The following is a 225,263-nucleotide window of genomic DNA, read 5'->3' on the forward strand; positions in this document are numbered from 1 at the left end:
GCGCTGCTGCCGTTCGCGGGCTTCGTCATCTATTACTTCCTCGGGCCGCAGCGCCTGCGCAAGCAACGCATCAAGCGGCTGCGCAACCGCGCAGGGGCCTCGGCGCAGGCTGACCTCGCCCGGCTGCGCGATGCGGCGCAGAACGCGCCTCCGGCGCTGCAGCAGATGGCGCGGTTGGGCACTGCGGCCTGCGGGCTGCCGGTGTCGAGCGCGTCCGATGTGGAACTGCTCTCGGGCGGCGCACGCACCTTCGACGCCATCTTCGAGGCGGTGCGCGAGGCGAAGGACCACATCCACCTCGAGTACTACATTTTCGAGCCCGACAAGATCGGTACCGCGCTGCGCGACCTGCTGGTCGAGCGCGCGAAGGAGGGCGTCGTCATCCGCCTGTTGCTCGACGCGCTCGGCTCCAAGCGCATCGGCCGCAAGTTCATGGCGCCAATGCACGCAGCCGGCGTGAAGGTCGCGCTGTTCCACGACACCAAGATCGGCCGGCGCCTCCGTCCGGTGACCAACTACCGCACCCACCGCAAGATCGTGATCTGCGACGGCCGCGTGGGCTTCACCGGCGGCGTGAACATCACCGACGAGGAAGACAAGCGCACCAACCCGGACGCGTACCACGACGTGCACCTGCGCATCGAGGGCAGCGCGGTGCGCTGGTTGCAGACGACGTTCCTCGAAGACTGGACCTACGCCACCGGCGAAGACCCGCGCGGCATGGACGACACGATGGCCGCGATGCTTCCGCAGCTGGACGCGGGCGACATCCCCGTGCAGATCGTGACCAGCGGCCCCGACAACGTGCTCGAGCCGATCCACCGCATGCACGTCGAGGCGATCCATTCGGCCACGCACCGCGCCTGGCTCACCACGCCGTACTTTGTGCCGGGCGAGCCCGCGCTGATGGCGCTCACGAGCGCAGCGCTGCGCGGTGTCGACGTACGCCTGCTCGTGCCGCGCCGCAGCGATTCGGCCATCGTGAGCGCAGCCGCGCGTTCGTACTTCGACGAGCTGATCGCCGCGGGCGTCAAGGTCTGGGAATACAAGGCGCGCATGCTGCACTCCAAGACCTTGGTGGTCGATGAGCATTGCGCGATGATCGGCACCGCGAATTTCGACAACCGCAGCTTCCGGCTCAACTTCGAGGTCTGCGCGGTGGTCTACGGCCCCGAACTGGCCCGGCCGCTGGCGGCGCAGTTCGAGACCGACCTGCACAGCTCCGGCGCGGTGCGCGCCAACCGGCCACAGAATTTCTGGCGTCGTCTCGGCGATTCCATTGCGCGCTTGTTTTCACCCTTGCTCTGAATGAACCATACCTTTCTCTGGCACGACTACGAAACCTTCGGCGCGGTGCCGCGCCGCGACCGGCCTTCGCAGTTCGCGGCCATCCGCACCGATGCCGAGCTGAACGAAGTCGGCGAGCCGCTGATGATCTATTGCAAGCCCGCGCCGGACTACCTGCCCAGTCCCGAGGCCTGCCTCATCACCGGCATCACGCCCCAGGTGTGCCTGGAACGTGGCATCCCCGAGCATGATTTCGCTGCACAGATCGAACGCGCCTTCTCGCAGCCCGGCACCATCGGCGTGGGCTACAACACGATCCGCTTCGACGACGAGGTGACGCGCTTCCTCTTCTGGCGCAACCTGATCGATCCGTACGCACGCGAGTGGCAGAACGACTGCGGCCGGTGGGACCTGCTCGACGTGGTGCGCCTCACCTACGCGCTGCGCCCCGAGGGCATCGAGTGGCCGAAGAAGGAAGACGGCAAGCCCAGCTTCAAGCTCGAAGACCTGGCGCGCGCCAACGGCTTGCTGCACGAGTCGGCGCACGATGCGCTCTCTGACGTGCGCGCGACCATCGCGCTGGCGCGGCTCATCCGGGACAGGCAACCCAAGTTGTTCGACTTCGCTTTCGGCCTGCACAAGAAGGACCGCGTGGCGAGCGAACTCGGCCTGCCCGCGATGCGCGAAACCGCCAAGCCCTTCCTGCACGTCTCCGGCATGTTTCCGGTGGAGCGCGGCTGCCTCGCCGTGATGTGGCCGCTCGCGAGCCACCCGACCAACAAGAACGAACTGATCGCCTGGGACCTGGCCCACGACCCGAGCGAGCTGCGCGACCTCGATGTCGAGACGCTGCGCCTGCGGCTCTTCACCCGCACGGCCGACCTGCCTGAAGGCGCGGTGCGCCTGCCCGTGAAGGGCATCCATCTCAACAAGTCGCCGATGGTGGTCGGCAACCTGCGCACGCTCGCACCGCCGATGGCCGAGCGCTGGGGTGTGGACCTCGACACTGCCATGCGTCACGCCGCCATCGCACGCGACCTGCCCGACATGAGCGCGATCTGGTCGCAGGTGTACGCGCGGCCGAAGGAGGCCACGCCGGATGTGGACGAAGACCTCTACGGCGGGTTTGTCGGCAACGCCGACCGCCGGCGCCTGAACCAGCTGCGCGGCCTTTCCGCCGGCGAGCTCGCCAAGGACCGCACCGGTTTCGACGATGGCCGCCTCGAGGAGATCGTTTTCCGTTACCGCGCGCGCAACTGGCCCGAATCGCTGGCCCCCGAAGAGACCGAACGCTGGGAGGCGCTGCGCGTGGCGCGCCTGTTTCACGGCGAGGGCGGGGTGCGCACCATCGAGCAGCTGTTCAGCGAAGTCGATGCGCTGTCCGAAACGGCGGACGAGCGCGGCGAGGAGATCCTCGGTGCGCTCTACGAATACGCCGAGGCGATCGCGCCGGAGGCCTGAACGCTCATGGCACACGCTGCTTCCCGCGTCCGTCCGACACTGGTTGCGCTCATGCTGACCGCGCTCGCGGGCTGCAGCGCTTTGCCTTCCGCGCCAACGGCTGGCGGAACCTGCGACACCGGCTTCGATGCCTTCGAGCGCGACACGCTCTTCTTCGGCCGGGCCATACCGGCCGGCGGTCAGGTCTCGGATGCGCAGTGGGCCGGCTTTCTCGACGCCACCGTGACCCCCGCGTTCCCGCAGGGTTTGACCGTGCTCGACGCCGTCGGCCAATGGCGCGGCGCCTCGGGCGGCGTGGTGCGCGAGCCCTCCAAGCTCGTGGTGTTGCTGCATCCGCGCAGTGAGAAGGACGACGCGGCCATCGCCGGCATCATCGACACGTACCGCAAGAATTTCGGCCAGGAGGCGGTGCTGCAGGAAAGGCAATCCGTCTGTGTCCGCTTCTGAGGAAAACATCGCGAAGGACGGCAACGTCGTCCGTCGCCTGATCGCTGCGGATGCTGCCGCGTACCGGGCCGTGATGCTCGATGCCTACGCGACGCACCCCAGCGCCTTCACGTCCACCGTCGGGGAGCGCGAGGGCTTGCCGTTGAGTTGGTGGGAGAAGCGCCTCGGCGCCGAGGTGGATGCGCCGAGCGTGGTCTACGGTGCGTTCGACGAAACGGGCGTGCTGGTCGGCGCCGCAGGCCTGAGCTTCGAGGACCGCGAGCGCGCACGCCACAAGGCCACGCTGTTCGGCATGTCGGTGATGGCTTCGGCACGCCGCGCGGGCTTCGGCCGCCGGCTCGTGCAGGCCATACTCAACCATGCGCGTGCGCACGGCGGGCTGCGCCTGGTGCAGCTCACGGTGACCGAAGGCAACGCGCCTGCACAGGCGCTGTATGAGCGCTGCGGCTTCCAGGTCTTCGGCGTCGAGCCGATGGCCATCGCAGTCGATGGCGCCTTGCTCGCCAAGGTGCACATGTGGTGCGACCTCGAAGGGGCAGGGCGCGGATGAACGCTATTGGGTCGGCAGCGCGGGCAGCCCGCTGAGGTCCTGGGACCAGCCGAGTGCCGACCGGCACCACTGCTGTCTTCGCGGCGGCAATTGGTCGCGCTCCACCATGCTGCCGATGCGCAGCGAGTAGCTGGGTGGCGGGTCGATGTCGGGGCTGGACGCAATCGGCGTTCCGCAGTTCTCGCAGAAGCTCTGGCGGCGACGTGTTCCGCTCTCGGCCATCTTGACGTAAACCTTGGGCTGGCCGGTCAGCAGGTGGAAGTCTTCGGCCGGCACGGGCGCCGAGACGCGGTAGGCCGTGCCCGAGAGCACCTGGCAATCGGCGCAATTGCACAGGCTGACCTTGTCGGGATCGACTTCGGCCTCGTAGGTGATCCGGCCGCAATGGCAGGTGCCGTGGACTTTCATGTGGTTTGTCTCCAGAGATGATTCATCGGGGTCGCACCATCAGCAGGGCCGGACCATCGGGCGTGGCCACTTCGCCCTGTTCATGAAAACCGGCGCGCAGGTAGCTGCGGATCGCGCGGCGATTGGTCGGTGAGGGATCTGTCTGTACCTTCGTCACTGCCGGGTCTTCGAACAACCGGTCCACGAATGCGCGAACCATTGCGCTGCCCAGTCCGCGGTTCAACTGGTCGGGATGCGCGAGGAATTGGTCGATGCCGCGCGCACCCGGGTCGCGCTCGTCTTCCCACCAGCCGTTGCCCGAACCCATGACAACGTAGGACTGGATATAGCCGATGGGCGCTCCGTCCAGCAGGGCGATGTACGCGCGTTCGGTGGATGCGGGTGACAGCATCGGTGCGTAGTCGGCATCGACTTCGACCTGCGATGGTGCGGCGCCCCACCACTCGGCCACATGCGGCCGGCCGAGCCATTCGCGCAGCAGGGGCAGGTCCGAGGCCAGCATGGGCCGGAACGTCAGGCCGCTATAGAGCGCCTGCATGGGCTCAGGCCCTGGGAATCATCCAGCTGCTGGCCTGCGCCCGTCCCGGCAGGTGCAGCTTCGCCGTGGCCGCCGGCGTTTCCGCCAGCAGCTTGCCCTTGCAAAACACCTTGAGCCGTGTCGCACGCAGACGGATCGCCTCGACCGCATCGCGTGCCTGCAGCAGCACGAAGCTCGCGTCGCAGCCGGCCTCGATGCCGTAGCGCTCCAGGTGCATCACGCGCGCCGCGTTCGTGGTCACGGCCTCGAAGCACTGGCGGATGCCGGCCTGGCTCGTCATCTGCGCGACGTGCAGGCCCATGTGCGCCACTTCGAGCATGTCGCCCGAGCCCATGCCGTACCAGGGGTCCATCACGCAGTCGTGGCCGAACGCGACGTTCACGCCGGCCGCCATCAGCTCGGGCACGCGCGTCATGCCGCGGCGCTTGGGGTACGTGTCGTGGCGGCCTTGCAGCGTGATGTTGATGAGCGGATTGGCGATGACCGCCACGCCGCTTTGCGCGATGAGCGGCAGCAGCTTGCTCACGTAGTAGTTGTCCATCGAATGCATCGAGGTGCAGTGCGAGCCGGTCACGCGGCCCTGCAGGCCCAGGCGCTGCGCCTCGAAGGCCAATGTCTCGATGTGGCGCGAGAGCGGGTCGTCCGATTCGTCGCAGTGCATGTCGACCAGTTTCCCGCGCTCCGCGGCCAGCTCGCACAGCAGCTTCACGCTGGCGGCGCCATCGGCCATGGTGCGTTCGAAATGCGGAATACCGCCGACCACGTCCACGCCCTTGTCGAGCGCGCGCGTGAGGTTTTCGACACCGCCCGACGAGCGCAGCACGCCGTCCTGCGGAAAGGCGACAAGCTGCAGGTCGATGTAGGGCGCGACCTGGCGCTTGACTTCGAGCAGCGCATCGACGGCGAGCAGGCTCGCATCGCTCGTGTCCACGTGCGTGCGGATGGCCAGCAGGCCCTTGGCCACGGCCCAGTCGCAATACGCCAGTGCGCGTTCGATCAGCGCATCGGCAGTGAGCAGCGGCTTGAGCTCGCCCCACAGCGCAATACCTTCGAGCAGCGTGCCGCTCTCGTTGACGCGCGGCAGGCCGTAGCTCAGCGTGGCGTCCATGTGGAAGTGCGGGTCGACGAAGTGGGGCGCGAGCAGCAGACCTTGCGCATCCAGCTTCTCGTGTGCCGGTGCATCCAGGCCTTCGGTGACCTCGGCGATGCGGCCGTCCTGCACGGCGATCGACATGCTGGTGCGGCCGTCGGGGAGGGTGGCGTTGGTGATGAGGAGGTCGAGCATCGTGAGGATTCCTGGAATGTTGTTCAGCGCGTGCGCTGCGCCCGATACCGGTACTGCCCCGCTGCGGGCCCGACCTCGATCGTCACGCGCCGCAGCTTGTCGTCATGTCCGGATGCCGCCTTCGCTGTCACCACGATGCCGCGCGGCGTGGCGCGGCAGGTGATGTCGGTGAGCGCGATCTCGGCGTGATCGTTGTCGAGTTCGGCGATGGCGACCGTGTGCTCGGCATGCAGGCCGCCGTTGGCATCGCGGGTCATCCACTGCACATAGAGGAACGACTGCGCGTACTGGTCCGCATGGACCACGCGGTAGGTCCCCTGGTGGTCCTTGCCCCAGGTGCCGCACAGCTGCACCCAGCTGACCGAATCGGGCGTCTTGAAGGTGTCGTAGCTGTAGTCGCTGCCCAGCGCATGGGCGCCGGTTGCGCCGAGCGAGAGCAGGGCGGCGAGCAGGGTTGCAGCGGTCGTCTTCATCATCTCAACGTTCCCCTTTGCGATATGGCTTCATCAGCGCCTGTGGATAGCTCGCCTTGCGCGCCACCAGCACCAGCGCGAGGATCGACAGCAGGTACGGCAGCATCAGGTAGAGCTGGTAGGGCAGCACGGCGTCGCCCGATTGTTGCAGCCGCAGTTGCAGCGCGTCGAAGAACGCGAACAGCAGCGCGCCCAGCAGGGCCTTGCCGGGCCGCCACGAGGCGAACACCACCAGCGCCACGCAGATCCAGCCGCGGCCGTTCACCATGTTGAAGAAGAAGGCGTTGAAGGCCGAGAGCGTGAGGAACGACCCCGCCATGCCCATCAGCGCCGAGCCCGCGACGATGGCGCCGGTGCGCGTGGCCGCGACCGACACGCCCTGGCTCTCGGCCGCCTGCGGGTTCTCGCCGACCATGCGCAGCGCCAGACCGAGCGGCGTGCGGTACAGCACCCAGCCGACCGCCGGCACGAGCAGCAACGCGAACAGCGTGAGCGCGGTCTGTGCATTGAGGATGGGCACGGGCAGCCAGTCCATCGGCGCGAAAGGCGTGATGGTAGGCGGCGCGTTCACCTTCGGAAAGCTCACGCGGTAGCCGAAGTAGCTGAGCGCCGTCGCGAGCAGCGTGATGCCGAGGCCCGAGACGTGCTGCGAGAGCGCGAGCCCGACGGTCAGGAAAGCGTGCAGCAACCCGAACACCATGCCGGTGAGCGCCGCTACGCCCACACCGACCCACAGCGGCGCACCGGCATACACAGCGAGCCATCCGGTGAAGGCGCCCGCGACCATGATTCCTTCGATGCCGAGGTTGAGCACGCCCGCGCGTTCGCACAGCAGCACGCCGAGCGTGCCGAGGATGAGCGGCGTGGCGATGCGCAGCACTGCGACCCAGAAGGCGGGGTTGGCGAGGATGTCGAGAAGGTCGGTCATTTCGTCATCCGCACGCGGTATTGCGTGAGCAGCGTCGCCACCAGCACCGCGATCAGCGAGGCCGCGACGATCACGTCGGCGATGTAGGTCGGCACGCCCACCGCGCGGCTCATGGTGTCGGCGCCGACCAGCACGCCGGCCACGAACACGCCGGCAGCGATCACGCCCAACGGGTGCAGGCCCGCGAGCATCGCGATCACGATGCCTGTGTAGCCATAGCCCGGCGACATGTCGAGCGTGACGTAGCTCGTACGGCCCGCCACCTCGATGGCGCCGGCCAGCCCGGCCAGCGCGCCCGAGAGCAGCGCCACCATCACCACGGTGCGCGTGACCGGCACGCCGGCGAACGCGGCGGCGCGCGCATTCGCGCCTACCGCGCGGATGTCGAACCCCAGCACCGTGTACTTGAAGATTGCCCACACGATCACTGCGAGCGACACGGCCCACAGCAGTCCGGTGTGCACGCGCGTCTGGGCGATGAGCTTGCCCAGTTCGAGATCGGACTGCAGCGACACGCTCTGCGGCCAGCCCATGGCGGTCGGGTCCTTCATCGGCCCGTCGAGCAGCGCGGAGACGCCGAGCAGCACGATGAAGTTGATCAAGAGCGTGGTCACCACCTCGTCGACGCCGAGCTTGTTCTTCATGAGCGCCGGGCCGAGCAGCAGCAGGGCGCCTGCGACGGCCGCTGCCAGCATCATCAGCGGGAACAGCACCCAGGGCGAGAGTTCGAAGCCCGTGCCGCCGTGCATGCCGCCCACGGCCACCGCGGCGAGGGCACCGGCGAAGAGCTGCCCCTCCGCGCCGATGTTGAAGAGCCGCGCCTTGAAGGCGACCGTGGCAGCCAGGCCGGTGAGGATCAGCGGGATCGCGCGGGTCAGCGTTTCGCTCCACGCGAACACCGAACCGAACCCGCCCTGCAGCAGCAGCGCGTAGGTGCGGCCGACCGGTGCGCCGGCCCAGAGCACGAGCAGCGCGCTCACGACCATGGTGAACACGACTGCGCCGATGGGCGCCAGCACCAGCGCGGCGCGCGAGGTTTCGTGGCGTCGTTCGAGCCGCATCATGGCGCGCCTTTCGCGGCGCCGGCCATCGCCAGCCCGATGGCTTCGCGCGTCCAGGCCGCGGCCGGGCGCGCTTCGCCGAGGTGGCCGCCGTGCATCACGGCCACGCGGTCACCGAGCGTGAGCACTTCGTCGAGGTCGTCGGAAATCACCAGCACCGCCGCGCCGGCATCGCGCGCGGCGATGAGTTGCTGCTGCACATAGGCGACGGCGCCGATGTCCAGGCCCCAGGTCGGTTGGTGCGCGACGATCAGGCGCGGAGCGCGGTTCGGGTACTTCTTGTTGTCGGCGTCTTCCGCCTGTTCGGGCGCGAGCAGTGCGCGCCCCAGGATCAGCTTCTGCATGTTTCCGCCAGAGAGCGAGCGGGCCGGGGCCATAAGCCCGGCGCCGCGCACGTCGAATGCCTTTTCGATGCGCCGCGCATGCAACCGCGCCGCCGCGCGCCGCACGAACACCGACCAGCGAGAGAACACCGGGCTGCGCAACCGCTCGGACACCGCGTTCTCCCACACCGGCAGGTCGCCGACCACGCCGACCGCATGCCGGTCTTCGGGAATGCGCGCCACGCCGCGTTGCACCAGGCGGGCGGGCGAGGGCGGCAGCGCGCGGCCCATCAATTGGGCAGTGCCGGAGACGGCGCGGCGCGTGCCGCAGAGCAGTTCGGCCAGCGCCACCTGGCCGTTGCCCGAGACGCCCGCGATGGCGGTGATCTCGCCCGCGCGCAGCGTCAGCGACACCTCTCGCAGCCGGTCCTGTCCACCGTCCTTGGCGGACGCGGTGCTCACATGGTCGAGCACGCAGACCGCGTCGCCCACCGTCTTGGCAGGCCGTCGCTGCGGCGCCTCGACCGCATGCCCGACCATCCAGAGCGCCAACTGTGCCTGCGTGGTGTCGGCCGTGCGCGCCTCGGCCACGAGCTTGCCGCCGCGCAGCACGGCGATGCGGTGCGACACCCGCAGCACTTCGCCCAGCTTGTGGCTGATGAAAATCACCGACAGGCCCTGCGCCACCATCTGCGCGAGCGTGGCGAACAGCGCCTCGCTCTCCTGCGGCGTGAGCACGGCAGTCGGCTCGTCGAGGATCAGGATGCGCGCGCCGCGGTACAGCGCCTTGAGGATTTCCACGCGCTGGCGCTCGCCGACCGAGAGGCTGCCGATCTTCGCGTCGGGCTGTACCGGCAGGCCGAAGCGCTGCGCCACGTCGAGCAGCCGGGCGCGCGCTGCGGCACGACGCGAGACTGGGCGCCACAGCGGCTCGGTGCCCATCATCACGTTGTCGAGCACGGTGAGGTTGTCGGCCAGCGTGAAGTGCTGGTGCACCATGCCCACGCCCGCGGCGAGCGCGGCCTTGGGGTTGCCGGACGGCAGCGGCGCGCCGAACACCTCGAGGCTGCCTTCGTCGGCGACGTAGTGGCCGAACAGGATCGACATCAGCGTCGACTTGCCCGCGCCGTTCTCGCCGAGCAGCGCGAGCACTTCGCCGGCTTGCAGGTCGAGGGAGATGGCGTCATTCGCGACGAGAGTGCCGAAGCGCTTGGTGATGCCCTGGAGGCGGAGGACGGTCGTAGAAGTCATGAAGGTCTTGCTCCTTCCCCCTTTGGGGGAAGGCTGGGATGGGGGCAGTCGGCGCCCGCAACGCCGCGGTGATCGATCGAGTGCCGCGCGCCCCCACCCCAACCCTCCCCCAGAGGGGAAGGGAGAGGAAGCGGAGTCACTTCCACGCAGCCAGGAACGCCAGCATCACCTTGGCCGAGTTGTCCGCCGCGATGCCCATGAAGGTGCCCATCTCGTTCTCGCCGTCGCCGCCGCCCGCAAGGTCGCTGAGCGAGCGGAAGGCGATGTACGGTACGCCGTTGCTGTATGCCACCATGCCCACGGCTGCGGTTTCCATGTCGAGCACGTTGGCCTGGAAGGTCTTGAACGTGTACTGGCGGAATGCCATGTTGTCCATGAAGGCCTGGCCCGAGACGCCGTTGCCGCCGATCACGAGCTGGGGCTTGCGTGCGAGGCACTTGCCGGCGCTGCAGTTCGCCAGGTCGACGTTGCGGATGCTGCGGGCCACCTCGAGCATCTTCGGGTCGACTTCGAACCAGAACTTGCGCTCGATCTGCGGCCTGGCGGCCGAGCGGACCTCGACCGGGCGCGGATGCACCATCCCGAAGTTCGGGAATGTGGCGTCCTTGATGAAGGGCGGCGCGGTGTACTTGCCGGGTGCGGTTTCGCGTGCCATCAGCACTTCGAGGTATTGGCCCCATTGCGCGGGCACCGTCACGTCGCCGACATGCAGCGACGGATTCACGCCGCCCGCGATGCCGCTGAACACGATGCTCGTCACGCGAAATCGGTTGAGCACGAGCTGCGTGTTCATCGTCGCGTTCGTCATGCTGATGCCCGAGAGGAACAGCACGACCGGCTTGCCTTCGAGCGTGCCGGTGGTGAACTCGACGCCGTTCACGCTGTGTTTCGCGGGCCCCTGCAGGCGCGCGAGCAGCAGCTTGAGCTCGGGCTCGAAGGCGGAGATCACCGCGATGCGCGGCGTGTCGTCCAGCCGCGTGCTGCTGTTGATGCTGACGCCGGTGCCTTTGTAGACACCGACGCAGCCCGTGAGACCGAGGGCCAGCGCGCCGGCCGCGAGAAGAGTGCGCCAGCGCATCGTCGTCATTCGTTTGCTCACTTTGCCGTGGACTTGGGTTGGCCGTCATCCACTTTCACGGTGAACTTGCCCGAGAGGATGTCCGCCTGCTTGGCCTTCACCTTGGCGACGATGTCGGCCGGCACTTTCTTCTCGAACGTGCCGAGCGGCGCAAGCTCAGAGCCCTTGTGCTTCATCTGCGAATACACGCCGTAGTCTTCGGCGGCGAACTTGCCTTCCTTCACCAGCTTGATCGCCCGGTCGGCCGAGGGCTCGAAGTTCCACAAGGCCGAGGCGACCACCGTGTCGGGGTACTGGCTCTGCGTGTCGATCACGTTGCCGATCGCGAGCTTGCCCTTTTCCTTGGCGGCATCCGAGACGCCGAAGCGTTCGGCGTACATCACGTCCGCCCCCTTGTCGATCATCGCGAAGGCCGCTTCCTTGGCCTTCGGTGGGTCGAACCAGCTGTTGATGAAGCTCACGCTGAACTCGACCTTCGGGTTCGTTTCCTTCGCGCCGGCCATGAACGCGTTCATCAGCCGGTTGACCTCGGGAATCGGGAAGCCGCCGACCATGCCGATGCGGTTGCTCTTGGTCATGCCGCCGGCGACCATGCCGCTCAGGTAGGCGGGTTCCTGGATGTAGTTGTCGAACACGCTGAAGTTGGGCGCCTGCGGCTTGAGCGACGAGCCCATCAGGAAGGCGACCTTCGGGAAGTCCTTTGCGACCTTGCGCGCCGCCGCTTCCACGCCGAACACCTCGCCCAGGATCAACTGGTTGCCGCCGGTGGCGTATTCGCGCATCACGCGCTCGTAGTCGGCGTTGCTGACGTTCTCGGTGGCCTTGTATTCGATCTCCCCGCGCGCCTCGGCTGCCTTCAGCGCCTTGTGGATGCGCCCCACCCATTGCTGCTCGAACGGCACGGTGTACACCGCCGCCACCTTGAGCTTGGCCTGCGCAAGCGCGATGCCCGGCGCGCCGGCCGCAAGTGCCGCGGCAATGGCGACGGAACGAATGATCAACTGACGGCGTGCTGTCACGGTTTTCTCCTCGATTGAAATGAAAGAACCAGCCCTGCAATCCTCATGCCCGTCAACCGGACTCCGCGACGGGCCGGCCCCTTCCAGCGAACACCGAGGAACCGGCTTCGCCGGGCCTCAGGTGTTGCCCCCGGTAGGGGGAAGGAGAAGCGGACACGAAGTGCCGCGCAGCCTGGGGGCGAGCCTATTTCGTGCCGAAGATGCGGTCGCCGGCGTCGCCGAGGCCAGGGAGGATGTACCCGTGGCTGTTCAGTTCGCGATCGATCGCCGCGGTGTAGATCGGCACATCCGGGTGCGCCTTCTGCATCGTCGCCACGCCTTCGGGGCAGGTCAGCAGGCACACGAACTTGATCGACTTCGGGTTGAGTTCCTTCAGCCGTTCGACCGCAGCCACGGCCGAATTGCCGGTGGCCAGCATCGGGTCGACCACGATCACGTCGCGGTTCTCCATCTCGCCGGGCATCTTGAAGTAGTACTCGACGGCGGTGAGCGTCTTGGGGTCGCGGTAGAGGCCGATGTGACCGACGCGGGCGCCCGGCACCACGGTCAGCATGCCGTCCAGGATGCCGGTGCCGGCGCGCAGGATCGACACCAGCACCAGCTTCTTGCCGTCGATGACCTTGGCCTGCATGGTCTCCAGCGGGGTTTCGACCTCGATGTCCTGCATCGGCATGTCGCGCGTGACCTCGTAGGCCATGAGCATGCTGATCTCATTGAGGAGCCGGCGGAAGCTGTTGGTGGACGCATCCTTGCGGCGCATCAGCGTGAGCTTGTGCTGGACGAGGGGGTGATTGACGAGGTGAACGTTGCTCATTGGAATTTTTTCTGGCGTTGCTGCTGAATGTGAACCCCGGAGTCTAAAAGACGGTGCCGTCGCTCTCGATCAGGAGCGGTGGCGCTCCGTCTCGCAAGCGCTGTGCCAGTGCCCGGCCGGCCGCCCAGGTGCCGCCTTCGAGCACGCAGGCCAGCGGCAGCTCTTCCTCGGTGCGGTCGAGCACCTTGCGCACGCGCGGCGCCACCTCGTCGAGCAGCGCCACGGTGAGCGCGCGCCATTCGACGATGAATTCGTCGCTGGCCTTCCAGCGGCGGGTGAGGAAGGCCGCATCCTTCGGCACGATCACGCCGCTGTCGATCAGCAGGCCTCCGTTGCGGTACTCGGGCAGGGCGGTGAGCGCATCGAGATGGCGCACCTTCACGCCGGCCCATTCGAAGGGTTCGAGCAGCGAGTAGGTGAGCCACTGCGAGAGCTTGTGAAAGGGCATCCAGCCGTTAGTGAGACCGGGACCGCGCACCGCGCTGTGGCGCCAGCAGTCGCCGAGCGCCAACGCCGGATCGCCCGATCCGATGCCGCCGGCGCTGTCACTGCCGTCGATCGCGATGCTGTCCACCGAGTTCGCCGAGGGCCAGATGCGCGAGAGCGTCTCCAGCAGCAGCGAGAGGATCTGGTGCGCCGTGATCTCCGCCGTGGGCGGCGCGGCCGGGCCGTAGGGGCCGACCAGCGCGTCGAACAGGCGGCCGGGCCGGCCATCGTCGCCGAAGGTCTCGGGCTGCTCGCTCATCGCCTCGCCGAGCCGGCGCAGCAGCGTGGCGCGGCCCGAAAGGCCCACCAGCGGATTGACCTCGCTCACCTGGAAGGCGTCGCCCAGCCGGTCTGCCACCAGGCCCTTGAGGCCGGCTGCGTCGGCCTGCAGCGGATGGTCGGGGTCGGACGAGAAAAGCCCGCTGGTGAAGGCATGGAAGCTCGCCACGCCCAGGCCTTCGGAGCGCGTGTAGCGCTCGCCGGTGGCGGGCTCGGTGTAGCGCCAGTCGGGGCCGGCGCCGGCATCGAGGAGCACGCTCACCAGCACGAGGTCGATGTGCGCGCGGGCGCGCTGGCGGGCGTCGATGCCTTTGCCGAGCAGCTGGTCGAGCTGCTTCAGCCGGTCGATGCCGCCGGCCTCGAAGTGGCGCCAGCGGCTGTGGTACGGGATGGTGTCCCACGGATAGCGCTCGCGCGTGACCTCGGCCACGGTGCGCGCCGCATCTTCGAGCGCGTCGTCGCTGCCGATGCGGAACCACTGCGACTCGCCGCGGCGCGCGCGCGCCAGCAGGGCGCCCGCACGCTGGCGGATGGCGGCGGTGGTGCGCAGCAGCGAGGCCGCGCCGGCCGGATGGGCGGTGTCCGCGGTGAATTCGATCGATGGGTCGACCTTGCCCGCGCCGCCGGCCGGCAGGCTGCCGGAGCCGTCGACGGGCATGTTCGGGTCGGTGTGGTGGCTGATGGTCATTCGGTGAGTCCGCGGCCCTTGGCCTTTTTCAGTTCTTCGGCGTCCGGCACGGGGCCGGGCGTGAAGTAGCCGGCGGCCATCTTGGCGTCCATCTCGACGCGGGCGTCGGCCGGGATCAGTTCGTCGGGAATGTTCACGCGCTCGCCGATCTCGATGCCCGAGCCGGTGATCGCGTCGAACTTCATGTTGCTCATCGACACGAGCCGATGGATCTTCCTGATGCCCAGCCAGTGGAAGACGTCGGGCATCAGCTCCTGGAAGCGCATGTCCTGCACGCCGGCCACGCACTCGGTGCGCGCGAAGTACTGGTCGGCCGTGTCGCCGCCCACCTGGCGCTTGCGGGCGTTGTAGACCAGGAACTTGGTCACTTCTCCCAGCGCGCGGCCTTCCTTGCGCGAATAGGCAATGAGCCCCACGCCGCCGCGCTGTGCGCCCTGGATGCATTCCTCGATCGCGTGCGTGAGGTAGGGGCGGCAGGTGCAGATGTCGGAGCCGAACACGTCCGAGCCGTTGCATTCGTCGTGGATGCGCGCGGTGAGCTCCACCTCGGGGTTGGCCAGGTCGCGCGGGTTGCCGAAGATGTAGAGCGTCTGCCCGCCGATGGGCGGCAGGAACACCTCCAGGTCGGAGCGCGTGACGAGCTCGGGGTACATGCCGCCGGTCTCCTCGAAGAGCGTGCGGCGCAGGTCGGTCTCGGAGCAGCCGAAGCGGCGTGCCACCTCGGGGAGATACCACACGGGCTCGATGGCCGCCTTGGTCACCATCGCGGCGCCGCCCGAGGTGAGGAAGTGGCCGTCGGCCTTCAGGCGCCCGCTTTGCAGCGCCTCGATCACCTCGGGCAGGATCACGTGCGCCTTGGTGATCGCGATGGTCGGGCGGATGTCGTAGCCCGCGGCCAGCTCGGTGGAGAACGCATCGGCCACCAGCGCGCCCCAGGGGTCGAGCGAGACGATGCGGCCCGGCTCGCCCCACTGCGGATAGGGGCCGATCACGTCGGTGGGCGAGGTGTTGGTGAGGTCGGCCTTGTGTTCGCGCTTCAGGGCACCCGAGGCCACCGCGAGCGCGCGGTACACGCTGTACGAGCCGCTGTGGGTGCCGATGACGTTGCGGTGCGCGCGTTTGGTTGTCGTACCGACCACCGGGCCGCGCTCGGCAGCGGTGGCCGCGCCCCACTGGATGGGCAGCGCGCCGAAGCCGCCGGCATGCGAGGTCAGGCGGATGTGGCCGGTCGAGGAGGAGGGGTGCAGCGGAGGGAGAGGCGAAAGCGGCGTGGTGCCAGCCGGCAGTGCGGAAGGGATCTCGGTGCTATCTACGGACATTGCAGGCCCTCAAAAAATGCAATGTACCGATCGCGCGTGCGGCTGGCAAGCCGGGGCGGACCATGCCCCGCATCCATCGAACGGCGCGTGATGCTCAGGCTGGCGAGGAGCGCAGGCCGTAAGTCTTGCCGCCGACGAACAGGTATTCGGCGCGCAGCACCGCATCGCCTTTCTCGCCGGTGAAGGTGAAGCCGAGCACGCCCACCTGGGTGCCGGGCTTGATCTCTTCGACGCCCCAGGCCTGCAGGCGCGTGAGGGGTGCCAGCTCGACCTGCCATTTGCGGTCGCGCCGCGTCGGCAATTGCGCCTTGGCCAGCAGCGCGGGGCCGTCGACGGCGGTCGACTGCTTCGGCAATGCACGTTGCTTCAGATCGGCGGGGAGCGTGGGGTTGTCGGGCAGTTCGAGCTCCAGTTCGCCATGCGGGTTGCGCCACAGGACCTTGGTCGCGCGGCCCTCCAGGTACAGCGGGCGCTCCTGGTCGAAGCTGCTCCATCCATGGTGGGCCCAGGCGGGCAGGGCGAGGCTCGTCGAGGCAGCAATGAAGAGGCGTCTTTGCATCATCTCGGTCTCCTTCGGTTCGGGCGGTTCAGAGGTAGGCGATCCAGCGCCCGCAGATGATGACAGCGAGCCAAAACCCCAAGGACAGAAGGCATTGCACCCTGGCGAACCGATCCAGGGCTGCAACGCCGCTGCGAAAGTGAAAGAGCGCCGCGTTGGCGCCGGCCAGCGCGATCAGGAGCATCTTGATCCGAAAGGCAGTATTGGCCAGCAGTTCGTCGGGCTGGCCGGAGAACATCGTGAGCCCGGTGACCGCGCACAGGCCGAAGCCAGCGAGGGCGGGGCGCAGCGTCATGCGCGCCAGCAGCGGCGCGGGCAGCTCGCGCCCCATGCCCAGGGCGCGCAGCTCGAACACGAAAAGCCCGCCGAACAGCAGCGCAATGCCGACGATGTGCACCACCTCCAGCGCCGGATAGGCCCAAGGGTGCGAGACGAGTCCGCTGAACATCGGCGCAGCTTAGCCCAAGGTACGGGCGAAGGGCTTGCGGGCGCTGGCACTTTCCATGTCGCGGCACAATCCAACGCACTATTTTTCGACCAGGCTGTAACCAGCCAGCCCGATGGCACGAATCACTGAAGGTAGCAGGATGCAAATGAGCGACGCGGAAGTGGCGCTGCGGAGCCTGTTCCTTCGGGGCCTCGATGGCGATGCGAAGGCCTACCGCGAATTCCTGCAGAAACTCAGCGCGCATCTGCGCGCCTTTCTGGGCAAGCGCCTCTTTGGCTGGCCCGATGAAGTGGAAGACCTCGTCCAGGAATGCCTGCTCGCCATGCACAACCAGCGTCACACCTACCAGAGCGACCAGCCGCTGACGGCCTGGGTGCATGCCATTGCGCGCTACAAGATGATCGACCTCCTGCGCGCCAAGTCGGTCCGCGAAGACCTGCATGACCCGCTGGACGACGACCTCGCGGTGTTCGCCGAGTCGGCCACCGAGGCCAGCGACGCAAGGCGCGACCTGGGCGGCCTGCTCGAGACGCTGCCCGAGCGCCAGCGCCTGCCGATCGTGCACGTGAAGATCGAAGGCCTCTCGGTGGCCGAGACTGCGAGCCTGACCGGCATGTCCGAGTCGGCGGTGAAGGTCGGCATCCACCGCGGGCTCAAGGCGCTGGCCGCGCGGTTCGGCCACAACTGGAGTGCTTCCGCATGAAGACCGACGATCTGGTCGCGATGCTGGCGAACGGCCCTGTGGCTGCGCCGCGCCACGCGACGAGCCGGCGGCTCTGGCTGGCGATGCTGGTCGGCGTGCCGCTGTCGTTCGTCATCCTGTTCGTCGAGTACGGGCTGCGGCGCGACCTGGTGCAGGCCATGTTCTGGCCGATGTTCTGGGTCAAGGTGCTGTTTCCGCTGTGCATCGCCGCGGCCGGCTTCCTGATGGTGCAGCGGCTCGCGCGACCGGGCGTCGCGGTGCGGCAGGCGTGGGTTGGCGCGGTGCTGCCGGTGCTCGGGGTCTGGGCGCTGGCCGTCGTTGCGTGGTTCTCCATGCCGGCCGAGGACCAGATGCCGTCGCTCATGGGGCAGTCGTGGCGCATCTGCGCGGTGAGCATCGGGCTGATGGCGCTGCCGGTTTTCGTGGCCACGCTGGTGGTGCTCAGGGGGCTCGCGCCCACGCAGCCCGCGCTGGCGGGTGCTGCGGCGGGGGCGCTCGCGGGCGGTGTCGGCGCTGCGGTCTATGCGCTGCACTGCATGGAACTCACCGCACCGTTCCTCGCGGTCTGGTACGTCAGCGGCATTGCCGTGCCGGTGCTCGTGGGCGCCTTGCTCGGGCCACGCCTTTTGCGCTGGTGAAGCTGCGCGCGATCACCGCAAGCGCGCCTTTCACACTTTCTCTTTTTCTCGTTCGCTCCCTGCGAGGCGCGTGTACGAACACGCGCCGACCTCCGACCTTTTCATCCCGATCCAACAAAGGAAAACCATGAACCGCCGCTCTTTCTCCACAGCCATCGTCGCCGGCGCTGCCGCATCGATCTTCTCCAGCCCGGCCAGCTTCGCGCAGACGCGCGCCGCCGCCGGCGCACGCAACGTCGTGCTGGTCCATGGCGCCTACGCCGATGGCTCCTGCTGGTCGGAAGTCATCGGCCGGCTCCAGGCAGCCGGCCTCAAGGCCACGGCGGTGCAGAACCCGTTGAGCTCGCTGGCCGACGACGCCGAGGCCACGCGACGCATCCTCGCGCTGCAGGACGGCCCGACGGTGCTGGTCGGCCATTCGTGGGCCGGCACGGTGATCAGCGAGACCGGCGTCGATCCGAAGGTATCGGCGCTGGTGTACGTGGCGGCGCGTGCGCCCGATGCGGGCGAGGACTACGGCGCGCTGGCCGCGAAATTTCCGACGCCGCCGGCCACGGCCGGGCTCGTGAAGTCAGGCGGCTTCGCGCAGCTTGGCGAAGAAGCGTTCCTTCGCGATTTCGCGGGCGACATCGATCCTGCGAAGGCCCGGGTGCTGTATGCGGTGCAGGGGCGGATTTCGGAGACGCTCTTCGCCGGCCGCACCACGCAGGCCGCCTGGCGCTCCAAGCCCAGCTGGTACGCCGTGTCGACCAACGACCGGACCACTTCGCCCGAGCTGGAGCGCTTTCTCGCGAAGCGGATGAACGCGAAGACCATCGAGATCGCATCGAGCCATCTCTCGCTGATCTCGCACCCGGACAAGATCGCCGACCTGATCCTCGAAGCGGCCGGCAGCCCGCGCTGACGGCTGCATCGATGGCCCTTCGTGGGACAAACCCTAGTCGGGCCTGAAATGTCGTTCCCATAACAGTCCGCGGAAAACGAAAGTAGTGGAATCGCGTCGCCTTTTTCCTCAAATAACGAAGGAGACACGATGCGAGACATCTATCGAGCGGGGCTCAGGGTACTGGGCCTGTGTGTGTTGGCTTCCCTCATCAACTGCGGCGGAGACGGGGGCGGCGGCAGCGGCTTCGCGCCGATCGTTCCGCCATCGGGCAATGCGCCGCCCACGAACCCGCCTGACGGACCACCGGCGTCTGCAGTCGGCGAGTTGAAGATCCGCACGCTGTCGAACCGCGCCGACATGATCAGCGACGGCGACGCCTATGTCGAAATCGTGCTGCCCGAGGGCAAGAGCGCGCTCGACCTGGCCGTGGACCTGGACGGCAAGGACGTGTCTTCCGCCTTCGCCCTTCGCGCCAACGGCCGCGTGCTCGGCACGGTCACCGGCCTTCGCGTGGGCAGCAACACGCTCACCGCCATGCTCAAGTCCACGAAGACCGGCGCGAAGCTCGCCATCGAGAACTTCGGCCGCGGCGGCAACATCTTCGCGGGCACGCCGGTCCAGCCGTGGATCTGCGCGACCAAGGCCGGCTCGGTTGCGACCGTGACGGTGCCCGGCACCGGACTCTCGGCCTCCGTGACGACGCAGGTGAGCGGGCTCGATGCCGACCCGGTCGATGCCGACTGCAACGCGCCCACCGTCTACACCTACTACTACCAGCCCAAGGCCAAGGAGGGCACCGCCTGCGGCCAGCAGCCCTTCGGTCCCTACGCCTGCTTCCTGCAGTACGACCCGGCCAAGCGCCCGAAGGACGCCGACATCGCGAACTTCACCACCGACCGCGGCGACACCGTGAAGGCCCTGCTGCGCGTGGAGCTGGGCACCATGGGCCGCAGCGAATACCAGGTGGCGGTGTACTTCGACCCCGCCAAGCCGTGGACGCCGTGGGAGCCGCAGAAGGGCTGGAACGGCAAGGTGCTCTGGAAGATGGGCGCCTCGGCCTCGGGCAACCGCTTCCAGCAGAACCCGGGCACGGCGCTCTTCGACGACAACGCGCTGCGCGCCGGCTTCATGACGGTCAATTCGCAACTGACGAACCACAACGACAACAACAACGAGTTCCTGGCGACCGAGAACATCATGATGGTCAAGGAACACATCGTCGACACCTACGGCGAGATCCGCTTCACCATGTCCGACGGCGGCTCGGGCGGCTCGATGATGCAGACGGTGCCGGCCTCGGTGATGCCGGGCCTGCTCGACGGCCTGCAGACCGGCTACAGCTACCCCGACGCGGTCACGACCTGGATCGAGACGCGCGACTGCGGCAATCTCTGGCGCTACTACGGCTCCGGCCCGGGCGCAGGCCTCTCGCAAGCGGCGCGGGCGGCCATCGAGGGCCATCCGACGGCCGACTACTGCACCAGCTGGGTGTATTCGTTCCTCGCGCCGCAGAACCCGGTGCAGTCCACCAACTGCGGCCCGGGCTTTCCGGCGGCGCTGGTGTACGACCCGGTGCTGCGGCCCAACGGCGTGCGCTGCACCATCCACGACGTGATGACTGCGATCCTCGGCACCGCCGAACTCAACGGCAACACCGTGCCCAACCTGCCTTACGACAACGCGGGCGTGCAGTACGGGCTGAAGGCCTTGCGCTCCGGCGCCATCACGCCCGAGGAGTTCGTTGCGCTCAACGAAGGCATTGGCAGCTGGGATGCCGACATGGTCTGGTCGGGCGACAAGGCCGTCATTCCCGCGGTACGCGCCCGTGCGCAGCCGAGCGCCATGACAGCGCTCTATCGCAGCGGTCTCGTCAGCTACGCGAAGAACCTCGCGAAGGTGCCGATCATCGATCTGCGGCCCGAGCTGGGCGCCGACATCCACATGGCCTGGCGCACCTTCGAGCAGCGCGCGCGGCTCGATGCAGGCAATGGCGGGCACGACAACCACGTGGTGCTGGCGAGCGCGGCCGGCACCGGCGTGGCGCTGACCAAGCAGGCCTTCCTGATGATGGACCGCTGGCTGAGCGCCATGGAGGCCGACACATCAAGCGATGCGAAGGAAAAGAAGGTCGTGAAGAACAAGCCTTCCGACGCGGTCGATTCCTGCATCGCTACCGCGGGCATGACCACGGCCGAACTGGTGGACATCGGCTTCACCACTTCCGCGTGCCCGGTCAGGCCCTACGAGTCGGTGCGCATCGTGTCCGGTGGGCCGCTGTCGGAGGACGTGTTCAAGTGCCAGTTGAAGCCGATCGACTTCGCATCTGCCGACTATGCCGGCATCCGCTTCACGGGCGGCCAGCAGGTCCGCCTGCAGGCGACGTTCCCCGACGGCGTGTGCAACTGGAGCAAGCCGGGCGTGGGGCAGGTGCCGTGGAGCCCGACCACCTTCCGCAACGGCCCCGGCGGGCAGGACCTGCCGGCCGCACCGGTGTCCGTGGCGTTCTGACGTTCAACAGCCCTCAACCGGGCTGGTTGTTCGGAAACCTCGACAGGCGCTGCCTGTCGAGCACGTTGATGTAGCCGTAGCCCGTCTTGATGAGCTGGGCCGCCTCGAGCTCGTGCAGCGCCGCGTTCACCCGCTGGCGCGACACGCCCACCATCCAGCCGATTTCTTCCTGGCTGATCTGCAGCGTGGCATCGGTGTTCGGATAGAGCACCGGATGGAACAGGCTCGCGATGCCGCGCGCCACGCGGGCGGTGGGCTCCAGCAGCCGGTCGAACTTCACCGTGGCGATGAACTGGCTCAGCCGCTCGTTCAGGTGCGACAGCATGAAGTGGTTGAAGGGGACGCTGCGGTCCAGCAGCCACGCGAAGGTGTCGCGCGGCAGGTGCAGCGTGGTGGTGGGGCGCGTGGCGGCGATCTCGTACTTGCGCTGCTCGACCTTCAGCAGCGAGCCTTCGCCGATCCAGCCGCCGGTGGCCACGCCGGTGAACATCACCGGCTTGCCGTCGGCCGAGGTGTCCTGCACCCGGAGAAAGCCGCGGATCACGCCGATCCAGCTGTCGGCGATCTCGTTGCGCTGGCAGACGAATTCGCCGGGGCCGTGCTCGCGGGTGAAGAGCGCCTTGTAGACCACTTCACGCTCGCTTTGCGTGAGCACGCGCGGCCAGATGCAGCGTTCCCAGAACTGGTGGACCTCGTTGTCCGGCAGCTTGCTGGTGGACATCCGGGTCTCTGCTGTGCAGGTGGTGGTTGCCGGCCTCAGCGCTTCTTGCTGCCGAAGATCCCGCCGAGCACGCCGCGCAGGATTTCCTTGCCCACCGAGGTGCCCATGGTGCGCACCGCCGACTTGGCCATGGTCTGCACCAAGCCGTCGCGCTTTCCGCCGCGCGGACCGGTGCTGCCGAAGATCATGTCGTTGAGCATGCCGCCCATGCCGGAGCCGGCTTCCTCGGTGCCGGCCTTGCCGGCTTGTCCCTTGGCGGCGGGCGCATCGGGCGCGGACTCGGCGCGGCCCTTGAGCTTTTCGTAGGCCGATTCGCGGTCCACGGTCTTCTCGTACACGCCGGCAACGAGCGAGTTGGCGATCAACGCCTTGCGCTGGTCGGGCGTGATCGGGCCGAGCTGGCTGCCCGGCGGCAGCACGAACACGCGCTCGGTCACGCTCGGGCGGCCCTTGGCGTCCAGGAAGCTCACCAGCGCCTCGCCGACAGCCAGTTCGGTGATGGCGGTCTCGATGTCGAGGCCCGGCTTCTGGCGCATGGTGCTGGCGGCCGCCTTCACGGCCTTCTGGTCGCGCGGGGTGAAGGCGCGCAGCGCGTGCTGCACGCGGTTGCCGAGCTGGGCCAGCACCGTATCCGGAATGTCCAGCGGGTTCTGGGTGACGAAATACACGCCCACGCCCTTGGAGCGCACCAGCCGCACCACGAGTTCGATGCGTTCCACCAGCGCCTTGGGTGCCTCGTTGAAGAGCAGGTGGGCCTCGTCGAAGAAGAAGGCCAGCTTGGGCTGGTCGGGGTCGCCGATTTCGGGCAGCTGCTCGAACAGCTCCGACAGCATCCAGAGCAGGAAGGTCGCATACAGGCGCGGCGAGTTCATCAGCTTGTCGGCGGCCAGCACGTTGACCACGCCCTTGCCGCCCACGGTCTGCATGAAATCGGCGATGTTGAGCATCGGCTCGCCGAAGAACTTGTCGCCGCCCTGGGTCTCGATCTGCAGCAGGCCGCGCTGGATGGCGCCCACGCTGGCGGCGCTGATGTTGCCGTACTGGGTGGTGAACTGGCTGGAGTTCTCGCCCACGTACTGCAGCATGGCGCGCAGGTCCTTCAGGTCGAGCAGCAGCATGCCGTTGTCGTCGGCGATCTTGAACACCAGGTTCAGCACCCCGGCCTGGGTTTCGTTCACGTCGAGCATGCGGCCCAGCAGCAGCGGGCCCATGTCGGACACCGTGGCCCGCACCGGGTGGCCCTGTTCGCCGAACACGTCCCACAGCGTGACGGGGCAGGCGGAGGGCTCGGGCAGGTCGATGCCGCGTTCCTTCAGCGTGGCGGCCAGCTTCTCGCCGACGGCGCCTTTCTGGCTGATGCCGGTCAGGTCGCCCTTGACGTCGGCCATGAACACCGGCACGCCGATGCTGGAGAGCTTCTCGGCGATGGTCTGCAGGGTGACGGTCTTGCCGGTGCCGGTGGCGCCGGTGATCAGGCCATGGCGGTTGGCAAGACTGGGGAGGAGGGCGCACTCGATGCTGTCGTGGCGGGCGATCAGAAGGGGGTCTGCCATGGAGGGCTCCGGGTCGTATCGAAGCGGTCAGTCTAATCAAGCGGCACTCCTATAATCCACGGCCGCACGATAGGTTCAGGAAAAAGTTTTCAGGAGGTTTTTTTGTCATCGACTGCTCAGCCCCCCATTCCCGCCACTGGCGATGCGTCAGAACAGTCGCCGATCGAAAAAGAACTCGCCGTGCTGCTCGTGAACGCCCTCAATCTCGAGGTTGCGCCTGAGGACATCGTCCCCACCGAGCCGCTGTACGGTGAAGGCCTGGGCCTGGATTCCATCGACATCCTCGAAGTTGCGCTCGAAGTCTCGCGGCGCTACGGCTTCCAGTTGCGTTCGGACGACGAACGCAACCAGCAGATCTTCCAGTCGCTGCGCACGCTCGCGACCCACGTCGCCCAGCACCGCAGCGCTTCCTGACCCATGTCACGATGGCGACTGGCGCTCCTGCTGCTGGTGGGAGTGGCTTATGCCGGCCTCTCTCACTGGATGACCCTGTTCCACGCCACCGAGCCGTGGGCGGTGGTGGTCTTGCTCGGGCCGCTCTGGATTGCGGCCATGGGCATGGCCGCCAGCTGGTTCGGCCGCTGGGGTTTTGCGGTGGCACTGGTACTGGGCATCGGCGGGTTCTCACTGGTTTTCCTGGGTGAAGCGGGCGATCCGAACCGTCTCTATGTGCTGCAGCACGTGGGCATCAACGGCGCCCTGTGCGGCTGGTTCGGCTCCACGCTGCGTGGTCGCGGGCTGCCGCTGATCACGCAATTCGCGCAGCGCGTGCATCCGCTCAAGGGGCACATGCTGTCCTACACGACGCATCTCACGCAGATCTGGACCGTGTATTTCGCGGTGGTGGTCGTGTCGTCGATCGTGGTCTACCTGACGATGCCGTTCTCGGCCTGGTCGCTGCTGGCCAATGTGCTGTCGCCGGTGTCGGTGGCCCTGCTTTTCGTGGGCGAGCACCTGATTCGCTACAGGCTGCACCCCGAGTTCGAGCGCACCCGGCTCGTCGATGCGGTGCGTGCTTTCTACGGCACCTCGACGATCGACAACGGGGCCGGCCCCCGGTGACAGGCGCAGCCCGCGTGACGACAGACAACCCCCTCCTGCCCCTGCTCGCGGACCGCGACCCTGACGCCCCCCTGGCCTGGCGCGCAGGCGTGCCCGTGAGCACTCGCCAGTTCCTGTCCGACGTGGCCCGCTTCGCACCGGTGCTGCCGGCCGAAGGCCCGGCGGTCAACCTGTGCGTCGACCGCTACGCCTTCGCGGTCAGCCTCGCCGCCGCGCTCGTGCGCGGTCATGCGAGCCTCTTGCCGCCCGACGCGCGGCCCGACACGCTGGCGCGCCTGGTCGAGAGCCACGGCACCCGCCTTTTTGCACTCACCGACGACACCAAGCTGCAAACGCCCGGCATGCAGCGCGTGCTGATCGAGGACCGCTCCAGCCTCGAAGGCGACGCTAGCGCGACCGTGCCCGCGTTCGACGGCGCGATGCACGCGGCCAGCCTGCTCACCTCGGGCTCCACCGGCGCGCCGCAGCCGCATGCCAAGACCTGGCGCACGCTGGTGGGCGACGTGGCCGTCGCCGTCGAGCGGCTCAGCCGCGTTCTCGGTCGTCCTTCGCTCGAAGGCCTCACGCTGGTTGCGACCGTGCCGGTGCAGCACAGCTACGGGCTCGAATCGTCGGTGCTGCTGGCGATGCTGGGCGGTGCCGCTTTCGAAAGCGGGCGGCCATTCTTTCCGGCCGACGTGGCACAGACACTGGCCTCGGTGCCGCGCCCGCGCGCACTGGTGACCACGCCGTTCCACCTGAAGACGCTGCTGCTCTCGGGCATCGAGCTGCCGCCGGTGGACCTGATCCTCTCGGCCACCGCGCCGCTCTCGCCGCAACTCGCGCTCCAGGCCGAGCAGGCCATGGGCGGCGTGCTGCTCGAAATCTACGGCAGCACCGAGTCGGGCCAGGTCGCCACGCGCCGCACGACCGAAAGCGACATCTGGGAAAACTTCGGCCAGATCCGCGTGCGTGCGGAGCCGGGCGAGGGCGATGGTCCGGAGCGCTTCATCTTCGAAGGCGACTTCCTGCCCGAGCCGACGCCGCTGGCCGACGTGCTCGAACTGCTGGACGACCAGCGCTTTCGCCTATTCGGCCGCGCGAACGACCTGATCCACGTGGCCGGCCGGCGCAGTTCGCTCGCGCACCTGAACTACCACCTGAACAGCATTCCCGGCGTCGACGACGGCGCCTTCTGGCTGCCCGACGAAGTGGCCGACGGCGTGGTACGGCCGATAGCCTTCGTGGTGGCGCCCACGCTGACGGCGGGCGCGATCATCGCTGCGCTGCGGCAGCGCCTCGAGGCGGTGTTCGTGCCGCGGCGCGTGGTGCAGGTGAAGTCCTTTCCGCGCGAAGGCACCGGTAAGCTCACGGTGCGGGCGCTGCGCGAATTCGCGCTGGCGCAGCTTGCGGAAGACGACACGCCGGTGAAGATCGCCCACACGGTGCCCGCCGACCATCCTTCTTTCGCCGGCCATTTCCCCGGCCAGCCGCTGCTGCCCGGTGCGCTGGTGCTGGCCGAGGTCATGGAGGCCATCCAGCGCGTGCCGGCGCTGGTCGCACGGCTCGGAGCGAACCCGACGCTCGCAGCGGCCAAGTTCCTTGCGCCGGTGCGACCCGGGAGCACGCTTTCCATCGAACTGCAGCCGGAAGCCGGTGCCGGCCGCGGCGTGCGTTTCGACGTGCGCTGCGACGGCGTGGTGGCTGTCACCGGCCGTTGGACCGCCGTGCAAGAGTCTGCGTGATGAAGCACACCGACGCCGAAACCCGCGCCGTCAACGAGGCGGCCCAGACCGCACAGAAGAGCGGCTGGACCCAGGCGCCCGAGCGCAGCAACATGCTGGCGCTGCGCTTCATCTGCTTCATGGCCCTGGTGTGCGGGCGCCACGTCACGCGGCTGCTGCTGCCGCCGATCAGCCTGTACTTCCTGCTGTTCGCGCCCGCGCCGCGCCGGCAGATCAAGCGCTACCTGTTCAGGGCCATCGGCCCGCATGCGGGCTGGATCGATGGCTACCGGTTGCTGCACGCGTTTTCGTCGACAGTGCTCGATCGGGTGTACTTCCTGCGCGGGCGCATGGACCTCTTCAAGCTGACGATCGCGGGCAATGTTCCGCTCGAAACCGAGGCGGCCGAAGGGCGGGGCGCTTTCCTGCTCGGTGCGCATGTGGGCAGCTTCGAGGTCATGGGTGCCTGCAAGAATCACACGCACCAGAAGAGCCTGCGCCTCGCGATGCTGATGTATCCGGACAACGCGCAGCGCATCACGGCCATCCTCAACCACATCGCGGTGCCCGAGATGCGGCCCCATGTGATCGCGCTCGGCCGGCCGAATTCGATGCTCGCGCTGCGCGACTGGCTCGACGACGGGGGCCTGGGCGGCATGCTGGCCGACCGCACCCTGCCGGGCAGCGAGGACCAGCCCTCGCACCATCGCGGCCACAACATCGTGCTGCCGTTCCTCGGTCAACCCGCCGCCTTCAACGACGGGCCGTTCCGGCTCGCGGCACTGCTGCGCCGCAAGGTGTTCTTCATGGCCGGCCTCTACGGTGGCGGTGCCCGCTACGATGTCCGGTTCGATCCGCTGGCCGACTTCGCCGAGCCGGCGGCCGACGCCGCGGACCGCGAGCGGCGCATCCGTGCCGCGGTCGAGGCCTACGTCGCGCGCCTGGAGGCGCTGTGCCGCGCTTATCCGTACAACTGGTTCAACTTTCATGATTTCTGGCTCGAAGATGCGGCTTGACCGGCTTTGCAGGGTGTTCTTGTTGGCGGTGGCTTTCTGCGCTGCGCCGGCGTGGGCGTTCGACCTGTCCGAGCTGATGGGCCTCTTGGCCAAGCAGAAGAGCGGCGAGGCCCGCTTCACCGAACAACGCTTCGTGCACGGCCTGGAAGGCCCGCTCGATGCGAGCGGCACGCTGAGCTTCGATGCACCCGACAAGCTCGTGCGCCGCACGCTGTCGCCGCGCATCGAGACCATGGCGGTCGACGGCAACACCCTGACCCTGTCTCGCGGCGGCCGCAACCGCACGCTGGCACTGGACAGCATGCCCGAGCTGCTCGGCCTGGTGGAAGCCATGCGCGGCACGCTGAGCGGCGACGGCGCCACGCTGCAGCGCTACTTCAAGAGCACGGTGACGGGCGCGCCGACCAAATGGACGCTCGACCTCGCGCCCATGGACAGCCGGCTCGCCGCGCAGGTGCGCAGCATCCGCATCACTGGCAGCGCGAGCGACGTGCTGGGGCTGGAGATGGAATTCATCGGCGGTGATCGCTCGGTCATGACCATCTCGCCGAACGCGCCTGCGGCGCCGGCCACCAACGCGGCCCCGTCCGGCGCGGCCGGACGCACCACACCGTGACCGCCGTGACTGCGGCACCGCAGGCCGGCGGCCCGCCGGGCTGGCGGCGCAGGGCCGTCGTGCTGATCGCGTGGCTGCTGGTGCTGTTGTGCGGTGCCGTCGTCATTGCGCGCACGCAGATCGGCGCCGATCTCTCGGCGTTCCTGCCCAAGAGCCCGGACCTGCGGCAGCGCGTGCTGATCGAGCAGCTGCAAAGCGGCGTTGCCTCGCGCACGCTGATGCTGGGCATCGAAGGCGGCAGCGCCGAGCAGCGCGCCGCGGCGTCGCGTGCCACGGCGAAGGTCATGCGCGAGAGCCAGCTCTTCGACCTGATCCAGAACGGCGACGTCGGCGACTGGAGCGAGGCCGGCACCTGGGTGTTCCAGCACCGCTATCAGCTGTCGCCAGGCGTCACGCCTGCGCAGTTCACCGCCGCAGGCTTGCGCGACGCGATCAACGAAACGCTGTCGATGCTCGGCACGCCGGCCGGCAACGTGATCAAGCCCTTCCTCGACCGCGACCCGACCGGCGAGACGCAGCGCATCGCCATGGAACTGGTGCCCGCGAGCGCGCCGCGCAGCGAAGACGGCGTGTGGATGTCGCGCACCGCGCCGCGCGCGCTGATGATCGCCACCACGCGTGCCGCCGGCAGCGACCTCGACGCGCAGGCCGTGGCCATCGCGAAGGTGCACGCGGCCTTCGAAGCCGCCACGCGCGAGATGGGCGAGGCGAAGCCGAAACTGCTGCTGAGCGGCCCGCCGGTGTTCTCGGTGATGAGCCGCGACAAGATCAAGACCGAAGCCATCCACCTCGCGATCGTCGGTGGCATCGTGATGGGCGTGCTGCTGCTGCTGGCCTTTGCGTCGCCGCGCGCGCTGCTGATCGCCTTCCTGCCGGTGGCGACGGGCGTGGTGATCGGCACCGCGAGCGTGAGCCTGGTGTTCGGCTCGGTGCACGGCCTCACGCTGGGGTTCGGCAGCACGCTGATCGGCGAGACGGTGGACTACGCCATCTATTACCTGATCCAGGCGCGCGGGGCGGCGGTGGCCGGCACCGGCTGGCAGCGCTGGCGCGACCTCAATTGGCCCACCGTGCGGCTCGGGCTGCTGACCTCGGTGTGCGGCTTCGCGGCGCTGGTGTTCTCGGGCTTTCCGGGGCTCGCGCAACTGGGCGTGTTCTCCATTGCCGGCCTGGTCGCCGCCGCGCTGGCCACGCGCTACGTGCTGCCGATGCTCGCACCCGATGGCGCGACCGGCATGGGCATGCGCAAGTACATGGCGCAGGTCGCCGGCATGCTGGTGCGCGGTCTGCCGCGCCTGCGCTGGCCGCTGGCCGCGCTCGGCGTGGCTGCGCTGGGTCTGGTGCTGTGGCAGGGCGGGCACCTCTGGCGCGCCGACCTGGGGGCGATGAGCCCGGTGCCCAAGTCGGCCCAGCAGCTCGACGAGATGCTGCGCAACGACATCGGCGCGAGCGACGGTGGCGTGCTGGTCGTGGCTTACGGCGACGACGATCAGGCGGCGCTGCGCAACACCGAAGCGGCAGCGGCCAAGCTCGATGCGCTGGTCGATACGGCCGAACTCGTCGGCTACGAGGCGGTCACGCGCGTGCTGCCCAGCGCGGCTGCGCAGTCGGCGCGCATCGCAAGCCTGCCTGATGCGGCCACGCTGCAAGCCAGCCTGGCCGAGGCCACGAAGGGCCTGCCGCTGCCGGCCTCGCGGCTCGGGCCTTTCCTGGCCGACGTCGAGGCAGCGCGCAAGCTGGAGCCCGTGCAGCGCGCCGACCTGGCCGGCGGGCCGCTCGGCTCCGTGCTGAACACGCTGATGTACCAGCGCCCGGGTGGCGGATGGGCGACGCTGCTGGTGCTGCACCCCGGCCCGAAATTCGACCAAGGCCGGCTCGAAGCCGCGCTGTCGGGCACGACCGACGTGCAGGTGGTCGATGTCGGCCGCGAACTCGCGAGCCTGTACCAGCGCTATCTGCACGAGGCCTTCGTGCAGGTGCTGCTCGGCGCGCTGGCGGTGGTGGTGCTGCTCGGCATCTACCTGCGTTCATGGCGCCGGCTGCTGGCGGTGTGCCAGCCGCTGGTGTTCGCGGTGATGCTCACCCTGGGCGGCATGGCGCTGGCGCAGGCTGCGCTCGGCATCCTGCATCTGGTGGGGCTGCTGCTGATCGTGGCGGTGGGCTCGAACTACGCGCTGTTCTTCGACCAGCTGCGCACGACGGGGCGGGCGGATGAAGACACGTTGGCCTCGCTGATGCTGGCCAACCTGACGACGGTGGTCTCGTTTGGCCTGATTGCGATATCCGATATCCCGGCGTTGTCGTCCATCGGTCGCGTGGTGGCACCTGGGGCGTTGCTGGCGTTGCTGCTGTCGGCGGCGTTCGCTCGGCATGTGACGCCGTCCGAGCAGCGCACCTGATGGGAAAATCCGCCGCGATGTCTTCCGCAACCGCCACCCCCGAATCCTGGCCCTGGCCGCCGGCCATGCGCGCAAGCGCGGCCTGGCATGTGGCGGCCATCGGCGCGGGCGTGCTGGTGCCGGGCGCGTGGCCGTGGGCCATCGGCGCGATCGTGCTCAATCACGCGCTGATCACCGGCGCCGGGCTCACGCCGCGCAGCAGCCTGCTGGGTCCCAATGTCACGCGGCTGCCCGAGGCGGCGGCGGCGCGACGCGAAGTGGCGATCACCATCGACGACGGGCCGGAGCCCGAAGTCACGCCCCGGGTGCTGGACCTGCTGGACGCACACGGCCAGCGCGCCACTTTCTTCTGCATCGCCGAACGCGTGCTGGCACACCCGGAACTGGCGCGCGAGATCGTGGCGCGCGGCCACAGCATCCAGAACCACACGGCGCGGCACCGGCACAACTTCTCGTTCCTCGGGCCGCGCGGCTTCGCGAGCGAGATTGCGCGGGCACAGGACATCCTGACCGAGGTCACCGGCCAGCGCCCGACCTGTTTCCGCGCGCCTGCCGGGCTGCGCAATCCGTTTCTGGAACCGGTGCTGCACCGCCTGGGCCTTTCGCTCGTGAGCTGGACGCGGCGCGGTTTCGACACGCGTGAAGGCGACCCCGCCAAGGTGATGGCGCGCCTCGCCCGCAACCTGCAGGCCCGCGACATCCTGTTGCTGCACGACGGCAACGCCGCGCGCACCGCCGAAGGACAACCCGTTTTGCTGGAGGTACTGCCCTTGTTGCTCGAACGCTTGTGCGCCGATGGATTGCGCGCCGTGACCCTGCCCGAGGGGATGAAGTCGTGAGCGCCGTGATGTCATCGACCGACAACGCGTGGCGCGAGCTGCATGAAGCCGCGACCGTTCCCTACAAGAAGGGTGGCACCTTCGCCTGGCAGTTCGCACGCGGCAAGCTCGGGCGCGATCCGGTGTTCCGTGGCCTCCTCGAACGCGGGCTGATCGATGCGCAGCATCGGCGCGTGGTCGACATCGGCTGTGGGCAGGGCCTCTTCGTGAGCCTGCTGGCGTCGATGAGCGCGATGCAGCAGCAGGGGCGCTGGCCCACTTCATGGCCGGCCACGCCGGCGGCTGTGGACTACACCGGCATCGAGCTGATGCCCAAGGACGTGGCGCGCGCCGAGGCGTCGGTCGGCCATCTGCAGCCGACGCCGCGCCTGGTGTGCGCCGACATGTGCTCAGCCGCCTTGCCCGACTGCGACCTGGTCGTGATCCTCGACGTGCTGCACTATGTGGACCTCGCGGCGCAGGAAGGCGTCTTGACGCGCGTACGCGATGCACTCCAGCGCGGGGGCAACCCGAAGGCGCGGCTGCTGCTGCGCGTGGGCGACGCATCGAGCCGCCGTGGTTTCGCGATCAGCCAGTGGGTCGATCGCACGGTGACGCGCATCCGCGGCCACAAGGTCTCGCCGACCTGGGGCCGCCCGCTCGCCGAATGGACGGCGTTGCTGCAGCGCCTGGGTTTCCGCGTGCAGAGCATTCCGATGAGCGAAGGCACGCCGTTCGCCAACGTGCTGCTGGTGGCCGACCTGGAGGCCGCCGCTTGACGGCGCCGCAGACGCTCGACCGCGCAGGCATTGCGCAGCGCATTCCGCACAGCGGCAGCATGTGCCTGCTGGAGCGGCTCGACGGCTGGGATGCGGAGGTGATCCGCTGCAGCACCACGACCCATAGGCTCGCGGACAACCCGCTGCGCACGGCCGGCGGATTGCTGGCGCCGAACGCCATCGAATATGCGGCGCAGGCCATGGCGCTTCACGGCGGTTTGCTGGCTGCTGAAGGCAGCACGCCGTCGGCCGGTTTTCTGGCGAGTGCGCGCAATGTGCTGTTGGCCGTCGCGCGGCTGGACGACATCGAAGGCGCATTGCAGGTGCAGGCCCGGCGCCTGTCGGGCGACGAGCGGCAGATCCTTTACGAATTCGCGGTCAGCGCCGAAGACGGCCGCACGCTGGCCGAGGGCCGGGCCGTGGTGGTCCTGAACACGCCGCTCGCAACAGAAAGCACCGCATCATGAGTCTCGAAGGAAAACGCGCGCTGATCACGGGCGCCAGCGGCGCACTCGGCGCGGCCATGGCCGAACGGTTTGCGCGGGACGGCGCGACGGTGCTGCTGCACGCCAACTCGCGGCCGGAAGCCGTCGAGCAATTGGCAGCTTCGATCACGGCGGCAGGCGGCAAGGCGGAATGCCATGTGTTCGATCTGCGCAGCGACGAGGCTTCGGCCGTTGCGTGCGCGCGCATCCTGGAAGGCGGAGCGGTCCAGATCCTCGTCAACAACGCCGGTGTGCATGACGACGCGGTGCTGCCGGGCATGCGCGCCGATCAGTGGCACAAGGTGATCGACGTGTCGCTCAACGGCTTTTTCCGTGTGACGCAGCCGTTGCTGCTGCCGATGATGCGCACGCGCTGGGGGCGCATCCTGAACATCTCGTCGGTGTCGGCGATCACGGGCAACCGCGGGCAGGTCAACTACGCCGCGGCCAAGGGCGCGCTCAACAGCGCGACCAAGGCGCTGTCGCTCGAAGTGGCGTCGCGCGGCGTCACGGTCAATGCCATCGCGCCGGGGATCATCGCGTCGCCGATGGCGGATGCGGTGTTCGATCCCGCGGTCATCAACCAGATGGTGCCGGTGAAGCGGGCGGGAACGCCGCAGGAAGTGGCCGCGCTGGCTTCGTTCCTGGCCAGCGACGAAGCGGCCTATATCACCGGGCAGGTGATCTCGATCAATGGCGGGATGATCTGAGCCGCTACAGCGGCAGCGTGTCGAACGCTGCGTAGGCCGTAGCCAGCCACGACTTCACGCGCTGGCGTTCCAGCAGGCCCAGCGCATGCGCGCCTTCGCGATCGTTCACGGCCTTCCAGAAGCTCGTGTTCTGCGCATCGATCTTCCGCATGCTGGCTTCGTGCAGGCGCGGCAATGCAATGACCCGCGCACCGTTCGCATTCGCCTTGGAGAGCGACTGCGACGCCAGCAGCATCCCGAAATCGCTGCCGCGGCCGTAGTTCTGCACCACGATGTAATTGGGCCGGTTGCCGAAGGTGTCGATCAGCGTGCCGAGCAGGTCGGTGGAGTCCTTGCCGTCGTCCAGCACATGCCAGAAATTGACCGTCACGCCGATTTCGGCGAACACGTCGAACAGATCCGATTCCTTGATCCAACGCGACAGCGGCGCCAGCGTCTGGGCCGCGAGGTCGACGATCACGCTTTGCTTCGGGTTGCTCTCGAAGCCGTTCACGACCGTGTCGAGTCCTTCGTAGCTGTCGACCACGACGGGCGAGGCAAAGCCTTCGTAGAAGCGGGTGAACGAGCTGTGCGAACGGTCGGTGTCGAAGCCGGTGAAAGGGCGGCTGCGGTCGATGAAGTACTGCGCCAGGACGCGCGCCGTGACCGACTTGCCGACACCGCCTTTTTCGCCGCCGATGAAATTGATGGAGCTCATGAGTTGCTGCTGCCTCGAATGGGTTGAGGGGTGAAGGGCTGAATCATTCTAGGGGGCGTGTTTTTCCGTTTGTCTATTTGCCGCGCTTGGCCATGCTTTGCAGCAAGGGGTGTGCCTGCAAGCGCTGCTGCAGTCGATTTTTCCATGGGGCGGGCAGTGTCGAGGCGTCGATCATTTCGGGCCAGAGACTGCGCGCGAGCCGTGCCGTGTCGGAGATCACGCGCCGCACCAGCGGTTCGTGCAGCCCGGTCGAGAAGCAGAAGGCGCGCACGTTGGCGGGCGTGAAGAGGGCGGTGCGCCGGGGTGCTGCGGTGTTCGCCGGAAAGAGAGGAAGCGCATGGCCGTCGACGCCCTGGATCGCTGCGTACGCCACGATGTCGTAGGCCGGCGCCAGCCGCGGCGCGATGCCGTCGGCGTACAGCACACCGAAGTTCTTCAGGTGGGCGTCGGGGTTGCCGAGCAGGTCGTTCACCGCGAGGCGCCGCACGAGTTCGAGCACCGCGTCCTCGCCCAGCGAGGGGAAGGCCTGCATCGCGAGCGCCATGTCGAGGTAGCTCGCGCTGTACTTGTGCATCGGGTCCACGGCGAGCACCTGCGCGAAGTCCTCGAAATGGATGCGGCGCGCACCGTCGCGGTCGAAGCGCGTCACGGCCAGGAAGTCGGGCTCGTCGGGCAATGCGTAGCTGTGCTCGGCCTTGATGGCCGAGAGCGGCGCGAGTTCGGCATTGCACACCTCGACACCCGCGGCGCCCGCCATCTGGAGCGAGAGCATTTCCAGCTGCGGCATGTGCGGCCGTCCGGCCACCGGCAGCTTGGCGATCACGCGCGTGCTCGCACCGGCCCGCGTGCGCGCCACGTAGCGCCCGCCCTGGCGGCGCAGGCCCAGCTTGGGTTGCACGCCCGACACCGAGATGCCCTGCGGCATCGGCAGCTCGACCACGGACATCTCGAGCGCGTCTTGATCCTGGGTGATGAGCCGCTGCAGCGTGCCGCGGTCCACCGACACCGGCTTGGCGCTCACCGCGCCGGGCAGGTCGCCACCGCAGGCTGCGAGCAGTTCGAAGTGATCGTTTTCCCGGCAACCGCGCAACTGCGCGATGTGGCTGCGCAGCACGCCTTCGGGCAGCAGGTTCTGGAAGAAGCGGGGAAGCTGTCCGCCCTGGGCATTGAAGAGCGGGTTCTTCACGTCGCTCCAGAGGGCGGCCTGCGTGGCGGGGTCGCTCGCCACCATCGAGAGGGACAGCACCTCCGGCGGCGGCGCGGCGATCAGTTCGGGCTCCGCCACGAAGCGGCAGAGGTCCGCGTACTGGAAGAGCTTGCCGAAGCGCCGCGTGCCGAGCGAGATCTCGAGGATCTTGACGTTCATGGCGAGCGGCGCTTGTTGTTGGTGTAGGGCGGCGGAGCCGGAGCCTGCGCGACCGCATGACCCACGCGGGTGGTGACGGGTCGGTAGCCGGGATCGGTGGCCGCGGTTTCGCCGAAGCCCTTGGGCGCCAACTGCAGTTCGAGCCCGAGCGCATCGACCAGCGCGAGCAGCGACGACAGCTGCGGATTGCCTTGGAGGCTCAAGGCATTGCGCACCGAGCGCTCGGTCAGTCCCGAACGCAGCGCGATCTCGGCGGTCGAGAGGCCCGCGGCATCGCGCCGCGCGGCCAGGGTGGTGATGAGTTCCTGCTTGTTCACGGAAATATATTACCGCAAATGGAATTTTGGGAAATGTATTTCCCAAAAATTCATGCGGTTCGACGGGCCTATTTCGGCAGCATCGTGAAAAAGGGCATGACCACGCCCATGACCCAGTTCTGCCCGAAATCGAGCGCCGCACGGCGGTATTTCTCGTCGGCCTGCGCGGCCAGCAGATCGAGTCGGGCCACCACTTTCGACAGTTCCCGGTCGGCCACGAGGTTGCGGCCGCGCTCGCTGATCTCGGTGGCCAGCAGCAGCGGCTGGCCGTCGGGGCCGGTCTTGGAGGAGATCAGCCAGAGCGAGATCTCGAAATTGCGCGCGGCCCGGTAGCTGTTCTCGGCATCGACGCCGTCGATCATGGTCTGCTCCCAGGTGCCGCCATTGGCCTGCTTGAGCAACGAGGCCCAGCCGACCACCAGCGCCGCGACCCGGTCGCCCTGGTAGGGCTGCGGCCCCGTCTCGAACGCCAGCCGGATGGCCTCGATGCCGGTGGCGCCGCGCAACTCGGGCAGGTCGGGGCCTTTCAGGACCGCGTCCCAAGTCCGCTGGCTGGCTTCGTCGATGCTGGCTGCCGACTTGCGCCATTCCCGCGGGTTGCGTTTGTAGAGCGTGGTCTGCACGCGCCGTATCGACTGCAGGTTGTCGCGCAAGGAGAGATTGGCGATGCGATTGGCGCCGGATTGCAGCCATTCCTGATTGGCATAGGGCTCCGCGCGCTCGGTCGAGCGGAATGAAGAGCAGCCCGCCAGGCCGAACAAGGAAGCAGCACCGGCCAGGAGGCAGGTGCGTCGCGCCGCAAGGGGTAAAACCGGAGAAACACTCATGCCCTGACGTTATCATCCAAGACTGGGGCGGCGGCTCGCTTCAAGCTGCGGGCCCGTGCATTTTTCCTTACAAATCAATACCTTGGCGTTAATGCCAAGGCAGGCCGACAAGTCGTGCGTCTCAATTCCATCAAGCTCTCGGGCTTCAAGTCGTTCGCCGAACCCACCAACTTCCTGCTGCCGGGCCAATTGGTCGGCGTGGTCGGGCCCAACGGTTGCGGCAAGTCGAACATCATGGATGCGGTGCGTTGGGTGCTCGGCGAATCCCGCGCGTCGGAGCTGCGCGGCGAGTCGATGCAGGACGTGATCTTCAACGGCACGACCACCCGCAAGCAGGCCAGCCGTTCGAGCGTCGAACTGGTGTTCGACAACGCCGACCACCGCGCCGGCGGCCAGTGGAACCAGTTCGGCGAAATCGCGGTGCGGCGCGTGCTGACGCGCGACGGCACCAGCAGCTACTACATCAACAACCAGCCGGTGCGCCGCCGCGACGTGCAGGACGTGTTCCTGGGCACCGGCCTCGGGCCCCGTGCCTACGCCATCATCGGCCAGGGCACGATCAGCCGGATCATCGAATCCAAGCCCGAGGAACTGCGCCTGTTCCTCGAGGAAGCAGCCGGCGTCTCCAAGTACAAGGAGCGCCGCCGCGAGACAGAAAACCGCCTGGGCGACACGCGCGAGAACCTCACGCGTGTCGAAGACATCTTGCGCGAACTCAACGCCAACCTCGAGAAGCTCGAGAAGCAGGCCGAGGTGGCCGCGCGCTACAACACGCTGCAGGGCGACGCCACGAAGAAGCAGCACCAGCTGTGGTTCCTGAAGCGCAGCGAGAGCGATGCCGACCAGGCCAAGATCAAGTCCGATTCGGAAAAGGCGATCAACGACCTCGAATCGCGCACCGCCGACTTGCGCCACATCGAAGCCGAACTCGAAACCGTGCGCCAGGCCCACTACGCGGCCGGCGACCAGGTCAACCAGGCGCAGGGCAAGCTCTACGAGGCCAGCGCCGAAGTGGGCCGGCTCGAAGGCGAGATCCGCTTCGTGGTCGAAGGCCGCCAGCGCGTCGAGCAGCGGCTGGTCCAGTTGCGCGAGCAGATGGGCCAGTGGGGCACGCGCCGCGAAGAGGCAGAGACCGAGATCGAAACGCTGGCCGGCAAGGGCGTCGATGCCGAAGAGCAGGCGATCCTTCTGGCCGCCCAGCTCGAGGAACACGACGCGCGCATGCCCGAGCTCGAAGAAGCCGTGCAGCGTGCCCAGGACGAGGCCAACAGCCAGCGCACGACCGTGTCGCAGGTGCAGCAGCAGATCCAGGTGCTGGCCGCCGACCAGCGCAACATCGAAGACCAGAGCCGCCAGCTCACGCAGCGCAGCGAGCGCCTGCGCGCCGACCAGAACGCGCTGGCCGCACCCGACGAGGCCCGCCTGCTCGACATGCAGGAGCAACTGGCCGCCGCGCAGGAAACCGCCAGCGAAGCCGAGGCCCGCCTGCACGAGCTGCAGGAAGCCGTGCCGCAACTGGACGACGACCGCCGCGCGAAGCAGCAGGCCGTCAACACCGAAGGTGCGCGCCACGCCGAGTTCTCGGCGCGGCTTGAGGCGCTCCGTGCGCTGCAGGAGAAGGTCAAGACCGACGGCAAGCTGGCCCCCTGGCTCGCCAAGCACGGCCTGGACGGCCTGCAGGGCCTGTGGAGCCGCATCCACATCGAGCAAGGCTGGGAGAGCGCGCTCGAAGCGGCCCTCCGCGAGCGCCTGGGCGCGCTCGAAGTCAGCCGGCTCGACATGGTCCGCGCCTTCGGCAACGACGCACCGCCGGCCAAGCTGGCGTTCTACAGCCCGCCGTCGGCCGGTGCGCCTCAGGGCGCGGCGACGCTGCCGCGGCTGTCGAGCCTTCTGCGGCTGAACGATGCCGGCCAGCAAGCCTTGCTGAACGACTGGCTCCACGGCTGCTACACCGCCTCCAGCTTCGAAGAAGCACTGGCGCAGCGCGCCACGCTGCAGCCGGGCGAAGTCATCTATGTGCAGAGCGGCCACGCCGTGTCCTCGCACAGCGTCAACTTCTATGCGCCTGATTCCGAGCAGGCTGGCCTCTTGGCCCGCCAGCAGGAAATGGAAAACCTGGAGCGCCAGCTCAAGGCCCAGACGCTCATCAACGAAGAAGCGCGCACCGCGCTGATCCGTGCGGAGGCCGCCTATGGCGACGCCGCCCAGCGCCTCGTGACCGCGCGCCGCGAAGCCGCCGACACCCAATCGCGCGCCCACGAATTGCAGGTCGAGACCCTGCGCATGACCCAGCTTGCCGAGCAGACGCGTGCGCGCAGCCAGCAGCTGGCTTCCGACCTCGGCGAAGTCGATGCGCAGCTCGAAGAACTGCAGGAGAAGCGCATCGCCGCCGAAGGCCGCTTCGAAGAGCTCGACATGCAACTGGCCGACAGCCAGGAGCGCCACGCCCAGCTCGACGAGCGCGTGATCGAAGCCGGCCGCGCGCTGAATGCCAGCCGCGAGCAGCACCGCAGCCTCGAACGGCAGGCGCAGGAAGCGACCTTCTCGCAGCGCACGCTCGAAGCCCGCCGCGCGGAATTGAACCGCGCGATCGAGACTGCCTCGCAACAGGTGGTGGCGCTCACCGACGAAGACGAGCGCGCCCGCGCCGAGCTGGGCCGGCTCTCCGATGCCGCCGCGCAAGCCGGCCTGCAGGATGCGCTGTCGCTCAAGCTCGAACGCGAAACCGCGCTCGGCGCATCGCGCAGCCAGTACGACGATCTCACGCTCAAGCTGCGCGCCAGCGACGAGCGCCGCCTGCAGCTGGAGCGCGAGCTCGATCCGCTGCGCCAGCGCATCACCGAATTCCAGCTCAAGGAACAGGCTGCTCGCCTGGGTGTCGAGCAGTACCAGCAACTGCTGGAAGATGCCGGCGCCGACCTCGAAGCCATCGCGCAATCCATCGAGACCGACAAGGTGCGCCTTACCGGTCTGCAGAGCGAAATCGACCGCCTCAACCGCGAAGTGGTCGCACTGGGTGCCGTGAACCTCGCCGCGCTCGACGAACTTGCGATCGCGAGCGAGCGCAAGACCTTCCTCGACGCCCAGTCCGCCGACCTGAACGAAGCCATCGGCACGCTCGAAGACGCCATCCGCAAGATCGACGCCGAAACGCGCGACCTGCTCGGCGGCACCTTCAAGATCGTCAACGAGCACTTCAGCCGGATGTTCCCCGAGCTCTTCGGCGGCGGCAACGCACGGCTCGTGATGACGGGCGACGAAATCCTCGATGCCGGCGTGCAGGTGCTCGCGCAGCCGCCCGGCAAGAAGAACCAGACCATCCACCTGCTCTCGGGCGGCGAGAAGGCGCTCACGGCCATCGCGCTGGTGTTTGCGATCTTCCAGCTCAACCCGGCGCCTTTCTGTCTGCTGGACGAAGTGGACGCGCCGCTGGACGACGCGAACACGGAGCGCTATGCCAAACTCGTGACAGCCATGAGCCGCGAAACCCAGTTCCTCTTCATCAGCCACAACAAGATCGCCATGGAAATGGCCGAGCAGTTGATCGGCGTCACGATGCAGGAGCAGGGCGTCTCGCGCATCGTCGCGGTGGACATGGAGGCTGCGGCTTCCATGGTCGAGGCCGCCTGAGTCGAGCGGCGCGCATGAGCAACCTCACTCTCGCTCTCTCCATTCTCGGAGGCCTCGTTCTCGCGGCCGTCGTCGGCTATGAAGCCCTGATGTCGCGCCGCAATGCGCCACGCCAGCCGGACGCGGTCGATGCCGCGCTGGCCGACGTAGAGCGGTCGATGTCGTCGGGCGACGGCGTGGAGCCGATGCTGCATGTGGATCCGAACCAGCTCTCGGCGCACGACCGCCATGAGCCTCTGTTCGACCCCGACCTGCCGGCGCCCAGCGGCGTTCCCGTGGCCACCGGCGAACGGCGCGGCGGGCTCGACCCGCTGATTGACGTGATCGCCCCGGTGTCGCTGGACGGCCTTGCCTCGGGCGACGCCGCCATCGCCGCCATGCCGCCGACCCGGCGCGCTGGCAGCAAGCCCGTCGCCATCGAAGGCCTCAACGAGCACACCGGCCAGTGGGAGCCGCCCGTGGCCGGGCAGCGCTACAGCGCCTTCCAGGTCGGCGTGCAGCTGGCCAACCGCACGGGGGCGCTCAACGAGATCGAGTACTCCGAATTCGTGGTCAAGGCCCAGGCCTTTGCCGACGCGGTCAACGGTTCGCCCGAATTTCCCGAGATGCTCGACGAAGTGGCCCGCGCCCGCGAGCTCGACCAGTTCGCGAGCGCGCACGATGCGCAACTTGGTTTCGTGCTGCGCGCGCTGCACGCGGCCTGGAGCCCGGGCTATGTGCAGCAGAACGCCGCGCGGCTCGGTTTCGTGGCCGGGATCATCCCGGGGCGAATGGTGCTGCCGACCGGGGAGGTCGGATTGCCGCCAATCCTTGGCCTTGCTTTCGACACTCAGGCCGCGCTGGCCGATGACCCGGCGCAATCGGCCATCCGCGAACTCAGCCTGAGCCTGGACGTGCCGCAGGTCGATCGCACCGAAGAGCCGTTCCGCCGCATGCGTGAAGCTGCCGCTACGCTCGCGCGCGAAATGGACGGCGTGGTGACCGACAGCGACGGCCAGTTGCTGCGCGACGAGACGATGGACGTCATCGGCAACGACCTGGAGCAGCTCTACGACACGCTCGATGCGCGTGATCTGGCGGCCGGCTCACCCCTGGCCCGCCGACTCTTCAGCTGATCCGATTTTTTCGGGAGACACCCACATGACGACGCGCGACGAAGCGGCACGCGAAGCCGCCGCACTGAGCGAACAGCTCCACAAGCACGCCCACCTTTATTACGTGCTCGACGCGCCCTCGCTGCCCGACGCCGAGTACGACAAGCTCTTCCAGCGCCTGCAGGCCTTGGAGACGGAGTTTCCCGAGCTGCGCACCCCCGATTCGCCGACGCAGCGCGTGGGCGGCAAGGTGCTCGACGGCTTCACCAAGGTGCGCCACAAGGTGCCGATGCTGTCGATCCGCACCGAGACCGACATCACGCCCGGCGGCGCCAGTGCCTTCGATGCGCGTGTGCGCAAGGAACTGGGCCTGGCCGAGGACGGGCCGCAGGTCGAGTACGTCTGCGAGCTCAAGTTCGACGGCCTCGCCATGAACCTGCGCTATGAAGACGGCGTGCTGGTGCAGGCCGCGACGCGCGGCGACGGCGAGGTGGGCGAAGACGTCACGCAGAACATCCGCACGGTGCGCGAAATCCCGCTGCGGCTCAGCGGCAAGGCGCCGCCCGTGGTCGAGGTGCGCGGCGAGGTCTACATGAAGCGCGCCGATTTCGATGCGCTCAATGAACGCCAGCGCGAGAAGATCGCTGCCGGCCAGAAAAACGAGAAGGTGTTCGTCAACCCGCGCAATGCGGCGGCCGGCGCGGTGCGGCAGCTCGATCCGGCGATCGCCGCGGCACGGCCACTGAGCTTCTTTGCGTACGGCCTCGGGGAAGTCACGCCGGCCGCAGAAGGGGGGCCGGATTGTCCGACCCAGTTCGACTGGCTGCAGCAGTTCCACGCCTGGGGCTTCCCTGTGGCCACGCAGACGGCACGGGCGAAAGGCGCGATCGAGCTGATCGCGTTCCACGAGAACATCGGCCGCCAGCGCGATGCCTTGCCCTACGACATCGACGGCGTGGTCTACAAGGTCGACAGCGTCGAACTGCAGCGGCAACTGGGCTTCGTCTCGCGCGAGCCGCGCTGGGCCGTGGCGCACAAGTACCCCGCGCAGGAGCAATTGACCGAGGTGCTGGGCATCGAGATCCAGGTCGGGCGTACCGGCAAGCTCACGCCGGTGGCCAAGCTGGCGCCGGTGTTCGTCGGCGGCGTGACCGTGACCAACGCCACGCTGCACAACGAGGACGAGGCCCGTCGCAAGGACGTGCGCGTGGGCGACACCGTCATCGTGCGGCGCGCGGGTGATGTGATTCCGGAGGTGGTCGGCGTGGTGCCCGAGAGTCTGGCCAAGCCAGAGGGCCAGCGCGGTCCGATCTTCACCATGCCGCACAAGTGCCCCGTCTGCGGCTCGGATGCGGTGCGCGAAGAGGAAGAGGTCGACTACCGCTGCACCGGCGGCCTGTTCTGCGCGGCGCAGCGCAAGGAGGCCATCCTGCACTTCGCGGCGCGGCGCGCGGTCGATGTCGACGGGCTGGGCGACAAGCTGGTCGAGCAACTGGTGGACGCCAATCTCATTCGCACCTTGCCCGATCTCTACAAGCTCGGATTCACCACGCTGGCAGGGCTGGACCGCATGGCGGAGAAGTCGGCGAAGAACCTTGTCGGCGCGCTCGAAGCGTCCAAGCAAACCACGCTGCCGCGCTTCCTGTTCGGCCTCGGCATCCGGCACGTGGGCGAAAGCACAGCGAAGGACCTGGCCAAGCATTTCGGCAAGCTCGACGCCATCATGGACGCGACCGAAGAGCATCTGCTCGAAGTCAACGACGTGGGCCCGGTGGTGGCGCAGAGCCTGCGCACCTTCTTCGACCAGCCGCACAACCGAGAGGTTGTCGAGCAACTGCGCGCCTGCGGTCTGACCTGGGAAGAGGGCGAGCCTGCGGCCCGCGCGCCGAAGCCGTTGGCGGGCCTGACCTTCGTGATCACCGGTACCCTTCCTACGCTGGGCCGCGACGAGGCAAAGGATAAATTGGAGGCAGCCGGTGCCAAGGTCGCCGGTTCTGTCAGCAAGAAGACCCACTACCTCGTGGCCGGTGAAGAAGCCGGCAGCAAGCTCGACAAGGCCCGGGAAATCGGGGTGACGGTGATCGACGAGGCGCGTATGCTGGAGATTCTCGAGAACGGCGTCACGGAATGAAGGCGCGACGGGCGGCCTCTTTACCGGCCGTTACGTGACTTCATCGCAGCGCAGTCAACAGGGTCTACAACCTGACGTTGAAAGAAAACTGAAGGCCAACAAGGAGCCCCTCATGCAAAAAATCCGCGTTCTTGGTGCCAGCATTGCCGTCGGCGGCCTCGCGCTGCTGACTGGCTGCGTTGCCGTTCCCGGCGATCCGTACTACTCGGGTGACTACTCCGGGGGGTACTCGCAGCCGTACTACTCCGATCCGTCGCCCGTGGTCGTTTCGCCTGCACCTGTCTATATCCAGGGTGGGGGCTATTACGACCGTGGCCGTTACTACGACCGTGGCCGCTACTACGACCGTCGCCCCGACTACGGTCGCCCCGGCTATCCGGCGGTGCGACCGAGCTACCCTGCCGTGAGGCCCGCTTACCCCGCCGCGCGTCCTCCGAGGGCCGATTGGGGCGGTGGTCGTACGGGTCCTGGCACCGCCGGTGGTGGCATTCCGGGCATCACCCCCTCGCAGCCTCAACAGATGCCTCAAGGCCGGGCGCGGCTGTGGACCTCGCCGGACTCGAAGAACAACACCCAAGGCATCCCGTGATCGTGGGTTGAGGTCATCGCGATAATCCCGCGATGGCCATTCGCGAAATACTCAAGATGGGCGACCCCCGGCTGCTGCGCATCGCGCAGCCGGTCGCCGCTTTCGATACCGACGAACTGCACCTCCTGGTGCGCGACATGTTCGAGACCATGCATGCGGTCAACGGCGCCGGCCTCGCGGCACCGCAGATCGGCGTGGATCAGCAACTGGTGATCTTCGGCACCGACATCGTCAACCCCCGGTACCCCGACGCGCCGCCTGTGCCCCGCACGGTGCTGCTGAACCCCGTCATCACGCCCATTGGCGAAGACGAGGAAGAGGGCTGGGAAGGGTGTCTCTCGGTGCCGGGCCTGCGCGGCGTGGTGCCGCGCTTCGCCAACATCCGCTATACCGGCTTCGATCCGTATGGCGACCCCATCCACCGGGTTGCCAGCGGTTTTCATGCGCGCGTGGTGCAGCACGAAGTCGATCACCTGCTGGGCAAGCTGTACCCGATGCGGGTGCGCGATTTTTCGCGCTTCGGCTACACCGAGGTCCTGTTCCCGGGACTCGATGCAGCCGACGACGACTGAGGCGCCAGGCCTCGGTCGTTATTTGTTGCTGAGGCCGAAGCGGCCGCCGCCCGTGAAGGCCAGCGAGATCGCCGCGAACAGGAACATGCCTTGCAGTTCCAGTGCCCAGCCGCCTTGGCCGTTGATCGCGCCGAGGTCCTTGCGGTGCACCAGCCAGATCGCAACCAGCATGTTGATCGCCACGATCACCGCGGCCGGCCGCGTGAACAGGCCGACGATCAACAGCGCGGGCGCCAGGATTTCCCCGACATAGACCCCATACGCCAGGAAGGCCGGCAGGCCGTGCGAGGCGAGCATGCCGCCGATGCCATCGACGCCCTTGGTGACCTTGGCCACGCCGTGCAGCAGGATGAGGATGCCCAGCGCGAGGCGCAGAACGAGCTTGCCGGTGTCGTCGGACTTGAACATTGTGTGATTCCTGTTCGGGAGAGTTGATAAAGGGCCGTATGGTATTGCGGTATTGGCGCCGCACAGGGCATATGCATCCAACCGACCCTTCTTTGGCGCGGCCGCACGACGCCCCGTACACTGCCTTTTGTTGTCTGTTGAGGAGAAACACACCCATGAAAAACCGATTCCGCCCGGCACTGATCGCCGCCGCATCCGTCGTCGCCTTCGCCACCGCCGCGCCAGCCTTTGCAGGCAAGACGCTCGATGCGGTCAAGCAGCGCGGCACCGTCAAGTGCGGCGTGACCAACGGGGTGGCGGGCTTCTCCGCGCCGGACACCCAGGGCAACTGGTCGGGCCTGGATGTCGACACCTGCCGCGCCATTGCGGCGGCCGTGCTTGGCGATGCGAAGAAGGTCGACTTCGTGCCCCTCAATTCGCAGCAGCGCTTCTCGGCCCTGCAGGCCGGCGAGATCGACATCCTCGCGCGCAACACCACCTGGACGCTCACCCGCGATGCCTCGCTCGGCTTCAACTTCACCACCATCACCTACTACGACGGCCAGGGCTTCCTGGTGCCCAAGAAGCTCAAGGTGACGAGCGCCAAGCAGCTCAAGAACGCCACCATCTGCACGCAGTCGGGCACCACCAACGAGAAGAACGTCTCCGACTACTTCCGCGCGCAGAACATCCCTGTGAAGACCGTCGTCTTCGAGAGCTTCGAAGCCTCGTTCAAGGCCTTCTTCTCGGGCCGCTGCCAGGCCTTCACGACGGACGCCTCGGCGCTCGCCGGCCTGCGCAACAAGGAAGCGCCGAACCCCGACGACTACATCATCCTGCCCGAACTGATCTCCAAGGAGCCGCTTGCGCCGCTGGTGCGCCGCGGCGACGACGAATGGTTCGCCATTGCCAAGTGGGTGCCCAACGTGCTCATCGAGGCCGAGGAAGCCGGCGTCACGCAGGCCAACGCCGACGCGCTCAAGGCGAGCAGCAAGGACCCGGCACAGCAACGTCTGGTCGGCACCGGCGAAGACCTCGGCAAGCTGCTGGGCCTGGACAAGGACTGGTCGTTCCGCGCGATCAAGGCCGTGGGCAACTACGGTGAGGTGTTCGAGCGCAACGTCGGGCCGAAGTCGGTGCTCAAGCTGCCGCGCGGCTCCAACAACCTGTGGAGCAAGGGCGGCCTGATCTACGCACCACCGGTGCGATGAGTCGGGAGGGCGCCTCGCGCCGCGGCGCCTGGCTGGCCTGGACTGTCCAGGCGCTGCTGGTGCTGGCCGTCGTGGCCGGCGCCTTCTGGGTGGTGCACCACGCGCTCGAGGTGCTGCGTGCACGCGGCGTTCGATCCGGCTTCGACTTTCTCACCGAGCCTGCGGGCTTCTCGATCAGCGAGGGCTGGCTCGATTTCGACGCCAGCCAGCCGTTCTGGCGCGCCTTTCTCGCGGGCCTGATCAACACGGTGCGGGCGGCGGTGCCCGCGGCGATTTTCTCGGTCGTGCTCGGCACGCTGATCGGCATCGGCCGGCTCGCGCCGCATGTGCTGCTGCGCGGCATCTGCACCGCGTATGTCGAGCTGCTGCGCAACGTGCCGCTGCTCGTCCAGCTGCTGATGCTGGCCTTCGCGATGGCGAACCTGCTGCCCGATCCGACCGAGCCCGTCCGGCTGCTGCCCGGCGTGTGGCTCAGCAAGGGCGGACTCAGCGTGCCGTGGCCCGTGGCAGGCGAGGGCGGCTGGTGGCCGACGCATTTCGAGTGGCCCGAGCGCGGCGATTTCGGCGTGAGCGGCGGCGCGGCGCTGAGCCCCGAGTACGTCACGATCGTCGCGGGCCTGTCGTTCTATTCGGCGGCTTTCGTTGCGGAGATCGTGCGCGCCGGCATCCTGTCGGTCTCGCAGGGGCAGGTGCTGGCGGGGCAGGCGCTGGGGTTGTCGTCGGTACAGCAACTGCGCATCGTGATCCTGCCGCAGGCGCTGCGGGTGATCGTGCCTTCGCTCACCAACCAGTTGCTGAGCCTCGTCAAGAATTCGTCGCTCGCGGTGGCCGTGGGCTATCCGGAGCTGGTGTCGGTGGCCAACACCACTATCGGCTCGAACGGCCGGGCCTTCGAGTGCATCGCGATCATCATGGCGGTGTACCTGCTGCTGTCGTTGCTGATTTCCTTCGGCATGAACCGCTACAACGCGCGCGTCGCCTTGCGGGGATGGCGATGAGGAATGTCGCGCAAGGCCCCATCGCATGGCGCCGCGAGCTCTGGGGTTCGCCGCTGCGCGCGCTGGCGACCGCGCTGCTGATTGCGCTGCTTGCGTGGGCTGGTTTTCATATCTTCGAATGGGCTGTGGTGCACGCCGTGTTCCGCGCCGACGCCGAGGCCTGCCGCGCGGTGCAGCACGGCGCCTGCTGGGGCGTGGTGGCCGAGAAATGGCGGCCGATGCTGTTCGGGCGCTTTCCGTATGAAGAGCAATGGCGCCCGGCCATCGCGGTGGTCGTGCTGTCCGCCGTCACCGTGCTGAGCGCCTGGCCGCGCAGCTGGCGCTGGTGGCTGGTGCCGCTGTGGGTCGTCGTGCTGCTGCTGTTCGTGCTGCTGATGCGCGGCGGCGTCATGGGGCTGAGTCATGTGCCGACGAGCCGCTGGGGCGGCCTGCCGCTGACCATCGGGTTGGCGGTGGTCGGTCTGGCGCTGGCTTTTCCCCTGGCGCTGCTGCTCGCACTGGGCCGGCGTTCGGGTTGGCCGGTGGTCCGCACGCTAAGTGCGAGCTACATCGAGCTGGTGCGCGGCGTGCCGCTGATCTCGGTGCTGTTCATGGCCTCGTTCCTGCTGCCGCTGCTGTGGCCGGCGGGCTGGCAACCCGACGTGCTGGTGCGCGTGCTCGCGGGCCTCACGCTGTTTGTCGCGGCCTATCTGGCCGAGATCATCCGCGGCGGCCTGCAGGCCGTGCCGCGCGGGCAGACCGAGGTGGCGATGGCGCTGGGCTTCGGGCGCTGGCCGGTGCAGCGCGACATCGTGCTGCCGCAGGCCCTTCGCCTCGTCGTGCCCGCGCTCACCAACAGCGTGGTCGGCACGCTGAAGGACACCTCGCTCGTCACCGTCGTGGGCCTTTTCGAACTGACCGGTGCGCTGGGCCTCGCGCTCGGCGGCGATCCGGTCTGGCGGCCGTTCTACCTCGAGGGCTATCTCTTCATCGCCGCCGTGTACTGGGTGCTGTGCTTCGGGCTCTCGCGCTACAGCGTGTGGCTGGAGCGCAGGCTGGCGAGCGCGCCGACCTGAGCCGCATCCGGCGGAGTGTCGTCCTGCAGTCCGAGCGCGACGGCTTTGGGCCGCGGTGCCTTCGTCACGAGGCTCACGGCAACGACGACCGCGGCATTGATGGCCATCGCGATCAGCCCTGCCTCCCATTGCGGCACCGTCGCCGCCCAGAACTTCGCCGCGAACGGCGCCAGCAGCGCGACGAAGCCCGCGACCAGTCCGGCCAGCACCCCGATCGCGCTCGTGCGCTTCCACAGGAATCCGAGGAACACGCCGGGCGCGAGCATGCCGATGGCCGAGTACGCATCGAGCAGGATCTTCACCAGCGAGCCTTTCTGGCTCACCGACAGCCACACGGCGATCGCTGCGAAAACCACCAACGAGCCGCGCGACAGCGTCAATGAAGCGCGCTCGCTCAGTCCGCTCCTGAACGGCCGCACCACATTGCGCGTGAAGATCGATCCGGCCGTCAGCAGCAGCAGCGACCCGGGCGCCAGCGCCAGCAGGAAACCGGTGCCCGCCAGCAGCCCGACCATCCACGCCGGATAGCGGTCGGACACGAACTGCAGCAGCGCCGCGTTGAGGTTGCCGCCCGGCGGCTGCGTCTGCGCCAGCAGCGCCGCGAAGCCCAGCAGGATGATGAAGAAGTAGGCGAGCGAATACAGCGGCTGCCAGATCGCATTGCGCCGGATCGCCGTCGCGCTGTGCGCGGTATACGACATCTGGAACAGGTGCGGGAACACCCAGTTGCCCAGCGCGATGTTGATCGCCGAAGTCATGAGCCAGATCGCGGTGGTCGGCGAGGTGGCGTCCAGCCCCGGGAACTTGCCGATGCCCGGGTGCTTCGCCTCGGCCATCGAGAACAGGTCGAGCAGCGAGGCCGCGCCGACCTTGCTCGCCACGGTGACGCTCAGCAGCACCACCACGACCACCATCAGCACGTCTTTCACGCCTGCGGCGAAGGCGGCGGAGCGCACGCCAGCGACGAACACGAAGGCGATCATCAAGACGCCGGCACCGATGGTCGCGGCCTCGCTGGAGATGCTGTTGCCCAGCGTGAGCTGCACGATCAGTCCCAGGCTCACCAGCTGGATCTGCACGTAGACCACGAGCGACGCGATGCCGACCACGCCGGTCAGCACGCCCAGCCACGGCGCCTCGTAGCGCGCCGCGAAGAAGTCGGACTGCGTGACGAGCTTGCCGATGCGCCCGGCCCGCCAGATTCGCGGCATCAGCCAGTAGCCGACCGCATAGCTCATCGAGACCGAGCAGAACGCAAGGTACGCCGGCGCGCCCAGCGCCCAGGCATAGCCCGAGATGCCGAGCACCGCGAAGGTGGTGTAGACCTCGCCCGCGTTCATGAACCAGAAGACCAGCGTGCCGAGGCTGCGGCCGCCGACGGCCCAGTCGGCGAAGTTGTTGGCGCGGCGCGTGCGGCGGCCGTAGGCGATGGCGCCCGCAACGGTCGCGAGCAGGATGGCCAGGACGATGGCGAGCTTCATGGTGCGCCGTCCTCTTGGGACTTCAGGCTGTGGGCGAGGAAGGCGGCTTCCTCGGCTTCGACGCCGGCCCTGGCATCGAGGCGAAAGACGATCGCGATGACCACGCTGGTCAGCACGATGCCCGCCATCTGCCAGAACATGGGGAAGGGCAGTCCGAACGGGGTGAGCGCGATGTCGTTCACGGCCGGCGCGAGGCAGGCCTGCCAGATGAACGGAAAGACCAGCAGCCAGCGGTGTCCAAGGCGTCGCCGGGTGGGGCGTGTGGGTGAATGCGGGTCGGCCATCTCGATGCTCCTGTGAAGTATTACTGCACGATCTGGGCGCGGAGTGTGCAGAGAAAATGCACAAAGCACAAGTAGGGTTGGCGGCAATAATCCTTGGAAAACGCGAGGCATGCGCAGCGATTTCTAGTGCTTGACGTGCACCATAACCGTACATACCATCCCATTTGTTGTGCTGTGTGGATGCACAAACAAGAAGCAAAGGAAGACCAACCCCATGATCGGCGACCGACTGAAGGAATTGCGAACGGCCCGCGGCCTGTCCCTGCGCGAACTGGCCGCGCAGGCGGGCGTGTCCGCCACGCTGCTGAGCCAGATCGAGCGCGCCGTGACCGATCCCAGCCTGGAAACCCTGCGCCGGCTCGCGGGCGTGTTCGGCGAATCGGTGTCTTCGCTGTTCTCGGAGCCGACGCCGCCCACCGTGTGGATCAGCCGCCCAAATCAGCGCGTGATGCTCACCGCGCCCAAGGGCCAGGTGGCCTACGAACGCCTGACCGCCGGCGCGGGCCAGCTCGAAGTGCTGCGCGCGGTGCTCGAGCCGGGCCAGATGTCGGCCGACGAGCCGCGCGGTCACGAGTCGGCAGAGTGCGTCTACGTCGTCGCGGGCGCGCTGGTGGCGCAGGTGGCGGGCGTCGACTACGCGGTGAAGGCCGGCGAGAGCATCTCCTTCGACGCGCGGCTGCCGCACCGCTACCTGAATGCCTCGAAGGCGCCGACTGAAATCATCCTGTCCGTCACCCCACCGAACCCCTGACATGAACACTCCGACACCCCCGGACGATGGCGCCTTCACGCTCTACGACCTGCGCGTCGAAGTGGTCGCGCCCGAAGGCGCGAAGCTCTATTGCAACGCCAAGGTCGGCGACTATTTCGAACTGCGCGGCGAGATGCTGCACCTCCCGGAGGGGCAGGGTTTCTCGATCTATTCGCTGGGCGCCTTGCTGCCGCTGCTCGCGGCCAAGCAGCGGCCCACCGACGCCAACGACTGGATGAGCACCGACGCCGAAGTGGCGTGCCCCGATCCGCATTGCCCGTCGCGCTTTCGCATCACGCGCACCGCGACGCGCGTTTTCCGCCACGTCGACACCACGGCCGTGGTCCACCCTTCGAAGCAGAACCCATGAGCCAACCGCAACGCATCGATCTCGCGCCGAACTACTCGATCTCCCGCCTGCTGAAGGGCGGCTGGCAACTGGCCGGCGGGCATGGCGGCATCGACCGCGCCGCGGCCATCGCCGACATGGCGGCGTACTACGAGGCCGGCATCACCACCTTCGACTGCGCCGACATCTACACCGGCGTGGAAGAGCTGATCGGCGACTTCCGGCGCGAACACATCGCGCGCCACGGCAGCGGCAGTCTTTCGCAACTGCGCGTGCACACCAAGTTCGTGCCTGACCTCGCGACGCTCGCGCAGATCGACAGGCGCCAGGTCGAGCAGACCATCGACCGGTCGCTCCAGCGCCTGGGCGTCGAGCGCCTGGATCTCGTGCAGTTCCACTGGTGGGACTACGGCGTGCCGCGCTATGTCGAGGTCGCGCACTGGCTGCAGGAGCTGCAGCGCGTCGGCAAGATCGAGCTGCTGGGCGGCACCAATTTCGACACCCCGCGCGTGCGCGAACTGGTCGATGCCGACGTGCCGCTGCGCAGCATGCAGGTGCAGTATTCGCTGCTCGACCAGCGGCCGCAGCCGACGCTGGCGCCGTATTGCGCGGCATCGGGCATTCAGCTCCTGTGCTACGGCAGCGTGGCCGGTGGCTTTCTCTCGGAGCGCTGGCTCGGTGCGAGCGAGCCGCGGGAGCCTTACGAGAACCGGTCGCTGGTCAAGTACAAGCTCATCATCGACGACTTCGGCGGATGGGATCTGTTCCAGCAGCAGCTGCTGCAGCTGCAGAAGGTGGCGCAGCGGCACGACACGTCGATCGCCACGGTGGCGATGCGCTGGGTGCTGCAGCAGCCGCAGGTGGCGGGCGTGATCGTCGGCGTGCGGCGTGGCGACCACCTGGCGGACCACCTGAAGGTGTTGTCGCTGCAGCTCGATGCAGCAGACATTGCCACGCTCGATACGGTGCTCTCGCAGCGCCAGCCGCCGAGCGGCGATGTGTATGCGGTCGAGCGTGATATCGAAGGCCGGCACGGCCGCGTGATGAAGTACGACCTCAACAAAGAGCCGCACTGACCCTGTTCAGGTTTTGGGTCGCGGCACCAGTTCGGGATAGCCGGTGGCCGGATCGTGCGCGCGGGCGAAGCGCCATTCGGGCAGCCAGGCGACCAGGATTTCGGCGGTGGTGCGCACCGTGCAGCCTGGCGCGACGTGCCCGCCTCGGACTTGGCCCGTTGCATCCGACACGCTGATGTGCAGATGAGAACCGTCCGGTGAGAGCGTGCCGGACAGCGTGAGGATTTCAAGATCGCCTTTGAGCACTGCGGCGCTTTCCACACCGGCATACCGGATGCGCGCGCCACTCAGGCTGCCGATGCCGGAGACCACGAAAGCCGCTTCGGCGCGACGCTGCTTGAGCGCCGCATCGAGCGCGCCGCGCAAGTCATCGCCCGGATTCAATCGCAGCGCGTGCGCTTCCATTGCTGGCGGCCCAGGTTCAGCTGGACAGCGCCTTGTCCACCAGCTGCTGCGCCTCTTCGAGAATGCGCGCGAGGTGCTCCGCGCCCTTGAAGCTCTCGCCGTAAACCTTGTAGATGTTCTCCGTGCCCGAGGGCCGCGCCGCGAACCAGCCGTTGGCGGTGACGACCTTCACACCGCCGATGGCCGCGCCGTTGCCGGGCGCATGGCTCAGCACGGCCTCGATCTTGTCGCCCGCCAGTTCGGTCGAACTGACCTGCTGCGGCGACAGGTTCGACAGCTTCTTCTTCTGCTCGACCGTCGCGGCCGCATCCACGCGGTCGGACACCGGCTGCCCGAGCGCCTGCGTCAGTTCCGCATAACGCTCCCCCGGATCGCGGCCGGTGCGCGCGGCGATCTCGGCCGAGAGCAGGGCGGGCACCATGCCGTCCTTGTCCGTTGTCCATGCGGAGCCGTCGTGGCGCAGGAAGGTCGCACCCGCGCTCTCTTCGCCGCCGAAGCCGAGCGATCCATCGATGAGGCCGTCGACGAACCACTTGAAGCCCACCGGCACTTCGTAGAGCTTGCGGCCGAGCTTTGCCGTGACGCGGTCGATCATCTGGCTGCTCACCACCGTCTTGCCCACGGCAGCACCCGCGGGCCATTGCGGGCGGTGCGTGTAGAGGTAATCGATCATCACCGCGAGGTAGCTGTTGGGCTGCATCAGGCCCGCGCTGCGCGTGACCACGCCGTGGCGGTCGTGGTCGGTATCGCAGGCGAAGGCGATGCCGAAACGGTCCTTCAGCGCGATCAGCTTGTGCATCGCATCGGGCGAGGACGGGTCCATGCGGATGCGGCCGTCCCAGTCGAGCGACATGAAGCGGAAGGTCGGGTCGACCTCCTGGTTCAGCACCGTGAGGCGCTGGAGCTTGTAGCGCTCGGCGATGGCCGGCCAGTAGTGCACGCCCGCGCCGCCGAGCGGATCGACGCCCAGGTCGATCTGCACGCCGCGGATCGCGTCCATGTCGAGCACTTGCGCGAGGTCTTCGACGTAGGTGTTCAGGTAGTCGTGCCGATGCGTGGTGGAAGCCTTCAGCGCCTGTGCAAGCGGCATGCGCTTCACGCCTTCGAGCTTGTTCGCCAGCATCTTGTTGGCGGCGGCTTCGACGGCCGAGGTGATGTCGGTGCCGGCGGGGCCGCCGTTCGGCGGGTTGTACTTGAAGCCGCCGCTTTCGGGCGGGTTGTGCGAAGGCGTGATGACGATGCCGTCGGCCAGACCGCTCGTGCGGCCACGGTTGTAGACCAGGATCGCATGCGAGACGGCGGGCGTCGGCGTGTACTCGTCGTCCTTCGAGAGCATCAGTTCGACGCCGTTGGCCGCCAGTACTTCGACAGCGCTGTTGAAGGCCGGCGTGGAAAGGGCGTGCGTGTCGATGCCGAGGAATAACGGGCCGTCGATGCCTTTCTGCTTGCGGTAGTCGCAGATCGCCTGGCTGATCGCCAGCACATGCCATTCGTTGAACGCGTCGTCGAACGACGAGCCGCGGTGGCCCGAGGTGCCGAAGGCCACGCGCTGCGCAGGCACGGACGGATCGGGCCGGCCCGTGTAGTACGCCGAGATCAGGCGGGGCACGTTCACCAGCAGGTCGAGGGGCGCGGGTTGGCCCGCGAGGGGATTGGTTTTCTGACTCATTTCTTCAGTGCCCAGTCGTCGATTTGAATGAGGTCGCCGATGCGTTCGATGGTGATGTCGGCGGGCGCGTAGGCGGCGATGGCCTGCGCATCGAGCGCGTAGTGGCCTTGCCGCACGAAGACGGTGGTGAGCCGCGGCCCCCAGATCGCCTTCATGGCGGAGAGGAGGCGCAGCTTGTCGTCGACCATCACGTAGTGCGCGGCGGGGTGGCACTCCTCGATGGTGTCGAGCATCTGCTCCTTGTGCACATAGATCAGCACCCGGCCTTCGACCGCGTCCCACAGACCCGAGCGCTGCACCTTGCGCGGCTGGAACACCACGTCGCCATCGGACAGGATCACCGTGGGGCCGTAACGACGCAGATGCTTCAGCGCATCGAGGGCGCCGGGGTACAGGCGGTCGGCGAACGGATAGTCGATGAGAAAGCTCGACATCAAGAGCAGCCTCGAATCGCTCATGCCGCGCTTGCTTTCCTCGGCCCGGTAGCGCTGCAGCGCGCCGAGGTAGTCGACGTAGCCGAGTTCGCTGCGCAGCGTCTCGAAGGCGGCCCAGTAACGGTTGGCGCTCTCGGCACCGAAGGCTTGCTCGAGGTGAGCGCGCAGGTCGCCGACGACGCCGTCGTTGTCGAGCAGGGTGTTGTCGACGTCGACGAGGAAAACGGTGTCAGGGTGCTGTGTCATGAGGGGGCGCCCATCGGGCCGGAGCTGCATGCATCGCTTTCAGGATACGCCATCGAAAAGGCAGCACCGATACCCATCGTGAATTAGTTGATGCTTTGTGTACCGCTGGCTTAACCTGTGCGCGTGGTGTCGTTTTTGGCGAATAAGCTTCCACCGTTTCAAGGAGCAAAAAAGTATGCGCATGAAGAATGGTCGAAGCTTGTTGTGCCTGTCGGCCGTGGCCCTGCTGCTGGCGGGCTGCGCAGCCCCTCCCAAGGACCGGCCGCTGACCTCCGAAGTGCCCGAGCCGCCGAGCTTCGCGCCGCCGCCGGAAACCTGCCAGGCCGCCGCAGTTCGCTTCGGCCTCGGCTTGCAGGCGACCCAGGCCCTGTTGCAGGAAATGTTGGAGCGCGCAGGCGCCAAGACGGGCCGCACAGTGCCCGCAACGGAAGCCGCAAGCCCGGCCCAAGACCCCACGCGGCTCAACCTGCAGGTCGAGCCCTCTGGCCGGATCGTCGGCGTGTACTGCGGCTGAAGCTGCAGCTCAGGACGCCAGCGCTTCCATCAGCTCGGTCTCGATGGCGAGCTGCGTCTTCTGGCCCTGGAGCTCGGGGCCGCTGATCAGGAAGGTGTCTTCCACGCGCTCGCCCAGGGTCGTGACCTTGGCGAGCTGCAGGTTGAGGTGATGGCGGGCGAGCACCCGCGCGACCGAATACAGAAGACCCGCGCGGTCGCTGGCCGAGATGTTGAGCAGCCAGCGCTGTGCCTTGTCGTCGGGCAGGAGGCTGATGCGCGGCTTGATCGGAAAGCTCCGCACCCGGCGCGACACCCGGCCCATGCTCGGCGGGGGCAGGGCGCCGGCTTCGGTGAGCGTTTGCGCGAGGCCCGACTCCACCATGCTGATCAGGTCGCGGTAGTGATCGGGCAGGAAGGTGGTCACGACCTGGAAGGTGTCGAGTGCGTAGCCGTTGCTCGTGGTGTGCACCTTGGCATCCAGGATGCTGAACGACGACTGGTCGAAATAGCCACAGATGCGCGCGAACAGATCGGGCTGGTCGGGCGTGTAGACCACCACCTGCAGGCCTTCGCCCACCGGCGACAGGTGCGCGCGCACGATGGGCGGCGCCTTCGGGTCGACCGGCACGTTCGGCGGCGGCACGAAGCGCGAAAGCTGCTTGGCGTGCCAGGCGATCTCGGTGGCGTCGTGGCGCATGAAGTAGCCGACGTCCAGCGTGTCCCACAGCGCCTTGTGCGCCTCGAAGCGCTGGGCGTGCAGAGCCAGCTGCACCAGCGCCTCGCGCTTGCGCGATTCGACCTCGGCGTCCGGGTCGGGCATGCGGCCACCGAGAGCGCGCAGCGTGTAGCGGTACAGGTCTTCGAGCAACTTGCCCTTCCACGCATTCCACACGCGCGGCGAGGTGCCGCGGATGTCGGCGATGGTCAGAAGGTACAGCGCGGTCAGGTAGCGCTCGTTGCCCACGCGCTTCGCGAACGCGCCGATCACCTCGGGGTCGCTCAGGTCCTGCTTTTGCGCGACCTGGCTCATCACAAGGTGCTCGGCGACGAGGAATTCGATGAGTTTGGAGTCTTCGCGCGCGATGCCGTGCTGCTTGCAGAAGCGCTGCACGTCGCGCGCGCCCAGCGTGGAGTGGTCGCCGCCGCGGCCCTTGGCGATGTCGTGGAAGAGTGCCGCCACATACAGGATCCAGGGCTTGTCCCAGCCGGCCGCGAGCTGCGAGCAGAACGGGTACTCGTGCGCATGCTCGGCAATGAAGAAGCGCCGCACGTTACGCAGCACCATCAGGATGTGCTGGTCCACCGTGTACACGTGGAACAGGTCGTGCTGCATCTGCCCCACGATGCTGCGGAATACGCGCAGGTAGCGCCCGAGCACCGAGGTCTGGTTCATCAGCCGGAAGGCATGCGTGATGCCGTAGGGCTGCAGCAGGATCCGCATGAAGGTCTCGTGGTTGACCGGGTCGTTGCGGAATTTGCTGTCCATCACATGGCGCGCGTTGTAGAGCGCGCGCAGCGTACGCGCCGACAGGCCCTTCACGCCGATGGTCTTCTGGTAGAGCAGGAAGGTCTCGAGCACCGCATGCGGCTCGCGCTCGTAGAGGTCGTCGCTCGCGATCTCGATGAGGCCGGCGCGCTCGTAGAAGCGCTCGTTGATCGGCGTGTGCTGCTCGTCCACGGGCTGCAGCCGTTCCGAGATGTTGAGCAGCAGGATCTGGTTGAGCTGCGACACCGCCTTGGCCGCCCAGTAGTAGCGGCGCATCAGCGCCTCGCTGGACTTGCGCTGCGATTCGCTTTCATAGCCGAAGCTCGCGGCCACGGCGGTCTGCAGGTCGAACACCAGCCGGTCTTCGCGCCGATTGGCGATCACGTGCAGGCGGGCGCGAATCAGCGAGAGCAGCGCCTCGTTGCGCTTGATCTGCTGCGCCTCGAAGGAGGTGGCCAGGCCGTTCTTGGCCAGGTCGTCCCAGCGGCTGCCGTAGCCGGCGGCCTTGGTCATCCAGAGGATGGTCTGCAGGTCGCGCAGGCCGCCCGGCGATTCCTTGCAGTTGGGCTCGAGCGCGTAGGGCGTGTTGTCGAACTTCTGGTGACGGTGCCGCATCTCCTGCGACTTGGCCACGAAGAAGGCCTGTGGATCGATGGCGCGCACGAAGCGGCGGCGAAAGGCAACGAAGAGCTTCTTGTTGCCCGCGATCAGGCGGGCTTCGAGCAGCGAGGTCTGGACGGTGACGTCCTTCTCGGCCTCGGCCAGGCACTCTTCGACGGTGCGCACGCTGGAGCCGATTTCGAGCCCGGCGTCCCAGCAGTGGCCGATGAAGGCCTCGACGCGGGCCGGGTCGATCGTGGCGGCGTCGCCCTCGGGCGGCAGCAGCAGGAGCACGTCGACGTCGGAATACGGAAACAGCTCGCCGCGGCCGAAACCGCCGACGGCGGCCAGCGTCAGCGAATCGCCGAAATCGGCTTCCTGCCAGAGGGTGCAAAGCGTCTGGTCGGCCAGCGCCGAGAGCTGGCGCAGCACCGTGTGCACGCTGCGGGTAGGGGCGCGCGCAAAGCGCAGGGTGTCGAAGAGGGCGAGCTTCTTCGCGCGATAGGCTTCGCGCAGCGTCGCCACGTCGATCTTGGCTGCTTCGATCACGGCCGGGGCGCCTCAGCGCGTCAGGTCTTGGTCGAGGTGACGAAGGAGGGCAGCGGCGGGCTGCCTTCCGACAGGGTCAGCACCTCGTAGCCGGTCTCGGTGACCAGCACCGTGTGCTCCCACTGGGCCGACAGCGAATGGTCGCGGGTGACGATGGTCCAGCCGTCGTACTGGCCGCCCTTGAAGTCTTCCTTCACGTCGCGCTTGCCGGCGTTGATCATCGGCTCGATGGTGAAGATCATGCCGGGCTTGAGCTCTTCCATGGTGCCCGGACGGCCGTAGTGCAGCACTTGCGGCTCTTCGTGGAAACGCTGGCCCACGCCGTGCCCGCAGAACTCGCGCACGATCGAGAAGCCCTGACCCTCGGCGAACTTCTGGATCGCATGGCCCACGTCGCCCAGGTGGGCGCCGGGGCGCACCTGCAGAATGCCGTGCCACATGGCTTCGAAGGTGATGCTGCACAGGCGCTTGGCGGCGATGGAGGCATCGCCGATCACGAACATGCGGCTGTTGTCGCCGAACCAGCCGTCCTTGATGACGGTGACGTCGACATTCATGATGTCGCCCTTTTTCAGGGGCTTGTCGTTGGGGATGCCGTGGCACACCACGTGGTTCACCGAGGTGCAGAGCGACTTCGGGAACGGGACGCTGCTGGCGCCCATGTAGCCCACCGTGGCCGAGGTGGTGCCCTGCTTGACCATGTATTCGGCGGCGAGCCGGTCCACGTCGTTGGTCGTGATGCCGGGCTTGATGAAGGGCGTGAGGTAGTCCAGCACCTCGGAGCCGAGGCGACAGGCGACGCGCATGGCTTCGATGCCTGCAGCGTCTTTGTAGGTAATGCTCATGCCCGGAATTATCCCATCCACCAAGCTAAAATTCCGGGTTAACGCGGATGACCCCAGTCAGCGGCCATTCGCCCCGTTTCCTTGATTCCCAACGCGCCCCCGAGGCCTCATCGACCGTGACGCAGCCCGCACCTCAAGCCCTTCCCGTCGTAACCCTGTTCGAGGGCGGCAGCGCGCTCAGCGATTTCCGCGCGCGGCAACTGCTGCCGAAACTGCAGGCTATCGAGCCGCGCATCGAGGGCATTTCGGCCCGGTTCGTCCATCTGGTGGTCACCGATGCCGCGCTCGATGCGGCCGGCCATGACCGCTTCGCCGCGCTGCTGACCTACGGCGAGCCCTTCGAGGCACCGGCCAAGGCGGGCACCTCGGTGGTCGTCACGCCGCGCCTCGGCACCGTGTCGCCCTGGGCCTCCAAGGCCACCGACATCGCCCACAACTGCGGGCTGGCGCTGCGCCGGGTCGAGCGCGTCACGCAATACCACCTGAAGCTCAAGTCGCCGCTGATCGGCAAGGCGCCCGTCATCGAGGGCGACACGCTCGCTGCCGTGGCCGGTCCGCTGCACGACCGCATGACCGAATCGGTGCTCGCCACCGTCGAACAGGCGGCCAGCCTGTTCAGCGAACTACCGGCCCAGCCGATGGCGCAGGTCGATGTGCAGACGGGTGGCCGCGAGGCCCTGGTGGCGGCCAACACCGGCTTCGGCCTGGCGCTGGCGGAGGACGAGATCGACTACCTCGTCGAAGCCTTCACGCGCCTCGGCCGCAACCCCAGCGACGTCGAACTGATGATGTTCGCGCAGGCCAACAGCGAGCATTGCCGCCACAAGATCTTCAACGCCCAGTTCACCATCGACGGCAAGGCGCAGCCGCAGAGCCTGTTCTCGATGATCCGCCACACCGAGAAGCAGAACTCGCAGCACACGGTGATCGCCTATGCGGACAACGCCTCGGTGATGGAAGGCGCGACCATCGAGCGATTCATTCCGGCCCATGGCTCGCAGAGCTATCAAAAAGATAGCGCCCTGAGCCACGTGCTGATGAAGGTCGAGACGCACAACCACCCGACTGCCATTTCGCCGTTCCCCGGCGCCTCGACCGGCGCGGGCGGAGAGATCCGTGACGAAGGCGCCACCGGCCGCGGCTCCAAGCCCAAGGCGGGCCTGACCGGCTTCACCGTCTCCAAGCTCTGGCCCGAGGATGGTCACTACGGCAAGCCCGAGCACATCGCCAGCCCGCTGCAGATCATGACCGAGGGCCCGCTGGGCGGCGCCGCGTTCAACAACGAATTCGGCCGGCCCAACCTGCTGGGCTACTTCCGCGAATACGAACAGGCGGTGACGAGCGACCTCGACACCGTGCATCGCGGCTACCACAAGCCCATCATGATCGCGGGCGGCCTCGGCAGCATCGACGCCACGCAGACCAAGAAGATCCAGTTCCCCGCCGGCTCGCTGCTGATCCAGCTCGGCGGCCCCGGCATGCGCATCGGCATGGGCGGCAGCGCCGCGAGTTCGATGGCTACCGGCGCCAACGCGGCCGAGCTCGACTTCGACTCGGTGCAGCGCGGCAACCCCGAAATCGAGCGCCGCGCACAGGAGGTCATCAACCACTGCTGGCAGCAGGGCGCGGCCAACCCGATCCTCGCGATCCACGACGTGGGCGCGGGCGGCCTAAGCAACGCCTTCCCCGAGCTGACCAACGACGCCGGCCGCGGCGCGCGCTTCGACCTGCGCGCGGTGCCGCTCGAAGAGTCGGGCATGGCGCCCAAGGAAATCTGGTGCAACGAAAGCCAGGAGCGCTACGTGCTGGCCATCGCGCCCGAATCGCTCGAACAGTTCAAGGCCTTCTGCGAGCGCGAGCGCTGCCCGTTCTCGGTGGTCGGCGTGGCGACCGAAGAGCGCCAGCTGCTGGTGGCCGATGAAGGCGCAGCCGTGCAGCCGGTCGACATGCCGATGGACGTGCTGCTCGGCAAGCCGCCCAAGATGCACCGCGACGTGAAGACCGTTGCCCGCACCTTCAAGCCGCTCGACCTCACGGGCGTGGACCTGCAGAAGGCCGCCATCGACGTGCTCGCGCACCCGACCGTGGCGTCCAAGCGCTTCCTCATCACCATCGGCGACCGCACCGTGGGCGGCCTCAGCCACCGCGACCAGATGGTCGGCCCGTGGCAGGTGCCCGTGGCCGATTGCGCCGTGACGCTGGCCGACTACAAGGGCTTTGCCGGCGAGGCGATGAGCATGGGCGAGCGCACGCCGCTGGCCGCGCTCGACGCGCCGGCCTCGGGCCGCATGGCCGTCGCCGAGGCCATCACCAACCTGCTGGCCGCGCCGATCGAACTCTCGCGCGTCAAGCTGTCGGCCAACTGGATGGCGGCCTGCGGCGAACCCGGCGAAGACGCCGCGCTGTACGAAACCGTCAAGGCCGTGGGCCTGGAGCTGTGCCCGGCGCTGGGCGTGTCTATTCCGGTCGGCAAGGATTCGCTGTCGATGCGCACGCAGTGGCAGGACGGCGACGAAGCCAAGAAGGTCACCTCGCCCGTCAGCCTGATCGTCACCGCTTTCGCTTCGCTGGCCGACGTGCGCGGCACCCTCACGCCGCAGCTCGATGCAGAAGAACCCGACACCACGCTCGTGCTGATCGACCTGGGCCGTGGTCAGCACCGCATGGCCGGCAGCATCCTCTCGCAGACGCTCGGCCAGAGCGGCGACACGGTGCCCGACCTGGACGACCCGGCGCAGCTCGTGGCGCTGGTCAACGCAGTGAACGCCCTGCGCGCCGACGGCAAGATCCTTGCGATGCACGACCGCAGCGATGGCGGCCTGTTCGCCACCGCCTGCGAAATGGCCTTCGCCGGCCACGTCGGCGTGGCGCTGAACGTCGACATGCTCGTCACCGAAGGCGACGGCATCTCCGACAGCCGCATGGAAACCGGCGACGCCAAGAACTGGGCGCAGCAGGTCAGCGCGCGGCGCGAGGAGCTCACGCTCAAGGCGCTGTTCAACGAGGAGCTCGGCATGGTGCTGCAGGTGCGCACCGCCGAGCGCAACGACGTGATGCAGGTGCTGCGCGCCCATGGCCTCAGCGCCCACAGCCATTTCGTCGGCAAGACGCGACCGGCCAGTTCCACCATGGACGCGGGCAAGGGCAAGCTCGAAGTCTGGCGCGATGCCAAGTCGGTGTTCAGCGCATCGCTGCACGACCTGCACCAGGTGTGGGACTCGGTCAGCTGGAAGGTCGCCCGCGAGCGCGACAACCCGGCCTGCGCCGATGCCGAACACGCCTCAGCCGGCGAGCCTTCGGACCCCGGCATGCATGTGTTCCTGCCGAACGCGCAGCCTGCGGCCCCCGCCATCCTGCAATCGCGCCCCAAGGTCGCGATCCTGCGCGAGCAAGGCGTGAACTCGCATGTCGAGATGGCTTATGCCTTCACCGAGGCCGGCTTCGAGGCCTACGACGTCCACATGACCGACCTGCAGACGGGCAGGGCGGACCTCGCCAACTTCAAGGGCGTGGTCGCCTGCGGCGGCTTCAGCTATGGCGACACGCTGGGCGCAGGCATCGGCTGGGCGCGCAGCATCACCTTCAACCCGAAGCTGGCCGAGCAGTTCAAGGCCTTCTTCGGCCGCGAAGACACTTTCGGCCTGGGCGTGTGCAACGGCTGCCAGATGTTCGCCGAGCTGGCCGACATCATTCCCGGTGCCGAAGCCTGGCCGCGCTTCACCACCAACCAGAGCGAACGCTTCGAGGCGCGCCTGTCGATGGTCGAGGTGCTCGAATCGCCGAGTCTCTTCTTTGCGGGCATGGCCGGCAGCCGCCTGCCGATCGCGGTGGCGCACGGCGAGGGCTACGCCAATTTCAAGCACCGCGGCGACGCTGCCAAGGCGATTGCGGCGATGCGCTTCGTGGACAACCACGGCAAGGCCACCGAGCAGTACCCGTTCAACCCGAACGGCAGCGCCGGCGGCCTGACCTCGGTGACCACGCCCGATGGCCGCTTCACCGCCGTGATGCCGCACCCGGAGCGCGTGTTCCGCAACATCCAGATGAGCTGGACGCCGGGCGACCGGAGCGACCTCAGCCCCTGGATGCAGATCTGGCGCAACGCGCGTCGCTGGGTGGGCTGACCTCCGATGGCGACGGCCCCAATCCGGCAAAGCCGGTGGGGCTTTTGATGACCGTGCCCGCAACGGGCCCGGTAGACTCGTCCGCATGTCGTGCACTTTCGCTTCCACACTGACCGCGCCGGCTTTGCCGGGCGCGCTCGCGCGTGGCCGGCGCCGCGCGGCGCGGATGACGGCGCTCAAGCGCCGATCGCCCTGGCATCTCTGAGCCCGGCGATCCTTCCTCCTCCCATTTCTTTTTCGCGCACCTCCTGATCGCCGGGCCTCCTTCAAGCCCGCGCTGGCGCGTCCGCCATACCCGGCCCCCTCGATGGCGCCGGCGACACGCCTTCACTTCATCAGGAGCGACTCATGCACCCCATCGCCTCGTTCACGCGACTCGAACGAACCCTCACCCAGCTCGACCACGCACGCCTGCACAAACTCGCCGCGCATGCGCTGCAGACACGCGGCGCGGCCGATCCGCTCGCGCAGGCACTCGAGGAGATGCTCGACTGCAGCGAGGTCGTGGCGCCGCAGGACGCATCGCCCGACCTCGTCACGATGAACTCACGCGTCGAGCTCGAGGATCCCGCGAGCGGCGAGCGTTACGCGATCACGCTGTGCTATCCGCGCGATGCCAAGCCTTCCGAGGGCGAGGTCTCGGTGATGTCGCCGGTGGGCGCGAGCCTGCTGGGCGCGCGCGTAGGGCAGGTGGTGGAATGGACCACGCCGGCCGGCGTGCACGGCTCGGCGCGCGTGGCCGCGCTGCAGTTTCAACCCGAGGCCGCCGGCGAGTACCTGCGCTGACCCAAAGAAAAACGGCCCGAAGGCCGTTTTCATAAGGAGGCGGGCAGGGCGCGCCGCTTACTCGACCTTCGCCTTCGCGCGCAGTTCTTCCTGGTACTTTTGCAGACGCTGCTGCTGCAGTTGCTGCGTGACCTGCGGCTTCACTTCTTCCAGCTTCGGCAGTTGGGCCTGGCGGATGTCGTCCACGCGGATGATGTGGTAGCCGAACTGCGTCTTGACGGGTGCCGGGGTGGTCTCGCCCTTCTTGAGTTTGATCATCGCTTCCGAGAACTCGGGCACGAAGCTCGCGGGGTTGGCCCAGTCGAGGTCGCCGCCGTTGGCGCCCGATCCCGGGTCCTTGCTCTGCTTCTTGGCGATGTCTTCGAACTTGGCGCCCTTCTTCAGGTCGGCCATGATCTTCTTGGCCTGGTCTTCGGTCTCCACCAGGATGTGACGGGCCTTGTATTCCTTGCCGCCGTTGGCCGCGACGAACTTGTCGTATTCGGCCTTCACGTCGGCGTCCGAGACCGGGTTGGTCTTGCGGTAGTTGTCGAACAGCGCGCGGATCAGGATGGCCTGGCGGGCGAGTTCGAGCTGGTTCTTGTAGTCGTCGCTGGCGTCCAGGCCTTGCTTCTGCGCTTCCTGCATGAACACTTCACGGGCCACGATTTCGTCGCGCAGCTGGTTCTGCATTTCCGGCGTCACGGGACGGCCTGCGGCGGCCAGTTGCTGCGCCAGGACGTCCATGCGGGCCTTGGGCACCGGCTTGCCGTTCACGATGGCTGCGTTCTGCGCCAGTGCCGACAGGGGAATGGCACCGATCAGCGCTGCGGCCGCTACGGCCTGCAAGATGTGTTTTTTCATGGAATGAATATCAGGCTGGAGAGGAAATGCGCGTGTAGGAAAAGGCGCGTGAAGGAAAGCGGAGAGAGACGAACAAAAGGGGGAAGGAAAGAGGGCTGGGGCATCGCGGCGAAGACCGTGTGCAACCCCGTACAACCAGTACGGACGACTCAGAGCACCTCGATGGCTATGGCGTGCAGACCCTGTGCAATAAAAACCTGGAGGGCATCATACACAAGGCGATGTCGCGCCACGCGAGGCTTCCCGTCGAACTTCGGGGAGGCGATGCGCACTCGGAAATGGGTGCCGTAGCCCTCCGCATTGGCACCCGTGTGGCCCGCGTGCGCGGCGCTCTCGTCGATCACTTCGAGCTGCGTGGGGGCCAGCGCCTCGCGCAGCGCATGTTCGAGCGCGGCCACGGTCGGCAGGGGAATGGTGGTGGTGCTCGTCGTCATGCGGTCGGCTTGTCTTCTTTCAGGTGCGGCGCGATGTACAGGCCCTGCGCCACCAGGAAGACGATCGGGAACACATAGCCCCAGAGCTTGAAGTTGACCCAGGCCTCGGTCGTGAAGTAGGCCGCCACGTAGCCGTTGATGAGCGCCATGAAGAGGCAGTAGCCGATCCACGCGACGTTCAGCCGGCCCCAGATGCGGTCGGGCAGCTCCAGTTGCGAGCCCAGCAGCATCTTCAGGAAATTCTTCTTCAGCGCCCAGAGCGCCACGGCCAGCGCGATCGCCATCGCCCCGTAGAGCACGGTGGGCTTCCACTTGATGAAGCGGTCGTCGTGCAGCACCAGCGTGAGCGTGCCGAAGAGAAGGATCAGCACCAGCGTGGCCTTCTGCATCGTCTGGAGCTTGCGCTCCATCGCATAGATGACGGCCATCTGCACCACGGTGGCGGCCATCAGCACGCCGGTGGCGGTGTAGATGTCGGCGAGCTTGTAGGCGCCGAAGAACAGCAGGATCGGGAAGAAGTCGAGGATCAGTTTCATTTTTTCTGGAAGTCGAGCGACGCCGAGTTCATGCAGTAGCGCAGACCCGTTTCAGTGGGGCCGTCGGGGAACACGTGTCCCAGGTGGGCGCCGCAATTGGCGCAGACATTCTCGGTGCGCACCATGCCATGCGAACGGTCGACGATGTTCCTGATGGCGCCGGGCACCGCTTCTTCCGAGAAGCTCGGCCAGCCGCAGCCGGCGTCGAACTTGGTGCCCGACTCGAACAGCTTGGCGCCGCAGCACACGCAGTGGTAGGTGCCGTCGTCCCAGTGCGCTTCGTACTTGCCGGTGAAGGGGCGCTCGGTGGCGGCGTGGCGGGTCACCTCGAAGGCGGCCGGCTCGGCCCCTTTTTCAGCGAGCAGGGCCTTCCATTCGGCGTCGGTTTTTTCAACAGGAGTGGTCATGATGAGCAGCTGATTTCAATCGTGGAGGCCCAGTCGGGCGGGAAGCCGGCATACGCGTCGGCGCCGGGATGTTCTTCAAATGGGGTTTGGAGCAGCGCAAGCAAGGTTGCCACACCCGAGTGGTCCTTTTGCTGACTTGCTTCGATGGACTGCTGTCCGAGGTGGTTCCGCAGCACGAACTTCGGGTTCGTCCTGAGCATCAGGTCGGCGGCCTGTGCGCGCCCAGCCGTCGCATGGCGCTCCGAAAAGGCTAGCAGCCAGGCATCGAAAGCCTCGCGGTCGAGGAACAGATCGCGCACCGGCTCGGCGTTGCCGTCGGCCATGTAGTGCGAAAGTCGACGCCAGAAGATCGTGTAGTCGACCTTGCCTGCGGCCAGCAGCTTGAGCACGCCTTCGATCAATGCGCGGTCGCCATCGGCTGCGTCAGCCAGGCCGAGCTTGGCGCGCATGCGGGCTTCGAATGCGTTCGGGAACACCGTCTTGTACGACTCCAGCGCGGCGACCGCGATTTCCTGGTCGCCGATCAGCGGCAGCAGCGCTTGCGCGAGGCAAAAGAGGTTCCAGTACGCCACGTTCGGCTGCTGGTTGAAGGCGTAGCGCCCGCTGGTGTCGCTGTGGTTGCAGATGTGGCGCGGATCGAAGCCGTCGAGGAATTGGAACGGCCCGTAGTCGATGGTGAGCCCGAGGATGCTCATGTTGTCGGTGTTCATCACCCCGTGGCAGAAGCCCACGGCCTGCCATTGGGCGAGCAGGGCGGCGGTGCGCTCGCTCACGGCTTCGAGGAAGGCGGCATACCCATTGCCGTTGAAGCGCTCGGTGGTGCGGCAGGCGGGGTAGTAGCGGTCGATGACGTAGTCGGCCAGCGCGCGCAGCTCGTCTTCTCGCTGGTTGGCCGCGAAGTGCTCGAAATGGCCGAAGCGGATGAAGCTCGGCGCCACGCGGGTCACGACCGCGGCGCTCTCGGGTTCTTCGCGGAACACGCGGGCGTCGGAGCCGGTCACGCAGAGTGCACGGGTGGTCGGGATGCCGAGGCCGTGCATGGCCTCGCTGCAGAGAAATTCGCGGATGCTGGAGCGAAGCACCGCGCGGCCGTCGCCGCCGCGCGAGTAGGGCGTGCGCCCCGCGCCCTTGAACTGCACTTCGAGCCCGCCGTCGGTTTCGCCGAGCATGATCGCCCGTCCATCGCCGAGCTGGCCGGCCCACACGCCGAACTGGTGCCCGCTGTAGACCGTGGCGAAGGGATTGGTGCCGGCGACCGGCAGGCTGCCGGTCAGCGCCGCGAGCGTGGTGTCCGATTGCCGCCAGTCGGGCGGCAGGCCCAGCTCGCGAGCGACCGATTCGCTGTGGCCCACCCAGTACGGGTCGGGCAGAGGCGTTGGACGCAGGTGGGTGAGAAAGGCGGGTCCGAGGGCCGCGAAACCGGGTTTCCAGCGCAATCCCAGGTCCGCGACGTCCGTGTCTTCAGCAAGCAGGCTCATGCCCGGATTGTCCGGCACCGGGCGTAACCCCTTGCCGCGCGGGCCATCGGCGCCAGCCGTGGCTCAGTGGGCCAGCGCTGGCGTATCCCAGATCCGCGCCCGGTACTGCGCGGGCGGCAGGCCGAACCAGCGCTTGCAGGCCCTAAAGAAGTTGCTGCTGTCGACGAAGCCGAGCATGTCCGCCACGTCGGTGAGCGTGTGCCGGTCTTCCGCCAGGTACTGCTGCGCGAGCTCGCGGCGGGTGCGGTCGAGCAGCGACTGGAACGACACCGACTCCTCCTGCAACCGCCGCTGCAGCGTGCGCTCCGCGAGGCCCAGGCCCGCGGCCACGTCCTGCCGGCGCGGCTCGCCATGCGGCAGCCGGCGCGCGATCTCGGCGCACACCAGGCTGCTGGTGGTGGTCTGGCCCAGCAGGTTGAGCTGGTCGTCGAGCAAGTGCTCCTGCATCTCGCCGAGCGTGGGGTGGTGGGTGGGCAGCGGCATGGCTATGTCGGCGGCCGACAGCAAGAGGCGGTTGGCGGGCGCGTTGTAGCGGATCGGGCAACCGAAGGCCTCCCGGTGCAGCCGGTCGTCGGCCGGCGGCGGGTAGACGAACTCCATGGCCAGCGGCTGCAGCTCGCGCCGCGTGAGCCACTGGCACTGCATGAACACGGTCAGGAGCGCGTATTCGACGCGCTGGCGCGGAATCGGCAGGCTGCCGCCGGTGTGCTCCATCACCATCCAGGTGCCGCGCGTCTCGGGCTGCATCGAGAAAGCGGTCGCGTCCGAGATCACGGCCATGTAGCGGGTGAGCCGGGTGAGCGCCGCACCCAGGTCGGCGCTGCACGACATCGCGTGGCCGACGGTGCCCAGCTTGCTGTGCGTGGCGGCCAGGTCGCGGTGCAGGCCCAGCGTGGGCTTGCCGGCGCGCGCCACGGCCAGTTGCCAGAGCACGGAGATCTCGTCGACGGGCACGCGTGCGTTCTGGCGGTGCAGCGAATCGGGGTCGAAGCCGGCTTCGCGCAGCAGCGAGGGCACGTCCAGCCCTTCGGCCTCGAACATCGAGAGCACGCCTTCGAGCCAGGCGGCCGAGCTGGTCCGCAGTTCCGGCTGCTGGGTGCCGTCCGGCCGGCGTTGCGGTCGGCGCTGGGCATGCGGCATGGAGGCTCCTGAAGTCATTGAATTGGCTCGCTTGCGATAGCGGGGGAAACGCGGTCCGTTCCTAGAATTTTCTGGCGGGTCCGGTCGGCCGGAGTATGGCCGCCGGACACCGACGCAGGAATTCCGATTAACCCGGTGTGGAGACAAACAATGAATACAGCAGAGACAACGGAAAGCCAGGGCATAACCCGACAAACGGCGGCGAGACCGGTGGCGCGAGCCATGGCGGTCGCGGCCTGCATCGCGCTCTCCGCCTGCGGCGGCGGCTCGGACTCCGGTTTTTCCTTCACACCGATCGTTCCCGTGGGGCCACCGGCTGCGCCGCCCGCGGCCGTCGACGGCCCCATGGTGCGCCAGACCACCGCCGGCAAGATCGAAGGCGTGGACGACAGCGCCGCCACCGGCACGTATTCCTGGAAGGGTGTTCCGTTCGCCCAGGCGCCCGTCGGCAGCCTGCGCTGGGCGCCGCCCGCCGATCCCAAGCCCTGGGAAGGCGTGCGCGCGGCGAGCAAGTTCGGCCATGGTTGCGCCCAGGGCGGACGCTATTTCAGCCCCGCACCCAACGACGCGCCCTTCGGACTGGCCGTGCGCGAAGGCTTCGGCAAGCCGGTGGGCGACGAGGACTGCCTGACGCTCAATATCTGGCGCCCGGCCGGCGACACCGCCAAGCTGCCGGTGATCGTCTACATCTATGGCGGCAGCAACATCTCGGGCTACACGGCCGATCCGGGCTATGACGGCGCGCAGCTCGCCAAGCGCGGCAATGCCGTCGTCGTGACGATCAACTACCGCGTGGGCGTGCTCGGCTGGCTCGACCTGCCGCAGTTGAAGAGCGGCGAAGCGAAGAACGACTCGGGCAACTTCGCGCTGCTCGACCAGATGCAGGCCCTGAAGTTCGTCCAGGCCAACATCGGCGCCTTCGGTGGCGATGCCAGCAACGTCACGGTGATGGGGCAGTCGGCGGGCGCGGTCAACACCTGGGGGCTGGTCGTCTCAAGTGCATCGGCCGGGCTGCTGCACAAGGCGGTGCCGCTGAGCGGCGGGATCGCCTTCGCCTCGCGCGCCACCGCCCAGACCTATTCGAAAAAGCTGCTCAACGCGATCGCCATCGCCGACGGCAAGGCCACCGACACCCCGACGGCCGATGCCTGGGTGGCCTCGCAGACCGATGCACAGATCGCGGCCTACCTGCGCAGCCTGCCGGCGGACCGGCTGCTGACCATCGTGCTCGAGGCCGCGAAGCCGGGCAACTTGCTTGCGAACCCGCCGCTGGGCAACGCGCCGGCGCCGATCGAGGACGGCACGATCCTGCCGGTGAACTCGCTCGCCGAGGTGGATGCCGGCAGGTTCAACAAGGTGCCGATGCTGATCGGCAACACCCGTGACGAAGGCACGCTGTTCGGCGGCCTGTTCGGGGGCTTCAAGCCCAACGACTACGCCCGATTCGGCCTGCAATACAACTTCAACCCCGACGCGCCCGTGACGCTCACCGAGGCCGACCTGATCAACGCGCCCTTCCTGCCGGTAGACAAGCCGCTGACCGGCTGGAAGGCGACGACGGACTACGTGACCAACGTGACCTTCCTCAACATCCTGCCCCCGCAGATCGACGCGGTGGCCAAGTACCTGCCGACCAAGACCTGGTACTACCGCTTCGACTGGAGCCAGCAGGTGGCGCCGTTCAACACCGTCTATGGCGCCACGCACGGGCTGGACACGGCGTTCATGTTCCACAACTTCGGCACCGGCATCTTCTCGTTCTCCTTTGGCGAGGCGAACCGGCCGGGACGGGAGGCGCTGTCGGATGCAATGGTGGGCAGCCTCTCGGCGTTCGCGCGCACTGGCGACCCGAACCATTCGGGCCTGGGCGTGACCTGGCCCAACTGGCCGCGCAAGATCGTGCTCGACGCCAGCAAGACGCAGCTGCAGAACAGCGCGCCCTGAACACAGCATGCGCCAGCGGCGCGGGCTGTCGTCCGGACGACAGATCGGCGTCCGCGGACTGCGGGTTTCTGTCATTGTGCGAACGCACATAAATTGCGTGAATGACCGCAGTCCGAGAAACCATTGAATTTTGTTGAAAGAAGGAGCCTGTAGATGCTGGGTTTGATGCAAGACCAACCGCTTTTGATCTCGTCGCTGATCGAGTTCGTCGAGCGCCACAACGGCGATGGCGAGATCGTCTCGCGCCGGGTCGAAGGCGATATTCACCGCACCACATGGGGTGGAATCGCATCGCGTGCCCGGCAGGTGGCCAATGCGCTCGACGGGGAGCAGCTGCTCTTCAGCGACCGCATCGCCACGCTGGCCTGGAACGGTTACCGGCACCTGGAGCTTTACTACGGCGTGAGCGGCAGCGGCCGTGTGCTGCACACCATCAACCCGCGCCTGCACCCCGACCAGATCGCCTGGATCGCCAACCACGCCGAAGACCAGATCCTGTGCTTCGACCTCACCTTCCTGCCGCTGGTGCAGGCGGTGCACGCCAAGTGCCCCACGATCCGGAAATGGATTGCACTGTGTGATGCCGACAAGCTGCCGGCCGACAGCGGCATCCCCAACCTGGTGAGCTACGAAAGCTGGATGGGCGCGCAGTCGAACGAATACGAATGGCCCAGCTTCGACGAGAACTCGGCCTCGAGCATGTGCTACACGAGCGGCACCACGGGCAACCCCAAGGCCGCGCTCTACAGCCACCGCTCCACCATGCTGCACGCCTACGCCGCGGCCTTGCCCGACGTCATGCGCCTGTCGGCGCGCGACTCCGTCCTGCCGGTGGTGCCGATGTTCCACGTCAACGCCTGGGGCATTCCGTACTCGGCCGCTCTCGTGGGCTGCAAGCTCGTGTTCCCCGGCCCGGCGCTCGATGGCAAGTCGGTGTTCGAGCTGATCGAATCCGAAGGCGTGACCTTCGCGGCCGGCGTGCCCACCGTGTGGCAGATGATGCTCGGCCACATGCAGGCCGGCGACCTGAAGTTCAGCAAGCTCAATCGCACCGTCATCGGCGGCTCGGCCTGCCCGCCGGCCATGATCACGGCGTTCCAGGAGAAGTTCAACGTCGAGGTGCTGCACGCCTGGGGCATGACCGAGATGAGCCCGCTGGGCACGCTCTGCACGCTCAAGAACAAGCACGAGTCGCTGTCGCCCGAGGCGCGGTTGCAGATCCGCATGAAGCAGGGCCGCGCGATCTTCGGCGTCGACATGAAGATCGTCGACGGCGACGGCAACGAGCTGCCCTGGGACGGCAAGGCCTACGGCGACCTGCTGGTCAAGGGCCCCTGGATCGTGAAGGAATACTTCAAAGGCGAGGGCGGGGATCCGTTGATTCCTGACGCGCAGGGCCGCGGCTGGTTTCCCACCGGCGACGTCGCCACCATCGACGCCGAGGGCTATTTGCAGATCACCGACCGCAGCAAGGACGTGATCAAGTCCGGCGGCGAGTGGATCAGCTCCATCGAGATCGAGAACATCGCCGTCGCGCACCCGGCCGTGGCGATGGCCGCCTGCATCGGCGTGTTCCATCCGAAGTGGGACGAGCGGCCGATCATCGCTGTCGTGAAGAAGCCCGGTGCCGAAGTCGCGCGCGACGAGCTCCTGAAGTTCTACGAGGGCAAGACCGCCAAGTGGCAGATCCCCGACGACGTGGTCTTCGTGGAGGCCATTCCGATCGGCGCCACCGGAAAGATCCTGAAGACCAAGCTGCGCGAACTGCTCAAGGACTACAAGCTGCCGACGCTCTGAATACGCAGGGAAGCCCGCCCGCACTGTCGCGCAGGCGATAGGAAGACCGCTTCGGCGGGCTTCCTTCCGGGCAATCCCTGTGCGTAGAAAAAAGGGGCACTTGTACGCTGGCATCCCGCTTCACCCCGCCTTTCATCCAGGAGACTCTTCATGCAATTTGCTCTCAAGTCAGTCGCTGCCTGTGCCATGTTGGTGAGCATGACCGCCGCCTTCGCCCAGAAGGGCGAGACGGTCAAGATCGCCTGGCTCGATCCGCTGTCGGGCCTGATGGCCGCGGTGGGAACGAACCAGCTCAAGACCACGCAGTTCCTGGCCGAGGAGTTCAACAAGAAGAACGCGTCGGGCGTGAAGTTCGAGATCATCGCCATCGACAACAAGCTGAGCCCGCAGGAAACCACCGCCGCGCTGCGCTCGGCGCAGGACCAGGGCGCGCGCTACATCACCCAGGGCAACGGCTCGGGCCCGGCGCTCGCGATCATCGACGCCATCGAGAAGAACAACGCGCGCAATCCGGGCAAGGAACTGCTCTACCTGAACTACGCGGCAGTCGACCCCGACCTCACCAACAGCAAGTGCAGCTATTGGCACTTCCGCCTGGACGCTGACACCTCCATGAAGATGGAGGCGCTCACCACCTGGATGAAGGATCAGACCGACATCAAGAAGGTCTACATCCTCGGGCAGAACTACGCGCACGGCGTGCAGGTGTCCAAGTACGCCAAGGAAGACCTGAAGGTCAAGCGCCCCGACATCCAGATCGTGGGCGACGACCTGCATCCGCTCGCCCAGGTGCGCGACTTCGCACCGTACATCGCCAAGATCAAGGCCTCGGGCGCGGACACGGTCATCACCGGCAACTGGGGCTCCGACCTGTCGCTGCTCATCAAGGCGGCGAACGACTCGGGGCTGGACGTCAAGTTCCTCACCTACTACGCGCCGGGCGCCGGCACGCCCACGGCCATGGGCGCCACCTCGGCCGGCAAGGTCTACACGGTGGCCTATGCCCACTACAACATGGGCGGCGAGATCCAGAAGCTGCTCGCCGGCTACAAGAAGAAGATGAACGACGACCTCACGCAGTCGTCGATCTATCACACGTTCGCGTTGCTCGATGCCGCTTTCGTGCAGACCAAGTCGACCGATCCGGTCAAGGTCGCGGCGGCGCTGGAGGGCATGAAGATCAAGAGCTTCAATGGCGAGGTCGAGATGCGCAAGGCCGACCACCAGTTGCAGCAGGGTCTCTACATCTCGCGCTGGGAGAAGGCGAGCGCCAAGTACCCCTACGACGCCGAGAACACCGGCTACACCAACGTCCCCGTGAAGTACTACGAGTCGTATGTGGCGAGCACGCCCACGACCTGCCAGATGAAGCGCCCCTAGGCGTCTTTGTGAACGCATTTCCTACTCAACGGTAGCAATGACCTACCGGTGGGTAGAAATTGGAGAAATGCGCTGTCGCCTGCGCGATAGAAACCGGCCTTCTCGGCCACCCCCTTACGGGCATTCCCTGAGGGGAGGGGCTGCGAACGCTTGTACGCTCGTGCAAGGCTTTTTGATTCGGTTTGACCAGGAGAAATAGATCGTGAAGTTCGCTCTGAAAATCGCTACCGCAGCCATCCTTGCCGCGAGTGCCACCGGTGCTCTGGCCCAGAAGGGTGAAACCGTCAAGATCGCATGGCTCGACCCGCTCTCGGGCCTGATGGCCGCGGTGGGCACGAACCAGCTCAAGACCTTCCAGTTCCTGGCCGAAGAATTCAACAAGAAGAATGTGGCCGGCGTGAAGTTCGAAGTCATCGGCATCGACAACAAGCTGAGCCCGCAGGAAACCACCAGCGCACTGCGCTCGGCCATGGACCAGGGCGCGCGCTACGTGGTGCAGGGCAACGGCTCGGGCCCCGCGCTCGCCATCATCGATGCGCTCGAAAAGCACAACGCCCGCAACCCGGGCAAGGAAGTGCTCTACATCAACTACGCGGCGGTCGATCCCGACCTCACCAACAGCAAGTGCAGCTACTGGCACTTCCGCCTCGATGCCGACACCTCGATGAAGATGGAAGCGCTGACCACCTTCATGAAGGACCAGACCGACATCAAGAAGGTCTACCTGATCAACCAGAACTATTCGCACGGCCAGCAGGTCTCCAAGTTCGCCAAGGACAACCTGAAGGCCAAGCGCCCTGACGTGGAAATCGTCGGCGATGACCTGCACCCGCTCGCCCAGGTGCGCGACTTCGCACCGTACATCGCCAAGATCAAGGCCTCGGGCGCCGACACGGTCATCACCGGCAACTGGGGTTCCGACCTGGCGCTCCTCATCAAGTCGGCCAACGACGCGGGCCTGAACGTCAAGTTCTACACCTACTACGCCGTGACCAACGGCACGCCGACCGCCATGGGCGCGGCCTCGGACGGCAAGGTCTACCAGGTGGGCTACAGCCACTACAACGCACCGGGCCCGGTGCAGCCGCTGATGAACGAGTTCAAGAAGAAGTTCAACGACGACCTGTACACCACCGACATCTACACGGTGTACGCGATGCTGAGCGAAGCCTTCGTGCGCACCAAGTCGACCGAGCCTGTGAAGGTCGCGGCCGCGATGGAAGGCATGAAGTTCAAGAGCTTCAACGGCGACGTCGAGATGCGCAAGGCCGACCACCAGCTGCAGCAAGGCCTGTGGATCACGCGCTGGCAGAAGGCCGACGCCAAGAACCCGTACAGCCCGGAAAACACCGGCTACACGCTGGCTCCGGTGAAGTACTACGAGCCCTACGTCTCGAGCACCCCGACGACGTGCCAGATGAAGCGACCCGGCGCCGCGGCTTCCTGACCGTCGCCTTCGCCTGACCGGTCGAGGCCCGACTTCAACACTCGGGCCTCTTTCTTTTTCACGCATCCGAAAGACCGATGAACGTCGAATTCTTCGTCATCTCGCTGCTCAACGGCGTCAGCTACGGCCTGCTGTTGTTCATGCTGAGCTCTGGCCTTACGCTGATCTTCAGCATGATGGGCGTGCTCAACTTCGCGCACGCCAGCTTCTACATGCTCGGCGCCTACATTGCGTACACGCTGTCGAACATCATCGGCTTCTGGCCGGCGTTGTTCATTGCGCCGCTGCTGGTGGGCCTGCTGGGCGCCGCGTTCGAGCGCTACAGCCTGCGCCGGGTCCACAAGTTCGGCCACGTGCCCGAACTGCTGGTGACCTTCGGCCTGTCGTACCTCATCCTCGAACTGGTGCAGCTGGCCTGGGGCCGCTCCACCGTGCCCTACGGCCTACCGACGCAACTGCAGGGCCCGCTGTTCTCGCTCTACGGCACGCAGTTTCCGAAGTCGCGCTCCTTCATCATGCTGGTGGCGGTGCTGATGCTCATCTCGGTGTGGCTGTTGCTCACGCGCACGCGCATCGGCCTGGTCATCCAGGCGGCGCTCAAGCACCCCGACATGGTCGAGGCGCTGGGCCACAACGTGCCGCGCGTGTTCATGCTGGTGTTCGGCGGCGGCGCTGCGCTCGCGGGTCTCGCGGGCGTGGTCGGCGGCAACACGTACGTTACCGAGCCCGCGATGGCGGCCTCGGTCGGCTCGATCATCTTCGTGGTGGTGGTGGTCGGCGGCATGGGATCGCTGGCCGGCGCGTTCCTCGCGTCGCTCCTGATCGGCATCATCCAGACCTTCGCGGTCGCCATGGACCAGTCGCTGGCCACGGGCCTGCGCGCCATCGGCATGACGGTGACCGACCAGACCTTCGGCTACGAGCTGCTCAAGCTCACGATCTCGCAGGTCGCGCCGATCCTGCCGTACCTGTTCCTGGTGCTGATCCTCATCTTCCGGCCCAAGGGTCTTCTTGGAACCCGGGAGGACTGACCCCATGACCACTGCAACCACACAGTACTACCGCTTCAAGCCCTGGAACATCGGGCGCTACCTGATCTGGACGCTGTTTGCCGTCGTGCTGATCATTTCGCCGCTGCTGTTCAAGAGCAGCCTGGCGCTCACGATGCTCTCGCAGATGGGCTATCTCATCATCATCTGCCTGAGCTACAACATCCTCCTGGGGCAGGGCGGCATGCTGAGCTTCGGCCATGCGGTGTACGTCGGCCTGGGCTCGTTCCTCGCGATCCATGCGATGAACATGGGCAGCAAGGGCGGCATGCAGATTCCGCTGGTGCTCATTCCGCTGGTGGGGGGCCTGGCCGGCATGTTCTTCGCAATCTTGCTGGGCTTCGTGACCACCAAGAAATCGGGCACTACCTTCGCGATGATCACCATGGGCATCGGCGAGCTGGTGGCCTCGATGGCGCTGATGTTCCCGAGCTTCTTCGGCGGCGAGGGTGGCATCACCACCGACCGCGTGTACGGCCCGACTTTCTTCGGCTTCAACTTCGGCTCGCAGATCCAGGTGTACTACCTGATCGCAGCGTACTGCTTCGTCTGCACCGCGCTCATGTATGCCTTCACCGGCACGCCGCTCGGCCGCATGCTGAACGCGGTGCGCGACAACCCGGAGCGGGTCGAATTCATCGGCTACAACACGCAGCGCGTGCGCTACTTCGCGTTCATCATCGCGGGCTTCTTCGCCGGCATCGGCGGCGGGCTGGCCTCGATCAACTTCGAGATCGTGAACGCGGCCGACAGCTTGAATGCCATCCGCTCGGGCGGCTACCTGCTGTTCACCTTCCTCGGTGGCGCGGTGTTCTTCTTCGGGCCGATCATCGGCGCGGTGCTGCTGGTGTTCGCATCGATCCTGCTGTCGGAGCTTTCGAAGGCCTGGCAGCTGTACTTCGGCCTGGTGTTCGTGTTCATGGTGATGTTCGCCCCCGGCGGCATCGCGAGCCTGATCATGATGAACCTGCGGGTCGCCAAGTTCGGCAAGTTCGACCGCTTCTGGTGGCTGTACCTTGCGCTCGCCGTGGCACTGGTTCCGGTTGTCGTCGGCGCGGCTGCACTCATCGAGATGATCTATCACATCCAGCTCAACGCGGCGATGGGCCCGACGCTGAACTTCTTCGGTGTGGCGCTCAATACCGCGGGTGTCGGCAGCTGGCTCGGCGCGGCGGTGATCCTGGCCATTGGCCTGGGCGCGCTGGAGGTGGCGCGACGCCGCTTCGTGCGCGTCTGGGGCCATGCGCAAGAAGAAATCGAAGCAGAAATCAAACGTCGGGAGGCGGCGTAAATGAGCGCGCAATACGCATTGGAATTGAAGGCGCTGCGCAAGAATTTCGGCAAGACCGAAATCATCCGCGGCGTGGACCTGGCGGTGAACGCCGGCGAACGCGTGGCCATCATCGGCCCGAACGGAGCGGGCAAGTCGACGCTGTTCAACCTGATCAGCGGCCGCCTCACGCCCACGAGCGGCGAGGTGCTGCTGAACGGCGAGCGCATCGACGGCAAGAAGCCTTACGAGATCAACCGGCTGGGGCTCTCGCGCAGCTTCCAGATCACCAACATCTTCCCGAAGCTGAGCGTGTTCGAGAACCTGCGCTGCGGCGTGCTGTGGAGCCTGGGCTACAAGTACACCTTCTTGCGCTTTCTCTCGAACCTGGACGACGCCAATGCACGCACCGAAGAGCTCATCAAGCAGATCGGCCTGGAGCGCAAGCGCGACGTGCATGCGGTGAACCTCACCTATGCCGAACAGCGCGCACTGGAAATCGGCGTGACGATCGCGGGCGGCTCGGGCGTGATCCTGCTGGACGAGCCCACGGCCGGCATGAGCAAGACCGAGACCTCGCACTTCATCTCGCTCATCAAGCAGGTGACGGTCGGCAAGACGCTGCTGACGGTGGAGCACGACATGGGCGTGGTCTTCGGCCTCGCCGACAAGATCGCGGTGGTGGTGTATGGCGAAGTGATCGCCTTCGACACGCCCGCCGCCGTTCGCGCGAATGCGCGGGTTCAGGAGGCGTATCTGGGTTCGTCGGTCGCCGACGCGCAAGGGGCGGGACACTGACATGCTGAAGCTTCACGACATCCACGCCTACTACGGCAAGAGCCATGTGCTGCATGGCGTTTCGTTCGACGTCGGTCCGGGCGAAATCGTCGCGCTGCTGGGCCGCAACGGCTCGGGCCGCTCGACCACCGCCAAGGCCATCATGGGCCTGGTGCATGCCGAGGGCACGCTGCGCTGGAAGGACCAGGACATCCTGCGCAAGAAGGCCTACGAGATCGCCCACCTGGGCATCGGCTACGTGCCCGAGAACCGCGACATCTTTCCCAAGCTCACGGTGCACCAGAACCTGCTCTTGGGGCAGAAGGGCACGGGCAAGGGCAGCCGCTGGCAGTTCGACGACATGTACAGCATGTTCCCGCGCCTGAAGGAACGCCAGCACACAGAAGCAGGCGTGCTCTCGGGCGGCGAGCAGCAGATGCTCACGCTGTGCCGCACGCTGATGGGCGACCCCGACCTGATCATCATCGACGAGCCCACCGAAGGCCTTGCGCCCAAGATCGTCGAGCTGGTGGGGCAGTACCTGCGCACGCTCAAGGACAAGGGCATCTCGGTGCTCCTGATCGAGCAGAAGCTCACCATCGCGATGCAGATCTCCGACCGCGCGCTCGTCATGGGCCACGGCAGCATCGTGTTCGACGGCACGCCCGACAGCCTTCGCGCGGATGCCACCACTCGCAAAGAGTGGCTGGAAGTTTGATACTTCGAGGGATCCGGGCAGCCTCCGGATTCCCCATGTCTCGACAGCGACTGCATGCCATTGTTGCGTCGCGACAAAAGCCTAGAATCTTCCGAAAAAGAACACTCGTGCTTTTTCTTCTTTTTCTTCACACACCAAGGAACGCAGCATGACGGCTGAATACAAAGTGCTCGGCGATGTCGCCGTGATCACACTGACCAACCCTCCGGTCAACGGTCTCGGTTTCTCGACCCGCATCGGCATCACCGATGGCCTGGCCAAGGCCAATGCCGATGACGCCGTCAAGGCCATCGTCATCACCGGCGCCGGCAAGGCGTTCTCCGGCGGTGCGGACATCAAGGAGTTCGGCACGCCCAAGGCGCTGCAAGAGCCCAACCTGCTGAGCGTGATCCTCACGCTCGAAGCCTCCCCCAAGCCCATCGTCGCAGCCATCCACTCCGTGTGCATGGGCGGCGGCCTCGAGCTGGCCCTGGGCTGCCACTACCGCGTGGCCGCTCCCGGCACCAGCGTGGCACTGCCCGAAGTGAAGCTGGGCCTCTTGCCCGGTGCCGGCGGCACGCAGCGCCTGCCGCGCGTGATCGGCGTGGAGACCGCGCTCAACATGATCGTGAGCGGCGAGCCCGTGAAGAGCGAACTGCTCGCGAGCCTGCCGGGCCAGAAGCTGTTCGACAAGCTCGCTGCTTCGGCCGAATCGGTGTTCGATGAAGCCGTGGCCTTCGCCAAGAGCGTGGCCGGCAAGACCGGTGAGGCGCTCCCGCTGGTGCGCAACCTGCCGTGCAAGCATCCGCAAGGCGATGCCTACTTCCAGTTCACCAAGAACATGGTCGGCGGCATGTCGAAGAACTACCCGGCGCCGCTCAAGTGCATCGACGCCGTGCAGGCCGCCACCAAGCTGAAGTTCGACGAAGGCATGGCCGAAGAGCGCCGTCTCTTCACCGCGCTGATGTTCACGCCCGAATCGCTGGCGCTGCGCCACCTGTTCATGGCCGAGCGTGCCGCCTCGAAGATTCCCGACGTGCCCGAAGACACGCCCAAGCGCGAGATCAAGGCCGTGGGCGTGATCGGCGCCGGCACCATGGGTGGCGGCATCTCGATGAACTTCCTGAACGCGGGCATCCCCGTCAAGATTCTCGAGATGAAGCAGGAGGCGCTCGACCGCGGCGTCGCCACCATCAAGAAAAACTACGAAGCCCAGGTCAAGAAGGGCAAGCTCAAGCAGGACAAGTACGAGCAGCGCATGGCGCTCCTGAGCACCACGCTGAGCTACGACGACCTGAAGGACGCCGACCTCATCATCGAGGCGGTGTTCGAAGAAATCGGCGTCAAGGAAAAGGTCTTCAAGGAACTCGACCGCGTGGCCAAGAAGGGCGCGATCCTGGCCTCCAACACCTCGACGCTGGACGTCGACAAGATCGCCTCGTTCACCGAGCGTCCGCAGGACGTGGTCGGCATGCACTTCTTCAGCCCGGCCAACGTGATGAAGCTGCTCGAAGTGGTGCGCGGCAAGGCCACCGCCAAGGACGTGCTCGCCACGGTCATGGCCATCGGCAAGAAGATCAAGAAGACCTCGGTGGTCTCGGGCGTGTGCGATGGCTTCATCGGCAACCGCATGATCGAGCAGTACTCGCGCCAGGCCGGCTTCCTGCTGGACGAAGGCGCGCTGCCGCAGCAGGTGGACAAGGCCATCGAGAAGTTCGGCTTCGCCATGGGCCCGTTCCGCATGGGCGACCTGGCCGGCAACGACATCGGCTGGGCGATCCGCAAGCGCCGCGCCACCGAGCGTGCCGACATGAAGTACAGCCGCACGGCCGACAAGCTCTGCGAACTGGGCCGCTTCGGCCAGAAGACCGGGGCAGGGTGGTACGACTATCAGGCCGGCAAGCGCGATGCGATTCCGTCTGAGCTGGTCAACAAGATGATCGAGGACCACCGCAAGGAACTGGGCATCACCCCGCGCAAGATTTCCGACGAAGAGATCGTGCAACGCCTGGTGTACGCCCTCGTCAACGAAGGCGCGCACATCCTGGAAGACGGCATTGCCTCGAAGTCCGGCGACATCGACATGGTGTACCTCACCGGCTACGGCTTCCCGATCTGGCGCGGCGGCCCGATGCACTACGCATCGCAAGTGGGCCTCTACAACGTGGCCGAATCGATGAAGCGCTTTGCGAAGAACCCGCGCGACGACGCCGAGTTCTGGCAGCCCGCACCGCTGATCCAGAAGCTGGTGGCCGAAGGCAAGTCCTTCAGCTGATCTGGAGTTCTGACCGCCCATGTTGAAACGCATCTTCCTCGGGCTGCTGCTGGCAATCGTCTTGCTGGTGGCCGCCGTGGCGGTCAAGACCTGGACCACGCCATCGCAACAACTGGCGGTGGCACCCGCACCGAAGCTGGACGTCGACCTGCAGGCAGCCGCCAAGCGGCTGTCCACGGCGATCACGTTCCGCACGGTGTCGGGCCTCGATGATCCGGCCGCCAACGCGGCCGAGTTCGACAAGCTGCACGCTTATCTCGAGCAGCAGTACCCCAAGGTCCACGCCACCCTCAAGAAGGAAGTAGTGGGCAACAAGGCGCTGCTCTACACATGGACCGGCACCGACCCGTCGGCCAAGCCGATCGCGCTGATGGCGCACCAGGACATGGTGCCCATCGCCCCCGGCACCGAAAAAGCCTGGACGGTCGACCCCTTCGCGGGCGAGATCAAGGACGGCTTCGTTTGGGGTCGCGGCACGCTCGACAACAAGAGCAATCTTTTCGCGCAGATGGAAGCCATCGAGCTGCTCATCGGCGCGGGCTTCAAGCCGAAGCAGACCGTCTACCTCGTGATGGGTGACGACGAAGAGGTGAGCGGCCTGCGCGGTGCGCTGCCCATTGCCGAGCTGCTCAAGTCACGCAATGTGCGCCTCGATTGGGTGCTCGACGAAGGCCTCCTGGTGCTCGACGGCGTGCTGCCCGGCCTCTCCAAGCCCGCGGCGCTGATCGGCCTGGCCGAGAAGGGCTATGGCACCTTCTTCCTCTCGCTCGACACGGCCCCCGGCCACTCGTCGATGCCGCCGCAGCACAGCGCCATCGGCAGTATGAGCGCGGCGCTCGCGCGGCTCGAGGCCAACCCGATGCCCGGCGGCATCCAGGGCGTGGCGGGCCAGATGTTCGGCGCGCTCGCACCGGAGATGAGCGGTGTGAACCGCGTGATGCTGTCCAACCTGTGGCTCACCGAGCCGCTGGTGCGCGGCCAGCTCGAGAAGAGCCCGAGCAGCAACGCCATGCTGCGCACGACCACCGCGCTCACCATCGTGCGCGCCGGCAACAAGGACAACGTGCTGCCCGGCCGTGCCGAGGCGGCGGTCAACTTCCGCATCCTGCCGGGCGACACCATCGCGAGCGTCGAGGCGCACCTGCGCAAGACGCTCGCCAACGACGACATCAAGATCAAGCAGTACCCGGGCAACTCCGAGCCGTCGCCCGTGTCGCCGACCGACAGCACGGGCTACCGCGCGATCCAGCAGGCCGTGCGCCAGACCTTCCCCGACGCCGTCGTGGCCCCGGGCCTGATGACGGCAGCCACCGACTCGCGCCACTTCAGCATCGTGAGCGATGCCGTCTTTCGCTTCTCGCCGTTCCGCGTGAAGGGCGAGGACCTCGCGCGCTTCCACGGCAACAACGAACGCCTGGCCATCTCCAACTACGGCGAGATGATCGGCTTCTATCACCAGCTCCTGAGCAACAGCAATGCTGCTCCGGCGCAATGACGACCTCTCCCTCTTTTCCCTTCCATCTTCAAAGGACCTCACCATGACCAGCGCCGTCATTGTTTCCACCGCCCGCACGCCGCTCGCGAAGAGCTGGAAGGGTGCCTTCAACATGACGCACGGTGCCACGCTCGGCGGTCACGCCGTTCAGCACGCCATCTCGCGCGCCGGCATCGAAGCCGCCGAGGTCGATGACGTCATCATGGGTTGCGCCACGCCCGAAGGCGCCACCGGCTCCAACATCGCACGCCAGATCGCGCTGCGCGCCGGCTGCCCCGTCACCACCTCGGGCATGACGATCAACCGCTTCTGCTCCTCGGGCCTGCAGACCATCGCCACCGCCGCGCAACGCATCATCGCGGGCGAAGGCGACGTGTACGTGGCCGGCGGCGTCGAGAGCATCTCGTGCGTGCAGAACGAAGCCAACAAGCACATGCTGGCCGACCCGTGGCTCGTGAAGCACAAGCCAGAGATCTACTGGAACATGCTGCAGACGGCCGAACAGGTCGCCAAGCGCTACAACATCGGCCGCGACGCGATGGACGAATACGGCGCAGCCAGCCAGCAGAAGGCCACTGCCGCACTCGAGGCCGGACGCTTCAAGGACGAAATCGCACCGATCACCGTGCTGGCCGGCGTGGCCGACCCGGTGATGGGCCTGCGCACCAAGGAAGTGACGATCGAGAACGACGAAGGCATCCGCGCCGGCACCACCAAGGAAGGCATCAGCGGCATCCGCTCGGCCATTCCCGGCGGGCTGATCTCGGCCGGCAATGCCAGCCAGTTCTCCGATGGCGGCGGCGCCTGCGTGGTGGTCGACGAGAAGTACGCGCAACAGAAGGGCCTGAAGCCGCTCGGCCGTTTCCTCGGCTTTGCCGTGGCCGGTTGCGAGCCCGACGAAATGGGCATCGGCCCGGTCTTCGCTATTCCGAAGGTGCTCAAGCGCCTGGGCCTCACGGTCAACGACATCGACCTGTGGGAGCTGAACGAAGCCTTCGCGGTGCAGGTGATCTACTGCCGCGACAAGCTCGGCATTCCGGGCGACCGCCTGAACGTGGACGGCGGCGCCATCGCCGTGGGCCACCCCTACGGCGTGAGCGGCCAGCGCCTGACGGGCCACGCGCTCATCGAAGGCAAGCGCCGCGGCGCCAAGAAGGTGCTGGTCACGATGTGCATCGGCGGCGGCATGGGTGCCGCGGGCGTCTTCGAGGTCTTGTAATCATGTCGGGCGGCGACACTCAGGTCTCGCCCGAAGCCTTCCTGGCGATGGGGCGGGGCGTCTTGGCCTCGCAGCCCTTCAGCGTGCTGATCGGTGCAGAAATGCATGCACTGTCGCCAGGAAATGTCGACCTCCAGCTGCCGCTGACCGCGCAGCTCAAGCAGCAGAACGGCTTCGCCCACGGCGGCATCGTGAGCTACATGGCCGACAACGCGCTGACCTTCGCCGGCGGCACCGCATTGCGCGTGCCGGTGGTGACCTCCGAATTCAAGATCAATTACGTGCGGCCGGCCGTCGGCGATCGCCTGATCGCGCGCGCCAAGGCTGTGCACACCGGCAGTTCGCAAGCCGTCTGCACCTGCGAGATCTTCGCAGTGACCGGCGGCGTGGAGAAGCTTTGCGCATTGGCGCAGGGCACCATCGCGAAACTGCCCGACTCGTCGAAGAAGTAGCAAGAAGAGACACCCCATGAGCCTGCGTCCCACCCTCGATTTCCTGCTCTACGACTGGCTCGATGCCGAGTCGCTCAACCAGAGCGAGCGCTTCGCCGACCACTCGCGCGAGACCTTCGATGCGGTGCTCGACACCTGCGAGCGCATCGCGCGCGAGAAGTACGCGCCGTTCAACCGCACGGTCGATACGCAGGAGCCGCATTTCGACGGCGAGAAGGTCATCCTGCCAAAGGCCACGCACGACGCGCACAAGGCCTTCGTCGAGTCGGGAATGATGAGCGCGGCGCAGGACTACGACATCGGCGGCATGCAGCTGCCCTACACGCTGTCGGCCGCGGCCAACAGCTTCTTCGCGATGGCCTCGGTGAGCATCGGCTCCAACATGCTCACCAGCGGCAACGCCAACCTGCTGATGGTGCACGGCACCGACATGCAGAAAGAGGTGTTCGCGAAGAACGAGTTCGCGGGTCGCTGGGCGGGCACCATGTGCCTGTCGGAGCCGCAGGCCGGCTCGTCGCTCAGCGACGTGGCCACGCGCGCGGTGCCCGACGGCGCGGACTACCAGAACGATCCGCTGGGCCCGCGCTACCGGCTCACCGGCAACAAGATGTGGATCTCGTCGGGCGACCACGAGCTGACCGAAAACATCGTGCACATCGTGCTTGCCAAGATTCCCGACGAGAACGGCAAGCTGGTGCCGGGCACGCGCGGCATCTCTCTGTTCATCGTGCCCAAGCGCATGGTGAACACGAAGGGCGAGCTGACCGGCGAGCGCAACGACGTGGCACTCGCGGGCCTGAACCACAAGCTGGGCTGGCGCGGCACGACCAACACGCTGCTGAACTTCGGCGAGGGCAAGTACCCGGTCGACGGCAAGGCCGGCGCCGTGGGCTATCTCGTCGGCGCGCCCGGCAAGGGCCTGCACTGCATGTTCCACATGATGAACGAGGCCCGCATCGGCGTCGGCACGGCCGCGACCATGCTCGGCATGGCGGGTTACTACGCTTCGCTGGATTACGCGAAGAGTCGCCCGCAGGGCCGCCTTGTGAAGAAGCCCGAGGCGGGTGCGGGCAGCCAGGTGGCGAAGGACTCCGCGAGCCCGCAGGTCCGCATCATCGAACACGCCGACGTGCGCCGCATGCTGCTCGCGCAGAAGGCGTACTGCGAAGGCGCGCTGGCGCTGGAGCTGTACTGCGCCCGGCTGGTCGACACGCAGAAGACCGGCGACGCGCAGGCCGCCGACGACGCACGCCTGCTGCTCGAAGTGCTCACGCCCATCGCCAAGAGCTGGCCGAGCGAGTGGTGCCTGGAAGCCAATTCGCTGGCGATCCAGGTGCATGGCGGCTACGGCTACACGCGCGACTTTCCGGTGGAGCAGTACTGGCGCGACAACCGCCTGAACATGATCCACGAGGGCACGCACGGCATCCAGGCGGCTGACCTACTGGGCCGCAAGGTGCTGATGGAAAAGGGCCGCGGCCTGCAACTCCTGGCCGGCCGCATCACCGAGACCATCGGCCGCACGGCCAAGGTGCCCGCGCTCGCGGCGCATGCCAAGGCGCTGGGCGCGGCGCTGCAGCGCATTGGCAGCGCCACCGAGGCCGCCTGGTCCACCGGCGACCCGGCCGACGCGCTGGCCAACGCCGTGCCGTACATGCAGGCCTTCGGCCACACGGTGCTGGCCTGGCTCTGGCTGGACGTGGCGCGGCGGGCGCTCGAAATCGACGCGGACAAGGCGAGGGCGGTAACAGCTGGCAAGATCGGCGCCACGGACTATTTCTTCCACTACGAGCTGCCGAAAATCGGCGCCTGGCTCAATGTGGTCGAGAGCCGCGACCCCACCTGTACCGCTTTGCCCGAGGACGCTTTCTGACAATGGCCAACGCCGCCCCCAACAACCCAACCCCCGTCAAACCCCCGAAGCCGCACGCCCGGCTCGAGAAGTGGATCTGGATCCTGATCTATGGTGGCCTGTTCCTGGTGATCCTGGGCATCGCCACGGGCCGCACCGACGCCGCGCTCGGCTGGTCGATGGCCGCGCCGGGCGGCGTGGTCGCACTGGTGGGCGTCGTGCTCATCTACGTGCGCTCGCGCCTGAACGACAAGAAATAGGCAGGGAAGAAGGCCAAACCATGCTCAAGCACATCGTGATGTGGAAGTTCAAGGAGCACGCCGAGGGCGCCGACAAGGCGACCAACCTGCTGAAGGCCAAGGCGCTGCTCGACGCGTGTGCGAAGCTTTCTCCCGGCACCCATCGTTTCGAGGTGGCCATTGCCCAGCCCGGGCTCGAGGCCACCTACGACCTGGTGCTGTATTCGGAATTCACCGATGCGGCCGCGCTCGCGGCCTATGCGGACCATCCGCAGCACGTGGCGCTCAAGCCCTTCATCGGTGCCGTGCGCGAGGCGCGGCAGTGCATGGACTATGAAGTCTGAACCCCGCGCGCCCGACGCGAAGGCCTCACCGGCCGACCGGCGGGCGTTCGGCCGCGCACAGCGCACGCGCTGCGCGCTCGACCAGTGGGCGGAGTCGCCCAAGCCCGACGCGAAAGACCGCAATCCGCTCGGCTGGCTGAAGGCGTCCAACCGCGGCCGCGTGCCCGAGCTGGTGCCGGTGCGCCATGGCCGCATGCTGGTCAGCCCCTTCACCTTCTATCGCGGCGCCGCCAGCCTGATGGCGAACGACCTGGCGAAGCTGCCGCACAGCGGCATCGCCACGCAGCTGTGCGGTGATGCGCACCTGGCGAACTTCGGCTTCTTCGCCAGCCCCGAGCGCTCGCTGGTCTTCGACATCAACGATTTCGACGAGACCCTGCAAGGCCCGTTCGACTGGGACGTGCGCCGGCTGGCCACTTCGTTCGTGGTGGCCGCACGCGATCGCAAGTTCAAGCCGCGCGTCGGGCGCGACGCGGTCCGGCAACTGGCTGAGGCGTATCGCGATCGCATGCGCCGCTTCGCGCAGATGGACACGCTGGACGCTTGGTACGCGCGCCTGACTTCGCAGACGCTGCTCAAGCTCGGCGCACAGGACGCGACCGAACTCGCGGTCATCAAGAAGGCCCGCCGCAGCACCTCGCGCGTGTTCGCCGCAGGTGCCACCGAGATCGTCGACGGCCGCCTGATGATGCGCGAGCAGCCGCCGTTCGTGTACCACGACGCCAAGGCGACTGCGCGCGAGATCCGCCGCTTCCGCGCGGGCTTGCCGGCCTTCCTCGCGCAATACCGCGCGAGCCTGCCGCCGGAGCGCCAGAGGTTGTTCGACCGCTACGAGCTGCACGACGTCACCGTGCTCACGCCCGGCGTCGGCTCGGTGGGGCGGCGCTGCTTCCTGTTGCTGCTGGTGGCCGATGGCGTCCATCCGCTGTTCCTGCAATGCAAGGAAGCCTGCGACTCGGTGCTTGAACCGCATCTGGAGCCATCCGAGCAGGGCTCGCCGGGCCAGCGCGTGGTGCAGGGGCAGAAGCTGGCGCAGGCCGCCAGCGACGTGTTCCTGGGCTGGGCCGAGGCGCAGGGCGGGCGCGGCTTCTACGTGCGGCAACTGCGCGACATGAAGGCCTCGTACAAGCTCGAAGACTTCAAGCCGGTCGACCTGCTCGAGTTCGCCGAAGCCTGCAGCTACAGCCTGGCGCGCGCGCATGCCAAGGGCGGCGACGCCTGGGCCATCGACGGCTATCTCGGCCGTTCCAAGACCTTCAACACCGCACTCGCCGATTTCGCGGAGGCCTACGCCGACGTCAATCTGGCCGACTGGCGCCAGCTGAAAAAGGCGGTGGCCGCAGGCAAGGTCGCAGCCGTCGATTTGTCCGAAGCCGCTTCGTAGCATCGGCGCGAGCCTTCGATTTCTTCCTTCTTCACACCGACTCCGGAGACACAGACATGACGCCACGCACCACCCAACAGCTCTTCGACCTGAAGGGCAAGACTGCCCTTATCACCGGCGGCTCGCGCGGCCTGGGCCTGCAGATGGCCCATGCGCTCGGCGAGGCCGGCGCGAAGATCATGCTGAGTTCCCGCAAGGCCGACGACCTGGAGCAGGCCGCCGCCGAGCTGCAGGCTGCCGGCATCGACGCGCGCTGGATCGCCGCCGACTGTTCGAAAGAAGAAGACACCCGCCGCCTGGCCGACGAAACGCTGCAGCGCATGGGCGCGGTCGACATCCTGATTAACAACGCCGGCGCCAGCTGGGGTTCACCCGCCGAGAGCCACCCGGTCGAGGCTTGGGACAAGGTGATGAACCTGAACGTGCGCGGCTATTTCATCCTGTCGCAGCAGATCGCCAACGGCTACATGATCCCGAAGAAGACGGGCCGCATCATCAACATCGCCTCGATCGCGGGCCTCAACGGCAACCCGCCCGAGATGCAGACGCTGGCCTACAACACTTCGAAGACGGCAGTGATCGGTTTCACCCGCACGCTGGCCGCCGAGTGGGGCAAATACGGCATCACGGTGAACGCGATCTGCCCGGGCTTCTTCATGACGAAGATGGCGGCGGGCCTGATCAAGTCGCTGGGCGAAGAGAAGATGGCTGCGCAGGCGCCGCTCGGCCGCCTGGGCGACGACGAAGACCTCAAGGGCCTGACGCTGCTGTACGCGAGCGATGCCGGCAAGCACATCACCGGCCAGTGGCTGGCGGTGGACGGCGGCGTGAGCGTGGTCCTCGGCGCAGCATGAGTTCTCCCCCAGGCTGCGCGCACTTCGTGTCGCTACGCCAACCCCCTCGCCGGGGGCGACACCTGCGGCCCGGCAAAGCCGGTTCCGCGGTGTCTCACGATTGGAATCCATGACCACTGAAACCCCGCCTTCTACCGACATCAACATCCGCTCGTACACGAGCCAGATTCCGTTCGCGCGCCACCTGGGCTTCGAGCTCACGAAGTTCGAGGGCGGCGAGTCCGAGATCATCTACACGGCCAAGCCCGAGCACCTGAACACCTTCGATGTGACGCATGGCGGCGCCTGCATGACGCTGCTGGACATCACCATGGCGGCAGCCGCGCGCAGCGTGGCGCCCGAGACGGGCGTGGTCACCATCGAGATGAAGACCAGCTTCATGCAGCCTTCGGTCGGACCGCTGCATGCGCGCGGCACGCTGATCCATCGCACCGCGACGCTGGCGTTCACCGAAGCCAAGATCTACGACGAGCAGGAGCGCGTGTGCGCCCATGCCACCGGCACCTTCAAGTATGTGAAGCGCCGCCTGCCGACTGGTCCGGCCAGCGCGAACGAGATGCGGCCGCCTTCGACCGACTGAACGAATTTCCAGGAGACACACATGCCCACGAACAAGCAGATCCATCTCGACAATCGCCCCGATGGCGAAGCCGTTGCCAGCAACTTCAAGCTGGTGACCGTCGAGACCCCCGCGCTCGCCGACAACCAGGTGCTGGTGCGCCACCACTACATGAGCCTGGACCCGTACATGCGCGGGCGCATGAACGACTCGAAGAGCTACACCGCCAACCAGCCCGTGGGCCAGGTGTTCCAGGGCGGCACCGTGGGCGAAGTGATCGAGAGCAAGCACCCGAAGTACGCCGTCGGCGACAAGGTGGTCGGCTTCGGAGGCTGGCAGGAATACAGCGTGGTCGATGCCTCGCAACCCGGCTCGCTGAAGAAGGTCGACACCACGCATGTGCCGCTGTCGCACTACCTCGGCGCGGTCGGCATGCCGGGCGTGACCGCGTGGTATGGCCTGGTGAAGATCATTGCGCCCAAGGCTGGCGAAACCGTGGTCATCACGGCCGCGAGCGGTGCGGTCGGCAGTGCCTTCGGTGCATTGGCCAAGGCGCGCGGCCTGCGTGTGGTCGGTATTGCCGGCGGCCCGGACAAGTGCAAGTACGTGACCGACGAACTGGGCTTCGACGCCTGCATCGACTACCGCCAGCACCCCGACGTCAAGAGCATGAGCACGGCGCTGAAAGAGGCTTGCCCGGACGGCATCGACGGTTACTTCGAGAACGTCGGCGGCTACATCTTCGATGCGGTGCTTCTGCGCTGCAACGCCTTCGCCCGCGTGGCGCTGTGCGGAATGATCGCGGGCTACGATGGTGCGCCGCTGCCGCTGGCGAATCCCGCATTGATCCTCATCAACCGGCTGAAGATCGAAGGCTTCATCGTCAGCGAGCACATGGAAGTGTGGCCAGAGGCGCTGACCGAACTCGGCACGCTGGTGGGCACGGGCAAGCTCAAGCCGCGCGAGTCGGTTGCACAAGGTATCGAATCTGCCCCCGAGGCCTTCCTGGGTTTGCTGAAGGGCAAGAATTTCGGCAAGCAGCTCGTCAAGCTGATCTGAATGCACTGAACGCACGGCAAGGAGGCCGGTCATGGAAACGACGCACGAGGTGTTCAACCAGCCCGCGCCACTCGCGGACTACAACCTGTTCGAAACCAACCGGCCGCTGCGCGATGCGCTGAAGTTCAACGCGCCGCAGCTGCAGGTGGCGCCGCTGCAGGAGCTGGGCGTGACCATCGGCTCGGCCGAGATGCAGACGCATGCGCGCCTGGCCAACATCCACACGCCCGAGCTGCACACGCACGACCGCTTCGGGCGGCGCATCGACGAGGTGGAGTTCCATCCAAGCTACCACGTGCTCATGTCGGCTGCCGTGGGCGCCGGCTTGCATGGCACGCCGTGGGCTGGCACGTCGGCATCGCCGCATGTGCTGCGCGCGGCTGGCTTCATGCTCTTCACCGAGCTGGAGCCGTCGATGCTGTGCCCGATCTCGATGAGCTACGCGGTCACGCCCGCGCTGCGCGGCAATGCGGCCGTGTATGCAGATTGGGGCCCCAAGCTCACAAGCCTTTGGTATGACCCGGCGCTCAAGTCGTTCAAGGACAAGCCCGGCGTGACCATGGGCATGGGCATGACCGAGAAACAGGGCGGCTCCGACGTGCGGGCCAACACAACCAAGGCCGTGCGCGACGGCAGCGACGCCTGGGGCGAGCGCTACGCGATCACCGGCCACAAGTGGTTCTTCTCGGCGCCGATGTGCGATGCCTTCCTGGTGCTCGCGCAGGCCGAGGCGGGGTTGAGCTGCTTCTTCCTGCCGCGCGTGCTGCCCGATGGCACGCGCAACGCCATCCATATCCAGCGCTTGAAGGACAAGCTCGGCAACAAGGCCAACGCGAGCTCCGAGGTGGAGTTCCACGGCGCCAGCGCCTGGCTCGTGGGCGAGGAGGGGCGCGGCATTCCGCAGATCCTCGAGATGGGCACGATGACCCGGCTCGACTGCGCGCTCGGCACCAGCGGCCTGATGCGGCAGGCATTGAGCATCGCCATCAACCACGCCAGCCAGCGCAACGCCTTCGGCAAGCCGCTGATCGAGCAGCCCTTGATGAAGAACGTGCTGGCGGACCTTGCACTCGAAAGCGAGGCCTCGACCGCACTGGCCATTCGTCTGGCCCGCGCCTTCGACCATCCGGACGACGAACACGAACGCCTGATGGCACGCCTGCTCACGCCGGTTGCCAAGTTCTGGATCTGCAAGCGCGGCAGCCACTTCGCACAGGAAGCGATGGAATGCCTTGGCGGCAACGGCTATGTGGAAGAGGGCGGCGAAGGCATCATGGCGCGCGTGTATCGCGAGATGCCGCTCAACTCGATCTGGGAAGGTGCTGGCAACATCATGGCGCTCGACCTGCTGCGGGGCCTGCGCAAAGGCGATGCGGTGGCGGCGCTGACGAAGGAACTGGCGCCAGCCCGCGGCCAGCACGCTGCGCTCGACCGGCTGGCGGACGCGCTGCCGGCCCGCATCGAGGCGATGGCCTCCGAGGTGGAGGCGCGTCGTCTGGCACAGGACGTGGCACTCGCCGTGCAGGCTTCACTGCTGGCACAGACCGCGCCGCCCGCGGTGGTCGGCGCATTCTGCGCATCGCGATTGGGCGGCGACTGGGGCAATGCCTTCGGCACGCTGAGGGCGGGCACCGATTTCGACTCGATCATCCAGCGGGCACAGCCGCGCTGACCACGCAAGATCACCCCACAGGAAACACGAACCATGGCCGACCTGATCCTCCACCACTACACCACCTCGCCGTTCTCGGAAAAGGTGCGGCTGATCCTCGGCGCCAAGAAGCTGCCGTGGAAGTCGGTCTTCATCCCGCCGATCATGCCCAAGCCCGATGTGGAACTGCTCACCGGCGGCTACCGCAAGACGCCGTTCCTGCAGATCGGCGCCGACATGTATTGCGACAGCGCGCTCATCGCCGACGTGCTGGAGCATCTGCAGCCCGAGCCCACGCTGTACCCGGAGCCCGAGAAGGGCCTGTCGCGCATCCTCGCGCAGTGGGCCGATACCACGCTGTTCTGGGCCGCGATGGCCTGGAACCTGCAGCCCAAGGGCGCGGCCGAGGTGTTTGCCAAGGCGCCGCCCGAAGCCATCAAGGCCTTCGGCGAAGACCGCGGCAAGATGAGCGCGGGCAACATGACGCGCCTGCGCCCGGCCGATGCCACCAGCGCCTACAAGTCGTACCTGCGCCGCCTGTCGGACATGCTGGACGACAGGCATTACCTGCTCGGCGAAGTGCCGAGCATCAGCGACTTCGCGGCCTATCACCCGCTCTGGTACACGCGGCGCATCGAGTCGGTCCGCACCATCCTCGACCTCACGCCCGCGGTGGTCGACTGGATGGACCGCATGGCCGCCATCGGCCATGGTGCGCCCGAGAAGTTCAGCGCCGACGAGGCCATCGCCGTGGCCAAGGCCGCGACGCCGCACACGCTCTTGACCGACAGCACCTTCCAGGACGACCACGGCATCGCGCTCGGCAGCGCCGTGACCATACGCGCCGAGAGCTTCGGCCTGGAGGAAACGACGGGCACGCTCGTGGCCGCCACGCGCACGCACTACACGCTGGAACGCAGCGGCGAGCGCATCGGCACGGTGCACGTGCACTTTCCGCGCATCGGCTACGTGCTGAAAAAAGCGGAAGCCTGAAACGCACGCGGCCGGGGCACCTTCGTGACTGCGCGGCGGCGCGTTCCGTATTTCAATAGCGCTTCCAACGTCAGAGACATTCAACGCAAGAAGGACACCGGCAAATGATTCAGGACTTCAAGGGCAAGACCGCCGTTCTCACCGGCGCAGGCTCGGGCTTCGGCCTCGAATGCGCGCGCATCGGCGCCGCACGCGGCATGAACCTCGTGCTGGTCGACGTGCAGCAGGACGCGCTGGACAAGGCCAAGGCCGAGATGGAAGCCGCCGGTGTGCAGGTGCTGGCCCGCAAGGTCGATGTGTCCGATGCCGCGCAGATGGAGGCGCTGGCCGCCGCCGTGAAGGAGCGCTTCGGCGCGCCGCACTTCGTGTTCAACAACGCCGGCGTCGGCGCGGGCGGGCTCGTGTGGGAGAACACGGTCGCCGACTGGGAGTGGGTGCTGGGCGTGGACCTCTGGGGCGTGATCCACGGCGTGCGCCTGTTCACGCCGATGATGCTCGAAGCCGCCGCCAAGGATCCGGGCTACCGCGGCCACATCACCAACACCGCCAGCATGGCGGGCCTGCTCACGCCGCCCAACATGGGCATCTACAACGCCGCCAAGGCCGCGGTCGTGAGCCTCACCGAAACGCTGTACCAGGATCTGACGCTGGTCACCGACCAGATCGGCGCGAGCCTGCTGTGCCCGTACTTCGTGCCGACCGGCATCACGAGCAGCGAGCGCAACCGCCCGAATGCGCCCAAGGACACCGAGCTCACCAAGAGCCAACTCATCGGCCAGGCCATGAGCAACAAGGCAGTGAGCAGCGGCAAGATCACCGCGGCCGAAGTCGCGGCGAAGGTGTTCGACGCCATCAGCGACAACCAGTTCTACGTGTTCAGCCACCCCAAGGCATTGGGCAACGTGCGTGCCCGCATGGAGAACATCGTGGCGATCGAGAACCCGGCCGACCCGTTCCTCGAACGGCCGGAGATCGGCCAGAAGCTGCGCGAGCAGCTTCGCGCAGCCTGAGGTTGCGCGGGTGCGCGGTCAGTTGTAGCTGACCGTCACCATCGCGGCCGCCACGCGTCCCGCGGGCGGCTGCTGTTGCGCCGCGATCGACAGCTTGCCTCCGTCCAGGCCGATTGCGCGTGCCTCTGATGGATCGAAGGGATGGTGTCGACCCTGGGCATCGGTGAACACGGTGCGCAGGGGCAGGGCGCCGAGCCCGTCGATGCGCACGGTGCCGCTGGGGCGGTCCACGCGTTGCTGCACGAAGGAGAGCTCGGCGACGGGGCCCGATCCGCTCATGCGGTGGGCTGCCGTTGGCGCCGATGCCGGCGCTTGCGCCGCGAGGCGCATCTCATACGGGGCGGCGACGATCTCGCCCGTGAAATGAATGGTGCCGTCGGCAGCACGTGCATCGGTCGATGCCATGCAGGTGGAAAGCAATGCCAGTGCCGCGAACACGCGCGAGTCATGGTGCTTCATCTCGAACCTCTCCTGAACTGTCTGAACGATCTTCTATTTACTCCCTGTTTCTTTTCGATGAAACCATGTTCCATGCGCAGGCGCAAGCTGCAAAGCCCTACGCCGCAACCCGCTTCAGCGCAGCCGCAACGAAGACGACTGCGGCGAGCGCCGATGAGGCGGTTCGCACGCTGTTCCACAGCGTCCAGGTCTTGAGGTAGGTCTGCCAGAACGCATGACCGTCGGTGGGCGAGGTCGCAGCCAGCTGGTTGTTCAGCGGCACGTTGAGAACCATCGTCACGCCGAAGCAGCCGACCACGTAGAGCAGGCAGGCGAGCAGGACCAGTTGCGAGTCCAGTTGCGAGATCGAGAACAGCGACCAGCCCCCGAGCACGATGCCCAGCACGGCGCTGCCCATGAAGAAGAGCATGAAGCTCGGCGTGATCACCGTGACGTTGATCGCGTTCATCGCGTGGATGCCTTCGCTGTTCTGGATGCGCGCGAGTGCAGGCATCACGAACGAAGAGAACGCGTAGAAGATGCCGGCGACCATCGCCGTGGAAAAGGCGCTCGCCAGGATCAGCACCGTGGCCGTCTTGCCCATCATCACTTCGCTCCCCAGACGCCGGTCGGGGCCGTGCGCGCAACGTAGTCGGCGAAGGTGCGCGGTGGGCGGCCCAGCGCTTGCTCCACGCCGTGGGCGATGGGCGTGTTGCGGCCATCGAGCACCGTGGTGAACAGGTAGATGACGAGCCAGGAAAGGTCCTGCGGCAAGCCGGCTTCGGACAGGACCTTGGCGTAGTCGTCCATCGAAATGATGTTGCAGCCGATCTGCCGATTCGTCGCACGGCCGATCTCCGCGATGGCTTCCGGGAAGGTGAAGGCCTGGGAGCCGGTCAGCTCGTAGAGCTTGCGGCTGTGGCGGCTGTCCACCAGCGCGTCAGCGGCGATGTCTGCGATGTCATCGGCGTCGATGAAAGGCTCCGGCGCCAGCCCTTCGGGCAGGGTGATCGCTCCGGCGACGATCTCGTCCAGAAAGTAGTTCTCGCTGAAGTTCTGGAAGAACCAGCTGGCGCGCACGATGGTCCAGTCGAGCGTGGTGGCCTGCAGGGTTTTCTCGGCGTCCTGCGCTTCGGGCTCGCCGCGGCCCGACAGGAGCACGATCCTTTCGACGCCGGCCTTGGCGGCGGCATCGTAGAACGCGGCCACCGTGTCGACGGCACCCGGCACGCACAGATCGGGCTGGTAGGCGACGTAGACGGCGCGCACGCCGTCGAGCGCGGCGGTCCAGGTGGTCCGGTCTTCCCAATCGAAGCGCGGCTGCGCGGAGCGTGAGCCGACGCGCACGGCGTGGCCCGCGGCGCGAAGACGGTCCAGAACACGGCCACCGGTCTTGCCGTTCGCGCCGAGAACCAGGATGGGATGCGCGTCATCCCGGATGCTGCTGCTGATTGCCATTTTCGAACTCCTTGAGATAATGTGAGTAACGCTCACGTAAAAAATGATAGTTACTCACATTTTGAATGTCAACTCCCGGATGAAGCCATGACACGCAGTACACCTTTGGCATCGCAGGTGGCCGTCGCGGAGGCACCCTCGGCCAGAAAAAGCCCGATCCAGGAGCGCAGCAAGGCGCGCGTGGAGCGCATCCTCGAGGCGGCGGCCGAGCTGATCGTGCGCGGCGGCAGCGACCAGTTGAAGATGAGCGAGGTCGCCGCATCCGCCGGCATCTCGATCGGCTCGCTCTACCAGTACTTCCCCGAGAAGGCCGCGCTGATCCGCATGCTGGCCGAGCGGATCAACGCGCGCAGCCGCGAGTGCATTCGCGACGGACTCAAGGACGTGACCGACCTCGCCAGCCTGCAGTCGTCCTTCGCGGCGCTGGTGGACGTGTACTACGCGATCGTCAACGAGCGCCCCGTCATGCGCGACATCTGGAGCGGCATGCAGGTCGACCGGCAACTGCTCACCCTGCAGGTCGCGGAAAGCCGCGCCTGCGGGCAGATGTTGGCCGATGAGATGCTCAAGGTGCACAGGGTGCGCGGCCGCGCCGACACGAGGCGCGTCGAGCAGGCCGCCTTCCTGATCTGGGAGATGGGCGAGGCGACCATCCGCCTGGCGATCGCGGTCGATGCGGCCGAGGGCGCGGCGCTGGTGGCGGCCTACAAGCGCATGGCGCTTCGCGAAATCACCGATCCGTTGGGGTGATCAGCCGCGATCAGCCGTGATCACTCGGACGTGGCCTGCGATTCGATCCATTCCCACACGGCCCGGATCGCCGGCTCGTCCTCCCGCCCGTTCGCGGTCGCCAGAAAGTAGCTCCCCGTATCGAGCGCCGGCCCGAAGGGCTGCGCCAGCGCGCCGCTGCGCAGCTCCTCGGCCGCGAGCGTGAGGCTCAGCAGCGCAACGCCGTGGCCCGCCAGCGCGGCGAGCATCGCGTGCGTTTCGTCCGAGAACGACAGGCCCGCGGCCCTGGCCGACCGTCCACGCGGCGGCGCGATGCCTGCTTCGCGAAACCAGCGCGACCACAGCGCGGGCGCCAGCGCCTGCGGTTGCCAGTCGCAGTGGATCAATTGGTGCTTCGGCAGATCGCTCCTGCGGCGCAGGCCCAGCATCGGACTGCACAACGGCGCATAGCGCTCGGGCATCAGCTCGCTGACCACCAGGCCTGGCCAGTTGCCGCTGCCCGAGCGCACCGCGATGTCCGCATCGCCGCGCGCCAGGTCGACCAGCGTGTCGCCCGCATGCAGCCGCAACTCGATGCCCGGGCAGGCCTTGCGAAAGGCTGTCATGCGCGGCAGCACCCAGCGCGCCGCGAAGGCCGTGTTGGTGGTGAGCGTGACCGACTGCGAAGCCGCAGGCCGGCGCAGCCGGTCGACGCCCGCTTCCAGCGCATCGAAGCCCATGCGCAGATCGTCGAAGAGCCGCTGGCCCGCGGGCGTCAATGCGAGCTGCCGCGTGAGCCGGCGAAACAGCGGCTGCCCCAGCGTGTCCTCAAGCGCGCGCACTTGGTGGCTGATGGCCGAGGGCGTGACCGACAGCTCGAGCGCCGCGCGCTGGAAGCTCAGGTGCGCAGCAGCGGCCTCGAAGGCCCGCAGCGACAACAGAGGCGGCAGGCGGCGCGGCGGGCGAATGGATGAGCCAATCTCTTGCATGAAGGGAGAAATGATCGTTTGTGAATGGCCAGTCGTATCCATAGATTCAAGGCCTGTGCAGTCATTCTGACAGCGCAACACAGCGTAGATCAATTCACCCATTCCCCGAAGGAACGACATGACCCTCAACCTGCTTCACATCGACGCCAGCGCCCGCCCGGGCCTCTCGGGCACCGACCCCCACGGCTCGCACACGCGGCGCCTCTCTGCACGCTTCGTCGAGCGCTGGCACGCGGCCCGGCCCGGCGACCGCATCGACCACCTCGACGTCGGCCAGCATCCGCCCGCCTACGTCGACAGCCGCTGGATCCACGCCGCCTTCACCGCGCCGGCCGACCGCGAACCCTGGATGGCCGACGTGCTCGCCGAAAGCGACCGCCTTGTCGATCAGCTCGTGGCAGCCGATGTGATCGTGGTCGGCGTGCCGATGTACAACTTCAGCGTGCCCGCGCAGTTCAAGGCGTACATCGACAACATCGTGCGCGTGGGCCGCACCTTCGGCTTCGACCGTGCGCGCGGCGCGGTGCCTTATTGGCCGATGCTCGCCGACGCCGGCAAGCGCATGGTGCTGCTCGGTGCGCGCGGCGACCACGGCTACGACCCGGGCGGGCGCATTGCGCACCTGAACCATACGGAGACGTCGGTGCGTTCGGTGTTCGGCTACATCGGCATCACCGATGTCCATGAGGCGGCGGTGGAGTGCGACGAATTCGGCGGCGAGCAGCTCGCGCAGTCGATGCGCAAAGCCGAGGCTGCGGTCGACCGGCTCGTGGACGAGCTCAGCGGTACGAAAGAACGAGCCCGTGCACCAGTCGCGTCCACCCATCCAGCATCACGAACAGCAACAGCTTGAACGGCAGCGAGATGGTGGTGGGCGCGATCATCGACATGCCGAGCGCGAGCAGCACCGTCGCCACGATCAGGTCCACCACCACGAACACCAGGTAGATGATGAAGCCGATCTGGAACGCTCGCGTCAACTCGCTGAGCGTGAAGCTGGGCACCAGCACCATGAAGTCGTCGTCCTTCAGCTGCTCGGCGCGCGCCTTGGGCCAGATGTTGGAGGCCGACTTCAGGAAGAACTGCCGTTCGCGCTCGTGCGTGTGCTTCTGCAGGAACTCCTTCACCGGCACCTTGGCGGCATCGATCACCGCCATGATGTCGCCCATGCTTTCGCCCTTGACGCCGAAGTTGCGGGTGCGCAGCGTGTCGCCGATGTCCATGCCGACCGGCGCCATGATGTAGACCGTCAGGATGATCGCGATGCCGTTGAGCACCATGTTCGGCGGCGTCTGCTGCAGGCCGAGCGCGGTGCGCAGGAGGCCGAACACGATCACCAGCTTGGTGTAGCTCGTCACCATCAGCGCCGCGAAGGTCGCGAAGCCGAACGCGACCATCACCGCGACAAGGGTGAGTGGCTCCGGGATTCCTCCTTGCATCGCTATGGCCTCGTTCTATGTTCTCAGACTTCGCCGGGTGCGAACTCCGACACGCGCACCCCCAGGCGATCGCCCACCGCCACCAGGTAGCCCTTGCCCAGCACGTTGCCGTGCGCAAGGATGCGCACCGGGCTGCGGTTCAGCGGCTCGGCCAGGTCGAACACATGGCCCGCACGAATGCTTTTGAGTTCGCCGAGCGACAGCGACAGGTCGCCCACCTCGAAGCGCAGCGTCACCTCCAGCGCATCGAGCCGGTCGAGCGGCAGGTTGACGTTGTTGTCTGCGGCGGCCGTAGGGTCGGCGGGCGTGTCTGGCTTCATGGCACTGTCTCTCGATTGCTGAACGGTGATGCGCGAGCCTTCGGCCACGGCCGAGAGAAAGAGCCCGGTCGGGCCACCCAGCGCAGCGGTGACGACGATGCCGCCGCCCGAAGAACTCCATTGCTCGATGCCGACGATGTCGCCGGGGCGGATGCTGCTGATCTCGCGCAGCTGGATCGGCGTGCTGCCGAGCTGGAAGCTCACCGGCATGCGCAGCGTGTGGAAGGCCTCGCTGGTGCGCACGGCATGCAGCGGGCCGGTGGTAGGTGGCACGAGGGCATCGAGCGTCGCGGCATCGTCGAACTGCACGAAGCCGCGCAGCATCGCGCCGCCGTCCGACGGCGTGGCCACGAAGAAGGCCGCGCGCTCGGGGTCGCAGTGCACGAGCGGCTGCTCGCGGGCCTCTCGCGCATCGCGCGGTTCTCTCGCTTCGGCCTCCGACGGTTGCCATTCGAAATGCAGGCGCAGCGCTTTCTCGAGCGCGTCGATCACCGGGTGCAGCGCATCGGCCAGGAGGATGTAGCGCAGGTCACGCGGCAACAGGTCGATGCGCCGCTCGCCGAGCAGCACCTGCATGCTCGGCGCATCCATCGCGAGATGGCCCACGTGCGCGCCGAGCCTGAAGCTGTAGCGCTCGCGCGTCGTGTGGCCGAAGGCCGCATCGTGGTGCCACGCGAGCTGGTAGCTCACACCGCGTGCCGCCACGCCATGCAACGGCGCAGCCGCATAGAGACGATTGAGCGCTCGCACATTCGCCGCATCGGCGCGAGGCAATGCGCGAGCCTCGCCGAGTTCCGTCACCGCTTCAACGGCGTGGCTCGGCATGCATGCTTTCGTTCGAACAATGGCTACGTTCTGTCACTGTCTACATACCTTGGAGCAACAACGCGAACAGCTTCGCATCGGGTCGGCGCAGCTTAGCGAAAGGGGCAGGGCGCAGGTAGTACGGGAACGCGTAGTGCCGCGCGCGCCACAGGTCATTCGTACTTACGAGAACTCGTGGTTGCCGTGATCGGAGGGCGCCGCTTAGAGTCCAGCGCGACGTGACGTTCTTCACGTTCGTTGTGCAACTGAAGTGCAGTGCGCATCAGAAAACAACTCCAAGATTCCACTTGAGCAAGGACGCAATGGCGAGTTCCTCGCGATCTCTTCAACAGTACCGCGGAAGCATTCGCGACCTGCTGGGCAATGCAGGCCGCTACAACGATTTGTTGCTCGCGGCGTTGCTCGTGGTGGTGGTGGCGCTGTTCGTATTGCCGCTGCCCACGCCGCTGCTCGACTTCCTGATCGCGAGCAACCTGGCCATCAGCCTGGTGCTGCTGATCGTCGCGATGTACGTGCCTTCGGCGCTGTCGCTGTCGACCTTTCCGTCGCTGCTTCTGTTCACCACGCTGTTCCGCCTTGCGCTGAATATCGCGTCCACCAAGCTCATCCTTCTGCACGCCAACGCCGGGCACATCATCGACACGTTCGGCAAGCTGATCGTCGGCAACAACGTGGTGGTCGGCGGCGTGGTGTTCCTCATCATCGCGATCGTGCAGTTCATCGTGATCGCCAAGGGCTCCGAGCGCGTGGCCGAGGTGGCGGCGCGCTTCGCGCTCGATGCCATGCCGGGCAAGCAGATGAGCATCGACGCCGATGTGCGCGCCGGCGTCCTCTCTTCCGCCAAGGCGCAGAAGCAGCGCCGCCTGCTCGAGCAGGAGTGCCAGCTGCACGGCGCGATGGACGGCGCGATGAAGTTCGTGAAGGGCGATGCCATCGCCAGCATCGTGATCGCGCTGGTCAACATCCTCGCGGGCATCGCCATCGGCACGCTGATGCACGACATGACGCTGGGCGGCGCGCTGCAGCGCTACGCGATCCTCACGGTGGGCGACGGCATGGTGTCGCAGATTCCGTCGCTGCTGGTGTCGATCGCCGCCGGCATCGTCATCACCCGCGTGAGCACCGGCGACCGCCGCGACTCGCAGCTCGCGCAGCAGATCGGCGACCAGCTGATGGCGCACCCACGCGCGCTCATCATCGCGGGGCTGGCGGTGGCCAGTTTCCTCATCGTGCCGGGGTTTCCGAAGTGGGTGTTCGGCATATTGGCTGCCATCTTGATCGGGCTGGGTCTTGCAATGCGCATGCTGCGCCAGCAGCGCAATACGCCGGGCTGGATCTCGCACGGCGGCGGCGTGGCCGCCGAAGAAACCGACACCGACCATGCCATTGCCGCGCCGCTCGCGGTTCGCCTGTCGTCGGGCCTGCGCTCATCGGTCGATCGCTACGTGCTCGACCAGCATCTCTCGCTCGTCAAGACCTCGGTCGAATCCGACCTCGGCCCGATCTTTCCGCGGCTGCAGTTGAACTACGTCGATGGCCTGGGCGACAACGAATACCAAGTGCTGGTGCACGACGTGGCCGTGGCCCGCGGCACGCTCAAACCCGACTGGCTGCTCGTCGATCCGGCGCAGGCCGTCACCACACCGCCGGGCGCTGAAGTCGCAGAGCCCTTCGGTCCGTTTCCGCGCGTGGTGTGGGTGCCGGGCCCCGAGCCGGGCCTCACGACGTGGACCGGCGCGGAGGTCGTGGGCCTGCATGTGGACCACACCGTGCGCCGCAACGTGAAGGACCTCATCGGCCTGCAGGAAGTGCAGCGCCTCCTGCATTCGGTGCAGCGCGATGCACCCGAGCTCGCCGCCGAAGTGTTGCGCGTGGCCTCGGCTCAGCGCATTGCCGAGGTGCTGCGCCGGCTGCTGCAGGAGGGTATTCCGATCCGCAACCTGCACGCCATCTTCGAGAGCCTGACGATGTGGGCCGCCAAGGAGCAGGACGGCATTGCGCTGACCGAACTGGTGCGCATCCACCTCGGGCGCTACATCACCAGCCGCTATGTCGGTGCGAACCGCCAGCTCGAGGCGATCCTCTTCGAGTCCAGCCTGCTGGACCGCGTGCAGAACGCCATCGAGCGCTCGCCGCGCGGCAACCTGCTGCTGCTGAGCCCGGCCGTGACACAGGATGTCCGCGAACAGTTGCGCCGCATCCTCGGCTCGACCGCCAACCGCGTGGTGGCGATCGCGTCGTCGGACGTGCGCCGCTACATCAAGACGTTGATCGAGCCGGTGGCGCCGCAGCTGGCGGTGCTGTCCTACCAGGAGATCGACGACGACGTGGCCCTGCAGCCCGTGGGCTGGATCACCAATCCCGAAGCGCATTGATGAACGACGACAACAACCTGCATTCCGAGGGAGCTGAAACGAGCCATGACACCGCAGAACATTCTGGACATCACGCGCGAGGGCCTGATGCTCGTGCTGTGGATCTCATTGCCGGTGGTGGCGGTGGCCACGCTGTCGTCGCTCGTCGTGGCGGTGCTGCAGGCGGTGACACAGGTGCAGGACCAGAGCATCGGCCAGTCGATTCGTCTCATTGCGGTGATGGTGGCGATCATCGTCACGGCCGGCTGGCTGGGGCGCGACGTGATGCGCTTCGCCGAGCGCGCGTTCCTGTCGCTGACTTCGCTGTCGTGACCACCGCGATGATGATCGTCATGCGCCTTCTCGTCGTCCGCCGCCAGGCCTTCATGCTGCTGGCCTGCGCCATGCTGATGCTGCTCGTCGTGCAGCAGAGCATGGCGGCGGAGTTCCGCTGGCAGAACAAGCCCTTCCAGATCGTTGCCAACGAGAAGCCGCTGAACGACTTCCTGCGCGAGCTGGCGTCGTCGCAAGGCATCACGGCGGTGATCGACCCCAAGGTCAATGGCGTGATCAGCGGCAAGTTCGAAGGGTCTGCCAAGACCATCCTCAACAGCGTTTGTTCGGTCAACGGGCTCACCTGGTACTACGACGGCGCGTTCCTGTTCGTCGACCTGGCGGCCGATGCGAAGAGCGAGGTGCTGCCGATCGCAGCCGAGAACGCCGGGCGCATCGCCGAAACGCTGGTGCGCCTGCGCATATCCGACGAACGCTACCCGCTCAGCATCAGCGAACGCGATGCCAGCGTCTACGTGACCGGCCCGCGCCGCTATGTGGAAATGGTGCGTCAGGCCGTGAAGCTGGCCGACCAGAAGACCGCGATGGCCGAGGGCGCCGAGATCCGCTTGTTCCCGCTCAAGTACGCGTGGGCCTCCGACTTCCGGATCAACCGCTCGGGCAAGGAAACGGTGATTCCGGGTGTGGCCAATGTGTTGCGCAGTCTTTATGGTCGGAGCACCGGCAACCAGTCTTCGGGCGGCAGCGGCTCCGGCGGCCGGGGAACCAACGGCACCCTGTCGGTCGGGCCGAGCCGGCAGATCAAGCTGCGCAGTGGTGAATCCATCAATGCGCCGAAGGTCGACATCGCGGGTGCGGGTCCGGGCGGCGACACCAACACGCTGGGCGGCATGTCGAGCATCGTGGGCAGCGAGCTGCCGCAGTTCCAGGCCGACACCCGCATGAACGCGGTGCTGGTGCGCGACATGCCCGACAAGATGGCGCAGTACGCCAAGCTGATCGAATCGATGGACACCCGCCCGCGGTTGGTCGAGATCGAAGTGACCATCATGGACATCAGCTCCGACAACCTCAGCAGCCTGGGCGTGGACTGGCGCCTGCACGGTCGCCATGCCGACTTCCAGACCGGCCGCGGCGACCGCGGGCCGCTCACCTGGGGCGGCACGGGCAGCGAGGCGGGGCAGATCGGCAGTGTCGACACCTCGGGCAACCCGCTCACCCCACTGGGCGGCATGTTCACCGCCGCCATCGGCAACAGCGCGCGCAACTATCTGCTGGCCCGCGTCACCGCGCTGGCCACCAACGGCAACGCCAACTTCGTGGCACGCCCGAAGGTGATGACGCTGGACAACACCGAGGCCGTGCTGGAGAACCTGAGCGAGTTCTACGTGCGCGTGGACGGCTTCCAGGACGCGGGCCTCTTCAGCATCACCGCCGGCACCGCCGTGCGCGTGACGCCGCTCATCATCGACGAGAAGACCGGCCGCGGCGTGATGATGTCCATCGACATCGTCGACGGCGACCTGAGCCCGCAGTCCGTCGACAGGATCCCGATCGTGCGGCGCCGCACCGTCAACACGCAGGCGCTGGTGGACGAGGGCGCGAGCCTGCTGATCGCCGGCTACTCGTCGGAAGAAAAGAGCAATGCGATCACCGGCGTTCCGCTGCTGAAGGACATCCCCGGCGTGGGTGGCCTCTTCCGGTACACGGACAAGAAGCAGAACAACATGGAACGCTTCTACCTGCTGACGCCACGCCTGGTCACGCCCGGCTCGACGGCATCGGTGCCGTTGCTCCCATTGCCCGAGCCCGGAGGTTGAGCATGAGCGGCGACATTCCGTTCGACGACAACCCCGGTGCCGCGGCCCCGGCGCCGCAGGCCATGCAGGCGCAGGCCGCCGGCTGGTGCCTGCGCTTCCTGAGCGGTGCGGTGAAGGGCCGCACCATCGTTCTCAAGCCCGGCATCAATGTGCTGGGCTCGGGCGGCGAATGCGAAGTGATGCTGCCGGGCGGCGACGTGCTGCCGCGCCACCTGGCCTTCACCGTGGGCGAGCTGGTGGTGTCGATGCAGCGCCTGGGCACCGCCTCGGCGCGCCTCAATGGCCAAGAGATGCAGCAGCCGCGCAAGAGCGTGGTGGCCGGCGACATCGTGAGCGTGGGAAAGATCGACTTCCAGCTCGACCGCACCTATCCCGTCAACGCGCGGGAGGACCGGATGTTCGCGCCGGCCCACGACGCATCGGCCGACGACCGCGCCGAAGCGCCGGAGCCCGCATCGAACGCGCGGCGCGTGGGACTGCTGGTGGGCGGCGTCCTGGCGCTGCTCGCGGTGATCGGCATCGCGGCGGTCTCGCTGGGCCTGGACCGCGGCGGCATGGGCGGCGGCAATGGCAGCGTGAACCTTGCCGAGGTGGAAAAGGCGCTGGTGCCCTTCCCCGAGGTCGAGGTGATCGCGGCGCCCGGCGGGCAGTTCGGCGTCAAGGGCTATGTGGAGTCGAAGCAGCGGCGGCAGACGCTGGAGCAGGCGATGGCGCGCTTCGGCACCAAGGTCAGCGTCAACGTGCATTCGGCCGAGGACATGGTCGAGCAGGCGCGCCGCTACGTCGGCGACCCGGGCGTGGCCGTCACCTACACCGGCCAGGGCCGCCTGGTACTGAGCGGCACGGTCGAGGACGCCACCGTGCGGGAAAAGATTCGCCGGCTCGGCGAAGACCTGCATCCTTCGGTGCTGGTGGTCGACAAGGTGTCGTACCGCGAGAAGCCGAAGCCTGAGGCCAGGGACGACGAGATGCGCACGCAGTGGGACAACCTGCAGAGCGCGCTGCCGGCCCGCATGGTGAGCATCACCGAAGACGGCGATGGCCTGCGCCACATCCAGCTCGCGAACGGCAATCGCTACTACGAGGGCTCCGTGCTGCGCTCAGGCGCCGAAATCAAGCGCATCGACGCCGACGGCCTGGTGCTGAGCGGCGGCGTGCCCAACAAGAAACCGGTGAGGTGAAAGACGTGCAGCCCGATGCCGTCTGCGAACCCCGCCGCCCCCGATTTCATGAGGCGATGCCACCGGCGCGTCCATGGAATGGCTTCGTCCTCCCAAGGATGGAGCGCTTGCGTCCCGAAACGACACAACCTCAACCATGACAGGAGTTTCCCTATGGCTACCAATGGAGTCGATACCTCTATCCAGCAAATGCAACAGGCCGCCGCCGACCAGGCCAGGCTGATGAGCGTCAGCATGGCCGCGGGCGCTGCCATCTCCGCAGCGTCCTCCACGGCCCAGACGGTGAATGGTGCCAATGCCGCCGGCACGGAAGTGGCGAAATCCACCGGCAACGACATTCGCCAATCGGCCAAGCAGAGTTGACGGCGAGGCACGCGCGAAGCCGCAGGGCTTCGCGCGGCCCTTTTTTCTTTCAGAGGAGTGAACCATGACCGATCCCATTGCCTCGGCAGCCATCGGCGCGCCCCCACCTGAAGTCGCCAATGCCGCCGCGGCGACCTCCGCCGGGAATCCGGCGCAGCAGGGCGCGGGTCCCACGCGCTTCGAGCCGGGCGACACGCGCATGTTCGCCAACATGATGCAAGGAGTGCAGGCGCCGCCAGCGGGAACGGCCACGCCCAGCGCGATCGGCGATGCGGCCAAGTCGCTCGCCGCGCAGTTGTCGGGCAACGTGCGTTCGATCGAGGACATGCGCAAGAGCATGCTGGAGTCCATCGATTTCGCGGACCCCATCAAGACCATGTTCGTGATGACCGATCACGCGATGGAGGCGAACATGATGTTCGCCAAGATGCACATTTCCACCGGGCTGGCCAGCGCCGCAACCAGCCTGTTCGGCAGCCTGTTGAAGAACCAGCAATGAGGCTGCACATTCGCATGCGCCTGCTTGCAGGGCTCCTGCTGCTGCTCGCACTGACGGGCTGCAAGGTCGCGCTGTATTCCAACCTCAAGGAGCAGGAGGCCAACGAGATCGTCGCGGCCCTGTCCAACGAAGGCATCGGCGCCACCAAGACGAAGCTCGAAGGAACCAGCTGGCAGGTCGAAGTGGACGAAGACCGCCTGAGCCGCGCACTCGACGTCTTGCGGGTGCAGGGCCTGCCTGCCGAGCGCTTCGCAAGCATGGGCGAGGTGTTCCAGAAGCAGGGGCTGGTGTCCACGCCCTCCGAAGAGCGCATGCGCTACATCTACGCCATCTCGCAGGAGCTGGCGCAGACGCTGCGCAGCATCGACGGCGTGGTGGACGCGCGCGTGCACGTGGTCATTCCGGCCAACGACCCGCTGAGCGAGAAGATCCGGCCCTCGTCCGCGGCGGTGTTCATCAAGCACCGGCCCGACGTCGATCTGCGGCTGCTTTCCCCGGCGGTGAAGGACATGGTCGCGCACAGCATCGAGGGGCTCACGCACGACCAGGTGTCGCTGTCTCTGTTCGAGGCGCGCCGCACGTCGAGCGCGATATCCGCCGCCAATGCGGCGGATTCCCCGATGGTGCTGGGCCTCTTCACGACGCAGACGGCCATGGTGCTGCTGGGCCTGCTGCTGCTCGCGGCGGTGTGCCTGATGGTGCTGCCGGCATTGCTGCGCAGGCAAGGGCTGGACTGGCGCAGCTGGATGCGCCGCCAGGTGCTCAGGCGCTGAGCACGCAAGGCCATGGCTGCATCGCCCCCCGCACTCCCTCCCACCGCGGCCGCGCCCGGCCCGATGGACCTGGTGCGCCTGGTGATGCGCTTCAACCTGCATCCCGAGGCCGACCTGCACCCGAGCTGGTTGCCGGCGAACTGGCCGGCGCGGCATCGTTCGCTCGCGCGCATGGGGCCGGCAGGGCTCGCCGTGCTCGCCGACATGCTGCGGTGCGGACAGGCGCCGGCGAATGCGGCGACCGACTACAACTTCGATTCGCGGCTCAAGCGGCTGGCGCTGCTCGATGCCGCCTCGCTGCGCCGCCTGGCGGCCTACCTCGGGTTCTGCGTCCACCTGCCGCTCTTCAGGGTGCGTGGCGGTGCCGGCCTGCAGATTCGCCGCCAGGCCCGCCGATTCGACCGCGATGCGGTGGACTTCGTGCTCGACCGCGTGCCCCAGCTCACCGAGCTGCGCATGGACAGCGCCATGGTGCAGCAGCGGCCCCTCTCCACCGGCCGCGTGGTGCTCGACCGCGGCTATCGCCTGCTGCTGGGCGCCGCGGCTTCCGAAGGGGAGACCGTCCTGCACCGCCTCAAGCACAAGCTGCCGCGGCGGATTTCTGCCTTGGGCGTGCCGCAATTCGAGCCGCGCCAGGCCCTGCAACTCAACGAACTGATGCTCTCCTGCATCGTTCCCGAAAGACTGCCGCAATGGGACTGGCTTTTCTGATCACCACCGAGAACCTGCAGCTCCTGAGCGAGCGCAAGGTGCTCAAAGAGAACGAGTACGCGGCCCTGCTCGATGCATCGGCCGTGGTGGACACCGCGCGCCAGGAAGCGCGCCGCATCACCCAGCAGGCGATCTCGGATGCCGAGGCGAGCCGCCAGCGCGGCTATGAAGACGGCCTGAAGCGTGCCAAGGCCGAGTACGCGCGGCAGCTGGTTTCCGAGACCATGGCGGCCGAGCGGCAACTGCACTCGCTGCGCAGCGCGATGGCGCAGATCGTGGTCAAGGCGGTGGGCAAGTTCATCGCGGATGCCCGGCCCGAAACGCTGTTCGAGGCTGCGCTGATGCGCGTCGACACATTGATCCGCAGCGAACCTTTCATCAGCGTGCGCGTGGCCCCTGCGCAGGAAAGCTCCATGCGCGAGGTGCTGGCGCGCCTGCGCACCGAGTCGCAGTGGACCATGACGGTCAGCGTCGTGGCCGACCCGGCCCTGGCGGTCGGTGCCTGCGTGGTGCAGACCGCGTCGGGAACGCTCGAGCTGGGCGTGGACGCCCAGCTCGAAGCATTCCGCCGCGCGGTCGAACGCGGCGGCATGGCCGATGGCCCGGAGGGCAAGCGATGAGCACGCACGACCTGTCCGACGCCGCACTCGGCCTGGTCGCCGACCTGGAGCAGGTGTTCGGCCGGGCGATGCCGGTCGGCATGCGCGGGCGGGTGAGCAAGGCGGTCGGCATGCTGATCGATGCCACCGGCATCCAGGCCCACGTGGGCGAGCTGTGCGAACTGGTGACGCCGGGCGAGCCGCCGCTCCTGGCCGAGGTGGTGGGCTTTCGCAACAACACCGCCATCCTCACGCCGCTGGGTCCCATCACCGGCATCTCGGCGCTGACCGAGGTGGTGCCTACGGGGCGCGGCCATGTCTGCCCGGTCGGCGCCAGCCTGCTGGGCCGCGTTCTCGACGCGCTGGGCCAGCCGATCGATGCGCTCGGGCCGCTCACCACCCATACGCGGCTGCCGGTGCACCGCGAGCCGGTGAGTCCGCTCGCGCGACGCATGATCGATGCGCCGCTGGCCACCGGCATCCGCGCCGTCGACACGCTGCTCACGCTCGGCGAAGGCCAGCGCGTGGGCGTGTTCGCGCCGCCCGGCGTCGGGAAGAGCACCTTGCTCGGCATGCTGGCGCGCGGCTCCACGGCCGAGGTCAACGTGATCGCGCTGATCGGCGAGCGCGGGCGCGAGGTGAAGGAGTTCATCGAGCACAACCTCGGCCCCGAAGGGCTGGCCAAGACGGTGATGGTGGTGTCCACCTCCGACCGGCCGCCGATGGAGCGCATCAAGTCGGCCTATGTGGCGACCACCATCGCCGAGCACTTTCGCGACCAGGGCAAGAAGGTGCTGCTGCTGGTCGATTCGCTCACCCGCTTTGCGCGCGCCCAGCGCGAGATCGGCCTGGCCAGCGGCGAGCCGCCCACGCGGCGCAGCTACCCGCCGTCGATCTTCTCGATGCTGCCGCAGTTGCTGGAGCGCGCGGGGCAGGGCAAGACCGGCTCCATCACGGCGGTGTATTCGGTGCTGACCGAAGGCGACGAAGAGAACGACCCCATTGCCGAAGAGGTGCGCTCCATCCTCGATGGCCACATCGTGCTGTCGCGCAAGATCGCGGCGGCCAACCGCTACCCGGCCATCGACGTGCTGGCCAGCATCAGCCGCGTGATGCCGCTGGTGACTTCGCGCGAGCACGGCGCGGCGGCTGCGCACTTTCGCAGCCTTCTGGCCAAGTACCAGGAGATGGAGCTGCTGGTGCAGATCGGCGAATACAAGGCGGGCAGCGACGCGCTGGCCGACGAGGCGATCCAGGCGCGGCCCGCGATGCTCGACTTCCTCTCGCAGCCGCCCAAGAGCAGCCAGCCCTTCGATCAGTCGCTGGCCGCATTGCTGCGCCATGCCCCGCGGGCGGAGGCTGCACGATGAGCAGCAGCATCGACTGGAAGCTCCTGGTCGACGTGCGCGAGCGGCAGAAAACCGCCGCGATGGGCGTGGTCGTGCGCGAGCGCGCCGCCGCCGAGGAAAGCCAGGCGCAGCTGCAGCAGGCCGAGGCCCGGCAGCAGCAACAGGTGCAGAACAAGCTGCAGCACTGGGAGGCCACGCGGGGCGCGCTGTCGGGCGGCCAGTGCAGCGTGGCGGAATTCCGCAGCGCGGGCGCATGGAGCGGCGCGCTCGATGCGCAGATCGCCCAGGCCGGCGAGGCCGCCGCCGAGGCCGCGAGGGCGCACACCGAGCGCGAACAGGTGCTTGAAGAAAGCCGCCGGCAACTGCGCGCCGCCAGCGGCGAGCTCGAAAAGGCCCAGCAGATGCAGCAGCGCGCGCGCACCGAGCGCCTGCATCTGCAGGAGCTGCGGCTCGAAGACGCCAACGAAGAGAGCACTGCGCAGGCCTGGGCCATGCAGCGGCCCGCCTAGGCAAGGGAAGAAGCAACAACCATGGAAAGCTTCGAACTCGGCCACATGGAGCAGTTCTTCTCGGCCGTGGTGCTCACGCTGCCGCGGCTGTTCGCGATCTTCGCGGTCGTGCCTTTCCTGTCGGGCGGAATGATCACCGGCGTCGTGCGCAACGGCATCCTGCTGATGCTCGCGATCTTCATGTCGCCGGTGGCGGGCGAGATGCCGCCCCTCTCGATGGCCACCTGGGTGCTCATCGCCGGGAAGGAGGCCCTGATCGGAGTGATGCTCGGCCTGGGCTTCGGCATCTTCATCTGGGCGATCCAGAGCGTGGGCGACCTGATCGATTTCCAGACCGGCTCCAGCAACGCGTCTTTCTTCGACCCCGTGGCGGGGCACGAGAACGGGCCGACCAGCGAATTCCTGGGCTGGGTGGTCATCACGCTTTTTGTGTCGGGCGGGGGGCTGCTCGCGATGCTGGGGGCGGTGGTCGATTCGTACCGCCTCTGGCCGGTCGCGTCCTTCTTTCCCAACCTGGGCGTGGTGCTGGAGCAGTTCGCGGTGCGCCAGGGCGACACGCTGTTCCTGTGGATCGTGAAGCTGGCCTCGCCCGTCATCGTGGTGCTGCTGCTGGTGGAACTGGGCGTGGGCCTGGTGGGCCGGGTGGCGCCTCAGCTCAACGTGTTCGTCTTTGCGCAGCCGCTCAAGAGCCTGGTGGCGCACCTGATGATGCTGCTGTTCCTGTTCTTCGTGTACGAGTCGCTGCAGGACTTTCTGCGGCCCGAGAACAGCGTGCTGCATTTCCTGCGGTCCACGCTGTAGCGGACAAGGCATGGCAGAGAAAGACCAGGACCCCACCGACAAGCGCCTGCGCGATGCGCGCAAGCGCGGCGAGGTGGTGTTCAGCACCGACGTGGCTTCGACCGTGGTGTTCGTCGTGGTCGTGGTGTCGCTGTGGCTGGGCGGCAGGCTGATCTACGCCCTGTTGCGCGAGTTGTGGCTGCATGCGACCAGCGTCACCCTGCTGACCAACCCCGACGACCGTTTTGCGGAGCTGCTGCTGCAAACGGGCGAGACGCTGGTGTGGGGCACGTTGCCGATCATGGCGATTGCCGCGGCCGCGGGCATCGTGGGTTCGCTCTTCCAGGTCGGCGGCGTGTCCGCGTGGGAGCGCCTGAAGCCCGACGTGAGCCGCATGAACCCGGCCGAGGGGCTGACGCGCCTTTTCTCCACGCGCAGCCTGATCAACCTGCTGAAGATGAGCACCAAGACCGCGCTGCTCGCGGCATTGATGTACGTGGTGGTGCGCGGCTTCATCGACACGGCGCTCAAGCTGGGCTATGCGGGGCCGGAGGCCATCATGACGACGGTGGCCCACATGGTGCTGGTCGCCTTCGGCTGGGCGGTGGTGATCTACGCGGTGATGGCGATGGTCGACTACACGCACGAGCACCACGAGTTCATGAAGCAGCAGCGCATGTCCATCGAGGACATCCGCCAGGAATACAAGGAGATGGAGGGCGACCCCATCAACCGCTCGCGCCGGCGCTCGGCCCATTTCGAGGCGGTGTACATGAGCCTGAACGACCGGGTGCGTGCGTCGTCGGCGGTGATCCATTCCCCGCGCATCGCCATCGCCCTGCAATACCTCGGGGAGACCGACCTGCCGCGCGTGATCGCGCGCGGGGAGGGCGAGGTGGCCGCGCAGATCCGGCGCTTCGCAAGCGAAGGCCTGATTCCCACTGAGTTCGAACCCACGCTGGCCGAGCGCATTTACGAAGAAGTGCCGGAGGACCAGCCGATTCCACGCGCGCTGTATGCGCCCGTGGCCAAGCTGCTGCGCTGGGCGCAGGGCAACGAATCCTGACAGAAATCGACGATTGAAAGGAACACATCATGGTCATGCTTGTGGACGCCGGTGGTGGCAACAACGCAGCAAATGCAGCGGCTCTGGCCGCGGCGCGGGCGGCCGCCGAGGCCGCTGCGCGTGCCGCGGCCGAAGCGCGGGCGCGTGAACTGCAGCGCCAGCTCGAGGAGCAGCGCCAGAAGCTGATCGACGCGCAGCGACAGGCCGAGCAGGCCCAGAAGCGCGCCGTCGAGGCGCAGAAAAAGGCCCAGGAAGCCAAGCAGAAGGCCGAAGCCGCCGAGGCGCAGCGCGCCCAGTCGAAGGCCACCGCCGAGGCCGCTCAGAAGGCCGCGCAGGACGCCAAGCTGATGGATGCGCGCGCAAGGAACGAAGGCGCCGACGCCGCCCTTAAAAACAAGGATGTCTCCCTGCTCAAGGCGCAGATCGCGCAGAAGGAGGAAGAGGTCAAGAGCCCCGGGGCCAAGGCCTCGGCAGAGACGGCCCAGAAGGCCAAGGACGCACAGGCCCAGCGAGACAGCGCGAAGCGCACCAGCGATCTGTCGAAGCTCTACGCCGATTCCCAGGAGAAGGAAAGCAAGGCACAGGACGCGGAAGCCAAGCTGGCGAAACTGACGCCGCCACCGAGCCAGCCACCGGCCGCGACCACCGAGAAGGATCGCGCCGCGCTCACGGAAGCGCAAACCAGCGCCACCAGCCTCAGGGCTGATGCCAGGACGGCGAACACCCGGTTCACCACCGCCATCGGCACGCAGGCGCAGACGGAGTTCTACGGCAGCCCGCCAGCGACGACGACGACCATTGCGCCGCAGCTGCCGGCGGCACCGGCGGTGCAGACCGTGCAGGCCACGCCGGTGATCGGGACGGACCCGCTGCACTCGCCGCTGCTGCAGTTGCTGCAGGTGTCGCCGCGCTCCGCGTCGACCCCGAACAGCCTGCTGCTGGCACCGACGTTGACATCGCCGGACCTGAAGCTCGCGTCGTTTCCGCCGCCGGCCTCCACCACGCCGGCCGGGTCGCCGGCCACGGTGCCGGCCTCGCCATTCATTTCGGCGTTCTCAAAGCCCCAGGCGGTGACGCCGGAGGTCACGAAGACGCTTTCCGCCATTGCCGACGGCAAGAGCGTGGACCAGATCGCGCGCGAGCGGAACATCAGTGCCGACAAGGTGATTGCGGAGGCCAACGCGGCGGGCATCAGGATCGAATCGAGCAAGCCCAGCACCGACGTGGAGGTCACCACCGTGAAGAAGGGCGACGCCTCGCTTTCCTACACCAACGACTACCACAGTGGCTCCGTCACGGTAAACAGCTCGTTCGCGGACCCGGCGGCGCCGGGTGGCCGCAAGACCGCCGCGGTCACGCAGGACGGCAACGGCCTGCTGAGCCAGACGGTGAAGGACGAGAAGACCGGCAACAACGTCACGCACGTGATCGACACCAAGGCCGGCACTCGCACGGACTCGACCATCGGCGCGGATGGCAAGCGCACCGAGACCACGACCGATCTCACGGGCGCGCCGGTATTGCGCCCCGTCGAAGAGGGCGAAGGCTATCTGGATGTCGCCAAGGCCGCGGGCCTGACGCCCGAACAACTGCTGGCGCTGAACCCCGACGTCGACTACGGCAAGGCGCTCAAGCCCGGACAGAACCTGGTCGTGGCCGGTGTGCCGACCACCGTCAAGACCTTCAACGCGGACGGCACCTCGCTCGAGAAGAAGACCGCGGCCGACGGCTCGCTGAACGTGGTGGCGACCAGCGCGAGCGGGCGCCGCACGGTCCTGATGGGCGAGCCCGAAGCCAGGAGCGGAACCGGCGAGGCGGCCCGCAAGGCGATCTTCGACGACAAGAAGAGCGTCGCGGAAGTGGCCAAGAACCTGGGCCTGACGCCGGAGCAGGTGCTGGCCGCGCTGCCGGCCGGAACCGTCGATGTGCGGCCCGCGAGCGCCGACAACGGAGGCATCGAGACGCGCACGATCTTCGACCCCACCACCAACCGCACGGTGATCGAGACGCACGACCCGCGCCACGATCGCGACGTGCGACAGGTGGTCGAAGCGGACGCGGCCTTCCAGGTTCGCCAGTTCAACACCGAGACCGGAAAGTACGAGATCAAGGAGGTGAAGGGCGGCATCGGCTATGCACAGCAGCAGGCCGACCAGAAGCTCGCGAGCGTGGGCGACTACGACAAGCAGATCACCAAGCTGAACGAGTCGATCCGCCTCTACAACCGCATGGGCGAACCGACAACGGAGCTGCAGGCCCAGCGCAGGCAGCTGGTGTCGCAGCGCGCCACGGCGAGCGGCGAGGCCGACATCGCGCAGGGCAAGGCTGCTTCGGCGCTTACCAAGCGCCAGCAGGTGGTGGTCGACACCATGGCCTCCAACGCCTACCAGCGGCTCTCCGTTGCGCGGCCGGGCAGCGCGGAGTTCGCGGCGGCAACCAAGGACCTGGACGAGGTGCTGGCGCTGTCGGACCGGGTCGACCGCCTGGTGCCCGCCGCCGACAAGGACGTGGACTTTCTGAAGGCCCAGCTCGACAAGCAGCAAAAGGGCGAGGCCAAGGTCCAGGCCGACCAGAACCTGCAGACGGAGTTCGAGAAGTGGAAGGACGACGTCTGGATGTGGCAGGGCATCGACCCCAAGACCGCCGAGAAGATGAAGGCCGAGGGCCAGAAACCCGCGACGCGCATCTTCCATGACGCCAAGCAGGAACACGACATCGCCTGGGAAGCCTTCGAGTGGCAGCAGAAGCACTTCGACAAATACGGCGACAAGGACATCACCGCCGCGGAGCGCCCTGCGCGCGACGCCTGGCTGCGCCGCAATGAAGCCAGCGACGCCGAGCAGCGCGCCAACATCGGCTTCAGCGACGCCTCGATCGCCAAGCAGCGCACCGACATCAACGTGAAGCAGGGCGACATCGACCGGCTGCAGGAAAAGAAGAATGCCTGGGTCAAGGCGAACCCGGACGCCTTCTCCGAAACCTTTGCGCAGCAGGGCGAGCTCGACAAGCTGAACGACGACGCGACCAAGCTGCGGATCGGCGGACTGGTCGATGGCGAGGACAAGAAGCACAGCCAGTTCCTGCTCACGCTGTCCGCCCGCGACCGCGCGGACCCGGAGGCGCTGAAGGAAGCGGAGAGCAAGTACAGCGAGGACAACAAGGAGGCGAGCGAAAAGCTGTCGCAGCAGATCGACGATCTGCAGAAGGCTCGGACTTTCAGGAACGCCAAGCTGGCCGACGACTACATCGCGGCGTGGAACCAGCGCAATCCCGAACTCAAGAAGCAGCTCGACGATCTGGGCCAGACCATGCCGACCAGCAGCGTGCGCGCTGCCGAGGCGCGGCAGGCCGAGCGCGACAGGCTGATGGCGTCGACGCCGCAGGGCTTGCAGCTGAAGGCGGCACTGGGGACGAAATACGAGGCCGAGGGCGCGCTCAAGAAGATCAGCGAAGACGATGTCGCGCGGGTCCAGAAAGACCTGGAGGGCATCGACAAGGGCATCGAAAGCCAGACCTGGCTGCGCGATGTGTTCAGCAACGAGTCGGAGGACGCGCAGAAATACACGAAGGAGCAGCTCGACAGGGCGAAGCAGCTCAAGAACGACCTTGCATCGGGAAAGATCTCGGCCTCCGAGTACGCACGCCAGCAAAACGAATTCATGGACGGCTACGGGCTGAAATCGCTGCAGGTCGCCGAGGACCTGCAGGACAGCAACGAAACCTGGAGCGTGGTCGACGACGCGGTGCGCATGACCGTGTCCGCGGCCGCGGGCATTGCGGCCACCATCGCCACCGGCGGCAACGTGGCCGTGGGCTTTGCGGTCGGAGTGGGCGTCAACCAGCTGTGGGATACGGCGGGCGATGTTGTCGCCGCCGCGAAGGGCCGCGACATCTATGCCGATGGCCATTCCTCGCTGCTGACGCTGGGCTACAAGTGGAGCGAGGGCGAGGCCAGCTGGGACGATGTCAAGTTCACGCTGAAGGACGAGGCCTTCGACATCGCCTCCAGTGCAGTGACCGCGACGGGCGTGGGGGCGGGCATTCGTACGAGCATCGCGCTGACGTCCAGGATCGCGGCAAAGGAGGGCATCGATCTCACGACCGGCGCCACCCTCCGGATCGGTGGCCGCGCCGCTGTGGGCACGCGCGCCGGCCTGGTGTCCCAGGCGGTCGACGGCACCGGCCGCGTGGGCGCGGAAACGATGCGGGTCGGGCTCGACGGCAAGCTGGGCACCGAGGAGGGTAACAAGCGCATCAGCGGTACCGCGGTCAGCTCACTCATGGGCGTAGCGACTGCGCCGCTGACCGGCGCCATCTCGGGCGCGGTGCCGTTGAAGGTGACGCTGGCGTCGGGGAAGAGTCTGCCGGGTGTCGGCATCGGCGCCCAGTTCCTCAACGACGGCGTGAGCAGCCTGGGCACCGGCGAGCTGATCGCGCAGGCGAACGAAGGCCGGCACATGAACACGGGCGAGATCATCGCAGCCTCGCTGCAGGCCATTCCGGGCACGCTGAACAATGTGGCGCTTCACCCGTACATGGCCCAGAAAGCGATCAAGGCGAAGGCCGCACAGGAAGCACGGGACGCACAGAAACCGGAGCCGCCCGCAGGACCGACTCTCCCCGTGGTGCCTCCCGTGGAGATCAACACGCCCACGCGCAACCTGCCAGGCCTCAAAGGGCGGGGCGCCGACCGCCTTGTGCTGGTGGACGTGAAAGACCACGAGATCGTCTCGGGGCTGGACACGCAGACCCGCGCCGCGGCCGCGCTCGCGCCCGGTGGCGTGGTCGAGTTCCGGGTTGCACGGGACACGCAAAAGACGATTGCCCCGGCCGATCCCCTGGCCGCGCGAGGACCGAACGAGGAAGCGCGGCTGGCAAGACAGCACGAAGAGCAGCAGGACCAGGCCATCCGCGTGAGGCTGCGCGGCGTGGGCCTGGACAACGTCAAGATCGTGCGCGACTCGAACCCTGGCGCCAAGCAGCCCGAGATCATCGTGCAGGCGACCAAGCCGATGCTGGCGCGCACGCCCGAGAGCCCGTTCGCCAGGCCGGCGATCCAGGGCAACGACCCGCGCCTGTCGTACCTGACGGGCGACGAGATGGTGGGCGTCTATGGCGGCGGCACGCAGCACGCGTACAAGGCCCCGCCCGATTTCCGGGTGGCACTGACGATGCGCAACCGCCTGAACGTGGGCGAGTACGCGCCCTTCATGGCTTCGCCCACGATGCAGTCGATGTCGGTCGGGATCGGCACGCGCTCGAAGCTGAGCGACGTGGCCGGCGCAGTCTACGACAGCATCCTGAAGCGCTCGATGACGCCGCTCAAGGACGCGCTCGGCACGCAGGCCTCGGTGGCGGTGCGGCCCGACGAGTACCGGCGCACCAGCTTCCTGCAATGGGGCGTGATGCCGTTCTCCCGCGACACCATCTTCACCGTGTTCGCGAAGGACCTGATCAACGTTGCCAAGCAGGAGCTGTTCGGCAAGGGCACGCCGGGCTATGGCGTCAACATGCGCTCCGCAGAGATGGTCGGAAATGCCCACAAGGGACCGGGCCGGGTGGTCGAGGTGGAACTGAGCCCGACACTGGATGCCAAGTCCCTCAAGCTGGCCGAGGGCGACCTCGACTTCTTCGGTGGCAAGGCCGATGAAACCCCCGGCGGCCATGTGAAGGTGGACAGCAGCCTGCTGTTCGACCGCGTCATCGAAGACCTGCGGTTCTCGCCGCTGCTGCCCGTGCTGAAGAAGGCGCTGGACTGGACCGGCGTTCCCACGCCTTCGTTCGAGCGGCGCTGGCAGATGATGCTGAAGGACGCGATCGGTGAAGGCGACATCGTGCCCACGCGCTTCTTCGAGCAGTTCCAGAAAACCTTTGCCGACGCGAAGTACAAGCTGCAGATCGTCGTGCCCGAGCGCGCGTCCGGCAGGCTGCACGATCCGGCCGAGCTCCAGGTGCGCGACTTCATCGACAACCCTGATCCGGCGAAGCTCAAGGACCTGGTCGACAAGGGCATGGTCGATCCGAAGAACATCAAGTTCTTCATTCCCGAACATGGCGGCAACCATCACCGCACGTCGGTTCCGGGCAAGGTGTTCACGGAATCCTTCACCGACCTGGCCGGCAGGCAACGGCGCGTGGCCGACCCCAGCACCAGCAATGTCTGGGTCATCTATGCCGACAACAAACTGGAGCGGGCAGCGCAGCGTGGCATCTACAACATCAAGAAAGCGGTCTACAACAAGCTCACCGAACTCGCCGAGAGCCCCAGGTTCTCCGGGCTCGTGCCGGACCGGCTGGTGCGCTCCAGGCCCTCGACCCACCATGTGCCGGGCCAGGGCAACCTGATCGACAGCATGACCGGCGGGCGCGGGCGACCCGACGCCACGCCGTCGAGCCGGCGCACCTTCGTGGTCGCGCCGCCCAAGCTGTTCGACGTGACGGTGCTCGCCGGCTCGGCGGAGGTCCGCTTCCAGGCCGGAAAGGACGCGCCCAAGGTTGCCAAGTCAGTGAAGGGCCAGGGCACGGAAGACTTCAAGGTGTCCTCGGACAGTTCGAACTCCGTGAAGGTGCCGGACTGGTTCCCGCGCGTGCTCGAACGGGCGCTGAACGGCCCCACGCCGGTCATTCCCAAGGGCGGCAAGGAGCAATTGGGGAAATTCTTCGACGACCTGGAGAGCAAGCTCGAGCCTGCCCAGAGGGATGTCGTGATCGGGCTGCGGGAAAAGCACCTGGACGGCAAGAACAAGACCATCGGCGACGGCCTCTTCCTGCGCCGGCCGGTGGCGCAGGACATTGTCGATGTGCTGACCGGCCTGCGGCCCGATGCCGAAGGCGGCCGTGGCCGGGCCAGCGACACCATTCCACGCGGGCTGGTCGCGGACGTGCCGCGCCGCGCCGACCTGACCTACCTGGACGGCAACACCACGGTGACCGTCAACGGACGCCAGGTGTCGGCGCGCGACATCCAGGTCGCGGTGTCCGAAAAGGGCTTCCTGGTGATGGCCGACGAAGCGAACATGCCGAGCACCGACAAGATTGCGGCGGACATGCGCGCGGCAGGCTATCCGCCCGGCAAGGACGTGGTGCTCTACGTGTGCCGCGCCGGTGAGCGCGCGGACCCGACCGCTCCGGTGCCCGCGTCGCGCGCGACCGAACTCGGCAACAAGCTGGGTGCGCGCGTGCATGCGGTAGACGGCACGATCACGCTGGGCGAGAAGATCACGCTGCAAGGCCAGCCGGTGCGGGCGCTGCCTAACTTGCCTCTGCTGGACGGCGCGCACACCGACCCCAACCTCGCAGCGCAACAGCGCTTCTGGCTGGAGCCCGGCAAGCGCGCCGATGCGGTCGAAGCGCCGTTCGGCGAAGCGGTGCGCAACAAGGGTGCGAAGGTCGACGACGAAGGGATCGATCCGCTCCGCCTGGGCATCGAGGACCGCGTGGTCGATATGCATCCGATGGATGCGGAGAATGCGCGGGCCGTGTTCCCGCTGATCGCCAAGGAACTGGGCGTCAGCCCCGAATACAACGCGCTCGGCGCAAAGGGAATGATCGACAAGTGGCTCGGCGAGATCGCCAATGGCACGCGGTACGCACGCGTGATCTATCCGGCCGCCGGATCGACGCCGGCCTCGGACGCTCCGATCGGCATGATCTCCGTCCACAAGGAAGCGCTGCTCGGCGACAGCTACCGCAACACCTTGCCTGCGGCGCTCTACCGCGGCAGCAAGCCGGCGGGAGAGACGAGCAAGGAGGCGCTGCAGGCCCGCGGCGAGGTGTGGCAGTTCTCGACCTACCTGGGCGCCAACAAGAACCGCTACCCGGACGGCGTGGTCAACAAATCCGCGCGCATGCAGTTCATGAACGACGTGATGCGGCAAGAGGCGGCGAAGGGGGCGCCGGTGGAAGCTTTCTACTCGCGCGTCAACGGCGGTGCGCCGTTCATCACCGGCTCGGACGGTGTCACGGTCGCACTCGAAGGCCACAAATTCAACGTGAAGAGTGCCTTCAGCCAGGAGTCGCAGACGGTCGGCCGCGGACCGATTGCCGTCGGCTACGAGGACAGCTCGCCGTTCAAGAGCGCCGACTTCCCGGACGGTGAACCGGCACGCCACATCTACATCTACGAGACCGACGCGAGCCTCTACGGACCGGAGGGCAAGGGCACGATCAAGTGGCGCGGCAAGATCGAAGATGCTTTCGACAAGGTGCCGGGCTCGCGCAGCCTGCTCGCTCCGATGCGACCGGCAGACCTGAACTACCTCGAGGGCGAGGCCACAGTCAAGGGACAGCCAGTGTCGGCACGCGACATCGAGCTGGCCGTGCCGCCCGACAGCATCCTGGTGATGGCCGAGCGTGGCAATCCGCCGAGCGCGGAGCGCATCGCTGCGGACCTGCGCGCCAAGGGCTATCCCGAAGGCAAGGACGTGGTGCTCTACCTCTGCGAAGGCGGAACGCCGGCGCGGGCGAATGCACCGGTGCCTGAATCGCTGGCACGCGAACTGAGCAACAAGATCGGTGCGCGCGTGCACGCGGTGGATGGCGACATCGTGCTCGGCGCCAGGAACACGGTCGAGGGTGCCCCGGTGGTGCAACGGCCGAACCTGCCGCTGACCGACGTTTCGCAGAAGGCGCCGCACCTGGTGACCCCCGATGCGGACTTCGATGCGCAGCAACGCTTCTGGCTCGAGGCGGGCGGCCGCACGCAGGAGGCCCAGGCGCCGTTCTCGCAGAAGGTGCTCGACCAGGGGGCGACGGCGGGGGACAAGAGCATCGATCCGCTGCACCTGGGCACGAAGGACGGCCCGGTCGGGTCGCTGCCATTCAACCGCGCGGTCGAACTGGTGCCGTTCGACGCGCAGCATGCGCGCGACGTGTTGCCCTACCTCGCGAACGAGTTGAAGTACAGCCCCGACTACATGCAGCTGGGGGCCGAAGGCCTGGCGAAGAAATGGATCAAGGAGATCGAGGTCGATAAAACGCGCCTGGCCTACGTGATCTACCCGCCGCCGGGTTCGGCTACAGAGCGCCGGCCGATCGGCATCATCGCGGTACACAAGGATGATCTGGTCGGGGACAACTACGTCGAAACGCGCGACCCCTCCAAGTACGCCGGGGAGGTGAAAGCGGGCGCGTTGGGCGAGCAGGAATTGCGCGCCCGCGGCAAGGTGTGGCAGTTCTCCACCTACCTCAGCGAGGACCGGGCGACCTCGCGCACCGGCAAATCGCCGTTCCCCAATGGCGTGGTCAACTCGGCCGCGAAGAAGCTGGTGATGGATGCGGCGCTGGCCGAGCTGGCGAACCGCAAGGAGCCCATCGACGCCTTCTATGCGCGCGTGCACGCCGGGGCGCCCGAGGAGGTGCCGACGCTGGGCTGGGACAAAACCGTCAACGCGAAGAGCCTCGACAGCCAGGCGCGCATGGCCGGCGGCGGACCGCTGGCCGTGGTGCAGGAACGGGGACCACGGTTGCCCAACGGAGAAACACCGACTCGCTATGTCGCGATCTTCGAGACACCGGTAAGCCGCTACGCGGATGACGGCCCTGGCACCCAGGGCTATCACTCGCTGATCGATGCCCAGGTTCGCAAGGACACGCGCTCGTATCGCTGGGTCGGACCGGAGGATTGGCAAGGCAGGCCGCTGGTGCACCGCCCGGCCAACCTGAACTACCTGGAAGGCAACGCCACGGCGAACGGCCGTCCGGTGCCGGCACGCGACATCGAGGTGGCTGTGCCCGAAAAAGCATTCGTCGTCATGGCCGACGAGGCGAACGTGCCGAGCCTGGAGCGCATTGCCGCCGACATGCGCGCGGCCGGCTATGCCGACGGGCAGGAGGTGGCGCTCTACATCTGCCGCGCCGGCCAGACGGCCGACCCGGCGGCGCCGGTGCCGCAATCGCTGGCGCTGCAGTTGAGCGACAAGCTCGGCGCGCGCGTGCATGCCGTGGAAGGCACCATCACGCTGGGAGAGAAGACGAATCTCGGCGAAGGCCATTTCGTGGCCGCGCAGCCGAAACTGCCGCTGATGGACGTCTCGAACGGGCGCACGCACGCCAACGAGAACTTCGACGCCCAGCAGCGCTACTGGCTCGCGCCCAACGGCCGTGGCGAGCGCGTCGATGCGCCGCTCGGCGCGGAGGTGCGCAACATGGGGGCGCGCGTTGGCGAAGGCCACTGGATCGATCCCTTCGTGCTGGGTATCGAGGAACGCGTGGTGCGTCTCGAGCAGTTCAGCGACCGCAATGCACCCGCGGTGCTGGCGTCGCTGACCAGGCAGCTTGCCGTGAGCCCCGATTTCAACAACCTCGGGCCCGAAGGCATGGCACGCAAGTGGCAGCAGGAGATGACGGACGGCACCCGCATGGCCTACGTCGTCTATCCGGCCGAAGGCTCGCCGCTCGGCGCGAAGCCGCTGGGCATCATCGCGCTGCACCGCGAGGCGCTGATCGACGGCAACTACGTGAAGACACTGCCTGCCTCGTACTACCGCGCCGGCAAGTTCGAGGCCGGCGAGGTGCCGCGCGAAGCCCTGCTGGCACGCGGCGACGTCTGGCAGTTCTCGACCTACCTCAACGCCGATGCGAAGCAGGTGCCGGGCACCAACAAGGCCGGCAAGATGCTGACCATCGAGGAAGCGGCCGCCGAGGGCAAGCGGCGAGGGGAAGAGGTGCTGGCCTTCTATGCGCGCGTGCACGGCGGCGGACCGCTGGTGTTGATGGAGCCACACGTCAATCCCAACATTCCGAGCCTGTTCGGGCAGGAGTCGATGGCCCGGCGCGGCCCCATCGCCGTGGGCCTGGAACAAGGCTCGCCAGTGACGGGCGGCGCCGACCGCTACGTGCTGATCTTCGAGACCGACCGCGGGCTCTACCTGTCCGACGGTGCGGGCCGGGCGAAGTGGACCGCGGATATCCAGAAGCTGGTCGACGACCATCCGGACCCCGGCTCATGGCTGGGCGCGGATCCGCAGGCCACGTCGTCGACCGCCGCACCGGTCGCCTTCCATGGGGCATCGACACGGCCGGCCTCGATCCGCGATGCGCAGCCACTGCTGGCACTGACGCCCGAAGGCGAGGGCGTCTACTTCAATCCGCACGACCAGAAGAGCTACTTCTGGGACGGCAAGTCGGCCGAGCCACGCGCGATGAGCGACGTGCTGGCCGAACCGCCGCTGGGCGAGGGCACCTTCGCGTCCGTGCGGCCGCTGAGCGCGAAATGGGTTGGCGCGGTGACGACCGAAGAGGGCGGCTCCGCCGGCCATGCCAGTTCGCGCGCGGAACTCGATGCGCGCTACACGCTGCTGGAAAACGTGCGCTCGGAACTGGAAGGCTACCGGCCCGGCTTCGGCAACGACCACGTGCTCCAGCAGCAACGGCCGATCGATCTGCCGGATCTCGACCAAGCCTTGGCCATCTACCACCGGGAACCCGGGGCCACCCGCGGCAGCGGCGCCGACGCCTTGCCGCGTCTCGTGACCGCGCAGACCCGCGCCGACCTGATCGAGATCCGGCGGGCCCTGAAGGATCGCGGTGTGCAGGTCGACGATCTGCAGTTCCTGGTCAGCGAGAACGGACGCCCGCTGATCCACGATCCCGAGGCCATCTCGAAGCTGAAGCCCGGCGAGCCCATGGACCTTCGCAGCGATTTCGCGAAGCTGTGGCGCCAGACGGATTCATTGCCAGGGCTTGCGCCACGGGCGGCGACCGACACAGGCCAGGACACGATGGACATCCCGCGAATGGTCGATGCGGCGGGCTGGCACATCAAGGCCTCCAGCCGCCCCGACTGGGTGGCCGCGCAGCGCGTGGTCGATGCCGAGGAGCATGCGATCTGGCAGCAGTTGAAGGCGCTGGACGGACCGGCGGCGCCGGCCACCAGGCCACTGCCCGAAAGCGCGGAGCTGCCGGACCTGCGCACGCTCAACAGCGCCTCGGTGCGCTCGGCGGTGCAGGAGCTGCGCAACATGCGTGCGGGCGTCGAAGACCGGATGCGCGCGGGGCCGTATGCCACCGAGGGCATGAAGCTGGACCCCGCGACGCTCGAACACAGCCGGGCGCTCGACCGCTCGATGCTGGTGGCGCAACTGCACGTGGTCCGAGGCTGGCAGGACCTGCATCCAACGGAAGTCGCAGCGCTGCCCGTGGACCCCGGCCTCACCATGCCGCCGGGCAGGTTGCCGGATCCGCTCAAGAACCGGGATGGCGGACCGATCGCACTGGCCATCGCGGCACAGGGCCGGAAGGAGTTCGATGCCGACATGGCCGTCCGGGTTGCACAGGCCAAGGGCCGGCCGCAGGATGAAGTGGATCGCCTGGAGGTGCGGGCGGTTGACGAAAGCGTGAAGCTCGCCGACCTGTTCGACCACGACCATCGCCGCGCGGAGCATTTCGGAGAATCGAAATTCCGGCAGCTTGCCGCCGAAGAAGTGGAGCCGCCGCCGGACCTGGACGACAACCCCTACAGCATGGGAGCCGCCTACCATCCCGCGCCGCCACCGGCCGGCTCGGCGCTGCCGCCGCACCTCTGGGAACTGCCGCGCATCCAGTCGTTCGATGTCGATTCATCACGCAAACAGATGCCCTCGGGCATTCCGAACCTGTTCGATCTCGGCAAGAAGCCGAACAAGCCGAACGGAGGGGCGAGCGCGTCGACCTGAGCGGGCGTTCAGGAGGCTGGCGCGGTGGCCTCCGCCGCCTGCGCCAGCACCCAATCCCTGAACACCCGCATCCCCCGCGTCTCGCGCCGACCCTTCGGCGCGCAGACGTAGTAGCCGCGCGGCGTGAGCGCGGCGCGGTCGATGGGAATCGCGATGCGTCCAGCGGCGAGTTCGTCTTCGATGAGGCAGCGCTGCACCACCGCGAGGCCGAGGCCCGAGATCACGCCCTGCACCAGCATCACGACCTGGTCGAAGTCGGCGGCGGGGCGTGGGTTCGTGCCGCGCAAGCCCTGCGTGTCGAACCACAGGCGCCAGTTGTCGGGATAGTTGGCGTGAAAGAGCAGCGGCCGCTGCAGCAGGTCTTCGGGCGTGTGCAATGCATGCGGGCCGCGCAGGTCCTCGGGCCGGCAGATCGGCACGATCTCGCGGCCCACGAGGTAGTCGGACTGGATGCCCACCGGATGCCATGCCGTGTCGCCGGTGCGCACGCGGATCCAGCCGTCGATGTCGGGCATGTCCAGCGGATCGTCGCGTCGATAAGGCGCGAACGAAATGGCGACCTCGGGGTGGCGTTTGCGAAAGTCGGGCAGCCGCGGAATGAGCCACTTGGTGGCCAGCGTCGGCGGCACCGACAGGCGCAGCGTGTGCGGTCCGTGCTGCGCGCTGGCGGCATCGGCGGCGGCATCAAGCTGCTGCAGCGCCGGCGCGACGTTGTCGAGGTAGGCGCGGCCCGCATCGGTGAGCGTGCTGAGCCGGCCGTGGCGGTCCAGCAAACGCACGCCCAGTTCTTCTTCCAGCCGCGCCACCGCACGGCTGACCGCGCCCTGCGTGACGCACAGCTCGTCGGCCGCTTTCGAGAAGCTGCCCAGACGCGCGGTGCTGGCAAAGGCATGCAGCTCGTGCAACGACGGTGAACGGATTCGCATGGGTGAAGTGGGGTGGCTTGCTATGCGCGCTGGTCATAGCAAGCGGCGCAATTGTCACTCCAAACACGAGGGGTCGCTTCACATAATCGCCGCACTTCAGGGCACCTCGATGTGCGTTGTCTCCAACGATATTTCTTTCGACTTACTCACGATGAACAAACGCCGAGACCTCCTGCTGGCCATCACCGCCGTTGCCTTCGGGCTGCCGATGGTGAGCGTCGATGCACACGCCGCTTCTTCCTTCCCCGACAAGCCGATCAAGCTGATCGTGCCGTTCCCGCCCGGCGGCTCGACCGACCTGGTGGCGCGGCTGCTGGCCGAGAAGATGTCGGTGATCCTCGGGCAGCAGGTGGTGGTTGAGAACCGCGGCGGCGCGGGCGGCACCATCGGCATCTCGGCGGTGGCGCGGGCGGAGCCCGACGGCTACACCATCGGCATGGCCACGGTGAGCACGCATGGCGCGAACCCGGCCGTCTACACCAAGCTGCCCTACGACCCGGTGAAGGACTTCCAGCCGATCACCAACGTGATGTCGGTGCCCAGCGTGTTCGTGGTCAGCCCCAAGCTGCCGGTGAAGAACATGCAGGAGTTCATCGCGCTGGCCAAGTCGGAGCCCGGCAAGCTCACCTTCGCCTCGCCCGGCAACGGCTCGCTCGGGCACGTCAACGTCGAGCAGTTCATGGACCTGGCGGGCATCAAGCTCACGCACGTGCCGTACAAGGGCGCGGGGCAGGCGGCCACCGACGCACTGGCGGGCACGGTCGATGCCATGACCGACAACCTGCCGTCGTCGCTCCCGCACATCAAGTCGGGCAAGCTGCGCGCGCTGGCGGTGCTGTCGCCGCAGCGCTCGCCGTTGTTGCCGGATGTGCCGACCTACCGCGAGCTCGGCTTCGAGGCGATGAGCGAAGGCGGCTGGTTCGGCCTGGTCGCGCCCGCGGGCGTGCCGGCGCCGGTGATCGAGAAACTCATGACCAGCGCGCACCAGGCCATGCAGGACCCGGTGTTCAAGCAGCGCACGATCGAGATTTCGGGCGTGCCGATGGCCAACACGCCGGCGCAGTTCGCGCAGCAGATCCGCGAAATGATGGACAAGTACGCGCGCATCGCCAAGGTCGCGAACATCAAGCTGTGATGAGCGCGCACGACATGCAGGACAGCGACCCGGTCGTCGTCGTCGTCGATCCGCCATCGGGCGTGGCCCGGCTGCCGCTGGTGTGCGATTCGCCGCACAGCGGCACCTGCTACCCGGCGGACTTCGTCACCCGCGTGCCGTTCGCGCAGCTGCGCCAGGCCGAGGACACGCACGTCGCCGCGCTCTGGTCGGCCGCGCCGCAGCATGGCGCCACCTTGCTGAGCGCGCAGTTCCCGCGGGCCTACATCGACCCCAACCGGGCCATCGACGACCTCGACCCCGAACTGCTCGATGGACCCTGGCCTTTGCCGCTCAAGCCCGGCGAGAAATCGCGCCTGGGCTACGGCCTGGTGTGGAGCCGTATCGCGGCCGACCAGCCGTTGTACGACCAGCCCTTGCAGCCCGCCGCGGTGCAGTGGCGCATCGACAGGTTCTGGAAGCCGTACCACGCGGCGCTTTCGAACGCGGTGCGCCGCGCGGTGGCCGACTTCGGCGCGCTGTGGCATCTCAACCTGCATTCGATGCCCGGCAACGCGTATGAAAAGCTGCGCATCTCTTCCACGCGGCCGCTCGCGGACTTCGTGCTCGGCGACCGCGAAGGCACGACCTGCGAGCCCGCGCTGCTGGACGTGGTCGAAGCCACGGTGCGCGCGCACGGCTACACGGTGGCGCGCAACGACCCCTACAAAGGCGTGGCGCTGATCGCGGAGATCGGCAACCCGGCACAGGAGCGGCACAGCCTGCAGATCGAGATCCGCCGCCCGATCTACATGAACGAAGCGACGCGCGAACCGAACGACGGCTTCGCGCCGCTGCAGCGCTGCATCGACGCCACCATCTCGGCGGTGGCGGCGCATGTGAAGCTGCAGTTGAAGAGAGGCTAGCCCGCGATGCGACGCACCTGGACTGTGCCGACCGCTCTATCCGACGATGCCGTTGCGCGCCGAGGCGGGCTGCAACGCATCGAGTGCGGAGAGCCTGCGGTAGTCGCCGGGCAGCACCGCGTAGGTGCCGAGAAAAGTCTTGTGCAAATGGCTCTGGTCGGTGAAGCCGGCCGCATGCGCAGCGTAAGTGACGCGTGCGCCGCCCGCGATGAGATCGCGCGCGTATTCGATGCGGTGGCCCACGAGCATCTCGTGCGGCGTGAACCCGAGCGCGCCCCTGAAGCGCCGCTGCAGGTGCACCGGATGCAGGCCCGCCGCCTCGGCGAGGCTGTCGAGCGTCATGCGCTGCTGGAAGCCGGAGGCGATGAGTTCGTAGAGCCGGTTCATGCGCTCGTCGCCGCTGTCGACCACGCGCGCAGGCGTGGGCTGCAGGGGAATCCATTGCGCGAGACGCTGGCGCAGCAGGGCGCGGCCGGCCGCGATGTCTTCTTCGTTGCCGGTGCCGGAGGATTCGTGAAGCAGCCGGTGGCATTCGAGAAATTCAAAGGCCGCCGAGGGATCGAGAAAGATCGAGATGCCCGCATCGTCTTCCGCGCGGGCCGTGGGGGTGCCTTCGTGCGCCGCGCTGATGCAGCGGGCGACGGCGGAACTGCAATACATGGCGTCCTCGCGCCATGGCGCGCTGCGCGCCTGCACCGAATGCCAGACCTGCGGCGCGATGCGCAGCAGCGTGCCCGGCGGCACGACCGTCACGCGGTTGCCGCTGCGCACATGGAGCTCGGTGTCGGACACCGAAAGCGTGAAGCCGACATGCCGGTGCGGCCGGATCTCGCGATGCAGCAGTCGGTTGGCGGTGAACTGGAGACCTGTGAGATCGGCGTCGCGCCAATAGCGGGAAGCGGCCAGGATTTCCATCGAAGGCGGGACTCCTCGGATGCTGTTGTTGTACTGACAGGGAGCAATCAGCATGCCAGCGCATCGGGCTTCTGTGAAGCGTTCATTTCATGCGGGATTGATGCACGTGTTGCATCGGTCATGCAAAGGTATTCAGTTGTGGCGAGGCTGCGATGTCTCGGCCCGCCTTCCCCGAATCCGGTGATACGAATGCGTACCTGAAGCTAAGAATTTACAAGGCGACACCCACACCCTTTGGTACTTTGGCCCCCAACTCCGCGGCGTTAACAAATGCACGCGGCATTTCAAACAGGCATCCCATGATTCTTGCTACCTTGTTGCAACGCGCCGCGGCCTCATCGCTGTCGCAGACGCGGAATCACGACACTGACGTGGCCGCGCCTTCGAGCGAGTCGCCCGAACTGCCCGAGCTGCCGACCGGTGGCCCGTTTCCGCAGCTCTACTCGGAAGAGCAGCTGTACCTGCCGCCGTCGGCGGACCGGCATGCGGAAGGCGTGCCGGGCATCGTCGGCGAACTGCTGGACGCCGGCAGCCATGAGGAGCGCCGCTACCTGATCCAGGGCATGCTCAACGCGCTGGGTTTCGACTGGCTCGGCTACGGCACGATCACCTTCCTGCGCGGACGCTGGTGGCCCCTGAGCTTCTTCACCGCCTACGCGAACCCCGAATGGGTGCAGCGCTATTTCTCGCACCGCCTCTACGAGATGGACCTGCGTCAGCAGGGCGTGCCGGCTTCGAGCCTGCCGCTGGTGTGGGACGTCGAGCAGCTCGAGGCCATGCCCATCTCTTCGGCTGCGACGACTGCGACCGAGGACGCGGCGGGCCGGCGGCAGCGCTTTGTCGACGACCTGCTCGCCAGCGGCATCCGCAGCGGTTTGATGTTCCGGCTGGCCTCACCCACGCATGTGAACCAGTACACCGTCATCAGCCTGCAGTCGAGCGAGCGGGGCCGCAGCTGGATCACCGACGAAGTCGTCGGGCAGGCGTTGACGCTGGGCCTGAGCCTGCATGAATACCTGTCGCGCCACTCGCGCATGGCGAGCGAGACGGGCGGGGCACGCATCGAGATCTCCACGACGCAGCAGTACATCCTCCAGCACCTGCTGCAGGGTCGCAGCGACAAGGAAATCGCGAACCGGCTCGACCTGTCCGCGCACACGGTGGACTACCACATGCGCCAGCTGCGCCGCCGCTTCGCCGCGCGCAACCGCGTGCAGCTGGTGAACGCGGTGCAGCAGGGCGACAGCGACTTCGGCGTGCTGAGCGAGATGTGAGCCCATTCATTCTGTGAAGACGCAGACATCGCGCGGTTGGGTCCGGTGGTTCCTGTCGGCGGGCTGCGCGATCGCCATTGGCGCGTGCGGTGGCGGTGGGTCCAGCGGCGGCGCTTCGCTGGGTGCCGCTGAAGGCGCAGGCAAGGACGCGGCATCGGCACAGAAGCTGGCGGCCAAGGCATCGCCGAATCCATCGAGCACGGAGCAGGTGCTCGGCAGCAACGATGCCGGCTCGCAAACCGACGGCCTGGCCGATGCGAGCGGCCATTACATCAACCTCAACCTGTACGCAGCCAACGAGGACGCAGAGCTCGATCGCATCCGTGCGTGGGTCAAGGGCCAGGCCGGTGCGGGCGGCATCGCGTACAAGGCGGCCATCTATGCCGATGCCGACGGCGGTCCGCAGTTGCTGTCTTCCAGCGAGCGCAAGTCGGCCCTCGAATCGGGCTGGCTCGAGTTCCCGCTCACCAGCCGCGCAACCGTGCGCAAGGGCGGTGCCTACTGGCTCGCGATCTGGTCCGGCGACAACGCGGCCGGCATCGCGGCCGATGGCGGCGGCACCTCGAGCGGACTGCGCTGGATGAAGCTGGACTTCAGCAGCAACTGGCCCGCGCAGCAAAGCCGCACCGATGGCCAGGGCGGACTGCGTTATTCGATCCACGCACTCAAGGTGGGCACCACGCCGCCAGAGGAACCTCCGACCGAGCCGCCCACGTCCAACCCCGCGCGCGGCTGGAACGTGACGGCAGCGAACGTGGGCCTTGCCGGCGTCGGCCTGTCGTGCGACCAGTTGCCCGTGTACACCGGCAGCCTCAAGCCCGCATCGGGCACGGTGTTGAGCGGCCTGCGCATCACGGGGGCGCTGGACCTGTCGAACGGCAACATCCTGGTCGAGAAGTCGTGCATCCGACCGGACCGCGTAGGCGAGCACCACGACTACCTGGTGACCACCACCACCTGCCGCGACGGCGGCTGCACCGCCACGCAGGCCGGCAATGTCGTCATCCGCGACTCGGAGATCGATGCGGAGCACCTCGGTGCATCGGCCATCGCGCAGTCGTGCGCCTTCCTCGGCGTGGGGACCCTGGAGCGCAACTACATGCACGGCATGGGCTCGGGCATCTGCTTCTTCGAGACCGGCGCGGTGCACAGCGCGCGTGCCGAGCGCAACTACGTGCGCGGGCTGCGCGCCTTCGGCAATCCCGAAACCACCGGCTCGCACAACGAGGCCGCGACCATCCGCGATTTCACCGATGCGCCGGGGCGCACCGTCGTGTTCCTGAACAACCGGCTCGACTGCTCGACCGCGAACGACACCGGCGCACTCTTCATCCAGCCCACCTGGCTGCCGATCCACAACGTGCGGATCGAAGGCAACTACCTCGAAGGCGGCGGCTACAACCTCTACCTGGAGCGCACAGGCAACGCGGGCTACGGCAACGTCGTCGCGGTGGACAACCGGTTCCGCCCGACCGGCTGGAACCCGGTGGCCGTTGCATCCGGCCCGGGCTTTGCGAGTTGGAGCGACAACCATCGCTACGACGCCTCGAAGGCAGATGGCAAGGGCGACGTGGTGAACCCCTGAGCGCGCGCTGCCGACGCTGCTCCTGACACCACGTTGTCAGGAGCAGCCCGCTAGGATTTTTCGACCCGCCTTGCGGAGCGAAGGATCGTGATGACGTCGGACCCATTGATGGATCGTTTTCCCAGTTCCGCGACCGCGCGGTTGTTCAGCCAACGCATCCTCGGGTTCGACACGGCGAAGGGCTGGGTCCGCATGAGCTTCATTGCGACCGAGGACTTCCTGAATCCCGCGGGCGCGGTGCAGGGCGGCATTCTGGGCGCGATGCTCGACGACACGATGGGGCCTGCGTTGTGGCTGATGAACGGCGCGGGTGCGTTCTCGGCCACGATCGATCTCAACGTGTCGTTCCTGGCGGCGGCTTCGCCCGGGCTCCTGTACGGGGAGGGCAGGGTCGTGCAGCTCGGCAAGACCATCTCGTTCCTGGAGGCGCACCTGAGCGATGCACAGGGGCGGATGGTGGCGCGCTCGACGGCGAGCGCGCGGATGATCAGGCCTCGCTAGATGCGACCTGCGGCATCGCCAGGACATGGTTCCTGTGCCTGCCTTCGCCGAGGACGAAGTCGGTGCTGCCGCGAACCACGAAGCCGTGCTTCTCGTAGAAGCGGCAGGCGCGCAGGTTCTGCACGTTCACCGTGAGCCACAGACCATCGTTGCCCGCACGTGCCGCCTGCAGCAACGCGGACCCCACGCCGTGCCGCGTGAACGGCTCCTGCACATACAGCGTGCAGAGTTCCGCATCGGCTTCGGGCACCAAGGGCTGTAGCACGCCGGAGCGCACGAGCGCATAACCGACGAGGCTGTCATCGACTTCGGCAACATGCAGCGAAACATCGGGCGCATCCAGCAGCGCGAGGAATTTCTCGGGCGTGAACTCCGACAGCACGTAGCGCGCGAACAGCTCGCTTACGCCCTCGGTGTAGGTGGCGAGCCAGACCTGGATCGACAAGGCGGCGAGGGCGTGTGCGTCGGCCGCGCGAGCGGGGCGGAGGGAGATTGGAGGATGTCGAGGACGTGGCATGGCGGCCCTTTTTTCGCTTCGATTCTTGCAGGAGCGCAGTCTTCCCGGCCCGGGAGCCGCGGGCTTCAGGCAGACAGCAGGTTCATGCGGAACTTGCTCGGCGTTGCACCGGCCGCCTTGCGCATGAGGCGTCTGAGCGCTGTGGCGTCTTCATAGCCGACCTGCGCGGCCACCTGATCGATCGTCATCCGGCTCGTTTCGATCAGCATCCTTGCCCGCGACAACCGCACGCTCTGAACGAGCGCGAGCGGACCCAGGCCCGTTGCGGCGCGCACGTGGCGGGCCAGCGTGCGCTGCGACATCGCGAACTCGTCGGCGAGAAGCGCGACGCTCGGCGGACGCGGCAGCGACGATTCGATGCGTTGCATCAACCGGCGGATCAGCTCGCTGCCGTTGGACATCATCGAGGGCACGACGAACGGCGCCTGCGCCTCGCGGCCATCGATCAGCAACACCTTGCCGACGGCATCGGCCAGCGACGGTCCGAAGCGCGTGCGCAGCAGATGAAGCATGAGGTCCGACTGGGCGAACGCGGCGCCGGCCGTGCTCACCGGCCCGTCGGCGCAGACCATGCGGTCCGCATCGACATTGCAGCGGGGTTCGATGCGCCGCAGCTCCGGCGCGAGCCACCAGGTGGTGGTGGCGCGCCGGTCCTGCAGCACGCCCGCGGCCTGCAGCAGGAACACCGCGGAACACGATGCGGCCACCGCGCCGCCTCGCGTGGCGTGGCGGCGCACGGCGGCGATGGCGCGGGTGGCGCAGTCGTCCGCCAGGCGTACGGCCAGATCGGCGGGGCGGTCGACGCCGAGGCCGGGGACGATCCATGTCGAGGCGTCGGGGCGGGCGCGTGCGGGAATCGCCGAGGTTGCCACCTGCACACCACTGCTCAGCGGGACCATGCCGCCGTCCGGCGATACGACGCGCCAGGTCGGCCGTGGCATCTTCAGGCCGGGTGCCAAGCCTGCAGCGGCATCGAGCACGTCGAGCGTGATGGAAACGCTGGTGGCAAAGGCTCTCGGCAACACCAGGACAGTGAAATCGTGCATGGCTTGAAACGCCTGATAAACGTCGAATTGGACACTGTCAGTCTAGCGGCAGGCCACGTGTAATAGCCGCTCCGATCCACATGAAGAACTGCAGGAGCCAGCCACGATGCCCGCGCCACGCAACCTGAACGAAACCGATCCGCTCGAAGACTTCGAGCGCCGCGAGATCACCCTGGAAGACGCCACCAAGAAGGTCTACATCGCAGGCTCCGGGCCGGCGGTGATCGTCATGACCGAGATGCCGGGCATCAGTCCGCACGTCGCGCGTTTTGCCCGCTGGGTGCGCGATGCGGGGTTCACCGTGTACATGCCGTCGCTGTTCGGCCGCGATGGCGCGGTGGCGGATGCACAGGAGGGCAAGGCTGTCTTCCAGCACGCCTGCGTGAGCGCGGAGTTCCGCGCCTTCGCGGGCAACAAGTCGAGCCCTGTGACGCAGTGGCTGCGCGCGCTTGCGAGGCTGGCACACGGGGAATGCGGCGGGCCGGGCGTCGGTGCCATCGGCATGTGCTTCACCGGCAACTTCGCGCTCACGATGATGCTGGAGCCTTCGGTGCTGGCACCGGTGCTGTCGCAGCCGGCATTGCCGCTGGACAACCCGGCCGGCATCGAGATCTCTCCGGAGGAAATCTCCGCGGTGAAGCAACGCCTCGACCGCGAGGACCTGACCGTGATGGCCTACCGCTTCGAGGGCGACAAGTTCTGCACCGCGCAGCGCTTTGCCGCCTATTCCGCCGTGCTCGGCAGCCGCTTCGTCGCGCGGGTCCTGCCCGACAGTGCGGCCAACCAGGAGTCGCTGCCTTCGTTTTTCGAGCAGTTGGTGGCGAGCCCGCACAGCGTGGTGACGGCCCACCTCATCGATGAAGCGGGCCAGCCGACGATCGCGGCGCGCGACGAGATCCTTTCGTTCTTCGCGTGCCGGCTGATCTTGAAGTAGCTGAAAGGATCAGGCCTGTGCCGAGGCGCAATCGGCCACGGGCCGGCCGGTTTCGCGCCGGTCGAGCGAGCGGCTCCAGAGCGCGATCGCCAGACCGACGAGCGTGAGCAGCGCGGCCACCCAGCCCAGCGCGCGCAACCCCGGGCCGTGGTCGATCACCACGCCGCCGACCCAGGCGCCGAGCGCATTGCCGAGGTTGAAGGCTGCGATGTTGAGGCTCGAAGCCAGGTTCTGGCCGGCGCCCGAGGCCTTCTCCAGCACCCGCAACTGCATCGGCGCCACGGTCGCGAACGAGGCCACGCCGAGCAGCCCGACGAAAACCACCGCGGCGAACGGCGTGCCGATGGCGAACTGCATCGTGCCGAGCACCACGGCCAGCGCCACCAGCGTGCCGAGCACGGCGGCCATTGGTGCGCGGTCGGCCAGCTTGCCGCCGAGGATGTTGCCGACCGCGAGGCCGCCGCCGAACACCAGGAGGATCGGCGACACGGCCGATTCCGAGAGCCCGGTGATCTGCGTCAGCAGCGGCTGGATGTACGTGTACACCACGAACACGCCGGCAAAGCCGAGCACCGTCATCGCGAGACCCAGCAGCACCTGCGGGCGGGCCAGCACGGCCAGCTCTTCGCGCAGCGGTGCGGGCTTGGCTTCACCCTTCATGCGGGGCACGAAAGCCGCAAGGACCACGAAGGCCAGCACGCCGATCAGCGTCACCGCCCAGAAGGTCGAGCGCCAGCCCAGTTGCAGGCCCAGCCATGCGCCGGCCGGTACGCCCAGCAGCGTGGCGGCGGTGAGGCCGGTGAACATGATCGCGATGGCCGAGGCACGGCGCTCTGGCGCCACGAGGCCGGTGGCCACCACCGAGCCGACGCCGAAGAAGGTGCCGTGCGCAAGCGAGGTGACGACGCGCGCGGCCATCAGCATTTCGTAGTTGGGCGCGAGCGCACAGGCCAGGTTGCCGAGCGTGAAGATCGCCATCAGCGCGAGCAGCACGGTCTTGCGCGGCAGCTTGCGGGTGGCGATGGTGAGCACGGGCGCGCCGACCGCGACGCCGAGCGCGTAGCCCGAAATCAGCAGGCCGGCCATCGTGATGGAGACATGAAGGTCCGTCGACACCTGCATCAGCAGGCCCATGATGACGAACTCTGTGGTGCCGATCCCGAAGGCACCGGCGGTGAGGGCAAGTAGAGCGATTGGCATGATGCCCTGTACTGTGCGGACATTCGGGGCCTGTGACTAGAATGCCGCTGGTACATGCACTTGTGATTTGAAGTCACAGAAGAGGAAGGCCCATGCCGCGCATCGACGTCAACCGCTCCGGTGAAATGGAAGCCTTCGTGCAGGTGGTCGAGTCCGGCGGTTTTTCCTCGGCGGCGCGCTTGCTGGACATGACGCCCTCGGCCATCAGCAAGCTGGTGGCACGGCTCGAACTGCGGCTGGGCATCCAGCTCGTGCACCGCTCCACCCGCAAGCTGCAACTCACGCCCGAAGGGCTGCATTTCTACGAGCGCAGCACGCGCGTGCTGGCCGACATGGACGAGGCGGAGCGCTGCGCCGCCGCGGGTGCGGCACCGCGCGGGCGGGTGAGCATCAACGCGAGCGTGTCGTTCGGGCATCACATGCTGGTTCCGCTGGTGCCGCGCCTGCTCGAGATGCATCCGCAGATCACGCTCGACATCGCACTCACCGACCGCATCGTCGACCTGATGGACGAGCGCGCGGACATCGCGATCCGCTGGGGTCAATTGCCGGCGTCCGACCTGGTGGCGCGGCGCCTGGGCGAAACGCACCAGGCCATCGTGGCCTCGCCCGGTTACCTTGCGAAGTACGGCACGCCGCGCACGCCGCAGGAGCTGGAAGCGCACAGCCGGCTCGGCTGGACCTACCGCCGCAACGCGCCCGACTGGCCGCTGCGCGTCGACGGCAAGACGATCACGATTCCCGTCGCGGGCCCGGTGCGTGCGGGCGATGGGGAGACGCTGCGGCACCTCGCGATTGCAGGCGCCGGTGCGGCGCGGCTGTCGCTCTATCACGTGCAGCACGACATCGATGCGGGGCGGCTGGTGCCGCTGCTGGAGGAATTCAATCCGGGCGAGGCCGAGCCGATCCACGCGGTGTACATCGGCAAGGCCGGCACGCTGCCCGCGCGGGTGCGCGCGGTGCTCGATTTCCTGGTGGCCTGCTCGGGTGTGGGAGACGGGCGCTACACGCGCAAGCGAACCGCGCCGATGCCGGCGAATTCGGCCGTCACCTGATCGCCGCGGCGGCAGGGCAGTACGCCGACCCAGGAGCCGGTCGTCACGACCGTGCCGGCGCGTGCGGTCTGGCCATGCCGCGTGATGTGGCGCAGCCAGATCGGCAGCAGCCACGCCGGATCCGCAAGCGGATGGGTACCTTCGCGCACGACGACTTCTCCATCGCCGATGCGCGTTTCGCAGCGCTGCGACGCCCAGTCGATGGCGGCGTAAGGTTGCCATTCGCCGAGCACGAGGGCGCCGTGGACTTGGGAGTCGGCCAGGCGCAGCAGGGCGGGTGTGGAGGCGAGGTCTTGCCAGCGCGAATCGACGATCTCGATGGAGACGGCCATCGCGTCGATGAGCGAGGCCGCGTTGTCGTGATCGATCTTCGCGGCTCGTTCGGGTGTCACGTCCTGGCCAAGGCGCAACGCGATTTCGGACTCGATGCCGGGCGTGTGGAACACGAGGTCGTCGAAATTGGCCGGGCTCTGGCGCACGCCGGACGGCGGCAGCGGCGCATGCGTGAGCGTCACGCTGCGCGAACCGCCGCCGGATTTCCAGTGGCCCGGGACGGCGCCGTCGTCGCCGAACCAGTCGAGCGCGGCGGCCACGGCGTCCTGCACTTCATAGGCTTGGGCGGCGTCTTGCAACGCATCGGTCCAGGGGGCGGCGTCGAGGGTGCGGTTGCTGCGGCGTGCGGCGATCAGGGCGTCGGCGAGGGCGGTCATGGATGGATTCATCCGGCGATTCTGTCAGTTGCGAGGCGGCACATCAGCTTTCCACGTGCACATTGCCGTCCTTCACCACCTTCGCCCACTTGGCAATTTCAGTGCTGATGAACTGCTTGAACTTGTCCTGCGTACCACCGCCGTCTTCGGCACCGTAGGTGTCCATGCGCTCCTGCACATCGGGCATCGCAAGCACCGTGTTCACATCGCGATTCACCTTCTGCGCAATCGCAGGCGGCAGCTTGCCCGGGCCGACCAGCCCGTACCACGTGGTGGCCTCGAAGCCTGCGAAGCCTTGCTCCTGCATCGTCGGCACGTTCGGGTGGCCCTTGGCGCGCTTGGTGCGTGTCTGGGCAACAGCGATCACGCGGCCGTTCTTCACATGCGGCGTGGCGGCCGTCATGGTCTCGAAGCTGTACTGGATCTGGCCGCCCATCAGGTCGGCCAGCAGCGGGCCGCTGCCCTTGTACGGCACGTGCAGCGCATCGACGCCGCCTTGCAGCTTGAACATCTCCAGCGCCAGGTGCTGCGCGGAACCCGCGCCTGCCGAGCCGAAGCTCACCGTGCCGGGCGCGGCCTTGCAGGCGGCGACGATGTCCTTCACGCTCAACGCCTTCTGTCCCGGGTTCGCGATCAGCAGGTTGGGCGTGACGCCCACGAGCACGATCGGCACGAAGTCGCGCTCCACGTTGTAGCGCAGCTTGGGCTGCAGGCTGGGTGCGAGCGCGTGGCTGTTGATGTGCGCCATCAGCAGCGTGCTGCCGTCGCTGGGCTGCTGGGCCACGTAGTCGGCCGCGAGCACGCCCGCGACGCCGCCCTTGTTCTCGACGATGACCTGCTGGCCCCACATGACAGTGAGCTTCTGCGCGACCACGCGCGCGAGCGCATCGGTGCCGCCGCCGGGTGGAAAGCCCACCACGATGCGCACAGGCCCCGAGGGCCACTCCTGCGCGAAGAGCCGGGGCACGCCCAGCGTGGCGGCTGCTGCGCCCGCGGCTTGAATGAGGGAACGTCTTTGCATCATCTTTGTCTCCGTGGTGTTGGGGGTCCGATGCGTGCCGGCCTGTTGACAGTTCCGGCAAGGTGGAGGCCGCCGCATCGTTCGAGCGATGCGTTGCGGCCGGTGTGTCGCAGGCCTATGCGGCTTTCTGCAAGCCGACGGGCGCTGCCGCGTGGTTCGCGAAGTGGTCCATCGTCGCCTGCACGCCGCTGCCAGCGAGCTTGATGCCCGAGAGCTTCATGCCCATCTCGACGCCCGCGACCATGGCCACGAGCGTCAGATCGTTGCTGTCGCCCAGGTGCCCCATGCGGAACATGCGGCCCTTGAGTTTGCCGAGGCCCGTGCCGAGCGAGAGGTCGAAGCGCTGGTGGATCAGGCGGCGCAGCGCGTCGGCATCGACGCCTTCGGGCGTGATCACGCCGGTGAGCACGGGCGAGTACACGGCCGGGTCCGCGCACTGGATCGGCAGGCCCCAGGCGTTGACCGCGGCGCGCACGCCCGCGCCCCAGCGCTGGTGGCGTGCGAACACGTTGTCCAGCCCTTCGCCCAGGATCATGTCGAGCGATTCCGACAGGCCATAGAGGAGGTTGGTGTTGGGCGTGTAGGGCCAGTAGCCGTCCTTGTTCATCTCGACGATTTCGTCCCAGGCCCAGAAGGCGCGGGGGAGCTTCGCGGTCTTCGCGGCTTCGAGTGCGCGCGGCGAGAGCGCGTTGAAGCTGATGCCGGGCGGCAGCATCAAGCCCTTCTGCGAGCCGCTGATGGTCACGTCCACGCCCCATTCGTCGTGCCGGAAATCGGCACTCGCCAGGCCCGAGATGCTGTCGACCATCAAAAGAGCAGGGTGGCCGGCCGCATCGATGGCCTTGCGCACCGCCGCGATGTCGGAGGTGACGCCGGTGGAGGTCTCGTTGTGCACCACGCACACGGCCTTGATCTTCTTCTCGGTGTCCTTGCGCAGGCGCGCCTCGATGAGCTCGGCCTGCACGCCGCGGCGCCAGCTGGGCGCATTCGGCAGGTATTCGTCTGTGCCCGAGAGCGCGAGGAACTCGGTCGAGAGGCCCAGGCGCGTGGCCATCTTCTGCCAGAGCGAGGCGAAATGGCCGGTCTCGTACATCAGCACGTGGTCGCCCGGGCTCAGCGTGTTGGCGAGCGCGGCCTCCCAGGCGCCGGTGCCCGAGGCGGGGTAGATGGCGACCGGGTGCTTCGTCTTGAAGATCTGCTTGATGCCGCCGAGCACCTTCAAACCCAGCGTGCCGAACTCAGGCCCGCGGTGGTCGATGGTGGGCAGGCTCATGGCCCGCAGGATGCGGTCGGGCACAGGGCTCGGACCGGGAATCTGGAGGAAGTGGCGACCGGTGGGATGGATGTCAAGTTGCAGCATGGACTGTCCTTTCGCTTTCAGTTTTGCATTCAAAATGCTTTTTTGATTGATGGTTTACCCTTAATTTATGGGGTTGTGGGCCCTATTTTTTGCATTCAAAATGCATTCAAAGGGAAAACCCATGACTGCTGAAATCATCGAGATCTCCAGGCTCGCGCTGCATGACCAGGTGGCCGCGCGCCTTCGCACCATGCTGGTCGAAGGGCACATCGCACCGGGCGCCAAGCTCAACGAGCGCGAGCTGTGCCTGCAATTGCGCGTGTCGCGCACGCCGCTGCGGGAGGCCATCAAGCTGCTCGCGGCCGAGGGGCTGGTCGACCTCTTGCCCAACCGCGGCGCGGTCGCGGTGAAGCTCACCGAGGCCGACGTGCTCGACACCTTCGAGGTGCTCGCGATGCTCGAGGGCATGTCCGGCGAACTTGCCGCCAAGCGCATCACCGACGAAGAGCTCGCCGAGGTGCGCGCGCTGCACTACGAGATGCTGGCCTGCTTTTCGCGGCGCGATCTCTCGGGCTACTACCGCCTGAACGCGCGCATCCACACGGCCATCAACGAGGCCGCGGGCAACCCGGTACTCGCGGGCACCTACCGCTCGATCAACGCGCGCGTGCAGTCGCTGCGCTTTCGCACCAACCAGAACGAGACCAAGTGGAAGCACGCGGTCGACGAGCACGAACAGATGATCCAGGCGCTGGCCGCGCGCGACGCGCAGGCCATGCGCAAGGTGCTCATCGCGCACGTGCTGCGCAAGCGCGACACGGTGCTGGAGCTGCTGCGCGCCGGCGAGATCTATCCCCAGGCCAACAAGGCCAACTGACCCCTACCCACCATCACCATGCGCATCGATCCCGCCAGCCACATGCAGCCAGCCGGAACCGTTCTTCCGCCCAACGACACCTGCGAGCTGCTCTCGCGCCGGCTGCGCGCCGAGACGCAAGGGGAGGTGCTGTTCGACGACGGTTCGCGCGGGCGCTATGCCACCGATGCGTCGATCTACCAGATCACGCCGGTCGGCGCCTTCGTGCCGACGAACGACAAGGACATCGCGACCGCCATCGACATCGCACGCGACCTGAAGGTGCCCGTGTTGGCACGCGGCGGCGGCACCAGCCAGTGCGGGCAGACCACCGGTGCGGCGCTGGTCATCGACAACAGCAAGCACTTTCGCCGCGTGCTCGAGGTGAATGCGGAGGAGGGCACGGCCACCGTCGAACCCGGCCTCGTGCTCGATCACCTGAACGCGAAGCTCAAGCCGCTCGGGCTCTGGTATCCGGTCGATGTATCGACCAGCGCACAGGCCACGCTGGGCGGCATGGCGGGCAACAACTCCTGCGGCTCACGCTCCATCGCTTACGGGAACATGGTGCACAACGTGCTGGGCGCGAGCGCGTGGTTGTCGAGTGGCGAGCTGGTCGAGTTCGGCCCGGTCGGCACGCTCGGCGTGCGCGCGGCCGGCATCGCGCAGTTCGTGCGCGGCCTCGCGCGCCAGCAGCGCGACGAGATGGCGGCGCACTGGCCCAAGGTGATGCGGCGCGTGGCCGGCTACAACCTCGACATCTTCGACAACCAGAGCGAGAAGCCGTACACGGCCGATGGCAGCGTGAACCTTGCGCACCTCTTGATCGGCGCCGAAGGCACGCTCGCGTACACCAAGAGCCTGAAGCTCAAGCTCGCGCCGCTGCCGCGCGCGAAGGTGCTGGGCATCGTGAACTTTCCGACCTTTCATGCGGCCATGGATGCGGCGCAGCACATCGTGAAGCTCGGGCCGACGGCGGTGGAGCTGGTCGATCGCACGATGATCGAGCTGAGCCTGGCGAACCCCGCGTTCAAGCCAATGGTGGAGACCGCGCTGATCGGCAAGCCCGCGGCGATCCTGCTGGTCGAGTTCTCCGGCGCCGACAAGGCCGCGCTGCTGCCGCAACTCAAGCAACTCGTCGAACTGATGGGCGACCTGGGCCTCCCGGGCAGCGTGGTCGAGATGCCCGATGACGCGCGCCAGAAGAACCTGTGGGAAGTGCGCAAGGCCGGCCTCAACATCATGATGAGCCTGAAGGGCGACGGCAAGCCGGTGAGCTTCATCGAGGACTGCGCGGTGCCGCTCGAACACCTGGCCGAATACACCGACGCGCTGACCGAGGTGTTCGCCAAATACGGCAGCCGCGGCACCTGGTACGCGCACGCCTCGGTCGGCACGCTGCATGTGCGGCCGATCCTCGACATGCGGGCAGACGGCGCCACCAAGATGCGCGCCATCGCCGAAGAAGCCAGCGCGCTGGTTCGCAAGTACAAGGGCGCGTTCAGCGGCGAGCACGGCGACGGCCTGTGCCGCGGCGAGTGGATCGAATGGCAGTTCGGCCCGGCCATCAACGAAGCCTTTCGCGCGATCAAGAAGAAGCTCGATCCGATCGACCTGTTCAACCCCGGCAAGATCATCGATCCGCCGCGCATGGATGACGGCTCGCTGTTCCGCTTCGCGCCGCCGACCGCACCCAAGCCTTACCGCCGCATCGAACTCAAGCCGGTGCTCGACTGGTCGGCCTGGAACGTCAATGCCGATCCGGTGACCGAGCTGACGACCGCACCCGGCACCGGCGGCGACAGCACCGGCGGCCTCGCCAAGGCCGTGGAGATGTGCAACAACAACGGCCACTGCCGCAAGTTCGACGCCGGCACCATGTGCCCGAGCTACCGCGTGACGCGCGACGAACAGCATCTCACGCGTGGCCGCGCCAACACGCTGCGTCTCGCCCTCTCGGGCCAGCTCGGCGCCGACGCCTTCACCAGCGAAGCCATGCACGAGACCATGGACCTGTGCGTCGGCTGCAAGGGCTGCAAGCGCGACTGCCCCACAGGCGTGGACATGGCGAAGATGAAGATCGAGTTTCTCGATCACTACAAGAAGCGCCACGGCCATACGCTGAAAGACAAGCTCGTGGCCTACATGCCCGACTACGCGCATCGGGCGAGCCGCATGCCGTGGCTGCTGAACCTGCGCAACAGCGTGCCGGGCGCGGCATGGCTCGGCGAGAAGCTGCTGGGTTTTTCGGCGAAGCGTTCGTTGCCCGAATGGCGCAGCGACACTTTCTGGCGCGCGAAGGGCAACGAGCCCGGGTTGTTCGCCGACCAGGCCTCGGTGCTGTCGGTGGCGGCGCGGGGCGGCAAGGCGGCGGTGCTTTTCGTCGATACCTTCAACGGCACCTTCGAGAGCGAGAACGCCTTTGCGGCGGCGCGCGTGCTCGAAGCCGCGGGCTATGTGTTGCATACGGTCGAGAAGAGCGGCGGGCACCATTGCTGCGGCCGGACGTTCCTCGCGAGCGGCATGGTGGACGAGGCGAAGGTGCGCGCCGAAGCATTGATCGACGCGTTGCTGCCGCTCGCGCAAGCCGGCATTCCCATCGTCGGCCTGGAGCCCTCGTGCCTGCTCACGCTGCGCGACGAGACGCTGGTGATGGGCTTCGGCGACAAGGCGCAGACTGTGGCGAAGCAGGCGCTTCTGTTCGAGGAATTCATCGCGCGCGAAATCAAGGCCGGCCGCTTCGAGCTGGCGCTGAAGCCGTCCACGACGCCGATCCTCCTGCACGGCCACTGCCACCAGAAGGCCTTCGGCGCGGTGAGCCCGATCATCGATGTGCTCAAGCTCATTCCCGGCGCCCAGCCCGAGCTGATCGAGAGCTCCTGCTGCGGCATGGCCGGCAGCTTCGGCTACGAGGCGAGCCACTTCGATGTCTCGATGCAGATGGCCGAGGCGAGCCTGCTGCCGGCCATTCGCGCGAAGCCCGATGCGGTGGTGGTGGCCGATGGCACCAGCTGCCGCCACCAGATCGGCGACGGAGCGCAGCGCGAGGCGGTGCACGTGGCGGTGCTGCTGGCGCGCCACCTGCTGAAGCCGGATCCGGTGAGACGGTAAACCGGCTGGCTCGCGGGCAGGATCGCGCGGGCTGCCGCAGAATGGGCGCGCCACCCCGATCCGATGACGACCACGTTCACTTCCTCCACCGCGCCCGCGCGGCCCACGCTGCGTCTTGCATTCGCGCTGTCGATGGGTGCGGCCGTGTCGCTCGGCATCACGCGATTCGCCTACGCCTTGCTGCTGCCGCCGATGCGCGACGACCTCGGCTGGAGCTATGCGCTGGCCGGCGGCATGAACACCGCCAATGCGGTCGGCTACCTCGCCGGCGCGCTGGTCACGCCGGCGCTGATGCGGCGCTTCGGCGTGATGCGGCTCCTGATCGTCGGCGCCGTGCTGGCCAGCGTGTTCATGGCGGGCAGCGGCTTCGTGACCGATGCGCCGGCCTTGCTGCTGCAGCGCTTGCTGGCCGGCGTGGCCAGCGCGTGGGTGTTCGTGGCGGGCGGGTTGCTGGCCGCGCGGCTCGGCGAGGCGGACGCGCGCGGCGGGCTGCTGCTGGGCATCTACTACGGCGGCACCGGCTTCGGCATCCTGTTGTCGGCGTTGCTCGTGCCGCAGGTGCTGCGTTGGGCGTCGGACGTGCCGCACGGCTGGACCTGGGCGTGGTGGGCATTGGCGCTTGCGAGTGCCGCTGCGACCGGCCTGCTGGCCTGGGCCGCACGCGCAATGCCCGATCCGCCGGCCGCGGCAACATCATCCGCCGCCAGTGCGATGCAGCCCGCAGCCGAGCCCGCGGCAGTGCGCCAATTTGGCTGGGCGCTCGCGGGCTACGCGCTGTTCGGCATGGGCTACATCGGCTACATGACCTTCGTGATCGCGCTGCTGCGGGAGCAGGGCGCCAGCGCCGGCTTCGTCACCTTGTTCTATGCCTTGCTGGGCATCGCCTGCGTGGCCTCGTCGCGCCTGTGGGCCGGGCTGCTCGACCGCTACCGCGGCGGCCAGCCGCAGGCGCTGCTGAACGGGCTGCTCGGCGTGGCCACGCTGCTGCCGGTGCTGAGCCCCTCGGCGCCGGTGGCGTTGGCCTCGGGCGTGCTGTTCGGCGGCGTGTTCCTGTCGGTGGTGGCCTCGACCACCGCGCTGGTGCGCCACAACCTGCCGCCGGCACGCTGGGCGCAGGGCATCAGCCTGTTCACCATCGTCTTCGCGCTCGGGCAGATCGTCGGGCCGACGGTAACCGGCTGGATTTCAGACGGTCCCGGTGGCCTTGCACGCGGGCTGGTGGCCTCGGCGATCGCGCTGTGGCTCGGTGCGGTGCTGGCATCGCGCCAGCATGCGCTGAAGGAGATCTGATGACGGAACGAGACGACACCACCGGCTTCGCGCTGTTCGAAACCACCATCGGCATGTGCGCACTGGCCTGGGGTCCGCAAGGGCTGGTCGGCGTGCAACTGCCCGCCGACGAGGGCGAGCCGGCCACGCGGGCGCGCATGCGGCATCGCTTTCCGGACCTGCACGAAGGGCCGCCGAACGACATGGCGCAACACGCCATCGCCGCCATCCAGGGCCTGCTGCAGGGCGTGCACGACGACCTGAGCCACATCGTGCTCGACATGCGCGGTGTGTCGGAGTTTCACCAGCGCATCTACGCCATCGCGCGAAACATTCCGCCGGGGCAGACGCGCACCTACGGCGAGATCGCGGAAGAGCTTGGCGACAAGGGCCTGTCGCGCGCCGTGGGGCAAGCGATGGGCCACAACCCCTTCGCACCCGTGGTGCCGTGCCATCGCGTGCTTGCGGCGGGCAACAAGCCGGGCGGTTTCTCGGCCGGCGGCGGCGCACTGACCAAGCTGCGCATGCTCGGCATCGAGGACGCGCGGCCGAACGGGATGGCGTCGCTGTTCTGACGCCGCTCAGGCCGCCGGCACCGGCAGCCGCTGCAGCGCCCTGACGCGCGATGCAAAGATGATCATCGCCTGCAGCACGAACCCGGCGAGCGCAAGCAACAGGCAGGCCGGCTCGCCCCATGCTGCGCCCACCACACCGCCCAGCGCCGCGCCGATGGGGCGGGCACCCGAGTTGATCGTGAGGAACACCGCCGACACGCGGCCCAGCATCGTCGAAGGCACGACGCTTTGCCGCAGCGTGGTCGAGGTGATCACCCAGACCATCGGCCCCGCGCCGAAGAGAAAGAACGAGAGCGCAGCCAGCGCTGCCAGGGGAAAGATGAGCGTGGCCGCCATCACGCCAGCCGCGATCACCGCCACCGCGGGGCCGATCTGGATGGCGCGCCCGAACGGCAGGCGTGCCACGACGCGCGACGTCAGCAGCGCACCCACCACCATCCCCGCGCCATACATCGCCAGCGTGAAGCCCACCGCCTGCGCACTGAGCCCGAGCACCCGCACCGCATAGGGCACATAGCCGGCCTGCAGCACGAACCACGAGATGTTGAAGACCGCGCCGGTGATCGCCATCGGTCGCAGCAGTTCGTGTTGCCAGACGAAACGGGCGCCGTCCCTCACTTCGAGCAGCGGATGGCGCGGCGCGGCAGGTGAGCGTGGCGCTTCGGTCAGCCGCAGCAGCAGCGCCACGGCCGCGACGGACAGCACGGCCGCCAGCACGAAGGCGGCCGAAGCACCTGCCCATGCAACCAGCGCACCGGCGAGCGCGGGCCCGGCGGTGAACGCCGCGCTGCGCGCGAGCTCGAGCCTTCCATTGGCCAATGCCAGTGCGTCGCGGGGCACGAGCGCGGGCACCAGGGCCGGCGCCGCCACGCTGAAACCCACGGTGCCCACGGCCCCGAGAAACCCGAGCACTGCCAGCCACGCGACGCTGAGCTTCGACGCGAACACCATCGCAAGGAGCATCAGCAGCGACACCGCGCGCAGGCCCCCGCCCACACCATCAGCCGCTGGCGCGACATGCGATCGGCCAGCAGCCCGAGCGGCATCGAGACCAGCAGAAAAGGCAGCGTCTGGACCGCCGCGAGAAAACCGATCTCGCCCGGCCCCGCGCCGAGCATCAGCACTGCGACCAACGGCACGGCCGCGAGGCTCAGTTGCTCGGCCGATTGGGCCGCGAGGTTGGACCAGGCGAGATTGCGGAAAGAACGGGGAAGGGCGGAAGACATGCGGCAAGGCTCGGAAGAAAAGCCCGATCCTGCGCGTGCGTGCCATCCGGCGCTGGCCGTTTGCGGACCTGCGAGCAGCGTGTCAGCGTGAGGCTTTTGGCTTCGCTTCAGGGGCGATCGCCGCCATCACGAAATCGATGAATGCCCGCACCTTCGCCGCCGGCAGGTGCCGCGACGGGTACAGCGCATAGAGCGGAAAGCGTTCGTCGGGCCAGTCGGGAAACAGGTCGATGAACTCGCCGCTGTCCAGCTGCTGCTGGATGCCCACCGCCTTGATCTGCGCGATGCCGACGCCCGCGAGCGCGGTGGCGAGGATGGTGCCCGCATCGGTCAGCAGCAGTCGGCCGGTGGTGGGCACCTTGATGAGCTTGCGGCCGCGCTGGAACTCCCATGTGTAGGGCTGCCCCGTGACCGGGTTGCGCACCTGCAGGCACGCGTGGTTCACGAGGTCCGCCGGCTTGGCCGGGCGGCCGTGCCGCTTCAGATAGCCCGGCGTGGCCACGGTGACGATGCGCGTGTCCATGAGCTTGCGCGCGACCAGCGACGACGACGGCGGCTCGCCGAAACGCACCGCGATGTCGAAGCCTTCGGCTACCAGGTCGCCGAGCTGGTCGCGCGCGACGAGGTCGAGCGACAGCTCGGGGTACTGGTCGAGAAAGCGCGGGAGGTGCGGCGCGAGCAGAAGGCGCGATGTGAAAGCGTCGGTGTTGACGCGCAGCCGCCCGCGCACCGCACCGGACGAGCCCGCGGCGATGGTCACCGCGTCCTCGATGCCCAGCACCAGCGGATTGACGTTGGCATAGAGCAGCCGGCCTTCGTCCGTGAGGTGGAGCGAGCGCGTCGTGCGGTCGAAGAGCCGCACGCCGATGCGCGCCTCCAGCCGCGCGATGGCACGGCTGACGCCCGAAGGCGTGAGGCCGAGTGCATTGGCTGCGCTCGCGAAGCTACCGCCTTCGACGACAGCGGCGAGCACGCCCACGTTGGAGAGGAGTCGTCCGTCGAGTGCCATTTTTCAATTCGTGATCGGGTGTCATGAATGATATGCCTCTGGGTCGCTTTACTCAAAGACGACGGATTCCTACATTCCTTCCATCGCAATCGCTTCAATGGAAGAAAGAAGGAAAGTCTCATGTACGCAATCACCGGTATCACAGGCAACGTCGGCGGCGCCGTCGCGCGCAACTTGCTGGCACAGGGCCGGCCCGTTAGGGCGGTCGTTCGCGACGCGACCAAGGGCAAGGCCTGGTCGGACCTGGGCTGCGAAGTCGCCATCGCCGACATGAACGATGCACAGGCGCTGGCACGCGCATTCGCGGGTGCTCGGGGCGTGTTCATCCTGCCGCCGCCGAACTTCGATCCCACGCCGGGGTTTCCGGAGGCAAAGGCGGTCATCACCGCCGTGCGCCAGGCGCTCGCCCAGGCGCAGCCGGGCCGCGTGATCTGCCTCTCGACCGTCGGCGCGCAGGCCGCGCAGCCGAACCTGTTGAGCCAGCGCAGCCTGATGGAAGAAGCGCTGGCCACGCTGCCGTTGCCGGTCAGCTTTCTGCGGCCCGCATGGTTTCTCGAGAACCTGGCCTGGGACATCGCCCCGGCGCGTGAGCAGGGCGTTCTCTCCAGCTTCCTGCAGCCGCTCGACAGGGCGGTGCCGATGGTCGCCACGGCCGACGTGGGCCGGGTGGCGGCGGAGCTGCTGGTGCAGAACGGCGCCGTCGAACGCATCGTCGAACTCGAAGGCCCCGAACGTGTGAGCCAGCTCGCGATTGCCGCGGCGCTGGCCGAGGTGCTGGGCCGCCCGGTTCAGGCCGAAGCGGTGCCGCGCGAAACCTGGGGTTCGCTTTTCCGTGCGCAGGGAATGAAGGACCCGGTGCCGCGGATCCAGATGCTCGATGGCTTCAACGAGGGTTGGATCACCTTCGAGGGCGCCGATGCAAGCGTGCGCAAGGGCAAGGTCGGTCTCGTCGAGGTCATCCGTTCGCTGGCGAGTTGAGCGGCGCCAGCATCTCTTCGAACCACGCCGCCACATGCCGGGCTTCCGGCGCGGCGTCCGGTGCGAGGCCGTAGTAGTAGCGGTCCAGCGTCATGCGCAGCGCCGGCAGCGGCGATTGCAGGCGACCCGAAGCCAGGTCGTGCGCGACGAGCGAGGTCGGCGCGAGGGCGATGCCCAGCCCGTCGACCGCGGCCTGCAGCACGAAGTGCAGGTGATCGAACTGCAGGCGGCCCGCCGGCCGGGCACGCGGTGCGTTGACCTGCTTCCTCCAGGCGTCCCAGTCGTCCTTGCGCGTCTTGGCCGAGAGCTGCACATGCGACGCCAGCGCGCGCAGGTCGGCCAGCGGGTGCGTCTTGAACAAAGCGGGTGCGCCGACCACCAGCACTTCGTCTTCGAGAAAGGGATGCACGTCGATGGAAGAGGGCCAGCCCTCGAGCCCGCGGCGCACCGCGATGTCGAAGCTGTCGGTTGCCTGCTCCGGCATCACCGTGCTGGTGACGACCTGCGGTTCGATGTCGGGATGGCGTTCGACGAACGATGGCAGCCGCGGAATCAGCCAGCGCACCGCAAACGACGGCCGCACGTTGATCCGCACCGCGCGGGTCGGGCCTTGCGCCTGGAGGGCTTGGGCGGCCGCGTTGATCTGCGCCAGCGCCGGCCCGGCTTCCGCGAAGAACTGCTGGCCTTCCGCGGTGAGCGCAACCTGCCGGATGCGGCGCTCGAACAGCGCGACGCCCAGGCATTCCTCGAGGCTCTTGATCTGCCGGCTCACCGCGCTGTGCGTGACATGCAGCTCCTGCGCCGCGCGCGTGAAACTCAGGTGGCGGGCCGCCGCGACAAAGGCGCGCACGGCATTGAGGGGCGGTTCTCGAAGCGGCATGCGTGCGATTTTCTCACGCATGAGGGGCGTTAATCTCGTTTGTCAGCCCGCGTTGCCGCGGCGCACCATGCGGTCTCGATGTCTTCCACGCCCCTCACACCTGCTCCCACCTCCACGGCCAGCGCCACCGACCTGAATTCCCGCTACGCAGCCATCGCGCTCGGGCTTTCGCTGCCGGCCGACGTCGTTCTCTACCTCTTGCTGCCGATGTACGCCGACCAGTTCGGCGTGACGCTGGCCGAAGCCGGCATGCTGCTCGCGGCCAACCGGCTGGTGCGCATCGCCGGCTACCGCTGGGTCGCGCGCTTCTATGCGCGCAATGGCGACCGGCCGACCTGCACCATCGCCGTCGTGGCCGCCGCCGTTTGCGGCGTGGGCTACGCCACGCTCTCGGGCTTCTGGGCACTGCTGCCGCTGCGGCTGATGTGGGGGCTGTGCTTCGCGGCTCTCAACCTGTCTACCCAGGCGCTGGCCACGGCTGACCCCGTCGGCGCCGCCCGCCGCAATGGCCGCTCGCGCGCATTCATCGCCATGGGGCCGGTGCTGGCGCTGCCGCTGGGCGCGCTGATGGCGCATTGGGTCGGGCCGCGCGCGATCTTCGGCTTCCTCGCGGTGTTCTCGCTGCTGGCGGTGTTCGCAGCCCGGCGGCTGCCCTCGGCGCCGCATCGCACGGAGAAGCCCACGCGGCGCTTCCAGTGGCCCAACAGCCTCGACGGCTGGTCGTTCATGGAAGGGCTGGCGCTCGACGGGCTCTTCATCGTCGGCCTGTCTTACCTTGGCAAGGACCTGTTGCCCGGCGGCGCGGTGATCGTGGCCGGCCTGCTGATGGCGCTGCGCTACCTAGCGGAGATTTTCCTGAGCCCGGTCGGCGGGCACCTGGCGGACCGTTTCGGCGCGGAGCGGCTGCTGGTGAGCCTTTCGCTCGTGACGGCGATAGCGCTTGTGGGCTTCGGCCTCGGCTGGCTCTGGAGCTGCGCGGCGCTGATCGTGGTGCTGCGCGCCTTGCAACTGCCCCTGCTGTCGCCCATCGTGGCGCGCCGCACGCCGGGGCCCGAGCGCGTGCAGGCGCTGGCCGCGCGCTCGGTGTGGCGCGACATCGGCGCCGGGGCCGGTCCGCTCATCGCGGGGCTGCTGCTGCCGGTCGCATCGCCGCCGTGGCTCTATGGCATTGCCGCATTGCTGCTGGCCATCATGGCGCTGGCCTGCGGGCGAAATCCATCGCCAAAATCGACACCCCACGCCCAGGAGCGAACGTCATGACCACGTCCCACGCCATCGAAACCGTCGCGCAGCTCGAAGCCCTGTTCGGCCAGCCCGGCGAGGCCTCGCTCAAGAAGGAAGTGCCGTACCTGCACCCGAGCTATCAGGCGCTGATTGCCGCATCGCCCTTCGCAGTGCTCGCCACCACCGGGCCCGGCGGGCTGGACGCATCGCCGCGTGGCGACCCGCCGGGCTTCGTGGTGGTGCAGGACGAGAAGACGCTGCTCTTGCCCGAGCGCCGCGGCAACAACCGCATCGACAGCCTGCGCAACATCGTGATCGACCCGCGCGTGGCCTTGCTGTTCCTCATTCCCGGTGTGGGCGAAACGCTGCGCGTGAACGGACGCGCGCGCATCACCGTCGCGCCGGATGTCATGGCGCGCTTCGCCATGGAGGGCAAGCTGCCGCAATGCGTGATCGAGGTGCAGGTCGAGACGGTGTACTTCCAGTGCGCCCGCGCGATCCAGCGCTCGAAGCTCTGGGCGCCGGTGGCGGCGGATGCGAAGCGCGAAGTGCCGACGGCCGGGGCCATTCTTTCGGCGCTGACGAATGCAGCGTTCGATGGCGCGGCATACGACCGGGCGTTGCCTGCACGGCAGCAGGCCACGTTGTATTGAGCGCTGGAAGGGGCGGCACGCGGTCCGTCGATGGACGCTTTTGCGCGCTACAAGATGTCACGCAAAAGGCGCTCTGGGTAGGGCGCGACCGGCCGGTCCGGAGGGGGCGGCAGTGTAGACTGCCAGGTTTTTCCAAGTGGCGGTAATGGTGCAAGTGTCAAGGCGCACAGGCTTCACCGGCTCGGCGCTGATTCGCTTGCTCGCTCGACTGACCGACATCGAAGTCCCCGAGCCCAAACAGGCTTTTGCGGATCGATTGAGTCAATGGCTCGGCTGGACCGATGCCATCTCCCTTTCTGCAGCGTTGAACGGTGGCCTGGCGGCTGCGTCTTCGGGCGCGCGCGTGGCTGGCAACCCCGAAGCACGCGAATGCGAGCGTGTGCGGACTGCGATGGCCAACGCCATCGCGGAAGACATGCACAGCGTTTCCCGGGACAACACGACCGACTTCGCGGCCTACCGCCGGCGCTACCACGCCAGGCAGCAGGCCATGGAGACGAGCATCGGCCCCTTGCGCGGCCGCCTGCGCTCGACGCTGGCGACGCGCTCGCCCGACATGGCGCGGCTGGCGGCGGTGGACGTGGTCATGGAGCAGGTGTTGAGCGCGCAGGAGCATCGACTGCTGGCGAGCATCCCGGCGACGCTCGAGAAGCATTTCAAGCGCCTGGGCCGGGCCGATGCCAACGCCATTGCCGACGCCGATAGCGAGGCCGAGCCCGGCGTGTGGCTGGCCGTGTTCCGCAAGGACATGCACGACGTGCTGCTCGCCGAGATGGACGTCCGATTTCAACCGGTCGAAGGGCTGCTCGAAGCCCTTCGCGCGAGCTAACCAGAGTTTCATGACCCAACTTCTTCATCGCATCGTCTTCATCGTCGGCCTGGCCGCGGTCTGCTGGGTCGGCATCGGTTATATCGGCTCGAACCCGCTGGCGCTGGCGATCACCGTGCTCATCGGTGCGTTCTACATGGTCGGCGCGCTGGAGCTGCACCGCTTCGGGCAGGCGACGACCACGCTGACCAGCGCCGTTGCGGACATGACCGGGCCGCCGGCCAGCCTGGGCGAATGGCTCGACAAGCTGCATCCGTCGCTCCGCAATGCGGTGCGCCTGCGTATCGAAGGCGAGCGCGTCGGCTTGCCCGGCCCGAGCCTCACGCCGTACCTCGCGGGACTCCTGGTGCTGCTGGGCATGCTGGGCACCTTCCTCGGCATGGTGGTCACGCTGAACGGCACGGGCACGGCGCTGGAGAGCGCATCGGACCTGCAGGCCATGCGCGCCTCGCTGGCTGCACCCGTCAAGGGCCTGGGCGTGGCCTTCGGCACCTCGCTCGTGGGCATTGCTACCTCGGCGGCGCTGGGGTTGCTTTCGGCCCTGAGCCGGCGCGACAGGATGCAGACCGGGCAACTGCTCGACACGCGCATCGCCACCAGCCTGCGCGTCTTCTCGCAGGCCCATCAGCGTGAAGAGTCCTTCAAGCTTCTGCAGCGGCAAGGCGAGGCGATGCCCGCACTGGTCGACCGGCTGCAACTGATGATGGCGACGATGGAGCGCCAGAGCCAGGCCCTGAACGAGCGCCTCATCTCCAGCCAGGACAGCTTCCATGGCAAGGCCGAGGCGGTGTACGCGGGCCTGGCTTCTTCCGTCGGCCAGTCGCTGAAGGAAGGCCTCGCCGACAGCGCCCGCATCGCCGGCGCGACGATCCAGCCGGTGGTCGAAGCCACGATGGCTGGCATCGCGCGCGAGACGGCCGCGCTGCACGCCACGGTCGAGCAGGGCGTGCAGCGGCAACTGGACGGCCTTTCGACCCGCTTCGAGGCCAACACCACCACCGTGGCGGACATCTGGAAGACCGCGCTCGCCGGGCAGCAACGCACGAGCGAGGCGCAAGCCAAGGACCTGCGCGCCACGCTCGACCAGTTCACGCAGACCTTCGAGCAGCGCTCGGCCTCGCTGGTGGACGGTGTCTCCGCCCGCCTCGAAACCACGGTCGAACGTGTGTCCGACAACTGGCGCAGTGCGCTCGCGCAGCACGAACGTGCCAGCGAAACCCTGTCGGGCGACACGCACCGCGCGCTGACCGCTGCCGCAGCCACTTTCGAACAGCACTCGGCTTCGCTGCTGAATACGGTGGGCCAGGCGCACGCCGACCTGCAGGCCGAGATGGCATCGCGCGACCAGCAGCGGCTCGCCGCATGGACCCAGGCGCTCGAAGCGATGGCCGTGTCGCTGCAGCAGGAATGGCAGCAGGCCGGCGCGCGCAGCGAAACCCAGCAGCAGGAAATCTGCAATACGCTGGCACAGACCGCCAACGACATTTCCGCCCAGAGCGAAGCCCACGCGAAGAGCACCATCGCCGAGATCGGCCAGCTCATGCAGGCCGCCTCCGAGGCGCCCCGCGCCGCGGCCGAGGTGATCGCCGAGCTGCGCCAGAAGCTCTCGGACAGCATGGCGCGCGATAACGCGATGCTCGACGAGCGCAGCCGCATTCTCGGCACGCTGGAGACGCTGCTCGATGCGGTGAACCACGCCTCCACCGAGCAGCGCAGCGCCATCGATGCGCTCGTGACCACATCGGCGGACCTGCTGGACCGCGTCGGCACGCGTTTCACCGACAAGGTCGACACGGAAACCGGAAAGATGGCCGACGTGGCCGCGCAGATCACCGGCAGCGCCGTGGAGGTGGCGAGCCTGGGCGAGGCCTTCGGCTTCGCGGTGAAGCTCTTCACCGAATCGAACGACAAGATGAGCGCGCACCTGCAGCGCATCGAAGGCGCGCTCGGCAAGTCCATCGCGCGCAGCGACGAGCAACTGGCGTATTACGTGGCGCAGGCCCGCGAGGTCATCGACCTGAGCATCATGTCGCAGAAGCAGATCGTCGAAGACCTGCAGCAACTCGCGGTTCAGCGAGCCACAGCGGGCAGCGAAGCGTGATGACCGAGGACCTCGACGCCGGCACCGAGGCATCGGTCCCGGTATGGGCCGTCTTCGGCGACCTGATGTCGGGCCTGCTGGGCGCCTTCGTGCTGATCCTGGTCTGCGTGATCGGTATGCAGCTCGAACTCGCGACCAAGCTCGAAGCCGAGGTCAAGCAGCGCAAGGTCGAGGCCGAGCGGCTGCAGACGCTCGAACAGGCGCTGGCCGGGCCGCTCGCTGCGGGCCGCGTGACGCTGAACAACGGGCGCATCGGTATCAGCGGCAGCGTGCTGTTCGCGCTGAACTCCGCCGAGCTGCAGCCCGAAGGCCGGCAACTGCTCAAGAGCCTGGCCCTGCCGCTCACGGCCTACCTCCAGGCCCGCGACGAGATCCTGATGGTGAGCGGCTTCACCGACGACCGGCAGGTGCGCGGCGGCAACCGCCAGTTCGCGGACAACTGGGAGCTTTCGGCGCAGCGCGCGTTGACGGTGACCCGCACGCTGATCGAGGAGGGTATTCCGTCGTCCGCGATCTTTGCTGCGGCGTTCGGCGCCGAGCAGGCGGTGGCGTCGAATGCCGATGCCGATGGGCGCTCCAGGAACCGGCGCGTGGAGATGGCGCCCACGCCGAAGCGTTCGGACGTGAAGACAAAGCCTCGTGAGTAGCGACGAACCCAACGGAATCGATGCAACGCTCGACGCATGGCGCGAGCGCGGGGCGCATCGCCTCGATCCGGTCCGCTTTCACTTCATCGAGACGCTGGCACAGCGTGCGGCAGATCACAGCGGAGAGGCGCGTCGCATCCTGGACGAGAAAGTCATCGCGCTGCTCGCGGTCTATGGCGACGATCTCGAAAAGATGCCGGATGCGGAAGGCGCCGCAGTCAAGCCACCGGCGCATGGGCTGCTCGCGGAACTGACCGAGCACCTCGCACGGCAGGCATCGTCCGAGCGGATGGACCCGGCGACCAACGAGCTGAAGGTGCTCCCGTTTTTCCGGAGCACATGGTCGAAGCTCAGCGCCGAACGGCGTCTCACGCAATCGCTTGCGAAGTTGCCGCAGAACGCAGGCCCGCTCAACTCGCACAACCTCGTGCATCAATCGCTCACGCTGATGCGCGAGCTGTCGCCGGAGTACCTCAACCGGTTCGTGTCGTATGTCGACGCGTTGCTGTGGGTCGATCAGGCGAACGCGCCTGCCAGCAACGACGCGCCGCGCGCCGAGGGCGGCAAGAAGGCTGCGCGCGGCAAGTCCAGCTGAGTCGCGGCGCAGGAAGCGCTACTTTTTTCGCGCGACCGGCACATTCACGCTCCATCTTTGCGGCGAGCCTACAGTGCGCTTGCAGGTAACCATCACGTTGCGTCCTGTCAGCCCGTAGCTCTTGGGTGTCCATTGGGTTTCGAGCGGAACGCTGCACCTTGGGACCAGGATCTTCATGTTCGGATCGAGCGCCACCCATCCGCCACGATTGCCTGCGTTCTCCCTCGCGACGAAATCCCGTGCCTCCTGCCGTATCTCGAACAGGCCATGTATCTCGGCGGTGGAGCGATCGGTTTCGATGCTCCATGCAGCGAAGCAGCGAGCCGATGCAAGAGCCAGCAGGAGGAGCAGGAAGGGACGGCCGTTGTTCATGGCATCCGGGATGGTGCGTTCAGGCTCGACCCGCGGCCTGCTCCGCGCGCGCGTCATGCCCGATGACCAACACCAGCACGAACGCCACCGCCGACAGCAGCGCAAGGAAGATCACCGCGTAGATGTCGTTGCCCATGCGGTCCTTGAGCGCGCCGAAGATCGTCGGGCCGATGTAGCCGCCGAGGTTGCCGATGGAGTTGATCCACGCAATGCCGGCCGCGGCCGCGGTGCCGCTCAGGATGGCGGTGGGCAATGTCCAGAACATCGGCAGCGCGCTGAAGATGCCGAACGCGGCGAGCGTCACAGCGGCCATCTTGGGCACCGGCGCGCTGGTTTCCGCCGCGGCCACCAGGCCCACGAAGATGCAGGCCAATGGGATCAGCAGGAACCACTTGCGCTCCTTCTTCGCATCGGAGGCGCGGGTCCAGAACACCATCGCGATGGCGCCGATCAGGTAGGGAAAGGCGTTGATGAAGCCGATCTCCACATTGCCCAGGCCGCCGAAGCCCTTGATGATCTGCGGCAGGAAGAAGCTCAGGCCATACAGCGGTACGGTGATGCCCATGTAAACGAAACCGAGGCCGATCACGCGCGGGTTCAGCAACGCCTGCTTCCACGAAATCGTGTGCAGCGCCTCGCGGTTGCGGCGCTCGCCGTCGAGCGTGCTTTGCAGCCAGTCGCGCTCTTCGTTGGAAAGCCACTTCGCATCCTTGGGGCCGTCGGGCAGGTAGAACAGGATGAAGAAGGTCAGGATCAGCGAGGGGATCGCCTCGAGGATGAAGAGCCACTGCCAGCCGTGCATGCCGCCCACGCCATCCATGTTGAGGATGTAGCCCGAAATGGGCGAGCCGATCACCGTGGAGATCGGGATCGCGAACATGAACCAGCCCACGATGCGCGCGCGGTACGCCGCCGGGAACCACAGCGTGATGTAGAAGATCACGCCCGGAAAGAAACCGGCCTCTGCAATGCCGAGCAGAAATCGCACGACGTTGAAGCTGGTCGATCCGCTCACCCAGGCCTGGGCCGCGGAAAGAATGCCCCAGCTGAACATGATGCGGGCGATCCAGCGGCGCGCGCCGAAGCGCTCCAGCGCCATGTTGCTCGGTACCTCGAAGAGGAAGTACGCAAGGAAGAAGATGCCGGCCGCACTGCCGAACACAGCCGCGGTGAAGCCCAGGTCCTTCGACATCGCAGCCCCGGCAAAGCCGAGGTTCACGCGGTCCAGGTAGGCGATGAAGTAGCTGATCATCAACAGCGGCAAGAGCCGCCAGCTGATCTTCGAGATGGTTCTTTGTTCGACGGGGTTCACTGTATGTCTCCTGTTATGTGAAGGTTTTTGTGGAGCCTGTCCGCTGACAGGTGAGGATGCTCAGGACGCCTGATCTTCTTCTTTTTGCTGTGCCCTCATGATCTGGTGGCGTTGCCAGTAGTGGCCGACGGCGCCCCTGAAGTTGTCTTTCTGCTTGCCCAGGCCCGCCACCTTGACCTTGGTGGTGCGCGCGCCCAGCATGCCCTTGTCATGGTGCGTGACGATCAGCGTGTCGCCGAAGCTGCCGTCCTTGTAGGTGAGGCCTTTCACCTCGTCCCACGCGATCGTGGAGCCACCGTCCGCGCTCGGATGCAGGCCGGTGTAGTCGACCACGATGCGCTCGCCGCCCTTCAGGGCGAACTCGAGCGGCGGAAAGTGGCGCAGCACCACGATGCGCTCTTCTTCATTGGCGGGTTCGTATCGGTAGGCGAGGCTCAATTCGTGGTTCTGGACGAAGCGCTGCTCGTACTCGCTCCACAGGCGCTGCTCGATCGCGGGCGCCGTCTCGATCTCGTCGGCCCAGGTCGCCTGCGGCGCGGTCGCGACGATGGCGCCGTACACGCTCTCGGGCACATGGTGGTCGACGTTGCGCATGCGTTCGAGCAGCGGCGGATGGCTGTCGTAGGGATGTGGCACGTCGGCGGTCTTCATCGTCTCGATGAACGCCTCGGAGCTGGCGTAGGGCGGCAGCCCATCGGCCACGAAGCGGGCGATGCCCAGGGCGCCGTCGTGCTGGCGGTTCTGCGCGAAGAGCTTCTGCTCGACGTCGTTGCGGTAGCTCGCGTAGGCCGAGATCTTGATCAGCGACTGCACGATGGCGCTGGGTGCCGTGAGGCTCGCCGATACGCGGTCGGCCTTGTACTCGCGCTCGCGGCTGTCGCGCGCCAGGGCGAACTCGAAGATCATGCGGTAGAGCCGCAGCAGGTAGTGCGCCACGATGGTGAGACCGCCGCTGCGCATCTTCCAGGTGTACTGGTCGAACTGCCGCAGCTTCGGGCCGAGCGCCGCGCTGCTGCGGGTGTCGCCGCCGCCCAGGTGGGCCAGCTCGTGGGCCAGCACTGCATCGGCCTCGGACTGATCGAGCACGCGCAGGAGCGGAATGCTCACGAACAGCGTGCGGCCGTTCAAGGTGCGGCCGCCGACTTCGATGGGCGCTTCGGTCACGAAGAAGTTGGTGTCGATGCCCGCGACGATCTGGTCGGGCGGCGCCGTCTTCACACGGCCCGCGAGCTGGCGGATGCGCTCCCACAAGCGCGGCGCATCGGCTTGGGCAATGAGCTCGCCGTCGATCGCGTTGACCGAAGGCAGCTTCTTGAACAGCGTGTACACCGCATAGAACACGGCCGCTGCGGCCGCGATGCCGGCAATGGCGATCAGCTTGACGTAGTAGCTGTGCCAGAAGAAGGCGGTGAGCCAGAACGAGAGCCACACCAGCATCGCGCTCTGCAGCACGACCTCGATGGCGCTCGACACCGTCATGAGCCGCCAGCCTGCGACGAAGCTCGCATAGCGCAAACCGCGGTTGGCGAAGGCCAGCGCGCCGAGCACGAGCGCCGCCGCGAGCAGCGCAGCGCCGAGCACCAGCGTCCAGATCGCGGCGCGGTCGGCCCAGTGGAACTGCCACTGCATCGAGTAGGGACTGCACACCTTGTCGTGGAAGTTCTTGTCTTCCGGTGCGGTGGCGTCGCAGGCCTTGGAGAGCGGGTGGCTGCGGTAGAACGCGGTGGCTTCCGCCTTGTCGGCGGCGTTCAGGCGTGCATCAGAGTTGATGCGCTTTTCGATCGACTGCAGGAACTCGGTGTCCTGCGAGCGCAGCGCGTATTCGGTGAAGACCAGCGTCGCCGCCGGTATGGCGAAGAGCGACACGAGGGTCAGAAGAAACACGCGAAGCAGATCGGCATGGATCGTGCGGGCGAAGGCCATGGATAACTCCTCCTGGAAAGCAATGCTGTGAGTTGTTGTGGAAGCGGTCCGGGAAGCCGATAGCGTAGCCGCCGATCGTGTCGCTGTGAAATTCGGTGGGACGTCAAGCGCGTGCGACCGCCGACCAGCCAGCAAATAAGGTTATCGCTTTTGCATCGTTCCACGCCGCGGAGCGCAGGTATAGCCTTAGGCCTCACCTATGCCTCCAGTCTCTTCACCACCCCCTGTTTCTTCCTCCGGCTCGGGCCCATCGCCTGTGGCATGGATTGCCGGTGTCGGCGCCAGCGCCGGCCTGGGCGCCGCGCTCGCACGGCGCTTCGCGGCCGAGGGATTCCTTGTCGCGCTGACCGGCCGCACCCAGGCCCAGCTTGCCGCGGTGGCCGCCGAAATCGAAGCCGCCGGCGGGCGCGCCCAGGTGTTCGCCGGCGACGTGGCCAGCGAGGCCGAGATCCACGGCATCGCGCAGCGCGTGAAGGCACTGGGGCCGCTGTCGGTGGCGATCTTCAATGCCTCGAGCGCGGTGCGCGCGCCGACGCTGGAGATCTCGGTCGACCAGTTCACGCAGGCCTGGCGCACCAGCGCGTTGGGCGGTTTCATCTTTGCGAAAGAGGCCTTGCAGGGCCTGCTGGTCAACGGCTTCGAAGCGACCGCGCCGAGGGCGCGCGGCAGCCTGTTGTTCACCGGCGCCACCGCGGCCCTGCGCGGCAAGCCGCCGTTCGCCGCCTTCGCGGCGGCCAAGGCCAGCCTGCGGTCGCTCAGCCAGAGCCTGGCGCGCGAGTTCGGCCCGCAGGGCATTCACGTGGCACACGTGGTGATCGATGGCGGCATCGACGGCGAGCGCCTGCGCAGCAATGCACCTCAACGCGTGGCGCAGGCGGGCGACGACGGCCTGCTGCAGCTCGACGCCATCGCAGAAAACTACTGGCAGCTGCATGTGCAGCACCGCAGCGCGTGGACGCAGGAACTCGACCTGCGCCCGTTCAAGGAACCCTTCTGAGGAGTCATGCCGCATGGGCACCGCATCGAATGACCACCTGGTGGCCGCCAATCTCCCTTTCGTCGAAGGCGAGGTGAACTACCTGAAGGCGGGGCAGGGCAGGCCGGTGAGCTACACCTTCGAGCCGCCGCCAGGCGTGCCCTGGGTGACCGGCGAGCTGGAACCGCGCCGTGTGGCTATCCGCGACGGCCGCCCGCTCGTGGCGTTGCGTGAACTCTCGCTCGACCGCAGCGGCTTCACGCAGATCTCGCACCGCAGCGTGGTGGCCGACTTCTCGCACGACGGGGCGATCCGCGACATCTACTACCGCGAGGCCGAGGCGCTGCTGCGCGACGTGACGGGCGCCGAGAAGATCGTCGTCTTCGATCACACGTTGCGTGACAGCGCACAGGGCTCGCGCCGCACGGCCGAGTTGCGCGAGCCGGTGCGGCGGGTGCACAACGACCAGACCTTCGTCTCCGCGCCGCGACGCGTGCGCGACCACCTCTCGCCCGAAGAAGCGGAAGAGCGCCTGAAGCACCGCTTCGCCATCATCAACCTGTGGCGCCCGCTGGCCACCGTGGAGCGCCTGCCGCTCGCGCTGTGCGATGCGCGCTCCATCGCGTTCGAGGACATGGTGCCGAGCGACCTGGTCTACCCCGACAAGGTGGGCGAGACCTACTCCTTCACCTGGAACCCGAGGCACCAGTGGTACTGGTTCCCGAGGCTGCGGCCCGACGAGGCACTGCTTCTGAAGATCTACGACTCGTGCGAGGACGGCACCGCGCGCTTCACCGCGCACACCGCGTTCGAAGACCCGACCGGTGCGCCCGAAGCGCCGCCGCGCCGCAGCATCGAATTGCGCGCGCTGGTGTTCTGGCCAGCCGAATGAGCGGCGCAAAGCAGTTGCGGCTCGGCGCCTTCATGCGCCCGGTCAGCATCCACACCGGCGCCTGGCGTTACCCGGGCGCATGGCGCGATGCCAACTTCAACTTCGCGCACCTGAAGCAACTGGCCCAGACGCTCGAGCGCGGGCGCTTCGACGCCTTTTTCATGGCCGACCACTTGGCCGTGCTCAACATGCCCATCGAGGCACTGCAGCGCAGCCACACGGTCACCTCGTTCGAGCCGTTCACGCTGCTGTCGGCGCTCGCCCAGCACACGAAGCACATCGGGCTGGTGGCCACCGCATCGACCACCTTCGACGAGCCCTTCCACATCGCGCGCCGCTTCGCCTCGCTCGACCACCTGAGCGAGGGCCGCGCCGGCTGGAACATCGTGACCACCTCCAACCCCGACGCGGCGCTGAACTTCGGCCGCGACGACCACATGGCACACGACGAGCGCTATGCCCGCGCCCGCGAGTTCTACGACGTGGTCACGGGCCTGTGGGACAGCTGGGCCGACGACGCCTTCGAGCGCGATGCCGAGAGCGGCCGCTTCTTCGATCCCGCCAAGCTGCACGTGCTCGACCACAAGGGCAAGTACCTCTCGGTGCGCGGGCCGCTGCACATCGCGCGGCCGGTGCAGGGCTGGCCGCTGATCGTGCAGGCCGGCGCATCGGAAGCGGGGCGGCAGCTCGCGGCCGAGACCGCGGAGGCGGTGTTTGCCGCGCCGGGCACGCTGGCCGCGGCGCGCAGCCTGTATGCGGACATCAAGGGCCGCATGCGCAGGATCGGGCGCGAGCCGGAGCACCTCAAGATCCTGCCCGCCGCCTTCGTGGTGGTCGGCGACACGCTCGAAGAAGCCCGCGCCATCCGCGCGAAGCTCGACAGCCTCGTGCACTACGACAGCGCCATCGCCTCGCTCTCGATCCAGCTCGGCCACGACGCCTCGAAGTTCGACCCCGATGCACCCTTGCCCGATGTGCCCGAGACCAACGCGAGCCAGAGCAGCCGCGCCCGCGTGGTCGAGCTGGCCCGCAGCGAGAACCTCACGGTGCGCCAGCTGGCCCAGCGCCTTGGCGGCTACGGCGGGCTGGCCTTCGTGGGCACGGCGCAGACCATCGCCGACGAGATGCAGGAGTGGCTCGAGACCGAGGGCTCCGACGGTTTCAACGTGATGTTCCCCTGGCTGCCGGGCGGGCTCGACGCCTTCGTCGACAAGGTGGTGCCCGAGTTGCAGCGCCGGGGCATCTTCCGGCACGAATACGAAGGTCGTACCCTGCGCGAGAACCTTGGTTTGCCGAGGCCTGCCAACCGATTCTTTTCCCCGAATTAGCACCGGACGGGGCCTGCAGGCAACCGACCCCACGCGGGCGCCGATTGCCGGGCTTGGCGACAATCGGGTCAATGCGTTCTTCCCCCTTCTTCAAGATGGCCCTCTTGCTGGGCCTGCTCTCGGCCATCGGGCCTTTCGCCATCGACATGTACCTGCCTGCGCTGCCCGCCATCGGGCAGAGCCTGCGCGCCGACATCGGCGCGGTGCAGATGAGCCTCACGGCCTTTTTCCTGTCGCTCGGTGCGGGCCAACTGCTCTATGGCCCGATCTCCGACATGGTCGGGCGCAAGCCGCCGCTGTACGCCGGGCTGGTGCTCTTCGCATTGGCCAGCGTGGGCTGCGCATTGGCCACCGACATCCAGACGCTGATCGTGCTGCGCTTCATCCAGGGCCTGGGCGCCGCGGCCGGCATGGCGATTCCGCGTGCCGTGGTGCGCGACCTGCACACCGGCACCGACGCGGCGCGGCTGATGTCGCTGCTGATGCTGGTGTTCAGCGTGTCGCCGATCCTCGCGCCGCTCGCGGGCAGCGCGGTCATCGCCGTGGCCGGCTGGCGCGGCGTGTTCTGGGCCGTGACCATCGCCGCGGTGGCGGGCCTCGCGATGATGGTCAAGCTGCTCGATGAAACCCGGCCCGCCTCGGAGCGCGTCGAAAGCAGCCTGGGCAGCGCGCTCTCGGCCTACTGGCTGCTGCTGCGCGACTGGCACTACCTCGGGCTGGTGTTCATCGGCAGCTTCGCGATGGCGGGCTTCTTCACCTACCTGGCCAATTCGTCGTTCGTGATGATCGACCACTACGGCCTCTCGCCCGCGCTCTACAGCGTGGCCTTCGGCGTGAACGCCGCCGCCTTCATCGGCGCCTCGCAGTTCACCGGCTCGCTCGGCGAGCGCTACGGGCTGGTCAATCTCGTGAAGTTCGGTGTGGTGTGCTGCGGCGCGGCGATGGTCGCGATGTTCATCTACTTCGCGATGGGCGGCGACAGCATCTGGGTGCTCATCGTCCTGTACTTCATCGCCTCGGGCTTCATGGGCCTGGTGATCCCGACCACCGGCGTGCTGGCGCTCGAAATGCACGGCGCCATCGCGGGCACCGCCTCGGCGCTGCTCGGCACGCTGCAGATGCTGACGGGCGCGCTGGCAATGGCGGTGGTCGGCTTCTTCACCGATGGCCGACCGCTGCCGATGGTGGCCGGCATGGCCGCAGGCGCGCTGATCGCGCTGGTGCTGACCTGGCTCACGCTGGGCGGCGTGCGCTCAGAACCCACACGAAGGACGCAGGAAGCGTGAGCTCGATACATCCAGGCGCCGCAATCGCGAGCGCCGAAGAAAACACCCTGAAACCCATCGACGGCCTGGCCTCGCCGGAGCGCGGCTGGGCGATGCTGGTCATCATCCTTGGGCTGATCGTGGCGGTGCTGGACGGCACCATCGTCAACCTCGCATTGCCGGGCATCGCGCGCGAGCTGCAGGCCAGCCCGTCACAGGCGATCTGGGTGGTCAACGCCTACCAGATCGCCACGCTGGTCATGCTGCTGCCGCTGGCCTCGCTCGGCGACCTTGTGGGCTACCGGCGCGTGTACCTCGTGGGCATGGCGGTGTTCGCGCTGTCGTCGCTGGCGGCCACCTTCGCCAATTCGCTCGGCACGCTGATCGCGGCGCGCGCCTTCCAGGGGCTGGGCGCAGCGGGGATCATGAGCGTCAACGCGGCGCTGGTGCGGCTGGTGTATCCGTCGTCGCAACTGGGCAAGGGGATGGCGATCAACTCGCTGGTGGTCGCCACGTCTTCCGTGGCCGGGCCTTCGGTGGCGGCGGCGATTCTCTCTGTGGCTTCGTGGCCCTGGCTCTTCGCGATCAACGTGCCGTTGGGCATCGTCACCTTCGCGCTCGGCATGAAGGCGCTGCCGTTCAACCGCGTGGCACCGGCGGCCGGGCTGCGGTTTTCACCCGTCGACGTGACGCTCAACGTGCTGATGTTCTCGCTGGTGTTCCTGGGCGTGGACCGGCTGGGCGTGCGCGAAGGCGGCGTGGAGGGCGGCGGCAGCCACTGGTCCGCCTGGGCCATCCTGCTGGCCGGGCTGGCGGTGGGCTTCGTGTACCTCCGGCGCCAGCGCACGCAGGCAGTGCCGCTTTTCCCGATCGACCTGCTGCGCATTCCGGTGTTCGCGCTGTCCATGGGCACCTCGGTGGCCGCGTTCTGCGCGCAGATGCTGGCCTACATCGCGCTGCCGTTCCTGCTGCTCGATGTGTATGGCCGCAGCCACATCGAGGCGGGCCTGCTCATCACCGCATGGCCGCTGGCCATCGTGGTGATGGCGCCCATCGCGGGGAAGCTGATCGGCAAGTATCCGGACGGGTTGCTCGGCGGCATCGGCCTCGGCCTTCTGGCCACGGGCCTCGCGCTGCTGGCCGCGCTGCCGGCGCATCCGGGCAATGCCGACATCGCCTGGCGCATGGCGTTGTGCGGCCTGGGCTTCGGGCTCTTCCAGTCGCCCAACAACCACACCATCGTCAGCTCCCCGCCTGCGCACCGAAGCGGTGCGGCCAGTGGCATGCTGGGCACGGCGCGGCTCACGGGTCAGACCTTGGGCGCGGTCGTTCTGGCAGGGGTTTTCAGCGTCTGGAGCCCGCACGGCGGCCACGGCCCGGTGGTGGCGCTGGTGCTGGCCGCAGGTTGCGCAGCAGTCGCGGCAGTTTTCAGCAGTCTGCGATTGAAGACGACAAACCCGCACCACTGAATAGGGTAGGGTACGGCCCCATGAAGGAAGTACCTGACACCGTGGTCTGCCCGGGTTGCGACGCGGTCTATGCCCGCACACCCCTGCAGCCGCGCGACGTGGCCCGCTGTCCGCGCTGCGGCACCGAGCTGGACAGGCACCCCGGCTCGCAGCAGCAGCGCATCCTGCCGCTGACGGTGGCGAGCCTGATCATGTTCGCCATCGCCAATCTGTTTCCCATCGTCGAGATCGAGCTGCGCGGCCTGCGCAGCCAGACCACGCTGGCCGGGGCGGTGGTGGTGCTGGGGGGCGAGGGCATGTCGGTGGTGGCGCTGCTGGTGCTGGCCACGACCATCCTTTTTCCGCTGCTGCAGTTGTGCATCCTGGCCTACCTGCTGATTCCGCTGCGCCGCGAGCACCGGCCGCTGGGCTTTGCGATCCTGGTGCGCATGATGCAGTCGCTGCGCCCGTGGGGAATGATCGAGGTGTTCCTGCTCGGCGTGCTGGTGGCGATCGTCAAGCTTTCCAGCATGGCGACCGTGGTGCCGGGGCCCGCGCTCTGGGCCTTCATGGCGCTGACGGTCACGTTGACGGCGGTGCTGTCGTTCAACCCGGGCGCGTTCTGGGAGATGACCTTCCGCGCCGCCGGCGACGAAGAGAAAGAGGCTTCCGCATGAAGCTGTTTCCCTTCCGCAGATCGCGCGAACCGGAACCGGCCGTTGAAGAGGTCGCGCACGACCCCGACGCACCCGTCGCCACCGCCGCCTCGCTCGGCCTCCTGGCCTGCCCGCACTGCGCGGCCGTCTGGCGTGACGCGGAGGAGGGCGACGCCTGCGGCCGCTGCGGCACGCACCTGCACACGCGCAAGCCGCAGAGCCTCACGCGCACCTGGGCCTTCCTGATCGCGGCCTGCATCATGTACATCCCGGCGAACCTGCTGCCGGTGATGATCACGCGCACGCTGTTCGGCGCGCAGTACGACACCATCCTGAGCGGGGTGATCTATTTCTGGGTGTCGGGCGCCTACGGGCTGGCCGCCATCGTCTTCATCGCGAGCTTCCTCGTGCCGCTCTTCAAGCTGGCGGTGCTTTTCTTGCTTGTGGTGATGGCGCAGCGCGCCAGCACCTGGCGCCAGCACGAGCGGGCCAAGCTGTATCACATCATCGAGATCATCGGCCGCTGGTCGATGCTCGATGTGTTCGTGGTGGCGCTGCTGACCGGGCTGGTGCAGATCCAGGGCTTCGCGGTCATCACCGCGGGCGTGGGCATCGCGGCCTTTGGCTCGGTGGTGGTGCTGACCATGCTGGCCTCGTTGAGCTTCGATCCGAAGCTCACCTGGGACAGCAAGGAAGCGCAGGCGGTGCAAGAGAGTTTCGAGAACAGGGAAGAACAAACAGCATGAGTGAAGAAGAACCGCAACCGCAGGACAAACCGGCGCCGTCCGCGCCGCCACTGCCGAAACCGCAGGTCAAGCGCCGCCGCGAGTGGCTGCCCTCGCTGATCTGGCTGATCCCCATCGTGGCCGCCCTCGTCGGTGTGACGCTGGTGGCGCGCATCCTCCTGGAGCGTGGCCCCGAGATCGTGCTCACCTTCAAGACCGCCGAAGGCCTGGAGGCCGGCAAGACCGCCGTGAAATACAAGGACGTGCAGATCGGCCTCGTGCAGAGCCTGCGCCTCGCGCGCGACCGCTCGCATGTGCGCGTGCTGGTGCAGCTCAACAAGGATGCCGAGAGCTTCACCTCCGACGATTCGCGCTTCTGGGTCGTGCGGCCGCGCCTCGACACCTCGGGCATCTCGGGCCTGAGCACCTTGCTGTCGGGTGCCTACATCGGCGCCGATGCCGGCGTGTCGAAGGAAACCGCGGGCGAATTCAAGGGCCTGGAAGCGCCACCCATCGTCACGCGCGACGACTCGGGCCAGCAGTTCCTGCTGCGCGCCACCGACATCGGCTCGCTCGACGTGGGTTCGCCCGTGTACTTCCGCCGCATCAAGGTCGGCCAGGTGGCTGCCTACGAGCTCGACGGCGACGGCCGCGGCGTCACGCTGCGGGTGTTCGTCAACGCGCCCTACGACAAGTTCGTGGGCATCAACACCCGCTTCTGGCAGGCGAGCGGCATCGACGCGCAGCTGAGCGCCAGCGGCTTCACGCTGCGCACCCAGTCGCTCGCGACCATCCTGCTCGGCGGCATCGCCTTCCAGGCGCCCGACGATGCGATGGGCCCGCTGGCCAAGGAGAACACCGCCTTCATGCTGGCGCAGGACGAGACCACCGCGATGAAGGAGCCCGACGGCCCCTCGCAGACGCTCCTGATGTACTTCAACCAGTCGCTACGCGGCCTCGTGCCCGGCGCGGCGGTCGATTTCCGCGGCGTGGTGATCGGCGAGGTCAAGTCGATCGGCGTGGAGTTCGACCGCGCCGAGCGCGAGTTCCGCATGCCGGTGCTGGTGCAGATCTACCCCGATCGCCTGCGCCGCCGCGAGACTGGGCAGCCGCAGGGCACCGAGTCGCGCGCCACGCAGCAGGAGCGCCTGCGCTTCCTGGCCGAAAAGGGCCTGCGCGCCCAGTTGCGCAACGGCAACCTGCTGACCGGCTCGGTGTACGTGGCGCTCGACTTCTTCCCGAAGGCGCCGCCCGCGAAGATCGACCTGGCGAAGAGCCCGATCGAGCTGCCCACCATTGCCAACAGCCTCGACGAGATCCAGTCGCAGGTGCAGGAAATCGCGAGCAAGCTCAACAAGGTGCCCTACGAGCAAATTGCGGCCGACCTGCGCACCACGCTGGCCACGCTCAACAAGACGCTCACCAGCGCCGAGCAGACCGTGACCCGCATCAACAACGACGTGACGCCCGAGCTGGCCGCGGCCATGAAGGACGTGCGCAAGACCGTGAACACCGCCGAGCGCACGCTGGCCGACGATTCGCCGCTGCAACAGGACATGCGCCAGACGCTGCAGGAGCTGACCCGCGCCGCGGGCTCGGTGCGCGTGCTGACCGATTACCTGGAGCGCCATCCCGAGTCGCTGCTGCGCGGCAAACCGGACGACAAGAAATGAAGAACGAGAACTTCGCATTCGGAAAAACCGCGCTGATCGTTGGCGCTGCCTTGATCGCACTCGCCGGCTGCGCGAGCAAGCCCGACAGCTACTACACGCTCGCCAGCCCGGTCACGGCCACCGATGCGGCGCCGTCGACATTGGGCAGCCCCACGCCGCTCTATATCGAGCTCGCGCCGGTGGCGGTGCCCGAGCGCTTCGCACGGCCGCAGATGGTGGTGCGGCAGCCAGGCGGCAGCGTGCAGGTCGAGGTGCTCGAGCAGCACCGCTGGGCCTCGTCCTTCGAGAACGAGCTGCGCGATGCGCTCTCCAGCAACATCTCTTCGCGGCTGGGTGCGCTCGACGTGACCAAGGGCGGACGGCAGACCTCGCAGCCGGTCTGGCGCATCGCGGTGCAGCTGCGGCAGTTCGATGCGGTCGATGGCGGACGCGTCGATGCGAGCTTCAGCTGGACGCTGCGGCGCTCCGACGAGGCGCGCACCGTGGTCTGCCAGCTGAATGTCGGCGAAGCGGTCGGCGGCGGCATGGATGCCGTGGCGCAGGGCGCCCAGCGGGTGACGGCCGCCACGGCCGCAGCCATTGCGCGCAGCGTGAGTGCGGCGCGTGCGAACCCGGCCGCCACGGCATGCGCGCTCTGACTCTTTTTCTTTCTCCCTCCCCCGCTGGGGGAGGGCAGGGGTGGGGGCACGACGGCGCTCATCGAGGCATGGCGTCCAGTTGGGAGATGCCCCCATCCCAGCCTTCCCCCAAAGGGGGAAGGAGCAAGTTCCGAATCCAGTAGCTCGGAGACCCCATGGCACAGATCGGCAAGGCGCCCAACGACCACACGCTGATCCTGCATGGCGCCAAGGCCGAAGAAAACGCCTGCCCCGAGCGCTCGAAACCCTGGGTGCTGGCCGCGGCCATCGTCGGCTCGAGCATGGCCTTCATCGACGGCACGGTGGTCAACGTGGCGCTGCCGGCGATCCAGGCCGACCTGCACGCCACGGCCTTCCAGGCGCAGTGGGTGGTCGAGTCCTACGCCTTGCTGCTGGCGGCGCTGCTGCTGGTGGGCGGCGCGCTCGGCGACCACTACGGACGCCGCCGCATCTTCGCCATCGGCGTGGGCATCTTCGCGTTGTCCTCGGTGGCCTGCGGGTTGGCCGCCGACGTGCATCAACTCATCGCCGCGCGCGCCGTGCAGGGCATCGGCGGGGCGCTGCTGGTGCCCGGCAGCCTGGCGCTCATCAGCGCGGCGTTTCCTGCCAAGGAACGCGGCAAGGCCATCGGCACCTGGTCGGGCTTCAGCGGCATCACGGCCGCCGTGGGGCCGGTGCTGGGCGGCTTCCTGGTCGATCACATCTCGTGGACCTGGGCCTTTTACATCAACGTGCCGATGGCGCTGCTGGTGCTGTGGATCACCTGGCGCCACGTGCCCGAGAGCCATGGCGCATCGGCCAGCGGCGGGCTCGATGTGTGGGGCGCGCTGCTCGCCACCGCCGGGCTGGGCGGCGTGGTCTATGCCTTCATCGAGGCGCCCACGCAGGGCTGGAATTCGCCATACGTGCTCGCGGCGCTGGGCGTCGGCATCGTGGGGAGCGCGGGCTTCATCGCGGTGGAGCGCAAGGCGCGTACGCCGATGCTGCCGCTGGGCCTGCTGCGCATCGGCAACTTCAGCGGCGCGAACCTGCTGACCCTGCTGCTCTATGCCGCGCTCGGCGGCGGGCTGTATTTCTTCCCGCTCAACATGATCCAGGTGCAGGGCTACTCGGCCACCGCGGCGGGCGCCGCGCTGCTGCCGTTCATCTTCATCATGTTCGCGCTCTCGGGCTGGGCCGGGCAACTGGTCGACCGTTTCGGGCCGCGCCTGCCGCTGGTCATCGGACCGAGCATCGCGGCGATGGGCTTCGTGCTGTTCGCGATACCGGGCGTCGGCGCGAGCTACTGGACCGGCTTCCTGCCCGCGGTCGTGGTGCTGGGTTTCGGCATGACGGTGACGGTCGCGCCGCTCACCACCACCGTCATGAACGCGGTCGGCCCCGATCTTGCGGGCGTGGCCTCGGGCGTCAACAACGCGGTGTCGCGCGCGGCGGCAGTGCTGGCGATCGCCGTGTTCGGCGCGGTCATGGCGTGGGCCTTCGATGCCGCGCTGGCCGACGGCTTGCGCGAGATGGGCGCCTCGCCGCAGGTGTCCGCATTCCTCGAAGGCGAGCGCAGCAAGCTGGCCGGTGCGGTGATGCCGCCGGGCATCGATGCGGCCACCGCGGCGTCCGTCAAACGCGCCGTGGCCGAATCCTTCGTGGCGGGCTTCCGATGGGTGATGTTGGTGAGCGCAGCGCTGGCCGTGCTGAGCGCATTGAGCGCCTGGCTGATGATCGGAGGAGGACCCGCCGCGCAGCCGGCCGACGGAAAACGATAGGTCAAGCACAAGCCGATGACAGAGCGACGTATAGGTCTACTCAATGCGACACCGAAGATTTTTGAATTGGATCGATGACAGGCGCCAGTGATTTACTCCGCCCGGAGTTGCAGAAGCCACGCGAAAAAGCGGGCAACACGGGATTCATCCAACGTTCACGCGATGAGGAGACATCACATGAAGCCATCGATCCGCGCCGGCCTGGCGTGCCTGTTCACAGCGCTGGCGGGGCATGCCGCCGCAGCGTCGCTCGACGCGTTCACGCTCTCGCCGAACGCCGCGATCTCGGGCTACAACGTCGAGAACCTGGCGCAGTCCACGCCCGAGATGTGCGCCACCGCCTGCCTGTCCGCACCGCGGGCCACCTGGTGCGTTTCGTTCGACTTCCACAAGGCCAACCAGAGCTGTGACCTGAGTGACAAGCAGGCCGGCGACGTGGGCGGCCTGAAGACCGACTATCCGGGCAACCCCTACGACCACTACAGCCTGAAGACCGATCCGCTGAAGGCATTCACACGCACGCCCGATGCGGCGATCAGCGGCCACAACACCGAGACCCTGCAGGCCGTGACGCCCGCGGACTGCGCCAACGCCTGCACCGACGCGAGCCGCGCCGCATGGTGCAAGTCCTTCGACTATCACAAGACCCCGCAGCGCTGCGACCTGAGCGACAAGCGCGCCAGTGACGTCGGCGGGCTGAAGACCGACTACCCCGGCAACCCCTACGACCACTATGCGTTGATCGCGGGCGAGGGCGTTCCCAACCCGGTGCCGGGCAACAAGCACGTGCTGCTGATCGGCATCGACGGCCTGCGCGGCGACGCGATCCAATGCCAGGGCTGCGTGCAGACGCCCGCGATGTCGGCGCTGATCGCGGGCGGCGCCTTCCACGGCAACGTGCTGGCGGGCGGCACCAAGCAGGCGACCGTCAGCGGACCCGGCTGGTCGTCGGTGTTCACCGGCTTCTGGGCCGACAAGCACGGCGTGACGTCGAACGACACCGGGCTGGTGATGAAGAAGACGCACGTGTTCGACCTCATCAAGCAGGCCTGGCCCACGGCCACGACGGCGGTGGTGGGCGACTGGTTCAACATCACCCACAACCTGCGTCCCGCGAAGGCCGATTTCGTCGTGGCCAACGCAGCCAAGAACTCGCAGCAGGCCACCGATGCGGTCAAGGGCTGGCTCGGCTGGAAGAACCCGCCGACGGCCATCTTCTATTACCTGCACAACGTCGATGTCCACGCGCCGAGCTACGACCCGCTCAACGCCTACTACCAGAGCAAGATCGCCGGTGAAGACCAGCAGATCGCCCAGGTGCTCGCGGCGCTGACGGCACGGCCGAACTACGCGAACGAAGAGTGGCTGATCGTCGTGACCTCGGACCACGGTGGCACCGGCAGCGGCCACGGCGGGCAGACCGCGGCGGAGAGGGACACCTTGCTCATCCTGAACAACAACTACGCGAACCCGCTCAAGCCCAGCTATTGCCAGGGCAACCTCAGCGCGACCGCGATGCTGCAGGTGGACGGCACCACGCCGCACATCCTCGACTTCATGGGCCTCCCCAACGCAACCGAGGGCCACAAGCATCCAAGCTGCGGGCAGTAGTCAGAGCACCGGTTGATCGCCCGATACCCGACAGCGTGCCCCAGTGCGCAGGGCATCGGGTGCTACCAGCAGCGAAATCAAGGAGGAGGGCGAAGCCCGGGGGACATTCGCGGAGGGGAGTACCCGGTGGCCTGTGCACGCGCCCCGAACAGAGCGCTCAGAACGCCGGCCACTCCAACAGAAGCGAGTCGAGTTCCGACCACAGCGGATCGCACTGCCCCTTGCGAAACGCAGCAGCCCTGAACGTGGGGTGCTCCCCTCGATAGGTGTCCCAAAGCTGCCGATGCCCATCCGCCACGCAGGCCCGCACATTGGCAAGCCGGTCCGCCGCCTTGACCACCAGTGCGAGTTCTTCATCGCCCGTCACCTGCGCCATTGCCCCATAGGTCTTGGCCTTGCGCTCCTTGCGGTTGGCGCCGGGCGCATCGGTCAATAGCGACACGCAACGGGCCACCAGGTCGCCGAAGCGCTCTTGCACGTCTGTCACCGTGGCATCGGTGTCTTCCACCACGTCGTGCAGATACCCGATGACCCGCGCCTTCTCTCCATAGGGCTGGAGCAGGGCGACCACCGCGTCCAGATGGTGAACATAGGGATGCGGGCCGTATTTCTGGTCGCCATGCATCTGGATGGCGTAGCTGCGTGCGGCTTCGGGTGTCGATGAGGTCATGAGGGCATCCGTCCGTTGGTTTTTCCATTCTGCCTATGCGGCCATCCGCTTTACCTCGTTTACGAAGGAAAACACCTATCGGAATCGCATTGCCGTCATTCTTGTGTATCGATACAGTAAATCGTTCCACCAAACGAACCAGACCGAACAACCGAATGGGCAATCGACCCACAGGAGACAACACCATGACCCCGATTTCACGCCGCCATTTCGTCCAGTCTTCCTCGGCGCTGTCGCTCGCGATGGCGACCGCAGGCCTTTCGCAGAACGCCGCCGCACAGGGCAAGACCGTGGTGCTGCGCCTGTCGTCGTCCCACGTGGCCGACCTCAATTCGTCGCACTTCGCCTGGTCGCAGCTGATGCAGGCCAACCTCAAGAAGGCGGTGGGCGAGCAGATCCGCATCGACTACTTTCCGAACAACCAGCTGGGCAAGGAAAGCGACGTGGTGCAGCAGGTGAAGGTCGGCTCGATCGACATGATGCTCACCGGCTCCTCGATCTGGGCCACGGTGACGCCGCAGCTGGGCATGCTCGACCTGGGCTATGTGTTCGACAGCTATGAGCACGCCGCGCGCGCCCTCGGCGGCGGCGTGGGCGGCAAGCTCAACGACATGCTGGTCAAGAGCACCGGCTGCCAGGTCATCACCTGGGGTGCGCACTACGGCGCGCGCAACGTGTACACCAAGCAGCCGGTGAAGTCGCTCGCCGACGTGAAGAACGTCAAGCTGCGCGTGCTGCCCACGCCGGCCTTCATCGAGACCTTCAAGATCATGGGCGCGATTCCCACGCCGATTTCCTTCGGCGAGCTCTACATGGCGGCGCAGACCGGCGTGGTCGACGGCTTCGAGCACGATGCGGCCACGGTGCTCGCGAGCAAGCTCAACGAGGTCGTCAAGTACTGCTGGATGACCGAGCACCTGTTCAGCCCGATGGTGTGCGTGGCCGGCAAGCGCGCGATGGACAAGATCCCCGCCACGCTGCGCCCCGCGTTCCTGAAGGCCGCTGCCGATTCCACGCTGCAGCAGCGCGAGATCGGCACGCAGAAGGGCCTGCAAGCCATCGAGGAACTGAAGAAGCTGGGCATCGTGTTCACCCCGATGGCCAAGAGCGAGCGCGACTTCGTGCGCAAGGAAATGGAAACGCGCCTCTGGTCCGGCTTCGCCAAGCAGTACCCCGAGACGGGGCCGCTGTTCGCCGCCATCACCGCCGCGCGCGCCTGAGCGGCCATGTCAAGTCTCTCGATTTCGCCAATGGCGATGGAACCCGCACTGGGCTTCGACGTCACCCGCGCCTCCGGCCGCTGGCTCGCCTGGCTGATGCGCATGACCGAGTACGTGGCCGGCGTGGTGCTGGCCATCGACGTGGTCGTCGTCTTCATCTCGGTGGTGTTCCGCTACTTCCTGCACGACCCGTTCGACTGGGCGGAGGAGGTGGCGCGGGCGCTGATGATCATCCAGGTGTTCTTCGGCGCGGCCACGGTGCTCGCGCGCAGCCAGCACGTGGGCGTGGACCTGTTCCGCGGCTTGCTGCCGGCGCGCTGGCAGCCCGCATTGATCCAGTTCGGCAGCTGGATCATCGTGGGCGTGTCGGCGAGCCTCTTTGCCTCGTCGTGCGAGCTCTTGATGGACTCGTACAACATGACCACGCCGATCGGCATGCCGCAGTGGATCTACGTGTACCCGGTGACCATCGGCAGCCTGTTCATGACGCTGTTCGGGCTGGCCAATGCGGTCAACGGTCCTGCACGCATGGTGTGGTCGACGCTGGGCGTGGGCGTCGCGCTGACGGCCGCGGTCGTCGGATGGAACACGCTCGTGCCCGACCACGCGATCCCGCCGTGGGCGCTGCTCACCGCGGGCTTTCTCGGCGGCATGGCGCTGGGCATGCCGATCGCCTTCGTGCTCGCGCTGTCGTCGCTGGTGTTCTTCATGGCCGACCCATCGCTGCCGATGCTCGTGTACTCGCAGCAGGTGATGGCGGGCACCGACCACTACGTGCTGCTGGCGATTCCGTTCTTCGTGCTGGCGGGGTTGCTGATGGAGGCCAACGGCATGTCGTCGCGGCTCATCGAGCTTTTGCTGCGCATGTTCGGCCGGCTGCGCGGCGGGCTCGGGCTCATCACCATCACGGCGACGGCGTTCTTCTCGGGCGTCTCGGGCTCCAAGCTGGCGGACATCGCGGCGGTGGGCGGCATCATCATGCCGGCCGTGCGCAAGACGAAGCAGGACCCGAACGAGACGGCGGGCCTCCTGGCCTGCACCGCGGTGATGGCCGAGACGATTCCGCCCTGCATCAACATGATCATCATGGGCTTCGTGGCGAACATCTCGATCGCCGGGCTCTTCATGGCGGGGCTGGTGCCCGCGGTGGTGCTGGCGCTGTCGCTCGCCGCGGTCACGATCTACGTGGGCACCAAGATCAACCCCGACGAAGCCTTCGACGTGCGCACGCCGACGTTCCGGCTGCTGGGCGGCGCGTTCGTGGCGCTCCTCATGGTCGCGATGATCGGCAAGGGCGTGACCTCGGGCATCGCGACCTCGACCGAGGTGTCATCGTTCGCGGTGATCTATGCACTGGTGGTGGGCTGGCTGGCCTTCAGGGAGCTCACGGTGAAGTCGGTGGCGCGGCTCTTCGTGCGCTCGGCGTCGATGGCCGGGGGCATTCTCTTCATCGTGGCGGCGGCGTCGAGCCTGTCGTTCGCGCTCACGATCCAGCAGATTCCGCAGTACCTGTCGGAGTTCATGATCGGCTTTGCGCATTCGTACGGCAGCACGATGTTCGTGATGCTGTCGGTGCTGATCATGATCGTGTTCGGCGCCATCCTCGAAGGCGCGCCGGCGCTCATCATCTTCGGGCCGCTGCTGACACCGATTGCCTCGCAGCTGGGCGTCAATCCGCTGCACTTCGGCACGGTGATGGTCATCGCCATGGGCTTCGGCCTGTTCGCGCCGCCCGTGGGCCTCGGCCTTTTCGCCACTTGCGCGATTACCGGCACCCAGGTGAAAGATGTGGCACGCCCGATGATGAAATACCTGGCCGTGTTGTTCGTTACCCTCGTGGTGCTGGTGCTCGTGCCGGCGTTCTCCACATGGTTGCCGGCGCGCATGGGCCTGTGACGACGATGAAAACAGGAAGGATTCCGTGAGCAGAATCACCGACGTGGCCCAAAGGGCAGGGGTGTCGACCAGCACCGTGTCGAACGTGTTGAACGGACGCAGCGACCGCATGGCCGCCGAGACGCTGGCCCGCGTGGAAGCCGCGATCCGCGATCTCAAGTACCGGCCCAACACCTCAGCGCGGCAGCTCAAGACGGGGCATACGCCCTTGCTGGGCCTCCTGGTGCCGTCGATGGCCAACCCGATGTACGGCTTCATCGCGCGCGAGGTCGAGACGCTGGCGCAGGAGCGCTACGGCTTTCGCATCATGATCGGCAACACGTATCGCGATGCCGAGAAGGAAAAGCACTTCTTCGAGGACCTGATGGCGCACGGCGTGCGCGGCGTGATCATCATCTCGTCGCTGGTCGACGAGCAGCATGTGGAGGCGGCGGCCGAGCGCGGGCTGGTGGTGGTGAGCTACGACCGCCGCGCCACGCCGGGCATGCCCTCGGTCATCGACCACGTGACGGTCGACAGCTTCGAGTCGTCGCGCATCGCGACCGCGCACCTCATCGAACAGGGGCACCGGCGCCTCGCCTTCGTCACGCCCTCGGGCCGCACCATGAGCCGGAACGAGAAGATCAACGGCTTTCTGGCCGCCGCGAAAAGCGCGGGCCTCGAAGGCAGCGCGCAGGTGGTCGAGGGCTTGCCGGTCGACGAGTACGGCGATTCGATGATGAGCGAGCTGGGCCGCATGCAGGCCAGCCTGCTCACGAAGTCACCCGAGCACCCCACGGGCGTGATCGGCGTGAACGACCTGCTGGCCTTCGGCCTCATGGCGGGGTTTCGCGATGCCGGGCTTTCGGTGCCGCAGGACGTGTCGGTCATCGGCATCGACAACGTGTTTCTCTCCACGCTGATGTACCCCGCGATGACCTCGGTGCGCGTGCCGGTGCCCGAGATGGCACAGGTGATGGTCGAGCGGGTGATGAGCCGGCTGGCCGATGCGTCGCTGCCGACGCAGGAGTTCGTCTTTGCGCCCACGCTGGTGGCGCGCGATTCGGTGGCGCCGCCGCGCGCCTAGTTCTTCTTTGCAAAGTTTTCTCTTCATTTCATGACCACGGTTTTCGTCAGCCATCCGCAAAGCAAGCTCGCCCACTATTTCGGTGACCGGGCCACCGCGGCCCTGCAGGCCATTGCGCAGGTGCGCTTCAACCCGACGGACAACGACCTGTCGTCCGCCGAGCTCGCCGAGCTGGCGCAGGGCTGCGACGCAATCATTTCGTACCGGCAGACGGTGGGCGACGAGGCGCTGTTCTCGGCGCTGCCCGACCTGAAAGCCTTCGTGCGCTGCGCCATCGACATCCGCAACATCGACCTGGCCTCGGCGAGCCGCCACGGCGTGCTGGTGACGCAGGCGAGCGCGGGGTTCATCGCGTCGGTGTCGGAGTGGATCGTGGGCGTGATGATCGACCTCGGGCGACACATCAGCGCATCGACCGCGCTGTACCACGCGGGCCAGCCGGTCGTGCCGGCGATGGGGCGCGAGCTGCGCGGCAGCACGCTGGGCGTGATCGGGTACGGGCAGATCAGCCGCTACCTGTGCGACGTGGCACTGGCGCTGGGCATGCGCATCGTGGTGCACGACCCGTACGCTTCCATTGAACGCGCCGAACTCGAACAGGTGGCGCTCGATGCGCTGCTCGCGCGGTCCGACTTCGTGGTCTGCCTCGCACCCGCCACCGAGGCCACCGAGAACCTGATGAATGCCGCGGCTTTCGCCGCGATGCAGCCGCATGCTTTCTTCATCAATGCCTCGCGCGGCAACCTCGTGGACGAAGACGCGCTCGTCGCGGCGCTCGACGCCGGCACCATCGCCGGCTGCGCGCTCGACGTGGGCCGCGCGCCCGACCAGATGCCATCGCCGCGCGTGGCCGCGCATCCGCGCGTGATCGCCACGCCGCACATCGGCGGGCTCACGCCGCCTGCGATCGAGCATCAGGCGTTGGAGACAGTGGCCCAACTCGGCGAGCTGTTCCAGGGGCGGGTGCCGAAGGGTGCCGTCAATGCGCCCGAGGCCCGGCGCTGGCAGAAGGCCTTCGGCGCACGCGGCTGATCGTTCCATTCATCACAACCACTCCAAGAGACCTTCCATGGAACCCACCCGCAACACGCGCTACGCCGGCGCCTGCGACTGCCACGTCCACATCTACGAAGACCGCTTTCCGCTGATCCCGAACGTGGCCTGGGTGCCGCCGCATTCGCCGGTGTCGGCCTACCGCGCCGAGGTGCAGACGCCGCTGGGCATCGACCGCGCGATCGTCGTGCAACCGACCGGCTACGGCTTCGACAACAGCTGCACGCTCGATGCGCTGGCGCAGTTCGGCGATTCGGCGCGTGGTATCGCGCTGGTCGCGCCCGAAGTGACCGATGCGGAAATCGCGCGCCTGCACGCCGGCGGCATGCGCGGCGTGCGCTACATGATGATCGGCGGGGTGCTGAGCTGGGCGTCGCTTGAGCCCATGGCGGCTCGGCTCGCGAATGCCGAGTGGATGGTCAACCTGCAGCTCGACGGCCGCACGATTCCGGAGCATGAGGAAGTGCTCAAGCGCCTGCCGTGCCGGCTGGTGCTGGACCACAACGGCAAGTTCCTGGAGCCGGTGGCGCCTGAGCACCCGTCGTTCCAGTCGCTCTTGCGCGTACTCGATTCGGGGCGCGTGTGGATCAAGCTCTCCGCGCCCTACGAGACGTCGAAGGTGGGGCCACCCGGTTACGACGACGTGAGCCTGCTCGCGCGCACGCTGGCCGAGAAGTTTCCCGAGCGCTGCCTCTGGGCCAGCAACTGGCCGCACCCGGGGCGCGATCCGAGGCCCCACGCGGTGCCGCTGTACGACCTGCTGTTCTCGTGGGCCACGAGCGACGACACGCGCCGCCGCATCCTCGTGGACAACCCGGGCGCGCTGTACGGGTTCTAGCCCTGCTGGAAGAAAGGTAGCCGGCGCGCTCCCCGTCCCGGCAAGCGAAAAGCTTACCCTTCGGGCTACCCGCCAGAAGGCCACGCGCCGCAGCGGCGCCGAGGTTGCGGCTTGTGCGACCGTGCATTCCGACCTGGACTTCTTCGGCGGGGCGTGATAATCGGCGCTTCCCGTTTTCTGAATCTCATCAGGTAAGCCACGCCATGTCGAAGCCAACCTGCCCCTGGACTTCGACCAACCGTTCCCGGTTGTGGTGCGCCTGTGTTCGAACGCTATTACCGCGAGCTGCTGAGCTTTCTTTCCCGAAAGGTGTCCGACCGCGCCACCGCGGCCGACCTGGCGCAGGAGAGCTACGCACGCGTGTATGAGGCGCAGCGCACCGGCAGCGTGGTGCGCGACCCGCGTGCGCTGCTGTACCGCACGGCCCGCAACCTCGTCACCGACCACCACCGCCGCACCGGCGTGCGTGCCGATTTCGACGGGGCCGCCTCTGCGGATGAGGGCGCGGTTGAGCTCGACGATTGCATCGGCCCTTCGACCTTCGAGCCCGACACCATCCTGTCGTCCGGCCAGGGGCTGGCGGCCATGGTCGCCACCATCGACAGGCTGCCGCCGCGCTGCCGCGAAGCCTTCGTGCTCTACAAGTTCGACGGGCTGTCGTATGCCGAAGTCGCCGAGCGCATGGGCATTTCCGTGCGGACGGTCGAGATGCAGTTGCGCATCGCGATGGATGCGTGCTGGGCGTGCCTGGACGAAGTGAACGGGGGCCCGCAATGAAAAGCAACCCACGAACACAAGAAGAGCGAACGCGCGAGCGACCCGGTGCATTGGGGATGCCCATTACAGGGTTCTGCACCGCTCGTGCGTCTACATCTGCAGGAGAGCTCCCCGAGCCATGACCCCATCGCTGCCACCGTCGGAAGAAACATCGCGCCTGCGCCAGGAGGTGATCGACTGGTTCGTTCATCGCCGTCGCGCGGACTGGAGTGCGCGCGACGAGCGAATTTTTCAGGACTGGATCGCCGCGGACCCGAAGCACGCCGATGCCTACCGCCAGTGGGAATCGCGCTGGCGGGCCTTCGACGCGATCGGGCCGGAGACGGTCGCGGCCTGGCGCGAGGGCTTCGCGGGGAACGGGACTGCCGCCCCTACGCGGCGCGGCTTCCTGAAGCCGGCGTTGGCGCTGGCCGCCGCGGGCGTGGTCGCCGGTGGCAGCTACCTCGGATGGCGCCATCTGCAAGCCCAGCCTGTGTTCGTGCAGGCGTTCGCCACCCAACGCGGGCAGCAGCTCGAGGTGCCGCTGACCGATGGCACCGTGCTGCGGCTGGACACCGCCACGCGGCTGGAGGTGCGCTATTTCCGCCAACGCCGCGAGGTCCGGCTGATCGATGGGCAGGCCGTCTTCGCGGTGCAGTCGGACGCGCAGCGCCCCTTCGACGTGCTGGCGGGGCCGTTGCAGGTCCGTGTGGTCGGCACCCGATTCGCGGTGCGGTACACGCCGGCCATTGCGGGCGCCGAGGGCGCGCGCGTGTCGGTGGAGAAGGGCAGGGTGCGGGTCACGCAAATGGACAGGGCCGCCGACGGCCACTGGGTCGGCCCTGCGCCGGATACCGTGCCGCAGGGCGCTGTCTTCCTCACCGCCGGCCAGCAGGTGCACAGCGATGCAGAGGGCGTGCTGGCCGCCGTGACGGCCGTTTCGGGTGACGGCATCGCCCCCTGGCGCGAACACCGGCTGAGCTTCGTCGATGCGCCATTGGCCCGCGCGCTGGCCGAGTTGGAGCGTTACGGCAGCACCGGCCTCGTGGTGCGCGACCCTTCCGTGGCCGCGCTGCGCTTGACCGGCACCTTCGACCCGCGCGACGCGCGCACGCTGCGGCGCGTGCTGCCGAGCGCCTTGCCCGTGCGGCTCAAGGGCGACGGGCCGGTGGCCGAGATCGTCGCTGCGCCCTAGCCGGCGCGCCCTGAAACCTCCAGGGCAAAAATATTTCGCCGGGAATACCGGATTTCCATGAGTTCGTGCGTCAGCCAGATAAGAACCATTTGTATTCACTACCTGGAAGACGTTTGATGAACCGCTTGATGAAGATGACGCCGGCACCGCTGGCGCTGGCCGTGGCACTCGCGCTGGCGAGCGCGCCGCTGCGCGCCCAGACCTCGGGAGGCCAGGGCACAGCGCAGCAGATCAGCATTGCCGCCCAGCCGCTGGCCGAGGCCCTGAACGACTGGGCACGGCAGACCCGCATCCAGCTGGTCGTGCAGCAAAGCCTGGTGGCCGGCAAGACGGCGCCCGCCATCTCCGGCAGCCTGACGCCCCGCGCGGCGCTCGACCGCCTGCTAGCCGGCACCGGGCTGGCGGCCACCATGGAAGGCAATGCGGCCGTGGTCAAGGCCGCGCCCGTCGCGCCTGCCGCATCGGGCACCTCGACGCTGCCGGCGGTCACGGTGATGGCCGATGGCGAGGAAAGCGCCACGGGCCGCGTGCAGGGCTACGTGGCCAGGCGCAGCGCCACCGGCACCAAGACCGACACGCCGATCATCGAGACGCCGCAGTCGATCTCGGTGATCACCGCCGACCGCATGGAGGCCATCGGCGCCACCAACCTCAAGGACGCGCTGGGCTACACGCCGGGCGTGTCGACCACCACCTACGGCGCCGACTCGCGCTATGACTGGATCTCGCTGCGCGGCTTCGACGCCTATTCGCCGGGCTTCTACCTCGACGGCCTGCCGCTGCGCAACAACGGCACCTGGGGCGTGTGGCGCACCGAGAACTACGGCGCCGAGCGCATCGAACTGCTGCGCGGGCCTTCGTCGGTGCTCTACGGCATGAGCGGGCCGGGCGGGGTAGTGAATGTGGTCAGCAAGCGGCCCACGGCCGAGCCGGTGCGCGAACTGCAGGTGCAGCTCGGGGACAACGCGCGGCGCCAGATCGCGGGCGACTTTGCGGGCCAGCTCGATGCCGACGGCAAGCTGCTCTACCGCATCACCGGCGTGCTGCGCGATGCGCAGTTGCCCGCCGGGAAGGAAGCCGACGACCACAGCTACATCGCGCCCTCGCTGACCTGGAAGCCCTCGGCCGACACCAGCCTCACGCTGCTGTCGCAGTTCACGCGCACGCGCGGCGGCGTCTACACGCGCGCACGGCCCACGGTCGGCTCGCTCGAGCCCACCGCAATCGGCAGCTACATCCCCTCGAAACTGTTCATCGGCGAGCCCGGCTTCGACCGGTTCAACCAGGACCAGCAGATGGTCGGCTACCAGTTCGAACATCGCATCAACGAGACCTTCACCGTGCGGCAGAACGCGCGCTATGCGGCGCAGAAGCTCGACTACCGCGGCGTGCAGGCCTCCGGCTTCGAGACCCTGAATCCCGACGTCGCCACCGATCCCGCCAACTTCACGCAGCTCTCGCGCAGCGTGTTCGGCAGCCGCGAGAACATCGGCGCCGTGGCGCTCGACAACCAGCTCCAGGCCGATTTCCGCACCGGCGACGTGACGCACAAGCTGCTGGTGGGGCTGGACTACCAGCGCACCCGCATCGACCAGGTCACCTTCAGCGGCGGCAGCGCTCCGGCGCTGAACATCTACGCGCCGGTCTATGGCGGCGCGTACGACATCCCGGCGCCGTACTTCGACGGCATCACCCGGCTGAACCAGACCGGCCTCTACCTGCAGGACCAGATCAAGTGGGGCGAGCGCTGGTCGCTGACCCTGGGCGGGCGCTACGACGACGCCGAGAGCACCGTCTTCAGCCGCCTCGACGGCTCGAACCAGCGGATGCGCGACCACAAGTTCACCAGCCGCGCGGGCCTGGTCTACCTGCACCCGAGCGGCTGGGCCCCGTACCTCAGCTACACCGAATCGTTCGCGCCGACGGCCACCATCGATCCGGTGTCGGGCAACCCCTTCAAGCCCGAGGGCGGCAAGCAATACGAAGCCGGTGTGCGCTACCAGCCGCCAGGCAGCAAGGCGCTCTACAGCGCCGCCATCTTCGACCTGAAGCGCAACAACTACATCAGCTACGACGCGCAGTTCGTGCCCAAGCAGACCGGTGAGATCTCTGTTCGCGGCCTGGAGCTGGAAGCCACGGCCGAACTGATGCCACGCCTGAACTTCACCGCCTCCTATGCCTACACGCCGCGCGCGATCGTCACGGCCAGCGCCAATGAAAAGGAGATCGGCAAGGCCACCGCGGTGCCGCGCCACCGCTTCTCGGTGTGGGCCGACTACCGCTTCGCGAACGGCGTGAAGCTGGGCCTGGGCGCGCGCTACACCGGCACCAACTACGGCGATGGCGAATCCACCGCGCCGAGCAAGGTGCCGGCGGTGACCGTGTTCGACGCCATGATCGGCTACGACATCGACCGCTGGAGCCTTGCGCTCAACCTGCGCAACCTGACCAACAAGACCTACTTGGCGAACTGCGGCTACGTGGCCTGCTACTACGGCTATCCGCGTACCGCGGTGGCGACCGCCACCTACCGCTGGTAGGCCTGGAGGCCCATGGAAACGTCTTTCTGACAGGGCCCACGCGGGTTGACAGCGGTCCGCTCCCGCTTTGATACTGAACTCTCAGGTTCATCGTTCAAGCAAAGGAGACTCCCATGCAGAAGATCGTTCCCTGCCTCTGGTTCGACGGCAACGGCGAGGAGGTGCTGAGTTTCTACACCGGCATCTTCCCGAACTCCCGCGTGACCGACCGGCTGAACTGGCCCGCCGACGGCCCCGGCCCCAAGGACGGCAGCCTGCTGACCGCGACCTTCGAGCTCGACGGCCAGGCGTTCATGGTGCTCAACGGCGGCCCCGACTACAAGTTCACTCCGGCGCTCTCGCTCTACGTGCCCTGCGAGACGCAGGCCGAGGTCGACCACTACTGGGACAAGCTGATCGAAGGCGGCGGCAAGCCCGTGCAATGCGGCTGGCTCACCGACCGCTATGGCGTCTCGTGGCAGGTCGCGCCCACGGCCATGATCCGCATGTTCCAGGACAAGGACCCCGAGAAGGCCGGCCGCGCGATGCGGGCCATGATGCAGATGGTCAAGCTCGACCTCGCCACCGTGCAGAAGGCCTACGAGGGTCGCTGAGCCCCGCGCCGCCGGTTACACCAGCTTGTGGATCGCCTTCTTGCGCCACACCAGTTGGTAGTACGCCGTCTGCAGCAGCAGCATCGCGCCGAAGGTCACCGGGTAGGCGATCCAGATGCCGTCCAGCCCGATGCGGTGGCTCATGAACCAGGCCACCGGCACTTCGATGCCCAGGATGCAGACGATGGAAATCAGCGTGGGCACCAGTACCGAGCCGCTCGCGCGCATGACCCCTGACGTGGCCGCGGCCATGCCGAAGATCACCAGGCTCCACAGCATGATGTGCAGCAGCGTCTGCGCGATCTCGATCACCGGCGCGCTAGTGATGAAGAAACCCATGAGCGGACGCGAGAACAGGTAGCCCAGCAGCACGAGGCTGCCGGTCAGCACGAGGTTCATCATCAGCGCCGTCTTGGTGATCGCGCCGAGCCGGTCGGCACGGCCCGCGCCGATGGCCTGCGCGCCGAGGATCGATGCGGCAATGGCGATCGAGATGGCCGGGAACTGCACGTACGCCACCACCTGGTTCACCGCGCCGTAGGCGGCCGTGGCGTTGGAGCCGTAGCTGTTGACCATCGACAGCAGCACCACTTCGGCCAGCGCCACCACGATCATCTGCACGCCCGTCGGCACGCCGATGCGCAGCACCGCCTTCAGCAGTTGCGGCTGGATGCGCAGGTAGCGAAAGAACTCCGCATCGGGCGCGAGCGGGCTCTTTTTCTGGCGCAGCCTGAAGCCCAGCCAGGTGGTCGCCACCACGAAAGACAGCACCGAAGCCCACGCGCCGCTGGCCACGCCCAACTGCGGCAAGCCGCCCCAGCCGCGGATGAGCGCGGGTGTGACCACCAGGCCGATCAGCGTCGAGATCACCAGCGTGAGCAGCGGCGTGACGGTGTCGCCCACGCCGCGCAGCATTGCGGTCGCGAGCAGGAACACGAACACGCCCGGCATCGCGATCAGCATGATGCGGGCGTAGCGCGTGGAGTCGGCCAGCACGTCGGGCGGCGTGCCCAGCGCGGCCAGCATCGGCGTGGTGAAGGCGCCGCCGAACACCGCGATCACCAGGCCCATCAGCACGCCCACGGTGAGTGTGGTGCCCGCCACGGCCTTGGCCTTGGCGGCGTCGCGCGCACCCCAGGCCTGGCCGATCAGCACCGAGGCGCCGGCGCCCAGGCCGATGATGAAGGCGATGAAGAAGAACATCACCGGAAAGAAGCTCGACACCGCCGCCAGCGCGCCCACGCCGAGCATCTGTCCCACATAGACGTTGTTCAGCGTGCCCGAGAGCGACTGCAGGATGTTGCTGAGCAACATCGGCGCGAGGAAGAAGAGAAACACCTTCCACAGCGGCCGCGCCGCGCCGACGGGCGCCACGGGCACGCCCTTGAGGCCGCTCGGGCCGGCTGCGGGGGGCGTTGGATTGGCGGGTGTCGTTGTCGAGGTCGTCGAAGTCGCGGGGGTGGCGCTCATGCAGGGGGGCTCCAGCCGGCGGCTGACAGTTTTTGGAGATGGGTGCGCAGGTCCGCGGGCCAGGCGTCGATGAGGCCCTCGAAGCGGTTGCGCTCGCCGGCGAACAGCGCGCGCGTGGCTTCCTCGAAGCCGGGCAGGGCGCCGGCGATCGCGGTCATGAAACGGTAGGTGGCTTCGCGCGACGCGCGCACGGCGTCGCGGTCGGCGTTGACGCGGCTCGCCTCCTGCACCAGGCGCCGCAGCGCCACCGAGGCGCCGCCGGGCTGGCGGTTGAGCCAGTCCCAGTGGCGCGGCAGCAGCGTGACTTCGCGCGCGACCACGCCCAGCTTCGGCCGGCCCACGCCGCGCGGCGCGTCGTCATGGGCCTCGGCGCTGGTCGCGTGCGGCACGACGCCGGCCTGGTTGTGCACGTCGAAGTCGAGCGACTCGCCGGTCTGCGCGTCGAAGATGAGGTAGGGCGTGTCGTCCTTGCGTTCGCGCAATTGGGCGAGCACTTCGGCCGTGCTTCCTTCGGCGATGCGCTTGAAGCCGGCGAAAACAATGAGGTTGATGGATGGCGTGTCGGATGGCATGTCGGATTTCTTTGTTCTTCCTTCTGGTCCGGTCGAAACGAGCGCCCCCGGGGCCGGGCTGTGCCCAGCCCGCCCCCCCGAGGGGGATCAAGTCAAGTGGCAAAGCCACAATGACTTGAGAGGTGCGTAATCTACCCGCTGAACGGCTCAGGCGTTCGGTGTGTGGTCGAGGCACAGCGCAAGGAGCGCGGCATGGATCTGCGGCAGGCTTTCGGAGTCCAGTGATTTCACCGCATCGGCGCAGATCGCCTCGACGGTCGTGACCGCAGCCTGCATCAGTTTGCGGCCGCCCGGGCGGATGGCTGCATGACGGCGGTTGTCTTCGTTTGTGCCAGCCGTGCGTTCGGCGAGTCCTGTTTTCTCGAGCAGGACCATTTTGCGAAGCAGCGCCGACATCGGCAACCCCAAGGCGCGCGAAAGCTCCGCCATCGGCATGCGTCCACCATCGGCAAGCAGCAGATGGAGCAGTCTGAAGTCTTCGTAGTCGAGCCCGTGGAAAGCGCCCAGGTTCTCCTGGAGCTTGAGGTTCAGGCTGGCATGGGCGCGGCCGATGGTGAGGCAGAGGTCCAGCGCATCGACGGTCATGGCGTGTTGTAGCCCTTGTCGCCAACGCACTGGAGTTCCTCCCGCCAGAGTTCGAGCAGCTTCTCGAGCTCGGCGGCGCGGTCGAAGGCCGGGTCGTCGCGCTCTTTCACGCGGTCGATCACCTCGAAGCTGAAGTGCTCGGCGCCGTGGGCAATCCAGTCGCGCACCAGCGCCTTGTTGCGGTGCGAGCGCAGGCCGAGCTCGAAGCGGGCCCGGTTCATCGCGCCCTCGACATCGAGACTGCCGGCCACGTAGACGCGGCCATTCAGCGTGTTGCGGATGACGAAGACGCCCGCGGGGAGCACCGTTTCCTTGTATTTCCTGACGAGGGCGCGCCGCGTCTCCTGGGGCATGTTCATGCCTCGGATATTACCCGGGTGAAATATAAAATACAATATAACCCGGGTAAAAATGAGGGCGCGCGGCAAAGCGCGGCCGGATGGCCCGGCCGCGCTTGCGATTGCTCAAGCCCTGTTACTTCCGCGCCGGCCGGAAGAACAGGTACTCGCCGCGCCCCAGCTCGGGCGTGACCTCGTAGCCGGAACACAGCTCGTTGGCGCACTGGATCACGACCACCCGCGGCCAGATGGTCGCCGACGTCGGATAGCCGGGCAGGTACTGCGGCACATGCCAGACGCCCAGATCGCCGACGGGCTCGGCGTTGTCGGCGCCGCTGGCGTTCTGCAGGCCGCTGCCGAAGGTCACCCGTTCGATGCGCAGGTTGGGAACGACGGGGCCCGCGGAGGCCGTGGCCACGCAACAAGCCGCGATCCAGAGGAAGACGGTCCTGGTCATCATGGGCTCCCGGCGGTCATTGCGAACCGACGGCCGCTTGCGGTGCCGACGCGATCTCGCCGATGGGCTCGACCGGCATGGTCACCGCGGCCTGGTGCGACTCTTCCTGCGCGGGCTGCACCGGAGCCGCCGCCGCTTGCGGCACGGGCGCCGCTTCGACGAGGGGGGCCTGCGGCAAAGGCAGCGGGGTCGGCGTGGACGTCGACGTGGGCGGCGGCACCGAAGCCACCGGCGGCGCGATGACCACCGCCTGCGGCGGCTGCATCGGCTGCACCGACACCGCAATGGGAGGCATGGGTGGCGTCATCGCGGCGACCGGCTGGCCGACCACCTTCGCGGCGGCGTTCGCCGGCGAGGCATACGGCCCGAACGCGCTCACCCTCTCCTCGGCGGTCATGGACTGCGGGCACTTCGTGCCGGTCATCTCCAGCGCGGCCATGGCGGCCGAATCCATGCAGTCCATCGCGAGCGACGCCGCCTTCATGCCCTTGTTCCAGAGCTCGCGGCTCATCTTCAGGCGCTTGCAGTGCTCGTCCGTCCAGGTGGTGCCGAAACTGATGCCGACGCCCGGGCCGTTCGCGCTGGCGCTGGTGCTGCCCATGCAGGTGTCGTTGCTGGTGGTCAGGTTGGGCCCGTTGACCGACGGCACGTTCTTGACCGTGTAGCTGCCCCGGTAGTCCACCGTGTTCGTGGTGGCACCGGTGTTGTTGATGTTCTGGTTGCTGTTCAGCGTCGAGCGGGTGGTGGTGTCCGCGGGCGCGTTGCTGTTGAAGTTCACGGCCTGGGTGTTGCCCTGCGCCGATGTGGTGGCCGAACTCGTTGACTGGTTGTTGGCACCGCCCGCCGTCTGCGCGTAAGCGCCGCCCGCGGACAAGCCCATCAAGGTCAGGACAATCAGTTTTTTCATGTTCTCACTCCTTTGAAAGCCAGGGGAGGGGGCATGCCCCTCCCCATTTCTGGTCCAACAACCGTGGCATGCCCCGTTCAGGGAGCCGATGCGGTTGCGCCGGCGCCCGCGGTGCCGCCGGTGCCGCCGCCGTTGCTGAGGCCGCCGGCATTGCCGATCGCGAAGTTGGTCACGCCGAAGGAGCCGCCGGTCGAGCCCGCCGTTGCCGAGGTGGTCGTGCCGTTGACGAAGCCGTTGATTGCGCCCGACGAGGCGCTGTAGCCCGACGTCGTGCCCGAGGTGCGCGTCACCACTGCCAGACCGCCGCCAGGACCGGCTGCAGTGGCAGCCGTGTTGTTGGTGGTGGAGGTTGCGGCGCCGCCTGCCGCGCCGCTCACTTGGTTCGGGCCGCCTGCGGAGTAGGTGGCACCGGCGGACGAGCCTGCATTGGCCGAGGCATTGGCACCGCCGATGGCTGCACCGTTGCCGGTCGTTGCCGCAACACTGGTCACGCGGCCTTGCGTGGTCGCCGAGCCGCTGGCTGTTGCACCACCGACACGCAGACCCGGGATGCTGACCGCGCCGCCTGCTGCATTCGCGGTGGCTGCCGAGCTGGAAGTGGCTGCGTTGTAGCTCAACGCGCTGCCCGTGCCGGAGCTCGCTGCCACGGACCCTGCCGAGCTGGAAGAACCGGTGCTCGTGTTGGTGACGGCCAGGGCGGTGGTGCTGGTCGCCGAGGCCACGCCTGCAAGCAGGACCACGGCAGCCGAGATGAGAGTCTTCTTCATGATGATGCTTCCTCGATAGTGTTGAAACGAACCCGATTGCCGGCGAATCCGGCCATCAGCCAACGGTCAGCGAGCCCGGATTGGATGGTTCCGCTGCGACCGAAATGCAGTTTCTGCGTCGATGAGGAAACTAAAAATGCCCTGTGGTGGGTAGTGCGAGGCTATGGCGAAAGCAATGGGAGGGTACGGTTCGAGCGCCTCGCCAGGAGGCTCGTTTCCGCATGGTGGCGCTTGTCGCATCTACTCCTTTAGTACACATTCACCCCCGACTGCAACAAGACGAAACCAAAGTAATCAAAAAAGCTCCCGGACAAAATTTGAGTAGAAATGAATTAACTTTTGCTCACGAACAAGCGGTAGTTTTTGTCACGAGGGGATAGAAATGGAAAATGAGCTTGACATTTCATTGACGGAGGTCAATGCGAGTGCTAGGAATTTCTCGAATCCTGGCCAGTTCGGCGGGCTGCTCGCACCCTCTGCCGACTCGCTCCCCTGGCCCGACTACCTGACGGGCCAGCAGACCAAGCCAGTGCGCGTTGTGCTGGTCGACGACGACCCCTTCGTGAGACGCGTCATTGCCCAGGAGCTGCTGGGCGACTTGCGCATCCAGCTCGAAGGGCAGGCCGGGAGCCTTCGCGAGGGGCGGCGCCTCCTGATGCAGCATGAATTCGACGTGCTCATGGTCGACATCCGCCTGGGCGACGGCAGCGGCTTCGAGCTGATCGAGGAGGCCAAGAAACACCGCAGCGCCGCGGAAATCATCGTCATCTCCGCCATCGAGGACGAGCCTCAGGTGCTGCACGCCTTCGAGCTCGGCGCCTCCGGCTTCCTGGTGAAGAACGCGTGGTTCCAGAGCTATGCCCAGGCCGTGCTGCAGGTGGTCAACGGGGGCGCCGCCATCACGCCCCGACTCGCGCGCCGCCTGCTCGTTCACCTGGACCACCAGCGCAGCAACCAGAGCCCGGTGCGCCCGCCCGAGACCAAGGCTGCGCTGTCCGCACGGGAGCGCGAAGTGTTGCGACTTGTAGCCACAGGGTATGTGACCGAAGAGATCGCATTGCAGCTCACCATCAGCGCGCAGACGGTCAATGCCCATGTGAAGAACATCTACCGCAAGCTCCATGCGCACACCCGCGCGCAGGCGGTGAGCTTCGCCTCCCACCGGGGGCTGCTCTGACACCGTTGCAACGAACAACGGGATGCAACGGGTCGATACGGTCATGTGGTCCTCGGTGCCCCAGCTCCCGTACTTCCTCGAAGACCAGTTCGTGTGGCTCTCGATCGCCGCATGGTCCGCGTTGCTGGCCTGGCTCTGGCCCCGCGCCTCGCGCCGCCGGATGCTGCTGTGGGCCGCGCTGGCCGGTGCGCTGCACCTCACGCCGGTGACCGGGCAGGTGCTGCGGGCCACTTCGGCGATGACGGTGGATATCAACGACATCCCGCTCGCGTTCTGGGCGCTGCAGGGCGTCAACGTGGCGGTGCTCGGGATGATCATCGGCGTCTGGTATCTCTCCCGCCGCCGCGTCATGCGCTATCGGCAGGTGCAGGCGGTGCTGGCCGAGCGGCGCCGCATCGCCAGCGACCTGCATGACGGCGTCGGCTCCCGGTTGATGGCGCTGCTCGCCAGCCAGGACCCGCGCGCGGCCGAGCCGAGCGAGCTGTCGATGGCCCTGCAGGCCTGCCTGCTGGAACTCCAGATGACCGTGGACTCCCTGGACGACGAGGCCTCGGCCACCATCGTCGAGCGGTTGGCCCACCTGCGCTACCGCCTGCAGCCGGCCTTCGACCGGCTGGGCATCGGCCTCGCATGGCACGTGCACGACGCGCCGCTCGCACGCGCGATGTCCGCCGACTCCGCGATGCAGATCTGCCGGATCGCGCAGGAAGCCTTGTCGAACGTGCTGCGCCACTCGCACGCCAGCAGCGTCGAGGTCCGCTTCGGCCCGCTGGGACGTACGCGCGGGCTGGTGCTCGAGGTGCAGGACAACGGCCGCGGCCTCGACGCGTCAGCCCCCATCCAGCTCGAGCAATTCGGCAAGGGGCTTCGCAGCATGCGTGCGCGGGCCGATGCGCTGGGCGGCGAACTGGCCGTCATGGACGCCGTGCCGCACGGGCTGTGCATCCGTCTCGTGCTTTCGGACACCGAACCGGCGCCGGACAGCGCCGGGCCGGAAACGGGGAGCAGCCTGTAACAAGCGCAGGGGCACTGCCGCCAGAGCCCGTCCTCGCCTATGGCAAACTCCCGCGCTTTGCCAGGGATGCGCTCAAGACATGCAGAAAATCATTCGCCAGCTCGCCACTGAAATCAAGGTCGGCGAGCACCAGGTGAAGTCCGCCGTCGAACTGCTCGACGAAGGCGCCACGGTTCCATTCATCGCCCGTTACCGCAAGGAAGTGACCGGCGGCCTCGACGACATCCAGCTGCGCGAACTCGAAGCGCGTCTTTCCTACCTGCGCGAACTCGAGGACCGCCGCGTGGCGGTGCTCAAAGCCATCGACGAGCAGGGCAAGCTCACCCCCCAGCTGCGCGCCGCGATCGAATTCGCGCCCACCAAGCAGGAGCTCGAAGACCTGTACCTGCCGTTCAAGCAGAAGCGCCGCACCAAGGGCCAGATCGCCCGCGAGTTCGGCATCGAGCCGCTCGCCGACAAGCTGCTGGCCGACCCCACGCTCGATCCGGCCGTCGAAGCCAAGGCCTTCCTCAAGCCCGCCACCACGCTGGACGACGGCAAGCCGGGCCCCGATTTCTCCAGCGTGCCGCTCGTGCTCGACGGCGTGCGCGACATTCTTTCCGAGCGCTGGGCCGAAGACGCCGGCCTGGTGCAGGGCCTGCGGGAATGGCTCTGGGCCGAGGGCCTGCTCAAGTCCAGCCTCATGGCCGGCAAGGACGAAAACAACGCCGACATCGCCAAGTTCCGCGATTACTTCGAGTACGACGAGCCCATCGGCCGCGTGCCCTCGCACCGCGCGCTGGCCGTGTTCCGCGGCCGCGCCCTCGACATTCTCGATGCCAAGCTGGTGCTGCCGGTGGAGCCCGAGCCGGGCAAGCCCAGCATCGCCGAAGGCAAGATCGCGCTGCACCTGGGCTGGAGCCACGCTGGCCGTCCAGCCGACGACCTGCTGCGCAAGTGCGTGGCCTGGACCTGGCGCGTGAAGCTGGCGCTGTCCACCGAACGGGACCTTTTCACGCGCCTGCGCGAAGACGCCGAGAAGGTCGCGATCAAGGTGTTCGCCGACAACCTGCGCGACCTGCTGCTGGCCGCACCCGCCGGCCCGCGCGTCGTGATGGGCCTGGACCCCGGCATCCGCACCGGCGTGAAGGTGGCCGTGGTCGATTCCACCGGCAAGCTGGTCGAGACCGCCACTGTGTTCCCGCACGAGCCGCGCAAGGACTGGGAAGGGTCGCTGCACACCTTGGGCAAGCTCTGCGCCAAGCACGGCGTGAACCTCATCGCCATCGGCAACGGCACCGCCAGCCGCGAGACCGACAAGCTTGCCGCCGACCTCATCAAGCTGCTGGCCAAGATGGCCGCGCAGGCCGGTGCACCCGAGATGACGGTCGACAAGGTCGTCGTCAGCGAGGCTGGCGCCTCCGTGTACTCCGCCAGCGAATTCGCCTCGCAAGAGATGCCCGACGTGGACGTGAGCCTGCGCGGCGCCGCCTCCATCGCGCGCCGCCTGCAGGACCCGCTGGCCGAACTCGTGAAGATCGACCCCAAGAGCATCGGCGTGGGCCAGTACCAGCACGACGTGAACCAGAGCGAACTCGCCCGCACCCTGCAGGCCGTGGTCGAAGACTGCGTGAACTCGGTGGGCGTGGACCTCAACACCGCAAGCGTGCCGCTCCTGAGCCGCGTGTCTGGCCTCTCGGGCAGCGTGGCCAAGGCCGTGGTGCGCTGGCGCGAATCGAACGGTGCGTTCTCCACCCGCAAGCAATTGCTCGACGTCACCGGCTTCGGCCCCAAGGCCTTCGAGCAAAGCGCGGGGTTCCTGCGCATCCGCGGCGGCGCCGATCCGCTCGACATCACCGGCGTGCATCCGGAAACCTATCCGCTGGTCGAGCAGATCATCGTGAAGACCGGCAAGCCGATCGCCGAACTGATGGGCCGTGCCGAAATGCTCAAGACGCTCAAGCCCGAGCTCTTCGCCAACGAAAAGTTCGGCGTCATCACGGTCAAGGACATTCTGGGCGAACTCGAGAAGCCCGGCCGCGACCCGCGCCCCGACTTCAAGGTGGCGCGCTTCAACGATGGCGTGGACGACATCAAGGACCTGGTCGAGGGCATGATCCTCGAAGGCACCGTGAGCAACGTGGCCCAGTTCGGCGCTTTCGTCGACCTGGGCGTCCACCAGGACGGCCTTGTGCACGTGAGCCAACTGAGCCACAAGTTCGTGAACGATGCACGCGAGGTCGTGAAGACCGGCGACATCGTCAAGGTCAAGGTGATGGAAGTGGACGTGGCGCGCAAGCGCATCGGGCTGTCGATGAAGCTCGATGCGGCGCCCGCACGACGCGATGGACCGCGCGACAACCGCTTCGAAGGGGCGGGACGAGGCCAGCAACAGCAGCCGCGCCGCGACAACGCGCCGCAGCCGGGCGGGCAGATGGCGAACGCGTTTGCCAAGCTGCAGGGATTGCGCAAGTAATCCGCGCCGCACGGTTCTTGCTGACGCATCCGGCATGAAGGCGCTACGCATCTACGCCGGCCCTGCGGCCCGCAAGCACATCGAGCAGAACGGCCTGCGCCCGCAGGACGTGCGCACCGTGCCCGGCGCGGCGGGCGGGCCGAAGGGTCTGATCCTCGGGCCGCTCGACCGTTTCATCTTCGGCCGCTGGCTGGCCCAGTCCACGCAGACGGTGCATCTGGTCGGCGCCTCGATCGGCGCATGGCGCCTGTCGACCGCCTGCCTGGCCGATTCCGAAGCCGCCTTCACGCGCTTCGAGCATGACTATGTGCATCAGCAGTTCGAAGTGCCGCCCGGCCAGAAGCGGCTGAGCCCGCGCCAACTCAGCGAGCGCTTTGCCCAGAGCCTCGTCGACTTCTACGGCGGGCGCATCGGCGAAGTGCTGAACCATCCGCGCTACCGGCTGCACGTGGTGACCTCGCGCGGCCGCCACATCCTCGGGCGCGAGGGCAGGGCGCGCACGCCGTTCGGCTACCTGGGCGCCTTTGCCTCGAACAGCGTCTACCGCAAGAGCCTGGGCGCGTGGCTCGAGCGCTGCGTGTTCTCCACGCCGGGCGCGGCGCTGCCTTTCGGCACGCAGGACTTCCGCACCCGCCAGCACGCGCTGAGCGAAGCCAACTTCAACATGGTGCTGCAGGCTTCGTGCTCGATTCCGTTCCTGCTCGCCGCGGTGCACGACATCCCCGGCGCGCCGCGTGGTGCGTACTGGGACGGCGGCATCACCGACTACCACCTGCACCTGGACTACCAGCCGGTCGACGAAGGCATCGTGCTGTACCCGCATTTCCAGCGCGCTGTGGTGCCGGGCTGGCTCGACAAGGGGCTGCGCTGGCGCCACAAGTCCACCGGTTTTCTGGACCGCATGGTGGTGCTCGCGCCCGACCCCGAATGGGTGAAGTCGCTGCCCAACGGCAAGCTGCCGGACCGCAAGGATTTCATCCATTTCCAGAACGATGCACAGGCGCGCATCTCGGCCTGGGGCAAGGCGACGCGCGAGGTGCAGCGGTTGTCGGATGAGTTCGAGGGGTGGCTCGAAAACGGGCGCGCGCCCGACGTTCTGCCTCTCTGAGCGGGCGAGGGCGCTTGCCGCCGGGGCAAACCCTGACGGGCGTCGCGGGTGGTGCTTCGAGAATGGACCGATCCATTCAGAAGCAACAAAGAAAGAGACAAGCCCTCATGCCGCATTCCACGCTGACACGCCGCCGATTCACGCTCGCCGCCGCAGCATCCAGCCTCGCCATTCCATCTTTCGCGCAGACCGCGTGGCCGAGCAAGCCGATCCGCATCGTCGTGCCGTACACGCCCGGCGGCTTCACCGACCAGATGGCGCGGCTCGTGCAGATCGGCCTGCAGACGCGGCTTGGCCAGCCGGTGCTCATCGACAACAAGCCCGGCGCCAACAGCCTGATCGGGGTCGACGCCATCGCCAAGGCGCCGGCCGACGGCACCACCTTCGGCGTGGTCATCGCCGCGTATGCGGCCAACACCACGCTGTACCCGAAGCTCCCCTACGACCCGCAGAAGGACCTGACCGGCGTGTCGCTGATGGGCATCTCGCCGCTTCTGGCCGCTGTGAACGTCAACGCGCCGTTCAAGACCGCGCGCGAGCTCATCGACTACGCGCGCGCCAACCCCGGCAAGGTGAGCTTCGGCTCCTCGGGCAACGGCTCGGCCGCGCACCTGACGACCGAGCTGTGGAAGTCGCTCACGCAGACCTACATGATCCATATCCCGTACCGCGGCGCGGTGCCCGCGCTGACCGATCTGATGGGCGGGCAGATCCAGCTGTTCTTCGATGCACCCACCGGCCTCATCAGCCAGGCCAAGGCCGGCAAGGTACGGCTGATCGGCGTGGCGGGCGACAAGCGCCTGGCGGCCGCGCCCGATGTGCCGACCTTCATCGAACAGGGCTTCGCGGGTTTCACCGGCAGCACCTGGGCCGGCATGCTGGCGCCGGCGGGCACGCCGCGCGATGTGGTCAAGCGCATGTCGGAAGAGGTGGCGCGCATCATCAGGGGCGACGAGACACGCGCCAAGCTCGACGCGATGGGCACCATTCCCGCCGGCAGCACGCCGGAGGAATTCGATGCGTTCATCACGGCGGAGACGGCCAAGTGGGGGAAGGTCATCCGCACGGCGGGGGTGAAGGCGGAATAAAGCGCCTGCGTCGCATGCACTGAAGGTCATTCGAATGGCGCCGCAGGGATAGTGCGGGCCATTGCCAGGCGATTGAGAATTTCCACGGCCTCGAAAGAAGGCTCGGCCTCATCCAGAAATTGGGCGGCGCCAGTGAATATTCAATCAATCCAATGGAGACAAATCTTGACCAAGACGGAAAACAACGGGTCTTCGGGGCAATGGCGGTCGCCGCGGTTGCGCAGATCATTTTTCGCGGCCATGGCCTGTGGCGGGTTTTTTTCAATGGCCCATGCGGCCAGCGATATTTCCAGCACCCTCATCTGGACATGTTCCAACCAGCTCAATGGCACGGCATATGCCGATGGTGTACTGAATGAATTTCGCAGCACCAGGTTTCCTTCGCCAAAAACCGGGGGATTCAAGATCACATCGGTGGAGCAGGTCTGGCTTGCACTTCCCTCCTATTGCCTGATCAAGGGAACGATCCAGCCCACATCTCCCGGAGGCATAGACCCCGCCGTCAAAGCGCCCGATTACCGGGTTCCCGATATCAATTACCAGGTCTATATCCCGTCGCAATGGAATGGCAAATTCGTCCAGCTCGGTGGTGGCGGATTTGCCTGGAGCGCCGATGTCGTGGCGGCGGGCCTGCAAGCCAACCAGCAATTCTCGCCCTCGCTCCAGGGACCGGCATTGTCCAATTACGCGGTCGTTCTCAGCGACGCGGGTGCCGGCGATTCGTCGAAGGCATTCGATCCGCAATTCGTGCGGCCCGGCAAAAAACTCAGCGATGTTCCCAAGCAGGAGGCCGTGAAGAATTTCGGGCAGGACGCCATCAAGAAATCGCTCGATGTTGGGCTGTATCTAGTTAAGAAATTGACGGGAACGACGCCCGCCGATACCTATTTCGTAGGGATTTCCACCGGTGGCAGGCAGGCATTGAAAGCCATCGCGAACTGGCCCGATGCCTATGACGGCGTCATTGCGGGCGCTCCTCCCGTCGACGAAACCAATCTGCTCAAGACGCTGGAGGTACCGGCGGTGGTCAATGATTGGGTGGTCAATTGGAGCAGCAGCGCCGCCATGCTCACCAGCTTGTTCGGCAAGGACGTGTCGGACCAGACATTGAGCGATGCGCTGGGTGCAACGTCCCGGCATCTGGCGGATGTGGCCATCGAATCAGGCGCAAATTACGACGGCTACAGCAGGCTGCTGGATGCGCTGGCGCCTGTGTGGAATGTCAAGCCGGGTGATCTTGCCAATTTCTTCGATATTGCTGCGAGTCAGAAAAAGGCAGGCAAAAAAGGCAAGAAGATCATCATTTACCAGGGGGCGTCCGATTTCCTGGTGCCTTGCTCCCAGGCCGGCGAATTCGTCAGCCGGCTGACCAAAAAAGAAACGGCGAGCGAAATAAGCAATTCCGTGCGCGCGTACTTTGTAGAAGATTACAGCCACGGGTTCTACAACACCAATTCATTGCTCAAGAGAATTGGATTGAGCGCCATGCAATTGAAGTGGAACGCGGTTTCCGACCTCGACAGATGGGTGCACGATGAGAACGCCGCGGGCGGCGCGCCATCGCTTGCCAAAAATGCCTCGGGCGGAATTCCAGGAGATCAGGCATTGAGCGCATGGAAGTGCTTGGCGCCCCACTGACGCCAAACCCCACGACCTCTACATCGACGCTTCGAGCATCGCCTTGTAGTCGTCGCGCGTAGCCAGCCGCGGATTGGTCTTGTGGCAGTGGTCGGCCATCGCGCCGTCGATGATCTTCTCGAACAGCGCGGGCGTAACGCCTACTTCGGCCAAGCCTTTGGGCAGGCCGAGGCGCGCATTCATGTCGCGGATCGCATCGCCCAGATCGCCGGCCGAATCGAGGTGCATGGCCTGCGCCATGCGCTGCAGACGCTGTTCCTTCTGCACCGACTCGGCACCCGCGTTGAAGTGGATCACCGCCGGCAGGAAGAGGGCGTTGAGCGTGCCGTGGTGCAGGCGCGGATCGACGCCGCCCAGGCTGTGGCTGAGCGAATGCACGCAGCCCAGGCCCTTCTGGAAGGCCATCGCGCCTTGCATCGAGGCGCTCATGAGGTTGAGGCGCGCCTCGCGGTCGCCGCCGTCCTTGGTGGCGCGCTCGATGTGCAGCCAGGCGCGCTCCAGGCCGTCCAGGCCGATGCCGTCGGCTGGCGGATTGAACGCGGCCGACATGAAGGTTTCCATGCAGTGCGCAATGGCGTCCATGCCGGTGGCGGCCGTCAGCTTGGGCGGCAGGCCCAGCGTGAGCTCGGGGTCGCAGATCGCGGCCTTGGGCATCAGGAACCAGCTGTGAAAGCCGAGCTTGCGGTGGTCGTCGACGATGACGATCGCGCCGCGCGCCACTTCGCTGCCGGTGCCGCTGGTGGTGGGCACCGCGATGAGCGGCACCGCGCGGTCGGTGATCTTCGGCGAGCCGCCTTCGATGGTGGCGTAGGTCTTGAGCGGGCCTTCGTGCGTGGCGGCAATCGCCACGCCCTTGGCGCAGTCGATGGCGGAGCCGCCGCCCACGGCGATGAGGCCGTCGCAGCGGCCGCTGCGATAGAGCTCGACGGCCGCGCGTACCGCGGCTTCGGTGGGGTTGGAGGGGGTCTGGTCGAACACCGAGACCTCCAGGTCGGCGATGGCGTCGAGCGCCTTCTGCAGCACGCCGGCCGCGCGCACGCCGGCGTCGGTCACGATCAGCGGGCGGTTGATGCCGATGCGCGCGCATTCGCTGGACAGCAGCTTGATCGCGCCGAATTCGAACTGGATCTGGGTGAGGTACTGGATGAGTGCCATGGGAGCGTGGGGACGTAAGGACGTGGGAGGAGGTGCCTGGACGCGTGGGCAAGTACGATTGCCGACCATCCGAATCTAACAACAGGGGACAGCCTTGCACATGAACAAAACCCTTGCCGCTGTCGCGCTCGGCACACTGTGGGCCGCAGCGTCCGCGGGAGCGCACGCCGCCTGCCTGAGCGATGCGCAGGTGGCCGACTTCTTTGCCGCGCGCGAAGCCCGCACGCCCGCCGCCGATATCGAGAACCTGGACGAAGCCGATGCCGCTTGCACGCGCGCCAAGCTCAACGCGCTGCTGGCGCGCAAGCACGGAGCGGTCATCGGCTACAAGGCCGGGCTCACGAACCCGGCGGTGCAGAAGCGCTTCAGCTACGACAAGCCGGTGTGGGGCGTGCTCTACCAGGGCATGGTGCTGGACACCGGCGCGGTGGTCGATCCAGCCTTCGGCGCGCGGCCGCTCTACGAAGCCGACATGCTGGTGCGCGTGAAGAGTGCCGATATCAACAGCGCGAAGACGCCGGCCGATGTGCTGGCGAACATCGACCAGGTCATTCCGTTCATCGAACTGCCCGACCTCGCGGTGCAGGCGCCGCCCAGGCTCAACGGGCCGGGCCTCGCGGGCATCAACGTGGCGGCGCGCCTTGGCGTGAAGGGCCTGCCGGTCGAGGTGCCCACCACGGCCGGCGGACAGGCCTGGCTGCTGGAGAGCCTGCGCGACATGACGGTGGTGATGAAGGACGGGCTAGGCGCCGAGTTGGCGCGCGGCAAGGGTTCAGACATCCTCGAGCACCCGCTCAACGCGGTCGTGTGGCTGGCCGGCGCGCTCGCGAAAGAGGGACTGGCGCTGAAGCCCGGCGACCTTGTCAGCCTAGGTTCGTTCTCTCCGCTGCTGCCGCCCAAGGCGGGGCAGACCGTCCTGGTGACCTATGAAGGCCTCTCGCGCACGCAGCCGGTGGTCGTGACATTCAAATAAACAAGCAAGCAGACAAGCGAGCATGACAGGCAACCCTCCCACGACATTCCCCCAGCACCCTCTGACCGCGAAGATGGCCAGCGTGGTCGAGCGCATGGCGCGCGCCGGCCACCCAACGCTCGACCAGCTCTCGCCCGACGAGGCCAAGGCCTCCTACGAAAAGGGCGCAGGCGTGCTCGAAGTGCCCAAGCCCGAACTGGCGCGCATCGAAGATTTCAGCATCGCCGCGCGTGATGGCTTTGCGATACCCGCGCGGCTCTATGCGCCCTCATCGGACGTGTTGCCGGTGCTGGTGTACTTCCATGGCGGTGGCTTCACGGTCGGCAACATCCGCACGCACGACACGCTGTGCCGCGTGCTGAGCGGCAAGAGCGGCTGCGCGGTGGTGTCGGTGGACTACCGGCTCGCGCCCGCGCACAAGTTTCCGACCGCATCGGACGACGCGTGGGACGCCTTCCAGTTCGTCGCCACGCAGGGTGCGAGCCTCGGGCTCGACGGCAGCCGCCTCGCGGTCGGTGGCGACAGCGCCGGCGGCACGCTGGCCGCGGTCTGCGCGATCATGGCGCGCGACGCGGGCGTGCCGGTCGCGCTGCAATTGCTGATCTACCCCGGCATGACCGCGCACCAGGACACGGCCTCGCACCAACGCTTCGAGCACGGCCCGCTGCTCACGAAGGCGATGATCGATTTCTTCTTCGCGCAGTACGTCCGCACGCCGGCCGACCGCGACGACTGGCGCTTTGCGCCGCTGCTGGCCGACGACGTCGACGGCGTGGCGCCCGCATGGATCGGCCTTGCCGAATGCGACCCGGTGGTGGATGAAGGCATCGCCTACGCCGACAAGCTGCGTGCCACGGGTGTGGCGGTCGACCTGGAGATCTACCGCGGCGTGATCCACGAATTCATCAAGATGGGCCGCGCATTGCCCGAAGCGCTGCAGGCGCAGGGCGATGCGGCCCGGGCACTCAAGGAAGCATTGACACCATGACAGAGACAACCGCGAACCGACGCGAGGACTTCCGCTTTTTCCACCGCCTGCGCGTGCGCTGGGCCGAAGTGGACATGCAGAAGATCGTCTTCAACGCGCACTACCTGATGTATTTCGACACCGCCATCGCCGACTACTGGCGCGCGATGGCGCTGCCGTACGAAGAGGCGATGCATTCGCTGGGCGGCGACCTGTACGTGCGCAAGGCGACGATCGATTTCCGCGCCTCGGCGCGCATGGACGACGTGATCGACGTGGGCATGAAGTGCGCGCGCATCGGCAATTCGTCGATCGTGTTCGAGGGGGCGCTGTTCCGGCAGGACCAGTACCTGGTCGGCTGCGAGCTGGTCTATGTGTTTGCCGACCCGGCCACGCAGACCTCGAAACCCGTGCCCGCGGCGCTGCGCGAAGTGCTCATGGGGTTCGAGGCCGGTGAAGCGATGCGCACCGTGGAGACGGGCGGCTGGGACGCACTCGGCGAAGGCGCGAGCGCCCTGCGGCGCGCGGTCTTCATCGAGGAGCAGAACATTCCGAAAGAGCTGGAGTGGGATGAACACGACGCCGTCGTGCTGCACGCGGTGGCCCGCAATCGCATCGGGCAGGTCATTGCCACCGGCCGCCTGCTGCATGCCGAGGATGGTGTCTCTCACATCGGCCGCATGGCGGTGCATCGCACGCTGCGCAGCGGCGGGCATGGCGCGGCCGTGATGCAGGCGCTGGAAGAAGCGGCCCGGGCGCGCGGCGACCGCGAAGTGGCGCTCAATGCACAGCGCAGCGCCGAGCGGTTCTATGCACGGCTCGGCTACGCAGTGCACGGCGCGCCGTTCGAAGAGGCCGGCATCCCGCACGTCGAGATGCGCCGGTCGCTGCGCTGAACCCTTTCACTCAATAGCGCGCGGGCGGGTCCGGCACGTAGCCGGGGTCCGAGCCCGGAAACGGCGACGGGCCGGCCGGACGCGGCCAGCGCGGCGTCGGCGGCACCGGGATCACGCCCGCGGCGATGAGGTTCTCGCGGCTGTCGTAGCGGATGCGGACCACTTCGTCGGGCGTCGCCTGAGCGCGCTCGAAGTTCGTCTTGCCGACGTAGGAGGTCTCGCGGCGGCCATGGGCCGTGCCCAGGCTCGGGGCCGGCGCCTGGCGGCGCGCCATGTCGCCGGCGGGTGCCTGGGCCGAAGCTGCGGCCTCGGCAGGCGCCGACTTGGCTCGAGCATCGCCCAAGGCAGACGATTCGCTGCGCATTTCGCGGTCGCGGGAGCTGTACTCGTCGCGGCTCGGGTAGGGCGCGATCGGCGGCGGGGGCGGCACCGGCACGTTCTCGCGGAACAGCGCGACACCGATCACGCCGACGTCGTCGGGCCGGCCGGTGCGGCTTGCATAGGAGCTATCGGCGGAGGCGAACTGGAAGGCCGCGATCTGCGAATCGCTCTTGCGCCAGCCGGTGATGTCGCTGAATTCGCGGGCGCCGAATACATAACCGGTCTGCCCGATGCCCGCGGTTTCGCCGGTGACGACGTTGACGCCGTCCACCGACATCACCGCCATGATGCGTTCGCCCATCGCGTTGCGCGCCCGGATGGCGTAGCGCGCACCGGGGCGGCCGGCCACCCAGTATTCGCCGCGGTGGCGGTAGATCGGGAGTTCGGCACCAGTCGTGCGGTCGACGATGGCGACCTGCATCAGCGAGCCGATGCGGCTCGAGGTGGAAGGCGGCGCGAACGGGCGGGCCGGGCTTTCGGCGCAGGCCGCCAATGCGGTCAGGGCCAGGACGGTGGAAAAAAGTCTGCGCTTCATGGTGCTCTTCCTTGCCAGGAGTGGATCGATGCAGGCTTCTACGGCGCAGCCTCGACGGCGGGGTTAAGCAACGCGCAAAAAAATGGCGCCATCTTTTGCGATGGCGCCAAACGCCCCTTGGGATCGGGGCGTTGGGGGAAGAAAGATCAGATGTCTTCGAGCAAGGGGTAGGGGAGCGGCTCGACCGACAGGGCCGGACCGCTGGCCGCGCCGGCATGCAGGCCGCCGGCTTCGAGTGCCGATATCTGCATCGAGACCAGCGCCGACCATCCGCCGCCGGGTGCCGCCGCTGCCTGGGCCACGGTGCCGACGGGCTGCTCGCCATCGCCGGCCGCGAACACTTCCTGTCCCACCACCACGGGCGCATCGGCCTGCATGAGGTAGGTGCGCCGCTTGAGCGTGCCGCGGAACTGGCTGCGCGCCACGATCTCCTGGCCCGGGTAGCAGCCTTTCTTGAAGTTCACGCCGCCCACCGATTCGTAATTGATCATCTGCGGCACGAAGGCTTCGATGATGGGCGTGGTCACGGTCACGATGCCGCTGCGGATTTCGCTCCATTGCCAGAGGTCGGCATCGAGCTTCGGGCCGGCCGGCGCGGCATGGTCGACGGGGGCGATCCAGAGCGCGCGCGGCACGCCGTCGGCCGGATACAGCGAGACGGCGCTGATGCCATCGCCGACTGCCGTGCGCAGGCCGGGCGGCGTAGCCGCATCGAGGCCGTTGGCGGTGAGCGCGGTGCCGGCCAGGCCGTAGAGCGCGAACTGGTCGGTGGCGTCGGTCAGCTTGACCTTGGCGCGCAACACGTACATCGACAGGCGCTTGAGTGTCGCGGCGAGGATGTCGCGGCTGCACACCAGAAGGATCAGCTCGGGCTGCGGCCGGATGCCGATGAAGCTTGCGATCACGCGGCCCTTGGCGGTACAGAGCGCGGCCAGGCGGGCCTCGGTAGCGCCGAGCAGGGAGAAATCCTGGGTCAGCTGTCCGTGAAGGAAGCTGGCGGCATCGGGGCCTTCGGCGCGGATCACGCCGAGGTGCGAAAGGGTGGCTACCCCGTTGAGAGCGACTGTGGTCATCGCTGAATTATCATGGCCGTGCCTGTTCCTTCCGGGCGTCAGGGACTCCCTCCCTTTTCCCATCTACCCACCGCTCCCCATCGGATTCGTGCGCAGCTTCTTTCTTACGCTCTTCCTGCTGGCCGCCCTGATCGCGCTCGCGCTCGGCGCCGGCGGACTCTGGTGGGTGCACCAGCCGCTCAAGATGTCGGCGCCCAGCGCCGATCTTTCCATCGAGCCCGGTACCACGCCGCGCGGCATTGCCCAGGCCGTGGCCAATGCCGGCGTCGATGTGCAGCCGCAATTGCTCTACCTGTGGTTCCGCGTCTCGGGGCAAGACCGCCAGATGCGCGCCGGCAGCTACGAGCTGGAACGTGGTGTCACGCCCAAGCTGCTGCTCAATATCCTGGTGCGCGGCGAAGAGGCCACGCGCAGCCTGGTGCTGGTCGAGGGCTGGAACATGCGGCAGGTGCGCGCCGCGCTCGGCAAGGCCGAACAGCTCAAGCCCGAGAGCGTGGGCCTGACCGACGATGCGCTGATGGCCAAGCTGGGCAAGCCCGGCCTGCACCCCGAAGGCCGCTTCTTCCCGGACACCTACACCTACTCGAAGGGCTCGACCGACGTCGCCCTGCTGCAGCGCGCCATGCGGGCCATGGACAAGAAGCTCGAAGCCGCCTGGGCGGCGCGGGCGGCCGATTTACCCCTCAAATCGGCTGATGAGGCGTTGATTCTGGCCAGCATTGTCGAAAAGGAGACAGGAAAGGCCAATGACCGCGCCGAGATCGCCGCCGTCTTCACCAACCGCCTGCGCATCGGCATGCCGCTGCAGACCGATCCGACGGTGATCTACGGCCTGGGCGCCACCTTCGACGGCAACCTGCGCAAGAAGGACCTGCAGACCGACACGCCCTGGAACACTTACACCCGCGGCGGCCTGCCGCCCACGCCGATCGCGATGCCGGGCAAGGCGGCGTTGCTGGCGGCGGTGCAGCCGGCGCAGAGCAAATCGCTGTACTTCGTTTCGCGCGGCGACGGCACCAGCCAGTTCAGCAGTTCGCTCGATGACCACAATCGCGCGGTCAACCGCTACCAACGTGGCGGCGGCGAATCCAAACCGAAGGCGACGCAATGAGCAAGGGTCTCTTTCTGACGCTGGAAGGCATCGATGGCGCGGGCAAGTCGAGCCACCTCGATGCAATGGAAGCGCTCTTCAAGGCGCAAGGCCGAAACGTGGTGCGCACGCGCGAGCCCGGCGGCACGCCGCTGGCGGAAACGCTGCGCGGGCTGATCCTGGAGCAGCCGATGGACCCGCTGACCGAATCGCTGCTGGTGTTCGCAGCGCGGCGCGATCACATCGTGCAGGTCATCGAACCGGCGCTCGCGCGCGGCGACCTCGTCCTGTGCGACCGTTTCACCGATGCCACCTTCGCTTATCAGGGCGCAGGACGCGGTTTCGATGCGGCGGTGCTGTCGACACTGGAACAGTGGGCGCAAGGGGGCAGAGCAGAAGGGCTGCTGCAGCCGCACGTCACGCTGTGGTTCGACCTGGCGCCCGAGATCGCGGCGCAGCGGCTGGCCGGTGCGCGCGTACCCGACAAGTTCGAGGCGCAGCCGGTCGAGTTCTTCCGCCGCGTCGCACAGGGTTACGCAGACCGCGCCGCCGCCGACGCGCAGCGCTTCGTTCGCATCGACGCCAGCCAGGCGCGCGACCAGGTCTGGCAGCAGATCGAAACGGCGCTGGTGGCGCGCGGCGTGCTGGCGCCTCAAAGCGGAGTTGCGCGATGAGCGTGCCAGCTCTCACGCCCTGGCTGCGCCAGCCGCTGGCCGAACTGCTGCGCCAGCGCGGCCATGCCTGGCTGCTGCAAGGGCCGTCGGGCATCGGCCAATATGAACTCGCGTTGGCGCTCGCCGCCGCCTGGCTGTGCGAGCAGCCGGCGGAAGAGGGCGGTGCTGCCTGCGGCCACTGCGCCAGTTGCCACGCCATCGAGGTCCGCACCCACGCCGACCTGTGCGTGCTGATGCCCGAAGTCGCCATGCAGGAACTCGGCTGGCCGCTCGACGAAAAGGCGCAGGCCGACATCGACGACAAGAAGCGCAAGGCGAGCCGTGAGATCCGCGTCGAGGCGATGCGCGATGCGGTCGGCTTTGCCCAGCGCACCAGTGCGCGCGGGCGCGGCAAGGTGGTGCTGGTGTATCCGGCTGAGCGCATGAACACCATCACCGCGAACGCGCTGCTCAAGACGCTCGAGGAGCCGGTCGGCGATGTGCGCTTCGTGCTCGCCAGCGAAGCGGCGTGGCAATTGCTGCCGACGATTCGCAGCCGCTGCCTGGGCTTCACGCTGCCGTGGCCCGAAACGGCCGAGGCCGAAGCCTGGCTTGTGGCGCAGGACGTGCCGGCCGCCGATGCTGCCGCCCTGTTGCGCGCTGCCGGCGGACGGCCCAGCGATGCCTTGCGGCTCGCGCGGTCCGGCCAATCGCCCAAGGCGTGGTCGTTGTTTCCCAAGGCCATTTCGCGCGGTGACGTGGGTGCGCTGTCAGACCACGCACCGGCTCAAGCCGTCAGCGCGCTGCAGAAGCTCTGCCACGACCTGATGGCTGTCGGCAACGGCGCCGAGCCACGCTTCTTCGAGGCCGCCGACCTGCCGGCGGCGCCGTCGCGGCTGGCCTTGGCGCGCTGGTCGAAGTCGCTCGCGAATGCCGCGAAGACCGCCGAGCATCCGTTCAATGCCGGTCTCATGCTCGAAGCGCTTGTGAGCGAAGCGCGAAGCACCCTAAACTCAGCCGCTCGCCGACCATGAACCAACCTGTCGCCCCCGCCACCACCGCTTCCACGCCCGCCAGGCCGAGCGTCATCCAGCTCGCCATCAAGGAGAAGGGCGCGCTGTATGCGGCGTACATCCCGCTCTTTGCCGAGGGCGGCATCTTCATTCCGACCACGCGCGAATACCGGCTGGGCGACGATGTCTACGTGCTGCTGACGCTGCCTGAAGACCCACAGCGTTATCCGGTGGCCGGCAAGGTCGCGTGGATCACCCCGGCACGCGCCGCGGGCAACCGGGCGCCTGGCGTGGGCATCCGTTTTCCTTCGGACGAGAAATCGCGGCAACTGAAGGCGCGCATCGAGGCAGCCCTTGGCGGCTCGATGGCCTCCGACCGCCCCACCCAAACCATTTGAGTTTTCCGCCGTCCTCGTGACGCGGAAATCCGTGTACGGCGCCCCCTCACACAGGTGACAGGTGCGCCGACTTCACCATCATTTCCGATGTTCACAGACTCCCATTGCCACCTGACCTTCCCTGAGTTCGCGGACCAGATGCCGCAGATCCGCGCCGCCATGGCCGCGGCCAAGGTCGACCGGGCCCTCTGCATCTGCACCAAGCTCGAGGAGTTCGACGACGTGCAGGCGCTCGCCGCCAGCTACGACAACTTCTGGGCCAGTGTCGGCGTGCATCCCGACAACGAGGACATCGCCGAGCCCAGCGTTGAAGACCTGGTGCGGCTTTCGGCCCGCCCCCGCGTGGTGGCCATCGGCGAAACCGGCCTCGACTACTACCAGATGGAAGAACGCAAGGGCGGCCGCAGCATCGCCGACATGGAGTGGCAGCGCGATCGCTTCCGCGTGCACATCCGCGCCGCACAGCAGACCCGCAAGCCGCTCATCATCCACACCCGCGAGGCCTCGGCCGACACGATTGCGATCCTCAAGGAGGAGGGCGAAGACGGCTCTGCCGGTGCGGCAGGCGGCGTGTTCCATTGCTTCACCGAGACCGCCGAGGTCGCGCGTGCGGCGCTCGACCTGGGGTTCTACATCTCGTTCTCGGGCATCCTGACCTTCAAGAAGGCGCAGGACCTGCGCGACGTGGCCGCCTTCGTGCCGCTCGACCGCATGCTGATCGAGACCGACAGCCCCTATCTAGCGCCTGTGCCGTACCGCGGCAAGACCAACAATCCGTCGTACGTGCCCTATGTGGCGCAACAGATCGCCGAGTTGCGAAACCTGCCCGTAGAGGCCATCGCCAAGGCGACGAGCGACAATTTTGAAACGCTGTTCAGGGACGTCAAATCATGAAAAACTACTTCAAGAAGTCACTTTATCTCCTTGTCATTGCTGCATCTTTTGCAGCACATGCAGGCTCGTTCGAAGACTTTTTCCGCGCCGTTCGCGGCGACAACGCCAGTGGTGTGCGCAGCCTGCTCAAGCGCGGTTTCGATCCGAATACGCGTGACGAAAACGGCCAGACCGGCTTGCTCATCGCGTTGCGTGAACCGTCGCCGAAGGTCATCCAGGCGCTGCTCGAATCGCCGCAGCTCAACGTGGACATCGCCAACCCCAAGGACGAAACGCCGCTGATGCTGGCCGCCATCAAGGGCCAGCAGGACCTGGTCAACCAGCTGCTCAAGCGCGATGCCGCCGTCAACAAGACCGGCTGGACGCCGCTGCACTACGCGGCCACCAGCGGCCAATTGACGATCATGAAGGTGCTGCTCGACAACTACGCCTTCATCGATGCGCAATCGCCCAACGGCACCACGCCGCTGATGATGGCCGCCATGTACGGCTCGGGCGAAGCCGTGAAGCTGCTGCTGACCGAAGGTGCTGACACAGCGATGAAAAATCAGTTGGGTATGACTGCGGTCGACTTTGCAAACAAGGCGAACCGTACCGAAGCAGCGCAGCTGATCACGGCGGCAATGAATGCCAAGGCGGGCCCGAAGCCGCTACCGAAGGACGGCAAATGGTGAGGTGGGGCGGCGTTGCATTCGCACTCGGCTTGACGACCGTCGCGTTCGATGCAGCGGCCCAGAACTCGATCTACAAATGCATGCAGGGCGGCAAGATCACGTACTCGAATGAGCCCTGTCCCGACGCGAAGAAGATCGAGATCAAGCAGACCAAGGGAGTGAACTACGAAGGCAGAGGATCTGGAAATTCGCCCAAGCGTTGAGGGCTGAATCCATCACCTTGCAGGCCCGGCAAAACGTCAAAAAAAGGGCGCCTGCGCACTCGTGCGAGACTTGATAAAGAAGGAGAAGCAGAGATGAATACGTTCCTATTCATGGTCGTTTTGCTGGTTGTCGGCGTGCTGGTGTTTCTGGTGGTGGCCAAGAAAAGGTCCGAGCAAAGCACCAGCAACTTCGTCGACAAGCCCAAGGCCCGGGCGCCACTCACTGCGCGCGAGCAGGCGATGTACAACCGCCTCGTGCAAACGCTGCCGGATCTCGTGGTGCTTCCGCAGGTCAGTTTCGGCGCCTTGCTCACGGCCCGCACACGCGCGGCGCGCAGCACGTTCAGTCGCAGGATCGCCGACTTCGTCGTCTGCGATCGCTCGTTCAAGGTCGTGGCCGTGGTCGAGCTCGGTGACAAAAACCAGAAAGACAAGGCGCGGCGCGATCCGGACCGGGATGCGATGTTGATCGAAGCCGGGTATCGCGTGCTGCGGTATCAGCGCGTGCCGGACATTGGACGCGTGGAAGCGGATTTCGATCCTTCGCTGGCGTCTGTCAGCCCGATGGGGTCTTGAGCGCATTTTCTTGCGCGGTTCCCAGAATGGACGGGTTCACTAAAAGAATACAATGTGCATTATGTTAAATAACGTTACTCCCAAGGTGCGTGTAGCGGCAAACCTTTGCGTGAAGGTTCATTAGTGTCGTTCTGCGCGTTCCGCGCCGAGGCGCCCTTCAGGCATGCCACGGCGGCCATTGGCAGAGGTTCGCGCAGCACCCTCTCGCCGACAGCGCGCCGTCGCTGCATCAGACCGTCCACGTCCACAGTCCGTTGATCGAGCGGTTTCTGGCTTGTGCGCGGGCATCCCTGCAAGAACCGATATAGACGGCAAGGCGGAAACATCGGGTCCCCCTCGGCAAGAGCAGGCGATCCGCCCTGCTTCAGACCTTTACTTGCTGTCCCCGGACTCAGGAAGCCTCAGGGCCTTTTTCGCTCCAAGCGGATGACGCCTTTGTGCTCCAGGCGCCGCATGATCGCAGCGAGCGAGCAATAATTCCCTGGCGCACAAGCGTGGTCGCCACAGCCGTGGGCGTGCGGATTTCCTGAGGCAGTGCTGAAACAGCGCTCAGCACGGTCAGTTTCCGTTTGCGCAGTGTTGGCCGCAGATGAACAAAGTGATTCTCCGGTCCCGGACCTCTACGGGAAGGGAGCTTGCAATCGTTTGTCACCTGGGTGATCCAAGCGCTGCTGACCGCAGCATTTCGGATTGCACGCGAGGCACTCCCTCTGTGTTCGCCTCAGCCCGGCAGTTCTTCGGCAACCTCAGACCGATCGATAGCGCCTGACGCCGCCCTCGCAAACGTATTGCCGCCGAGGGCCCGCGCAGTGACGATATGGGAGGCTCCAGCTTGCCCATTCACATCGAGCAGGAACTCCGAGGTGACGACGCGCGCACCGCAGAAATCGAAGATCCCATGGTCGATCTGCGTGCGCATTGCCTTGTCGTAGCCATGCCGCGCATAGGTGCCCCCGTCTGCACCGCCGATGCCGATGAGGTGCACGTCAAGCCGGCCGAGCCGCTTCCCGAGCGTGCCGTCCGGCGCCTCGTCATAGGCCCATCCATTGGAGAACACGCGGTCGATCCAGCCCTTGAGTTGGCCGGGAAACGACCACCAGTACACGGGATAGACCAGCACGAGTGCGTCGGCCCGGTCGATGCGCGCCTGCTCGCGCAGAATGTCCGACGGCAAGGGCTTCTGGAGAAAATAGGCGGAGCGGTCGGCCTGGTTGAACGCCGCCTGGAAGCCTTCTGCAGAGATGTCGGCTATCTCGGTGGTGTGCTTGCCGGATTCGGCAACGCCCTCGGCAAACGAGCGCGCGACAGCGTGCGTGAGGGACTGGGAATCGGGATGGCTGACAACAATGAGGGCATGCATGGAGGTTCCTTTGGGGTTGGGTGTAAACTACTTTTCGTAGGTTACCTTTGGTAGATTAATGATGTCAAGCAAGCAGACAGAACCGGTTGTGCAAGTCGCGGCCAAGAAACGCCTTCCCAAGGACGAGCGCGGCCGCCAGCTCCTGGATGTGGCGTGGGCCATCGTGCGCAGCGAAGGAACCGATGCGCTCACGCTGGGCTACCTGGCGGAGCGCGCGGGGGTGACGAAGCCCGTCGTGTATGACCATTTCGGCACACGCACCGGCCTGCTCGGCGTTCTCTACGGGGAATACGACAGCCGGCAGCACGCACTCATGGACGAGGCCCTGCGGGCGTCGGGAAAGTCGCTCCCGGCCGTGGCGAGGGTGATTGCTGCGGCCTATGTCAACTGCGTCATGGAGATGGGGCGCGAGATGCCCGGTGTCAGCGCTGCGCTGGCTGGCTCGCCTGAGCTCGACGCCTTGAAGAAGGAACTCGAGGCCGAGTTCCTGGTGAAGTGCCGGGGCGCGCTACAGCCGTTTGCGAAACAACCCATCACGCCGGCAGCGATGCGCGCGATGCTGGGCGCGGCGGAGGCCGTGTCGTTTGCGGCCGCCGCGGGCGAATTCGATCCCGTCGATGCTGAGAACGAGATCTACGACGCCATTGTGCGAATCGCGCAAAGGGTGTGAATTGCCCGGGACCCCGTTCATCGCCCTGTTCAAGCTACATGCGGCAGGCATGAAGAACATACGCAGTGCCGTCGCCGCTACGCGCTGCGGCGTTTCGCTCTGCGCACGGTTCCGCGCTTCAAAGCCGCACGAAGCTCCTTGAGCAACAGGTCGACATACGGATTCGGGTCCGCCTGCCGGTGCGCCAGGTAAAGACTGGACACGGCCTCCTTGTCGAGCACCGTCTGGTAGACGACGCCGTCCAGCTGGATGCAGCGCGTGTCGCCCGGCACCAGCGCGATGCCCACGCCGGCAGCGACCAACCCCGCGATGGTCGATGCCTCGCGCGCCTCCTGCACCATGCGCGGCCGGAAGCCCGCCTTGGCGCACAGGTCCTGCACCTTCCAGTAGAGCCCGATGCCGGCATTGCGCGGATACATCACCAGCGGTTCGTCGCGCAGGTCGGCGATTCGCAGTGGTTTGCCGCTGAGCCGGTGATCGCGCGGCACGACGGCCGTGAGCGGCGACTGGTACCACTCCTCGACGGTGATGCCGGTCGGTATCTCGACGTTCGGGCGGCGCAGCACGGCGATGTCGAGGCTCCGCCCGTGCACCGCATCGAGCTGCTCCAGCGAGGTCATTTCCTTCAGCGTCAGCACCACCCGCGCGTGCAATTGCCGGAAGCGAAGAATGGCGCCGGGCATGGCCGGCGACAGCATCGAGGACGCCGTGTAACCCAGCGCGATGCTCCCCACTTCGCCCGACGCCGCGCTTTGCGCCTCGCCCTTGGCCGTTTCCACGTCGCGCAGGATGCCGCGCGCCCGCTCGAGGAAATGGCGCCCCGCCTGCGTGAGGAACACGCGCCGCTTGTCGCGCTCGAGCAGCCGGACCTTCAGCTCCTCTTCGAGCGCCTGGATCTGCACGCTCAGCGGCGGCTGCGCAATGTGCAGGCGCTGCGCGGCGCGCGTGAAGTTGAGCTCCTCGGCAACCGCCACGAAGTAGCGGAGATGGCGCAATTCCATGATATCTCTCAGGTATTGAAAACCGACAACAAACGGTATTTCCAAATATAAGACAGCTTGCCTACGATGCCTGCATGACAAGCAGAGACAAGCCGCAGGAGCACCCTGCATCCAAGCCCTTCCAGGGCCACCCGCTGATCCAGGGGCTGGTTCGCGGCGAGCCCTTGACGGCCTTCGGCATCCGCATGGCGCGCACGCCCGACGTCGCCCGGCTGGCCAAGGCCAGCGGCCACCACGCGATCTGGGTCGACCTGGAACACAGCACCATCCCGCTCGATGCGGCCGGCGCGATCTGCGCCGCGGCGCACGACCTCGGCCTCATGGCGCTGGTGCGTGTGCCCGAGCGCGAGTACGGCGCCATCGGCAGGTTGCTCGACGCGGGCGCATCGGGCCTCATCTTTCCGCGCGTCGAGACCGCCGCGCAGGCCGCCGACCTGGCGGCAGCCTGCCGCTTTCCGCCGCACGGCCACCGCTCGGCCATCGCCGCCCTGCCGCAGTTCGGCTACCGCCGGCTTCCGGCAGCCGAGACCTACCGCCTGGCCAACGATGCCGTGGTCGTCAACGTGCTGATCGAGAGCCCGCTGGGCATCGAGAACGCCGAGGCGATCGCGCGGGTGCCCGGCGTGGACCTGGTGAGCATCGGCTGCAACGACCTGAGCGCGGAGCTCGGCGTGCCGGGCGACTATCGCCATCCGCTGGTGCAGCAGGCACTGAACACCGCACTCGCGGCCTGCGCGCGTGCCGGCACGCCGCTGTCGATCGGCGGCATCGCCGACGCGGCCCTGAACGCCGAGCTGCTCGCGCGCGGCGCGGCGCCCTTCCTCATGACGGGGATCGACACCGACGTACTGCTCACCGCGATGCACGAGCGGGTGCGCGGCGCGCTGGCCAGCCATGCGTCCCCTGCCGCGGAGACACCGCATGCGCGCGGGGCCTGAATTGCGGGCCCTGCTTCTTGCGGCGGGCCTCGTCCTCGGCGCGGCCTGTGCCACCGCCGCGTCGCAGGTCTCCACGATCATCGTGCCCGCGCCGCCCGGCGGCTCCATCGACCGTGTCGCGCGGCTCGTCGCCCCCGAGCTGTCGGCCGCGCTCGGCCACCCCGTGGTGGTCGACAACCGCCTGGGCGCGGCGGGCAAGATCGGCGTGCAGGCCGCCTTGCGCGCACCGCGCGACGGCCACACGCTGATCGCGGTGTCGCCGTCCATCGCCTCGGTCAATCCGGTGGTCGACAAGGCGCCCGGCTACGACCCGCTGACCGATTTCGATGCCCTGGGCATCGCCGCGACCAACGCCGGCGTGGTGGCAGTGCGCGCCGGCCTGCCGGTGGCCGACATGGCAGAGCTGGTGAGGTACGCAAAGGCTCATCCGGGTGAGCTCACCTACGGCTCCTTCGGCATCGGCACCAGCCTGCACCTGCAGAGCGAGGAGCTGCTGCACACGCTCGGCATCGACGTCCGCCACATCCCGTACAAGGGCGAGGCCCAGGTGATGAGCGCGCTGGCGAGCGGCGAAGTGGACCTGATGCTCTACGCCACCGCGCCCATCGTCCCGCTGGTGCAGAGCGGCAGGGTGCGCGCCCTGGCAGCCACGTCGTCTCAACGCTGGTCGATGCTGCCGCAGGTTCCGAGCTATGCCGAGACCGGCCTGCCCGCCTTGCGCACCTACCAGTACCGCTCCTGGGTCGGCTTCGTGCTGCCCGCCGGCACGCCGCCCGCCAGGAGGCAGGAGGTCCTGCGCGCCTGGCAAAGCACGCTGGCCAGCCCGAAGCTTCGCGAGGCCCTGGCGGTGCAGGGCTTCGAGCCCGCATCGGGCGACCCCGCGGAAATGCAGCGCACCGTCGCCGGCGAGATCGAGCGCCTGCGTGCACTGCTCGCAAGCGGTCGCATCAAGCTCGACTGAATTCCTTTCTCTTTCGTCTTCACTTTTTCTCCCGCCACCGCTCGACCATGACCCACGAGATCCTGACTTCCAAGCCCAAGCCCATGCGCGATGCGCAGACCCTCACCCGCGCGGCCTTCGAGGTGCCCGCCGGTGCCTGCGATTCGCACGTGCATGTCTTCGGCCCCACCGAGCCGTACCCGCATGTCGAGCATCCGCACTACACGCTGCCGGACGGCAACCTCGCGCAGCTGCGGCGCGCGCTGGGCGTGCTCGACATCGAACGCTTCGTGATCGTGCAGCCCAGCTTCTACGGCACCGACAACCGCTGCATGCTCGATGCGCTGGACGCCGTCGGCGACCGTGCGCGCGGCGTCGCGATGGTGACGGACGAGGTGTCCGAGGAAGCGCTTCGCGCGATGCACACGCGCCGCGTGCGTGCGCTGCGGCTCGACCTGTTCCTGCGTGCGCAGTTGCCCACGGCCGAGCTGCACGCCTACATCGAGCGCAGCATCCGGCGCATCGCGGCGCTGGGCTGGCACGTCCAGTTCTACACGCCGGGCTGGGTGGTGCGCGACCTGATTCCGGTGCTGCCCGACCTCGAATCGGACTTCGTGATCGACCACATGGGCTACATGCTGGAGAGCGACGGCCTCACCCGCGCCGACTTCGATCGCCTGCTGCGCGCCGTGGCCGACGGGCGCGGCTGGTTCAAGCTGTCGGGTCCGTACCGTCTCGCGAAGGACGGCAACTACGCGCGCCTCCGGCCGCTCGCGCAGGCCATCGTGGAGGCCGTGCCCGACCGGGTCATCTGGGGCAGCGACTGGCCGCACATTCCCGAGGGCGGGCGCGACACCGGCGAGCTGCTGAACCTGCTGGCCGACTGGATTCCCGATGCGACCGCGCGCCGCAAGGTACTGGCCGACAACCCCGCACGCCTGTTCGGCTTCTGAACCATGGCTGCTTCCCTCATGTATTGCATCCAGGAACTCGACACCTCGGGCGCGCGCGCCGCCGAGGTCTTCGAGCACGACGGCTCCCGCTACCTCGTGGTGCCGCAACTCGCGCAGGACATTGCCGGCCAGCCCGCTCAGATGACGCTGGGCAACAGCGACGTGGACGCGCTGGTCTACCGCTGGGAAGGCGAGCAGTTCGTCGAACACGCGCGCCTTCCGGTGCCGGGCGGCGAAGACGCGGAGTTCTTTCGCATCGGCACGCGCGCCTTCCTTGCCACCGCCAGCCTGCGCACCGGCTCGGGCCCGTATGCCCTGGACACGCATTCGACGATCTTCGAGCTGGTGGACGGCCGCTTCGAGATCTTCCAGCGCATCCCGACCTCGGCCGCCAAGCAGTGGGTCCATTTCGAGATCGGGCGGCGGCATTTCCTCGCGCTCGCGCAGGGCGTCACCCACGGCGACACGCCGCTCGCGCCCGGCGCCGAATCGTGCATCTTCGAATGGGACGGCGAGCGCTTCGCCAAGCGCCAGACGGTGCGTTCGGGCTGGGGCTACAACTGGGCCTTCTTCGAGGTCGACGGCCAGAAGCTGCTGGCCTATGCCGACCATGCAGTGCCTTCGCAGCTGCTGCGCTGGAACGGCGATGCCTTCGAACCCTTCCAGGAACTGGACGGCAAGAGCGGGCGCGCCTTCTGCTGCTTCGAGACGCAGGGCGTCACCTGGCTGGCATTCGCCTGCCTGCATGAAGAAACCGTGCTCTTTCGCTGGACCGACGGCCGCTTCGTGCCGCACCAGGTGCTCAGCGGCCCCGGAGGCCGCGAGTTCGACTGGATTCCAACGCCGGACGGCGGCCGGCTGGTGCAGATCAACTTCCTGCACGGCACGCGCGAGGCGCCGATTCCGCGGCTGCAGTCGACCATCTCCCGCATGCAGGACGGGCGCATGGTGCCCATCGGCGAATTCCCGACATCCGGCGGCACCGACGCGACCTGCTTCGAGGCGGAAGACCGGCGCTACCTCGTGGTCACGAACAGCCTGAGCGGCGAGGTGCGGTTTCGCACGCCGAGCCGCGTGTACCGCCTCGACCTCGGCGCAGGCAAGGAGAAATCCGCATGAACCAGCCCCCTTCATCGCCCCAGAGTCACCAGAGCCCCGAGTTGCTGCGGCTCTTCGAAACCTACACGGGAGGCCCGCAGGGCATCGGCGCGAACCTCGCCGCGCTGACCGGCGCCGCCACCGCGGGCGATCCGCTCATCGTGGCCACCAGCGCGGACGTGGTGCTGTTCCCCGGCAACGGCCGCGACCCCGAGGTGCAAGGCTTTCGCCTCTCCACGCGCGGCTTCAAGGAGCTGGCCGGCATCTCGCACCACGGTCCGGCGGTGGCATCGATCCTCAAGATGCGGCTGGTCGATCCCGAAGGACCGTTGTGGCGCAAGGAGGCCGAGCGGCTGCTGGTGGCCACACGCATCGCCCGCGAAGCCAACTCGGTGGCGCTGTGGCGCGACACGATCGCGGTGCCGGCCTACCGGGGGCGCGAGCAGAAGATCGCCGAACTGGTGCACTACTCCTGCGTGCTGACCGAGCGCTACCTGGAACGCGTGCTGGAACAGCCCACGCTCTTCACGCCCGAGGACATGCGCACGCACTACCTCGAGGGTTCGGGCTCCGCCGTCGGCGCCACGGTGCCGATGAACGCCGTGATGATCGCGACCTTCTTCCTGGTCGGCATGGACATCAGCCACCGGGTGATCGGCTGGCTCGACCGCCATGCCATCGACTGGTCGCGGGCCATGGCGCTGGTCATCGGGCGCCAGGGCCGGCCGACCGCCGGCGTGACCTGGACCACCAACTCGGTGGCCGCCATGATCCTCGGCGCCTCGCGCCACACGCTCTCGCTCGACCGGCTCTTCATCGCGCCGCACGCGGGCGAGTTCGCACCTGGCGCTGCCACCGACATCGCAGCGCTCCGCGCGTTCGAGACGCCGATGCGCCAGCTCTGGGCCCACACGCGCGCGGTGAGCGAACTCGGCGCGCTGATGTACGACGGCTACCCACGCTACGAGCCCACGTCGACCGTGCGCCCGGTGCTCGATGCGGACACGCGCGCGGTCGGCGAGATGCCGGCCATCGCCGGGCCGGACGACTGGCGCGCGCTGAACACGCGGCTGCGCGTCGTGCTCGAAGACCCGCGCCAGTTGCTCTCGGGCTGCGTGACCGACTACGCCGTCGAGCAGCTGCAGGCGAACGGCAACGACCCCGGGCGGGTGACGGTGCCGGGCCTGGACGGCACGGACTACCCGCCGCTGCCCAGCGACGTCGCCTGAGCATCGCCCCCGAATACAAGAAAGACCGGAGACAAACCATGAAGAAAAAACTCATCCACTCGCTGCTTGCCACAGTCGCCGTGCTGGCCGCATCGAGCACCTTCGCACCCGCGTGGGGCCAGGGCGCACCCTGGCCATCGCGGCCGATCCGGATCATCACGCCCACGCCCGTGGGGGTCGGCTCCGACATCTTCGCGCGCGCCTATGCCGACCGGCTCGGCCGCGCGCTGCAGACGCCGGTGGTGGTCGAGAACCGGCCCGGCGCGCTGGCCTCCATCGGCACCGACGCGGTGGCCAAGGCGGCGCCCGACGGCTACACGATCCTGTTCTCGACGAGCAACCCGTTCACGATGACACCGTTCCTGCTCTCGAAGATGCCCTACGACGCCAAGCACGACCTCGTACCCGTCACGCAGGCGCTCAAGGGCGGCTCGTTCATCGTGGCCAACAGCGCGGTGCCGGCGAAGAACATCCCCGAACTGGTCGCGCTGGCCAAGCGGGAGCCGGGCAAGATCTCCTTTGCCTCGTACGGCTCCGGCACCACCTCGCACCTGGGCTTCGAGCTGTTCCAGGAGGCCGCCGGTATCGAACTGCTGCACGTGCCCTACAAGCAGAGCGCCGCACCCGACCTGCTCGGCGGCCAGGTGCAGCTGGGCTTCGAGCCGCCGGTCTCGGCGCTGGCCAACATCAAGTCGGGGCGGCTCAAGGCGCTGGCCTACACGGGCAGCAAGCGCAGCCCGGCGGCGCCCGACGTGCCCACGCTGTCCGAAACCTATCCGGGCGTCGAGGTGTTCACCTGGCTGGGCTTCTGGGTGCCCGCCAAGACGCCCCCGGCCGTCGTGGAGCGCCTGCACAAGGAGATCGTCGCCATCACGCATTCGCCCGAGATGGTGAAGCTCATCAACGAAGCGGGCCTCGATCCCATCGGCAGCACGCCCGGAGAAGCGGCAGCCGCCGTCGAGCGCGAGGCGCAAGCGATGGGCCGGCTGATCAAGGCCAAGAACATCCGCATCGACTGACGGTGCCCCGGCGCGGCTAAACGCGGCGCCCCCTCTTTTTCCCGAAGTTCCCACGCCGCGGTGCCTGCAATGCAGGCGCCGTGTGCCGACGCACGCCATTTCTTATTTCTACAACGAGGAGACACGCATGAGGATCACCACCCTTCCCTTTCGCATTCGCCGCCGGCTGCCGCACGCCGTCACCGGCGCGATCTGCATCGCCGCCGGCGCGAGCGCTACGGCGCAATCGAGCGTGCAGATATTCGGCACGCTGGACATGAACATCACCTACACGAAGAGCGACGGCCGCTCCGTCAAGTCGATGGACCAGGGCGGCAACATCTTCCCCAGCCGCCTGGGCTTTCGCGGCACGGAAGACTTGGGCGGTGGCCTCGCCGCGAGCTTCTGGCTCGAGATGGCGCTGCTGCCCGACACCGGCGAAATCCAGGGCACGGGCTTACACCGGCGCTCCACGCTGAGCCTGTCGCACAACAGCTTCGGCGAACTTCGGCTGGGACGCGACTACACGCCCACCTTCTGGAACATCTCGCAGTTCTCGCCCTTCGGCACCGTGGGCGTCGGCGGCTCGGCCAACATCGTCGAAGGCTGGCCCTTCGGCCTCGACGGCGCGCGCACGCTGGCGCGGGCCAACAACTCCGTGGGCTACTTCCTTCCCAAGGGCCTGGGCGGCTTCTACGGCCAGGCGATGTACGCCCTGCCCGAAGGCGAGGACGGCGCACGCTACCGGGGCGGGCGCGTGGGCTGGACGAACAGCACGATCGATGTCGCGGCGGCCTACGGCGTGACGCCGGTCGGCGCCAACGACTACACCGTGGCGACGCTGGGCGGCACCTACGACTTCGGACTTGCGAAGCTCTATGCGAACTACTACCGCCAGAAGACCGAGGGCGACAAGCAGGTCAACGCGATGCTGGGCGTGAGCGTGCCGGTCGGCCCGGGCGTGATCAAGGTGTCGGTCGCGCGCTCCAACCGCTCGGGGCCGGGCCTGGACAACGACGACGCGACGCAGTACGCCGTCGGCTATGTGCACTACCTGAGCAAGCGCACCGCGCTCTACGGCACCTATTCGCTTGTGCGCAACCGGGGCAATGCGGCCTACGTGGTGGCCGATTCGTCACCGGCCAGCACGCCGGGCCGTGCGGCGCGCGGGCTGCAGTTCGGCATCTCGCACAACTTCTGATTGTCAGAACCCATAGGCGACCGATGCGAGCCACTGGTTCTTCTGGCGCACGCCGAAGCGGTTGTCGCCGCCGACGATCCATTGCGCCGAAGCCGTGAGCGGCGTGCCCGGAATCGGCGCCGACAGCGCCAGGGTCAGGTGCCGCAAGGCGCTGCCCACGGGCGTGTTGCCCGCATAGCAGCCGTTGACGACGAAGGCGGCCCCGGGCCCGCAGGCCGCGCCGTTGAACGTGTCCGTGGTGCCCAGGTACTTGCCCTCCTTCTTGTAGGTGTACGCGCCCAGCGTGGCGGTGAAGGTGATGTCGTGCGGCAGCGGCGCGGTGTAGACCAGCGTCCAGTAGGTATCGCCCTTGTTGCCCCAGACCACGTCGTCGAGCAAGGTCTGCGCGTTGAAGCTCACGGGGCCGTAGCTCAGGCCGAGCTTGGTTTCCAGCGCGTTGGCATTCTTGCCGTTGACGTAGTAGTAGCCGGTCAGCCCCACGGTGTAGCCGAGGTCGCCGACGATCTTGCCGCTGTAGGCGCCGTAGAAGTCGTTCTCGATCGACTTGCCTCTCTGGAAGGCCGTGATGCTGCGGTCGCCGTACGAACGGCCGAGTTGGCGGTAGGAGTAGTTGACCGTCGACGCCCAGTAGCCGAGGCTCCAGCCGCTCTCGTGCACCCAGTCCACGCCCCACTGCACCGCGCCCTTGGAGGATTCGGGCGCATCGGCACCCGCATTGCCCAACGGTGTGCTGTTGCCGTAGGTGGAGGTGGCGCCGCGCAGCACGTAGCGCGAGACCAGGTCGATGTGCGCCGTCAGCGTGTAGGGCGGACTCGGCTTGTCGGCGGGCGGGGCTTCTTGCGCGCCGGCCTGCGCGGCAGAGGCGAGCGCTAGGCAGGCAGTCAACAGGTGGAACGAACGAACGCGGAATGCGGGGTTGGACATGAGCAGGCCTCGTGAGCAGTGGAAAAGGAGGAAAGGAAGAAACGAAAGCGGAATGGATGGATGCATCAGGTCTCGTGCTTCATGCCCCTCCCCTGTCCACCACGACGGCCACCTCCTGCCCCGCGCCGACCGCCGCGCCTTCACGGCAGGCAATGCGCCAGACGCGTCCGGCGCACGGGGCCGTCACTGCGAATTCCATCTTCATGGACTCGACCACCACGAGCGTGTCGCCCTCGGCCACCGCATCGCCCTCCTCGACCAGCACCCGCCACACGCTGCCGGGCACCTGGGTGCGAACGACAGAGGCGCCGCCAGGCAGGTCTTCGGCGTCCGACGTTGCGGATGTCGAGAGCGGCGACTCGTCCACATGCTCGGCTTGGCCGAGCGCGCGCCAGCGCTCGCGCTCGCCGGCAAAGGCGCTGCGCTGGCACTCCCGAAAGGCGGCAATCTCCGTTGCATGCGCATCGAGAAAGCCGCGGTACTCGCGCATGCCGAAAGTGCCCTCTTCGATGCGCAGCGGATAGCGCCCGGCCGGCGCGTCGCGGCGGATCTGCAGCAGCTCGCTCTCGCTCACCGGATAGAAGCGGATGCGGTCGAAGAAGCGCAGCAGCCAGGGCTTGCCGGCCTCGAAATCGGCCGCGCCGCTCTGCGCGTCGCGCCAGCGGTTCCACATCTGCAGCGTGCGGCCGACGAACTGGTAGCCGCCGGGCCCCTCCATGCCGTAGACGCACATGTAGGCACCGCCGATGCCCACCGCGTTCTCGGGCGTCCAGGTGCGCGCGGGGTTGTACTTGGTCGTGACCAGCCGGTGCCGTGGATCGAGCGGCGTGGCCACCGGTGCACCCAGGTACACGTCGCCCAGCCCGAGCACCAGGTAGCTCGCATCGAAGACGATGCGCTGCACCTCCTCGATGCTGTCGAGCCCGTTGATGCGGCGGATGAACTCGATGTTGCTCGGACACCAGGGCGCATCCGGGCGCACCGACTGCATGTATTTCTCGATGGCCAGCCGCGTGGCGCTGTCGTCCCACGAGAGCGGCAGATGCACGGTGCGCGACGGCACGACGAGGTCGTCGGTGTCGCCGAGCGCGTCGTCCGCCTCAACGATCGCATCGAGCAGCGCGGTGCGCGCGAGCCGGCGCGGATCGAAGTGCACCTGCAGCGAACGGATGCCGGGCGTGAGGTCGATCACGCCATCGAGCGCGCGGGCCTGCAGCGCGGCATGCAGCGCATGGATGCGCATGCGCAGCGCGATGTCCAGTTGCAGTTCGCCCAGTTCCACCAGCACATAGCGGTCGCCGGCCTGGCGCATGACCAGCGCGGGACGGCCGGGCCCGGCGGCGCGTTCGCGCAGGATCGGCGAGCCCAGGTCGCGCGCTGTCGGCCGCGGCCCGATCGTGATGTGCTGCGCCGGCTCCGGCCCCGAGAGCGCCTGCACCCAGCGGTCCTGCTGCGCCTGCAGCCGGGCCGCCTCGTCCTGCGTGACGCAGCGAAACCGCACCGCATCGCCGGCACGCAGTTGGCCCAGCTTCCAACGCTCCGCCGCGACCACCACCGCCGGACAGACGAAGCCGCCGAGGCTGGGGCCGTCCGGCCCGAGGATCACCGGCATGTCGCCGGTGAAGTCGATGGCGCCGACGGCGTAGGCGTTGTCATGGATGTTGGAGGGATGCAGGCCCGCCTCGCCGCCGTCGCGGCGCGCCCACACGGGCTTCGGACCGATCAGGCGCACGCCGGTGCGGCTGGAGTTGTAGTGAACCTCCCAGTCGGTGGCGAAGAAGGTGTCGATGTCGCCATCGGTGAAAAAATCCGGGGCGCCGTGCGGGCCGTAGAGCACCGCGATGTCCCAGGCGCGAGGGCCGCCGGCATGGACCGGAATGGCTTGCGGCGACAGCGCGGCCACCGGTTCGTCAACCGCCTCGTCGCCCACATGCAGCATGTCCGACGCGCGCAGCGTGCGGCCCGCGTGGCCGCCGAACTGGCCCAGCGTGAAAGTGGCGCGGCTGCCCAAATAGCGCGGCACGTCGATGCCGCCGCGCACCGCCAGGTAGGCGCGGCTGCCGCCGCCTTCGGCGGGCGAAACCGCGATCGCGCCCAGCCGCAGCACGCTGCCGGCCTTGACGCGGTGCGAGGCCCAGGGCGCCAGTGCCATGCCATCGAGCACGGCCGGCATCCGCGCACCGCACAGCGCGATGACTGCATCGCTGTGAAAACGCAGCGCGGGTCCGCCCAGCGTGCATTCGAGCGCGGCGGCGCCTTCGGGATTGCCGACGAGCCGGTTGGCAAGCCGGAGCGCCAGGTCGTCCATCGGGCCCGAGGGCGGCACGCCGACGTCCCAGTAGCCGGTGCGGCCGGGCCAGTCCTGCACGGAGGTCTGCACGCCGGGCTCCAGCACCTCCATGGCGTTCGGGCGATGGTCGAAATCCGCCAGCGAGCGGGTCACGATGCGGCCCTGCACGAAGTCGTCCGTCGCCACCACTGCGCGCAAGTACCGCAGGTTGGTCTCGATGCCGGCAAGGCGCGTGCCCCGCAGGGCGGCCTGCAGCTTCGCCACGGCATCCGCGCGGTCCGTGCCGGTGACGATCAGCTTGGCGATCATCGGGTCGTAGTGCGACGGCACCTCGCTGCCCGCGCCGACCCAGGTCTCGACGCGCACATCGGGCGGAAAACGCACCTCGGTCAAAAGGCCGGCGCTGGGCTGAAAGTTGCGCGCCGGGTCCTCGGCATAGAGCCGCACCTGGATCGACGCGCCGCGCGGCACCGGCGCCGCGAGTTCGAAGTCGTCGCCGCGCGCCAGCCGCACCATCCATGCGACGAGGTCGATGCCCGTGACCTGCTCGGTCACGCCGTGCTCCACCTGCAGGCGGGTGTTGACCTCGAGAAAGTAGAAGGCGCCGCTGTCGGCATCGAGCACGAACTCCACCGTGCCGGCCGAGCGATAGCCGACGGCGCGGCCGAGCCGGCTGGCGGTTTCGAGCAGTTGCGTGCGCGTGGCCGCATCGAGCCCGGGCGCCGGTGTTTCCTCGATGACCTTCTGGTTGCGGCGCTGGGCCGAGCAGTCGCGCTCGCCGAGTGCGACCACATCGCCGCGGCCGTTGCCGAAGAGCTGCACCTCCACATGGCGTGCGCGCTCGACGAACTTCTCGAGGAACAGGCCGGCATCCTTGAAGTTCGCACGCGCGAGGCGCGCCACCGCTTCGAATGCGGACGCCAGCTCGACCTCGCTGCGGACCAGCCGCATGCCGATGCCGCCACCACCCGCCGTGCTCTTGAGCATGACCGGATAGCCGATGCGCGCGGCCTCCGCACGCGCGGCTTCCAGGTCGCCCAGCAGGCCGCTGCCCGGCAGCAGCGGCACGCCGTGCGCTTCGGCCAATGCGCGGGCCGTGTGCTTCAGGCCGAAGGCGCGCATCTGTTCGGGTGTCGGGCCGATGAAGGCGATGCCTGCGTCCTCGCAGGCCTGCGCGAAACCGGCGTTCTCGGACAGGAAACCGTAGCCGGGATGGATAGCGCCGGCGCCGGTTTCCTTCGCGACGACCAGGATGCGCTCCGCATCGAGATAGCTCTCTGCCGCCGGCGCCGGGCCGATGCAGACGGCCAGGTCGGCCTGCGCCACGTGGGCCGAATCGGCATCGGCCTCCGAGTACACGGCCACCGAGCGCAGGCCCAGCGCTCGCAGGGTGCGGATGATGCGGCAGGCGATGGCGCCGCGGTTGGCCACCAGGACGGTGTCGAAACGGGCCACGGCAGCGGCTGCGCCCGGGATGGAAACGGATGGCGAAGGCATGGGACGGATTCCGTCGTGGCAGGTCGTCCTGCCGCGGAAAACGGGCACTGCGGGTCGTCCCGCAGCGGCGCCTGGCGGCGCGGTGAAGAGGGTCGATCAGTCGGCGGTATCAGCCCGGTCCCACACGATGAATTCCACCGGCGTCGGGTTGTAGGCGTTGCACGGGTTGTTGAGCTGCGGGCAGTTGGACACCAGCATCCAGACGTCCATCTCGGCGCGCAGCTCCACGTACTTTCCGGGGCCGGAAATGCCGTCGTCGAAGCGCAGGCCGCCTTCGG

The 225,263-nt window shown here is 67.3% G+C and carries 202 protein-coding genes and 1 pseudogene (2 of these 203 only partly in view); 133 read left to right on the forward strand and 70 right to left on the reverse strand.

Going from position 1 to position 225,263, the window contains the following annotated elements; genetic code table 11:
* The 4 genes in view from cls to ACSFA7_RS05805 are tightly spaced (at most 6 nt apart) and all read left to right on the forward strand, a layout consistent with a single transcriptional unit that may run on beyond the window.
* On the forward strand, positions 1–1,308 hold the 3' portion of the coding sequence (cls, locus tag ACSFA7_RS05790; protein WP_435498478.1) for a cardiolipin synthase. It extends 138 nt beyond the left edge of the window; the window shows 1,308 of its 1,446 coding nt (coding positions 139–1,446); the start codon falls outside the window, past its left edge; it ends in the stop codon at positions 1,306–1,308.
* The gene (sbcB, locus tag ACSFA7_RS05795) at positions 1,309–2,748 is read left to right on the forward strand and encodes an exodeoxyribonuclease I (RefSeq protein ID WP_435498479.1); all 1,440 of its coding nucleotides are present in this window, start codon (positions 1,309–1,311) and stop codon (positions 2,746–2,748) included.
* 6 nt (positions 2,749–2,754) lie between these two features.
* The gene (locus tag ACSFA7_RS05800) at positions 2,755–3,195 is read left to right on the forward strand and encodes a DUF3574 domain-containing protein (protein WP_435498480.1); all 441 of its coding nucleotides are present in this window, start codon (positions 2,755–2,757) and stop codon (positions 3,193–3,195) included.
* Entirely contained in the window at positions 3,182–3,745 is a 564-nt protein-coding gene (locus ACSFA7_RS05805; protein WP_435498481.1) for a GNAT family N-acetyltransferase, read from the forward strand. The genes ACSFA7_RS05800 and ACSFA7_RS05805 overlap by 14 nt, the downstream gene beginning before the upstream one ends.
* 3 nt (positions 3,746–3,748) lie before the next feature.
* On the opposite strand, the gene ACSFA7_RS05810 is transcribed toward ACSFA7_RS05805, so the two are convergent.
* The 14 genes from ACSFA7_RS05810 to ACSFA7_RS05875 all read right to left on the reverse strand — a co-directional run bounded on the left by ACSFA7_RS05810 (position 3,749) and on the right by ACSFA7_RS05875 (position 16,702).
* On the reverse strand, positions 3,749–4,153 hold the full coding sequence (locus tag ACSFA7_RS05810; protein WP_435498482.1) for a GFA family protein: 405 nt from the start codon (positions 4,151–4,153) through the stop codon (positions 3,749–3,751).
* 22 nt (positions 4,154–4,175) lie between these two features.
* A complete protein-coding gene (locus ACSFA7_RS05815; protein ID WP_435498483.1) occupies positions 4,176–4,691 on the reverse strand; it encodes a GNAT family N-acetyltransferase in 516 nt (171 codons plus the stop codon).
* 4 nt (positions 4,692–4,695) lie between these two features.
* Positions 4,696–5,976, reverse strand: a complete 1,281-nt coding sequence (locus tag ACSFA7_RS05820; protein ID WP_435498484.1) for an amidohydrolase family protein — start codon at positions 5,974–5,976, stop codon at positions 4,696–4,698.
* Between the two features lie 23 nt (positions 5,977–5,999).
* Entirely contained in the window at positions 6,000–6,452 is a 453-nt protein-coding gene (locus tag ACSFA7_RS05825) for a hypothetical protein (protein WP_435498485.1), read from the reverse strand.
* Between the two features lies 1 nt (position 6,453).
* Positions 6,454–7,377, reverse strand: a complete 924-nt coding sequence (locus ACSFA7_RS05830) for an ABC transporter permease (RefSeq protein ID WP_435498486.1) — start codon at positions 7,375–7,377, stop codon at positions 6,454–6,456.
* Complete coding sequence (locus tag ACSFA7_RS05835) at positions 7,374–8,438, reverse strand: ABC transporter permease (protein WP_307644950.1); 1,065 nt, start codon at positions 8,436–8,438, stop codon at positions 7,374–7,376. Before ACSFA7_RS05835 ends, ACSFA7_RS05830 begins: the two co-directional genes overlap by 4 nt.
* Positions 8,438–10,012 (reverse strand): ABC transporter ATP-binding protein, encoded by a 1,575-nt coding sequence (locus tag ACSFA7_RS05840; RefSeq protein WP_435498487.1) that lies wholly within the window; start codon positions 10,010–10,012, stop codon positions 8,438–8,440. Before ACSFA7_RS05840 ends, ACSFA7_RS05835 begins: the two co-directional genes overlap by 1 nt.
* Positions 10,013–10,148: 136 nt before the next feature.
* Positions 10,149–11,099, reverse strand: coding sequence for a 5'-methylthioadenosine/S-adenosylhomocysteine nucleosidase (locus tag ACSFA7_RS05845; protein WP_435498488.1), 951 nt, complete (start codon positions 11,097–11,099; stop codon positions 10,149–10,151).
* An 8-nt stretch (positions 11,100–11,107) separates the two neighbouring features.
* A complete protein-coding gene (locus ACSFA7_RS05850) occupies positions 11,108–12,109 on the reverse strand; it encodes a BMP family protein (protein ID WP_206179080.1) in 1,002 nt (333 codons plus the stop codon).
* Positions 12,110–12,293: 184 nt separating this feature from the next.
* A complete protein-coding gene (upp, locus tag ACSFA7_RS05855) occupies positions 12,294–12,923 on the reverse strand; it encodes a uracil phosphoribosyltransferase (RefSeq protein WP_007837874.1) in 630 nt (209 codons plus the stop codon).
* A 43-nt stretch (positions 12,924–12,966) separates the two neighbouring features.
* The gene (locus tag ACSFA7_RS05860) at positions 12,967–14,376 is read right to left on the reverse strand and encodes a URC4/urg3 family protein (RefSeq protein ID WP_435498489.1); all 1,410 of its coding nucleotides are present in this window, start codon (positions 14,374–14,376) and stop codon (positions 12,967–12,969) included.
* The gene (locus ACSFA7_RS05865) at positions 14,373–15,695 is read right to left on the reverse strand and encodes a GTP cyclohydrolase II (protein ID WP_435498490.1); all 1,323 of its coding nucleotides are present in this window, start codon (positions 15,693–15,695) and stop codon (positions 14,373–14,375) included. The genes ACSFA7_RS05860 and ACSFA7_RS05865 overlap by 4 nt, the downstream gene beginning before the upstream one ends.
* A 94-nt stretch (positions 15,696–15,789) precedes the next feature.
* Positions 15,790–16,257 carry a DUF6152 family protein gene (locus ACSFA7_RS05870; RefSeq protein ID WP_435498491.1) on the reverse strand — a complete coding sequence of 156 codons (468 nt, stop codon included), beginning with the start codon at positions 16,255–16,257 and terminating at the stop codon, positions 15,790–15,792.
* 25 nt (positions 16,258–16,282) lie between these two features.
* Entirely contained in the window at positions 16,283–16,702 is a 420-nt protein-coding gene (locus ACSFA7_RS05875; protein ID WP_435498492.1) for a hypothetical protein, read from the reverse strand.
* Positions 16,703–16,814: 112 nt separating this feature from the next.
* Between ACSFA7_RS05875 and ACSFA7_RS05880 the strand changes: the two genes are divergently transcribed.
* The 4 genes from ACSFA7_RS05880 to ACSFA7_RS05895 all read left to right on the forward strand — a co-directional run bounded on the left by ACSFA7_RS05880 (position 16,815) and on the right by ACSFA7_RS05895 (position 21,437).
* On the forward strand, positions 16,815–17,405 hold the full coding sequence (locus ACSFA7_RS05880; RefSeq protein ID WP_435498493.1) for a sigma-70 family RNA polymerase sigma factor: 591 nt from the start codon (positions 16,815–16,817) through the stop codon (positions 17,403–17,405).
* The gene (locus ACSFA7_RS05885) at positions 17,402–18,043 is read left to right on the forward strand and encodes a DUF1109 domain-containing protein (RefSeq protein WP_435498494.1); all 642 of its coding nucleotides are present in this window, start codon (positions 17,402–17,404) and stop codon (positions 18,041–18,043) included. Before ACSFA7_RS05880 ends, ACSFA7_RS05885 begins: the two co-directional genes overlap by 4 nt.
* Positions 18,044–18,170: 127 nt before the next feature.
* Positions 18,171–18,947: an alpha/beta fold hydrolase gene (locus ACSFA7_RS05890; protein WP_435498495.1), complete on the forward strand. Its 777-nt coding sequence runs from the start codon at positions 18,171–18,173 to the stop codon at positions 18,945–18,947.
* Between the two features lie 129 nt (positions 18,948–19,076).
* Positions 19,077–21,437 carry a DUF6351 family protein gene (locus tag ACSFA7_RS05895; RefSeq protein WP_435498496.1) on the forward strand — a complete coding sequence of 787 codons (2,361 nt, stop codon included), beginning with the start codon at positions 19,077–19,079 and terminating at the stop codon, positions 21,435–21,437.
* 13 nt (positions 21,438–21,450) lie between these two features.
* Here ACSFA7_RS05895 and ACSFA7_RS05900 read toward each other — a convergent pair whose 3' ends face one another.
* The gene (locus ACSFA7_RS05900) at positions 21,451–22,158 is read right to left on the reverse strand and encodes a Crp/Fnr family transcriptional regulator (RefSeq protein ID WP_206179090.1); all 708 of its coding nucleotides are present in this window, start codon (positions 22,156–22,158) and stop codon (positions 21,451–21,453) included.
* Between the two features lie 35 nt (positions 22,159–22,193).
* Positions 22,194–23,711 carry a helicase HerA-like C-terminal domain-containing protein gene (locus tag ACSFA7_RS05905; protein WP_435498497.1) on the reverse strand — a complete coding sequence of 506 codons (1,518 nt, stop codon included), beginning with the start codon at positions 23,709–23,711 and terminating at the stop codon, positions 22,194–22,196.
* 102 nt (positions 23,712–23,813) lie between these two features.
* On the opposite strand from ACSFA7_RS05905, the gene ACSFA7_RS05910 reads away from it, so the two are divergent.
* From ACSFA7_RS05910 to fabG, 10 genes are read left to right on the forward strand one after another with little or no spacing between them, the layout of a single operon-like run.
* Positions 23,814–24,125, forward strand: a complete 312-nt coding sequence (locus ACSFA7_RS05910) for a phosphopantetheine-binding protein (protein WP_176657581.1) — start codon at positions 23,814–23,816, stop codon at positions 24,123–24,125.
* A 3-nt stretch (positions 24,126–24,128) separates the two neighbouring features.
* On the forward strand, positions 24,129–24,773 hold the full coding sequence (locus ACSFA7_RS05915) for a COG4648 family protein (RefSeq protein WP_435498498.1): 645 nt from the start codon (positions 24,129–24,131) through the stop codon (positions 24,771–24,773).
* A gap of 14 nt (positions 24,774–24,787) precedes the next feature.
* Positions 24,788–26,497 carry an AMP-binding protein gene (locus tag ACSFA7_RS05920; RefSeq protein WP_435498499.1) on the forward strand — a complete coding sequence of 570 codons (1,710 nt, stop codon included), beginning with the start codon at positions 24,788–24,790 and terminating at the stop codon, positions 26,495–26,497.
* Positions 26,497–27,492: an acyl-CoA synthetase gene (locus ACSFA7_RS05925; protein WP_435498500.1), complete on the forward strand. Its 996-nt coding sequence runs from the start codon at positions 26,497–26,499 to the stop codon at positions 27,490–27,492. The genes ACSFA7_RS05920 and ACSFA7_RS05925 overlap by 1 nt, the downstream gene beginning before the upstream one ends.
* A 13-nt stretch (positions 27,493–27,505) precedes the next feature.
* Complete coding sequence (locus ACSFA7_RS05930; RefSeq protein ID WP_435498501.1) at positions 27,506–28,108, forward strand: LolA-related protein; 603 nt, start codon at positions 27,506–27,508, stop codon at positions 28,106–28,108.
* Positions 28,105–30,507: an MMPL family transporter gene (locus ACSFA7_RS05935; protein WP_435498502.1), complete on the forward strand. Its 2,403-nt coding sequence runs from the start codon at positions 28,105–28,107 to the stop codon at positions 30,505–30,507. Before ACSFA7_RS05930 ends, ACSFA7_RS05935 begins: the two co-directional genes overlap by 4 nt.
* The gene (locus ACSFA7_RS05940; protein WP_435498503.1) at positions 30,507–31,346 is read left to right on the forward strand and encodes a polysaccharide deacetylase family protein; all 840 of its coding nucleotides are present in this window, start codon (positions 30,507–30,509) and stop codon (positions 31,344–31,346) included. The genes ACSFA7_RS05935 and ACSFA7_RS05940 overlap by 1 nt, the downstream gene beginning before the upstream one ends.
* A gap of 8 nt (positions 31,347–31,354) precedes the next feature.
* Positions 31,355–32,104 carry a class I SAM-dependent methyltransferase gene (locus ACSFA7_RS05945; RefSeq protein ID WP_435498898.1) on the forward strand — a complete coding sequence of 250 codons (750 nt, stop codon included), beginning with the start codon at positions 31,355–31,357 and terminating at the stop codon, positions 32,102–32,104.
* Positions 32,101–32,571 carry a hotdog family protein gene (locus ACSFA7_RS05950; protein ID WP_435498504.1) on the forward strand — a complete coding sequence of 157 codons (471 nt, stop codon included), beginning with the start codon at positions 32,101–32,103 and terminating at the stop codon, positions 32,569–32,571. The genes ACSFA7_RS05945 and ACSFA7_RS05950 overlap by 4 nt, the downstream gene beginning before the upstream one ends.
* The gene (gene fabG, locus ACSFA7_RS05955) at positions 32,568–33,299 is read left to right on the forward strand and encodes a 3-oxoacyl-ACP reductase FabG (protein WP_435498505.1); all 732 of its coding nucleotides are present in this window, start codon (positions 32,568–32,570) and stop codon (positions 33,297–33,299) included. Before ACSFA7_RS05950 ends, fabG begins: the two co-directional genes overlap by 4 nt.
* A 4-nt stretch (positions 33,300–33,303) precedes the next feature.
* Here the strand turns inward: fabG and ACSFA7_RS05960 are convergent, their stop codons facing one another.
* The 4 genes from ACSFA7_RS05960 to ACSFA7_RS05975 all read right to left on the reverse strand — a co-directional run bounded on the left by ACSFA7_RS05960 (position 33,304) and on the right by ACSFA7_RS05975 (position 36,506).
* Positions 33,304–33,996 (reverse strand): P-loop NTPase family protein, encoded by a 693-nt coding sequence (locus ACSFA7_RS05960; protein WP_013541643.1) that lies wholly within the window; start codon positions 33,994–33,996, stop codon positions 33,304–33,306.
* A 73-nt stretch (positions 33,997–34,069) separates the two neighbouring features.
* The gene (locus ACSFA7_RS05965) at positions 34,070–35,362 is read right to left on the reverse strand and encodes a type II toxin-antitoxin system HipA family toxin (RefSeq protein WP_435498506.1); all 1,293 of its coding nucleotides are present in this window, start codon (positions 35,360–35,362) and stop codon (positions 34,070–34,072) included.
* On the reverse strand, positions 35,359–35,679 hold the full coding sequence (locus ACSFA7_RS05970) for a helix-turn-helix domain-containing protein (protein WP_435498507.1): 321 nt from the start codon (positions 35,677–35,679) through the stop codon (positions 35,359–35,361). The genes ACSFA7_RS05965 and ACSFA7_RS05970 overlap by 4 nt, the downstream gene beginning before the upstream one ends.
* Positions 35,680–35,747: 68 nt before the next feature.
* The gene (locus ACSFA7_RS05975) at positions 35,748–36,506 is read right to left on the reverse strand and encodes a hypothetical protein (RefSeq protein WP_435498508.1); all 759 of its coding nucleotides are present in this window, start codon (positions 36,504–36,506) and stop codon (positions 35,748–35,750) included.
* A gap of 114 nt (positions 36,507–36,620) precedes the next feature.
* Here ACSFA7_RS05975 and smc point away from each other — a divergent pair, with 114 nt between their 5' ends.
* The 5 genes from smc to def all read left to right on the forward strand — a co-directional run bounded on the left by smc (position 36,621) and on the right by def (position 44,522).
* The gene (smc, locus tag ACSFA7_RS05980) at positions 36,621–40,136 is read left to right on the forward strand and encodes a chromosome segregation protein SMC (RefSeq protein ID WP_435498509.1); all 3,516 of its coding nucleotides are present in this window, start codon (positions 36,621–36,623) and stop codon (positions 40,134–40,136) included.
* A gap of 14 nt (positions 40,137–40,150) precedes the next feature.
* The gene (locus ACSFA7_RS05985) at positions 40,151–41,251 is read left to right on the forward strand and encodes a cell division protein ZipA C-terminal FtsZ-binding domain-containing protein (RefSeq protein WP_435498510.1); all 1,101 of its coding nucleotides are present in this window, start codon (positions 40,151–40,153) and stop codon (positions 41,249–41,251) included.
* Between the two features lie 25 nt (positions 41,252–41,276).
* Positions 41,277–43,361, forward strand: a complete 2,085-nt coding sequence (gene ligA / locus ACSFA7_RS05990; RefSeq protein ID WP_435498511.1) for an NAD-dependent DNA ligase LigA — start codon at positions 41,277–41,279, stop codon at positions 43,359–43,361.
* A 112-nt stretch (positions 43,362–43,473) separates the two neighbouring features.
* Complete coding sequence (locus ACSFA7_RS05995; RefSeq protein WP_435498512.1) at positions 43,474–43,950, forward strand: hypothetical protein; 477 nt, start codon at positions 43,474–43,476, stop codon at positions 43,948–43,950.
* Between the two features lie 32 nt (positions 43,951–43,982).
* The gene (def, locus tag ACSFA7_RS06000) at positions 43,983–44,522 is read left to right on the forward strand and encodes a peptide deformylase (protein WP_435498513.1); all 540 of its coding nucleotides are present in this window, start codon (positions 43,983–43,985) and stop codon (positions 44,520–44,522) included.
* A gap of 18 nt (positions 44,523–44,540) precedes the next feature.
* Here the strand turns inward: def and ACSFA7_RS06005 are convergent, their stop codons facing one another.
* A complete protein-coding gene (locus ACSFA7_RS06005; RefSeq protein ID WP_176657565.1) occupies positions 44,541–44,930 on the reverse strand; it encodes a DoxX family protein in 390 nt (129 codons plus the stop codon).
* Positions 44,931–45,085: 155 nt separating this feature from the next.
* Between ACSFA7_RS06005 and ACSFA7_RS06010 the strand changes: the two genes are divergently transcribed.
* From ACSFA7_RS06010 to ACSFA7_RS06020, 3 genes are read left to right on the forward strand one after another with little or no spacing between them, the layout of a single operon-like run.
* On the forward strand, positions 45,086–46,120 hold the full coding sequence (locus tag ACSFA7_RS06010; RefSeq protein ID WP_435498514.1) for an amino acid ABC transporter substrate-binding protein: 1,035 nt from the start codon (positions 45,086–45,088) through the stop codon (positions 46,118–46,120).
* Positions 46,117–47,118, forward strand: a complete 1,002-nt coding sequence (locus ACSFA7_RS06015; RefSeq protein WP_435498515.1) for an amino acid ABC transporter permease — start codon at positions 46,117–46,119, stop codon at positions 47,116–47,118. The genes ACSFA7_RS06010 and ACSFA7_RS06015 overlap by 4 nt, the downstream gene beginning before the upstream one ends.
* Positions 47,115–48,173, forward strand: coding sequence for an amino acid ABC transporter permease (locus ACSFA7_RS06020; protein WP_435498516.1), 1,059 nt, complete (start codon positions 47,115–47,117; stop codon positions 48,171–48,173). The genes ACSFA7_RS06015 and ACSFA7_RS06020 overlap by 4 nt, the downstream gene beginning before the upstream one ends.
* Here the strand turns inward: ACSFA7_RS06020 and ACSFA7_RS06025 are convergent.
* Together ACSFA7_RS06025 and ACSFA7_RS06030 are read right to left on the reverse strand one after the other, a co-directional pair.
* Positions 48,128–49,654, reverse strand: coding sequence for a sodium:solute symporter family protein (locus ACSFA7_RS06025; RefSeq protein WP_435498517.1), 1,527 nt, complete (start codon positions 49,652–49,654; stop codon positions 48,128–48,130). The two genes, ACSFA7_RS06020 and ACSFA7_RS06025, sit on opposite strands and share 46 nt — an antisense overlap.
* A complete protein-coding gene (locus ACSFA7_RS06030; RefSeq protein WP_435498518.1) occupies positions 49,651–49,938 on the reverse strand; it encodes a DUF3311 domain-containing protein in 288 nt (95 codons plus the stop codon). Before ACSFA7_RS06030 ends, ACSFA7_RS06025 begins: the two co-directional genes overlap by 4 nt.
* Positions 49,939–50,152: 214 nt before the next feature.
* Here ACSFA7_RS06030 and ACSFA7_RS06035 point away from each other — a divergent pair, with 214 nt between their 5' ends.
* Genes ACSFA7_RS06035 through ACSFA7_RS06045 form a run of 3 tightly spaced genes read left to right on the forward strand, consistent with a single transcriptional unit; the run spans position 50,153 to position 52,114 of the window.
* Positions 50,153–50,689, forward strand: coding sequence for a cupin domain-containing protein (locus tag ACSFA7_RS06035; RefSeq protein ID WP_435498519.1), 537 nt, complete (start codon positions 50,153–50,155; stop codon positions 50,687–50,689).
* Position 50,690: 1 nt separating this feature from the next.
* The gene (locus ACSFA7_RS06040) at positions 50,691–51,059 is read left to right on the forward strand and encodes a TIGR04076 family protein (protein WP_435498520.1); all 369 of its coding nucleotides are present in this window, start codon (positions 50,691–50,693) and stop codon (positions 51,057–51,059) included.
* On the forward strand, positions 51,056–52,114 hold the full coding sequence (locus ACSFA7_RS06045) for an aldo/keto reductase (RefSeq protein ID WP_435498521.1): 1,059 nt from the start codon (positions 51,056–51,058) through the stop codon (positions 52,112–52,114). Before ACSFA7_RS06040 ends, ACSFA7_RS06045 begins: the two co-directional genes overlap by 4 nt.
* A 6-nt stretch (positions 52,115–52,120) precedes the next feature.
* Here the strand turns inward: ACSFA7_RS06045 and ACSFA7_RS06050 are convergent, their stop codons facing one another.
* Genes ACSFA7_RS06050 through ACSFA7_RS06060 form a run of 3 tightly spaced genes read right to left on the reverse strand, consistent with a single transcriptional unit; the run spans position 52,121 to position 54,868 of the window.
* On the reverse strand, positions 52,121–52,519 hold the full coding sequence (locus tag ACSFA7_RS06050; RefSeq protein WP_435498522.1) for a PPC domain-containing DNA-binding protein: 399 nt from the start codon (positions 52,517–52,519) through the stop codon (positions 52,121–52,123).
* A gap of 16 nt (positions 52,520–52,535) precedes the next feature.
* Complete coding sequence (gene pgm, locus ACSFA7_RS06055; protein ID WP_435498523.1) at positions 52,536–54,188, reverse strand: phosphoglucomutase (alpha-D-glucose-1,6-bisphosphate-dependent); 1,653 nt, start codon at positions 54,186–54,188, stop codon at positions 52,536–52,538.
* Positions 54,185–54,868 (reverse strand): HAD family hydrolase, encoded by a 684-nt coding sequence (locus ACSFA7_RS06060; protein ID WP_435498524.1) that lies wholly within the window; start codon positions 54,866–54,868, stop codon positions 54,185–54,187. The genes pgm and ACSFA7_RS06060 overlap by 4 nt, the downstream gene beginning before the upstream one ends.
* Before the next feature lie 181 nt (positions 54,869–55,049).
* Here ACSFA7_RS06060 and ACSFA7_RS06065 point away from each other — a divergent pair, with 181 nt between their 5' ends.
* A complete protein-coding gene (locus ACSFA7_RS06065) occupies positions 55,050–55,382 on the forward strand; it encodes a hypothetical protein (RefSeq protein ID WP_435498525.1) in 333 nt (110 codons plus the stop codon).
* Positions 55,383–55,391: 9 nt separating this feature from the next.
* Here the strand turns inward: ACSFA7_RS06065 and ACSFA7_RS06070 are convergent, their stop codons facing one another.
* Both ACSFA7_RS06070 and map read right to left on the reverse strand, forming a co-directional pair.
* Entirely contained in the window at positions 55,392–57,998 is a 2,607-nt protein-coding gene (locus tag ACSFA7_RS06070; RefSeq protein ID WP_435498526.1) for a [protein-PII] uridylyltransferase, read from the reverse strand.
* A gap of 20 nt (positions 57,999–58,018) precedes the next feature.
* Positions 58,019–58,843 (reverse strand): type I methionyl aminopeptidase, encoded by an 825-nt coding sequence (gene map, locus ACSFA7_RS06075; protein WP_198788538.1) that lies wholly within the window; start codon positions 58,841–58,843, stop codon positions 58,019–58,021.
* A gap of 116 nt (positions 58,844–58,959) precedes the next feature.
* On the opposite strand from map, the gene purL reads away from it, so the two are divergent.
* The gene (purL, locus tag ACSFA7_RS06080) at positions 58,960–62,967 is read left to right on the forward strand and encodes a phosphoribosylformylglycinamidine synthase (protein WP_435498527.1); all 4,008 of its coding nucleotides are present in this window, start codon (positions 58,960–58,962) and stop codon (positions 62,965–62,967) included.
* Positions 62,968–63,315: 348 nt separating this feature from the next.
* Positions 63,316–63,753 carry a nucleoside diphosphate kinase regulator gene (rnk, locus tag ACSFA7_RS06085; protein ID WP_435498528.1) on the forward strand — a complete coding sequence of 146 codons (438 nt, stop codon included), beginning with the start codon at positions 63,316–63,318 and terminating at the stop codon, positions 63,751–63,753.
* Positions 63,754–63,810: 57 nt separating this feature from the next.
* Here the strand turns inward: rnk and ACSFA7_RS06090 are convergent, their stop codons facing one another.
* The 6 genes from ACSFA7_RS06090 to ACSFA7_RS06115 all read right to left on the reverse strand — a co-directional run bounded on the left by ACSFA7_RS06090 (position 63,811) and on the right by ACSFA7_RS06115 (position 68,591).
* Positions 63,811–64,596 (reverse strand): peptidylprolyl isomerase, encoded by a 786-nt coding sequence (locus tag ACSFA7_RS06090; RefSeq protein WP_435498529.1) that lies wholly within the window; start codon positions 64,594–64,596, stop codon positions 63,811–63,813.
* A 149-nt stretch (positions 64,597–64,745) separates the two neighbouring features.
* The gene (locus ACSFA7_RS06095; protein WP_435498530.1) at positions 64,746–65,030 is read right to left on the reverse strand and encodes a BolA family protein; all 285 of its coding nucleotides are present in this window, start codon (positions 65,028–65,030) and stop codon (positions 64,746–64,748) included.
* Positions 65,027–65,566 (reverse strand): septation protein A, encoded by a 540-nt coding sequence (locus ACSFA7_RS06100; RefSeq protein WP_435498531.1) that lies wholly within the window; start codon positions 65,564–65,566, stop codon positions 65,027–65,029. The genes ACSFA7_RS06095 and ACSFA7_RS06100 overlap by 4 nt, the downstream gene beginning before the upstream one ends.
* Positions 65,563–65,973: a peptide-methionine (R)-S-oxide reductase MsrB gene (gene msrB / locus ACSFA7_RS06105; protein WP_198788542.1), complete on the reverse strand. Its 411-nt coding sequence runs from the start codon at positions 65,971–65,973 to the stop codon at positions 65,563–65,565. The genes ACSFA7_RS06100 and msrB overlap by 4 nt, the downstream gene beginning before the upstream one ends.
* The gene (locus ACSFA7_RS06110) at positions 65,970–67,451 is read right to left on the reverse strand and encodes a protein adenylyltransferase SelO (protein WP_435498532.1); all 1,482 of its coding nucleotides are present in this window, start codon (positions 67,449–67,451) and stop codon (positions 65,970–65,972) included. Before ACSFA7_RS06110 ends, msrB begins: the two co-directional genes overlap by 4 nt.
* A gap of 63 nt (positions 67,452–67,514) precedes the next feature.
* Positions 67,515–68,591: an AraC family transcriptional regulator gene (locus tag ACSFA7_RS06115; protein WP_435498533.1), complete on the reverse strand. Its 1,077-nt coding sequence runs from the start codon at positions 68,589–68,591 to the stop codon at positions 67,515–67,517.
* A 210-nt stretch (positions 68,592–68,801) separates the two neighbouring features.
* On the opposite strand from ACSFA7_RS06115, the gene ACSFA7_RS06120 reads away from it, so the two are divergent.
* The 22 genes from ACSFA7_RS06120 to ACSFA7_RS06225 all read left to right on the forward strand — a co-directional run bounded on the left by ACSFA7_RS06120 (position 68,802) and on the right by ACSFA7_RS06225 (position 94,338).
* Entirely contained in the window at positions 68,802–70,535 is a 1,734-nt protein-coding gene (locus ACSFA7_RS06120; protein WP_435498534.1) for a carboxylesterase/lipase family protein, read from the forward strand.
* 153 nt (positions 70,536–70,688) lie between these two features.
* Positions 70,689–72,332 carry a 3-(methylthio)propionyl-CoA ligase gene (locus tag ACSFA7_RS06125; RefSeq protein WP_435498535.1) on the forward strand — a complete coding sequence of 548 codons (1,644 nt, stop codon included), beginning with the start codon at positions 70,689–70,691 and terminating at the stop codon, positions 72,330–72,332.
* Positions 72,333–72,482: 150 nt separating this feature from the next.
* Positions 72,483–73,712 (forward strand): branched-chain amino acid ABC transporter substrate-binding protein, encoded by a 1,230-nt coding sequence (locus ACSFA7_RS06130; RefSeq protein ID WP_435498536.1) that lies wholly within the window; start codon positions 72,483–72,485, stop codon positions 73,710–73,712.
* A 202-nt stretch (positions 73,713–73,914) separates the two neighbouring features.
* Positions 73,915–75,159, forward strand: a complete 1,245-nt coding sequence (locus tag ACSFA7_RS06135) for a branched-chain amino acid ABC transporter substrate-binding protein (RefSeq protein ID WP_435498537.1) — start codon at positions 73,915–73,917, stop codon at positions 75,157–75,159.
* 77 nt (positions 75,160–75,236) lie between these two features.
* Positions 75,237–76,190 (forward strand): branched-chain amino acid ABC transporter permease, encoded by a 954-nt coding sequence (locus ACSFA7_RS06140; RefSeq protein WP_176657545.1) that lies wholly within the window; start codon positions 75,237–75,239, stop codon positions 76,188–76,190.
* A 4-nt stretch (positions 76,191–76,194) separates the two neighbouring features.
* Entirely contained in the window at positions 76,195–77,499 is a 1,305-nt protein-coding gene (locus ACSFA7_RS06145; protein ID WP_435498538.1) for a branched-chain amino acid ABC transporter permease, read from the forward strand.
* Positions 77,500–78,276 (forward strand): ABC transporter ATP-binding protein, encoded by a 777-nt coding sequence (locus ACSFA7_RS06150; protein WP_206179137.1) that lies wholly within the window; start codon positions 77,500–77,502, stop codon positions 78,274–78,276.
* Between the two features lies 1 nt (position 78,277).
* Entirely contained in the window at positions 78,278–78,973 is a 696-nt protein-coding gene (locus tag ACSFA7_RS06155; RefSeq protein WP_435498539.1) for an ABC transporter ATP-binding protein, read from the forward strand.
* A 148-nt stretch (positions 78,974–79,121) separates the two neighbouring features.
* Complete coding sequence (locus ACSFA7_RS06160) at positions 79,122–81,227, forward strand: 3-hydroxyacyl-CoA dehydrogenase NAD-binding domain-containing protein (protein WP_435498540.1); 2,106 nt, start codon at positions 79,122–79,124, stop codon at positions 81,225–81,227.
* A gap of 19 nt (positions 81,228–81,246) precedes the next feature.
* Positions 81,247–82,722 (forward strand): M20 family peptidase, encoded by a 1,476-nt coding sequence (locus tag ACSFA7_RS06165; RefSeq protein ID WP_435498541.1) that lies wholly within the window; start codon positions 81,247–81,249, stop codon positions 82,720–82,722.
* 43 nt (positions 82,723–82,765) lie between these two features.
* A complete protein-coding gene (locus ACSFA7_RS06170; RefSeq protein WP_042581644.1) occupies positions 82,766–83,941 on the forward strand; it encodes an acetyl-CoA C-acyltransferase in 1,176 nt (391 codons plus the stop codon).
* Between the two features lie 2 nt (positions 83,942–83,943).
* Positions 83,944–84,393, forward strand: a complete 450-nt coding sequence (locus ACSFA7_RS06175) for a PaaI family thioesterase (RefSeq protein WP_435498542.1) — start codon at positions 83,944–83,946, stop codon at positions 84,391–84,393.
* A 16-nt stretch (positions 84,394–84,409) separates the two neighbouring features.
* Positions 84,410–86,266: an acyl-CoA dehydrogenase gene (locus ACSFA7_RS06180; RefSeq protein WP_435498543.1), complete on the forward strand. Its 1,857-nt coding sequence runs from the start codon at positions 84,410–84,412 to the stop codon at positions 86,264–86,266.
* A gap of 2 nt (positions 86,267–86,268) precedes the next feature.
* Positions 86,269–86,505, forward strand: a complete 237-nt coding sequence (locus tag ACSFA7_RS06185) for a hypothetical protein (RefSeq protein WP_435498544.1) — start codon at positions 86,269–86,271, stop codon at positions 86,503–86,505.
* A 20-nt stretch (positions 86,506–86,525) separates the two neighbouring features.
* Complete coding sequence (locus ACSFA7_RS06190; protein ID WP_257859731.1) at positions 86,526–86,828, forward strand: Dabb family protein; 303 nt, start codon at positions 86,526–86,528, stop codon at positions 86,826–86,828.
* A complete protein-coding gene (locus ACSFA7_RS06195) occupies positions 86,818–88,212 on the forward strand; it encodes a DUF2252 domain-containing protein (RefSeq protein WP_435498545.1) in 1,395 nt (464 codons plus the stop codon). Before ACSFA7_RS06190 ends, ACSFA7_RS06195 begins: the two co-directional genes overlap by 11 nt.
* Positions 88,213–88,268: 56 nt before the next feature.
* Complete coding sequence (locus ACSFA7_RS06200; protein WP_435498546.1) at positions 88,269–89,066, forward strand: SDR family oxidoreductase; 798 nt, start codon at positions 88,269–88,271, stop codon at positions 89,064–89,066.
* 109 nt (positions 89,067–89,175) lie between these two features.
* On the forward strand, positions 89,176–89,646 hold the full coding sequence (locus ACSFA7_RS06205) for a PaaI family thioesterase (protein ID WP_435498547.1): 471 nt from the start codon (positions 89,176–89,178) through the stop codon (positions 89,644–89,646).
* A gap of 21 nt (positions 89,647–89,667) precedes the next feature.
* Positions 89,668–90,684 (forward strand): NADP-dependent oxidoreductase, encoded by a 1,017-nt coding sequence (locus ACSFA7_RS06210; protein ID WP_435498548.1) that lies wholly within the window; start codon positions 89,668–89,670, stop codon positions 90,682–90,684.
* 31 nt (positions 90,685–90,715) lie between these two features.
* Entirely contained in the window at positions 90,716–92,356 is a 1,641-nt protein-coding gene (locus tag ACSFA7_RS06215; RefSeq protein ID WP_435498549.1) for an isovaleryl-CoA dehydrogenase, read from the forward strand.
* Between the two features lie 33 nt (positions 92,357–92,389).
* The gene (locus ACSFA7_RS06220; RefSeq protein ID WP_435498550.1) at positions 92,390–93,328 is read left to right on the forward strand and encodes a glutathione S-transferase family protein; all 939 of its coding nucleotides are present in this window, start codon (positions 92,390–92,392) and stop codon (positions 93,326–93,328) included.
* 104 nt (positions 93,329–93,432) lie between these two features.
* Positions 93,433–94,338, forward strand: coding sequence for an SDR family oxidoreductase (locus tag ACSFA7_RS06225; protein WP_435498551.1), 906 nt, complete (start codon positions 93,433–93,435; stop codon positions 94,336–94,338).
* A gap of 18 nt (positions 94,339–94,356) precedes the next feature.
* On the opposite strand, the gene ACSFA7_RS06230 is transcribed toward ACSFA7_RS06225, so the two are convergent.
* The 3 genes from ACSFA7_RS06230 to ACSFA7_RS06240 all read right to left on the reverse strand — a co-directional run bounded on the left by ACSFA7_RS06230 (position 94,357) and on the right by ACSFA7_RS06240 (position 96,234).
* Positions 94,357–94,797 carry a hypothetical protein gene (locus ACSFA7_RS06230; RefSeq protein WP_435498552.1) on the reverse strand — a complete coding sequence of 147 codons (441 nt, stop codon included), beginning with the start codon at positions 94,795–94,797 and terminating at the stop codon, positions 94,357–94,359.
* 97 nt (positions 94,798–94,894) lie between these two features.
* Entirely contained in the window at positions 94,895–95,383 is a 489-nt protein-coding gene (locus ACSFA7_RS06235; protein ID WP_435498553.1) for an anthrone oxygenase family protein, read from the reverse strand.
* Positions 95,383–96,234: an NAD(P)H-binding protein gene (locus tag ACSFA7_RS06240; RefSeq protein WP_435498554.1), complete on the reverse strand. Its 852-nt coding sequence runs from the start codon at positions 96,232–96,234 to the stop codon at positions 95,383–95,385. The genes ACSFA7_RS06235 and ACSFA7_RS06240 overlap by 1 nt, the downstream gene beginning before the upstream one ends.
* Positions 96,235–96,321: 87 nt before the next feature.
* Here ACSFA7_RS06240 and ACSFA7_RS06245 point away from each other — a divergent pair, with 87 nt between their 5' ends.
* Positions 96,322–96,984 (forward strand): TetR/AcrR family transcriptional regulator, encoded by a 663-nt coding sequence (locus ACSFA7_RS06245; protein WP_435498555.1) that lies wholly within the window; start codon positions 96,322–96,324, stop codon positions 96,982–96,984.
* Between the two features lie 20 nt (positions 96,985–97,004).
* Here ACSFA7_RS06245 and ACSFA7_RS06250 read toward each other — a convergent pair whose 3' ends face one another.
* Positions 97,005–97,931, reverse strand: coding sequence for a LysR substrate-binding domain-containing protein (locus tag ACSFA7_RS06250; RefSeq protein WP_435498556.1), 927 nt, complete (start codon positions 97,929–97,931; stop codon positions 97,005–97,007).
* A 118-nt stretch (positions 97,932–98,049) separates the two neighbouring features.
* Here ACSFA7_RS06250 and ACSFA7_RS06255 point away from each other — a divergent pair, with 118 nt between their 5' ends.
* Complete coding sequence (locus tag ACSFA7_RS06255) at positions 98,050–98,784, forward strand: FMN-dependent NADH-azoreductase (RefSeq protein WP_435498557.1); 735 nt, start codon at positions 98,050–98,052, stop codon at positions 98,782–98,784.
* Here the strand turns inward: ACSFA7_RS06255 and sctR are convergent.
* Together sctR and sctQ are read right to left on the reverse strand one after the other, a co-directional pair.
* Entirely contained in the window at positions 98,711–99,370 is a 660-nt protein-coding gene (gene sctR / locus ACSFA7_RS06260) for a type III secretion system export apparatus subunit SctR (RefSeq protein ID WP_206179158.1), read from the reverse strand. The two genes, ACSFA7_RS06255 and sctR, sit on opposite strands and share 74 nt — an antisense overlap.
* A gap of 23 nt (positions 99,371–99,393) precedes the next feature.
* Complete coding sequence (gene sctQ, locus ACSFA7_RS06265; protein ID WP_435498558.1) at positions 99,394–100,515, reverse strand: type III secretion system cytoplasmic ring protein SctQ; 1,122 nt, start codon at positions 100,513–100,515, stop codon at positions 99,394–99,396.
* A 287-nt stretch (positions 100,516–100,802) separates the two neighbouring features.
* Here sctQ and sctV point away from each other — a divergent pair, with 287 nt between their 5' ends.
* The 14 genes from sctV to ACSFA7_RS06335 all read left to right on the forward strand — a co-directional run bounded on the left by sctV (position 100,803) and on the right by ACSFA7_RS06335 (position 125,466).
* Positions 100,803–102,890, forward strand: a complete 2,088-nt coding sequence (sctV, locus tag ACSFA7_RS06270; RefSeq protein ID WP_435498559.1) for a type III secretion system export apparatus subunit SctV — start codon at positions 100,803–100,805, stop codon at positions 102,888–102,890.
* Positions 102,891–102,935: 45 nt separating this feature from the next.
* Positions 102,936–103,202 (forward strand): type III secretion system export apparatus subunit SctS, encoded by a 267-nt coding sequence (sctS, locus tag ACSFA7_RS06275; RefSeq protein WP_435498560.1) that lies wholly within the window; start codon positions 102,936–102,938, stop codon positions 103,200–103,202.
* Positions 103,199–104,983, forward strand: coding sequence for a type III secretion system outer membrane ring subunit SctC (gene sctC / locus ACSFA7_RS06280; RefSeq protein WP_435498561.1), 1,785 nt, complete (start codon positions 103,199–103,201; stop codon positions 104,981–104,983). Before sctS ends, sctC begins: the two co-directional genes overlap by 4 nt.
* A gap of 2 nt (positions 104,984–104,985) precedes the next feature.
* A complete protein-coding gene (locus ACSFA7_RS06285) occupies positions 104,986–106,164 on the forward strand; it encodes an FHA domain-containing protein (protein WP_435498562.1) in 1,179 nt (392 codons plus the stop codon).
* 153 nt (positions 106,165–106,317) lie between these two features.
* On the forward strand, positions 106,318–106,527 hold the full coding sequence (locus ACSFA7_RS06290; RefSeq protein ID WP_435498563.1) for a hypothetical protein: 210 nt from the start codon (positions 106,318–106,320) through the stop codon (positions 106,525–106,527).
* Between the two features lie 64 nt (positions 106,528–106,591).
* Complete coding sequence (locus ACSFA7_RS06295) at positions 106,592–107,026, forward strand: hypothetical protein (RefSeq protein ID WP_435498564.1); 435 nt, start codon at positions 106,592–106,594, stop codon at positions 107,024–107,026.
* The gene (gene sctJ, locus ACSFA7_RS06300; RefSeq protein WP_435498565.1) at positions 107,023–107,799 is read left to right on the forward strand and encodes a type III secretion system inner membrane ring lipoprotein SctJ; all 777 of its coding nucleotides are present in this window, start codon (positions 107,023–107,025) and stop codon (positions 107,797–107,799) included. Before ACSFA7_RS06295 ends, sctJ begins: the two co-directional genes overlap by 4 nt.
* Positions 107,800–107,811: 12 nt before the next feature.
* The gene (locus tag ACSFA7_RS06305; protein WP_435498566.1) at positions 107,812–108,510 is read left to right on the forward strand and encodes a SctK family type III secretion system sorting platform protein; all 699 of its coding nucleotides are present in this window, start codon (positions 107,812–107,814) and stop codon (positions 108,508–108,510) included.
* Positions 108,492–109,130: a type III secretion system stator protein SctL gene (gene sctL, locus ACSFA7_RS06310; protein ID WP_435498567.1), complete on the forward strand. Its 639-nt coding sequence runs from the start codon at positions 108,492–108,494 to the stop codon at positions 109,128–109,130. The genes ACSFA7_RS06305 and sctL overlap by 19 nt, the downstream gene beginning before the upstream one ends.
* Positions 109,127–110,479, forward strand: coding sequence for a FliI/YscN family ATPase (locus ACSFA7_RS06315; protein ID WP_435498568.1), 1,353 nt, complete (start codon positions 109,127–109,129; stop codon positions 110,477–110,479). Before sctL ends, ACSFA7_RS06315 begins: the two co-directional genes overlap by 4 nt.
* The gene (locus ACSFA7_RS06320; protein ID WP_435498569.1) at positions 110,476–110,967 is read left to right on the forward strand and encodes a serine kinase; all 492 of its coding nucleotides are present in this window, start codon (positions 110,476–110,478) and stop codon (positions 110,965–110,967) included. The genes ACSFA7_RS06315 and ACSFA7_RS06320 overlap by 4 nt, the downstream gene beginning before the upstream one ends.
* A 21-nt stretch (positions 110,968–110,988) precedes the next feature.
* Positions 110,989–111,768, forward strand: coding sequence for a type III secretion system export apparatus subunit SctT (gene sctT / locus ACSFA7_RS06325; RefSeq protein WP_435498570.1), 780 nt, complete (start codon positions 110,989–110,991; stop codon positions 111,766–111,768).
* A 10-nt stretch (positions 111,769–111,778) separates the two neighbouring features.
* The gene (locus ACSFA7_RS06330) at positions 111,779–112,813 is read left to right on the forward strand and encodes an EscU/YscU/HrcU family type III secretion system export apparatus switch protein (RefSeq protein ID WP_435498571.1); all 1,035 of its coding nucleotides are present in this window, start codon (positions 111,779–111,781) and stop codon (positions 112,811–112,813) included.
* Between the two features lie 29 nt (positions 112,814–112,842).
* Positions 112,843–125,466 (forward strand): hypothetical protein, encoded by a 12,624-nt coding sequence (locus tag ACSFA7_RS06335; RefSeq protein WP_435498572.1) that lies wholly within the window; start codon positions 112,843–112,845, stop codon positions 125,464–125,466.
* Positions 125,467–125,474: 8 nt separating this feature from the next.
* Here the strand turns inward: ACSFA7_RS06335 and ACSFA7_RS06340 are convergent, their stop codons facing one another.
* Positions 125,475–126,392 (reverse strand): LysR substrate-binding domain-containing protein, encoded by a 918-nt coding sequence (locus ACSFA7_RS06340; protein ID WP_435498573.1) that lies wholly within the window; start codon positions 126,390–126,392, stop codon positions 125,475–125,477.
* Between the two features lie 151 nt (positions 126,393–126,543).
* On the opposite strand from ACSFA7_RS06340, the gene ACSFA7_RS06345 reads away from it, so the two are divergent.
* Together ACSFA7_RS06345 and ACSFA7_RS06350 are read left to right on the forward strand one after the other, a co-directional pair.
* Positions 126,544–127,527 carry a Bug family tripartite tricarboxylate transporter substrate binding protein gene (locus ACSFA7_RS06345; RefSeq protein WP_435498574.1) on the forward strand — a complete coding sequence of 328 codons (984 nt, stop codon included), beginning with the start codon at positions 126,544–126,546 and terminating at the stop codon, positions 127,525–127,527.
* The gene (locus tag ACSFA7_RS06350) at positions 127,527–128,411 is read left to right on the forward strand and encodes an N-formylglutamate amidohydrolase (protein ID WP_435498575.1); all 885 of its coding nucleotides are present in this window, start codon (positions 127,527–127,529) and stop codon (positions 128,409–128,411) included. The genes ACSFA7_RS06345 and ACSFA7_RS06350 overlap by 1 nt, the downstream gene beginning before the upstream one ends.
* A 36-nt stretch (positions 128,412–128,447) precedes the next feature.
* Here the strand turns inward: ACSFA7_RS06350 and ACSFA7_RS06355 are convergent, their stop codons facing one another.
* Entirely contained in the window at positions 128,448–129,326 is an 879-nt protein-coding gene (locus tag ACSFA7_RS06355; RefSeq protein ID WP_435498576.1) for a helix-turn-helix domain-containing protein, read from the reverse strand.
* Between the two features lie 299 nt (positions 129,327–129,625).
* Here ACSFA7_RS06355 and ACSFA7_RS06360 point away from each other — a divergent pair, with 299 nt between their 5' ends.
* The 3 genes from ACSFA7_RS06360 (at position 129,626) to ACSFA7_RS06370 (ending at position 132,686) form a co-directional block, all read left to right on the forward strand.
* Positions 129,626–130,600 carry a helix-turn-helix transcriptional regulator gene (locus ACSFA7_RS06360; protein ID WP_206179174.1) on the forward strand — a complete coding sequence of 325 codons (975 nt, stop codon included), beginning with the start codon at positions 129,626–129,628 and terminating at the stop codon, positions 130,598–130,600.
* 13 nt (positions 130,601–130,613) lie between these two features.
* Complete coding sequence (locus tag ACSFA7_RS06365; protein WP_435498577.1) at positions 130,614–132,185, forward strand: hypothetical protein; 1,572 nt, start codon at positions 130,614–130,616, stop codon at positions 132,183–132,185.
* A 108-nt stretch (positions 132,186–132,293) separates the two neighbouring features.
* Positions 132,294–132,686: a PaaI family thioesterase gene (locus ACSFA7_RS06370; protein WP_435498578.1), complete on the forward strand. Its 393-nt coding sequence runs from the start codon at positions 132,294–132,296 to the stop codon at positions 132,684–132,686.
* Here the strand turns inward: ACSFA7_RS06370 and ACSFA7_RS06375 are convergent.
* Both ACSFA7_RS06375 and ACSFA7_RS06380 read right to left on the reverse strand, forming a co-directional pair.
* Positions 132,673–133,131, reverse strand: a complete 459-nt coding sequence (locus tag ACSFA7_RS06375; RefSeq protein WP_435498579.1) for a GNAT family N-acetyltransferase — start codon at positions 133,129–133,131, stop codon at positions 132,673–132,675. The two genes, ACSFA7_RS06370 and ACSFA7_RS06375, sit on opposite strands and share 14 nt — an antisense overlap.
* Before the next feature lie 137 nt (positions 133,132–133,268).
* Positions 133,269–134,249: a GlxA family transcriptional regulator gene (locus ACSFA7_RS06380; protein WP_435498580.1), complete on the reverse strand. Its 981-nt coding sequence runs from the start codon at positions 134,247–134,249 to the stop codon at positions 133,269–133,271.
* 106 nt (positions 134,250–134,355) lie between these two features.
* Between ACSFA7_RS06380 and ACSFA7_RS06385 the strand changes: the two genes are divergently transcribed.
* Positions 134,356–135,183, forward strand: coding sequence for a dienelactone hydrolase family protein (locus ACSFA7_RS06385; RefSeq protein ID WP_435498581.1), 828 nt, complete (start codon positions 134,356–134,358; stop codon positions 135,181–135,183).
* Between the two features lie 9 nt (positions 135,184–135,192).
* Here the strand turns inward: ACSFA7_RS06385 and ACSFA7_RS06390 are convergent, their stop codons facing one another.
* The gene (locus ACSFA7_RS06390; RefSeq protein ID WP_435498582.1) at positions 135,193–136,383 is read right to left on the reverse strand and encodes an MFS transporter; all 1,191 of its coding nucleotides are present in this window, start codon (positions 136,381–136,383) and stop codon (positions 135,193–135,195) included.
* Positions 136,384–136,475: 92 nt separating this feature from the next.
* Between ACSFA7_RS06390 and ACSFA7_RS06395 the strand changes: the two genes are divergently transcribed.
* Positions 136,476–137,438: a LysR family transcriptional regulator gene (locus ACSFA7_RS06395; RefSeq protein WP_435498583.1), complete on the forward strand. Its 963-nt coding sequence runs from the start codon at positions 136,476–136,478 to the stop codon at positions 137,436–137,438.
* Here the strand turns inward: ACSFA7_RS06395 and ACSFA7_RS06400 are convergent.
* The 3 genes from ACSFA7_RS06400 to ACSFA7_RS06410 form a co-directional block, all read right to left on the reverse strand.
* On the reverse strand, positions 137,387–138,148 hold the full coding sequence (locus ACSFA7_RS06400) for a 2-keto-4-pentenoate hydratase (protein ID WP_435498584.1): 762 nt from the start codon (positions 138,146–138,148) through the stop codon (positions 137,387–137,389). The genes ACSFA7_RS06395 and ACSFA7_RS06400 overlap by 52 nt on opposite strands.
* Before the next feature lie 43 nt (positions 138,149–138,191).
* A complete protein-coding gene (locus ACSFA7_RS06405; protein WP_435498585.1) occupies positions 138,192–139,169 on the reverse strand; it encodes a Bug family tripartite tricarboxylate transporter substrate binding protein in 978 nt (325 codons plus the stop codon).
* Between the two features lie 115 nt (positions 139,170–139,284).
* Positions 139,285–140,529: a pyridoxal-phosphate-dependent aminotransferase family protein gene (locus ACSFA7_RS06410; RefSeq protein WP_435498586.1), complete on the reverse strand. Its 1,245-nt coding sequence runs from the start codon at positions 140,527–140,529 to the stop codon at positions 139,285–139,287.
* A 121-nt stretch (positions 140,530–140,650) separates the two neighbouring features.
* Between ACSFA7_RS06410 and ACSFA7_RS06415 the strand changes: the two genes are divergently transcribed.
* From ACSFA7_RS06415 to ACSFA7_RS06430, 4 genes are all read left to right on the forward strand, one after another.
* The gene (locus ACSFA7_RS06415; RefSeq protein ID WP_435498587.1) at positions 140,651–141,346 is read left to right on the forward strand and encodes a GntR family transcriptional regulator; all 696 of its coding nucleotides are present in this window, start codon (positions 140,651–140,653) and stop codon (positions 141,344–141,346) included.
* A gap of 18 nt (positions 141,347–141,364) precedes the next feature.
* On the forward strand, positions 141,365–144,436 hold the full coding sequence (locus ACSFA7_RS06420; RefSeq protein ID WP_435498588.1) for an FAD-binding and (Fe-S)-binding domain-containing protein: 3,072 nt from the start codon (positions 141,365–141,367) through the stop codon (positions 144,434–144,436).
* Between the two features lie 63 nt (positions 144,437–144,499).
* Complete coding sequence (locus ACSFA7_RS06425) at positions 144,500–145,726, forward strand: YbfB/YjiJ family MFS transporter (protein ID WP_435498589.1); 1,227 nt, start codon at positions 144,500–144,502, stop codon at positions 145,724–145,726.
* Complete coding sequence (locus tag ACSFA7_RS06430) at positions 145,726–146,280, forward strand: methylated-DNA--[protein]-cysteine S-methyltransferase (RefSeq protein ID WP_435498590.1); 555 nt, start codon at positions 145,726–145,728, stop codon at positions 146,278–146,280. The genes ACSFA7_RS06425 and ACSFA7_RS06430 overlap by 1 nt, the downstream gene beginning before the upstream one ends.
* Before the next feature lie 6 nt (positions 146,281–146,286).
* Here ACSFA7_RS06430 and ACSFA7_RS06435 read toward each other — a convergent pair.
* Both ACSFA7_RS06435 and ACSFA7_RS06440 read right to left on the reverse strand, forming a co-directional pair.
* A pseudogene (locus tag ACSFA7_RS06435) lies at positions 146,287–147,506 on the reverse strand (MFS transporter).
* A gap of 82 nt (positions 147,507–147,588) precedes the next feature.
* On the reverse strand, positions 147,589–148,515 hold the full coding sequence (locus ACSFA7_RS06440; protein ID WP_435498591.1) for a LysR family transcriptional regulator: 927 nt from the start codon (positions 148,513–148,515) through the stop codon (positions 147,589–147,591).
* Between the two features lie 120 nt (positions 148,516–148,635).
* On the opposite strand from ACSFA7_RS06440, the gene ACSFA7_RS06445 reads away from it, so the two are divergent.
* Positions 148,636–149,493, forward strand: coding sequence for an NmrA family NAD(P)-binding protein (locus tag ACSFA7_RS06445; RefSeq protein ID WP_435498592.1), 858 nt, complete (start codon positions 148,636–148,638; stop codon positions 149,491–149,493).
* Here the strand turns inward: ACSFA7_RS06445 and ACSFA7_RS06450 are convergent.
* Positions 149,471–150,373 carry a LysR substrate-binding domain-containing protein gene (locus ACSFA7_RS06450; protein ID WP_435498593.1) on the reverse strand — a complete coding sequence of 301 codons (903 nt, stop codon included), beginning with the start codon at positions 150,371–150,373 and terminating at the stop codon, positions 149,471–149,473. The two genes, ACSFA7_RS06445 and ACSFA7_RS06450, sit on opposite strands and share 23 nt — an antisense overlap.
* Positions 150,374–150,451: 78 nt before the next feature.
* Here ACSFA7_RS06450 and ACSFA7_RS06455 point away from each other — a divergent pair, with 78 nt between their 5' ends.
* The 6 genes from ACSFA7_RS06455 to ACSFA7_RS06480 all read left to right on the forward strand — a co-directional run bounded on the left by ACSFA7_RS06455 (position 150,452) and on the right by ACSFA7_RS06480 (position 156,422).
* The gene (locus ACSFA7_RS06455) at positions 150,452–151,633 is read left to right on the forward strand and encodes an MFS transporter (protein ID WP_435498594.1); all 1,182 of its coding nucleotides are present in this window, start codon (positions 150,452–150,454) and stop codon (positions 151,631–151,633) included.
* Positions 151,630–152,250: a pyridoxamine 5'-phosphate oxidase family protein gene (locus ACSFA7_RS06460; RefSeq protein ID WP_435498595.1), complete on the forward strand. Its 621-nt coding sequence runs from the start codon at positions 151,630–151,632 to the stop codon at positions 152,248–152,250. Before ACSFA7_RS06455 ends, ACSFA7_RS06460 begins: the two co-directional genes overlap by 4 nt.
* Positions 152,251–152,395: 145 nt before the next feature.
* Entirely contained in the window at positions 152,396–153,079 is a 684-nt protein-coding gene (locus ACSFA7_RS06465) for a DUF3348 domain-containing protein (protein ID WP_435498596.1), read from the forward strand.
* A gap of 10 nt (positions 153,080–153,089) precedes the next feature.
* Positions 153,090–155,180: a DUF802 domain-containing protein gene (locus tag ACSFA7_RS06470; RefSeq protein WP_435498597.1), complete on the forward strand. Its 2,091-nt coding sequence runs from the start codon at positions 153,090–153,092 to the stop codon at positions 155,178–155,180.
* Entirely contained in the window at positions 155,180–155,827 is a 648-nt protein-coding gene (locus ACSFA7_RS06475; RefSeq protein ID WP_435498598.1) for an OmpA family protein, read from the forward strand. Before ACSFA7_RS06470 ends, ACSFA7_RS06475 begins: the two co-directional genes overlap by 1 nt.
* Complete coding sequence (locus ACSFA7_RS06480) at positions 155,820–156,422, forward strand: DUF2894 domain-containing protein (protein ID WP_435498599.1); 603 nt, start codon at positions 155,820–155,822, stop codon at positions 156,420–156,422. Before ACSFA7_RS06475 ends, ACSFA7_RS06480 begins: the two co-directional genes overlap by 8 nt.
* A gap of 18 nt (positions 156,423–156,440) precedes the next feature.
* Here the strand turns inward: ACSFA7_RS06480 and ACSFA7_RS06485 are convergent, their stop codons facing one another.
* Genes ACSFA7_RS06485 through ACSFA7_RS06495 form a run of 3 tightly spaced genes read right to left on the reverse strand, consistent with a single transcriptional unit; the run spans position 156,441 to position 160,029 of the window.
* Positions 156,441–156,794, reverse strand: coding sequence for a hypothetical protein (locus ACSFA7_RS06485; protein WP_435498600.1), 354 nt, complete (start codon positions 156,792–156,794; stop codon positions 156,441–156,443).
* A gap of 19 nt (positions 156,795–156,813) precedes the next feature.
* Positions 156,814–158,106 carry an MFS transporter gene (locus ACSFA7_RS06490; RefSeq protein ID WP_435498601.1) on the reverse strand — a complete coding sequence of 431 codons (1,293 nt, stop codon included), beginning with the start codon at positions 158,104–158,106 and terminating at the stop codon, positions 156,814–156,816.
* 60 nt (positions 158,107–158,166) lie between these two features.
* Positions 158,167–160,029, reverse strand: a complete 1,863-nt coding sequence (locus tag ACSFA7_RS06495; protein ID WP_435498602.1) for a M48 family metallopeptidase — start codon at positions 160,027–160,029, stop codon at positions 158,167–158,169.
* A 199-nt stretch (positions 160,030–160,228) separates the two neighbouring features.
* Here ACSFA7_RS06495 and ACSFA7_RS06500 point away from each other — a divergent pair, with 199 nt between their 5' ends.
* The 11 genes from ACSFA7_RS06500 to ACSFA7_RS06550 all read left to right on the forward strand — a co-directional run bounded on the left by ACSFA7_RS06500 (position 160,229) and on the right by ACSFA7_RS06550 (position 173,001).
* On the forward strand, positions 160,229–161,026 hold the full coding sequence (locus tag ACSFA7_RS06500; protein WP_435498603.1) for an SDR family NAD(P)-dependent oxidoreductase: 798 nt from the start codon (positions 160,229–160,231) through the stop codon (positions 161,024–161,026).
* A gap of 13 nt (positions 161,027–161,039) precedes the next feature.
* The gene (locus tag ACSFA7_RS06505; protein WP_435498604.1) at positions 161,040–161,897 is read left to right on the forward strand and encodes a CmcJ/NvfI family oxidoreductase; all 858 of its coding nucleotides are present in this window, start codon (positions 161,040–161,042) and stop codon (positions 161,895–161,897) included.
* Entirely contained in the window at positions 161,894–163,225 is a 1,332-nt protein-coding gene (locus ACSFA7_RS06510; RefSeq protein WP_435498605.1) for an LLM class flavin-dependent oxidoreductase, read from the forward strand. The genes ACSFA7_RS06505 and ACSFA7_RS06510 overlap by 4 nt, the downstream gene beginning before the upstream one ends.
* Positions 163,226–163,296: 71 nt before the next feature.
* Positions 163,297–164,511 carry a multidrug effflux MFS transporter gene (locus ACSFA7_RS06515; protein WP_435498606.1) on the forward strand — a complete coding sequence of 405 codons (1,215 nt, stop codon included), beginning with the start codon at positions 163,297–163,299 and terminating at the stop codon, positions 164,509–164,511.
* Between the two features lie 92 nt (positions 164,512–164,603).
* Positions 164,604–165,959 carry an MFS transporter gene (locus tag ACSFA7_RS06520; protein WP_435498899.1) on the forward strand — a complete coding sequence of 452 codons (1,356 nt, stop codon included), beginning with the start codon at positions 164,604–164,606 and terminating at the stop codon, positions 165,957–165,959.
* A 20-nt stretch (positions 165,960–165,979) separates the two neighbouring features.
* Positions 165,980–166,615, forward strand: coding sequence for a paraquat-inducible protein A (locus ACSFA7_RS06525; RefSeq protein WP_435498607.1), 636 nt, complete (start codon positions 165,980–165,982; stop codon positions 166,613–166,615).
* Positions 166,612–167,340 carry a paraquat-inducible protein A gene (locus ACSFA7_RS06530; protein ID WP_435498608.1) on the forward strand — a complete coding sequence of 243 codons (729 nt, stop codon included), beginning with the start codon at positions 166,612–166,614 and terminating at the stop codon, positions 167,338–167,340. Before ACSFA7_RS06525 ends, ACSFA7_RS06530 begins: the two co-directional genes overlap by 4 nt.
* Positions 167,337–168,992: a PqiB family protein gene (locus ACSFA7_RS06535; RefSeq protein ID WP_435498609.1), complete on the forward strand. Its 1,656-nt coding sequence runs from the start codon at positions 167,337–167,339 to the stop codon at positions 168,990–168,992. Before ACSFA7_RS06530 ends, ACSFA7_RS06535 begins: the two co-directional genes overlap by 4 nt.
* Positions 168,989–169,630, forward strand: a complete 642-nt coding sequence (locus ACSFA7_RS06540) for a PqiC family protein (protein WP_435498610.1) — start codon at positions 168,989–168,991, stop codon at positions 169,628–169,630. The genes ACSFA7_RS06535 and ACSFA7_RS06540 overlap by 4 nt, the downstream gene beginning before the upstream one ends.
* 155 nt (positions 169,631–169,785) lie before the next feature.
* Positions 169,786–171,390 (forward strand): MFS transporter, encoded by a 1,605-nt coding sequence (locus ACSFA7_RS06545; RefSeq protein ID WP_435498611.1) that lies wholly within the window; start codon positions 169,786–169,788, stop codon positions 171,388–171,390.
* A 177-nt stretch (positions 171,391–171,567) separates the two neighbouring features.
* Positions 171,568–173,001 carry a PAN domain-containing protein gene (locus tag ACSFA7_RS06550; protein ID WP_435498612.1) on the forward strand — a complete coding sequence of 478 codons (1,434 nt, stop codon included), beginning with the start codon at positions 171,568–171,570 and terminating at the stop codon, positions 172,999–173,001.
* Positions 173,002–173,158: 157 nt separating this feature from the next.
* Here ACSFA7_RS06550 and ACSFA7_RS06555 read toward each other — a convergent pair whose 3' ends face one another.
* Positions 173,159–173,671 carry an HD domain-containing protein gene (locus ACSFA7_RS06555; RefSeq protein ID WP_435498613.1) on the reverse strand — a complete coding sequence of 171 codons (513 nt, stop codon included), beginning with the start codon at positions 173,669–173,671 and terminating at the stop codon, positions 173,159–173,161.
* A gap of 185 nt (positions 173,672–173,856) precedes the next feature.
* Here ACSFA7_RS06555 and ACSFA7_RS06560 point away from each other — a divergent pair, with 185 nt between their 5' ends.
* The 9 genes from ACSFA7_RS06560 to ACSFA7_RS06600 all read left to right on the forward strand — a co-directional run bounded on the left by ACSFA7_RS06560 (position 173,857) and on the right by ACSFA7_RS06600 (position 184,828).
* The gene (locus ACSFA7_RS06560; RefSeq protein WP_435498614.1) at positions 173,857–174,891 is read left to right on the forward strand and encodes a TRAP transporter substrate-binding protein; all 1,035 of its coding nucleotides are present in this window, start codon (positions 173,857–173,859) and stop codon (positions 174,889–174,891) included.
* Positions 174,892–174,927: 36 nt separating this feature from the next.
* A complete protein-coding gene (locus tag ACSFA7_RS06565) occupies positions 174,928–176,787 on the forward strand; it encodes a TRAP transporter large permease (RefSeq protein ID WP_435498900.1) in 1,860 nt (619 codons plus the stop codon).
* 25 nt (positions 176,788–176,812) lie between these two features.
* The gene (locus tag ACSFA7_RS06570) at positions 176,813–177,853 is read left to right on the forward strand and encodes a LacI family DNA-binding transcriptional regulator (protein WP_435498615.1); all 1,041 of its coding nucleotides are present in this window, start codon (positions 176,813–176,815) and stop codon (positions 177,851–177,853) included.
* A 30-nt stretch (positions 177,854–177,883) separates the two neighbouring features.
* Complete coding sequence (locus ACSFA7_RS06575) at positions 177,884–178,885, forward strand: NAD(P)-dependent oxidoreductase (protein WP_435498616.1); 1,002 nt, start codon at positions 177,884–177,886, stop codon at positions 178,883–178,885.
* A 37-nt stretch (positions 178,886–178,922) separates the two neighbouring features.
* Positions 178,923–179,744, forward strand: coding sequence for an amidohydrolase family protein (locus ACSFA7_RS06580; RefSeq protein WP_435498617.1), 822 nt, complete (start codon positions 178,923–178,925; stop codon positions 179,742–179,744).
* 261 nt (positions 179,745–180,005) lie between these two features.
* On the forward strand, positions 180,006–180,521 hold the full coding sequence (locus ACSFA7_RS06585; protein WP_435498618.1) for a sigma-70 family RNA polymerase sigma factor: 516 nt from the start codon (positions 180,006–180,008) through the stop codon (positions 180,519–180,521).
* A 118-nt stretch (positions 180,522–180,639) separates the two neighbouring features.
* Positions 180,640–181,695, forward strand: a complete 1,056-nt coding sequence (locus ACSFA7_RS06590; protein WP_435498619.1) for a FecR family protein — start codon at positions 180,640–180,642, stop codon at positions 181,693–181,695.
* Between the two features lie 116 nt (positions 181,696–181,811).
* Positions 181,812–184,235, forward strand: coding sequence for a TonB-dependent siderophore receptor (locus ACSFA7_RS06595; RefSeq protein ID WP_435498620.1), 2,424 nt, complete (start codon positions 181,812–181,814; stop codon positions 184,233–184,235).
* Positions 184,236–184,348: 113 nt separating this feature from the next.
* The gene (locus ACSFA7_RS06600; protein ID WP_435498621.1) at positions 184,349–184,828 is read left to right on the forward strand and encodes a VOC family protein; all 480 of its coding nucleotides are present in this window, start codon (positions 184,349–184,351) and stop codon (positions 184,826–184,828) included.
* Between the two features lie 15 nt (positions 184,829–184,843).
* Here the strand turns inward: ACSFA7_RS06600 and ACSFA7_RS06605 are convergent, their stop codons facing one another.
* The 7 genes from ACSFA7_RS06605 to ACSFA7_RS06635 all read right to left on the reverse strand — a co-directional run bounded on the left by ACSFA7_RS06605 (position 184,844) and on the right by ACSFA7_RS06635 (position 189,924).
* On the reverse strand, positions 184,844–186,298 hold the full coding sequence (locus tag ACSFA7_RS06605; protein ID WP_435498622.1) for an MATE family efflux transporter: 1,455 nt from the start codon (positions 186,296–186,298) through the stop codon (positions 184,844–184,846).
* A complete protein-coding gene (locus ACSFA7_RS06610) occupies positions 186,295–186,870 on the reverse strand; it encodes a DUF2239 family protein (protein ID WP_435498623.1) in 576 nt (191 codons plus the stop codon). Before ACSFA7_RS06610 ends, ACSFA7_RS06605 begins: the two co-directional genes overlap by 4 nt.
* Before the next feature lie 147 nt (positions 186,871–187,017).
* Positions 187,018–187,455 carry a MarR family winged helix-turn-helix transcriptional regulator gene (locus tag ACSFA7_RS06615; protein WP_435498624.1) on the reverse strand — a complete coding sequence of 146 codons (438 nt, stop codon included), beginning with the start codon at positions 187,453–187,455 and terminating at the stop codon, positions 187,018–187,020.
* Positions 187,452–187,814, reverse strand: coding sequence for a GIY-YIG nuclease family protein (locus ACSFA7_RS06620; RefSeq protein ID WP_435498625.1), 363 nt, complete (start codon positions 187,812–187,814; stop codon positions 187,452–187,454). The genes ACSFA7_RS06615 and ACSFA7_RS06620 overlap by 4 nt, the downstream gene beginning before the upstream one ends.
* A gap of 115 nt (positions 187,815–187,929) precedes the next feature.
* The gene (locus tag ACSFA7_RS06625) at positions 187,930–188,250 is read right to left on the reverse strand and encodes a hypothetical protein (protein ID WP_435498626.1); all 321 of its coding nucleotides are present in this window, start codon (positions 188,248–188,250) and stop codon (positions 187,930–187,932) included.
* 16 nt (positions 188,251–188,266) lie between these two features.
* The gene (locus tag ACSFA7_RS06630) at positions 188,267–189,157 is read right to left on the reverse strand and encodes a hypothetical protein (RefSeq protein WP_435498627.1); all 891 of its coding nucleotides are present in this window, start codon (positions 189,155–189,157) and stop codon (positions 188,267–188,269) included.
* A gap of 77 nt (positions 189,158–189,234) precedes the next feature.
* Positions 189,235–189,924: a hypothetical protein gene (locus tag ACSFA7_RS06635; RefSeq protein WP_435498628.1), complete on the reverse strand. Its 690-nt coding sequence runs from the start codon at positions 189,922–189,924 to the stop codon at positions 189,235–189,237.
* A 382-nt stretch (positions 189,925–190,306) separates the two neighbouring features.
* Between ACSFA7_RS06635 and ACSFA7_RS06640 the strand changes: the two genes are divergently transcribed.
* The 6 genes from ACSFA7_RS06640 (at position 190,307) to ACSFA7_RS06665 (ending at position 198,405) form a co-directional block, all read left to right on the forward strand.
* Positions 190,307–191,101 carry a LuxR C-terminal-related transcriptional regulator gene (locus ACSFA7_RS06640; RefSeq protein WP_013541531.1) on the forward strand — a complete coding sequence of 265 codons (795 nt, stop codon included), beginning with the start codon at positions 190,307–190,309 and terminating at the stop codon, positions 191,099–191,101.
* 22 nt (positions 191,102–191,123) lie between these two features.
* Complete coding sequence (locus ACSFA7_RS06645) at positions 191,124–192,116, forward strand: sensor histidine kinase (RefSeq protein WP_435498629.1); 993 nt, start codon at positions 191,124–191,126, stop codon at positions 192,114–192,116.
* 79 nt (positions 192,117–192,195) lie between these two features.
* Complete coding sequence (locus ACSFA7_RS06650) at positions 192,196–194,571, forward strand: Tex family protein (protein ID WP_435498630.1); 2,376 nt, start codon at positions 192,196–192,198, stop codon at positions 194,569–194,571.
* Between the two features lie 34 nt (positions 194,572–194,605).
* Complete coding sequence (locus tag ACSFA7_RS06655) at positions 194,606–195,679, forward strand: patatin-like phospholipase domain-containing protein (protein WP_435498631.1); 1,074 nt, start codon at positions 194,606–194,608, stop codon at positions 195,677–195,679.
* Positions 195,680–195,786: 107 nt separating this feature from the next.
* Complete coding sequence (locus ACSFA7_RS06660; protein ID WP_435498632.1) at positions 195,787–196,767, forward strand: tripartite tricarboxylate transporter substrate binding protein; 981 nt, start codon at positions 195,787–195,789, stop codon at positions 196,765–196,767.
* A gap of 165 nt (positions 196,768–196,932) precedes the next feature.
* Positions 196,933–198,405 carry a tannase/feruloyl esterase family alpha/beta hydrolase gene (locus tag ACSFA7_RS06665; RefSeq protein ID WP_435498633.1) on the forward strand — a complete coding sequence of 491 codons (1,473 nt, stop codon included), beginning with the start codon at positions 196,933–196,935 and terminating at the stop codon, positions 198,403–198,405.
* Positions 198,406–198,423: 18 nt separating this feature from the next.
* Here ACSFA7_RS06665 and ACSFA7_RS06670 read toward each other — a convergent pair whose 3' ends face one another.
* Positions 198,424–199,560 (reverse strand): iron-containing alcohol dehydrogenase, encoded by a 1,137-nt coding sequence (locus ACSFA7_RS06670; protein WP_435498634.1) that lies wholly within the window; start codon positions 199,558–199,560, stop codon positions 198,424–198,426.
* A 94-nt stretch (positions 199,561–199,654) separates the two neighbouring features.
* Here ACSFA7_RS06670 and ACSFA7_RS06675 point away from each other — a divergent pair, with 94 nt between their 5' ends.
* Genes ACSFA7_RS06675 through ACSFA7_RS06685 form a run of 3 tightly spaced genes read left to right on the forward strand, consistent with a single transcriptional unit; the run spans position 199,655 to position 202,396 of the window.
* Positions 199,655–200,533, forward strand: coding sequence for a 2-keto-4-pentenoate hydratase (locus tag ACSFA7_RS06675; protein WP_435498635.1), 879 nt, complete (start codon positions 199,655–199,657; stop codon positions 200,531–200,533).
* Between the two features lie 22 nt (positions 200,534–200,555).
* Positions 200,556–201,521 carry an alpha/beta hydrolase gene (locus ACSFA7_RS06680; RefSeq protein ID WP_435498636.1) on the forward strand — a complete coding sequence of 322 codons (966 nt, stop codon included), beginning with the start codon at positions 200,556–200,558 and terminating at the stop codon, positions 201,519–201,521.
* Positions 201,518–202,396, forward strand: a complete 879-nt coding sequence (locus ACSFA7_RS06685; RefSeq protein WP_435498637.1) for a YbgC/FadM family acyl-CoA thioesterase — start codon at positions 201,518–201,520, stop codon at positions 202,394–202,396. The genes ACSFA7_RS06680 and ACSFA7_RS06685 overlap by 4 nt, the downstream gene beginning before the upstream one ends.
* Positions 202,397–202,406: 10 nt before the next feature.
* Here ACSFA7_RS06685 and ACSFA7_RS06690 read toward each other — a convergent pair whose 3' ends face one another.
* A complete protein-coding gene (locus tag ACSFA7_RS06690; RefSeq protein ID WP_435498638.1) occupies positions 202,407–203,312 on the reverse strand; it encodes a hypothetical protein in 906 nt (301 codons plus the stop codon).
* A gap of 146 nt (positions 203,313–203,458) precedes the next feature.
* Positions 203,459–204,385, reverse strand: a complete 927-nt coding sequence (gene ygfZ / locus ACSFA7_RS06695) for a CAF17-like 4Fe-4S cluster assembly/insertion protein YgfZ (protein ID WP_435498639.1) — start codon at positions 204,383–204,385, stop codon at positions 203,459–203,461.
* A gap of 88 nt (positions 204,386–204,473) precedes the next feature.
* Between ygfZ and mltG the strand changes: the two genes are divergently transcribed.
* The 8 genes from mltG (at position 204,474) to ACSFA7_RS06735 (ending at position 209,886) form a co-directional block, all read left to right on the forward strand.
* Positions 204,474–205,496: an endolytic transglycosylase MltG gene (gene mltG / locus ACSFA7_RS06700; protein WP_435498640.1), complete on the forward strand. Its 1,023-nt coding sequence runs from the start codon at positions 204,474–204,476 to the stop codon at positions 205,494–205,496.
* Complete coding sequence (tmk, locus tag ACSFA7_RS06705; protein WP_435498641.1) at positions 205,493–206,149, forward strand: dTMP kinase; 657 nt, start codon at positions 205,493–205,495, stop codon at positions 206,147–206,149. The genes mltG and tmk overlap by 4 nt, the downstream gene beginning before the upstream one ends.
* Positions 206,146–207,162, forward strand: coding sequence for a DNA polymerase III subunit delta' (locus ACSFA7_RS06710; protein ID WP_435498642.1), 1,017 nt, complete (start codon positions 206,146–206,148; stop codon positions 207,160–207,162). Before tmk ends, ACSFA7_RS06710 begins: the two co-directional genes overlap by 4 nt.
* Complete coding sequence (locus tag ACSFA7_RS06715; RefSeq protein ID WP_435498643.1) at positions 207,159–207,539, forward strand: PilZ domain-containing protein; 381 nt, start codon at positions 207,159–207,161, stop codon at positions 207,537–207,539. The genes ACSFA7_RS06710 and ACSFA7_RS06715 overlap by 4 nt, the downstream gene beginning before the upstream one ends.
* 87 nt (positions 207,540–207,626) lie before the next feature.
* Positions 207,627–208,433 carry a TatD family hydrolase gene (locus ACSFA7_RS06720; protein ID WP_435498644.1) on the forward strand — a complete coding sequence of 269 codons (807 nt, stop codon included), beginning with the start codon at positions 207,627–207,629 and terminating at the stop codon, positions 208,431–208,433.
* On the forward strand, positions 208,430–209,107 hold the full coding sequence (locus tag ACSFA7_RS06725) for an ankyrin repeat domain-containing protein (RefSeq protein WP_435498645.1): 678 nt from the start codon (positions 208,430–208,432) through the stop codon (positions 209,105–209,107). The genes ACSFA7_RS06720 and ACSFA7_RS06725 overlap by 4 nt, the downstream gene beginning before the upstream one ends.
* Positions 209,101–209,310, forward strand: a complete 210-nt coding sequence (locus ACSFA7_RS06730; RefSeq protein WP_257859862.1) for a DUF4124 domain-containing protein — start codon at positions 209,101–209,103, stop codon at positions 209,308–209,310. The genes ACSFA7_RS06725 and ACSFA7_RS06730 overlap by 7 nt, the downstream gene beginning before the upstream one ends.
* Before the next feature lie 93 nt (positions 209,311–209,403).
* Positions 209,404–209,886, forward strand: a complete 483-nt coding sequence (locus ACSFA7_RS06735) for a DUF2726 domain-containing protein (RefSeq protein ID WP_206179265.1) — start codon at positions 209,404–209,406, stop codon at positions 209,884–209,886.
* Positions 209,887–210,607: 721 nt separating this feature from the next.
* On the opposite strand, the gene ACSFA7_RS06740 is transcribed toward ACSFA7_RS06735, so the two are convergent.
* On the reverse strand, positions 210,608–211,246 hold the full coding sequence (locus tag ACSFA7_RS06740) for an NAD(P)H-dependent oxidoreductase (protein ID WP_435498646.1): 639 nt from the start codon (positions 211,244–211,246) through the stop codon (positions 210,608–210,610).
* A gap of 61 nt (positions 211,247–211,307) precedes the next feature.
* Here ACSFA7_RS06740 and ACSFA7_RS06745 point away from each other — a divergent pair, with 61 nt between their 5' ends.
* Positions 211,308–211,916, forward strand: a complete 609-nt coding sequence (locus ACSFA7_RS06745; protein WP_435498647.1) for a TetR/AcrR family transcriptional regulator — start codon at positions 211,308–211,310, stop codon at positions 211,914–211,916.
* A 77-nt stretch (positions 211,917–211,993) separates the two neighbouring features.
* Here the strand turns inward: ACSFA7_RS06745 and ACSFA7_RS06750 are convergent, their stop codons facing one another.
* Positions 211,994–212,917 carry a LysR substrate-binding domain-containing protein gene (locus tag ACSFA7_RS06750; RefSeq protein WP_435498648.1) on the reverse strand — a complete coding sequence of 308 codons (924 nt, stop codon included), beginning with the start codon at positions 212,915–212,917 and terminating at the stop codon, positions 211,994–211,996.
* Between the two features lie 74 nt (positions 212,918–212,991).
* On the opposite strand from ACSFA7_RS06750, the gene ACSFA7_RS06755 reads away from it, so the two are divergent.
* From ACSFA7_RS06755 to ACSFA7_RS06785, 7 genes are all read left to right on the forward strand, one after another.
* The gene (locus ACSFA7_RS06755) at positions 212,992–213,855 is read left to right on the forward strand and encodes an HpcH/HpaI aldolase family protein (protein ID WP_435498649.1); all 864 of its coding nucleotides are present in this window, start codon (positions 212,992–212,994) and stop codon (positions 213,853–213,855) included.
* A complete protein-coding gene (locus tag ACSFA7_RS06760; protein ID WP_435498650.1) occupies positions 213,839–214,816 on the forward strand; it encodes a Bug family tripartite tricarboxylate transporter substrate binding protein in 978 nt (325 codons plus the stop codon). The genes ACSFA7_RS06755 and ACSFA7_RS06760 overlap by 17 nt, the downstream gene beginning before the upstream one ends.
* A gap of 47 nt (positions 214,817–214,863) precedes the next feature.
* On the forward strand, positions 214,864–215,748 hold the full coding sequence (locus tag ACSFA7_RS06765; RefSeq protein WP_435498651.1) for an amidohydrolase family protein: 885 nt from the start codon (positions 214,864–214,866) through the stop codon (positions 215,746–215,748).
* 3 nt (positions 215,749–215,751) lie between these two features.
* Positions 215,752–216,867, forward strand: coding sequence for a hypothetical protein (locus ACSFA7_RS06770; RefSeq protein WP_435498652.1), 1,116 nt, complete (start codon positions 215,752–215,754; stop codon positions 216,865–216,867).
* A complete protein-coding gene (locus ACSFA7_RS06775) occupies positions 216,864–218,075 on the forward strand; it encodes a DUF5624 domain-containing protein (RefSeq protein ID WP_435498653.1) in 1,212 nt (403 codons plus the stop codon). The genes ACSFA7_RS06770 and ACSFA7_RS06775 overlap by 4 nt, the downstream gene beginning before the upstream one ends.
* Positions 218,076–218,113: 38 nt before the next feature.
* On the forward strand, positions 218,114–219,094 hold the full coding sequence (locus tag ACSFA7_RS06780) for a Bug family tripartite tricarboxylate transporter substrate binding protein (protein WP_435498654.1): 981 nt from the start codon (positions 218,114–218,116) through the stop codon (positions 219,092–219,094).
* Between the two features lie 127 nt (positions 219,095–219,221).
* Complete coding sequence (locus ACSFA7_RS06785) at positions 219,222–220,274, forward strand: porin (RefSeq protein WP_435498655.1); 1,053 nt, start codon at positions 219,222–219,224, stop codon at positions 220,272–220,274.
* Between the two features lie 3 nt (positions 220,275–220,277).
* Here the strand turns inward: ACSFA7_RS06785 and ACSFA7_RS06790 are convergent, their stop codons facing one another.
* The 3 genes from ACSFA7_RS06790 to ACSFA7_RS06800 all read right to left on the reverse strand — a co-directional run.
* The gene (locus ACSFA7_RS06790; RefSeq protein ID WP_435498656.1) at positions 220,278–221,198 is read right to left on the reverse strand and encodes a TorF family putative porin; all 921 of its coding nucleotides are present in this window, start codon (positions 221,196–221,198) and stop codon (positions 220,278–220,280) included.
* Between the two features lie 79 nt (positions 221,199–221,277).
* Complete coding sequence (uca, locus tag ACSFA7_RS06795; RefSeq protein ID WP_435498657.1) at positions 221,278–224,985, reverse strand: urea carboxylase; 3,708 nt, start codon at positions 224,983–224,985, stop codon at positions 221,278–221,280.
* Between the two features lie 96 nt (positions 224,986–225,081).
* On the reverse strand, positions 225,082–225,263 hold the 3' end of the coding sequence (locus tag ACSFA7_RS06800) for an urea amidolyase associated protein UAAP2 (RefSeq protein ID WP_435498658.1). Its footprint extends 508 nt past the window's final position; the window shows 182 of its 690 coding nt (coding positions 509–690); its start codon lies off the right edge, out of view; it ends in the stop codon at positions 225,082–225,084.

This window comes from Variovorax trehalosi (assembly GCF_051216415.1).
GTDB lineage: Bacteria > Pseudomonadota > Gammaproteobacteria > Burkholderiales > Burkholderiaceae_C > Variovorax.

Bases quoted from the DNA above. Each gene is read 5' to 3' on its own strand.
- sbcB (WP_435498479.1), top strand. From the start codon at position 1,309: ATGAACCATACCTTTCTCTGGCACGACTACGAAACCTTCGGCGCGGTG.
- ACSFA7_RS05800 (WP_435498480.1), top strand. From the start codon at position 2,755: ATGGCACACGCTGCTTCCCGCGTCCGTCCGACACTGGTTGCGCTCATG.
- ACSFA7_RS05810 (WP_435498482.1), bottom strand. From the start codon at position 4,153: ATGAAAGTCCACGGCACCTGCCATTGCGGCCGGATCACCTACGAGGCC.
- ACSFA7_RS05815 (WP_435498483.1), bottom strand. From the start codon at position 4,691: ATGCAGGCGCTCTATAGCGGCCTGACGTTCCGGCCCATGCTGGCCTCG.
- ACSFA7_RS05820 (WP_435498484.1), bottom strand. From the start codon at position 5,976: ATGCTCGACCTCCTCATCACCAACGCCACCCTCCCCGACGGCCGCACC.
- ACSFA7_RS05825 (WP_435498485.1), bottom strand. From the start codon at position 6,452: ATGATGAAGACGACCGCTGCAACCCTGCTCGCCGCCCTGCTCTCGCTC.
- ACSFA7_RS05830 (WP_435498486.1), bottom strand. From the start codon at position 7,377: ATGACCGACCTTCTCGACATCCTCGCCAACCCCGCCTTCTGGGTCGCA.
- ACSFA7_RS05835 (WP_307644950.1), bottom strand. From the start codon at position 8,438: ATGCGGCTCGAACGACGCCACGAAACCTCGCGCGCCGCGCTGGTGCTG.
- ACSFA7_RS05840 (WP_435498487.1), bottom strand. From the start codon at position 10,012: ATGACTTCTACGACCGTCCTCCGCCTCCAGGGCATCACCAAGCGCTTC.
- ACSFA7_RS05845 (WP_435498488.1), bottom strand. From the start codon at position 11,099: ATGACGACGATGCGCTGGCGCACTCTTCTCGCGGCCGGCGCGCTGGCC.
- upp (WP_007837874.1), bottom strand. From the start codon at position 12,923: ATGAGCAACGTTCACCTCGTCAATCACCCCCTCGTCCAGCACAAGCTC.
- ACSFA7_RS05860 (WP_435498489.1), bottom strand. From the start codon at position 14,376: ATGACCATCAGCCACCACACCGACCCGAACATGCCCGTCGACGGCTCC.
- ACSFA7_RS05865 (WP_435498490.1), bottom strand. From the start codon at position 15,695: ATGTCCGTAGATAGCACCGAGATCCCTTCCGCACTGCCGGCTGGCACC.
- ACSFA7_RS05870 (WP_435498491.1), bottom strand. From the start codon at position 16,257: ATGATGCAAAGACGCCTCTTCATTGCTGCCTCGACGAGCCTCGCCCTG.
- ACSFA7_RS05875 (WP_435498492.1), bottom strand. From the start codon at position 16,702: ATGTTCAGCGGACTCGTCTCGCACCCTTGGGCCTATCCGGCGCTGGAG.
- ACSFA7_RS05880 (WP_435498493.1), top strand. From the start codon at position 16,815: ATGGCACGAATCACTGAAGGTAGCAGGATGCAAATGAGCGACGCGGAA.
- ACSFA7_RS05885 (WP_435498494.1), top strand. From the start codon at position 17,402: ATGAAGACCGACGATCTGGTCGCGATGCTGGCGAACGGCCCTGTGGCT.
- ACSFA7_RS05890 (WP_435498495.1), top strand. From the start codon at position 18,171: ATGAACCGCCGCTCTTTCTCCACAGCCATCGTCGCCGGCGCTGCCGCA.
- ACSFA7_RS05895 (WP_435498496.1), top strand. From the start codon at position 19,077: ATGCGAGACATCTATCGAGCGGGGCTCAGGGTACTGGGCCTGTGTGTG.
- ACSFA7_RS05900 (WP_206179090.1), bottom strand. From the start codon at position 22,158: ATGTCCACCAGCAAGCTGCCGGACAACGAGGTCCACCAGTTCTGGGAA.
- ACSFA7_RS05905 (WP_435498497.1), bottom strand. From the start codon at position 23,711: ATGGCAGACCCCCTTCTGATCGCCCGCCACGACAGCATCGAGTGCGCC.
- ACSFA7_RS05915 (WP_435498498.1), top strand. From the start codon at position 24,129: ATGTCACGATGGCGACTGGCGCTCCTGCTGCTGGTGGGAGTGGCTTAT.
- ACSFA7_RS05925 (WP_435498500.1), top strand. From the start codon at position 26,497: ATGAAGCACACCGACGCCGAAACCCGCGCCGTCAACGAGGCGGCCCAG.
- ACSFA7_RS05940 (WP_435498503.1), top strand. From the start codon at position 30,507: ATGGGAAAATCCGCCGCGATGTCTTCCGCAACCGCCACCCCCGAATCC.
- ACSFA7_RS05945 (WP_435498898.1), top strand. From the start codon at position 31,355: ATGTCATCGACCGACAACGCGTGGCGCGAGCTGCATGAAGCCGCGACC.
- fabG (WP_435498505.1), top strand. From the start codon at position 32,568: ATGAGTCTCGAAGGAAAACGCGCGCTGATCACGGGCGCCAGCGGCGCA.
- ACSFA7_RS05960 (WP_013541643.1), bottom strand. From the start codon at position 33,996: ATGAGCTCCATCAATTTCATCGGCGGCGAAAAAGGCGGTGTCGGCAAG.
- ACSFA7_RS05965 (WP_435498506.1), bottom strand. From the start codon at position 35,362: ATGAACGTCAAGATCCTCGAGATCTCGCTCGGCACGCGGCGCTTCGGC.
- ACSFA7_RS05975 (WP_435498508.1), bottom strand. From the start codon at position 36,506: ATGAGTGTTTCTCCGGTTTTACCCCTTGCGGCGCGACGCACCTGCCTC.
- ACSFA7_RS05985 (WP_435498510.1), top strand. From the start codon at position 40,151: ATGAGCAACCTCACTCTCGCTCTCTCCATTCTCGGAGGCCTCGTTCTC.
- ligA (WP_435498511.1), top strand. From the start codon at position 41,277: ATGACGACGCGCGACGAAGCGGCACGCGAAGCCGCCGCACTGAGCGAA.
- ACSFA7_RS05995 (WP_435498512.1), top strand. From the start codon at position 43,474: ATGCAAAAAATCCGCGTTCTTGGTGCCAGCATTGCCGTCGGCGGCCTC.
- def (WP_435498513.1), top strand. From the start codon at position 43,983: ATGGCCATTCGCGAAATACTCAAGATGGGCGACCCCCGGCTGCTGCGC.
- ACSFA7_RS06005 (WP_176657565.1), bottom strand. From the start codon at position 44,930: ATGTTCAAGTCCGACGACACCGGCAAGCTCGTTCTGCGCCTCGCGCTG.
- ACSFA7_RS06010 (WP_435498514.1), top strand. From the start codon at position 45,086: ATGAAAAACCGATTCCGCCCGGCACTGATCGCCGCCGCATCCGTCGTC.
- ACSFA7_RS06015 (WP_435498515.1), top strand. From the start codon at position 46,117: ATGAGTCGGGAGGGCGCCTCGCGCCGCGGCGCCTGGCTGGCCTGGACT.
- ACSFA7_RS06020 (WP_435498516.1), top strand. From the start codon at position 47,115: ATGAGGAATGTCGCGCAAGGCCCCATCGCATGGCGCCGCGAGCTCTGG.
- ACSFA7_RS06025 (WP_435498517.1), bottom strand. From the start codon at position 49,654: ATGAAGCTCGCCATCGTCCTGGCCATCCTGCTCGCGACCGTTGCGGGC.
- ACSFA7_RS06030 (WP_435498518.1), bottom strand. From the start codon at position 49,938: ATGGCCGACCCGCATTCACCCACACGCCCCACCCGGCGACGCCTTGGA.
- ACSFA7_RS06035 (WP_435498519.1), top strand. From the start codon at position 50,153: ATGATCGGCGACCGACTGAAGGAATTGCGAACGGCCCGCGGCCTGTCC.
- ACSFA7_RS06040 (WP_435498520.1), top strand. From the start codon at position 50,691: ATGAACACTCCGACACCCCCGGACGATGGCGCCTTCACGCTCTACGAC.
- ACSFA7_RS06045 (WP_435498521.1), top strand. From the start codon at position 51,056: ATGAGCCAACCGCAACGCATCGATCTCGCGCCGAACTACTCGATCTCC.
- ACSFA7_RS06050 (WP_435498522.1), bottom strand. From the start codon at position 52,519: ATGGAAGCGCACGCGCTGCGATTGAATCCGGGCGATGACTTGCGCGGC.
- pgm (WP_435498523.1), bottom strand. From the start codon at position 54,188: ATGAGTCAGAAAACCAATCCCCTCGCGGGCCAACCCGCGCCCCTCGAC.
- ACSFA7_RS06060 (WP_435498524.1), bottom strand. From the start codon at position 54,868: ATGACACAGCACCCTGACACCGTTTTCCTCGTCGACGTCGACAACACC.
- ACSFA7_RS06065 (WP_435498525.1), top strand. From the start codon at position 55,050: ATGAAGAATGGTCGAAGCTTGTTGTGCCTGTCGGCCGTGGCCCTGCTG.
- map (WP_198788538.1), bottom strand. From the start codon at position 58,843: ATGAGCATTACCTACAAAGACGCTGCAGGCATCGAAGCCATGCGCGTC.
- rnk (WP_435498528.1), top strand. From the start codon at position 63,316: ATGCACCCCATCGCCTCGTTCACGCGACTCGAACGAACCCTCACCCAG.
- ACSFA7_RS06090 (WP_435498529.1), bottom strand. From the start codon at position 64,596: ATGAAAAAACACATCTTGCAGGCCGTAGCGGCCGCAGCGCTGATCGGT.
- ACSFA7_RS06095 (WP_435498530.1), bottom strand. From the start codon at position 65,030: ATGACGACGAGCACCACCACCATTCCCCTGCCGACCGTGGCCGCGCTC.
- ACSFA7_RS06100 (WP_435498531.1), bottom strand. From the start codon at position 65,566: ATGAAACTGATCCTCGACTTCTTCCCGATCCTGCTGTTCTTCGGCGCC.
- msrB (WP_198788542.1), bottom strand. From the start codon at position 65,973: ATGACCACTCCTGTTGAAAAAACCGACGCCGAATGGAAGGCCCTGCTC.
- ACSFA7_RS06110 (WP_435498532.1), bottom strand. From the start codon at position 67,451: ATGAGCCTGCTTGCTGAAGACACGGACGTCGCGGACCTGGGATTGCGC.
- ACSFA7_RS06115 (WP_435498533.1), bottom strand. From the start codon at position 68,591: ATGCCGCATGCCCAGCGCCGACCGCAACGCCGGCCGGACGGCACCCAG.
- ACSFA7_RS06125 (WP_435498535.1), top strand. From the start codon at position 70,689: ATGCTGGGTTTGATGCAAGACCAACCGCTTTTGATCTCGTCGCTGATC.
- ACSFA7_RS06130 (WP_435498536.1), top strand. From the start codon at position 72,483: ATGCAATTTGCTCTCAAGTCAGTCGCTGCCTGTGCCATGTTGGTGAGC.
- ACSFA7_RS06140 (WP_176657545.1), top strand. From the start codon at position 75,237: ATGAACGTCGAATTCTTCGTCATCTCGCTGCTCAACGGCGTCAGCTAC.
- ACSFA7_RS06145 (WP_435498538.1), top strand. From the start codon at position 76,195: ATGACCACTGCAACCACACAGTACTACCGCTTCAAGCCCTGGAACATC.
- ACSFA7_RS06150 (WP_206179137.1), top strand. From the start codon at position 77,500: ATGAGCGCGCAATACGCATTGGAATTGAAGGCGCTGCGCAAGAATTTC.
- ACSFA7_RS06155 (WP_435498539.1), top strand. From the start codon at position 78,278: ATGCTGAAGCTTCACGACATCCACGCCTACTACGGCAAGAGCCATGTG.
- ACSFA7_RS06160 (WP_435498540.1), top strand. From the start codon at position 79,122: ATGACGGCTGAATACAAAGTGCTCGGCGATGTCGCCGTGATCACACTG.
- ACSFA7_RS06165 (WP_435498541.1), top strand. From the start codon at position 81,247: ATGTTGAAACGCATCTTCCTCGGGCTGCTGCTGGCAATCGTCTTGCTG.
- ACSFA7_RS06170 (WP_042581644.1), top strand. From the start codon at position 82,766: ATGACCAGCGCCGTCATTGTTTCCACCGCCCGCACGCCGCTCGCGAAG.
- ACSFA7_RS06175 (WP_435498542.1), top strand. From the start codon at position 83,944: ATGTCGGGCGGCGACACTCAGGTCTCGCCCGAAGCCTTCCTGGCGATG.
- ACSFA7_RS06180 (WP_435498543.1), top strand. From the start codon at position 84,410: ATGAGCCTGCGTCCCACCCTCGATTTCCTGCTCTACGACTGGCTCGAT.
- ACSFA7_RS06185 (WP_435498544.1), top strand. From the start codon at position 86,269: ATGGCCAACGCCGCCCCCAACAACCCAACCCCCGTCAAACCCCCGAAG.
- ACSFA7_RS06190 (WP_257859731.1), top strand. From the start codon at position 86,526: ATGCTCAAGCACATCGTGATGTGGAAGTTCAAGGAGCACGCCGAGGGC.
- ACSFA7_RS06195 (WP_435498545.1), top strand. From the start codon at position 86,818: ATGAAGTCTGAACCCCGCGCGCCCGACGCGAAGGCCTCACCGGCCGAC.
- ACSFA7_RS06200 (WP_435498546.1), top strand. From the start codon at position 88,269: ATGACGCCACGCACCACCCAACAGCTCTTCGACCTGAAGGGCAAGACT.
- ACSFA7_RS06205 (WP_435498547.1), top strand. From the start codon at position 89,176: ATGACCACTGAAACCCCGCCTTCTACCGACATCAACATCCGCTCGTAC.
- ACSFA7_RS06210 (WP_435498548.1), top strand. From the start codon at position 89,668: ATGCCCACGAACAAGCAGATCCATCTCGACAATCGCCCCGATGGCGAA.
- ACSFA7_RS06215 (WP_435498549.1), top strand. From the start codon at position 90,716: ATGGAAACGACGCACGAGGTGTTCAACCAGCCCGCGCCACTCGCGGAC.
- ACSFA7_RS06220 (WP_435498550.1), top strand. From the start codon at position 92,390: ATGGCCGACCTGATCCTCCACCACTACACCACCTCGCCGTTCTCGGAA.
- ACSFA7_RS06225 (WP_435498551.1), top strand. From the start codon at position 93,433: ATGATTCAGGACTTCAAGGGCAAGACCGCCGTTCTCACCGGCGCAGGC.
- ACSFA7_RS06230 (WP_435498552.1), bottom strand. From the start codon at position 94,797: ATGAAGCACCATGACTCGCGCGTGTTCGCGGCACTGGCATTGCTTTCC.
- ACSFA7_RS06235 (WP_435498553.1), bottom strand. From the start codon at position 95,383: ATGATGGGCAAGACGGCCACGGTGCTGATCCTGGCGAGCGCCTTTTCC.
- ACSFA7_RS06240 (WP_435498554.1), bottom strand. From the start codon at position 96,234: ATGGCAATCAGCAGCAGCATCCGGGATGACGCGCATCCCATCCTGGTT.
- ACSFA7_RS06245 (WP_435498555.1), top strand. From the start codon at position 96,322: ATGACACGCAGTACACCTTTGGCATCGCAGGTGGCCGTCGCGGAGGCA.
- ACSFA7_RS06250 (WP_435498556.1), bottom strand. From the start codon at position 97,931: ATGCAAGAGATTGGCTCATCCATTCGCCCGCCGCGCCGCCTGCCGCCT.
- ACSFA7_RS06255 (WP_435498557.1), top strand. From the start codon at position 98,050: ATGACCCTCAACCTGCTTCACATCGACGCCAGCGCCCGCCCGGGCCTC.
- sctR (WP_206179158.1), bottom strand. From the start codon at position 99,370: ATGCAAGGAGGAATCCCGGAGCCACTCACCCTTGTCGCGGTGATGGTC.
- sctQ (WP_435498558.1), bottom strand. From the start codon at position 100,515: ATGCCGAGCCACGCCGTTGAAGCGGTGACGGAACTCGGCGAGGCTCGC.
- sctS (WP_435498560.1), top strand. From the start codon at position 102,936: ATGACACCGCAGAACATTCTGGACATCACGCGCGAGGGCCTGATGCTC.
- ACSFA7_RS06285 (WP_435498562.1), top strand. From the start codon at position 104,986: ATGAGCGGCGACATTCCGTTCGACGACAACCCCGGTGCCGCGGCCCCG.
- ACSFA7_RS06290 (WP_435498563.1), top strand. From the start codon at position 106,318: ATGGCTACCAATGGAGTCGATACCTCTATCCAGCAAATGCAACAGGCC.
- ACSFA7_RS06295 (WP_435498564.1), top strand. From the start codon at position 106,592: ATGACCGATCCCATTGCCTCGGCAGCCATCGGCGCGCCCCCACCTGAA.
- sctJ (WP_435498565.1), top strand. From the start codon at position 107,023: ATGAGGCTGCACATTCGCATGCGCCTGCTTGCAGGGCTCCTGCTGCTG.
- ACSFA7_RS06305 (WP_435498566.1), top strand. From the start codon at position 107,812: ATGGCTGCATCGCCCCCCGCACTCCCTCCCACCGCGGCCGCGCCCGGC.
- sctL (WP_435498567.1), top strand. From the start codon at position 108,492: ATGGGACTGGCTTTTCTGATCACCACCGAGAACCTGCAGCTCCTGAGC.
- ACSFA7_RS06315 (WP_435498568.1), top strand. From the start codon at position 109,127: ATGAGCACGCACGACCTGTCCGACGCCGCACTCGGCCTGGTCGCCGAC.
- ACSFA7_RS06320 (WP_435498569.1), top strand. From the start codon at position 110,476: ATGAGCAGCAGCATCGACTGGAAGCTCCTGGTCGACGTGCGCGAGCGG.
- sctT (WP_435498570.1), top strand. From the start codon at position 110,989: ATGGAAAGCTTCGAACTCGGCCACATGGAGCAGTTCTTCTCGGCCGTG.
- ACSFA7_RS06330 (WP_435498571.1), top strand. From the start codon at position 111,779: ATGGCAGAGAAAGACCAGGACCCCACCGACAAGCGCCTGCGCGATGCG.
- ACSFA7_RS06335 (WP_435498572.1), top strand. From the start codon at position 112,843: ATGGTCATGCTTGTGGACGCCGGTGGTGGCAACAACGCAGCAAATGCA.
- ACSFA7_RS06340 (WP_435498573.1), bottom strand. From the start codon at position 126,392: ATGCGAATCCGTTCACCGTCGTTGCACGAGCTGCATGCCTTTGCCAGC.
- ACSFA7_RS06345 (WP_435498574.1), top strand. From the start codon at position 126,544: ATGAACAAACGCCGAGACCTCCTGCTGGCCATCACCGCCGTTGCCTTC.
- ACSFA7_RS06350 (WP_435498575.1), top strand. From the start codon at position 127,527: ATGAGCGCGCACGACATGCAGGACAGCGACCCGGTCGTCGTCGTCGTC.
- ACSFA7_RS06355 (WP_435498576.1), bottom strand. From the start codon at position 129,326: ATGGAAATCCTGGCCGCTTCCCGCTATTGGCGCGACGCCGATCTCACA.
- ACSFA7_RS06360 (WP_206179174.1), top strand. From the start codon at position 129,626: ATGATTCTTGCTACCTTGTTGCAACGCGCCGCGGCCTCATCGCTGTCG.
- ACSFA7_RS06370 (WP_435498578.1), top strand. From the start codon at position 132,294: ATGGATCGTTTTCCCAGTTCCGCGACCGCGCGGTTGTTCAGCCAACGC.
- ACSFA7_RS06380 (WP_435498580.1), bottom strand. From the start codon at position 134,249: ATGCACGATTTCACTGTCCTGGTGTTGCCGAGAGCCTTTGCCACCAGC.
- ACSFA7_RS06385 (WP_435498581.1), top strand. From the start codon at position 134,356: ATGCCCGCGCCACGCAACCTGAACGAAACCGATCCGCTCGAAGACTTC.
- ACSFA7_RS06390 (WP_435498582.1), bottom strand. From the start codon at position 136,383: ATGCCAATCGCTCTACTTGCCCTCACCGCCGGTGCCTTCGGGATCGGC.
- ACSFA7_RS06395 (WP_435498583.1), top strand. From the start codon at position 136,476: ATGCCGCGCATCGACGTCAACCGCTCCGGTGAAATGGAAGCCTTCGTG.
- ACSFA7_RS06400 (WP_435498584.1), bottom strand. From the start codon at position 138,148: ATGACCGCCCTCGCCGACGCCCTGATCGCCGCACGCCGCAGCAACCGC.
- ACSFA7_RS06405 (WP_435498585.1), bottom strand. From the start codon at position 139,169: ATGCAAAGACGTTCCCTCATTCAAGCCGCGGGCGCAGCAGCCGCCACG.
- ACSFA7_RS06410 (WP_435498586.1), bottom strand. From the start codon at position 140,529: ATGCTGCAACTTGACATCCATCCCACCGGTCGCCACTTCCTCCAGATT.
- ACSFA7_RS06415 (WP_435498587.1), top strand. From the start codon at position 140,651: ATGACTGCTGAAATCATCGAGATCTCCAGGCTCGCGCTGCATGACCAG.
- ACSFA7_RS06420 (WP_435498588.1), top strand. From the start codon at position 141,365: ATGCGCATCGATCCCGCCAGCCACATGCAGCCAGCCGGAACCGTTCTT.
- ACSFA7_RS06425 (WP_435498589.1), top strand. From the start codon at position 144,500: ATGACGACCACGTTCACTTCCTCCACCGCGCCCGCGCGGCCCACGCTG.
- ACSFA7_RS06430 (WP_435498590.1), top strand. From the start codon at position 145,726: ATGACGGAACGAGACGACACCACCGGCTTCGCGCTGTTCGAAACCACC.
- ACSFA7_RS06440 (WP_435498591.1), bottom strand. From the start codon at position 148,515: ATGGCACTCGACGGACGACTCCTCTCCAACGTGGGCGTGCTCGCCGCT.
- ACSFA7_RS06445 (WP_435498592.1), top strand. From the start codon at position 148,636: ATGTACGCAATCACCGGTATCACAGGCAACGTCGGCGGCGCCGTCGCG.
- ACSFA7_RS06450 (WP_435498593.1), bottom strand. From the start codon at position 150,373: ATGCCGCTTCGAGAACCGCCCCTCAATGCCGTGCGCGCCTTTGTCGCG.
- ACSFA7_RS06455 (WP_435498594.1), top strand. From the start codon at position 150,452: ATGTCTTCCACGCCCCTCACACCTGCTCCCACCTCCACGGCCAGCGCC.
- ACSFA7_RS06460 (WP_435498595.1), top strand. From the start codon at position 151,630: ATGACCACGTCCCACGCCATCGAAACCGTCGCGCAGCTCGAAGCCCTG.
- ACSFA7_RS06465 (WP_435498596.1), top strand. From the start codon at position 152,396: ATGGTGCAAGTGTCAAGGCGCACAGGCTTCACCGGCTCGGCGCTGATT.
- ACSFA7_RS06470 (WP_435498597.1), top strand. From the start codon at position 153,090: ATGACCCAACTTCTTCATCGCATCGTCTTCATCGTCGGCCTGGCCGCG.
- ACSFA7_RS06475 (WP_435498598.1), top strand. From the start codon at position 155,180: ATGACCGAGGACCTCGACGCCGGCACCGAGGCATCGGTCCCGGTATGG.
- ACSFA7_RS06485 (WP_435498600.1), bottom strand. From the start codon at position 156,794: ATGAACAACGGCCGTCCCTTCCTGCTCCTCCTGCTGGCTCTTGCATCG.
- ACSFA7_RS06495 (WP_435498602.1), bottom strand. From the start codon at position 160,029: ATGGCCTTCGCCCGCACGATCCATGCCGATCTGCTTCGCGTGTTTCTT.
- ACSFA7_RS06500 (WP_435498603.1), top strand. From the start codon at position 160,229: ATGCCTCCAGTCTCTTCACCACCCCCTGTTTCTTCCTCCGGCTCGGGC.
- ACSFA7_RS06505 (WP_435498604.1), top strand. From the start codon at position 161,040: ATGGGCACCGCATCGAATGACCACCTGGTGGCCGCCAATCTCCCTTTC.
- ACSFA7_RS06510 (WP_435498605.1), top strand. From the start codon at position 161,894: ATGAGCGGCGCAAAGCAGTTGCGGCTCGGCGCCTTCATGCGCCCGGTC.
- ACSFA7_RS06515 (WP_435498606.1), top strand. From the start codon at position 163,297: ATGCGTTCTTCCCCCTTCTTCAAGATGGCCCTCTTGCTGGGCCTGCTC.
- ACSFA7_RS06520 (WP_435498899.1), top strand. From the start codon at position 164,604: ATGCTGGTCATCATCCTTGGGCTGATCGTGGCGGTGCTGGACGGCACC.
- ACSFA7_RS06525 (WP_435498607.1), top strand. From the start codon at position 165,980: ATGAAGGAAGTACCTGACACCGTGGTCTGCCCGGGTTGCGACGCGGTC.
- ACSFA7_RS06530 (WP_435498608.1), top strand. From the start codon at position 166,612: ATGAAGCTGTTTCCCTTCCGCAGATCGCGCGAACCGGAACCGGCCGTT.
- ACSFA7_RS06535 (WP_435498609.1), top strand. From the start codon at position 167,337: ATGAGTGAAGAAGAACCGCAACCGCAGGACAAACCGGCGCCGTCCGCG.
- ACSFA7_RS06540 (WP_435498610.1), top strand. From the start codon at position 168,989: ATGAAGAACGAGAACTTCGCATTCGGAAAAACCGCGCTGATCGTTGGC.
- ACSFA7_RS06545 (WP_435498611.1), top strand. From the start codon at position 169,786: ATGGCACAGATCGGCAAGGCGCCCAACGACCACACGCTGATCCTGCAT.
- ACSFA7_RS06550 (WP_435498612.1), top strand. From the start codon at position 171,568: ATGAAGCCATCGATCCGCGCCGGCCTGGCGTGCCTGTTCACAGCGCTG.
- ACSFA7_RS06555 (WP_435498613.1), bottom strand. From the start codon at position 173,671: ATGACCTCATCGACACCCGAAGCCGCACGCAGCTACGCCATCCAGATG.
- ACSFA7_RS06560 (WP_435498614.1), top strand. From the start codon at position 173,857: ATGACCCCGATTTCACGCCGCCATTTCGTCCAGTCTTCCTCGGCGCTG.
- ACSFA7_RS06565 (WP_435498900.1), top strand. From the start codon at position 174,928: ATGGAACCCGCACTGGGCTTCGACGTCACCCGCGCCTCCGGCCGCTGG.
- ACSFA7_RS06575 (WP_435498616.1), top strand. From the start codon at position 177,884: ATGACCACGGTTTTCGTCAGCCATCCGCAAAGCAAGCTCGCCCACTAT.
- ACSFA7_RS06580 (WP_435498617.1), top strand. From the start codon at position 178,923: ATGGAACCCACCCGCAACACGCGCTACGCCGGCGCCTGCGACTGCCAC.
- ACSFA7_RS06590 (WP_435498619.1), top strand. From the start codon at position 180,640: ATGACCCCATCGCTGCCACCGTCGGAAGAAACATCGCGCCTGCGCCAG.
- ACSFA7_RS06595 (WP_435498620.1), top strand. From the start codon at position 181,812: ATGAACCGCTTGATGAAGATGACGCCGGCACCGCTGGCGCTGGCCGTG.
- ACSFA7_RS06600 (WP_435498621.1), top strand. From the start codon at position 184,349: ATGCAGAAGATCGTTCCCTGCCTCTGGTTCGACGGCAACGGCGAGGAG.
- ACSFA7_RS06605 (WP_435498622.1), bottom strand. From the start codon at position 186,298: ATGAGCGCCACCCCCGCGACTTCGACGACCTCGACAACGACACCCGCC.
- ACSFA7_RS06610 (WP_435498623.1), bottom strand. From the start codon at position 186,870: ATGCCATCCGACACGCCATCCATCAACCTCATTGTTTTCGCCGGCTTC.
- ACSFA7_RS06615 (WP_435498624.1), bottom strand. From the start codon at position 187,455: ATGACCGTCGATGCGCTGGACCTCTGCCTCACCATCGGCCGCGCCCAT.
- ACSFA7_RS06620 (WP_435498625.1), bottom strand. From the start codon at position 187,814: ATGAACATGCCCCAGGAGACGCGGCGCGCCCTCGTCAGGAAATACAAG.
- ACSFA7_RS06625 (WP_435498626.1), bottom strand. From the start codon at position 188,250: ATGACCAGGACCGTCTTCCTCTGGATCGCGGCTTGTTGCGTGGCCACG.
- ACSFA7_RS06630 (WP_435498627.1), bottom strand. From the start codon at position 189,157: ATGAAAAAACTGATTGTCCTGACCTTGATGGGCTTGTCCGCGGGCGGC.
- ACSFA7_RS06635 (WP_435498628.1), bottom strand. From the start codon at position 189,924: ATGAAGAAGACTCTCATCTCGGCTGCCGTGGTCCTGCTTGCAGGCGTG.
- ACSFA7_RS06640 (WP_013541531.1), top strand. From the start codon at position 190,307: ATGGAAAATGAGCTTGACATTTCATTGACGGAGGTCAATGCGAGTGCT.
- ACSFA7_RS06645 (WP_435498629.1), top strand. From the start codon at position 191,124: ATGCAACGGGTCGATACGGTCATGTGGTCCTCGGTGCCCCAGCTCCCG.
- ACSFA7_RS06650 (WP_435498630.1), top strand. From the start codon at position 192,196: ATGCAGAAAATCATTCGCCAGCTCGCCACTGAAATCAAGGTCGGCGAG.
- ACSFA7_RS06655 (WP_435498631.1), top strand. From the start codon at position 194,606: ATGAAGGCGCTACGCATCTACGCCGGCCCTGCGGCCCGCAAGCACATC.
- ACSFA7_RS06660 (WP_435498632.1), top strand. From the start codon at position 195,787: ATGCCGCATTCCACGCTGACACGCCGCCGATTCACGCTCGCCGCCGCA.
- ACSFA7_RS06670 (WP_435498634.1), bottom strand. From the start codon at position 199,560: ATGGCACTCATCCAGTACCTCACCCAGATCCAGTTCGAATTCGGCGCG.
- ACSFA7_RS06680 (WP_435498636.1), top strand. From the start codon at position 200,556: ATGACAGGCAACCCTCCCACGACATTCCCCCAGCACCCTCTGACCGCG.
- ACSFA7_RS06685 (WP_435498637.1), top strand. From the start codon at position 201,518: ATGACAGAGACAACCGCGAACCGACGCGAGGACTTCCGCTTTTTCCAC.
- ACSFA7_RS06690 (WP_435498638.1), bottom strand. From the start codon at position 203,312: ATGAAGCGCAGACTTTTTTCCACCGTCCTGGCCCTGACCGCATTGGCG.
- ygfZ (WP_435498639.1), bottom strand. From the start codon at position 204,385: ATGACCACAGTCGCTCTCAACGGGGTAGCCACCCTTTCGCACCTCGGC.
- tmk (WP_435498641.1), top strand. From the start codon at position 205,493: ATGAGCAAGGGTCTCTTTCTGACGCTGGAAGGCATCGATGGCGCGGGC.
- ACSFA7_RS06710 (WP_435498642.1), top strand. From the start codon at position 206,146: ATGAGCGTGCCAGCTCTCACGCCCTGGCTGCGCCAGCCGCTGGCCGAA.
- ACSFA7_RS06715 (WP_435498643.1), top strand. From the start codon at position 207,159: ATGAACCAACCTGTCGCCCCCGCCACCACCGCTTCCACGCCCGCCAGG.
- ACSFA7_RS06720 (WP_435498644.1), top strand. From the start codon at position 207,627: ATGTTCACAGACTCCCATTGCCACCTGACCTTCCCTGAGTTCGCGGAC.
- ACSFA7_RS06725 (WP_435498645.1), top strand. From the start codon at position 208,430: ATGAAAAACTACTTCAAGAAGTCACTTTATCTCCTTGTCATTGCTGCA.
- ACSFA7_RS06730 (WP_257859862.1), top strand. From the start codon at position 209,101: ATGGTGAGGTGGGGCGGCGTTGCATTCGCACTCGGCTTGACGACCGTC.
- ACSFA7_RS06735 (WP_206179265.1), top strand. From the start codon at position 209,404: ATGAATACGTTCCTATTCATGGTCGTTTTGCTGGTTGTCGGCGTGCTG.
- ACSFA7_RS06740 (WP_435498646.1), bottom strand. From the start codon at position 211,246: ATGCATGCCCTCATTGTTGTCAGCCATCCCGATTCCCAGTCCCTCACG.
- ACSFA7_RS06745 (WP_435498647.1), top strand. From the start codon at position 211,308: ATGTCAAGCAAGCAGACAGAACCGGTTGTGCAAGTCGCGGCCAAGAAA.
- ACSFA7_RS06750 (WP_435498648.1), bottom strand. From the start codon at position 212,917: ATGGAATTGCGCCATCTCCGCTACTTCGTGGCGGTTGCCGAGGAGCTC.
- ACSFA7_RS06755 (WP_435498649.1), top strand. From the start codon at position 212,992: ATGACAAGCAGAGACAAGCCGCAGGAGCACCCTGCATCCAAGCCCTTC.
- ACSFA7_RS06760 (WP_435498650.1), top strand. From the start codon at position 213,839: ATGCGCGCGGGGCCTGAATTGCGGGCCCTGCTTCTTGCGGCGGGCCTC.
- ACSFA7_RS06765 (WP_435498651.1), top strand. From the start codon at position 214,864: ATGACCCACGAGATCCTGACTTCCAAGCCCAAGCCCATGCGCGATGCG.
- ACSFA7_RS06770 (WP_435498652.1), top strand. From the start codon at position 215,752: ATGGCTGCTTCCCTCATGTATTGCATCCAGGAACTCGACACCTCGGGC.
- ACSFA7_RS06775 (WP_435498653.1), top strand. From the start codon at position 216,864: ATGAACCAGCCCCCTTCATCGCCCCAGAGTCACCAGAGCCCCGAGTTG.
- ACSFA7_RS06780 (WP_435498654.1), top strand. From the start codon at position 218,114: ATGAAGAAAAAACTCATCCACTCGCTGCTTGCCACAGTCGCCGTGCTG.
- ACSFA7_RS06785 (WP_435498655.1), top strand. From the start codon at position 219,222: ATGAGGATCACCACCCTTCCCTTTCGCATTCGCCGCCGGCTGCCGCAC.
- ACSFA7_RS06790 (WP_435498656.1), bottom strand. From the start codon at position 221,198: ATGTCCAACCCCGCATTCCGCGTTCGTTCGTTCCACCTGTTGACTGCC.
- uca (WP_435498657.1), bottom strand. From the start codon at position 224,985: ATGCCTTCGCCATCCGTTTCCATCCCGGGCGCAGCCGCTGCCGTGGCC.